The organism is Kordiimonas gwangyangensis DSM 19435 = JCM 12864, from assembly GCF_000375545.1.
Classification (GTDB): domain Bacteria; phylum Pseudomonadota; class Alphaproteobacteria; order Sphingomonadales; family Kordiimonadaceae; genus Kordiimonas; species Kordiimonas gwangyangensis.
Genome location: NZ_AQXF01000007.1, coordinates 1 through 204,672 on the forward strand (window position 1 = coordinate 1; position 204,672 = coordinate 204,672).

Sequence of the window (204,672 nt, forward strand, 5' to 3'; positions counted from 1 at the left end):
CCGGTCGCGAAGTCGATATAGCGCTTGCCCTCAACGTCCCAGATTTCCGCATTCTCGGCATGCGCGGAGAAGCGCTGGTGCATGCTGCCCACACCGCGCGGCACGGCCTGCTCCCGCCGCGCCCAGAGCTCGGCGTTCGTGGGGGTAATGTTCGTGTCTGCTTCAGCTTGTTTCAGCATTATTCCAGCCCTCCTATCAGGCAATATTTGGTCTCCAGATAATCGTCGATACCGTATTTCGAGCCTTCACGGCCGAGACCGGACTGTTTCACACCGCCAAAGGGCGCAACTTCGGTGGAGATGATGCCCTCATTGATGCCAACCATGCCGTATTCAAGTGCCTCCGCCACGCGAAACACACGACCAAGGTCACGGGCGTAAAAATAGGCGGCAAGGCCATACGGTGTGTCATTGGCAAGGCGGATAACTTCCGCCTCATCCGTGAATTTGAACACCGGTGCGACGGGGCCAAAAATCTCTGCCTGCGCGATGGCCATCTCCGGTGTGATATCGGTCAGGATGGTCGGCTGGTAAAAGCTTTTGCCTGCGCTGTGGCGTGCACCGCCACAGACCACAGTTGCCCCGGCGGCGACCGCGCCTTCCACAAGATCGGCGACCTTGTCGCACCCGGCTTCATTGATCAGCGGGCCAACAGTGACGCCAGCGTCCGCCCCATGACCAACCTTCAGGCTAGCGACTGCCGCTTTGAGTTTAGCGACAAAAGCATCATGCACATCCGCATGTACAAAAAAGCGATTGGCACACACACATGTCTGCCCTGCGTTGCGGTATTTGGATACCATGGCGCCCGCAACCGCTGCATCAAGGTCCGCATCCGGGAACACGATGAAGGGTGCGTTACCGCCCAGCTCAAGGCTCACCTTCTTGATGGTGGAAGCGCACTGCGCCATCAAAATGCGCCCGACAGCCGTTGACCCGGTGAAGGAGAATTTGCGCACCACGGGGTGGGTTGTCAGCACCTTGCCGATGTCAGCGGGGCGCGTGGTCGTGACCACCTTGATCAGCCCTTCAGGCAGTCCGGCATCAAGCGCCAGCTTCTCAAGCGCGAGCGCGGTGAGCGGTGTGGCTTCAGCCGGTTTGATAACCGCGCTGCAGCCCGCCGCCAGCGCAGGCGCAACCTTGCGGGTGATCATGGCCAGCGGGAAGTTCCATGGCGTGATCGCGGCCACAACACCCACAGCCTGCTTCATCACCATGATGCGTTTACCGTGGGCAAAACTCGGGATCATGTCGCCATAAACGCGCTTGCCCTCTTCGGCGAACCATTCGATGAAGCTGGCACCATAGATAACCTCGCCGCGCGCTTCGGCGAGCGGTTTGCCGCACTCGGCGGTGATGATCTCCGCCAGCTCATCCGCATGCGCGATGATCATGCGGTGCCATGCCATCATCAACGCGGCGCGTTCCTTCGCCGTGCGGCGGGACCATGCGTGGAACGTCCGTTCAGCAGCCATAATATGGCTTTCCACCTCGGCCTCATCCATGTCCGCGACGGTCATAAGGGAGGCACCGCTGGCGGGATCAAAAACCTCAAGGCCATCTGCTTTAGTCGCAAAATGCTGTACCAACGGGAAATGTTGGGTCATCGAAACTCTTCCTTACTGTCTGTTGAAAGCAGCGTTATTCGCCGCGTTTCGGGATGGCGAGCGGACCCAGGGTATCGAAATATTCCGCACGGTTTGCGAGGCCTTCGTGCGGGAACCGATGCCCCGCGTCCCGGAAACTTTTAAGCGGCTGGCCAAGGCCCATCAGCCCGCGTTCGCGGCTGCGGCGCACGCGCTCAAGGTCAATCTCTACCGGGATGATTTCCTCAACCTCGCCCGCCTGGTGGATCACTTCGCCCTCTGGCCCCGCGATGACCGAACGGCCATTGGCCTGATCACCCGCGCCGTTGATATCAATCACGTAACACTGTTGCTGCGCGGCGGTTGCGCGCACCATGGCGCACTCCACATCGCGGTCGATCGAGTTGGTGAGCGTGGGGTGCAAAATCACCTCGGCGCCCAGGCTCACAAGCGCGCGGCTGGTCTCCGGGAACCACATGTCATAGCAGATGGAAATGCCAAAGCGCCCCACGCCGGGCACATCAAACACCACAGGTTCCGTCCCGCACTCCACGCCCTTCTCGTAAGGCAGGAAGGGATACATTTTGCGGTAGCGCGCGACTACCTTGCCGTCCGGGCTGTGCACCGTGGTGGTGTTATAAACCTTGCCGTCCTCTTTCTCATAGAGCGAGCCGTTCACCAGCCAGATTCCAAGCTCTGCGGCCAGAGCGCCAAGCCGGTCTTCAGCGGCGGATGGCAGGCTTTCCGCCGAACCGGTCGCCGCACCACAAATGGCAAGCTCGGACAGCATGACCATCTGTACCCAGGGGTAACGCAGCATGGTCTGGCGGATTTTCTTGACCACCAAAGCCTCGTTTCCGCTTGGCGGAAGCGCAAGCTGCAGTCCTGCAATGGCAAAAGGTTTCATATGATTGTCCTTCCCTACTCGGTCACTTCAGCAGCGGTTTGGGGTGATTGGGGTATGGCCTCACCAGCCTGCCCGTCCTTGCGGTCAAGCAGGCGCGCGGGCATGGCCGCCACCGCGAGGCAGAGCACGATGCCGCCAATCGCCAGATTGATCAGCAGCATGTAATTGTCTTCCCCGATCACCAGCGCGGCCACAAAGGGGCCTGACGCCAGCCCCATTTTGGAGAAAAAGCCCGAGAGTGCGGCCATCTGGCCCTTGCCGTCAAAGGCGGCGCACATGCCGAGGAGATAGGGGATGAGGAAGGCCCAGGTGATGCCGGTGATGACATTGGCGGCAAAAAACACCGCGGCATTCGCCGAGAAACGGAACATGGCCATGCCAATGACCGTCAGAGCCAGCCCCAGCAGGAGCGGCTTCCAGCGCCCGTTCCGGAGGCCAATCACATAAACAAACACCGCCCCAGCCACCGATATCCAGTTCGCGAAGCCGAGCGTGGTGCTGATGCTGTCGGTCGTCAGGTCGAAATTCTTACCGAGCTCAATAACATAAGCCGCCAGCCCCATATTGGCGGACTGAAAGAAAAACACCGCAAAAAGCGCGAGGATCAGCGGCTTGAAATACGGGCCAGCACCTTCCTTTTCCGCCTCCATCCGGGTTTTACCACGCACCGGATATGGCGCGAGGAACGGCAGCATAAGGAGCGTAACCGCGCTGAACATGATGAGCGCGATAAAAAGCACCCCGGTGCCAAAGAGCGGCACCAGCTTGGGCAATGTCATCAGCCCCACACCGCCAAGGCCGTATTGCACCACCAGCAGCATGCCAAACGTGCGGTCCGGCGCCGGGGTGCGCGCGATCACCGCGAAACCGATGCCGACGAGGAACCCTCCAATGCTGCCGTGCAGGAAGCGCAGCACAATCAAGGTATTGCCATCGCTTTGCAAGGTGGAGACCATATCCACCGCAATGAGGCCGAGGAGGGCGATGAAAGCGGCGCGTTTCCAGTTCAGGTATTTCACCGCGAAGACTGTGATAAGTGCTCCGAGCGATGCGCCATACACGTTGGCCGAGGCCACATAGCCTGCTGTCGCCTTGTCAAAGCCGAGGCCTTCCACAAGGCCGCTCACAAGCGCAGGCATGATGTTCACGTAGAAAAGCCCAGCCGTTGTCAGGAACGCAAGCAGGACCGGGGCGATATGCCCGTCCGGCGCGGCTGTGGGCAGGCGACGGGTCGTCATGGCATCTCTCCACAAATCGGGGTGACGGCGCTGATCGCCTTGATGGCGTCGGCAAAGGCGTGCACCCCGCCGTCGCTGAAGTAATAATAAACATTCCCGCCCGGCAGCAGCACGACCGTGATGCCCCCAAAGCCTGAGAGGAAGGGCAGCCATGTATCCGCTTTGCAGCCCAAGGCTTCCCGCGCGTTCCAGGCCCAGAAACCGTTTTTGTAGCGCAGTGTCTTGCCGCCTGCCTCCAGGCCGCGGTCAGCGGGGTTGCGCTGAAGGGCGGCGTCCAGCATCGGGCCTTCAAAGGCTGTGCTGCCTGAGGTGAGATAGCTGGCTATGCGGGCGATATCATCTGGCGTGAAGGCCATGCCGTAACCGGTGAAAGGCGCGGCCTCCGGCCCCTTCGTGCGGCGCATGACGGTGAGGAGCGGGCTCAGTCCCATCTCCTGCCACACAGGCAGCAGGTGATCACGGTAATAGTCTGCCCCGTCCCGGGAGAGCACAGCGTTCATGGCGACACCGAGCAGATAGGTATCGGACGTATGGTAAACCCAGCGTTTGCCCGGCTTTGCCTTCCTGACGAAATACTCACAGGAAAAGGTCGTTTTCTCCGCACCCGTGGTAGCCGTGAAGAAAGGCACATAACCCTCGGACGCCTCATCGGCATGGGCAACGCGGCTGTTGTACCGGCCCGTCGTCATGTTGAGAAGATGGCCGAGCGTGACATTGCCCCAATCGGCACAGGCCGGGACAAGGTCCGCCACCTTGCGGTCCACGACGCCGGGTAGCGTGTTTTCAAGTGCCATCAGGCCAAGGCCACCGGCCAGTGATTTCGCCAGCGAATAGGACGGCAGCACCAGACTGTCGCAGTGCGGATAAGCACCCAGCCGGGTCATGCAGCCGCCACTATAATGTGCGCCGTCAAGCACAAGACCGTAGGTGGTCATGTCAGCAGGTGAAATGAGGCTCTCTTGCGAAAGCGCTTTTGCATCAATTGCTTCCGAAAGGCCCACTACCGACCTCAGAGGCAGTTTGCCATGTGCCTGCGGCCCTGCTTCAACATCCCCCGCCTGCCAGTCGGCGCTATAGGCTGCCCAGAAGTTAAACTGGAAATAGGCGCAGGTTTCACTGCCAACCTGCGCGAGCGCGTTTGATGCTTCGCCATTCTCGCCGATGGCGACCAGCAGCACGCCGTTGTGAATGCAGTTGGCGTTTTTCTCCATCAGAGCGAAGGGCAGCGAGATGAAACGGCGGTCACCTTCCGCCCAGACCTTGCCGGGTGTGAAGGTGAGGTCGAAATAAGGGTGCGCCGTCTCTACAAGCCCTTGTTCTGATGGGATAATAGCATTGCCGTCCTGCTTTAGCCCGACACTGATCGCCGGCAGCGTGCGTACGGCATATTCAGGGTTCTCAGCCGCGCCATAGGCGTCCCGTACGAGCTGGAAACCACCGGAAAGGGCGGACATGTCAAGGCTGAGGCGGCCGCTGATGGGTATGTTCGGTGCGGCGGCACCGTCAGGCCGGGCGAAGGCATCAAACGACAGCGCAAGGCTATAGCCTGCCCCATCCGCAAGGAGCGCATCGCGGCGATCGTCCGCAGTCGCAGCACTGGCATTTGCCAGCATCAGGCAAAGCGATATCAACAGCTTCCTCATGCCACCACCTCACCAAGGTCAACACCTGCGTCGCGCAGGCGGCCAATGAGAGGGGCCAGTCCTTCGGCATGTTCGCGCCAGCGCCCGACCGACGACGTGTAGACAGGCTGGCGCACCTGCGCGGCGGAGGCTGTGGCGCTGGCCGAGGTGTTTTTATGGAAGTCGAGCACGCTGTCTTCCCACGCAAGGCCGCAATGGTCGATGATGCGGCGGCTTTCGCCCGCCACATCCATCACCAGGTTTTCATAAGATACATCAAGGATTTGCCCCGGCATGACCTTATGCCAATGCGCCATCAGCTTCCGGTAAGCGATATAATAGTCCGCCAGGTGATCAAGCCGGTAGCTATAGGGATAGCCCATGCGGAACAGGGTTTTATAGATAGCGAAACAGGTATCGAGCGGATGCCGCATCAGATGAATGATCTTCGCCTGCGGCATGGCGGCGGCAATATGGCCGAGATAGAGGAAATTGGCCGGTGTCTTGTCGGTCAGAACCCGTGCCTCAAAACCGCGCCCGCGTGTACTTGCCTTATATTGTTCCGATAACGAAACAAAATCAATTTCCGCTGATTTTTCAATCAGCTCCATGCGGTCAGACACCGGGCCAGAGAGCCTGACGATGGCGCTTGCGAGGTCGGCAATCTCGCCAAGGCCCTCACCTTCGCTGTGGGACGTGATGATACGGTCCACAAGCGTGGTGCCGGTGCGCGGCAGGCCGACGATAAAGACCGGAAAACACGCCCCTTCCCCTGATTGCACACTGTGCGGGATCTGTGCAGACTTTGTACGGAGGGTGTGCATGACATCCGCGCTGAACACCTCAGCAATTTTTGCCATGGTTTTCACGTCGTGGGCCACGTCATAACGCATCATGGAGGCCCGCAGGTTGGCACCACGCACAAGGTGGCCGAAAGACTGTTCCGGCTTGCCGATATCCTCATATTCCTTGGCGAGCGCGTAGAAAAGCTGCACCGCACCCTTGTGGTCAGGAATACCAGCCTTGAGGAGCTGTTCCATGGCGTCGATATGGTTATCGGCCTCTGTCCAGCGCTTGACGGTCGCGCGGTTATAATAAGCGTCATAGTCGGATGGGTTGAGGGCGATCACCCGGTCGAGCATCGCCTGCGCCTCTGGCATACGGCCAAGCGCAATGGCCGCCGTTGCAGCGTTATAGAGGAGCCCGGCGTCATCTGGCGCCAGCACCAATGCCCGCTGGTAGAGGCTGCCTGCCGCGCCAAAAAGGCCAAGCTGTACATAACGTTCCGCAAATGCCTGCAGGATAACCGCATCTGTCGCCCCCAAATCCAAAGCGCCCAGAAGCGCCCGCGCCCGGACAATGTCCCCGGCGCTGATGGCGCTGTCTATTTCTTTAAGGCGGTTAGGCATGGGCTCAGCTTTATATGGCGCGATCATTCTCGGTCCGGGGTGGCGGCACCACCCCGGCGGTTGTCTCAGTCTGCCAAGTTTCTTGTCTAGAAGCGATAGGTCGCGGAAAGACCGAAGGCACGCGGCAGGGCAATCTGCTCCTTGGAGCCGTTGCCATAGTAGCCTTCGCTTGGACGCGTGCCCATATAGGCTTTCTTGAACACGGCGCTGACCCCCTCGGCGTTGAAGATGTTCTTCACCCAGAGCGTGAGGTCAACATTCCCGCGCGTGAGCGTCATGGAACCATTGAAGATGCCGTAACCCGGCAAGGTGCGATCAAACTTCGGCGACGTGCCAATGGCGTTCCGTGTCGACGACTGCACATAGCCGTCAAGGCGCGAGGTGAGCGTGAGTGTATCGCTGATCTCATAGGTATGGTCGAGCGCCACGTTGAACATGTGCCGCGGCGAACCGGGCAGCCGTGCGCCGTCTTCCGCGATGAGCGCACCGGTTGGCGAGAAGAAGTCCTCACTCAACTCCGCATCGGCAAAGGCATAGCCGACGGTATAGTGCAAGGTCTCGCTCAGGTAACCGTCAAGCTCGACTTCCACACCCTTTGTGGTCGCCTTCGAGCCGTTTTGTACCGCGAAGAAGCCCCAGTTGGGGGTTGAGGTATTGAGCTGCGGGTCCGACCAGTCAACATAGAAGAGGCTGACCGTATAACGCGTGCTGCCGCGCATGCCCTTGATGCCAAGCTCGAAGTTATCCACTGTGTCGGCATCATAAGTCAGCCAGCCCGCATCTTCGGCATAATAGCCGGTGGTGGGTACACCGTTTGCGCCGCCGCGGCGGTAGCCTTGCGACCATGTGCCGTAGACGAGGTTGTCGTCATCCAGATGGTAGGTCAGGTTCGCCTTGAAGAGCATCTTATCCTCTTCGGTCTCGAAGGTGGATTCAAGCTCTGGGAACAGTCCGGTCCAGAACGGCAGCGCCATGAAGGTATCGGATGTGCTCTCGTTCTTGAAATAGCGTGCGCCAACGGTGACGTCGATCTTGTCACTGAACGCGTAGGTCAGCTCGCCATAGGCGGCTTTCTGTTTGAAATTCTCATCGAGGATATAGTGGAAATCCTGATCGCCCGTGATCCACGACACGTCATAACCATAGAGCGCATCCACATAGGCCTTGGCGCCCACAAGGAAGCTTTCCTGGGTCGCGAGGCGGTCCTGGTCCTGATAGTAGAGGCCAAAGACATATTGGAGCGGACCGTCAGAGTTGGAGACGAGGCGAAGCTCCTCAATAAAGGCTTTGTCTTCATAGGTGCGGGCCGCTGTCGCCATCGGGCGCGGGTAGTTATAGTACCACGCCAGCCAGCCGTTCTGGGCGTAGAAGCCGGTGTTTTCGCTGATGCTTGAGCCTTCATGCTCATAATAGGAAGTGGAGGATGTGAGCGTGGCGAAACCGAGGTCGATGGTCGCCTCAAGTGCGCCCATTTCCACGTCGCTATCCGCCGGTTCAAGCTGGACGGAGCCCACTTCATATTTGCCGTATTCATTGCCGAAGCCGTCGCGGCCCACGGTTTGCGCACGCCGGCCGCCCATGTCGTCCGACTGGCGGGTGTAGGTGGCGGTCACGTCAAAACTGTCGCTTGGTTTCCAGCGCAGGCTGGCACGACCGAACCAGACATCATAGGTGTCCGCATCTTCAACAGACTTAAAGGACGCCGTGGGGTCCAGAATGCCGTTTGGCGCAACGGGCACGCCGTTCGCGTCCAACTCATAGACATTCACATAATCCGTGAGGCCGGGGTAATCCATGCGTGTACCGGCAAAGCGGAAAGCCAGCGTGTCGCCAAGCGGCACGTTGGCCACAAGGTCCGTCGCCCAACCGAGGCTCTCGGACCCCTTCACGCTGCTGAGGGACGCAGACACATGGCCTGAAAAGCCATCAAAGTCCGGCTTGCGGGTGATATAGCGCACCGTGCCGCCCAGCGCGCCGGAGCCATAGAGCGTACCCTGCGGGCCGCGCAGCACCTCAACCCGCTCAAGATCCTTGATCAGGAGGTTGGCGAACATCGGCGTGTCATTAAGGTAAGTGGATACTGTGGCCGCCGCACTGGTGGCATAATCACCCAGCGCAGAGCCGTCCACATTCAGGCCGCGAATGCGGATGCTATTCACCGCACCCGCGTTCCGTGGCCCGCGGTCGACAATCGCAACACCGGAGACAGAGCGCAGCAGCTCCGCCGAATCAAGCATCTTGGCATCCTCGATCCGCGCGCCGGACACGGCGGAGATATTATAGGGGATGTCCTGGATACGCTCGGCACGGCGGCTGGCGGTGACGACGATTTCTTCTAGCGCTATATCGCTCGCCTCGCTGTCCTGCGCGATCGCAGGCAATGCCATCAGCCCCGAAAGGGCTGTGGACGACAGCAAAGTGAAGGTTGAAAGTTTCCCGATAGCCGACATGGCTACTCCTCCCATATTTAATTGATTAAAAAAAATATGGCAGGCTATTTTTTTATAGTCAACTAAAATAATATCTTCAACTAACAGTAATCACCAGACAATCCGGCGCGGGAATTTTCAGCCTTCGCGCACGTAAGGTCCCACGATAATGGCCACATCACGGGCGATGGCAGCGTGCAACTCATCCACCGTCATGGCCTTGAGGTAGACATAGTTGAGGAAATGAATGCGCTCCATACGGGTGAGGAGGAAGGCGAGTTCATGGGTGTCGAGCACACTGTCGATCTGGCCACGCGCCTGATAGGCCTTGAGCACAGATTCGATCGCGGCACCCAGCCCGCCAGCGATGGTGGAAAGATAGCGCGGTGCCACCTCAGGGTCGGGCGAGGTAGCGACAAAGGCAACCACATGGCCCCACAGTTCCCGCGAAAGGGCAGAGAGCGTATCGTTGACGTTGGAGCGGATCACCTTGGCAACCAGGTCAACCGGCGCATGGTTTGCTGCCTGCTGGCTGAAGTTCGGCAGCGCTTCCTCAATACCCTCTTCGCCGCGCGCCACCAGCGCGAGCAACAGGTCACCCTTGGTGCCATAGTAGTTGTAGACAGTGGGGGCGGAGACAACGGCCCGGGCGGCAATCTCCTCAATCGTGGTGTCTGCAAAACCCTTCTCGACAAACAGTTCGCTCGCCGCTTTTTCAATCAGCGCGCGCCGCTGCGCCTTCTGTTTTTCGCGCAAACCCGCCATGTCCGGCCCTTCTCTGGATATTTAATTTTTTAATTCACAGATATTTTTATAGTCATGTAAATTATTTTTGCAATCCTGAAGGCATCAAATGGTGACAAGGGATTAAAGCGGCCGACTTGACCAACCTCATGCCTTGCAGCTCAGCAACAACAGCAGCCCCAAAACACGAAAGGCGCCACGGTTGGCGCCTTCTTATGAGTTAATCCGATCTACAACAGACCAGCCTTTATCAGTATTCTATTATTCGCCAACCGCTTCCGGCATCTGGCCACCCTCAATCGCATGAAGGTAGACATCCAGGAGGCTTTCCTGTTCCTGCCGCTCGGCCTGGTCCATTTTACGGACCGCGATCACCTTGCGCATGATCTTGGTGTCGAACCCTACCGCCTTGGCACCCGCGTAGACTTCCTTGATATCTTCTGCGATGCCCTTTTTCTCTTCTTCAAGACGCTCGATCCGCTCGATGAAGGAGCGCAGCTGTTCGCCTGCGACACCGCCTGCTTGTACTTGTACCATTATTCACTCCCTGTCTTACTGGCACCCTTGGGGCCACAACACTCTTACACAGCCCGCCATGGGCCCAATATCCGGGCGCGCACTTTAGCCGCGTGCGCGCTCCCGTTCAACGCATGATTTTGGCGAGAAATTGCTCCTGCCGTTGCGTCTCAGCTGTGGAGCAGCTTTTTGAAATAGGCGATGGTTTCCTTCAGCCCATCATCCAATTTCACTTTTGGCTGCCAGCCGAGTGTGTCACGCGCCTTCGTAAGGTCGGGACGGCGCTGCATCGGGTCATCCTGAGGTAGCGGACGGAATTCTATTTTCGAGCTACTGCCCGAGAGCGCGATCACTTTTTCCGCCAGTTCCAGCATCGTGAACTCGCCATCGTTACCAAGGTTGATAGGACCGGTGACACTGTCATCCGTGTCCATCAGGCGGGTGATCGCCTCCACGAGGTCGTCCACATAACAGAAGGAGCGGGTCTGGGTGCCGTCGCCATAGATTGTCAGCGGCCGCCCTTCAAGCGCCTGCACGATGAAGTTTGACACCACCCGCCCATCATTCGGGTGCATGTTAGGGCCATAGGTGTTGAAAATACGCCCCACTTTAATGCGCAGCTTATGCTGCCGGTGATAGTCGAAAAACAGGGTTTCTGCGCAGCGCTTGCCCTCGTCATAACACGAGCGCGGGCCAATGGGGTTTACGTTGCCCCAGTATTCTTCCGTTTGTGGATGAATTTCAGGATCACCATATACTTCGCTGGTGGACGCCTGGAAAATCTTCACCCCCAAGCGCTTGGCAAGCCCCAGCATATTGATGGCGCCGTGCACACTGGTCTTGGTCGTCTGTACCGGATCTGTCTGGTAGTGGATCGGCGAGGCCGGGCACGCCAGATTATAGATGGCATCAGCTTCAACATAGAGCTGCATACACACGTCGTGGCGCAGCGTTTCAAAAAAGGGATTTTCAAGCAGCGGCAGGATATTCTCCCGGCTGCCGGTGAAATAATTGTCGATACAGATGACCGACTTCCCCTGATCCAACAGCTTCCGACACAGATGCGAGCCGATAAAGCCCGCGCCGCCTGTTACAACGACCTGATCCCTCAGTTTTTTCATTATCACAGTCCCTATCAGCGACCTGTTGTCGCCCGCAGTATTTTCGTTCCCTGCCTATGACAAACTGCCTCGCGCGGCAATCAAAAAGCGGCGACCTTACTCAGCGCGCGCGATCTTGTTTTTCGCGACACTGATTTCCATGCGGCGCATCTGCTCGTCAGTGGCCGGGAGCTGATGCTGTTCCTTATAGTCTTCATAAGGCATGCCATAGATGGTCTCGCGTGCCTGCGATTTGGAGACACTTACCCCCTCCGCTTCCGCAGCTTCCATATACCACTCGGACAGGCAGTTCCGACAAAAGCCACCATAGCCCATCAAGTCGATGTTCTGCACGTCACTGCGCTGGCGAAGGTGTTCTACAAGGCGGCGGAACACGGCGGCTTCAATTTTTTCCTCAGGTGTCGACATCTCTTTATTCTCCCTACTCAGTAATGGCGGATCGCGGCGATATCTGGCCGGTTCATGCATTCATCCAGAATATCGGCGAGCAGCGCTGCCCATTCCGTTGTCATGGCGTCGGTGGCGAGCAAATCCTGTCGCACCTCGATGGTGGTTTGCGGCAGGCCATGATCGGCGCCGTGGCGCTGCATAGTATAATAAAGATCGCGTCCCGAATAAGGCAGATTGTCGCCCACCACGAGATCGGTCTCACGCTCCAGCATGCCGATCATCGCCTGCGCGAGGCGCGGGTCCCTGTTCCACAAGAAACCAGCATGCCATGGCCGCTTCTCGCCGCCCATCTCAGGCGTGAAGCTGTGCATGCCCACAACAAGCGGCACCTTGCCTGCCTTGAGGTGTGCCTCCACAAGGCCTGCGCAGGCATCATGGAACGGGGTGTAATAAGCATCCTTGCGCGCCTTTATCGCCGCTGGGCCAAGATCGCGGTTCGCGGGGATTTGCACACCGTCGCTCAAAGGCGGGATCAAGGTTTTGTGGTCAGGCTCGCGGTTGCAGTCAAGCAGCAGGCGCGACACGGGCGCAAGCACACCGGCAACCCCCATCATCTCACAAATCTTGCGGGTCACATCGGCCGCGCCAATGTCCCAGGCGATATGCTCATTGAAATGCCCAGGCGCGAGGCCAAGGTTTTCATATTCCGGCGGCACAAAATTGCTCGCATGATCGCAAAGCACAATCACGCCGCCAAGTTTGTCGCCATTCAGAATTTCGGGTTTCAGGATTTGGCTCTGGACAGTTGAATCAATCATGGGCTACACCGGACACGCACGTGAAGCTTTGGTTTCAAAGCGAAAAATGCTGGACCTCGGCGAACCGATCTAGCAGCATGTGCCGTGAAAACGAACGGCCTGACCCTAATGCAAGCGCCCGTCAAGTCAACAATTCATCCTATTCGCTCCATATTCTTCAGGAGGCACCTGTTATGACGTCCGATATCGTTTCCACTGGACGGCGCCGCAAAACCCGCATTGTCGCGACCCTCGGTCCGGCAAGCTCGAGCTATGAACGCATCAAGGAACTTTTCATCGCAGGCGTTGACGTATTCCGCCTGAACATGAGCCACGGCGAACACAAGGACAAGGAAGCACTGGTACACACCATCCGCGCTGTGGAGCGCGAGTGCGGCCGTCCGATCGCCATTCTGGCTGACCTTCAGGGACCCAAGCTGCGCATCGGCCTGTTTGAAAACGGCAAGGTAACGCTGACCGAAGGCCAGCTGTTCCAGCTCGATCTGGTGAACGAGGCGGGAAACAATGAGCGTGTACACCTGCCGCACAAAGAAATTTTCGACGCACTTGAAGTTGGCACCCACATTCTTCTGGATGACGGCAAGATCCGCCTTGAAGTGGAAACCGTTGAGGCTTCCAAAGCGCGCTGCCGCGTGATCGTGGGTGGTGTGCTTTCAGACCGCAAGGGCGTGAACGTACCAAACGCTGTGCTGCCGCTCGCAGCCCTCACCGACAAGGACCGCCGCGACCTCACCTTCGCACTGCAGTGCGGTGTGGACTGGATCGCGCTTTCCTTCGTGCAGCGCGCCGCAGACGTGGCCGAGGCCAAAAAGCTCGTCGGCAAAAAAGCTGCCGTGATGGCAAAGATCGAGAAGCCTGCCGCTGTTGTCGCGCTTGATGAAATTATCGAGCTTGCTGACGGTGTGATGGTGGCCCGTGGTGACCTCGGCGTTGAAGAGCCGGTCGAGAATGTACCGGGTATTCAGAAGCAGATCGTACGCGCCGCACGCCAGGCCGGCAAGCCAGTGGTCGTCGCGACCCAGATGCTCGAATCGATGATCAAATCCCCGGTGCCAACCCGCGCCGAAGTATCTGACGTTGCAACCGCCGTGATGGACGGGGCGGACGCGGTGATGCTTTCCGCGGAATCGGCCGTCGGCGACTATCCGGTGGAAGCCGTTCAGGTGATGGACCGCGTGGCCAACCGGGTAGAGCACGAGCCTGGCTATCACATGCAGTCAGGCGCTGAACACGGGGCATCCGGCGCCACGACCGAGGACGCGATCACGGCTGCGGCCCGTCAGGTTGCACGCACTGTGGGCGCGAAGGCCATCGTGACCTTCACCACCTCTGGCGCGACCGCTCTGCGCGCAGCGCGGGAGCGCCCTGAGGCGGAAATCTTGACCCTCACGCCCCGCCTTGCCGTCGCCCGCCGCCTTGCCATCGTGTGGGGCATGCGCACGGTCAAGACCAAGGACGTCACCAGCTTTGAAGAGATGGTGGGCAAATCCAAGCGCATGGCGCTGCGCGCGGGTGTGGTGAAAGCCGGTGACCGCATCGTGGTTACGGCTGGCGTGCCGTTCGGCACACCGGGCGCCACCAACGTGCTCCATATTGCTTGGATCAGCGGTAGCGAACTCGCTTGAGCTTGAAAATAGATTGAGGATGGCTGGCAGCTTCAACTGCCGGCCTTTCCTATTTCCTGAAAATGCCCGATGCAACGCGTTCGAGCGCTGCATCCCGATCCTCAAGCTTCATGATGGCCAGATTTTCCTGCATGTCATGCCATGTCATGCGACTGATGCTCTCGTGTGAATTCATCAGCGGCGCAAAATCCGGGCGCGGTTGGCGCCATACGGCGGTCTGGCCCTTGCCCTGATTAATCGTGACATAGGAGAGCGTGGGGAAAAAGTCATGGATCGCGAATATCAGCTTATAGATATCGCCGTTCCAGCCGCCGCCAACGTGGCCTGCAGCTTCTTTTTGCCGCTCCGCCTCACGTCCATCTGGCAGGGCAGAGTATGGGTCCTTCGGCACGGTATCATCAATCAGGATCACTGACCGTGCATGTGTGTGCGGCAGAACCGCGCAGAAGTCCCTGAAGGTCTGCTCGTAAGTATGGAGGCCATCAAGGAACACCAGGTCATATTGCCGCTCGCCGATGTGATGGGCGAAATACTCATCAGACGGCATCTGGTAATAGCATGTATTTCGATCTTCAAACTCGCTTGGGTCAAACAGGAAGTTGGGATCAACCGCGTGTTTGGTTTTCACCCTGACATTACGAAAAGTCTTGCCCGCTAATACACCGATCTCAAGGTAGGTTTTGGCGCCCATGGTCTTTGCGAGCCAGTTCAGCCGACGGACAGTACCGCTGTCCCCCAAGTTCTTCATGGATTTCCCTGCCCGGCGACCTTTCGCTGCGGCACCAAGTTTCTGTAACAACGCCACTACCTCATATACCTAAAAACAAGAATGCCCTGCCCGCAGGCACCTAGTACAGATACCCTCTCGCGCGCAAGTCTGCGGCCAGTTTTGCGGGCTCTGTAAAATGATGGCCGATCATGCCAAGCTGCTCTGCCGCGCGTACGTTATCAATGCGGTCATCGATATAAACCGTGCGCTCCGGGTCGAGCGCAAAACGGTCAATCGCGATCTGATAGATTCGCGGGTCGGGTTTCACAAGCTTCTCTTCACCCGAAACCACCACACCACCGAAAAGGTCCGTGAAGGCATAGCCCCGGCAAAAGGAGGGCCATTTCTCCGCTGAAAAATTGGTAAGGCCATAGGTGGACACCCCCTGCTCTGCGAGCTGCTCCAGCACCTCTACTGTACCGGTATAGGTAATGCCAATGGTCTCGTCCCAGCGCTCATCAAATGCGCGGATGAGGTCTTCGTATTCGGGGTAGCGGGCAGCGAGGAGTGCCACACCTTCTGCAAACGGGCGGCCGCGGTCATGCTCTGTGTGCCATTCAAGCGTCACCACATCACGCAGGAAGGTTTCCAGCTCACGAGAATCACTAATCAGCTTGCTATAGAGATTGCGCGGGTCCCACTCGACAAACACATTGCCGATATCAAAAAGAACCGCTTTCGAGCGCTCGGTCATACTTCCCCCATACGATTTAGCCGCGCAACTCTACAGAAGAGTGCGCGGCTAAATCAACAACGATTAGGCTATAAGCCGGGTGGCTTAGCCTTGACGTGCTTTGAAGCGACGTTGCGTCTTGTTGATGACGTAGATGCGGCCTTTGCGGCGAATCACACGGCAATCACGGTGACGGCTTTTCAACGACTTCAAGCTGTTACGAATTTTCATGGCTCGTCTCACTACAAACCGGCTTAAAAACTTTTCCCCTGCCACGCCAGCCGGCGCCTTGGCACACAGGGTGGGAACGACGAATCCGTCATTCCTCGAATCCATTGGCGGCGGAACATACTGACGAGGGGGGTATGTGTCAATAGCAAGAGGCCAACTTTAAAGCCTTTTCGTGACGATAAATGGTTAGCCCTAAAAATGGGGGCGCCCCCCATGCCCGGTGGGACGCCCCTAATTGCCCCTGTTGGATAGCAGGGGTAGTCCGCTCACGCCTGCGCGTCAGTGTTTATATACTACCAAAACGGGACAGTCTTGTCATGGGAATAAAACGTCAAAAGTCCTGACCTAGTGAGGGACGACATGTGACAAGGTAAAGTCGTCCGGCGCAGATTTTCGCCATTCTAGGTCAGTACTTTGAACTAAAATGCTTGAGTCCCGGCGCTTTTCTGCTGCACACGCCGCAGACACCTGCTTCATTAGGTCATCCTGTCCCTCATCGGGAATGCCTGCGCATCCATACCGTCATCGGGGCGGGGCGCCGGAATGTTCAAAAAGCGAGAATCGCCCTGCGTCTTGTCCCGCTTCGCCATTGACCGGCGGGGGCCTAGCCTGTAGCAAGACTAGCAAGGTCACGTCAGCGAAAAGGGAGCCTGCAAGCATGCTTATTTCAAGCCAGTTCGACAGCGGCAATATCGAGGTCATCAAGGCGGACGATCCTGCCGATATCCGCCTCAATATCCGCAAGGACAGCAATTCCGATTTTTACCAGTGGTTCCATTTCCGCCTCTCTGGCGTTGAGGATGTGCCCTGCAAGCTGACGATCGAGAACGCAGGCGGCGCCGCCTATGTGAAGGGCTGGGAAAACTACCGTGTTTGTGTGTCCTATGACCGCGAAACATGGTTCCGTGTGGACACAAGCTTTGACGGCCAGACCGTGAGCTGGGAAATCACCCCGGAGCAGGACAGCCTGTATTTCGCCTATTTCACCCCCTACTCCATGGAGCGTCACGCCGACCTCATCGCCGAAATTTCGGGCTCGCCGCTCGTGCGCACCAGCGTGCTTGGCCACACCCTTGACGGGCAGGACATGGACCTCGTGGAAATCGGCTTTGGCCCCGAAGGCCGCAAGAAAATCTGGATGTGTGCACGCCAGCACCCCGGCGAGACCATGGCAGAATGGTGGATGGAAGGCGCGCTCGATTACCTGCTGGACGAAGACAACCCCGTTGCCCGCGCCCTGCTCGACAAAGCACACTTCTACATCGTGCCAAACATGAACCCGGATGGGTCACGCCGCGGCAACCTGCGCACAAACGCAGCTGGCGCCAACCTGAACCGGGAATGGAACTGCGCGACGATGGACCGGAGCCCCGAGGTTTACCTCGTGCGCGAAAAGATGCACGAGACCGGTGTGGACTTCCACCTGGACGTACACGGTGACGAGGCACTGCCCTACAACTTCATCGCGGGCTTTGAAGGCATCAAGTCGCTGACTGAGCGTCAGACCGAACTTTACACCATGTTCCAGGACCTCCTCTGTGTTGTCAGCCCGGACTTCCAGAAAGAACACGGCTATGACACGGACGAGCCCGGCACTGCCAACCTCGCCATGTGCACCAATTATATGGCCGAGACATTCGGCTGTGTAGCCATGACGCTTGAGATGCCGTTCAAGGACAACGATGACCTGCCGGACCTTGAATATGGCTGGTCACCGGAACGCTGCCGCCACCTTGGCCGCGCCTGCATCGATACGCTCGCGCAGATGATCGACGAACTATAAGGTCCAGCCTTCAAACAGAAAGGGCGCAGCCATGATGGCCGCGCCCTTTTTTTTGGTCTCAAATGCTCGGGTGCTTAGATGAACATGTCCGCGCTGTAAGCGAAGGTCATGTCAGCTTTGGCGCCGAGAATGCCGAGCGAGAGGCCTTCAGGTGCCGTGCCGCCCGCGAGATAGTCAATGTCGTCATCGCCATCGAGCAGGAACAGCTGACCTTCACCGGGGCCGAGGTCGCGGTTGTGGTTATTGCCGGCTTTGATTGAGACCGCGAGCAGGTCATAGTCCGCCAGGTCGTTGTCATTCAGGAACACATCAAGGTCCACATCATCAAGGTCCGTCACGCCTGACCAGCCGTCGATTTTCACCTTAAGGATGCCACCCTCGTCATCCTGCAGATAGAGCACGACGTTGGAGATATCATGGTCAGCAAGGCCCTTCTTGTTGGCAAACGTACCGAAGTGCTCACCAGCGTCCACATCGCGCGTCACATCGCCACCCATGCCTTCAATGGTGATTTCAACATAAGCATCAGCGAAACCGCCATGGCCGTCCGACACCTGATAGCTGAAGCCGTCGGTCGCAAACTCGCCCGTATTCAGGCTATCGAAGGCGCCGTTCGGGTCATAGGAATAGCTACCGTCAGCTGCGAGTGTGAGGAGCGCGCCCGACGGCAACACAATGGTTTGGCCAACCGCAAAGGTATCCCCGTTCACACTGTATACTGACAGAGTGTCCGAGAGGTCCGGGTCTGTGTCGTTCGCGAGCACTGAACCAGACACCACACTCTCTTCGGTCGTGTTAGCTGCATCATCAGCCGCGTCAGGCGTGTCGTTCACACCTTCAACCGTGAAGGACAGAGTTGCGGTGTCCGAGCCACCATTGCCGTCACTCACGGTATAGGTGATGGAACCCTCAAAGGTTTCGCCTTCTGCAAGCCAGTCTGCCCCTTCACTGTCGAGCGTGTAGGTGCCGTCTGCAGCAACCTCGATGATAATACCCGGTGCCAATTCCATGGACGCACCCACATTCTGCGCGTCGCCGTCTACCGCAATCACCGTAAGGCCGTCAGCCACACCGTTGCCGTCAGTGTCACCCGCATCAAGGTCGATGTCGTTTGTGAACAGATTGCCGGTGCTGATGCTGTCTTCGGACGCCACGATGGCATCATCTTGAGCATCAACCGGATAGGGCGTGTCGCCATACAGTTTGTCCGAGTCTTCACGGCCGCCATCAGCGGACGAGACCGAGGTCTGGCGCACAGCGATATGCTCAAGCGCAATATCGTCAATCGTCAGCGCACGCAGGGAAGAGGACATCACAAAGGTGGTCGACTGAATATCGTCTGTGCTCATACCAGATGTGCCAAACTCGATACCGATTTCAGAGGCTGCATCCGGGATACCGGCTGTAGTGACACCGCCACCAAGGTTGCTCACGCTGCCGGACTGCACCACTTGCGTGATGTCCGCGCCCTCAAAGGAGAATGAACCAAGGAGGCTGTTGTCTGCCACATCCAGGAACAGGCCGCGCAGGTCACCGATGAGACCATCCGCGTCAGCGTCGTTCGAGAGGGTGAACTTGAGGCTACCGTCGGCCTGCTCAACAATCGTCACCGTGACAGGAGCTTTGCCGTCGTTGCCGGTCTGGGTATCAAGAACAAAAGTAACTGTACGCATTTTGAACCTCCATTAGGGGATATGGTGCTTCAGGGAGGTAGTCGGGTCGTGATGGCCATGGTTGGCGGCACGAAGCTCTTACGCTCTGTAAGCTTGCAACAGAGATTGCAGCCTATGTGCCAGTTTTACACAAAGTAAAAACTGTTTATTTTCAAATATTTATGCTCCTGTTCAATTAGATTATCGCAAATTGCGATGTTGCATTGTCGCAAATTTAGATAAAATTTGATGTATTTTGCGACATCCTTGCCATCAGCGCAGGCTATAACTTTAATTCTGATTGACCTTCCCATCGAAAAGCAGGATACGATTTTCGAACCAACACACTGGGAAGGGGATTTCCAACATGAACGCACTGTCCACGCATTTCCTGCGGGCAGCGACCATCTATGCTGTCATTGGTATGGCGCTTGGCAACTACATGGGCGCCTCGGGCGACCATAGCCAAATGCCAACACACGCACACCTCTTGCTGCTTGGCTGGGTATCCATGGCGATTTACGGGCTGTTCTATCGCGGCCTGCCGTCGGAGCCGGCGAGCAAGCTGATGGTGGCGCACAAATGGCTCGCGCATATTTCGCTCATCGCGCTGACATGTGGGTTGGCAGCCATGTTTGCAGGTCACTATGCGGTTGAGCCTGTTGTGGGCCTCGCGTCGATCATTGCCTTAATCAATATGGCGATTTTCTCGGTCATCGTCTTCAAGGCGACCAAGGCATAAAGTGAGGGGCGCCAAAGGCGCCCCATCCGTTCAATCGTCAAAGCTGATCAGGCTGACCACATGGTCGCAGTGTGCTTTCACCCGCGCACTGCCGCCAAGGCCTGGCAGGTCGACAATAAAGCCGCACCCAACCACGTCGCCGCCCTGTCGTTCAATCAGCGACAGCGCCGCCTCGGCGGTGCCGCCTGTCGCGATCAGGTCATCAATCAGCAGGATGCGGTCGCCCGCGCCAAACGCATCCAGATGCATCTCCAACGTCGCATCACCATATTCCAGCGTATAGGTTTCGCTGACGGTCTGGTGCGGCAGCTTGCCTTCTTTCCTGATGGGCACAAAGCCCGCACCCAGCCGGTGCGCAACCGCACCACCAAGGATAAAGCCCCGCGCCTCAATACCCGCAACCTTCTGCACGCGGTCGTTCTTGAACGCGGCCACAAGGGCATCAACGGTATGCTTGAATGCGGCGGGATTGCCAAACAGAGTGGTGACGTCACGAAAGGCGATCCCGTCTTTCGGAAAATCCGGGACCGTTCGAATATAGGACTTCAAGTCCTTCATATGGAAAACCCTCTCCCCAAAGGTTGGTTCAGGTGTCCATTTTATGACGGTAAAGGCTTTTGAACAAGATGTCACAAAAGGCCCCGACCACAGAGGGTCGGGCACCTTGAAATGACTTGAAACCAGCGTCTCTGTTGCGGTCAGCGGACGTCGAAATACCGCCGCGTACGATTGGAAAATGCCACCAGCGACAGCATGACCGGCACCTCGACAAGGACCCCCACCACCGTGGCAAGCGCCGCGCCGGAATGCAGACCAAACAGGCTGATTGCCACGGCAACTGCAAGTTCAAAAAAGTTCGACGTGCCGATAAGCGCCGCTGGCGCCGCCGTTGAGAACGGGACCCGCCACAGATATGCCCAGCCGTAGGCGACGACAAAAATGCCATAGCTTTGGATAAGAAGCGGCACGGCAATAAGCGCAATAACAAGCGGTTTGTCCAGAATGACCGTCGCCTGAAACCCAAAGAGCAGCACGACAGTCGCGAGGAGCCCCATCACAGAATATGGTTTCACCGCAGCCGTAAAATCAGCGATACGAGCGTGGTCGCCATGGTCGTCAAGGCGCCTCCGGGTCAGGTAGCCGGCCCCAAGCGGGATAACCACATAGAGAAGCACAGAAAGCAGCAATGTCTGCCAGGGCACCACAATGTCCGTTACACCCAGCAACAGTGCGGCCAGCGGCGCAAACGCCACCACCATGATGAGGTCGTTGATCGACACCTGCACCAGCGTGTAGTTCGCGTCGCCCTTGACCAACTGGCTCCAGACAAACACCATCGCGGTGCAGGGCGCGACACCGAGAAGGATCATGCCTGCGATATATTCCTTCGCGGTCTCGGGCGCGACAAGGCCAGCAAACACATGCTCGAAGAACAGCACGCCAAGCGCCGCCATCGAGAAAGGCTTCACAAGCCAATTGACCACAAGCGTGATGCAAAGCCCCTTGGGCTTCTTGCCCACATCGCGGAGCGAGGCAAAGTCCACATTGACCATCATCGGATAGATCATGACCCAGATAAAGACGGCCACCACAAGGTTGACGCTCGCGTATTCAAGCGCCGCTATCGCCTGAAACACGGCGGGAAAAACCGCACCAAGCCCAACACCGGCCACGATACAAAGCCCAACCCAAACCGACAGGTATCGGTCAAAAAGGCCCATGCCCCCCGATTCCGCCTCACTCATAAAAGCTCATCCTCTATCCGTTTCTTCAGCATGGCAAAGGCCTCGTCAAACGCGGCGGCGATCTCTTCGTCGCTGCCGGTTGCCTTGGCCGGATCCGGCGTACTCCAGTGCAGCTTCTTCGGCGCCCCTTTGAAAATCGGGCATGTCTCACCGGCAGCCTGATCGCAGACGGTAATAACATAATCAAACTGCTTATGTGCAAACTCATCCCATGATTTGCTGCGTGCCTCAGGCGTAGGAACGCCGTGACGCCTAAGCGTCTCAAGCGATTTAGGGTGCACATAGCCCGCAGGATCGCTACCCGCACTAACCGCATGATAGCGTCCGCCCCCAAGGTGATTGACCAGCGCCTCCCCCATGATGGACCGGCATGAGTTGCCGGTACACAGGATCAGAACATTTGACGGCGATTTTGCACCCATGCGCATATTCCCATTTCAGGTTTAAACCTATAGCTTGGCTAAAGCATTTTCATGAACAGATGACAAGTCTGTTACACGGACGGTCAGTTCGCATTTGGGGACAGTATGGGAAATTCGCCGCAGGAATGGCTGGACATTGTGCAAGGGCTCGCGAACGATCCAGTCGCTATTCTTGCTGCCATTGCGCTCCTCTCGCTTGTGGCGGACAGTGCTGCGGTTATCGTCGCGGGACTACTGGTGGCACAGGGAGTTATTCCCCTTGCCATTACGGCGGCTGTTCTGCCCCTGGCACTGTTGGCGGGCGACTGCGCGATTTATATAGTTGGGTATCTTGCACGAGAGAACGAATGGCTTGAACGCCACATCCCACAAACCAAGGTGAAGGCCTTGCATGGCTGGCTGGAGCCGCGGCAGCTACCAGTGCTTGCCGTTGCACGGCTGCTGCCCGGAAGTCGTAGCGTTATATTCCTCGGATTCGGCTATTTCCGCCTGCCCCCCGCAAAATTTGCGGTCGCAAACGCAATATCGGGGACCGTATGGTCGTGGATACTGATGGGCATGGTCGTTGCCTCGGCGGAATATTTCGCCACTGAGGGCGCAGGGGCGAGCTTTATTGCCGGAATCGGCGCCGCCGCGGTTCTTCTTGTCCCCGCCTATTTTTTGGCCATGCGCAGTAAATACTACCCGCCGCGAAAGCCATGAACGGCTCAGTTGGCTGCGCTGCGGCGAACCGAAATCTGGTTGCCCTTCAGCACGCGACAAATGCGCTGAGCCGAGGTTTTGCCGTAGCCTGCCTTATGAATAAGGCCAAGGAGCTCCCGCAGGTCACCGCGCTCAAGAATGGCGCGTACTTCGCCAAGGGTCGCGCCAGCTTCTACCGCAAGCGCGCTACCAAGGAACTGGAAGCTGCCACGCTCCACCATCTCAAGGGTCAGTGCTTCGGAGAGGCGGCCCTCGCGTTTCATGTCCACAACATAACCATGAACCTGCGCGGGACCCGCTTTCGCGATCTGCTTCCACAGGGTTTCATTCTGCGTTTTGAAAACAATTTCCGCCACCACCTGCTTGGGCAGGGAATAATTTGCGAGCAGGATGCGCTTATATTCTTCCGCCACGAGGCCAATGATACGCTCCACAACCGGAAGCGTGAGATCGTCACGGCGGCTCAACTCCTGCATGACCATGTCGCTGGTCGCGAAGCGGTCTACTGTCTTTTTGCTGGCTTGTTCGCTCAGTTTAATTTCGCGGTTCGCGATAACACGAGCCACCGTTTCTTCGTTCGCATTGGCGACAAGGGCAAACACCGTTTGCTCACCAAGGTCATGACGACGGGCGAGATATTGATGTGCGTGTTTCTCGAGGTGCGGGATGAGGCCAGCCCATTCGCCATCAGAGAAAACCTGCGTCGCTTCAATGAACGGACCTGCAACACTTTCGATATCGCTGGCGATACGCGCCGCGAGATCATAGGGGATATTCTTGCACATGCGCAGCTCAAAGGACAAAGTCTCGCGCACCTGAATGCTCAGGTCTTGCGCAAGCGCACGCGCTATATTGGTGACGGCTTCATGATCGTCATGCTCATGGTCTGATGACGCGAGAAAACGGGAAACGCGTTTGGCCAAAACCACTTTTTCTAAGCGGTCCGCGTTTACAAGGTTGCCAAGGGCCAGTTTCATCACTTCGTGACTCCAAATAATACATACTTCGCCATTCGAGCGGCATACATTGTGGCACCACAAGTCTTAGGAATTGTTCAACTAACCGATAAAATTTGCTTTAATTTGCCGCTGACACCCCAGCGTTTCTGCGAAAAATAAAAGGCCGCCCGGAAATTTTTCGGCGGCCTTTGTTAATTTCGTTTAGAACGCGCAGTGCTTCAGGCTGCTGCAGGTTCCGGAGTCGGCGTCAGTTCCATCGGCTTGCCGTAGAAACGCTTCGCGAGCTGCAGAAAGCGGGGCGCCATCACTTTACTGACATTTGCCATCTGCATCAGGCGCACAAAGGCTGGCGGGTCTTCAAGTGTCAGAATCTCGCGGATACGGTTGATGGGCAGGCCAGCTTCGAGCGCCAGCGCACTTTCCATGAACTGGTAACAACCACGGCTCGCAATCTCGAGTACCAGCAGGTAATTCAGGCGCCGGTCGTTGCGGAGGTCTGTGACAAAGGCGTGGATCTGGGACGGGCCCGCAGTCTTGATCTGTGCCCACAGCACTTCGACCTTGCTGTCGTCGCTGACTTTTTTCGCCACCGTGTCGGTAACGGCATAGTGTTCAACGAGCAATTCACGACAATGGTCGGAAACGTAAGAGACGATTCGCTCCACCACACGCAGTGGCAAGTCGCGGCGGCCACCAAGGTGGTCCATCAGACGTTTGTTCTCGGAGAAACGGTCCACAATCTTGTTGCAGGCCCCCTCGCCCAGCATAAGGCTGTCGTTCCGCACAAGGGACGCGACCGTAGGCTCGAGGCCGACAGTCGCCAGCTTGAGCTGGACGGCATCGGAGAGATCGGTGCGGCGCGCCACGACCACAAGGCTTGCTTCCTTGAGACCCGGGATCAGCCGCAGCCATTCCTTTTCAGAAAATACGTTGGTTTCGCTAAGGAAAGCGCCAGAAACGGTCTCTACATCGCGGGCAATTTTTTCAGCCAAATCCGGCGAGAGTACCTTGCATTTACGCAGCTCATACGCCAGCACTTCACGGACCTGCGCGCTGACATCCTGTGCCAGCACCCGTGCGACATTTTCAACGGTGGCGCGCTCCTCATTGACCTGCTCGGCAACAAGGAATTGGCCTACCCGCTTCGCGAGGGCCATTTTTTCCAGCTTAACCGTATCGATCAACATTGCGCTTCTCATGTTACTCGGTGCATTGGCTGCCTAGGCCAGCTTCAAGGATGACATGCCTGTATGTGAACATATCTCATGTAATCCTGAGGATTTCGTCAAGGAATGCGTAAAATCTTAACTAAGTATAAACCCTAGTAATTCCGCGGCTGACCAAAAAAAGAGGGGGCCGAAGCCCCCTTACAGTTGATGCCCGGAGGTTACCCTCCGACGCGAGAGATGACGTTGGCGCTACTCGTAGCGAAGCGCCCGGATTGGGTTGGTCTGTGCCACACGGATCGCGCGCGACGCCACTGTGGCCCAGGAAACCAGCAGCGCAAGCACGCCAGCGACCAGTGCCATGGCCCAGATGTAGCCACCGCCAAGGCGGTACTGGAAACCTTCAAGCCAGCCAGACATGACGTACCAGGCCACCGGCCACGCGATGATATTGGCGATCAGCACGGGGCGGGAGAACTGCCAGACCAGAAGCTGCACAATGTCGCGCACCCGCGCACCCAGTACCTTGCGGATGCCAATTTCCTTGGTGCGCTGTTCTGCGGTGAAGGACGCAAGGCCATAAAGACCCAGACATGCCACCACAACTGCCAGCACCGAGAAGGCCGCAAACATGGTCGCCTGCGCGTCTTCCGACTGGTACTGCGCCTCAATCATGTCATTCAGGAACTGGCGGCGCAGCGGCACCATCGGTGCCCGTTGCTGCCAGACATTCTCGATCTGATTAAGAAGGCCCGACACATCGTTGGTGGCAAAGGTAACGGTCGCCACATTGAAGTTTGCCGGGTTGTTCAGATAGATCGTTGGCCGCACACCGAACTTGAGCGAACGGAAGTAGATGTCCGGCACCACGCCGATGATCTCAAGATCATACTGGCCGGTGCGGAACAGGCTTGAGCGCAGCACACGGCCAACCGCATCCGTCGGTGAGGTGAGACCGAGCGAGCGCATGGCTGTTTCGTTAATGATCGCCGTGGCTGTACCAGTGCGGTTTTCCTCTTCCGGGATGACGCTGATCTCGTCCTTGCCGTAGGCGCGGTCGAACGTGCGGCCCGCAAGCGGCGTGATGTCATAGGCCTTGAAGAAATCATAGCCCATGGAGTGGTAGTTCAGGATGACCGAGTTACCTGACGTGCCCGCATCGGCACCTGCCAGAAGCGTGAAGCCGCCATTATTCTCGTTGTCCTGGCTTGGTGCCTCGCTCGAGAATACGACACTTTCAACACCCGGCAGCTTGCGAATGGCTTCAGCGATTGCTTCACCGTTTTCGCCAAGGCCGTCACGGCCCATGCCGAGCAGTTCAACCTTGTCCTTATAGGTGTAGCCAACGTCCATGTTGCGGGCATAGAGCGTCTGGGCATAAATCACCGCCGTACAGACAATAAGGCCGATGGAAATGGCGAACTGGAACACCACAAGCACGGTGCGGAACTTGCCCGCGCCGCCCACATCGGTGGACTTGTTGGCCTTGAGGATACGCGCCGGACGGAAGCGTGACAGATACGCCGCTGGATAGCTGCCCGAAAGCATCCCCACAACCACCGCCGCAACGATCAGCGTGGCGAAAAACGGCAGGTCCGTCAGCAGATTGAACTCAAGCGCACGGTCGATAGCGTCGTTATAGAGCGGCAGGAACAGCTCCACGCCCACGAGCGCCACGAGAAGGGCCAGAATGGCAACTGCCACAGCTTCACCGAGAAACTGACCAGCAACCTGCAGGCGTGATGCACCGAGCACCTTCCGGAGCGCCACTTCACGTGCCCGGCGGATGCCGCGCGCCGTGGAGAGGTTCATGAAGTTGATGGACGCGATAACAAGGATAAGGATTGCGACAATCGCAAAGGCATAAACAGCCTGCGCATCCCCCATCGGGTTAAGGTCACCCATGTTGCCAGCGTCCTTGCGGGCATAGAGGTGCAGGTCATGGAGTGGCATCACGTTCAGCTTTACCACGTCGGTCGGCTTCCCGGACATGCCGTTGTTTTGCAGTTGCTGTACAAACGGGCTTTCGTTGTCGACCCAGTACCAGATGCGTTCCTTGAGGTCTTCCGCCGTCACACCCGGACGCAGCTTGAAGTAGGTATAGGTGTTCACACTGTTCCATGTGTCGAGGATATTGGGCGCGTTCGCGAACATAGAGGGGTGCATGAACAGCAATAGGTCGAGCGACATATGACTGTTTTCCGGGATATTACGGAAAACGCCGGTCACCTGTGCTTCAACCCTGTTACCTTCCATGCAGCAGGCCGTCAGCGTTTCGCCAACCACGTCGGTACGGCCGAAATATTTGATGGCCATGTCTTCACTGATGACAAAATCCATCGGTTTGTTGAACGCGCTTTCCTTGGTACCCGCCACCAGCGGCAGGTCAAACACATCAAAGAAGCTGCCGTCCGCGAAGGTGACGGTTTCATCAAAGGCGCGGTCACCGCTCAGGATCGATGTATTGTTGCGCACAAGGCGCACACCGGCTTCTACTTCGGCAGAGGCGTAGTTTTGCACCGCTTCCATCATGCGACCGGCGGACCGGACTGTCAGGAATGGAGGGCGCCCCGGTGAATAGAATGCGCTATGGAGGCGCACCACGCGATCCCCTTCCGGCACCCAGCTGTCGTAGGTAAGCTCGTCCCGCACAAACAGCAGGATCATGATGCAGCTCATGAAGCCGATTGCCAGGCCCAGGATGTTGATGATGGAGAACATCCTGTTCTTGATTATGTGCCGCCATGCGGTCATCAGATAGTTTCTGAACATTTTCTTTCTCTCGCTTTGTTATTGTTTGTTCTGGTTTCTACTCATGACGAAGTGCTTTGATTGGGTTTGCCCGCGCGACCAGATAGGCATGGCCGATAACCGTCATCCAGCCGATGGCAAGTGCCGCCGCACCAATGGACGCGAAGGGCAGAAGGTCGAGCTCAATCCGGTAGGCAAAGCCGTTCAGCCAATCATTCAGGAAATAGAAGGCCGCAGGCCACGCCAGCAGGTTTGCAAGCAAAATGGGCTTTGAAAACTGCCACAGAAGCAGCTTTAGAATATCGCCAAGGCGCGCACCCAGTACCTTCCGGATGCCAATCTCCTTGGTGCGGCGCTCCGCCGTGAAGGACGCAAGGCCATAAAGCCCCATGCAGGAGATCGTCACTGCAAGAATGGTGAACATCAGAAGGACATCACTCAGGCGTGCTTCAGACTGGTATTGCTGCTCCACCATGTCTTCCATCACGCGGTAGCTAAGCAGTGTATCCGGAAAGGTTTCCCGCCAAGCCTGCTCAACCGAATTAATCGCGGCGTCACGGTTGCCGCCGTTGATCCGCACCGTCATGTCGGACTGGCGCATCTGGTCGATGTAATAGATGCCGGGACGGATGACGTCCCGCGCGCTATCGAAATGGAAATCCTCAACCACGCCCACGATGGTGGCATTCACCCGGAGCGTACTGCTGAGGTCCGTTGGCATGATCTGGCCGACAGCCGCATCAGGGGTCTCGAAGCCCAACAGTTTTGCCGCCATGGCATTGATAACGATATTGGCGTCCGGCCTGTATGAGGCATTTTCTTCGCGTTTGCGTAGAATGTCCGCTTCGGCGTCTGTCAGGTAGCGACCGGCAAGCAGCGGAATACGGTAGACGGAGAAGAAATCCGGCCCTGTGGGCAGGCCGTCCAGCATCACAGGCTCACCGCCATCAAGCGGGCGGATATGCAGGCGGTCCTCGCTGCCCTCCGTCGGGACGTCAGACGACCGGCCAACCGCTTCAACAAATGGGCTGGCAAGCAACCGCTGCTTGAAGGTTTCAGATTGGCTGCCGTTGGTGCCCGAAACAACGATCAGGTTGTCGGCAGAGAACCCCAGATCAAGCTGGCGCGCGTATTCCGTCTGTTGATTGACGAAGAACGCGATGATCATAAGCGCCACAGAAATCGAGAACTGCGCCACCACAAGGCCAGCCCGCAGGCGCGTTGTGCCAGCATCTGGCGACGTGTTGCTATAGAGCACGTCTCGCGGGCGTAGGAGCGCAAAATAGGTCGCATGCATGCTGCCTGCGCTCAGCCCCACACCGATACCAAGTGCAAGCAAAGCGGCGAGGAGCGCCGGGTCCTCCAACAGGTTCATCTGCACGAGCGAGGACAGGAAGGCGTTATAGTACGGCAGCGCAAGTTCGACGAGCGCGAGTGCGATCATGAGCGAGACCAGCGCAAGCAACACCGATTCACCTAGGAACTGCTGCAGAATCTGGCTACGGTTCGCGCCCAGCACCTTGCGCATGGATACTTCACGCGCGCGGTGCGCTGTGCGTGCCATCGACAGGTTAAGGAAATTGACCACCGCGATCAGCAGGATAAGCACGGCAACAGCAAGGAAGCCGTAGAGCACGTCCGCGTCGCCATTTTCGCCGTTCCCGTATAGGTGCACCCCTTCAATAGGCACCAACGACAGGGTCATGGACCAGTCACGGCCTGTTTCCATACCGTCCTGCCCCTTGGGCAGATGACGATCGACAATAGCCGGCAGCTCCGCACGGATAAGGCTCATGTCTGTGCCGGGAGCAAACCGCACAAAGGTCTGGCGAATGGCGAAACGCCAGTCTTCGGTGAACCAGCGCGCGCCGACAAAATACTCCCGGTTGAAGGGCAGAATGAAGTCGTGCACGACGATAGAATTCTCCTTTGGGCTCGCCACCACACCGGACACGACAAAATCCCTGAACTCATCGCCAATCCTGACGGAAATAACTTCACCAAGTGCAGAGCTGCCGGCGAAATATTTCTCGGCAGTACGCTGGCTGATCACCACATTCGACTGAGTGGCAAACGCGTTGGCCGCATTCCCCTCCAGAAATCTCATGCTGAAAAAGTCGAAGAAATTGGCATCCGCAAATAGGGTACGCTGACCAAATAGCTCGCCGTTGTTACGCACCGTCATCCCGGCATCGAAGTAGCGGGTGATGTCCTCCACCTCACGGAAGGTGTCGAAGAAGATATCCTTGAGCGGATCGACCGCATTGGGGCTTTCACGGTCAGGCTGGCCGGGGCGGGTGTAGGTGTTTTCCAGCCGGTAGATGTCCGAAGACCGGGTCCAATGGCTGTCCCAGCTAAACTCGTCACGCACAAAAAGCGTGATCAGAATGAAAGCCGCAAGGCCGACCGCAAGACCCGCGATATTGATGAAGGAAAACAGCTTGTTCCTCATCAAATTCCTGATCGCGATTTTCAGATAATTCTCAAACATCCCCAATGTCTCCGTTTCTATCCCGCTATCTGTGTGCGGCGCGTTGTGCGCCTTTTTCTATTCGTATCTGAGTGCGTTTATGGGGGTAGCGCGCGCCACCCTGACCGTGTGTCCGATGATGGTGATCCAGGCGATGGCAAGCACGCCGAGGCCCGCTATCAGGAATGGCACCGGTGAAAGCGCGATCCTGTCCACAAACCCTTCAAGCCAGCGGCTCAGGCTCCACCATGCAATTGGCCATGCGATGAGGTTTGCGAGCAGCACTGGCAGTGAAAATTGCCACAAAAGCAGCTGGACGATATTGAGGGTTCGTGCGCCCAGCACCTTGCGAATGCCGATCTCGCGCGAGCGGCGCTCGGTGGACAGGGCGGCGAGCGCATAAAGCCCCATCACAGCGATCACCACCATCACGCCACCGCTGAACAGCAGGAGCCAACCTTGCCGGCGATCCGTATCGTAAAACTGCGTGAAAGCATCGTCGGCAAACTGGCGATCGATGGGCAGTTCGGGGAAAAATTCCCGCCACGTGCGGTCAATCGCTGCAAGCGTTTGCGGCATGTTTTGCGGCGCTACCCGCAGGACGATATAGCGATATTCGGATGGCCCGACCCAATAGTAGGTTGCCATAGGCTCCGACCGCGCCGACCGGGTGCGCAGGTTGGCTATCACGCCAACAATGGTGGAGCGCACATCGCCCGGTGAATAGATCTCGTGCCCGATGGCATCCTCAGGCCTCTCGAAACCAAGGTCTTTGATAGCCTTCTCGTTCAGAATAACCGAAGCGGATGCAAGCGCGTTTTCCTCGACGCCGCTATCCGCAGAACGGTCTTTTGAGAACAGACGCCCGGCAAGAAGCTTCGCGCCCATCAATGGCAGCAACTCTTCCGAGACCGCTACCCTGCGCAGGCTTTTTTCCACACCGGTATCGGTACGAATGCCCGAATTGTTGGTATATTGGTTTTCATCCGGCATGTCGTGACTTGCAGCCACGGCTTCAACGCCCGGGACGCGCGCCAGCGCCTCCCGCAAAGCCGCCTCCCGCTCAAGGATCATGGGCTTGCTGATGCCACTGATCGCAACCAGTTGTTCGCTTTGGAACCCCTTATCAAGCGTACGGGCAAACTGGGCCTGCATGAACACGACAATACAGGTCACGAGGAGGCCGATGGTGGCAGCGAACTGCAAGATAACGAGCGAATTCCTCAGCCACACCCCGAGGGTGGGTTTCATACCAGACAGATAGTCAACAGGCCGGAAACGGGCCGCCACAAGCGCGGGATAAAGCCCACAGATGCACCCAACGATCACTGCGCCGCCCAGAAGGCCCGCGAGCATCGGCGAGGTGTAAATCAAATCCGATGTCAATGCGCGGTCCATAAGTTGGCCGAACATCGGCAGCATCAGTTCCGCAAGTGCGATACCAATCATCATGGCAACTAAGGTAAGGGCGACAGATTCCGCAAGCAATTGCACCACCAGTTGACGTCCGCTTGCGCCCAGCGCCTTGCGGATAGCCACCTCGCGAACACGTTTGATTGCCAGCATGGTGCCGAGGTTCGCAACGTTTACAGCCGCGATGCTGAGGATCAGAAGCGCCACGATGCCAGCAGCCCACAGCCGCACGATAGAAGCGCGACCGTCACCGCCGCTGATGTCGCCTTGGAGGTGAGCGTCAATCGCGCGGGTTAGGTGAAACTCATAGGACGGCTGGATGCCCTTATCTATTCTTTCCTGATACCGGTCAGCGGGGCCAACACGGCGCGCGAACTCATTGACATCGGCGGCCAGCACCTCAGGGTCGGTGCCTTCCGCCAAACGCACATAGGTTGGCCCCCAGAAGCTGCCCCACTCATGCCGTACCCAAGGCTGGTAATCGACAATCGGACCAGAGAAGGGGGCGAGCGCCCCAACCCGCAGGTCGGAGGCCACAGGCCAATCAGGCATGACGCCCGTGATCTTCATCGGGAAGGTGCCATCAATCCGCACGATCTGACCAAGTGCCGGGCTGTCACCAAAGAGCCGTTTCGCGTCACTTTCCTGAAGCACGAGAGAATCTGGCGACGAGAGTGCTGTTGCTGCATCACCTTCAATCAGCTTGATGCCCATAAGCTCAAAAACGTCCGGGTCGGCGATGGTCACACGCTGTTCGAAGGCTTTGCCATCCAGCGCGACTGCCACACTCTGGTTCAGGAAGCGGGAATAGAGCTCAATTTCCGGAAACTGTTCGGCAAAAATGAGCGCTGTGACAGGCGGAATACGATCCGAATTATAGGTAAAGTTACCGCCCCTGTCGTACATGCGGGTTTCAAAGCGCATGACCCGCTCGTTTTCCGGGATCCAGCGATCATAAGAGAGCTCGAAATTCACGTAGAGCAGAATGAGCAGGCATGCAGCAAGCCCGACCGCAAGGCCGAAGATGTTGATGAGGGTATATTGCCGGTAGCGCAGAAGATTGCGTAGCGCCGTCATCATATAGTTTCTGAACATCTTTTCCTCGCCTGTCTTTGACGTGTGCGTTTTATTTTTGTCAGGGCTACCAAAGCGGCCCCGACTTATTCGTTTGGTTACTCGTAGCGCAGTGCCTCAACCGGATTGGAGCGCGCGACACGGGCCGCATTGCCACCCACCGTTACCCACGCGATGGTGAGTGCGATGGCGCCGGCCACAATGCAAAGCGGCAGCAAGATCCAGGTATCGATCCGGTAAGGGAAGCTTTCGAGCCATGCGAGCATGGCGGTGATGGCGATCGGCCACGCGATAAGGTTGGCAACGAGCACCGGTTTGGAGAACTGCCACACAAGCAGCCGCACGATATCGGTGACACTCGCCCCCATCACCTTGCGGATACCGATCTCCTTGGTGCGGCGCTCGGCAGTGAAAGCTGCAAGGCCATAAAGCCCCATGCAGGCAATAACCACCGCCAGCATTGAGAAGAAGCTGAGCACTGCGGACATATGCACTTCCTGCTCAAACTCATTCGCGGATGCCTCGTCAACAAAGCTGTAAACAAGCGGTGTGAAAGGCGCGAACTCTTTCCAGGTTCGTTCGAGCTTCTCAATGAGATTGGAAGGCGAGCCTGTATAGCGCACCGTCAGGCTGGAGCCATATTCCGCAAACAGGCGGTAGCTTTCCGGCCCCTGTGGTGAGGTAAGCGACTGCGTGCGTGCATCTGCCACCACACCGATAATGCGGATCGGTGTTTTATCGTACCAGTAAACAACCTGATCCACTGCGTCCTGCGGGCTTGCAAAGCCAAACCGGTAAACAGCGTTCTCATTGATCATCATGCGGAGTTCAGGCAGCACTTCCATTTCCTGCCTGCCCTTGATGTGCAGGTCACCCTCGATGCTTTCATCGAAAGCCCGCCCGGCGATGACGGGAATGCCGTAGACGTCAAAGAAATTATCATCGAGCCAAAGTTCACCAATAACCATGTGATCTGCCGGGTTCGTTGTGAGACCAATACTGGTGAAGTTGTTGTTGCCGTCCGATGGTGTCTCCGACGAAATAGTGAGCGCCTTCACTTCAGGCAGACGCGATACCGCCTCCCGGAAGGGTATCATGCGCGCTTCCATTTCCGGACGGTTGATACCTTCAACCACCAGAAGGTTTTCGCGGTCGTAGCCCGGGTCAAGGTGCAGCACGTACCAGGTCTGGAAATAGATAACGATGGCCGCCACGATCAGGGTGATGGAGATAGCAAATTGGAAGGTCACCAGCACCTGCCGCAGGAACACGGCACCCCGGCTTTCTGATGATTTGTTCGCGAGCAGAATACGCCCCGGGCGGCTACCACTGATAGCAAAGGCGGGGTAGAAACCTGCGAGACCACCAACAAAAATGACGATTGTGCCCAGCACACCCCAATAGACAGGGTCGGCATAATTGATCGCGAGCGGCTTATCGAGGAAGCTCGAGAAATAGGGCAACGCAAGTTCAAGAAACACAATCGCCATGAGGATCGCGAGGATGGTGATGATGTAGCTCTCAAGCAGGAACTGCACGATCAGCTGCGGGCGACGTGCGCCCAGCACCTTGCGGAGTGCCACTTCCCGCGTGCGGCGGATGGCGCGCGCAGTAGCCAGGTTCACAAAATTGATGGCGCCAATGAGTACCAGCACGACGGCAATGGCAAGCAGCACATATACTTTGCGCGCGGTCGACATTTCATCAAAGGAAACCCAGTGACTATAGAAATCGCCAAAGAGCGAGGCTGAGTAGGCATAGTGGTCGGAGCCCGTGCCGCTTGGCACCTCGATAAATTTGTCCAGCATAGCAGGCGTCTGGGCGTTTATCTCGCCCACATCCACACCGTCCTTCAGCAGCAGGAACTGCGCGACGCTTGTTGAGCCCCAGTTGCGGAGAAGCCACTGCGGTTCGGCAAAAGCTTCTTCGTCCATCAACGCCAAGGCCTCAAGGTCGCTGACCATGCTGTTTTCGGGCAGGTCACGGTAGAGTGCGACGATCTGATAGTCGCGCTTCAAATTGAAGGTCGAGACGGTCAACACCTTGCCGATCGGGTCAGCCCCCTTGAACCAGCGCTCGGCGAACTTCTCGCTGACCGCAAGGCTGGATTTGTCCTCAAACGCCCGCTCAAGATCGCCCTTGATAACATCAAACTGGAAAATCTTGAGTGTATCGGGGTCAGCCCATGTGAGGGTCTCACCGCGGGCATCAGCGTCCTGCCGCACAGTGGCGCCCAGATAGCGCAGGCGTGTGGCCGCTTCGATCTTGTCCCCAAAATAGGACAGATAAGCGTCCTGCACACGGCCCGAAACGAAGTTCTCCTTCGCAAGCGGGTTGGACCCGGTGCGGAAGGTCATATCCACGCGGTAAAGGCGGTCGGAGTTTTTCCAGAACTGGTCATAGCTGAGCTCGAACCTCGCATAGAGGAGGATCAAGAGCGCGGCCATCAGCCCAACAGCGAGGCCGAAAATATTGATGGCGGAGAACAGCCGGTTTTTACCGATGCTGCGTATCGCGGTCAGGAAATAATTCTCGAACATGGTTGCCTCGCTGATGTTTGTTATGCCGGTTAGTCCGACTTGAATTTGTGTGGTGCGGGCCAACTCGCCGCCGGCCCGCAGCCTTTCGTTATTCGTAACGCAGTGCGTCGATAGGGTTGGAGCGCGCGACCCGTGCGGCGTTCCCGCCAACCGTTGCCCATGCGATTGTCAGGGCAATCACACCAGCCACCAGACACAGCGGCAACAGCACCCAGGCTTCAATCCGGTAAGGGAAGTTCTCAAGCCATGTGAGCATGCCCCAGATGGCAATCGGCCATGCGATCAGGTTTGCGAGCAGCACGGGTTTGGAGAACTGCCACAGCAGCAGGCGCACGATGTCAAACACGCTCGCGCCCATCACCTTGCGGATACCGATTTCCTTGGTGCGGCGTTCGGCTGTGAAGGACGCAAGGCCATAAAGACCAAGGCACGCAATCACCACAGCGAGGCCCGCGAAAATCGCCAGCAGGATGGACTGGTTCTCTTCCCTCACAAACTCCTCGGCCATCACGTCGTCAACATAGTCGTAGGCGAACGGCACTTCCGTGATCATCGACTTCCACAGCGCCTCAATGCGGCCAACTACTTCGGTCGGGTTACCCTCGTAACGAACATTGAGGTTGTTGAAGCCATAAGGCGCGAGGAAATACATTTCCGGGCGCATGACTTCACGCACTGATTGGAACTTGGTGTCCGGGATAACACCGATGATGGTGAACTCGGCCTGACGGCCATTGCCAACGCCCATCTTCACAATTTTACCAATGGCATCCTGCGGCGACGCAAAACCAAAGCGGCGTACCGCCCCTTCATTGACAATGAGGTTGCTTTGCAGCAGCGCACCTTCTTCCGCCGCAAAACCGTTCGGCGATACATCGAGCGCATACTCCCGACTGTAGGCACGACCCGCGAGCATCGGGATCTCATAGGTATCGAAAAACTCATAGTCGATACGGTGGGAGCCGATGAGTACAGAGCGCTCGCCCTCCTCGCTCGGAACACGCACGGTGTTGTTGCTCTCATTACCGCTTGCAGGCGCATCGCTTGAGAAGGCAACCGACTTCACACCCGGCAGGCGCGCAACCTGTTCCTTGAAGGCATCGCGCTTGTCGATAGCGCCACTGCGGCCCGTATTGCGCACAACAATCAGGTTTTCCTTGTTGAAGCCCGGGTCCATATTGGTGGCATAGACCTTTTGGCCGTAAACAACGCCGGTGGACACAATAAGCGCGATGGAGATGGCAAACTGCATCACCACCAGCACATTCCTGAGCCGCGCCGAACCTGTGGATTCCGACGACTTGTTCGCCTTCAGAACGTAAGCCGGGCGGAAACCCGAAAGGATCAGTGCCGGATAAACACCACCAAGCACGCCGACGATGGCAACAAGCCCCAGAAGGATCGAAATGGTGAGCGGGTCGAGATAGTTAAACGTCAGTTCCTTGTCCACGAAACCGCCAAACGATGGCAGCATCACTTCAACCAGCACCACACCAAACACCAGGCCGATGAGCGCGATGAGTACAGATTCGCCAAGGAACTGGGTCACGAGCTGACGGCGCTTGGCACCGAGCACCTTGCGGAGCGCCACTTCACGGGCACGCTGCGTGGATTTTGCTGTGGCAAGGTTCATGAAGTTGATGCAGGCAATCACGAGGATCAGCCCGGCAATGGCGGAGAATGTGATGACCGTCGCCATATCCCCCGTCGCCTTCATCTCACCGTCCCGCGCACCAGCCGGATCTAGCTGGATATCCGTAATCGGCTGCGTGGAATAGTGGATATAGTCTGACGATTGGCCGCCCAGTGCAGCATCCGGGATTTCGATGAACTGATTGGTGAAGCCATCCAGACGCTGGTTGATCGTCTCAACCGACACACCCGGTTTCAGGGTGAAGTAAACATAGTTGTTCACGCTGAACCACTGGGTGAATTCCCATTCCTGATCGACGAAGTCTTTTTCGTCAATCATGGCCATGCCCTGAAACTCAAGCACCGTATTGTGCGGCAAGTCTTTATAGACCGCGCCAATGCGGTAATCGCGCTTCAGGCTATAGACGCTGAGGGTCAGGGTTTGGCCGATGGCGTCTTCCTCACCGAAATATTTGCGTGCAAATGTCTCGTTGATGGCAAGGCTGGCATTGTCATTGAGCGTACGGCGCAGGTCACCTGCCACCACGTCAAAGTCAAAAATGTCGACCGTTTCAGGGTCGGTCCACATCAGGATTTCGCTGAAGACATCCTGTTCTTTCTGCATCACAACACGCATGGAGTTGAAACGCGTCACATGCTCGACCTCTTCCGGAAAGTAGGTTTTGAGCGCGTGTTTAGTGGGGCCTTGCGCCATCACCGTAACAAAAGGCTCGCGCCCCGGAGGGTTGAACGTGGTGTTCAGGCGGTAGATGTTGTCAGCCTTCGACCAGAAGCGGTCGTATGACAACTCATCCCGCACAAACAGCATGATCATGATACAGGCGGCCAGCCCCACAGCCAGGCCAATGATGTTGATCGCGCTATAAAGCTTGTTCTTGAATAGGTTTCTCAGCGCGACATTTATATAGTTCTGGAACATTCCTCGCTCCCGCTGTCGTGTTTTTTTATTTTTATACTCTTAGACTGCCGCGCGTAGATTCTCCGTCACGACATGGCCGTCAAAGAGGTTGATGGTGCGGCGGGCATAGTCGGCGTGTGCCGGGCTGTGCGTAACCATAACAATCGTTGTACCTTCCTCATTGAGCGACTGGAGCATCTCCATCACTTCCTGGCCGTGCGCGCTGTCGAGGTTACCGGTCGGCTCATCCGCGAGGATCATTGCCTGATCACCCACCACCGCACGGGCAACCGCCACACGCTGCTGCTGACCACCGGAAAGCTGGCTCGGCATGTGCTTGGCGCGGTGTGCGATACCAACTTTGTCCATCACGTGAGCCACACGTTCGCGGCGTTCGGATGCCGGAATGTTGTGATAGAGAAGGGCGAGTTCGATATTCTCCTCAACCGACAGCTCGTCAATGAGGTTGAAGCTCTGGAAAATGAAGCCGATGTGCTGCTTGCGAATGTTGGAGAGCTTGGCTTCACCGTAGGGCGCCACATTTTCACCCATGAAAATATAGTCGCCGCTTGACGGGCTATCGAGCATACCGATGATGTTGAGAAGCGTGGATTTACCACAGCCCGATGGGCCCATGATGGCAACAAATTCGCCGCTCTCGATCTCGATATTCACGCTATTGAGCGCTGCGGTTTCCACTTCGTCCGTGCGGTAAACCTTCGAGAGATTGTGCAGTTTAAGCATTCCGTGTTCCTTTCCTCGTGCCCTGTTTCAATGTTTCGGGCTTCTTGAATTTACGGGGTTTGAGCGGCTCCCTATCCTCGCATGAGCCACCCAAACCACGCCTCGCGTCGTGTCTCGGACCTTTTAGTTTTCGCCATCCAGCTTGAGGCGGTCCATTTCCACAAAGCCGGTGTAAGGTGATGTCACTACCCGTTCGCCAATATCCAGGCCGTCGATAACTTCGATGTAGTTGTTGTTGCGGCGACCGAGGCGAACGTTGCGTTTGATCGCTTCCGAGCCATCAGGCGCCACCACGAAGACCCAGTTGCCACCCGTATCCTGATAGAAGGCACCGTTCGGGACCAGCTTCGCCTTCGTCGCGTCGCCAAGGGTCAGTTTGGCCTGAAGGGTCTGGCCGCGGCGGATACCGTCCGGCTGCTCGCCCTCAAAAACAAAGTCCACTTCAAACTGGCCGTTGGTTACTTGCGGATAAATCTTCGCGATGGTCATGCGGTATTCTTCGCGGCCACGCTCAAACAGCGCTTCCTGCCCAAGGTCCACACGGCCAAGGTAAAATTCGTCAATGTTCGCGGTCAGTTTATAGTTGTCCGGGTCGTCAATCTGGCCGAGGCGACCACCACGGGTGATGCTTTGGCCGATTTCCACGTTGAAACCGGAGAGCTTGCCATCAACCGGCGCGCGCACATTCAGTGCCGCCAGGTTCTTGCGGGCAAATTCAAGGCTTGCTTCAAGCTGCTGACCAGAGTCTTGCAGGAATTTGAGCTGAGTTTCCTGCATGCGCGCGTCCGTCGCCTGACTTTCAAGCGTTACGGCGCGGCGCTTCTGGTAATAGTCGAGCTCGTCCTCGGTCTGATCAAGTTGCATCTGCGATACGGCGTTGGTCTTGATCAGCTCACGCTCACGCTGGACCTGACGCTCAAGCCGTTTGATCTGGTAATCCAGCTCAACAAGGTTGCGTTTGTGATCAAGGCGGTTCTGTTCAAGGCTCAGCTCAATCGAGCGCATGTTGTTGAGCTGCTCGGTCACCAGTGCCTCGTTCCGCGTTACCTCAAGCTGGAGCGTGGTGTTCGAGAGCTCCACAATCAGGTCACCCTTCTTGAGCATGGCACCGTCTTCAACGAGCACACGCTCAACGCGCCCGCCCTCAATAGCGTCAAGGAAAACGGTTTTAAGCGGGGTTACCCGGCCGCGAATGGGGATGAAGTCCTCAAACGTGCCTTCCGACACTTCTGAAACCACGATCCGGCCTTCGTTCACTTTGAAACTACGGCCGCTTGAAGCGTCCATCACCACTGAAGCGATCAGCGCGACGAGCCCTACGGCACCGGCCGCGATGCCTATTTTCTTCCACGGCTGTTTTTTCTTTTCGACCCTGCGGTCCATGCCCGAGCCTGTAACAGCACCCCCCGGTGTACGGGTTGCACCGCCATGCATCGAAACTGTGTGATCTGTTTTTTTCTTTTGTTCCATATCGGTCACTGTACCCATTGCTGTCTTCCGTGTCCGGCGTTTCTGCCCTAGGCCTTTCCATCCGCAAGGTCCGTGCCACAAATTAAGATATTGATTTTAAATGATTTAATTTCAGGTGTGCGATAATGAACACAAATCACTGTACGAAATCGAACACGCTGTGTACGCTATCGAACAACAAAACAAACAAACCGGACGAGGACAGATTTCATGGCAGGCAAGGACGGCAAGATCCTTATCGTGGACGACGATGAGGACATTCTGGTCGCGGGCAAACTACTGCTGAAGCGGCACTATGGCACCGTAGTCACATGCAACAAACCAGAGCATATTGAAGAGCTGATGGCGGCGCACGACTTTGATGCCATTCTGCTTGATATGAACTTCGGCCCGGGCGAAAGCTCAGGCGATCAGGGCTTCTTCTGGCTCGCCCGCATTCTCGAGATCGACCCGCAGGCCGTTGTGGTCATGATCACGGCGCACGGCGGCGTGGGCGTGGCGGTTGATGCCATGAAAAAAGGCGCGACCGACTTCATTGCCAAGCCGTGGCAAAACGAAAAAGTCGTCGCCACGCTATCCGCCAGCGTGAAGCTGCGCCGCAGCCGGTCCGAGGCGGAAGAACTCAAGAAAACCAACCGCACACTTGTGAAAGCCGTGAGCGAACCCAAGCAGCCCATCCTGGGCGCGAGCCGCGCCATGCAGGATGTGATGAGCATGGTGGAACGCTCCGCCCCCACAGACGCCAACGTGCTGATCCTCGGCGAAAACGGTACCGGCAAGGAGCTGATTGCGCGGGAGTTGCACAGCCGCTCCTTGCGCGCTGACAAGGTATTCATGTCGGTTGATCTGGGTGCCGTGACAGAAAGCCTGTTCGAGAGTGAACTGTTCGGTCACAAAAAAGGTGCCTTCACTGATGCGCGCGACGACCGGGTTGGCAGGCTACAAGCCGCGCACGGCGGCACACTGTTCCTTGACGAGATTGGCAACCTGCCCCTGCACCTTCAGGCAAAGCTGCTGACGGTGCTGGAGCAGCGCAAGGTGACACCCGTGGGCTCGGACCGCGCGTTCCCTATCGATGTGCGTGTCATCGCAGCCACCAACGTACCCATGGGCAAACTTCGGGACGAAGACGTGTTCCGACAGGATTTGCTCTTCCGTCTCAACACCGTGGAAATTACCCTGCCGCCCTTGCGGGCACGGGCGGACGATATCCCGGAGATCGCTGATTTTTATGTCGCACAATATGCGCGCAAGTACGGGCGAAGCGNAAAGCGGTTCTCGCCCACCGCGCTCGATGCCATCAAGGCATACGCATGGCCCGGCAACGTGCGTGCGCTCAGACACGCGATTGAGCGGGCGGTTATCCTGTCGGAAGGGGATATGTTCGAACCGCAGGATTTCCAGTTTGACGCACAGCCAAACCAGGCCGGTGACGTAGCAACCGTGAAGACGGAAGCGCCGGTTAACATCGCCGCGCCAGATGCGGACGCAGACCTCAACCTCGAACGCCTCGAACGCCGTGCGATTGAGGAAGCACTGAAGAAGCACCGCTACAACATCAGCCATGCCGCCAAGGATCTGGGGCTCACGCGCGCGGCACTCTACAGAAGGATGGAAAAGCATGGGCTTTAAAAAATTCAGCCTGATGCTGGCCGGCCGGTTGGGGTTGATCATGATCTCCCTTCTGGCGCTCACCTATCTTGTTGCCATTCCCGGCTATCACGCAGCAACGCTTCTGGTGTTCTTTGTTGTCTCAGGCCAGACGTGGGAGGTGTTCACCTTTGTCTCCAAAACCAACGCGGAGATAACACGCTTCCTTGATGCCGCCCGCTACGCTGACTTCAGCCAGCGCTTCAATCTGCACAAGCTTGGTGCCGGTTTTGGCGAACTCGGTGAAACATTCACCGATATTCTCAACCGCTTTCAAGCCGCCCGGTCCCATCAGGAAGAGGAACTGCGGCACCTCAAGGCGCTGATTGAGCATGTGCCAGTGCCATTGATGTCCATCCATGCTGACGGCACGCTCGTGCTCTGGAACAATGCAGCGCGCCGCCTGTTCGGCAGTGCGCATGTCACCCGCGCCGCCGACCTTGACCAGTTTGGTGAAGAATTCGGCAAACAGGTGCGCGGGCTTGAAGCTGGTGACCGCCGCCTCGCCACCTTCACAAGTGACGACATGAACCAGCAACTGGCCCTCGCCGCAACGCAGATCATCATTGGCGGCGCCAGTGAAAAGCTAATCAGCCTCCAGAACATCCAAAGCGAACTTGACGTCGCCCAACTACAAGCATGGCAGGACCTTGTGCGTGTATTGACGCACGAGATCATGAACTCGATCACCCCGGTAGCGAGCCTCGCAAAAACCGCCGTCGATTTGGTGGAAGACATATCTGACAAACTGCAGGGCAATGAAGAGCTGGTTGAGGAACTGGGCGATGTGAAAGACGCTGTACAAACTGTCGCGCGTCGGTCTGATAGCCTGATGCAATTTGTCTCAAGCTACCGTCGCCTGACCCGCCTGCCCCCGCCCGAGAAAACCCTCATCCGCCTCGATGACCTGTTCGCGAGCGTCGCCAAGGTTGCCACCATCGGCTGGGAGGAAAAGGGCATCGGCTTCTCATCGATTATCGAACCGGCGGAACTGGATGTCACTGCCGACCGTGACATGATTGAGCAGGTGCTCATCAACATGCTGCGCAATGCCGAACAGGCGATGGAGGGGCGCAAAGGGGCGGCGCTTACGCTCGCCGCGCGCCTCAACCGTCGTGGTCACGCCATCGTGGAAGTGGCCGACAATGGCCCCGGCATCCCGGCAGATATCGCCAAGAAAATCTTTGTACCCTTCTTCACCACCAAACGCGACGGCAGCGGCGTCGGCCTCGCCCTCACCCGGCAGGTGATGATCGCACATGGTGGTAGCGTGAGCGTAGGTGAGCGCGAAGGCGGCGGCGCCAAGTTCACCTTGACGTTCTAGCCGTTCAGCTTTCCTTTTTCGCGGACAAGACCAGCGAGGTGTTGGTCTTGTTCACCCCGTTGATGGCGAGGATGAAATCGAGCGTCTGGTCGATCTCTTCCATTGTCGGCGCTTTCACGATCGCAATCAGGTCAAACTCACCGCTCACCACATAAAGTGTCTTGATCGGTGCGTGGGTTTTCATGAGTCCAATGGCCTGCTGCGCATATTTCTGGTCGATCGACAGAAGCACATGGGCGGAGATGAGTTTGCCCTCATAATCCTCATGCTGTTTGACCGTGAAACCGGCAATGATCTTGCGGTCAACAAGCTTATTGATGCGGTCCTGCACGGTAGAACGCGACAGGCCCAGCTTGCGCGCAAGCGAAGACGTTGCCTCCCGGCTGTTGGCCGTCAAAAGCTTCAATAATTTCTCGTCTGTCGCGTCCATCATGCCTTCCCACAATTGCCATCATTATGCCGGAAAATAATAACTTAATCCGTTAAATTGACGGAATGATTATACCAAATCGCTATTCAAGGCCATCATTTTCACGATTACACTTTGATGAGGGACGGAACACAAGTAACGAGTGGTGGAATGAAAAAGCAGACGCTTTGGCTTCGGGACGAAGCCCGCAAAACCGAACGGCGCACCCCCCTTCTCCCCGATGGGGCGCGGGCGCTGATGGATGCCGGTTTTAACGTGGTCGTGGAAAAATCCGCGAAACGCATCATCACCGATGCGCTATATGAAAATGCCGGCTGCACGATGGCTGAGCCGGGCGCGTGGGTGGATGCGCCCAAGGACGCGGTAATCCTTGGCCTCAAGGAACTGCCGGAGCAGCCTGAAACCCTCAAGCACAGCCATATCTATTTCGCACATGCCTACAAGTGCCAAAGCGGCTGGCAGCATACGCTGAACCGTTTCCTCAAGGGTGGTGGCTCCCTCCTCGACATCGAATATATGACCGACGAGACCGGCCGCCGTGTTGCCGCTTTCGGTTACTGGGCTGGTTATATGGGTGCCGCACTTGCGCTCCTGCAGTGGTATGACCGCAAGGCGGGCCGCGCGTCCTACATCATGGACGGCCTCAAGCCATTTGAGAGCGCCAAGGCACTGGATGACCTCATTCAGTCCCGAGCCCAGGGTATAGAAAAACCAAAAGCGCTCGTGATCGGTGCATCGGGCCGTAGCGGCACAGGTGCCGCCGGCATTCTGGAGCGTCACGGCATTGAAGTTACGCGCTGGGGCCGCAAGGAAACCACGGAGCTAGACCGCGATGCAATCCTTGAGCACGACATTCTGGTCAACTGCGCTTTTGTTGCGGACCATATTCCGCCGTTTGTGCGCGCAGAGGACCTGAAAGCAGGCGTGAACCTGAAGGTCATTTCCGACGTGTCATGTGACCCGTTCAGCGACTATAATCCGCTGCCGCTCTATAACGCGCCGACAAGCTGGACTGAGCCTGCGATCACCCTTGATACCGATGCTGGTAAAGTGGATTTGATTGCTATCGACAACCTGCCCTCTTTGCTGCCGACCGAGGCGAGTATAGAGTTCGCGGGCATGATGCTGCCACACCTGCTGGCGCTGAAAATTCGCGGTGACAGCACGGTATGGAAAGCATGTGACGCCGCCTTCCAGCGCGCGTGCGCTAAAATGACCGAACGCAAGGCTTCCTGACTTATGACTGATACACAACACATTCACTGGATCGGCGCAGGCCTCGCATCCGGCCCCGGTCTCGTGGCACTAGCGAGCGAGCTTGGCAATGTCACCGTCTGGGACATGTCCGACGAACGCGCAAAAATGCTGCAAGGGCATGTCGCGGGCGGCAATACGCTTGAGATCGGCGAGCTGAACCTTGATGACACTGATTCCGTCGCGCATTTCAAGAGCGTGCTAAACCCGGGCGATATTGTCATCTCCATGCTGCCGGCAGCCCTTCATGTAACGGTCGCAGAAATTGCGCTTGAAGCCGGCACCCATATGGTGACTTCAAGCTATGTGGATGACGCCATGGCCGCGCTTGACGCCCGCGCCAAGGAAAAGGGTCTCGCGTTCGTGAATGAAGTGGGCCTCGACCCCGGCATCGACCACCTGTTTGCCCATGTGATCGTGAATGCCGCGCGTGAGGCAGGCATGCTCGACCGTGGCTACCGCATCGACTTTGTCTCCCACTGTGGTGGTATCCCGGCTGAGAAGACCGACTTCACCTATAAATTCTCATGGACACCCTTTGGTGTCCTCAAGGCCCTCGCTAACCCCGCCCGCCGGATCGAAGGCGGCGAGGAAAAGGTGACGGAAAAGGTCTGGCATGCGGTGTCCGAGCTTGAAATCGCCGGCGAAACCTTTGAGGTTTACCCGAACCGCAACAGCCTGCCCTATATTGAGGAATACGGCCTTAAGGGCGAAAAACACCTCAACACCTTTGTGCGCGGCACGTTGCGCCAAGGCGGCTGGAAAGAAGCCTGGGCGCATATCTTCGCGGAAGTTGAAAAAGGCGACACTGTGCGTCTCAAGGCGCTGTCGCAGGAACTGTGGAACGAATACCGCTACGCTGACGGCGAAAAAGACCGCGTGGTGCTCTATGTCGCGCTGACCGCCAGCAACAACGACGGTATGGAAGTCTGGTCCGCCTCGCTTGCCCTTGACGAAGTGGGCAGCGGCTGGCAGACCGCCATGGCACGCACTGTGTCGCTGACTGTGGCTGAGGCCATAAAAGCGGCAAAACGCGGCGTGTTTGAACCGGGTGTGCACGCAGCACTGACGGACGCGGAAGAGGCCAAGAAATGGCTGCGCGGCCTGAAGGACGCCGATGTCACCATCCGTGCGCATAATGTCAATCTCTGAGGTATATCAAGTGCCCAATACTCAAATCACCGGCGGACAGGCGCTCATTGAAGCGCTCATCGCAAACGGCGCGGACTATGCCTTCGGCGTACCGGGGGAAAGTTACCTCGCGGCGCTTGATGCCTTCCATGACGCTGAAGACAGCCTCAAATTCATCACCTGCCGTCACGAGGCAGGTGCCGCCAATATGGCGGAGGCATACGGCAAGATGACCGGCAAACCCGGCATCTGCTTTGTGACCCGCGGGCCCGGTGCCACGCATGGCACCATTGGCCTGCACACCGCCTTCCAGGACAGCACGCCGATGATCATGTTCATCGGTCAGGTTGCCGCCGATCAGGTGGAGCGCGAGGCGTTTCAGGAAATCGACTATCGCCGTTTCCTCTCGGAAGTCACCAAATGGACGGCTGAGATCAACGACGCGTCGCGCATCAGCGAATATGTTGGTCGCGCGTTCCGTGTGGCAACAAGTGGCCGCCCCGGCCCGGTAGCACTCGCGCTGCCTGAGGACATGCTGCGCGAGATGTGTGCGAAACAGGCGCAAATTCCGTACACGCCAAACCGTGCGCACCCGGGTGCGACCGACATGGCTGAGCTGAAGCGCCTGCTTGAGGGGGCCGAACGCCCGCTCGTGATGCTTGGCGGCAGCGGCTGGACCAAGGAAGCGGTTGATCAGGTCGAGGCGTTCGCTGAGAACAACAACCTGCCCGTCACGGTTTCCTTCCGCTGTCAGGACCGCTTCAATAACAACCACCCGAATTACATCGGTGACATGGGCATTGGTGCCAACCCGGCACTGATCAAGCGCATGAAGGATGCTGATGTGCTGCTCGTGCTCGGCCCGCGCCTTGGTGAGATGACCACAGGTGGCTACGAGCGCTTGTCCGTTCCGGTTCCGGAAAAAACCCTTATTCACATGCATCAGGGCGCGGAAGAGCTGGGCCGGGTGTACCACCCCACCCTCGCCATCAACGCGACACCTGTGACCATTGCACCGCTTCTGGCCGACATGAAACTGGCCGGCAACGAGAAGTGGGCGGCATCGACAGCAGAGGCGCGCAAGGCATATGAAGCCTGGACTACACCGACCGACAACCCCGGTGATGTGAAGATCGCGAGCCTCTATGCGCACATGCGTGAGACACTGCCTGCTGACAGTATCTTCTGTAACGGCGCGGGCAACTATGCCGCATGGCTGCATAGGTTCTACCGCTACCGCGACTTCCCGACCCAGCTTGCGCCCACATCCGGCGCCATGGGTTACGGCGTACCGGCTGCCATTGCCGCCAAGATCGTGAACCCATCGAAGACTGTTGTTGCCTGTGCGGGCGACGGCTGCTTCATGATGAGCGCGATGGAACTGGCGACCGCCGCGCGCTACGGTGCAAATGTCATCTTCCTCGTGTTCAATAACGGCATGTACGGCACGATCCGCATGCACCAGGAACGCGACTATCCGACGCGGGTTTCAGCGACCGAGCTTACGAACCCAGACTTCGTGAAGCTTGCCGAAAGCTTTGGCGCATTTGCGACCCGCGTTGAAAAGACCGAGGACTTCGCATCTGCACTTGATGCGGCACACAAGTGCGGCAAGCCCGCACTGATTGAGATCATGGTGGACCAGGAGGCCATTGGCCCCACTGCCACCCTATCCGGCCTCCGGGCCCGGAAATAAGAACCCGAAGAAATAAGAACAGAGACAATTCGAACATCAAGGAGAGTACCGATGCAGGCACGTGTTGCTGACATCCTTAAAGAACTGGACATCAAGCCGAGCGCATTCGAGAACGGCGATCTGGACGTTTATTCCCCGATCGACGGTGGCCTGATGGGCAAAGTGAAAATGGACACGGCAGAAACCGTGGACACCAAGATTGCTGCTTCCGTTGAAGCCTTCAAGAAATGGCGCACGGTTCCGGCGCCGCGCCGGGGTGAGCTTGTTCGCCTGCTCGGTGAAGAGCTGCGCAAATACAAGGACCCGCTTGGTGCCCTCGTGACCGCTGAATGCGGTAAAATCTACGAAGAAGGCAAAGGCGAAGTTCAGGAAATGATCGACATCTGCGATTTCGCGGTTGGTCTTTCCCGCCAGATGTATGGCCTGACCATTGCGTCCGAGCGCCCCGGCCACCACATGCGTGAATACTGGCAGCCGCTTGGCCCCGTGGGCATCATCTCCGCCTTCAACTTCCCGGTTGCTGTGTGGGCATGGAACGCTGCCCTCGCGCTGGCGTGCGGTGACCCGGTGATCTGGAAGCCGTCGGAGAAAACACCGATGACCGCGCTTGCGTGCCAGAAGATCCTTGAGCGTGCCATGGCCAAGTTCGGTGACGATGCACCAGAGGGCCTGTCCTCTGTCATCATCGGCATGCGCGACATCGGCGAGCGTATGGTTGACGATGTACGCGTACCGCTTATCTCCGCCACTGGCTCCACCCGCATGGGCCGTCAGGTTGGCCCGCGTGTAGCTGAGCGCTTCGGCAAATGCATCCTCGAGCTCGGCGGCAACAACGCCATCATCGTGGCGCCAAGCGCTGACCTTGAAATGGCAATCCCGGGCATCGTGTTCGGCGCAGTTGGCACCGCAGGCCAGCGCTGCACCAGCACCCGCCGCCTGATCGTGCACGAGAGCGTTTATGACACCCTCGTACCGCAGCTCAAGAAAGCCTACTCGAGCATCCGTATCGGCGACCCGCTCAAGGCTGGCACGCTCGTTGGTCCGCTGATCGACAAGGACTCGTTCGAAAATATGGAGAAGGCACTGGCTGCCGCAAAAAGCGAAGGCGCAACCATCACCGGTGGCGGCCGTGCGAAGGCTGATGATTATCCGAACGCCTACTATGTGAACCCCGCGATCGTTGAGCTTGATAGCCAAACGGAAAGCATGTGCGAAGAGACATTCGCGCCGATCCTTTACATCGTGAAATACAAAGACCTCGACGACGCAATTGCGATGCAGAATGCTGTACCGCAAGGCCTGTCCTCCGCGATCTTCACGACCGATGTGCGCGAAGCTGAAAGCTTTATCGCGACCACCGGTTCCGATTGCGGCATTGCCAACGTGAACATCGGCACCTCCGGTGCTGAAATTGGTGGCGCCTTTGGTGGTGAGAAAGAAACCGGCGGCGGGCGCGAGAGCGGCTCCGACGCGTGGCGTGCCTACATGCGCCGCCAAACGAGCACGGTGAACTACAGCCGCGAGCTTCCGCTTGCACAAGGCATCAAGTTCGACCTCGGCTAAGGCCGCAGGTCCACAGAGGTCAGGGAGGGGGTTCAGGGCTACCCTGACACAATAACGATAGCCTTAAGAAAAACTTGGGCGGTCCTTTGTGACCGCCCTTTTTCTTTGTTCTGGTAGCCTGTCAAACTTCTAAAATTTTCCCCAAAACTGGACAGTTCCGCAAGAAAGGCGCAAATTTTCCCTGCTATTCTTGGCCCTCAGGCAAAATTCAATCAGGCATGTATCAACCAACCACTTTCGTGAGGTTTGGAATGCCCAGTCGTTATGATGTGACCGCTGTATGTAAAGCCGAAGGTCGAAATTCCTTCGAGACCGTTACCCACTTGTGTGGCGAAAGCTATGACGGGTCCGAGTGGCAGATCACCATGGAAGATGCAGTTGAGGGTGTACGCTGCGGCAGGTTCGCATTTGTGGTACAGTCTGAGGACGGCAAGCAGCACGAGCTCCGCATCGCGATGAGCCCTTATGCGCGCTACTACCTCAAGGCCGACAAGGACAGGGGTGAACCGCGTACCTTATTGAGCTTGCCCACACACTGAGCGCCGACCGAGGCTAAAAAGAAAACCCCCTGAAGCGTTGCTTCAAGGGGTTTTGATTTTTTTGTGGATCTGTAAAAAGGTAGAATTAACGACCTTTTACTACCAGACCATCACGCTCCAGGCGCTTGCGCTCCAGTTTGCGAGCGCGGCGAACGGCAGCAGCCTGTTCACGAGCCTTCTTTTCAGATGGCTTTTCGTAGAACCGACGCATTTTCATTTCGCGGTACACGCCTTCACGCTGAAGTTTCTTTTTCAGCGCACGAAGGGCCTGGTCCACGTTATTATCCCGAACGGTAACCTCCATGGGTTACACCTTCCTTTCTAAAGCCAGAATTTATAGTGCGGGACATCGGGGTCGCACCATAGGGCAACAGGCCTATAGCAGAGCGCACCCGTGCGCACAAGTCATTTCCACACAAGAACCCTATGCGGCACAAGGCTTCGCGCCGCACTGGGATCGTTCATAATTATTTCCATACCACAATTCAGCGGGAAATTCCAGCTTGCGGCAACCTGCCCTCTCGCGCACGAGAGAGAGGCGTGCTAGGCAGGGACAAGATGAAAAATGTCGGCAAGCATGTTATGCTTCGTTCCAAATACAGGAAATGACCATGACGACAGACAAGACACCGCTGGAACTCCGTGTACCCTTGATTGAGGCGATGCTCTCGCATGTACCCTTTGACGGCTGGAGCCAGAAAGCGCTCGAAAATGCTGCTGCCGACCTTGACGTAAGCCCGGAAATGGCTGAGCTTGCTTTCCCCGGTGGTGCCATGGAAGCCATGGAAACGCACCTCGTCCTGGCCGACGAGAAGCTGGCCGAAACGCTGGCATCGCTGAACCTGATGGACATGCGCATCCGCGACCGTATCACGCTTGCCGTACGCACGCGTATTGAGCAGGCGGGCAAACACCGTGAAGCCGTGAAACGTGGCGTTGCTGTGCACGCCCTGCCGCAAAACGTGGCTGCTGGCATGAAAGCCGGCTGGCGCACTTGCGATACTATATGGCGGGCCTGCGGCGATACATCGACCGACCACAACTGGTACACAAAACGTGCGAGCCTTCTGGCGGTCTATAGCTCGACCCTGCTTTTCTGGCTCAATGACGAATCTGAAGGCTTTGAAGATACCTGGGCTTTCCTTGACCGCCGGATCGAGAATGTCATGACGTTCGAGAAGACCAAATTCAAGATGCGTGAAGCCTGCGCCAAAGCGCCTTCCCTCTCAAACTTCATCAGCCGCCTGCGGTATCCGCACGCCTGACCATGGCTAAGGCTGAGCATAGCGACGAAAGCTTCTTCATCGGCCTCGATGACAAGGCACTGCCCCTTGTGCAGCGCTGGCGGCGCTATCTCGAAAGCGAGAAGCGCATGTCTGTGCATACGCTTGATGCCTATGCCCGCGACTTTGGTGACTTTATTGCCTTCATGAACGGTCACTTAGGCTCAAGCCTCACCCCAAAGCATTTCGCAGGCCTCGGCATTCGTGATTTCCGCGCGTTTCTTGCGCACAAACGGGCGAAGGGGGCATCGGCCCGCAGTACCGCGCGAGCACTTTCAACCATACGCAATTTCTACCGTTTTCTCGCGCGCACAGAAGGCGTCGAGAATGATGCCATCCGCGCGATCCAGGGGCCCAAACTGCCGCACCGTGTGCCGCGCCCGCTGACGGAAGAGAGCGCACGCTCTGTTCTGGAAACCGTTGGTGACTTTGCGGACGAGGAATGGATAGCGGCGCGCGACACCGCCATCATCAGCCTGCTCTACGGCTGTGGCCTCCGGATCGCGGAAGCACTTTCCATGAATGTGGATGACATCCCGCGCGGCGATACCATGCGTATCACCGGTAAACGCAGCAAGGAACGCATTGTCCCCGTCCTGCCAGTGGTGCGGGACGCGCTCAATCGCTATGTGGCCCAATGCCCCTTTGCCCTTAGAAGCGGCGAGGCACTTTTTGTCGGCAAGCGTGGCGCGCGCCTTGGGCCGCGCCCGGTGCAGCTTGTGATGCAAAAGGTGCGTGCCGTTCTTGGCTTGCCAGAGAGCGCGACCCCGCACGCCCTACGGCACAGCTTCGCGACCCACCTACTGTCACGCGGCGGTGACCTGCGCACTATTCAGGAACTGTTGGGTCACGCGGACCTCAAGGCCACGCAGGTTTATACAGAAGTCGATAGCGCCCGCCTGATGGACGTGTATGATAAGGCCTTCCGCCGTGCATAAGGCGGAGCTGATAAAACAGAGAGGAAATTCACGTGTCCATGCCCCCTGAAACCCCAAGAATTGATCGTTTCCGCGGCTGGGCGCTCACTGCACTTTATGGTGCCATGACCCTACTGAGCCTGATGCTAGTGATCGCCAACTATCTCATCTACCCAAGCTATAAGGGGGACAGCGTGCTGGTGATCGGCACCGGGCTTCTGGCGCTCGCTACCGTGCTCTTCAGCCTGCGGGCAGCGCTCTCGTTCCTTGGCGCCATGCGTGCGACCGCGGTCGGCAGCCCCAAGGTTTCCTTCATGCCATTCATTTTCATGACATTGACTGTGCTGGCTGAAAGCCAGATCTTCGGCAGCATCTAGGCGCGCATTAGCGTCCTGCGCGCGTTCTGGCGGTGCATACCGCCATGATCCCGCCGCTCGACACCGTGATACACACTCATCACCTCCCGCCGCCGGCAAGGCCCGATATAGGAACTGGCACGCACAAAGGGTTTTGGGTGCGCAGCTAAATGTTTGAGCCGGGTATCAAGCTGTTTGGCCGTGAGCGGCAGACCAAGGATTTCGTTCACGCCTGCATCGCGCGCAGTGAATACTTTGGCCGCACTGGGCTGCGGCATAATCAACACAATCGAGGCTTCGGCCACAGGGCCATCGCATAGGCGCACGAACCGCGCAAAATCTGCGCCGCCGTTTTCGCCAAAATCATAATCAATGAAAAAATGAGTGAAGCTGAAATCATGCATGCGGCGCACGGCATCTTCTGGCCGTGAAACGAGCTGCACCATGCCTGCACCAAACTCCTTCAGATAATGCCAGAGTGTTTCGCCGAGTTGCTTGTTAGACAGCGCCACAAGCGCATGCATGGAACGATAATTCATGCCTTTTTGCGGTATCACGATTTCCCCCTTGAGCGCGACTTTCCATCGCGTCTCACCTCAACATAGCCCCATCTCCCGATTAGTATTATTTTTCAACTACGTCAAAAGTTTATTTTGCCGAAAACACAGAGAATATGTGCACTTTTGTACACAAACTCACAACCTTCCTGATCGGACGAACAACTAGAATTTCAACAGGCGTGGAAAATTATTCTATTTTTGCTAAGACGCCCGGCGCACCGGGTCGTTTCCACCCCGGGTTTTACGGCGCTCAACGCCGTGGTGAATTTTCACCACCTCACGGCGGCGACACGGGCCAATATAAGACGAGGCCCGAATGAAGGGCTTGGGGTTTCCGATCATATGGTCAAGCCGCGCATGCAATAGCTTGGCGGTAAGTGGCAATCCAAGGATTTCGTGGGCGCCGGCATCGCGGGCGGCCCAAACCTTTTCCCGGCTTGGGTTCGGGATTACCATGACCACAAAAGCCTCGGCCATGGGGCCATCGATCATGCGGATGAATTTGATAAAATCCACGCCACCAAACTCAGGAAGTTCATAGTCGACAAAGAACAAGGTGAAACGCGACTGTTCCATACGCAACACGGCATCTCGCGCGCTGGTTACCAAGCGACCACCACCGATTCCCTGTTCTCTCAGAAAGTGCCAGATCGTCCGGCCAAGCTGCACATTTGATAGCGCGACCAGCGCATTATGCGCGGCATAATTTACTTTACCATACTGCATCAACTGTTCCCCAACGCCAGTTTCACGATGCCTGATGGGTGCCCGTATTTGCCTGACCGGGCCGAATTTTAATTAAATTCGAATGAAAAGATTAAAACCTACACGCTGACCTAAAGTCAAAAGACACATAAAATTTTATCTAAATTCAGCAACAGATTCGCCGGGAATAAATTTTATCAGCATTATTGTTTGCGGAACGCTTATGCACTATTAAGCTTCTGGATCGAGAAATTGTTTGGCTGATCAGGGGGAAATAATGCCAATCCCAATTCCTTGGTATTTTTCTCAGGCCCCGCGCCTTTTGCCCAAACATGTGCCGGTATGTCGGTAGCTCGTTCTTCCGATCACCCAATAAAATACAAATATTACCCCAAAAGGCCAACACCTCTGCCCGTTCGGGCGGAGTATATCAGGTAGAAATGCAATGAAGAAAACGCAGTATTCCCGCAGGCTCACTGCGGCGTTACTTGCAGGGCTGGCATCCACCACGTCCCTTACCGTTACCTCAGCGGCAAATGCCAATGATGAAGCAAAAATCGCCGAAATTCTCGCGCGTCTTGAACGACTTGAGGCAGAGAACAAGGAACTCCGGCAGGAACTTGTTCAAATCAGGAACAACCCCAGCCTCAGCCTCAGTGAAGGCGCCACGGAGAATGACCCCGGTGAAGTCGAGGTCGCTTCGAGCGCGACAGAGGCAGATGCCAGTGTCGGCACGATCAAACTGAGCCACCGCCTGTCATACGATATGCTGGACCCGACCACACGCATCAACCGCAAGCAAGAACTCCTGCTTGAAGCGCGGCAGGATGGCTCCCTACCGTCCAACTCTGTCATTTTTGGTGGCGCAATAACCGCAATCGCCGACTACTGGCACAGTAACCGGGAGAACAAGTTCGGTTACCTGATGCGCCACCCAACCCCGAACAACCAGCAGCAGAACGATGTGAGCGAAGCTGTACTCCATAGCGCACAGCTCAGCATGACCGCCACGCTAGGTGACTGGGTCACCACCTATGCTGAACTCCTTTATGATCCAGAACAGAGCTTCGGCGCAGGGACGATCACCGCGATTTCGCGCAACCAGGTGCAACTGCGCAAGGGTTATGTGGTCATCGGCAATCTGGACGAAACGCCCTTCTATCTTACGCTTGGCAAGATGGCGACGCCGTTTGGTTTGACCGATACGGTGAACCCCTTCTCCTCTTCGACCTTTTGGCACGCGTTTGGTGGCCTCGCCTATGGCGCCAAACTCACCTATCATGATAATGGCCTGAATGTATCGGTCGAAGCTGTTCAGGGTGGTGCGCAGTTCCGCGCGGCCAATATGCCAAATAACGGCACCGCGGTCCCGAGCAAGCTCAACAACTATGTGATTGACGCCAATTATACCTATGGCTTCGGTGACGCGGATTATCTGCTTGTGGGCGGTTCGTACCAACGTGGTAGCGCCTATTGCCAGACCTACCCGGTCACGCACTTCAACCCTTGCCCTGACAACAACCCGGCATGGGCGGCTTATGCACAACTGCAAACTGGCCCGTTCCAGTTCATTGGCGAATTCGGCAAAACCACCAAAGTGTGGGAAGGCACATTCAACCCCACCCCACCCCTCGACCGGTTCGAAGCCAGCAAGGTCAGCAGCCTGACACTTGGCGGCAAATACACGACGGCGATTGCCGAGCGCCAGTTGGATCTCTCGCTCGAGTTCAGCAACTTCCGCGCCGGCCCCAATGGCGCACCGTGGGAGAAGCAGGATCAGTGGGTGCTGGGTGCGGCGCATTTCATTACGCCAAGCGTGAAAGGCTTTGTGGAACTGCTGCAGATCAACGGCTATGCCCCACTGAACTTCATTAGTGGCGGGAACGTAGCGCCGGGCGCGACACACAGCGATATCGACACCGTCAACCGTGGTGTGATCATCGGTGTCAATGCAGCCTTCTAGGAAACATTGACGCAAAAACGACGAAGGCCCCGGCAAATTGCCGGGGCCTTTTTAATTTCAGTCGCCAACTGCGTCCCTACATGTGGATCGGACGGTTGTGAACCGCGAGAGCGGCTTCCTTCACTGCTTCCGTTTCCGTCGGGTGCGCATGGCAGGTCAGCGCGATATCTTCAGCAGACGCGCCAAATTCCATCGCCGTCGCGGCTTGGGCAATCATGTTGCCAGCGTCCGCGCCGATGATGTGAACACCAAGCACACGGTCAGTTTTCTTATCCGCGAGGATTTTCACAAAACCGTCGGTTTGCAAGTTTGCTTTCGCGCGGCTGTTTGCCGTGAAGGGGAATTTGCCCACGCGGTATTCGATCTTGGCTTCCTTGAGGTCTTCCTCGGACTTGCCCACATTCGCGACTTCCGGGTGGGTGTAAACCACGCCCGGGATCACATCGTGGTTCACATAGCCGGTGAGACCCGCGATATATTCAGCAACCGCAACACCTTCGTCCTCGGCTTTGTGCGCCAGCATCGGACCCTCGATCACGTCACCAATCGCCCAGATACCGGGCACGTTGGTGGAGAAATCGTGGTTCACCTTCACGCGGCTACGCTCGTCAAGTTCCACGCCCACGGTCTCGAGGCCAAGGCCTGCCGTGTAGGGACGGCGACCGACGGACACCAGCACCACATCGGCATCAAGCGTTTTGGCGTCGCCACCTTTTACCGGCTCGAATGTAACTTTCACGCCGGACTTGGATTTCTCGACCGAGGTCACTTTGGAAGACAGGTTGAGGTTCATACCTTGCTTCTTGAGGATACGGCCAAAGTTCTTGCGAACCTCACCGTCCATGCCCGGCAGGACTTGGTCCATAAACTCAACAACGGTGACTTCAGAGCCAAGCCGCTGCCATACTGAGCCAAGCTCAAGCCCGATCACACCGCCGCCAATCACTACAAGGTGCTTCGGCACTTTCGGCAGGCTGAGCGCCCCGGTGGAGGAAACGATCTGTTTCTCGTCGATCTCAACACCCGGCAGGCTGGCCACGTCACTGCCCGTCGCGATAACAGTGTTTTTCGCCTTGATGGTTTCCTTGCCGCCGTCATTGAGTTCAATCTCAATGGTGTCTTTTGCTGCAAAGCGCGCGGCACCCTTGTACCAGGTGATTTTGTGTTTCTTGAAGAGGCCTGCAATGCCGCCTGTCAGACCTTCAACGATCTTGTCCTTCGCGCCCATCATTTCCTTGAGGTCGAAGCTCACACCTTTGGTGGTGATGCCGAACTTCCCAAGGTCATGCGCAGCCTCGTGATAGAGGTGCGATGCATTCAGAAGCGCTTTCGAGGGCATACAGCCCACGTTCAGGCAGGTCCCGCCGAGTGTATCGCGCTTGTCGATGCACGCGACCTTGAGACCAAGCTGGGCTGCGCGGATTGCGGCAACATAACCGCCGGGGCCGGCACCGATGACAACTACGTCAAATTGATCAGACATTTGATGTCCCTTCTTATCGAAACAAAGGGTGGGAACGAAGGCCCACCCATTATCTTTCATATACCAGAGATCGGACGTGCCGCCTTACATGTCAAGGAGCAGGCGGGTCGGGTCCTCAAGGGCTTCCTTCACACGGACAAGGAAGGTCACAGCTTCGCGACCGTCAATGATGCGGTGATCGTAGGACAGCGCCAGATACATCATCGGGCGGATTACCACCTGGCCACCAATCGCCATCGGGCGTTCCTGGATCTTGTGCATGCCAAGGATACCGGATTGCGGGGGGTTCAGGATCGGGCTCGACATCAGCGAACCGAAGATGCCGCCATTCGAAATGGTAAAGGTGCCGCCCTGCATATCGTCAACCGTCAGCTTGCCGTCGCGGGCCTTGCGGCCATAGTTGGCGATCGCCAGTTCGGTGTCAGCAAAGGACATGTCCTGCGCGTCCTTGAGGACCGGCACAACAAGACCGTTCGGCGACGATACGGCAACGCCGATGTTCGCGAAGTTGTGGTAGACGATCTCGTCACCATCAATCTGTGCGTTCACCGCCGGAATTTCCTTGAGCGCGAGGCAGCAAGCCTTGGTAAAGAAGCTCATGAAGCCGAGCTTGATACCGTGCTTGGTCGCGAACAGGTCTTTGTATTTGTTGCGCGCTTCCATCACAGCCGTCATGTCCACCTCGTTATAGGTGGTCAGCATCGCTGCGGTGTTCTGTGCGTCCTTGAGGCGCTCGGCGATACGCTTCCTGAGACGGGTCATCTTAACACGCTCTTCGCGTGGGCCAGTTGCCGCAGGCGCTGCCGCAGTCGCGGCGGCTGAGAAAGTACGTGCCGAGCCGTTTTCAATCGCGGTCATAACGTCGTCTTTTGTCAGACGACCGTCTTTGCCGGTACCCGTGATCGACTTCGCATCGAGGTTATAATCCTCGACAATCCGGCGCACAGCGGGCGACATTGGCATCAGGTCACCGCTTGCGGACGATGCTGCAGGTGCGGGCGCCGGTGCGGCTTCCTTCTTCTCTTCAGCTTTCGGCGCAGGTGCTGGAGCCGCTTCTTTCTTCTCTTCCGCTTTTGGTGCGGAAGCCGGAGCAGATGCGGCCTTGCCCTCAGTGTCCACTTTTGCGATCAGCGCACCGATCTCAACGTCCTGACCTTCTTCAGCGATGATTTCCACGAGAACGCCAGCCACCGGACTCGGCACTTCCATGGCCACTTTGTCAGTTTCAACTTCTACAATCGGCTCATCCGCTTCGACGCGGTCGCCCACCTTTTTCAGCCAAGAGCCGATGGTGCCTTCAGCGACCGATTCGCCCATTTGCGGGATTTTGATATCTTCGATTGCCATTGGGTGTGCTCCTACCCTTTTTCCTATTTTGTCAGTGCTTCGTTGACGAGCGCTTCCTGCTGCGCCGCGTGCTTGGACGCGAGGCCGGTTGCGGTCGACGCGCTCGCGGCACGGCCTGCATATGCTGGCCGTTTGCACGTCATATCGAGATCAATAAGTACCTGCTCAAGCGGTTCGTGGATGTAGCTCCAGGAACCCATGTTGCGCGGCTCTTCCTGACACCAGACGATGCTTTCCGCGTTCTTGAAACGCTTCAGCTCGTTCTTGAGTGCCTGTTCCGGGAACGGGAACAGCTGCTCAACCCGCAGGAGATAGGTGTCGTCCTGCTCACGCTTGTCGCGCTCTTCGAGAAGATCATAATAGACCTTACCCGAACACAGCACGACGCGCTTGATCTTGTCGTCGCTCTTGAGCTTGATCGAACCGCCGTTCTCGGCGTCCGCGTTGTCCCAAAGGACACGGTGGAACTGCGAGCCCGGACCAAATTCAGCGAGTTCGGATACACAGCGCTTGTGCCGCAGCAGCGACTTCGGCGTCATGATCACAAGCGGCTTGCGGAACTTGCGGTGCATCTGGCGGCGCAGAACGTGGAAATAGTTCGCCGGCGTCGTACAGTTCACGACTTGCCAGTTGTCCTCAGCCGAGAGCTGGAGGTAACGCTCAAGCCGCGCGGAGGAGTGCTCAGGGCCTTGCCCCTCATACCCATGCGGCAGCAGCATCACGAGGCCCGACATCCGGAGCCATTTGGCTTCAGCCGAACAGATGAACTGGTCGATCATGATCTGCGCGCCGTTCGCGAAGTCACCGAACTGGGCTTCCCAGAGCGTGAGCGAGTTTGGCTCCGCCATCGAATACCCATATTCGAAACCAAGCACACCAAACTCGGACAGATGACTGTCGAGCACGGTGAAGTTGGCGTCTTCGTTCACGGTCTGCAGCGGGATGTAGCGGTGCTCTGTCTTCTGGTCGACAAACACAGCGTGACGCTGGCTGAACGTACCGCGACCACAGTCCTGGCCGGAGAGGCGAACGCCATAACCTTCACGCAGCAATGTGCCGAACGCGAGCGCTTCCGCAGTTGCCCAGTCAAAGCCTGCGCCTTCCTCAAACATCTGGTGCTTGTTTTCAAGCACACGCTTGAGGGTGCGGTGAATGTTGAACTTCTCCGGCACCGTGGTGATGATTTCACCCACTTCACGGAGCGTGGTTTCAGCAACACCGGTTTCAGCGCGGCGTTTTTCATGGTCCTGGTCGGCAAGACCAAGGCCTTCCCACTTGCCCTCGAACCAGTCTGCCTTGTTCACGCGGTATTCCTTGGCAGCCTCAAATTCGTCCTCGAGATAGCTCGTGAACTCGTTTTCCATCTGCTCGTATTTTTCCTGCGTCAGCACACCTTCCTCGATCAGGCGGTCAGCGTAGATTTTCACCACGCTCGGGTGCTTCTTGATCGCAGCGTACATAAGCGGCTGCGTGAAGGCCGGCTCGTCAGACTCGTTGTGACCGAAGCGGCGATAGCAGATCATGTCGATCACTACGTCGCGCTTGAAGGTCTGACGGAATTCGGTCGCGAGTTTGGCGGCGAAGGTCACAGCCTCAGGGTCATCACCGTTCACGTGGAAAATCGGTGCCTGCACCATTTTCGCAACGTCAGACGGGTATGGGCTCGACCGCGCAAACTGCGGGCTTGTGGTGAAACCGATCTGGTTGTTCACGATGAAGTGCACAGTGCCACCGGTGTTATACCCACGCAGGCCGGACATGCCGAAACATTCCGCCACGATGCCTTGGCCCGCGAACGCCGCATCACCGTGCAGCAGCAGCGAAAGCGTGGTACCGCGGGCGGTATCTTTCTTCTGTTCCTGCTTCGCACGGGTCTTGCCGATCACAACCGGGTTCACAGCCTCAAGGTGCGACGGGTTGGCGTTCAGCGAGAGGTGGATCTTGTTGCCGTCAAATTCACGATCGGCCGAGGTGCCGAGGTGATATTTCACGTCACCCGAGCCCTGCACGTCATCCGGCTTGAACGAACCACCATGGAATTCGTTGAAAATGGCGCGGTAAGGCTTCTGCATCACGTTTGCGAGCACGTTCAGGCGGCCGCGGTGCGGCATGCCGAGGATGATCTCGTCAAGGCCATGCTGGCCACCGGTTTTCATCACAGCCTCAAGCGCCGGAACCATGGCTTCACCACCATCAAGGCCGAAGCGCTTGGTACCGGTGTATTTACGGCCAAGGAATTTCTCGAACTGCTCAGCTTCAATCAGCTTGTTCAGGATCGCGATCTTGCCGCGGTCCGTGAAATGGATTTCCTTGTCACGACCCTCGATCTGGCGCTGAATCCACGCCTTCTCCTCGGGGTCGTTGATGTGCATGAACTCGACCCCGATGTTGCCGCAGTAGGTGCGCTTCAGGATGTCGATGATCTCTGTCATGGTTGCAGTCTCGAGGCCGAGAACACCGTCCATGAAGATCTTGCGGGTCATGTCCGCTGGACCAAAGCCGTAGGTCTCCGGCTTCAGTTCTGCGTTGACAGGGCGCTCCTCAAGACCGAGCGGGTCGAGGTTTGCCATAAGGTGCCCACGTACGCGGTAGGTACGCACGAGCATGAGCGCACGGATACTGTCGATCGTGGCGGAACGCACTTCGGCCTGGCTCACACCACCAGCTTCAGCGGCTTTGACCGGGCGTTTTTCCTCGATGAACATGTCCGAGCCGTCAAGGCCCGTGGTCAGGTCATCGTCTGGCCGAAGCGGCCAGTCGGAACGGGCCCAGCTGGGGCCTGACTTCGAAACACCGGTTTCAAGGTCTGAAAAATATTCAGCCCAGCCCTCATCTACAGAGCCGGGGTCCTTGGAATATTTGTCATACAGTGTTTCAACGAACTGAGGGCTGACGCCTTCAAGCGCGGCGATGCGGTCCATGTCTGCACCCATTGGCAAATTGGCGCGGCGTTTTCCACCGCGCCCCTCTTATGACGGGTTAACCGTTGATTGCTTTCAGAAGCGTTGTGCCGAGGGCAGCCGGGCTGTCGGATACGACAATGCCTGCGCTCTTCATTGCTTCGATCTTGTCTTCAGCGCCGCCTTTGCCGCCCGAAACAATTGCACCAGCGTGGCCCATGGTGCGGCCCGGAGGAGCCGTGCGGCCAGCGATAAAGCCTGCAATCGGCTTCTTCACTTTGCTGTGCTTCAGGAATTCAGCAGCTTCTTCTTCCGCGGAGCCACCGATTTCACCGATCATGATGATGGCTTGCGTCTCATCGTCGCCCAGGAACATGTCCAGGCAGTCGATGAAGTTGGTGCCGTTGACCGGGTCACCGCCAATACCGATACAGGTCGATTGGCCAAGACCGGCAGCCGTGGTTTGTGCCACTGCTTCATAGGTCAACGTACCGGAGCGGGAGACGATGCCCACGTTACCGCGCTTGTGGATGTGGCCCGGCATGATGCCGATCTTGCACTCACCCGGCGTGATAACGCCCGGGCAGTTCGGGCCAATGAGGCGCGTGCCGGAGTTTTTGAGCGCACGTTTCACGCGCACCATGTCCATCACCGGAATACCTTCCGTGATACACACAACAAGCTCAAGCTCGGCGTCGATGGCTTCAAGGATTGCGTCCGCTGCGAACGGCGGCGGAACGTAGATCACGGAAGCGTTGGCGTCCGTAGCTTCGCGTGCGTCTGCAACGGTGTCGAACACCGGCAGATCAAGGTGCTTGCTGCCACCTTTGCCCGGCGTCACGCCACCGACCATTTGTGTACCGTATGCAATCGCCTGCTCAGAGTGGAAGGTGCCTTGAGCACCCGTGAAACCCTGGCAGATTACCTTGGTATGTTTTCCTACGAGAACGGACATTACGCTGCCTCCTTCACGGCTTTAACTACTTTTTCAGCCGCGTCATTCAAATCGTCGGCAGTGATGATCGGCAGGCCGCTTTCAGCCATGATCTGTTTGCCAAGTTCTACGTTCGTGCCCTCGAGGCGGACCACCAGCGGAACGCTGAGCGCCACTTCACGAGCAGCCGCAACAACGCCCTCTGCGATCACATCACAGCGCATGATACCGCCGAAGATGTTGACCAAGATGCCTTCCACGTTGTCGTCCGACAGGATGATCTTGAAGGCTTCGGTCACACGCTCTTTCGTCGCGCCACCACCAACATCGAGGAAGTTCGCAGGTTCGCCGCCCTTGAGCTTGATGATGTCCATGGTTGCCATCGCAAGACCGGCACCGTTCACCATGCAGCCGATGGAACCATCAAGGCTGATGTAGTTGAGGTCGTATTTGGACGCTTCGATCTCTTTCGGGTCTTCTTCCGATTCGTCGCGCAGCTCACGCACATCCGGGTGACGGAACAGCGCATTGCCATCGAAGGACATCTTGGCGTCGAGAACGATCATCTTGTCGTCTTCGGTGAGCACAAGCGGGTTCACTTCGAGGAGCGATGCATCAAGCTCGGTATAAGCCTTGTAAAGCGAAGCAACTACCTTCTGGCACTCTTTCGCAGCAGCGCCGTCAAGCTTGAGACCATAGGCCACGCGGCGGCAGTGGAAAGCCTGCAGACCGGTTACCGGATCAATCGTGATGGTCACGATTTTCTCTGGCGTGTGCTCAGCAACTTCTTCAATGTCCATACCGCCTTCGGTGGATGCCATGATGGCAACACGGCCTGTGGCGCGGTCGAGAAGCATGGAGAGGTAGAATTCGTTTTTGATCGCACAGCCGTCTTCAATGTAAACGCGCTTGACCTCTTTGCCTTCAGGGCCGGTCTGGTGCGTTACAAGGGTCTTGCCAATCAGGTCTTTCGCGACAGCTTCAACATCCGCCAGCGACTTCACAACCTTCACGCCACCCGCTTTACCGCGGCCACCAGCGTGGATCTGTGCTTTCACAACCCAAACCGGGCCGCCGAGCTTCTTGGCTTCATCAACAGCTTCCGCCGCTGTGTAGGCAACGCCGCCGTCGAGCACGGGCGCGCCGAATTTCTTGAGCAGGCCTTTCGCCTGATATTCATGGATATTCATTTGCTATCCAACTCCTTGAGTTTGGAAGGGGAAACCCCGATCTGTTAGCCGAGCGACGGATCAATATTGATGCACGCTTCCATCAGGCCTTTCACCGCGTTCACGGAGTGATCGAAGCCGGATTTCTCTTCGCCCTGAAGGTCGATCTCAACAACTTTCTCAACGCCGTTCGCGCCAATGATAACCGGCACGCCGACATACATGTCATCAAGACCGTACTGGCCCGTGAGGTGCGCCGCAACCGGAAGAAGGCGGCGCTTGTCTTTGAGGTAGCTTTCAGCCATCTCGATCGCGCTTGTCGCCGGTGCATAGAACGCAGAACCGGTTTTCAGCAGGCCAACGATCTCTGCGCCGCCATCACGGGTGCGCTGAACGATCTGGTTGATCTTCTCTTCGGTGGACCAGCCCATTTTGATGAGGTCCGGAACCGGGATGCCGGCAACAGCCGAGTAGCGGGTCAGCGGCACCATGGTATCGCCGTGACCGCCGAGTACAAACGCCGTTACGTCCTGTACCGAAACGTTGAACTCTTCCGCGAGGAAGTGACGGAAGCGCGAGCTATCCAGCACGCCTGCCATGCCGCAAACCTTGTTCGTCGGCAGGCCGGAGAATTTCTGCAGCGCCCAAACCATCGCGTCGAGCGGGTTGGTGATACAAATAACAAAGGCATCTGGCGCATATTTGCCGATGCCTTCACCAACTGCTTTCATAACCTTGAGGTTGATGCCGAGGAGGTCATCACGGCTCATGCCCGGCTTACGCGGTACACCTGCCGTTACAATGACGACATCCGCGCCTGCGATATCCGCATAATCGTTCGCGCCTTTGAGGACCGAGTTATACCCTTCAACCGGTGCGCTTTGTGCGAGATCGAGTGCCTTGCCCTGTGGCAGGCCTTCCGCGATGTCGAAGAGGACGATATCGCCCATCTCTTTAAGCGCTGCGAGGTGTGCAAGGGTACCACCGATCTGGCCGCTGCCGATCAATGCAATTTTTTTACGTGCCATGAGAATGCTCCAGCCAAGTTTTGGGGCCACTTGAGGTCAGTAACCGCGTACTGAAAAACAATGAATATTCTGGGAGGTACCTAGCGCGTTTACCCCCATGAGACAAGTCATGAAGTGCTACCTTCCTTCTTATACCTTTATGAATCGTTACCTTAGTGGGCTTTCGGTCCTAATGGACATTATTTTTTCGTTACCAGCTATGCACATGACGCATAGCTTGAAATAAAATTACTCAAAACAACACGAATTCACCAAACCCGAGTCTCTCAATCGCGTGTTGATTAAGGCAAGGTTGCCAAGCCACCTCCGGCTCACTACAACAGGCAGCAAGAGATACGGGTGCGGCGCACCCAGAGGGAACAGGGATGGGGCCAGCACAATGATCACGATCGAGATCGACACGAAACACGATCCGGCCAAACTTGCGGAGGTATACAAAAGCACTGGCCGTTTGCAGGTGCCGAACTTCTTTACCGAAGAAACCGCAAATGCGCTTTATGACCTGATATCCAGCAACAAGACCTGGTTCTCGGCCTATAACGAGGGCAACAACTATTATGAAGTACCGGTCGCCAGCATGATGAACATGCCGCGCGAGCAAAAGATCCAGTTCATGCAAAACGTGCAGCTCGGTGCGCGTAATGGCTTCCAGTATTTTTTCGACCAGTATTACATGACCGAAGCGATCAAGAACGGCCGGGAAACCGGCCACCCGCTTCACCAAATCCATGACTATGTAAACTCAGACGCATTCCTAGGTTTCATGCGCACGCTCACGGGTGAACAGGATATTGACCGGTCCGACAGCTTCGCAAGCCAGTACCTGCCGGGCCATTTCCTCACCACCCATGATGATACCCACGCGAATGAGAACCGCGTGGCGGCCTATACCATTTCGATGACAAAAAACTGGAACCCCAACTGGGGCGGCAACCTCATGTTCCTGGATGAAGGCGGCAACATCACCGGTGGCTTCAAGCCTTCCTTCAATACGCTGAATATTTTCACCGTGCCGCAGTCTCACGCCGTGCAACATGTTGCACCGTTCGCAGGCGAACGCCGGTTAAGCTTCCTTGGCTGGCTGAAACGACCCTAGGTCACGCGTCCTGCACGCCGTGCCCACGATGGAGATAGTCCTCTGACTGCATTTCCATCAGGCGTGATACCGTGCGTTCAAACTCGAAATGCCCGTCGCCAGCTTCATAAAGCTCATGCGGGGGTACGGCAGCGGAGCACAGCAGCTTCACGCCGTGTTCATATAGCGCATCGATAAGTGTCACAAAACGTTTGGCTTCATTCCTCTTGTCCGGCCCCATTTGCGGGATCGCGACAAGGATCACCGTATGATAGGTGCGCGCGATGGCGAGATAATCCGCCGCACCAAGCGCGTTGGCGCACAGCCGCTTGAAAGAGAAGACCGCCACACCGCGCGCCGCTTTGGGGACAAACAGCTTGCGGCCCTGCACGGTCAGTTCGTCCGAAGGCACCTTGTCCCGGTCTTCAACATCGCGGTCGGTCATACGGAAAAAAGCGGCGGAAAGCTTCTCGGTCGTCTCTTCATTGATCGGCGTGTAATAGGTGTCCATGCCCTTGAGGCGGTCATAGCGGTAGTCGGTCGGGCCATCGAGCGGCACCACGTCAAACTCCGCTTTGATCTTCTCGATAAAGGGCAGGAAAAGCTGACGGTTGAGGCCGCCCTTGTAAAGGTCGTCCGGCACCCGGTTGGAGGTCGCGACAATCACCACCCCGCGCTCCAGCATTTCCTTATAGAGGCGCCCCAGCACCATGGCGTCCGCGATATCCGTCACCTGCATCTCATCGAAACACAACAAGGTGGCTTCAAGTGCAATCTGGCGTGCAACCGGCGGGATCGGATCATCCTCGGACGCACGACCACCCTTGGCAGCGCGTTCCTTTGCGCTCAGGCCCCGCCACTCTTTGAGGCGGGCGTGGATATCGAGCATGAATTCATGGAAGTGCACACGTTTCTTGTGCTTGACCGGTGCGAGCTCAAAAAACAGATCCATCAGCATGGACTTACCGCGACCGACACCGCCGTAGATATAGAGGCCGCGCGGCGCTTTTTTGTCACCCCCGCTCCAGCGGAACAGATTGGAAAGCCGCCAGCTTTTGATCGACAGCCCGCCAGAGCGGCCTGCGACTTCGGGATAGTCAAGAAGCTCATGATACAGGCGCTCAAAATGCTCCAGCACGCGTTTCTGGTCCGCGTCCGGCCGCACTTCACCTTCTTCAATCAGCCGCTGATAGGCCGCCATGGGCGTCTCAGACATATACTCTCCGCCGTTTCATTCCATCCTCCTGACCTAGCACGTCAGATGAGGCTGACAAAGCGAAAGAAAACGATTTGAGCTGCTACTATTTCCACCTCATTTCTTGACCTTGGGCCACATCGCCATATTCAACAGGGTATGAATTCAGACGTGAGAGATGAGCGCATGCCAAATCAGCAACGCATTTTCCCGCTGACCGGCGTGAAAAACTTCCGTGACATGGGTGGCTACAGCGCCGCAGACGGTCGCCAGGTGAAGTGGGGACGGCTTTTCCGGTCCGGCCATCTTTCCGAAGTGCCGGAAGACATCGGCGAGGAAGTCACCTGCCGCAACATCACCACCGTGATCGACTTTCGCTCCGACGCTGAGAAGAAGCGCAACCCGGTGCGCTGGCCTGTGGGCTGGTCCCCCGCCTATAACGCGCTGCCCATCGGCGGCAACGCCGCAGCCTGGGTGCAGGAACTGTTTGAACGTATCGCCGTCAGTCCCTTCCCCGCGAATGAGCTGCGCGACCAGTTCATTCTCGCCTTCCAAACCATACCGGTGAAAAACGCCAGTGGGCTCAAAAAGTTTTTTGATGTGATGCTGACCCACGAGGGGGACGGCGCAGTGCTGTTTCACTGCACAGCCGGGAAGGACCGCACCGGCATAGCAGGTAGCCTGATGTTACGCTGCCTTGGTGTTACTGAGGAAGAAATCATGGATGACTTCCTGATGACCAACGACGCTGTGGAGCTGGACGCTACGAGTCTGCGCCTCGCGGACTGGTTATCCGAACGTGCGGGCAGGCAGATAAACCCCAAAGACGTCTTCCCGCTTGTGGGGGTGGAGCGGGACTTCCTCTATGCCGCGCACAGCGCAATTAACGAAGCTTACGGCAGCATGGACCGCTATTTCACCGATGGCCTTGGCATCGGCCCTGACGAGCGTGAGAAACTGCGCAGCCTATACCTGACGGACTGACCTACCGCCCACCTTCAGGCGCATGCTGTTTCTCCAACAGCTCAATCAGCCGCCCCTCCTGATTGAGGCGGGTGATCGCCGCGTTGATGCGCGGCAGAAGGTATGCCACAGACTGGTGTACCCGCACTTTCTGCTGTGCCCTCACCCGCACGTCGCCAAGCACAAATTTGGCAGGCACCTTGTGGCTGACCGACAGGAAATCCACATTGCTGATGATGCCAACATCCGCGCGGCCAGCTGCAATCAGTTTCAACACTTCTTCCATATTGCGGCCTGGCACCTCGACACCGAAAAACGAACGGTCCTGATAGTCAAAGCCCGCAATGGTCGCCACCCTGAGCGCCAGCAAATCCTCCGGCTGGTCAATTTCTTTCATGCGCCCTTCTGGGAATACAAACTGTTCACGGGTCAGGTAGAAGGTATCACTCCAGCGCTGGACAGCCATTTCCTCTGCACGCATGCGCCACATTGGCGCGGCGCAGCAGTCAAGGACGATGGCGCCTTCCGCAAACAGGCGGCGTTTACGTTCCACCGGAACGTCTACAAATTCCGGCGTGATGCCCGCTTCCAACAGTATTGCGCGCCACGCGGCCTCAAACCCCTCACTGTCGCTTTGACCAACTTTTAGTGTTATCGGCCCGTCCCGTGTTGGGGCCGCCGGGGTATCAGCGCTATCGGACAGGATTTCCTCAATTTTGCCGTTCGCCTTGAGCGTAGCGATGGCCGCGTTTATCCGTGGCAACAGGTCCACATGGTTGTTACGAATACGCACCCGCAGGTCTGCTGTGAAATAGGTTTGCCCGAGCTCCAGCGGTCGCGGCTGCAACCGCATGCGGCGGCGAAAATCCTGCCCGTTGATCATGCCGACATCGGCACGGCCTGCGACGAGAAGGTCCAGCACATCTTCCATATCGCGGACCGAAATGGTCTCCCCAAAATAAGGTTCATTCTGATAGTTGAAGCCGCGCACCTTGGCGACACGGAGGGCGCGCAGATCCTCAGGCTTGTTGATCTCAAGAACATGCCCCTCTCTGAACACATAATGCTCGGGCGACTGATAGAAGGCGTCGGAAAATACCTGCAGATCCACTTCACCGGCTGCGCGCCGCCATATGGGCGAGGCGCAGCAATCCATCACGATGACACCGTCCATGAACATACGCCGTTTGCGTCCGTGAGGAGCCGCCACGAACTCGGCATCAATACCGGCTTCGGTGAGGATAGCAGCAAACACCCGCGAGTAGGCGATGGAATCGCTTTGCCCCACGCGCACAGTGTCCCCCTCTGCCCGCGCAGGCAGCATGGTAGCCGCAAAGACGGCTGTGAAAGCGATAAAAATGGTTAAGGCGCGGGACAGATACATGGTCTCGGACACTAGCTGGCTTTTAGCCATCCTTGCCCATGGGAGTTAACATTTCACTACTGCCCGTCAGGCTTATCGCTCATATCGCGGAGCCTGACACCGGTAAGAGTTGCGATGCGGCCATTCGCTTTGAGGCGTGTAATGGCAGCCTCAAGCCGCGGCAGTAGGTCCGCGCGGGAACGGTGCACACGTGCCTTGAGCGCCAGCCGGTGATATTCCGGGCCGAGCACAAGCGGTAGCGGATTCAGTTTTTGCCGCCGCCTGAATTCCTGATGATTGGCGATGGTGAGGTCTGCATCCCCCGACGCCACCGCTTCAAACACCTCGCCGAGCGACACGCGGGAGACCGTGCTGCCAAAATGACTGTCTTTCTTATAGGCAAAGCCCTGCACTACTCCGACGCGGTAAGCGGTCAGATCATCAGGGTCCGGCAGGTCATAGTCACGCCCTTCCTGCAGGATGAGATGGTCAACGGTGTAGAAAAACGGTGAAGTCCAAAGCTGCGCTTCTATCTCATCGGGCCGGTTGCGCCATGCTTCGACCGAGCAGCAGTCAAGCACCAGCTCGCCGCGCACAAACATGTCACGCCGCACATCGCGCGGCGCTGCAATCAATTCGGCCTCAATACCTGCATCTTCAAGGATGGCATGCCATACATCGCGAAACACGCTGTCGCCAATACGGCTGGCAGTGATACGGTCTTCTGCGTTGGCAGTCACGGCAGACGCCAGCAAGAAGCTTAGCGCAGAAAATCTCAAAACAGCGTTCAACAACACGTATCCTCATAACAAAAAAAGGGCACCAGACGCGCCCCTTTTTATGGATTAGCTTGCGCGCGGCGTCTAGCCCTTGCGCTCGACCATCATCTTCTTGATCTCTGCAATTGCTTTCGCCGGGTTGAGGCCCTTCGGACAAGCGTTTGCACAGTTCATGATGGTGTGACAGCGATAAAGCCGGAACGGGTCCTCGAGGTTATCAAGGCGGTCACCCGTTGCTTCATCGCGGCTGTCAATGAGCCAGCGGTAGGCTTGCAGCAGAATAGCCGGGCCGAGGTATTTGTCCCCGTTCCACCAGTAGCTCGGACAGGAGGTCGAGCAGCAAGCGCACAGGATACACTCATAAAGACCATCAAGCTTCTCACGGTCCTCGCGGGACTGCAGGCGCTCTTTCTCCGGCGTTGTGGATTGCGTCTGCATCCACGGCTTGATCGAAGCGTACTGCGCATAGAAGTTCGACAGATCCGGCACAAGGTCCTTGACCACTTCCTGGTGCGGCAGCGGCGTGATCGACACATCGCCCTTGGCGTCGTCAATCGCGGTCGTGCACGCAAGGCCGTTCTTGCCGTTGATGTTCATGGCGCAGGAGCCACACACACCTTCACGGCAGGACCGGCGGAAGGTGACCGTGCTGTCCATCTCGTTCTTGATCTTGATCAGCGCGTCAAGGACCATCGGGCCGCAGTTGTCCATGTCCACCTCGAAGGTGTCCATGCGCGGGTTTTCACCGTCATCCGGGTTCCAGCGGTACACGTGGAAAGCGCGGGTGTTGGAAGCCCCTTCAGCCTTGACCGTTTTGCCCTTGCCGATGCGGGAGTTTTTGGGAAGCGAAAATTCAGCCATCTCTCATCTCCTGCCTTAGTAAACCCGAGCCTTCGGCTTGATATACTCGATCTCTTTCGAGAGCGTGTAATCATGCACCGGGCGCTCGCCAAGGGTTACCTTCGCACCGTCAAACCAGCCAACGGTATGTTTCATCCAGTTTTCATCATCACGGTCCGGATAGTCCTCGTGCATGTGTGCACCGCGGCTTTCTTTCCGCGCTGCCGCACCGTGCATGGTGAGAACGGCCTGGCCGATGAGGTTCTGAAGCTCGAGCGTCTCGATCAGGTCGCTGTTCCAGACGAGCGAGCGGTCGCTTGTCTTGAGGTCGCCGAACCCGGCTGCGATCTGGTCAATCTTCTGAACGCCTTCCGCCAGAACTTCCTCTGTGCGGAATACCGCACAGTTATTCTGCATCGTGCGCTGCATGTTCAGGCGCATTTCAGCTGTCGGCGTGGAGCCGTTTGCGTAGCGCGCTGCGTCAAGGCGGCCAATGGCCATCTCTTCATAACCTGCCGCGAGCGGCGGCTGGGTCGCGCCCGCCTTTGTGGTTTCGGCAATACGGTGCGCAGTTGCGCGGCCAAACACCACAAGGTCGATAAGCGAGTTAGAGCCAAGGCGATTCGCGCCATGTACGGACACACACGCTGCCTCACCCACCGCGTAAAGGCCCTTGACGGTTGCGTCAGGGTCTTTCTTCGTCGGGTTGATAACCTCGCCGTGGTAGTTCGTCGGAATACCGCCCATGTTGTAGTGCACGGTCGGGATAATCGGGATCGGTTCCTTGGTCACGTCCACACCAGCGAAGACTTTCGCGGATTCGGAGATGCCCGGCAGACGCTCAGCCAGCAGCGCCGGGTCAAGGTGATCGAGGTGCAGGAACATGTGATCCTTGTTCGGGCCAACACCGCGGCCTTCGCGGATTTCGTTCGAGATCGAGCGCGATACCACGTCGCGGGAGGCAAGGTCCTTCGCGGAAGGTGCATAACGCTCCATGAAGCGTTCACCCTCTGAGTTGATCAGGATACCGCCTTCGCCGCGGGCACCCTCGGTGATCAGCACGCCTGCGCCGTAAATGCCGGTCGGGTGGAACTGAACGAACTCAAGGTCCTGCAGGCCGATGCCGGCACGCAGCGCCATGCCGCCGCCGTCACCCGTGCAGGTGTGCGCGCTTGTGGCCGAGAAATAGGCGCGGCCATAACCGCCGGTGGCCAGCACAACAGCTTGCGCGCGGAACGCGTGGATCGAGCCGTCTTCCATGTTCATGGCAATAACGCCGCGGCATTCGCCGCCTTCCATGATCAGGTCGATGGCAAAATACTCGATATAGAAGTCGCTATCGTACTTGAGCGACTGCTGGTAGAGACCGTGCAGCATGGCGTGGCCGGTACGGTCAGCCGCCGCGCAGGTGCGCTGTGCTGCCGGGCCTTCACCGAACTCGGTGGTCATGCCGCCAAACGCACGCTGGTAGATCTTGCCTTCTTCCGTACGGGAGAATGGCACACCATAGTGCTCAAGCTCGTAAACGGCAGCCGGTGCCTGACGCACCATATATTCAATCGCGTCTTGGTCACCAAGCCAGTCGGAGCCCTTGACGGTGTCATACATGTGCCACTGCCATTTATCAGGGCCCATGTTGCCAAGGGAGGCTGCAATACCACCCTGCGCCGCAACAGTGTGCGAACGGGTTGGAAATACCTTGGTGATACAGGCGGTCTTGAGGCCTGCTTCGGCGATGCCCATGGTGGCGCGCAGGCCGGAGCCGCCAGCGCCGACAACTACGGCATCATAAGTGTGTACGGTAATGGGATAAGCGCTCGTCATGATTTATCCCCCAAACGCTATACGAAGAACGGAAAAGATGCTGAGTGCCGCGATAAGAACGCAGGTAAAAGTCAGCACCAGCATGCTGGCAATCTTGGTGCCATGGTCGTGCACATAGTCCTCGACGAGCACCTGCAGGCCAAGCCGCATGTGATAAACGAAGTTCGCGATAAAGAGGATCACGAGCACGCTTGCGAACGGCTGCTTGAGCCAGGCCACCCATTCGGCGTGGCTTTTGCCAACGTTGCCGACAAAGGAGATGACCATGAAGATCACGAGCGGGATGTTGGCAATGGCGGTCACGCGCTGCAGCCACCAGTGGTGGGTGCCGTCTTTCGCGGAGCCAAGGCCGCGCACTTTGGCAAGTGGAGTTTTCATATCGGTCATGGCTTAGATCGCTCCCATCACTTTATAGGCTGCGTACCAGATCACGAGCGTGAGGATAACGGCACCAAAGAACGTGAGACGCGCGGTCGAGGTATTGACCTTCAGGCCGTAAAGCTTGCCCATGTCCATGAAAAGGTGACGGATACCGCTCAGCAGGTGCTGCATCAGTGCAAGCGTCATACCGAAAAGAACGACGCGACCAATGATGGTACCGGCATAGCCCTGAACGGTGTTGAAATACTCATGCCCGGTCGCCATTGCCACGAACCACCAGGTAAGAAGGATGGAACCGACAGCCAGCGCCGACCCGGTAACCCGGTGGAAAATCGACGCTGCCATATGCCATCCCCAACGGTAAACCTGTAGGTGGGGCGAGAGCGGGCGTTTCACTTGAGCCATGAAAAATCCCCTGACAGAATTGCTGTTTTGGCCCTGCGGGCGCCGGATGCTGCACCGCAGAAAGAATCAGGCATTGTTTTAGCTCTCCATACGTATCAATCGCAAGAAAGGATTTGGGTCGTCGGGAAATTTTACCTGCCTGCCATCTGACTGAGCAAGTATGTCAGATGGGCAAAAAGGCAAATCCTATCGTGCCGTACTAGCGCCAGCTTCCTGTTCGACAAGCGCATCATACTGCTTCTGATAGTCGCGGTAATCGTCGGCATCGTAGGACCATTCTATCAGATGCTGCAGTCGGGCTTTCGCCTCAGCATACTGGCCGGCCTTTTCAAGCAACCGTACCTCGAGCCGGTGGGTTTGATCATTCTGCGGCGCAAGCATGCGTGCCGCCTTTGCTACCTTCAGTATGCCGCCGGTAACATCCTGCTCCTCACTCAGGGCCAGCCGGGCATACTCCATAAGCGCTGGCACGTAACGCTTGTCGAGCCTTATTGCAGACGCGTAGAGCTTCCGGAGTTCTGGTATTCTGTCCTCAAAACTGCCGTCCTCCTTGGCGGCCATCCAGATTGCGTCAGCCTTGAACGCGACCGAGCGCGCGGATTGTGGCATGGCTGCCAGCGACTTCTCGATGTAGCTCAGGGCGGAGGCCCAGTCTTCGTTCTCATAAGCCTGGCGGGCGAGATAATAATAGAAATCGCCGGGTCTGATGCCGGCCTCGATGGCAGCCGCAAGGGCAGAGGCAACCTTTTTTTCCCGACGTTTCAGATTGATCTGGCCGGACAGGATACGCGCCTCAAGCGGCACGAGTGCAGCTTCAGCTTCCGGCAACCGACGTTCGCTCACCACAAATTCCGGCATCACATCGGTCAGATCATAGGCCGAATAGGGAAGCTCGCGGCCGAGCCAGTACTGGCGCACTTCAAGGTCGAATTCGTATCTGCGGTCACCGAACGCCTGTTCGAACGCTTCTTTCTCGGTGACACCGTTTTTATTGAGCGCCACCAGATAGGCCTGCAGATAGCCTTTATATTTCTCGCTATGATGCAGGAAATGGGTCAGCAGCCATCCCTGCGCATAAACCTGGATGCTCCAGTGCGGGCGCTTCCAGTTATCGTTCAGCTCAGATTTGGTCTTCATCAGATCCTTGAGTTCAAACCAGTCTCCGCTGCGCCTCAGGGTCATGAACCGGGAGGCAACAGGCTTCCCTACAAAGGCGACGTCGCCGTCAAACTCCATGGTGGAGGTATATTCGGCAAAGCCTTCGCTGTACCATTTCGGATAGTCCATCCCGCTGTAGCGGCGGAGTATATAGTGGTTGTACTCGTGGAAAATCGTCTCAAGCCCGTCATGCTCCCAGAAATCCTCACGAGGCTCCAACGACAGCGCCGAAACAGGCCCGCTTAGCATATCGGTATAAAAGCCAAGCGTGTTTTCCGCATCCATCACTTTCTGAAACTCGCGCGTGGAGGCGAACGCATATAATTTGAGGGGGACAGAGGAATCCTGGTCAAGATTGAGGCCAATAATCTGGCCCAGTGTGAACCGGTATTTTTCCAGCTTCACAACAGTTTCCCGCGCCAGTTCGGGCTTTGCGTTACTGATGAGGACGAAATTCTGACTGGTATATTCGTACCAGTCCGCGTCGTCTTTCGCGTGTAACCCACCGGCAAAAAGAACAAATGACAAAAAAACAAGAACTGCACTTGTTACACGAAACATGAGCGTCCCCCATCACGCCAATGACATTCGCTGTACCGCGAACAATAAGCCAAGTTCGTCGACTATAGGAAATTCGGCCCATAATGCAACTTTGAATATAAGGGATTCGTTTAATGGCTTAATTGTTCAGACCGGCAATGGCTTCGGCCATTGCCACTTGCTCGCGCGCGGTCTGGACATGGAGTTCCTCAACCATGCGGCCATCGAGCACGGCCACACCCTTGCCTGCGGCCTTGGCTTCCTCAAACGCTGCGATCATACGGCGCGCTAGGGCGAGTTCTTCCTCGCTGGGGGCAAAGACTGAGTTGGCTCCCTCAATCTGGCTTGGGTGAATAAGCGTTTTGCCGTCAAAGCCCATGTCCTTGGCTTGCTTGCATTCCACCACAAAGCCTTCAGCGTCGCGGAAATTGCCGTAAACCCCATCGAGGATGCTGAGGCCATAAGCCCGCGCCACCAGAAGCGCGTTCGATAGCGCCATCATCACCGGCATACGGTCTTTGGTGTGCGCCGCGCGCAGGTCTTTTACAAGGTCGTTGGTGCCAATAACCCATGTGGTCTGGCGGTCGGTCGCTTCCGCCAGCGCTTCAAGGCGCAGGAAGGCTTTAGGCGTTTCGATCATTGACCACAGGGCAACACTATCGAAACCGCCCAGCCAGGCCATCTCCTCTTCCACCCGTTCCAGAATGTCAGGGCTGTCCACTTTGGGGATAAGGATTGCATCGGGTTTGACGGCGGACGCGGCCGCCAGGTCATCGCGCCACCAGTTGGTATCAAGGCCGTTGATACGCAGCACCCGCAAGCGCTGCCCGTACGCCCCGCTTGCAAGCGCCTCAGCCGCAAGTTTCCGGGCATCAGCCTTGGCGTCGGGCGCGACAGCATCTTCAAGGTCAAAAATCACGCCGTCGGACGAAAGGGTTTGCGCCTTCTCCAGCGCCCGTTGGTTGGACGCCGGCATGAACAGCATGCTGCGGCACGGCCTGAATGATTGCATTGCCCTCTCCTCCCCTCAATAAAAAGGCCCACGCCGTGGCATGGGCCCAAACCTTCAAAAGCTGTTACCAGCCGCAGGTGCGGCCTTTGTTCTGTTCATCAAGCCAGGCTTTGAGCGGCTCGAAGTAAGCGATCAGCGCTTCACCGCTGATCTCGCGGCTACCGGTGAAGGCTTCAAGCGCTTCCGGCCACGGTTTGGAGGCACCCATTTCCATCATGGCGTTGAACTTCGCGCCCACTTCCTTGTTGCCGTAGATCGAGCATTCATGAAGCGGTCCGGTCCAGCCCGCCTGATCACAGGCAGCTTTATAGAACTGGAACTGCAGAATGCGGGCGAGGAAATAGCGCATATAGGGCGTGTTGCCCGGAATGTGGTATTTCGCACCCGGGTCGAACGCATCAGCCGGGCGCTCGTTCGGTGCCTTCAGGCCCTGGTATTCCTCACGCAGTTTCCACCACGCGTCGTTATACTGGTCCGGCCCAACCTCGCCCGAGAAGACCTGCCAGCGCCATTTGTCAACCATCAGGCCAAACGGCAGGAAAGCAACTTTGTCGAGCGCCTGACGCATCAGCGCCGGGATCGGGTCCCCGCTTGCCGGTACTTCGTCAATGAGGCCGATCTGCTTGAGGTAATCTGGCGTCATCGACAGCGCGACCATGTCACCAATGGCTTCGTGGAAACCGTCGTTCGCACCGTTCAGGTACAGCGGGTCCTGGTTCTTGTAGGCGCGCTGGTAGAAGTTGTGGCCCAGCTCGTGGTGCACGGTCACGAAGTCTTCCGCGTTCACCTTGGTGCACATCTTGATGCGCACGTCATCCTTGTTGTCTATATCCCATGCAGACGCGTGGCACTGCACTTCGCGGTCCGCTGGCTTCACAAACAGCGAACGCTCCCAGAAGGTATCCGGCAGCGGGTCGAAACCAAGCGATGTGAAGAAGCCTTCAGCGGTCTCGACCATCTTCTTGGCGTCGTAACCTTTTTCAACAAGGAGGCTCGTCACATCAATGCTGGCATCCTCACTGGCGCCTGGCTGCACGATGTCGTTGATGTTGCCCCATTCCTGCGCCCACATGTTGCCGAGGAGATGCGCCGGGATTGGCCCGGTGTCGGAAACAACGCGGTCGCCATAGAAGTCCGACAGCTTGGCGCGCACTTCACAGTGCAGCGCGTCGTAAAGCGGCTTCACATCAGCCCACAGGCCATCAACCATGGTGGCGAAATCGTCCGGGTCCATATCATAGCCGGAGCGCCACATGGCACCCACGTCCTTGTAGCCAAGCTCACGTGCACCCTCGTTGGCGATGTCGACCATGCGGACATAGTCAGCCTTCATCGGCTTCGAGATCTTGTGCCAACCGTCCCACGCAGCAAGAAGCCGCTCAGGCGTGCGGTCAGACGCGATGATATCGGACACACCACCAAGGGACATGGTCTGGCCGTCCATTTCAACTTTGCCCGTACCATAGGTCGCATCCAGGTTCGCCTTGATGTTGGCGAGCTCAGCCGTTTTAGCAGCGTCATCGGGTGCTGGCAGGGTCAGTCCACCCTTGAGGATGTTCATCTTGCGGCGCAGCTCAGCCGGCAGTTCGATATCCGCGAAACGTTTGGTATCGTTTGCAAGCTTCACACCGAGAAGGGTGAAGGCCTCGTCGGCTTCCGCCACAATGGCATTGGTGTCGTGGGTGATGAAGTTGGCCTGCACCCAAGCCTTGCGACCGAGACTCACACTTTCATCAAACAGCATCTGCTCAGCTTCCTTCATGAAAGCCTGTGCTTCTTCTACGGTTGGTGCTTTTTTCTCTTCCGCCACCTTGTCGTTGCAAGCTACCAGCGCAAGCGACATGCCGGTCATAAGCGCAACTGTCGAAATTCCTGATTTCCACCCAGCCATGAGGGTCCTCTCCCTTTTGTTTTATTGTGCCGCGCTTGCCGCCCATGCGCACACGCGGGGTTCAGTGTCACAGGTCTGGCAAATGGCCCCTGATAAGTCAACTTGATTGCGGCCAAATCACTGACGTTTCGTTAACCATCCTGTGGTCTAATAATAGCGCTCGGAGAGACCTTTTGCACGGGTGATATCCGCCTGCCTGCATAATGTCCGCTTGTGAGGAGAGAGTATGTCCGTCCCGTTAGAGCCAAGGATAAAGCCATTCGCGGATACTACCGAGACTGGCAAACCTGCGCTTGTGGGCCTGGACTATTTCAGGGCGCTCGTGGGTACACTTTGCGCTCAGACGGGCGCCGACATGGCGCTGGTAGCGCTTCTTGACACCACCGACGGCAGGCGCGCCAAACTGTTGGCGGGCAATAGCGCCGGTGAGCCGCTGCCCACTGGGCCCTTACCGCTAGGTCCAGCCTTCATCAATGCGCTGATTGGCAGCGAACAGATGAGCATTCCGTCCGGCGCGCGGGACCGCGTGCGCGGCGATACCTACCTTGACAAGAATGAGATTGACGCGATTGCGACGCTCCGCTTCGCGGCGGGTACTGACATGCCGCACGCTGGCGCCATCATACTGCTCAGCAAAGAGGGTTTCGGCGAAGATATAGATGCTGGCACTGCCTTGGCTGAACACCGGGAGCGGGCGGGAGCCGAGTTCCTGCATTATTTTGCAGAAGCCAAACTCAAGGAAACCATCAGCCAGGCTCTGCTGCTCAACTATTCCAAGTCCATGTTCATGGCTAATATCAGCCACGAACTGCGCACACCCATCAGCGCCATGGTTGGTTATGCCGCCCTTATCCGCGACGGCGAGATAGACCAGAAAACGCTGCGCAATTATGCGAACCAGATTTGCACATCTGGCGACAGCCTGCTCACCCTCATCGGCGATATCATGTCGCTCGCCATGCTGGAGATTTCAGACGAAACCGCCAAGCGTGAGAAGTTCGACCTTGTGGACATCGCCCGTACCGGCAGACGGCTGATTGAACAACAAGCCGCGACCAAGAACCTGACGGTCAAGGGCACCACCAGCACTGACTCTGTCATGGTGGAAGGGGACGCGGGACACACCAAAAAAGCGCTGATGAACCTGCTGACCAACGCGGTGAAATACACCAGCAAAGGCAGCATCGAGATCGCAGTTTCGATTGAGCGCGATGGCAGCGCGCGACTGAGCGTTAGCGACACCGGCGTTGGCATGACCGACGCGGAGATTGAAGAAGCCTGCGAGCCCCTCGGTACCTTCACGCATGCCTATGACATGCATCAGGAAGGCGCTGGCCTTGGGCTACCCATCACCATGCTGTTGATGGAACGACAGGGTGCCAAGCTGGTGATCGACAGCACCAAAGGCCAGGGCACGCGCGCGCATCTCACTTTCCCACCCAAGCTTGTCTTAAATGAAGAAGGCGACTTCATCTGAAGCCGCCTTCCAAAATCTTACCGCGCCAAGCCTGATCAGCTTGCTTTCAGGATACCCTGATTAAGCAGCGATTCTGCAATCTGCACAGCATTGAGCGCAGCGCCTTTACGCAGGTTATCCGACACCACCCAGATATTGAGGCCGTTCTTCACGGTCGGGTCCTTACGGATACGGGAGATGAAGGTGGCGAAATCGCCCACACATTCAACCGGCGTGATATAGCCGCCGTCTTCGCGCTTGTCGACCACAAGGCAGCCCGGTGCTTCGCGCAGGATTTCACGCGCCTGCTTCTCGGTGATCTCTTTCTTGAACTCGATGTTGATCGCCTCGGAGTGGCCAACAAATACCGGCACACGAACGCAAGTGGCGGTCAGTTGGATGTTGGGGTCGAGCATCTTGTGCGTCTCGGCCACCATCTTCCACTCTTCTTTCGTCGAACCGTCATCCATGAACACATCAATGTGCGGGATCACGTTGAAGGCAATCTGCTTGGAGAATTTCTCTTTCACAATCGGGTCGTTCACGAAAATCGCGCGCGTCTGGGTGAAAAGCTCATCCATCGCCTCGTTGCCTGCGCCGGAGACCGACTGGTAGGTCGAGACCACCACGCGCTTGATCACCGCAGCGTCGTGCAGCGGCTTCAGGGCCACCAGCATCTGCGCCGTGGAGCAGTTCGGGTTCGCGATGATGTTCTTTTTGATTTTCAGCAGGTGATGCGGGTTCACTTCCGGCACCACCAGTGGCACATCCGGGTCCATACGGAAGAAGGACGAGTTATCGATCACCATGGCGCCCGCATTAGCAGCCTTCGGGCCAAATTCCTTCGACACACCGGAGCCAGCCGCAAACAGTGCAATATCAACACCTTTGAAGTCATAGGTGTCGAGAGCGACAACGCTCAGTTCTTTCTCGCCGTAGCCCACCTTCTGGCCAATCGATTTTCGCGACGCAATGGCAATCACCTCTGTCGCGGGAAAGTCCCGCTCAGCGAGGATGTTCAGCATTTCACGACCGACATTACCGGTCGCACCAACAACAGCGACACGAAAACCCATCTTAATCTCCTGCGGGGTTACATTTTCGAGCCTACCCTTTAGGGGCAGCCCGTACCTTGGTCAAACTCTATTAGATGATCTCAAACGTTAGATTTACTGCGCTTTTGCAAGCTGCTTGAGCACGGCGTCACCCATGCCGGATGTACCGACCTTCTCGAAGCCTTCGGCCCAGATGTCACCGGTGCGCACTTCATTCAGCGCCGCCGATACAGCCGCCTCAACCTTGTCCGCCGCCTCACCCATGCTGAGGGAGTAGCGGAGCGCCATCGCGAACGACAGGATCGCCGCTAGCGGGTTCGCAATACCCTGCCCCGCAATATCCGGCGCAGAACCATGCACAGGTTCATATAGGCCAGGACCGCCATCGCCAAGTGAAGCGGAGGGCAGCATGCCAAGTGAGCCAGTCAACATGGCCGCCGCGTCAGACAAAATGTCGCCAAACAGGTTGTCGGTCAAAATAACGTCGAACTGTTTGGGTGCCTTTACCAGTTGCATTGCACAGTTGTCGGCAAGGATATGTTCAAGCTTCACGTCATTGTATTCTGCCGCGTGCAGCTTGGTTACTTCCTCGCGCCACAACAGTCCTGCTTCCATTACATTCGCCTTCTCGGCGCTATGCACACGCCCGCCGCGCTTGCGCGCCATCTCGAACGCCACACGCGCGATGCGGATGATCTCGGCGTCGGTGTAGCGCTGGGTGTTGATGCCCACACGGCCGCCGCCCGGCAGGTCTTCAATGCCGCGCGGTTCGCCGAAATACACACCGCCCGCAAGCTCGCGCACAAAGAGGATATCAAGGCCCGCGACCAACTCGCGCTTCAGGCTTGAGGCATCCGCGAGTGCATCGAAGCACATGGCAGGGCGCAGGTTCGCAAACAGATCAAGGTCTTTACGGAGGCGCAACAAACCAGCTTCCGGGCGCTTGTCATAGGCGGTTTTACCGTCCCACTTCGGGCCACCCACACAAGCGAGCAGGATGGCGTCCGACGCTTTCGCCTTCGCCAGCGTCTCGTCAGAGAGCGGGGTGCCCTCGGCGTCATAGGCGCAGCCGCCGATCAGACCTTCGTCTGTATTGAAGGTCACGCCGTAAGCGTTCGCAACCCAGTCCATCACGCGGCAAACTTCTGCCGTGATCTCGGGGCCAATGCCGTCACCCGGCAACAGCATGATATTATAAGTGCTCATGATTTCTTCCCTGATCTGTCGTCGTGGTGATTAGCGGTAAAGCCAAGGCGTCATGCGCTGCTGGCGCGCCTCGAAGTTGCTGATGGCCGCTTTGGCGGTGAGGGTCTGGCCAATCTCGTCAAGGCCCTGCATCAGCATTTCCTTCTGTTCCGAGTTATAGTCGAACTCATAGCGCGCGTTGCCGCACACCACCACCTGCTCTTCAAGGTCCACATTGATCACCTGCCCACCCTCGGCGGCAAGCACAAGGGCGTCAACCGCGTCCTGCGGTAGTTCAACGGTAAGGATGCCGTTCTTCACGCAGTTGCCGGCAAAGATGTCCGCGAAGGTTGGTGCGATGATGCAGCGGTAGCCCATGTCGGCGATAGCCCACGGCGCATGCTCCCGGCTGGAGCCGCAACCGAAGTTGTCACCCGCGATGAGAATTTGTGCACCCTTGTAGCGCTCGCCGTCAAACACGTTGCCTTCAATGCGGTTGCCGTCCGCGTCAAAGCGCACACTTTCAAACGCGAACTGGCCGAAGCCTGTGCGTTTGATCGACTTCAAGTGTTTCGCCGGGATGATGATATCCGTGTCTACGTTCACGCGCGGGAACGGTGTGGCGATCGAGCTGATTTTGGTGAATTTTTCCATTGTCTATCTCCTCGCCTTAAAAGTCGCGCACGTCAACAAAGTGACCGGCAATCGCCGCGGCCGCCGCCATCGCCGGGCTCACGAGGTGCGTGCGTGCACCCGGTCCCTGACGGCTGACGAAGTTGCGGTTGCTGGTGGAGGCCACATGCTCACCCGGGCCAGCCTTGTCAGGGTTCATGGCAAGGCACATGGAGCAGCCCGGCTCGCGCCACTCGAACCCTGCTTCGGTGAAAATCTTGTCGAGGCCCTCGGCCTCCGCCTGCTCTTTCACGAGGCCAGAACCCGGCACGATCATGGCTTCAATGATATGGCCCGCTACCTTACGGCCTTTGATGACAGCCGCAGCTTCGCGCAGGTCCTCAATCCGGCTGTTGGTGCAGGAGCCGACAAACACACGGTCGACCTTGATGTCGGTGATCGGCGTGCCTTCCGCGAGACCCATATATTCAAGTGCCTTCACGACACCTTCCTGCTTCGCGCGGTCCTTGAAACTTTCTACGAGCGGGATTGTGCCCGTGACCGGCGCCACGTCCTCAGGGCTCGTGCCCCAAGTCACAAGCGGCACGATCTCACTACCGTCGATCAGCACTTCGCGGTCGAACTTGGCGCCCTCGTCCGAACGCAATGACGCCCAATAGGAAACCGCGGCATCCCACTGACCGGCCTTCGGCGCATAAGGGCGACCCTTGAGGTATTCGAAGGTTTTCTCATCAGGTGCCACAAGACCCGCACGCGCGCCTGCCTCGATGGACATATTACAGAGCGTCATGCGCCCTTCCATCGACAGCGCCTCAATCACGGGGCCTGCGTATTCAATCACATGGCCGGTGCCGCCCGCGGTACCGATACGGCCGATGATGGCAAGCGCCACGTCTTTCGCGGAACAACCGACAGGTAGTTCGCCTGTCACCGTCACACGCATATTCTTTGATTTTTTGAGCACCAGGGTTTGGGTCGCGAGCACATGTTCAACCTCAGACGTGCCGATACCAAACGCGAGCGCACCAAAGGCACCGTGGGTCGAGGTATGGCTGTCACCGCACACAAGGGTAACGCCCGGCTGGGTAAAACCAAGTTCTGGCCCGACCACATGCACGATACCCTGCCGCACATCGTCCATCGGGATATAGTCGAGGTCGAACTCTTTCGCGTTCGCTTCAAGCGCCGCGAGTTGCGCCGTGGACATCGGGTCCGGGTTCGGCTTGTGGCGATCTTTTGTCGGCACGTTGTGGTCCGGCACGGCGATGATGCTATCGGGACGGCGGATGGTGCGGCCAGAGACGCGCAGACCTTCAAATGCCTGCGGGGAAGTCACTTCATGCACGAGATGACGGTCGATATATAGTAGGGCTACATTGTCGCTTCTTTGTTCGACAACATGACCTTCCCATATCTTATCGTACATCGTCTTCGGCATTTTATGCTCCGCTCGTCATTTCCAAATGCGCCCATGCGCTTGAGGGTGTTTTTCTGCGTCATGCCCGAACATGGGCATGGTTTTTGGTCTGCCAAAACAGAAAAACGGGGACAGGCCTTTTGACCTGTCCCCGTTCTTTATAGTTACCCTCGGCATTACGCAAGAAATAAAAAGCTTCTTGCCGAAGGGTGTAATATTATTTCGCGTCGTTTTTGCGGAAATCGCGCTTTTCGACGATACGAGCAGATTTACCGCGACGGCCACGGAGGTAGTACAGCTTGGCGCGACGTACTTTACCACGGCGAACAACGGTGATGCTGTCTACGGTCGGGCCGAAGAGCGGGAACACACGCTCAACACCTTCACCATAGGAGATCTTGCGAACGGTGAAGTTGGAGCTGATGCCTTTGTTAGCGCGTGCGATGCAAACGCCTTCGAAAGCCTGGATACGCTCGCGCTCACCCTCAACAACTTTCACGTCAACACGAAGCGTGTCGCCTGCGCCGAACTCAGGAATGGTTTTACCTTCGGTCAGAGCAGCAATTTTCTCTTGCTCGAGCTTTTGAATGATATTCATCGGTCTATACCTTTTTTTCTTTTCCCCGCACATAGGTCGACCAGAGATCCGGCCGGCGTATACGAGTCAACTCTTCTGCTTTTTCGCGTCGCCACTGGGCGATGCGACCGTGATGCCCACTTGTGAGCACGTCGGGGATTTCCCGACCTTCCCAGACCTGAGGCCTGGTGTATTGAGGGTACTCTAGGAGTCCACTCTCAAAACTCTCTTCGTCGAGCGTGGCAGCCGCACCCATGATACCGGGCAGTAGGCGCACAACCGCATCAAGCATTACGAGGGCTGCCGGCTCACCACCTGAGAGCACAAAGTCACCCACGCTAATCTCTTCCACGCCGCGTGCTTCAAGCACACGTTCGTCAACCCCTTCGAACCGGCCACAGAGGATGGTCACCCCCCCTGCATCCTGCCACCTGTGAGCCTCGGCTTGGTCAAAGCGCTTGCCACGCGGGCTCATATAAACAAGTGGCCATTCCGGCTTCGCACTCTCGCGCGCGGCGTCAATCGCCTTGCCTAGAATGTCGGCCCGAAGCACCATCCCCGGGCCACCGCCTGCAGGAGTATCGTCAACGGAGCGGTGCTTATCGCTCGAAAAATCGCGAATGTCCAGTGTTTTCAGTGCCCAGCGGCCGTCCTCAAGCCCCTTTCCGGCGAGCGAGGTTCCAAGGCTGCCGGGGAACATATCCGGGAACAGGGTCAGTACCTGCGCGGTGAAAAGCGGGTCCACTAGTCCGCCTCCTCGTCACGCTCGCTGACTTGCGTTTCAACCCAGGTATCAAACGCAATGGAAACAAAGCCTTCACGCACATTCACCACCGGTACAAACACCTTACGGAACGGAATGAACGCGAACCGACCAAGGCCGGGCAACGGCGCGTTCAGCACGACCTCAAGAAGGTCCTCCGCGCCAAAATTCTCCACCGCGCGCACAAAACCGAGGCTTTCGCCCGCTTCATTCCTTGCATCAAGGCCAATGAGGTCTGCGAGGTAAAACTCGTCCTCGTCGTCTTCATCTGCAAAGATATCGCGGGGGACATAAAGCTTGGTGCCCTTGAGCGCCTGCGCATCTTCGCGGTTTTTCACACCGTCCATGCGGGCGATAAAACCTTCCTTGTCTTCACGCAACCGTTTGAGGGACACGGTCGGGCCGTTTGGCCCCTTATGCAGGGCGGCAAACGCAAAAATAGCTTCCGGGTCTTCAGTGAAGGACTTCAGGCGCACGTCACCACGAACGCCATGGGCGCCCGCAAGAGCGCCCACGCAAATCCAACCATCTTCCACACCGCGATGGCGGCGTTCTTCTGAAGACCTGTCAGCCATTTTCTGTCACCCTGAAGTGTGCCCGAGCAAACCCGGGCACAAACTTGAGTGCTGCTTACTCAGCAGCAGCTTCTTCTTCAGCAGCTTCTTCAGCCGGTGCAGCAGCAGCTTCGGCAGCAGCGGCAGCAGCAGCTTCAGCTTTTGCTTTTTTCTCTTCGATCAGGTCGAGAGCTTTCTGGCCCGGCTTACCCTTGTTCGGGTTGTTGCGGGTTTTTGCTTCGAGCATGCCAGCAGCTTCGAGGAAGCGAGCAACGCGGTCAGACGGCTTCGCGCCCTGGCCGATCCAATGCTTTACACGGTCTTCAACGAGACGAACGCGGTTTTCGTCATCCTTGGCGAGCATCGGGTTGTAGGTGCCTACTTTTTCGATGAACTGACCGTCACGACGAGCGCGCGTGTCAGCAACAACGATACGGTAGTAAGGACGCTTCTTAGCACCACCACGAGCGAGACGAATTGCAACAGCCATTTTACTTTCCTTTCAGATGTCCGGTGCCTACACGGGCGTTGCCGGACGTATTCTCAAGTTTACCAAAAATCCCGAGAGAGGCTGGCTACCTACTCAAGAGAACAACTTATCGAAGCCCGGCGGCAGGCCGCCTGGCATTCCGCCCATACCCGGCAGTCCAGGCATGCGGCCCTTCTTGCCCATCTGGGACATTTTTTTCATCATCTTGGCCATCTGCATGTGCATTTTCAGAAGCTTGTTCACGTCCGGCACGGATGTACCCGAACCAGCTGCGATACGCTTCTTGCGCGACGCGTTAATGAGCTGCGGCTTCTTGCGTTCCACTGCAGTCATCGACGAGATGATGGCTTCCTGACGTTTGAAAACCTTGTCATCGATCCCCGGCTGGTTCATGGCACCCTTGAGTTTGCCAAGGCCCGGCAGCATGCCAAGCACACCTTTCATGCCGCCCATCTTCGCCATTTGCTGAAGCTGGGTGCGGAGATCGTCGAGGTCGAATTCGCCTTTGGCCATTTTCTTGGCCATCTTTTCAGCGTCTTCTTTCTCAATCGTCTCGGCCGCTTTCTCAACAAGGCTGACAACGTCACCCATGCCAAGGATACGACCGGCAACACGCTCGGGATGGAAGTCCTCAAGCGCATCCATTTTTTCGCCCGTACCCGCAAGCTTGATCGGCTTGCCGGTGACGGCACGCATGGAAAGCGCGGCACCACCACGGCCATCACCATCCATACGGGTGAGCACAACGCCGGTAATCCCGACCTGTGCATCAAATTCTTTCGCGACGTTGACCGCGTCCTGACCGGTGAGGCTATCTGCCACCAAGAGCGTCTCGGTCGGCATCGTCGCATTGCGGACAGCCACAACCTCGGCCATCAGCGCCTGGTCAACGTGCAGGCGGCCCGCGGTATCGAGCATGACCACGTCATAGCCCTGAAGCTTCGCAGCCTCCATCGCACGGCGTGCGATATCCACCGGCATCTGCCCCGGGATGATCGGCAGCGTTTTCACGCCAATCTGCTCACCGAGGATCTTGAGCTGCTCTTGCGCGGCCGGACGGCGTACGTCGAGCGACGCCATCAGGACCTTCTTGCGCTCTTTCTCATTGAGGCGCTTGGCGATCTTGGCGGTCGAGGTGGTTTTACCCGAACCCTGCAGACCCACCATCAGCACCACAACCGGTGGCACACCAACGGTGTTTATGCCGGACGCCTCGGACCCGAGCATGGCGACCAGTTCGTCATTGACGATCTTGATAACCTGCTGACCCGGCGTGACGGACTTCAGAACCTGATGCCCGACAGCCTTTTCCTTGACCTTGGCGACGAAGTCCTTGACGACAGGCAGCGCCACATCGGCTTCGAGGAGCGCAACCCGCACTTCGCGGAGCGCTTCGGTGACATCCGATTCCTTGAGCGCGCCACGGCGCTTCAAACCATCGAGGATACCACTGAGCCGATCGGACAAGCTGTCAAACATAAGCAAAATCGCCTTGTGTCTTGTTCAAAATTCTCACGCCTTTCCAAAGGCTTGATCAAACAATAATGGCACCAGTGGGCGAAACTCGCTGACTGGTGGGCATCTCAGGGCGAACCGTTGGAGACGCGGGCTATGTCTGTCATTCCCATGGGAAAGCGAGGCTTATGTATGGCGAGTGTGCCTAAGAGTCAAGCAAAACAGCCGTATGCGCCTAATCCTGCGCGGGGAGACGCTCGGCAAAGAGGTCAAGCACCGCGGTTTCCAGTTCAGCGATATCGATGGGCTTGCCTACAACCTTGTCCATGCCCGCTTCCATATAGCTTTCGATATCCTCCGCCATGGTGTTGGCGGTCAGTGCAATGATTGGCGTGGTGCGAACCACACTGTCTGTACTACGCACTTCCTGTACAGCGGTGACACCGTCTTTCACTGGCATGCGCACGTCCATCAGCACGAGGTCGTAAGCGCCGGTCAGGGTTTCCCGCACCGCGTCATCGCCGTTGCTGACGATGGTGATGGCCCAACCATAGCGGCTCAGGAGCTTTTCGATCAGCATCTGGTTGATCTTGTTATCCTCCGCCAGCAGCACCCGCAACTTGAGCGCCGACATCTCGGCGCTATGGTCTGCGGCCTTGGGCGTGGGATCATAACGCCCCTCCGCTTTCGGCAAGGTCACCGCGAATGTGAAGCGGGAACCCACGCCGGGTTTGCTGTCTGCGGTCAGGGTTCCATCCATCAATGCGGCCAGTTCTCGGCAGATGGCGAGGCCAAGGCCGGTACCGCCCTGCTTGCGGCGGGAGGTGCCGTCCACCTGCTCGAACCGACCAAACAGTTTCGCGCCCTCTTGCTTGCTAAAGCCGACACCGGTGTCTTCAACGGACAAAGTCAGATGGAAAAGGCTGCTGTCGCGCGCCTCTGAAGTGACGGAGATGTCAATGCGCCCCGCGTCAGTGAACTTAATCGCGTTCCCGACAAGATTGAGGAGTATCTGGCCAATACGCACTGCATCACCCACGAGGCGCGGCGGCAGGCCACCGACAAACTCACAATTGAGCGAAAGCCCCTTCTCTTCCGCCGAAGGCTGCAGCAGTCCGCTGATGTGCCGAACCAGCTCCTCCACATCAAAGGCTTGCGGTTTGAGGACCAGTTTGCCTTCATCCAGCTTGGCGAGATCAAGGATATCATTGATGAGGGTCAGCAGTGTTTTGGCGCTCACCTGCGCCGCGCTCACCAGTTCCTTTTGTTCAGCGTCCAGCTTGGTGTGTTCAAGGATATTCATGGTGCTCAGCACACCCGTCAGCGGTGTGCGCAGCTCGTGTGTGGTGTTGGCGAGGAATATGCCCTTGGCCTCATTGGCGCGCCTGGCGTCTTCTGCCGCGCGTTCCACCTCTTCCATCTGGGCAAGCACAGATTGGTTCATGGCTTCAAGTTGCGCGTTTTTCACCCGGTCATTCAGGTGCAGGCCCTCAAGTCGGGTGAGCATACGGTAGCGCTGCGCAAAACACAGCACCCCAAGCATGAGCCCGGGCACCAGAAGGAAGCCGTAATGCGGCACGTCCGCCCCGCCGATACTCATCAGGCAGTACACATATAGTGCGACAGAAAGCGCTGTCAGCGGGAAAAACACGCGTGGGCTGAGGGTCACAAAACCAAACACCAGCAGGGACAGAACCCCATTGGTCATTTGCTTGATATCGCCCGAAAGCAGCACATGGCCATACACATTGGCCACACCCAAAAGCCCGGTCGGCACAAACGCCAAATGGGAGGCTGAGACACTCACCCTCCCCATTTTAACAAGGCCATAGGTGGCGAAGCTGATAACCGCTGCTGTGCCCGCAAGGCCTATCAAGTATGGCAATATGTCAGGCGGTAGAAACAGTGAGTGGGCTGCGGTCAGGAATGTGTAATAGAGGCCGATAACAAAGGTGATAAGCGGCAGCTGCTGCAGATAGGCCCTGTCCAGCGCTTCACGCACCAGCCGTGCTGCGGCGCTCTCTGGCACGCTGCCGTCATTCCCTGCATCTTTCAGCGCCTTTTCCAGAACGCACCTGCCTCTCTGCCAAGGTTTGAAAACAACCTAAAAGAAAATTCACTCGCGGTCAGCCGGAATTCTGCGCTTGGCAAAAGAAAAGGGCGACCAAAGCCGCCCTCAACTCATACTCGTTCCTCGATCCGATCAGGATTTGCGCGCAATATAGGCGTCAACCTGCTCTTCAAGGATAGTGAGCGGCACCGAGCCGACCATCAGCACAACATCGTGGAATTCGCGGATGTCGAACTTGTCGCCAAGGGCTTCACGAGCTTTGTCACGAAGGCGCAGGATGGTGAGCTGGCCGATCTTGTAGCCACACGCCTGACCCGGCCAAACGATGTAACGTTCAATTTCGGTCACAACGTCGGTCATGGCCATGCCCGTATTGTCAGCCATGTATTTGATGGCTTCCTCGCGGGTCCAGTGTTTGGAGTGCATGCCGGTGTCAACCACTAGGCGTACAGCACGGAACAGTTCGGACTGCAGCGCACCAATCTTGTCGGCATTGGTTTTCTGGAAGCCCATTTCCATCGCCACGCGCTCGGCATAAAGCGCCCAACCTTCCACATAGGCACCGTAGCCAGAGAATTTACGGAACAGCGGCAGGTCTTCCTGCTCAAGCTGCAGCGCAATCTGGTAGTGGTGGCCCGGCACCGCCTCATGGTATGTCAGCGCGCGCATACCAAACTTTGGCGTGCCCTTGATGTCATAGAGGTTGGCGTAGAAGCGGCCCGGACGCGAACCGTCAAGCGCCGGCTGCTCATAGTAACCGCCCGGCGCACCCTGCTCAATAAACACAGGCACACGCTTCACTTCAACCGGTGCCTTGGGCGTGCGGTTGAACATGCCCGATACACCAGCCTCAATCTCACGAATGAGCGCGGTGTAATCCTCGATGATCTGGGCGCGGCCCTCATCGGTATCCGGGTAATAGTGGCGGTCTTCCGCGGTGAAGTTGTTGATAAGCTCGGCAAACGGGATGCTGGTATCATAGCCTTCCGCTTCAAAGAGCGCGAGCATTTCACCCTGAATACGCGCCACTTCCGACAAGCCCAACTGGTGGATTTCATCCGCCGTCATCTTGGTCGTGGTGTGCCGTTCAATCTGGGTCTGATAGTAAGCGTCGCCGTCCGGCAGCTTCCACACGCCTGCTTCATCCGTCGCGATATTCTTGATCTGGATGGTATAGTCGAGAAGCTCGGCCCACACCGGGAACACCACATCGCGGATCGCGGTTTCGGTCTCGTTGAGAAGGCGGGTTTTATCCTCGTCCGATACACCTTCAAGGTCATCAAGCTTGGCCTTGAACGCGGCATAAAGTGCGTTGTCCTTCGGGTCGTCGGTGATGAACGGACGCAGTTGGTTCTCAACCTTCTGCAGCACAAATTTCGGCGGGATGATGCCCATTTCTTCCCGCTTTTTCAGCTGCTCCATATATTGCTCATACTGGGTGCGGATCTTGTTCAGGCGCGCCACATAATATTCAGCTTCCTCAAGGTCGGTCACCGAGTGCGTACCGGTCATGAAGCTCGAGATATTATTGTGCCAACCGTAAAGCTGCGTGAGCGGATAATCATAGTAGCGGAAACGCTCGTTCTTGATTTCCTGTTCCATCGGGTAGGCCATCAGGCGTTTGTTGAAACGCTGCTCTTCCGTCAGGTCCTCGTCCGCGTAGGACATCAATGTCTCATAGTTTTCCTTGAGGCGGGCCAGCTCTTCCTCGTCAGCCTTGAGCGACAGGTCATCCAGCTCGCCGTTATGTGATGTGATGCCATACGGCTCCAGCATACGAATGCTTGACAGCGCTTCCGGGCTCTTGAGACCTTCGACCACGACAACGCGGGTCTGGAAATGGTCGAAGTTGAATGGTTTGCCCCAAATGAGCTTGGCGAGCCACACCCCGCCTACGATGACGAGCAGCAAAAACGCCAGCCCGACTATTCTTCTGATGGACATTGAGATCCTCCCTTTGATCTTTGTTTGGCAGCATACAAAAGCGGCTGATGCACACAAGGAATTGTTGTGCTGCAAGTTGCACCACCCCCAAGTTTCCCTTCACAGGGGCCCTTTCCTTCGCTATCCAAGGCAATATCTGTTGGGGAACAGAACAGTTTTGTATCGGGGGAGACACTGCATGGCAGGCATCACGGCAGACTCAAATGGCGGACGCGCACTTTACCAGACCATCGGTTTGATACTGGGGCCGATCCTGTTTTTCGCCGTGCTGTTCACCAGCACACCTGAAGGTATGTCAGACGCAGCATGGAAAACGGTCGCAGTTGCGGCCCTGATGGCCAGCTGGTGGGCGACCGAGGCCATCCCCGTCCCCGCCACCAGCCTGATCCCCCTTGTACTGTTGCCTGTGCTCGATATCACGTCATCCAAGGAAGCGTCCTGGCCCTATGCGGAACCGGTGATCTTTCTGCTGCTCGGTGGCTTCATTGCTGCCATGGGCATGCAGCGCTGGCAACTTCACCGTCGTATCGCGCTCAATATTCTGGCGCGTGTGGGCGACCACCCTGCCGCTCTCATCGCGGGCTTCATGGCCGCAAGCGCGCTCCTCTCCATGTGGATTTCAAACACCGCCACCACGCTGATGATCGTGCCCATCGCCATTACAGTGGCAGATACCATTTTGCGAGAGAAGGCCAGCGGTCACAAATTCACCATCGCACTTCTTATCGGTTGCGCTTGGGCTGCCTCCATTGGCGGGCTTGGCACCTATATCGGCACACCGCCCAATCTGTTCGTGAAGGGCTTCATCCTGCAAGAAACCGGGCGTGACATCCAGTTCCTTGAGTGGATGGCTTTCGCCATTCCGGTGGTATTCACAATGGTGCCGCTGGCGTGGCTTGTGCTCACCAAAATCTGCTTCCCGTTCAAGGCAGACATGGTACGCGGCGGGCAGGACGTTGTGCAGGCGGAGCTTGCGGAGATGGGCCCCATCACAACGCCGGAACGGCGTGTTGCCATCATCATGGGCATCATGGCACTGTTGTGGTCCTTCCGCCAATGGCTGGTGGAATTTGCGCCGCTGACCGACTTACTGCCTTTCATCGCCAACCTGTCTGATATGCATATTGCCGTGGGCGCAGGCCTTGTGATGTTCCTTGTGCCTTCGGGCTCTGGCGAAAAAGGCCAGGCGCTGTTGACATGGGAAAGCGCGGTTGCGCTACCATGGGGCGTGATCCTCTTGTTCGGCGGTGGCCTCAGCCTTGCGGCAGCCATCAAAGCAACGGGCCTTGCCATTTGGGCCGGCGAAGGCATGAGCGGGCTTGCAACAGCGCATCTTTATCTCATCATGCTCGCGATTGTAGGCCTTGTGATTTTCCTCACTGAGCTCACCAGCAACACCGCAACCACAGCTGCACTTGTGCCGGTTCTCGGCGCGCTCGCCACCACCGCGAACATCGACCCCATCATGCTCGCCGCGCCCACCGCCATGGCGGCCAGCTGTGCATTCATGCTGCCGGTCGCCACAGGACCAAACGCCGTGGTGTTCGCCACCGGCCACCTGCACGTGCCTGATATGGTCCGCGCGGGGCTATGGCTCAATATCCTCGGCACCTTCGCGGTGACAACAATCTGCTTCCTGCTGCTGCCGCTTATTTTTGGCTAAAGCCGAGGGCTTTACGGTCTTCGCTATATTGCTGCCGCCAGCGAAGTACTTGCTTGGCGGGTGGCGCATCGACCGGCTCCGGCTTTCCGCCCCGGCTGAACACGCGTGAGAGGTAGGCAAGTGGCTCAAAAAGATATTGCCGCATGATCGGGCGCACCTTGCGGCGCCGCCGTTTGGTCAAAGCATTGTCCAGCAGGCGATTCATGCCTCGGTAGAAGGCCAGCACACCCTTTCCGACCGACTGGTTTCGGTTATAGTGCGTGGGGTCAAATTCAGGCAGCGAAGGCAACAGCCGACCAAAGGCTTCGTCCACAATGCGTACCGGCGCCTGCCGCATCGCAGCCGCCTCCCAACAGGAAACATTCTGCTCACCAAACGCCTTCTTGAGCGCTTTGACAACCGGCTGCCAGGAAATGCTGTCACCACCCACATGGGCGCAGAAACGCTCAAAACTCAGGTAGCCTCCCATACGGACATACTGGACATAGTATGACGGCAGAAAGCCTTCGAAATCGCGAATGAAATACACCACCGTCACGTCATAGCCTTCGAACAGACGGACGAGCTGTTTGATCGCAGCACCATGTTCGGGAAAAAAGCCACGCTGGGCAGCGCTATATGGCTCACCAAGGATTGACTCGTTTGAGATCAACACCGTGTGCACGCCCTCATCCGCGAACAAGCCGTCTAGCCGGGCGCGAGCCTCAACCATCACGGTATCTTCCGGCCGTTTGCCAGCGCGCAGGCGCGTGAAACTTTCATGTAGTGGGTCGACGAGTGAGCGACGGAAGAAGCGCGGCGGATAGACCACACCGTCCGCTTTCAAGCGGTCCGCATTATCAGCAAAATAATTCTGCAGGCTGGTGGAGCCGGTCTTGGGCGCGCCGCAATGCAGTATGACCCTGTGGCGGCGTGGTTCCCCTGAAGCTGTCTGTTCGCTTAATCCCATATATCCCCACTGGCCCCAACAATGGTGTGCTTGAGGAAGGCTTTGTTACCAGCCTCGCACGCAGCAAGAATAGCGGCACGTTCTTCATTCGTCAGTGAAAAACGCGCGGGTATCTGAAGGGCGGCTTTCAGCACCGCAGTCTGATCTTCCTGCAGTTCAAGCAGATCAGCGACAAACTGAACGGTCGGCGCAGCGCCTTGCCGAAGCGCCGGGAACAGTACCTTCCGCCGCCAATCGACATCGACGCCTGTACCCGTGCGGTTCATCGCCAGCATCAACTCGAGCGCTTCTTCACTGAAGCGGCTGTTCCCCATTCGCAGCCCGCCGCCACCGAGCTGCAGATTTGGCACGCAGAGAAAATCCATCAGGTGTTCAGTCGTCCCCTCGCGCGGCCAGGCCTCCAGAACATCGATGCGCGACTGGCCCGCAAGCCCCGCGGCATCAAGCGCCTGCGCCATCTTGTACCAGCTCAGGTCCTGCCCCAGAAACGGGCGGATATAGTCGGCAAAATCCTGCCGCAGCCCAAAGGCTACGCGAAAACCGTAGATGGATTCCAGCAGCCTGTCCTGCCGCCGCACCACAAGGCGCGGCAACACCTCCGCGACTGATCGCAGCTTGGCAAGCGCACGGCAGAGGTTGGCGAAGCCGGGATAAAACCCCGCCCCTTCATGGCCGGGCATCAGCCCCATCAGGTTTTCTTCGCTGACGACAATCATATCCTGCGGACACGCTTTGATCGCGGCGCGTGTCGATGCCATATCTCGCCAATAGGCAGGGTGCCAGGGCCGATTCCGGTAAAAGCCAGTCATGGCAAAGCCGTCTGTGCGCGCCAGCAAATCACTGCGCAAAACAATGCGCACATCCCGCACATTTTCCGCACAGTTTCTGCGCAGGAATGCCTGTGTGGCGGAGGAGGCACAGCGGTGCGCACCCATATGGACAATCAGCTTTTTCATGCGCCATTTAATCCCACTAAGGACCGGATTTGTCGAGAGGCGAGAAAATCTTGTCTGATTTTGCCTCGGAAACTGCGGTTTCACGCCACTATGGGATAGACTCTGGCCCCTTCCTCACCATATAAGCAGCCGCATGAGCACGAGTGGAAATACATACCGCTTCCGCAAGATGGAAGGCTTGGGCAATGACTTCGTCATTTTTGACGCGCGGGAACATGACCTGACGCTATCCGACGATGCTGTGCGCCATATCGCCGACCGCAAGCGCGGCGTGGGCTGCGACCAGCTGATCGTGATGCGTGGTTGCCAAGACGCTGATATCTTTATGGAAATCCGCAATGCGGACGGCAGCCGTGTGGGTGCGTGCGGTAATGCCACTCGCTGCGTGGGCCGGCTGATGCTGGATGAAACTGGCAAAGAAGCGGTCACAATCCGTACTGACGCCGGCCTCCTCGGTGCCACCCGCGCCGACACTGGCATCAGTGTCAACATGGGGCCAGCCCGATTGGCTTGGAGTGAAATCCCACTCGCGGAAGTGCAGGACACCGCCAACATTGCTTTTGAACTGGACGGCCTCTTGAACCCGGTTGGGGTCAATATGGGCAACCCGCACGCGGTGTTTTTTGTGGATGACGCCGAAGCGATTGACCTCAAAACCCTCGGCCCAAAAATCGAACATGACGTCCTGTTCCCCGAGCGTGTGAATGTTTCCGTCGCGCATGTGAAAGATGGTATTATCCGCCAGCGCGTGTGGGAACGCGGTGTTGGTATCACCGATGCTTGCGGCACCGGCGCATGCGCGGGGCTTGTCGCCGCCGCACGCCGTGGCCTCACCGGCCGCAAGGCGACCGTGATGCTGGATGGTGGCCCACTTGAAATTGAATGGCTTGAGGACGGCACGGTGCAGATGACTGGTGCCGCGACCCTCGCTTACACTGGGGAAATTGTGCTGTGAGTGCAAAACCCGAAATCGTGACCTTCGGCTGCCGCCTCAACACCTATGAGAGTGAGGTGATGCGCCGCCATGCCGAGGAAGCGGGCCTTGAGGATGTAATCATCGTCAACACCTGCGCGGTAACGGCGGAAGCGACGCGTCAAGCGCGGCAATCCATCCGCCGCATGAAACGCGAACGGCCCGACACGCCGATTATCGTCACCGGCTGTGCGGCCCAAATCGACCCGCTGCAATTCTCCAAAATGCCGGAAGTCGCCACCGTGCTCGGCAACCAGGAAAAGCTGGAGGCCAAAAGCTTCGTCGGCCTCGGCCGCGCCGGGCTTGACCTTTCGAACGCGCCGCGGGTGCAGGTGAATGACATTTTCTCTGTCAAGGAAACCGCCGGGCATCTGATCGACGGCTTCGGCGAACGCGCCCGCGCCTTTGTGCAAATCCAGAACGGCTGCAACCACCGCTGCACCTTCTGCATCATCCCCTATGGCCGCGGCAACAGCCGCTCCGTCGCCATGGGCGAAGTGGTGGAGCAGATCAAACGCCTCGTCGGCCAGGGCTTCAACGAGGTGGTGCTGACGGGCGTTGACATCACAAGCTTTGGTGAGGATCTGCCGGGCACGCCGACGCTTGGGCAACTGGTACAGAAAATCCTCAAGCTGGTGCCGGACTTGCCGCGCCTGCGCATCTCCTCGATCGACAGTATCGAGGTGGACGAGCCGCTTTATGATGCCATCATCCATGATGCGCGCGTGATGCCGCACCTGCACCTGAGCCTGCAGGCGGGCGATGACATGATCCTCAAACGCATGAAACGCCGCCACTTGCGCGGAGATGCGATTGAATTCACGAGCCGCGTGCGCGCCGCCCGGCCCGAGATTGTGTTCGGCGCTGATATCATCACCGGCTTCCCCACCGAAACCGATGAGATGTTCCAGAACAGCATCAAGCTCGTCGAGGAATGCGACCTGACCTGGCTGCACGTCTTCCCCTATTCGGAGCGCGAGGGCACACCCGCCGCGAAAATCCCGAATAAGGTACCGAAGGCCGTGCGCAAAGAACGCGCGGCAGAGCTTCGTGCCGCGGGCGACAAACGCGTGGCCGCGCTTTTCAAGTCAAGCGAAGGCAAGACCGCGAACGTGCTGATTGAACGCGTGGGCCACGACGGTGACACCATGGGCCACAGCGAACAGTTTATCCCCGTCGTTGTGCAAGCGGCGGACGTGGAGCCCGGCCAGATCGTACCCGTACGCTTGACCGCGCGCGATGAGAACGCCATGACAGGCATCAAACTAGACTAGGCAGTTTCAGGGATATTTATGGCTGAAGAGAAAAAAGGCTGGTTCCAGCGCCTGCGCGGCAAGAAGCAAGACGCGGTAGAAACGCCTGCTGAAGACGTTGTTGCGCCAGCAGACGAAGCGCCTGCACAAGTTGCCGAGCCAGAGGTTGAGGTAACACCTAAGCCGACGCCAGAGCCGACGCCAGAGCCAACTCCTGCGCCTGAGCCTGTTCCAGACCCACAGCCGGAGAAAAAAAGCTGGTTCCAGCGCCTGCGCGAAGGGCTGAAAAAGTCCACCAGCGCACTGTCGGGCGGCATCACCGGCATCTTCACCCAGGCCAAACTGGATGACGACACGCTGGAGGAACTTGAGGACCTGCTGATCACCGCCGACCTCGGCGTGAACGTGGCCTCAAAGCTGACGACCGCGCTGGCCAAAGGCCGCTACGATAAGGAAATCTCTGGCGAAGAAGTGCGTGATATTCTGGCGGCCGAGATTGAAGCCATTCTTGACCCTGTCGCCAAGCCGCTGGTGGTGAATGCGGCCAACAAGCCGCACATCATCCTGATGGCCGGTGTGAACGGTGCGGGTAAAACCACAACGATCGGCAAGCTCGCCAAAAAATTCAAGGATGACGGCAAGTCTGTCATGCTGGCCGCGGGCGATACCTTCCGCGCAGCAGCCGTGGAGCAGCTTCAGGTATGGGGTGACCGGAACGGTGTGCCGGTTGTCACGAAGGAAATCGGCTCAGACGCCGCCGCCCTCGCGTTCGAAGCAGTTGACCGCGCACAAAAAGAAGGCGTGGACGTGCTGCTGATTGACTCCGCAGGCCGCCTGCAGAACCGTGATGAGCTGATGGCGGAACTCGCGAAGGTCGTGCGCGTGATTGGCAAGAAAGTTGACGGCGCGCCGCATGATACTGTCATCGTGCTGGACGCCACCACCGGCCAGAACGCGGTGCATCAGGTGGAAGTGTTCCAGAAGCTCGCCAATATTTCGGGCATTGTTATGACCAAGCTCGACGGCTCCGCCCGCGGCGGCGTGCTGGTGGCCTGTGCCGAAAAATTCGGCCTACCGGTGCATGCCATCGGTGTCGGTGAAGCGATCGAGGACCTTCAGCCCTTCAGCGCCCGAGAGTTCGCCCGCGCGCTTGTGGGCAAGGAGGAATAACAAAAAGCCCCGGTCTCCCGGGGCTTTTCATTCACACCATGCGCTTCAAGGTTCCATCCTTGAGGATAAGCGTGTGGTAGACCACGCCTACCAGATGCAGCCCTACGAGGGCGGTGAGCACATACCAGCCGTAGACGTGGATTTCCTCAAACAGGTGATGCAGGTCCATGTCACGCTCGAACCATGTGGGGATGACGGTCATGCCGAAGAAATCCACATTCCAGCCCACGGTCAGCAGCGTGAAGATACCCGCGCCGATGACGATGAAGGTGAGCGCATAGAGCGCGAGATGCGCGCCGTGCGCCACTTTCTTTAGCATGGCCGGTGTGCCTTCGACCGGCTCGACCCGCTCGCCCGAGGCCCGCACACCAAGGCGGATGAGCATGAAGGCGAGGATGAGAAGCCCGAAGGAAGCATGCAGGCGAAGAAGCTCGGTTTTGTCATCACCGCGCGGCATATCGGCAAAATAAAGCCCGACGACCGACTGCCCGATGAGCAGCAGCGCCAGCAGCCAGTGCAGCACCTTGGCGGGTGTGCCATACGCCAGTTTTGTATTCTTCATCATCCTGCCTCCCTCTGATCGCTCGCGGGCCCTAGAAAGAACCCGTCCAGCTGATGCGTGCTTTCATGTTGCGGCCCGGGTCAACGACACCTGCGAACACAGTTTGCACTTCCGTATCAAACACATTGTCGACCCCGAGGTCGACGCGCAAGCCTTTGAGCGCTGTGTCAGGTTGCCACACGAGGAACAGGTCCAGTGTCTCATAGCCCGGGCGCTCATCCGCCGCGTCGTTCACCTTGTCGAACCGGCTGGCGACATTGAGCCGCGCGCCAATGCGGCTGTCCATGCTCGCCAGCTTCACCTCGCCCGACATATAAAGCCGGTCCGGCGACAGGATACCGACATAGTCACCCGTCGCTGCGTCCTTGCCGTCTACAGAACTATACGAGGCCATGAGGCGGAACCATTCGCTGTCATACATGCCTTCAAGCTCGAAGCCGTCAATGTCCGCGCTCGCGGTATTGATATTGCGGCTGGTACCGGCATTGCAATCACCCGGCATGCCTGGCACAAAACACGGCAGGGAAAACTCGAAGTTCACTTCGAGATCGATGAGGTCGGTCGCCTCGGTGCTGAAATAGGCACCCTTGACTGTGAGCCGGTCCCCGCCCGTCAGCACATCGGTGAAGTCGACGCCCGCACCAAACTCCCAGGTTTTGGAGCGTTCAGGCCTGAGGTCAGGGTTGGGGATGAAGAAGTTGGGCGCTTCCACACCCGGCCCGAGCGGGATCGAGAAGTGCAGGTCGTCGGCAAAAATCTCGCTATAGGAAGGCGCGCGGAAGGCCTCGTTATAGCTGCCGAAAATCATGAACTGATCAACCGGGCGCCAGGTCATGGCAAACTTGGGCGAGGTTTTGCCCTCTTCCGTCTCGACCGCTTCACCGACCGCGCTGTTCTTGAAATTGTCGTAGCGCACGCCGGGGATCAGGATGAACTCACCGAGCGCGGTATCGGCCACAAACTCACCCTGGATGAAAAGACCGAGTGTCTTGGCGGTCGCGTCAGGCACGCCGCCGCGGGTACCGTCAGCGGTCGCGCTGTCGGTACCCTTCTGCTCGTCGCGGTAATATTCACCGCCATAGGTCAGGGTGAAGCTGGTGTTTTGGCCGAGAGCAAACCGGCTGCGGTTATCGAAGCTGAGGCCAACGGTCTCCACATCGCGGTTGATGACGCGGGTCGTATCGAGGTCGCTTTCCTTCACGTTTGCCTTGTTGAGGTAGCCGACCATGTGGAAGTCGATCAGGCTGCTCGCGGGGTTGAAGTCGAGCCCGGCGCGGAAAGTATCGCTGACGATATTCTTGTCCATCAGGTCGCCGGTGTTATTGCCCAGGCCGTTGTTGGGCTCCACCGCGTCGTTGCGGTAACCGAGCCAGCTGCCGGTCAGCTTCAGGCTTTCGGTGAGTTGGTAGCTACCCTTGACAATGCCGGAGGCAATGCTGTCATCCGCCTGCAGGCTGGTGTCGTTGCCAAGCGCGATGTCGCCTGAATTGCGGAAAGAGAGGCTGGCGATGCCGTCAAACTTGCCGTCACCGCTCACGCCAAAGACCGTGGCACCATAGAGCCATTCATCGTTCACCCCCTGATAGCCGCCCGAGAGCCGGTAGCCTGCAGTACCGCCTTCAAGCAGCAGGTCAGAAGCATCAACTGTATTGAGCGAGATGACACCTCCCACAGCGCCGGAACCGTAGAGCGAGGAGCCGCCGCCGCGCACCACTTCGGCTGACTTCAAGAGGTCAGGCTCGATGAAGAAACGCCCGTCGTGGCCGGAGAGGAAGCTTTGGCGCACACCATCATAGAGCACAACAACACCTTCCCCCGCCATACCGCGGATCGCGGGCGTCTGGCCGTTGCGGCGTGGGCCGCCATCAAAGATGAGGCCGGGCACAGAGGCGAACACATCAGCGATGCTTGAGGCCACAAGGTCGTCCATCTCATCGCGGGAGACAACGCTGACCGATGCGGGCACGGAGAAAGCCTCCACCGGGTTCTTGGTGGCGCTGACCGTGATCTCGGTAATGTCGGCGGGGGCTTCGGCCGCTGCCGGCAAGGTGACAAACATGGAGACACCCGCCAGCAAGGCGGCGCGCGGTGACACTTTAAACATTTCAATATTCCCAATCATGGCGTTTTCCCTGGATGCCGCGTTTCGGCTCATTTTTATTAGTTGCAAATGATTCTTAGAATCGTTATCAGCTCTCATAAGCAACACAGTTGCATATTGCAAGTAAGAATCATTATTATAAATGTGCGAGAAACGAGTTTTGGGGAAGACCATGAAACCGATGACGAACAGATTCAAATTTGGAAAGACCTGCTTCAAGGTTGGCGCGGCGCTGTCCGCTGCCCTGCTGCTGGTAGCCTGCAACACCACGGGTCAAACTGCTGCACCGGCTGTTGCCGCGAAAGTAGACGCGGTGCCTGCCATCACGGCAGAGAAGTTCGAAGCTGACCGTAAGGCCATCCTCGCGATGGCGGGCGACTATAAGGTGAAGTTCGACTTCCAGGAGACTGTGGCCTTCCGGCAAGGCTACCAGCCGAAAGAGCGTTATATCACTGGCGCGCATGAGATGGTGCGGGTGATTGAAGACACAGGCACGTTTATCAGCCTGCAGCATATCCTTGTGGTCGGCGACGGCGAGAAGATGCCCTTTATGCCGATCAAACACTGGCGGCAGGACTGGCAGTTTGAACCTACTGAGATCATGGATTTCATCGGCGCCAACACATGGGTGAAAAAGCCGGTAAGCGCGGCGGAGCGCGCAGGCAAATGGGCACAAACCGTCTATCAGGTGGATGATGCACCGCGTTATGCCGCCGTGGCCGCGTGGGACCACTCGAACGGCACCGCCGTCTGGACCTCGCCCAAAAGCTGGCGGCCGCTGCCGCGCCGTGACGCCACCAAGCGGGATGACTATCACGCCATCGCCGCCGTCAACCGCCACGCCATCACGCCAAACGGCTGGGTGCATGAGCAGGACAATGCCAAGCTGGTGCTTGGTGGCAAACACCCGGAGCTGCTGGTGCACGAGATCGGCGTGAACACCTACGAGAAATTCGACGGCTTCAAGACCGAGATCGGCAGCCAGTACTGGGCCAAGACCAAGGACTTCTGGCAGGAAATCCGTGCCGAGTGGGACCGCATTTTTGCGAGTAACGCCAGCTTTGGCCTCACCATCCAGGGTGAACCGCAGGAGCTTTACATGCAGATCCTCGGTATCGCGACCGATGTGGAAGACGGCAAAAAAACGAGCGCTGAGGCGGCAGACGAAGCCATCGCGGTGCTGAAATCCTATATCACCACAAGCCCCGCTTCCGTGGCCGAACGCCTGAAACAGGGTGAAACCGCGGAAGAAGGCGAAGCCTACTCAAGCCGATAAGCCAGACAAAAAAAGGGGAGCCACCGGGCTCCCCTTTTGCTTTTGTAACCCCAAAGCCTAATCCTGCTGGATACGGCCAAAGAGGTGGGACATGTCGCCCTGATATGATGTCGTCTGCGGCTGGTGGCAGGCGAAACAGTCCGCGGCAGAGACAGTCTTGCCCGGCGCATATTCAAGGAACATGTCAGCCTGTATCCAGGTTTCCATCGTGGTGTTCGCCATCTGGGTCGAGCCGTCACGGCCATAGTTCGGAATGCCAAGCTCGCCGCCACCTTGGTGCGGGTAGTTGGGACATGCGTCGGCGCCATTCGCCTCATCATAGGTGAAACAGCCGGTGGTCATCGCGCCGTCGCCGGTGGCGCCGTCGAACATCCACTCCATGCCGACAAGCTCGTAATATTTCCATTTGGAAGCGAGCGTGGACGGGAAGTTCTGCTGCACACTCTGATTGAGGCACGCGATGGTTGATAGGTTCGTCGGGTCGGTCATCGAGTTTTTGCACGCGTCTGTCACCGGCAGCGCCTGCACGCGGCACACATTCACCTGCTGCCAGCCGCTGCCGTCCACCGGCGAGGTCAGGCAAAGCGGGTCGCCCTCGGTGGTTTTTGTGGGATAAGAGCAGTTGTTGTCCATCAGGATGCCGCTTGCCTTCACGTCCTTGAGGTAACGCTCATAATCGAAATAGCTCCAGCCCGTCACATCCTTGAGCGCGGTGATATTCTTGTTCACATTGATGGTGCTACCGCTTGTGGTCGGGTCGACCGGGTTCTGCGCGATCGGGTTGCTGTTGCGGCTGAGGCAGTCCGGCGCGTTGCCGACATGCTCAAACGTGGACCACACGAAGGCTGTCTGGTCGACGGACTTCTGCACCAGATGGAAACCGACAAGGCCCCATTCGGTGCCATTCTCATCCGTTTCGCAGTGCATGATGTCGCTCGGGCAGGTACCGGCTGTGCTACCGTAGTTGCGCCAGGCGGTCTTGATCTCGATCGCACCCTCGCTCGTGCTGCCATTGCCGGACGGCAGCCAGATGCCACCGGTCTTGCTGTTGGCCTGGAAGGCCGTCTCCTGTGCCTTGAGCGCGGTTTTGGTGTAGAGGCCGTTTGTGTTCACATAGTCGAAGAAAGCGCCATTGACGCGGATGTCATAGCTGGTCATCACACCGCCCACATCCAGCAGTTCAAAGCCGTCCCCGGCTTCCTCCTGGTTGTCCGACTTGTTGAGCTGGGTGCCGTTCAAGCTATTGTAGCCTGTCGCCTGCACCGGCGAACCGGTGGCGGGGAACAGGTCATACCATGCGGTATAGCCCATGAAGCGCGGGTGACCGCTGCCATCGTCGCCCACCAGATACATGAAGTTGTTCATCGCATACTGGTTCAGCATGCAGTTGCTGTCGAGCGCGTCACCCGTCACCCCCTGGTTTGCCGCCACCCACATGCTGCTGCCATCCGCTGTGCGGCCATAAACATCTGCTGTGCATTCGCTCGGCCCCGATGCCTCAACGCTGCCGTTCTCTGCACCCATACCGCAAGCCGCGACAAGCAACACAATTCCAACCCCTGCAACGTCGGTACGTACTCTACGCCATGATAAATTCTTGCTCATTTCCGTATCCTTTCCCCTGATGCCGCCCTCGGCATTGAAGCCTTGCGCTTCGCATCACAAGCACACAGTATAAGGAGAATAAATACAATCATTAATATAATAATGTTTACCTATAATGGTTTTGACATAAAACTCGCACCTGTGCTCATGCCGGTGTGGACGTCCTTCTATTCAGAGACATGGGCAGACTCGGCATAGCGTTTCTCGCTGGATTTTTGCCCATTCCGGCTGTATAAGCCGCGCCCATGAGCACACACGCGAACCATACATCCAAAGTCGGTTTTGTCTCCCTCGGTTGCCCCAAGGCGCTGGTGGATAGCGAACGCATTCTCACCAAGCTTCGGTCGGAAGGTTATGAAATCTCTGCCGAATATGAGGGCGCGGATGTTGTGGTGGTGAACACCTGTGGCTTTATCGATAGCGCGAAAGAAGAAAGCTTCAGCGCGATCAAAGAAGCCATGAACGAAAATGGCCGTGTGATCGTGACCGGCTGCCTTGGTGTGGACGAAGGTGCTGTACGCGAAGTTGTGCCGGGTGTACTGGCTGTCACCGGCCCGCACCAGTATGAGCAGGTGGTGAGCGAGGTGCACAAGGCCGCACCCCAGCCGCATGACCCCTATGTGCACCTGGTGCCCGAGGCTGGCTTGCGCCTCACCCCGCGGCACTATAGCTACCTCAAGATTTCAGAGGGCTGCAACCACCGCTGCAAATTCTGCATTATCCCGAGCTTGCGTGGCGACCTTGTCTCCCGCCCCATTCGCGCCGTGCTGCGCGAGGCGGAGAAGCTTGTTGAGGCAGGCACGCAGGAACTGCTGGTCATCAGTCAGGACACATCGGCCTACGGCCTGGACCTGCGCTACCAAACGGAAAAGTGGAAAGACCGCGACGTGCGTGCGCACATGACCGACCTCGCCCGCGAACTGGGTGAGCTCGATGTCTGGGTACGCATGCATTATGTCTACCCCTATCCGCATGTTGACGATGTGATGCCGCTTATGGCGGAAGGTAAAATCCTGCCGTACCTCGATATCCCGTTCCAGCATGCGAGCCCGAGCGTACTGCGAGCCATGCGCCGCCCAGCGAATGAGGCCAAGGTGCTGGAGCGTATCGAGAACTGGCGCAAGATTGTGCCGGAAATCGTACTTCGCTCCACCTTCATCGTTGGTTTCCCCGGTGAGACAGAAGCGGACTTCGATTACCTGCTCGACTGGATGCGCGAAGCGAAGCTCGACCGTGTTGGCTGTTTCAAATATGAGCCCGTTGACGGCGCTGCTGCAAATGCGTTGCCAAACCCGGTACCAGAGGAACTGAAACAGGAACGCTGGGAACGCTTCATGGCTGTGCAGCAAGAGATTTCCGCTGCAAAACTGCAGGAGCGGGTCGGCCTTGAGATGGCTGTCCTGATTGACGAGGTCACCGAGGAAGGTGCCATCGGCCGCACATACGCGGACGCACCAGAGATTGACGGTCAAGTCCACCTTGAGGGCGCGACGGACCTGAACCCCGGTGACATGGTCATGGCACTGATCACCGAAAGTGATGACTATGACCTGCATGGGCATGTGATCGCCGGCGAAGAAGCCGACGACGACTGGGACTGGTAAGCCTTAAGCTGCCGCTGTGCCAACGGCGCCCAATACCGCCATCAACCAGAACAAGCTCCAGGGCCAGAAATCCATCGGGCGCTGTTTGTGACGCACAACCATATAGGCTGTGCACATGCCCATCCCCGCGCCAACCACCGTAGCCGCCATTCCGAGCAGCAGGACATTCTGGTCAAACGCTGCCCACAGAAACCCCGCACCAATCATGGCGAGCAATATACTGACGGCATGCCAGCACGCATGCAGGATGGTTTTGACGCGTGCATTCAGTCCGGGTGCGTCCAGAATGATTGCCTCAAATTTCATGCGGCCCGCCACGACATGGATGGCTGTCCCCGCTGCCGCAAGCAACGCCGCCCCAAAGAAATAAACGTTCATTCTGGTTCCTCCTTCCTCCACCGTACAGCGAAAGCCGTAGGGCCGTGAGAGGGAGAAGTGTCGCACATATTTATTTGACAAAAGCAAATATTTAATTGTTAATGTCAAAAAAAGGATACCCTATGCACGATATCGCGCCTAGCAACACTGTTCTCTCTGTTCGCAAGTTCAACCGCTTCTATACGCGGGAATTTGGTTTCCTGCGCCGCCATATGCTGCGGAGCGATTATTCCCTCGTGGAATGCCGCATTATCTATGAGCTCGCGCAAACGTCTGGCCTTGCGGCGAAAGACCTTACCACCAGTCTCTCCTTGGACCCTGGCTACCTGAGCCGTACCTTGAAGAAACTCGAGGATGCAGGGCTGGTCACGCGGGAACGCAGCCCACATGACGGCCGGAGCATGATCCTCACCCTCACCGACGCTGGGCGCGCAGAGGCAAAATCACTGGCCGATATGGCAAACGAGGATGTTGCAGCGCGCCTTGAAGATGTAGACGAGGACACGCAGCGTTCGCTCATTGCCTCCATGAAGCATATTGAAGCGGTTCTTGGGGAAGGCACTTCGCCGCTCAAGACCGCTGTCATCCGCACCCACCGCCCTGGCGACCTTGGCTGGGTTGTGCAGGCCCACGGCGAGATTTACTCGACGGAATACGCATTCAACGCTCAGTTCGAAGCGCTCGTTGCCCGGATCGTGACCGATTTTCTGGAGTGTTACGACGCATCTTGCGAACGCTGCTGGATTGCGGAGATTGATGGTGAGCGTGTGGGCAGCATTGTGCTTGTTCGCGAGGCCGACGGTGTGGCGCGTTTGCGGCTGTTCCTTCTGACCAAAGCCGCACGAGGGCTTGGTCTAGGCCAGCGCATGATTGGCGAGTGCCTCGCGTTCGCGCAGAGCGTTGGGTACAAAAAAGTAGTGCTGTCTACTAACTCGGTACTGCACACTGCGCGGCGTATTTATGAGAAGGCAGGCTTCACCCTCGTTGGTGAGGAAGCCACGAACCAATACGGCGAAGGTCATATATTGCAGGACTGGGAATTAACCCTCAGGGATTAGACGGGTCAGAGACCTCTTCGGCGCTGATCTCATTATATTCGCCCGCCTCAAGCAGTCGCTCATAACTCTCCCGAATTGCCTTGCGCACTTCGGGAGATACCTGCCGCCCCGCCGCTAGATAGAATCCAACCGTGCCGCCAACCGCCCGCACAGGCTTGGTGACATCAGGCCTGAAACCTTCGGATTGTCGCAATCGTACATTGGCAGCCGCCGAACTCACATAGAGGTCAGCCCGGCCTGCCAGAACCAGTCGGAAATCCCCCGTACCACTATCGGTGATCGTGGTTACATTCTGCGGCGGGACACCTGCCCAGCCAAGAATATCACAGCTCAGGTCGCCACTGACACAAGCTGCGGTATATTTCCCGGCCCTGAGATCACTGTCCGTAATGTCACGGTAGTCATCTGCGCGGGCATATAAATAGAAATGTGGCTGCGCCAAGGGTACCAGCCAGTCATAGCTGACTTCGCGCTCCGGCGTGCGGGTGATGGTATAGATCAGCGTATTGTCACGGCTTGTGGCGAAAAGCACAGCCCGGCTCCAGGGTAGGAGCACAATTTCATAATCGAGGCCCGCTGCATCCAGTACCTTGCGCACACGCGCTGTTGAGACACCTTCGACCGTGCCGTCCTTCCCAATGAAATTGTATGGGGGGTAGTGTTCCGTATAAACGGTCAACTCCGCTGAATGGGCAGTGGAGCATGACGCGCCAAGCCATAAGGCCGCCAATACTGCCGCTGTCGTCCACATTCGCGCCATACAACACCTTTGTCCATCATCTGCAACACTATTGATAGTAAAGGAGGATTGCGAACGAAGTATTAACAAATTGGCTAGTTTTCAAGGAGATATCAAAGCGCCAGCCCAAGCCCCCCGAGGGCCGCAGCGACCGCAAACAAAGACCACTGTGGCAGCTCTCGGAAGCTTTGTTTCTTCCAAGTCACCAGCACCAGGCTCCATACACAGAAGGCGACCGACAAGGCAAACGCCAGAACGCCAAGTTCCATGGCGTCCGCACGCAGGCCCGCCCAAAGGTAGGCGCCACTCATCACCGCGAGCATGATGGACACCATATGCCAGCAATAATAGTTGGTATATTTGGGCACTTCGTGCAGGTCGCGCGCTTTCAAGAGCGGCTCGGCGACAAACTTGCCACCGAACCAGCAGTGAATAAAACAAATGACCGCCGTCACAGCGGAACCTGAAAGAAAGTATGTATTCATGGGCGAGGCCTTGCATGTGTCATACGCAAAGCCTACGCCCTGATGTCCCTCAACAGAATGGGACTCGGTGCCGCAGGGGCATCATGCACCCAGTTGGTAGGGGCCGCCCTTCTCAATCGCCTTTTTATAGGCGTCGCGCGCCTGCATGCGGCCGAGATAGGCTTTCAAATTGGGGAAATGCTCAAGCGCACCGCCAAGGCTCGCCGCCTCCAGAATGAAGGTGAGCATGATGTCAGCCCCCGTCAGGCTGTCGCCGACAAAAAATGCCTTATCGCCAAGCGAGGACGCCATGTAGGCGAGGTTGTTGCCAATTTCCCCGGCAATACGCGGCTGCAGTGGTGCACCTGCGTCGCCCAGCCGCCGAACATAAAGGCTCAGGATAAGCGGCAGCACGGCTGAGCCTTCAGCATAGTGGAGCCACTCGTTATAGGTCGTGTAACCCGCTTCATCCGCTGCTGGGCCAAAGCGTCCGCCGCCGTACGTGCGCACAAGATAGTCGACGATGGCAGCAGACTCGGCAATTTTCACATCACCGTCCTCCAGCACGGGGGATTTGCCCAAGGGATGCACACCCTTCAGCTCTGGCGGCGCCAGACGTGTTTCGCTGTCACGCGTATAAAAAACGATCTCATAGTCGAGGCCAAGCTCCTCCAGAAACCAGAGAATACGCTGCGAACGGGAATGGTTCAGGTGATGAATTCTGATCATAAAATACCTTCCTCTGCTGAGGTCTGATAGCTGCGGGGCCAAGGCGTAAGCTAGCCTGCAAAACCAAAAATGCAAGGCGCCCACATATGGCCATATCTTTTCATGATATTAGCTGATATCCGAAATCCGGTTGGGGCAACTGCGGGGTTTGTGCTAGGTTGCTCCCTTGAGGGGCGACACGCCCAATACGACCGGCAAGACCGAACAAGGGGCCTAATTCACAATGACTATTGCAATTGAGGATTACTATCCGCAAGAAACTTTTGACCGCATCAAAGCCGTCGCGGACCAGCACGAAACGCCGTTCCTCGTCGTCGATACGAAGGTAATCGACAAAGCCTATGATGAACTGGTCAATGCCTTCCCGATTGCCAAGGTATACTACGCTGTAAAAGCAAACCCGGCACCGGAAGTGATTTCGCTTCTTCGGGACAAGGGTGCCAATTTCGATATCGCCTCTGTTTATGAACTGGACCGCGTGCTCGGCCTTGGCGTCAGCCCTGACCGCATCAGCTATGGCAACACCATCAAGAAATCGCGCGACATCCGCTATTTCTACGAGAAGGGTGTACGCCTTTTCGCAACAGACTCGGAAGCCGACCTTCGCAACATCGCCAAAGCGGCACCGGGCTCCAAGATTTACGCTCGCGTGCTGACCGAAGGCACGCACACAGCCGACTGGCCGCTCAGCCGCAAGTTCGGCTGCCAGAACGACATGGCGATGGACCTGATGGTCATGGCGCGCGACCTCGGTCTTGAGCCTTACGGCATTTCCTTCCACGTCGGCTCGCAACAGCGCGACATCGGTGCCTGGGATGCAGCTATTGCCAAAGTGACCAACATCTTCGAACGCCTGCGTGACGAAGACGGCATCAAGCTCAAGATGGTCAATATGGGCGGCGGTTTCCCCGGCAACTATGTGACACGCGCGCATGACCTGCAAACCTATGCAGACGAAATCACACGCTTCCTCAAGGAAGATTTTGGCGACGACATGCCGGAGATCATTCTGGAGCCCGGCCGTTCGCTCGTCGCCAACGCCGGTATCCTTGTCAGTGAAGTGGTGCTGATCTCGCGCAAGGCACGCATATCGCTGCACCGCTGGCTCTTTACCGACGTAGGCAAATTCTCCGGCTTGATCGAAACCATGGACGAAGCCATCAAATATCCTATCTACACGGAAAAGCACGGCGAGATGGAAGACACCATCATTGCGGGCCCAACCTGTGACAGCGCGGATATCATGTATGAAGACACCAAGGTGCCGCTTCCGCTTAATCTCGCGATTGGCGACCGTCTCTACTGGTTCTCGACCGGTGCCTATACAACAAGTTATAGCGCCATCGAATTCAACGGTTTTCCGCCACTTAAGGCCTATTATATCTAATCAAAGCGTAACTCTTACAATACTCACGCTTGCCCTCAGCGAAATCTGCGTCATAGTGAGGCTGGATTGAAGTCGGAATACTTGGGGCGAGATGGGGTACGCAGCGGATACGAACGCTAGAATTTCACCGGCATGGCTGTTTGTCATGCCGGTTTTCCTCGCTTTTGCGGTCTTTCTGATCGCGGTTCCCTACCCCATTATCAAGCCACCGGTAAACCTTCTGGGCGAAGCCTGCTATTTTTATTCAGAAACTCAGGATGAGTATCCGAATCTGCAGCAGATGGCCGAAGCGCAGAAATGTGATGGCATGCCCGCGCCTTCCCATGAAACTGTATGGCTATCCATCGACACTGCAGAACTTAGCCCGGAGATCGGCACCGAGTATAAACTCGTGCTATTCCGCCACTGGGTTGAAGGCGCAACCGTACGCTTCCAGTATTCTGATGGCACAGCGGTCGGCTATGATCTCGGGCCCTATGATTTCGACAAACACTGGTCAGTCGGAAACTTCGTGACCTTTGATGCGCCCGCGCGGGAGAGCGCTGTTGAACATATCTACCTCGGTCTCGACAACCCCTCCTCCATCAAGCTGTTCCGGCAGCTAAATTTTGTCAAAGCGACCGACTGGCAGCAGCGCGAAGTTACCGGGCACCTGATCATCAGCCTGATCATCGGCGGGCTTTTCGCCATGCTGCTCTATAACATCTCGCTCGCCACTACGCTCCGCTTCGGGTTTCACCTGCAGTATTGCCTGTTTGTATTTTCCATTTTTGTCTACACGGTGATGGCCTACGGCGTGTTTGCCTATTTCATGCCCGGTGTGCTTACGGTCGGGCAGCAGATGAATATCACTATTCTGGCACTTGGTTTGAACGGTATAAGCGGACTACTGTTCCTCAGCGCTTTCATCGAGAAGGGCATATTCCCGAACTGGTGGAACCGTTTCATCGTATGGGCCGGCGTGCCGTTTGTGCTCTGCTCGATCCTTTATGTGACCGCACGCGGTTGGCATGCCGACACTATTGACCTCGCCTTCAACCTGCTGGCGCTGGGCGGCATTCTCGTCATCCTCATTTCGCTTATCATTGCCATCCCGCGCGGAAGTCGGTCAGCAGTGTTTTATGCAGCCGGTTGGCTATTGCCGGTTTTTGGCGTGACCATCCGCATCCTGCGCGGGCTTGATGTCATCCCACACAGTGCCCTTACTGAATTTGCCATGCCCATTGGAATGGCGCTTGAGACCGTCATCCTGTCCCTTGGTATCGCTGACCGTATTTCGCAAATCCGGCGTGAGCGGGACGCCGCGCAAATCGCCACGCAGGAAGCAAAAGCCGCAAACGAGGCAAAGTCCAATTTCCTCGCCCGCATGAGCCACGAAATCCGCACACCGCTCAACGCCATCATCGGCCTCAGTGAACTGACTGCCACGACAGACCTGAATGACAAGCAGCGCAGCTATGTGGGGAACATCAAGGCATCGGGCGATATCCTGCTCGCACTCATCAACGATATCCTCGACTTCTCGAAAATCGAAGCCGGCAAGCTGGACCTTGAGCGCACCGCTTTCAACCCAGCCGCTGTTTTTGAAGTAGCCCGCACCATCGTCGAACCACGCATGCTGGAAAAAGGCCTCGCCCTCGATATTCGCGGGCTGGACGCATTGCCGCGCAAACTATACGGCGATCCAACCCGCCTGAGCCAGATCATCATCAATCTCGCCAACAACGCGGTGAAATTTACTGAGCGTGGGTCGGTTACCATCACGGTCTCATGCACCGACCGCACCGATGGAAAGGCCTTCCTTAACTGCGCCGTGACGGACACCGGCATCGGCATGACCGAGGAGGAGAAAGGCCGCCTGTTCCAATCCTTCTCGCAAGCGGATGAGACAATAGCGCGCCGCTATGGTGGCACAGGCCTTGGCCTCGCCATCTGCAAACAACTTGTTGAAATGATGGATGGCCACATCAGCGTTGAAAGCACGCCGGGCGTTGGCAGTACGTTCAAGTTCAACCTGCTGCTCGACCTCCCTGAGGCAAACGCGCCTCAGCAGGCCCAGACTAATGGCGAGCCTGCAGGCGCAAGCGTTTCGCTTAAAGGCGCGCACATCCTTCTGGCAGAGGATAACCCGGTCAACCGCATGATCGCGCTCAAGCTTCTTGATGCGGCAGGTATCAAAACAGATGTCGCGGAAGATGGCCTTGAGGCCGTGTCACGCGCGTCAGCAACCCGCTACGATGCCATCCTGATGGACCTGCAAATGCCAGGCCTTGATGGCACCGCAGCGGCAGCCAAGCTGCGTGAGACCGACATCAGCAAACAGGTCCCGATCATTGCGATGACCGCCAATGTTTCAGAAAAAGACCGCGAGCTGTGCATGAAGGCCGGCATGAACGACCATATCCCCAAGCCGTTCAAGCCGGATGAGCTTTATGCCACCTTGGCAAAGTGGCTGAACTGAAATATCAGCGCGGCGAATATTGGAACACGACGGTCGCGAGTGGCGGCACCGTGATCAGCGCTGAATAGGGCTGGATGTGCCACGGCACTGATTCCGCCTCAACACCGCCACCGTTGCCAACATCTGAACCACCGTAAAAATGCGAATCCGTGTTCAGCTTCTCAGCCCAGAAACCACGGTACGGGAACCCGACACGGTAGCTATGCCGCACAACGGGTGAGAAGTTGCACACCACAAGGCATGGCCTGTTCACCCCGCCCTTGCGCAGGAAGGAGATGATATTGTCCTGCGATGCGCCGCCATCCACCCACTGAAAGCCGTCCGGCTCACAGTCCTTGCGGTGTAGGGCTGGCGTGTCGCGGTATAGGCGGTTGAGGTCACGTACAAGGTTCTGGATATTTTTGTGGTCTGCATTTTCAAGCAGATGCCAGTCCAGGCTGCTGTCAGCGTCCCACTCACGTTCCTGCGCAAACTCGCCACCCATGAACAGGAGCTTCTTACCCGGATGGGTCCACATGAAACCGAAATAGGCCCGCAGATTGGCGAATTTTTGCCAGCGGTCACCGGGCATGCGGCCAATCAGTGAGCCTTTACCGTGCACCACCTCATCATGGCTCAGCGGCAGGATATAGTTTTCGGAAAAGGCATACTGGATACCGAAGGTAAGCTGGTGGTGATGATGCTTCCTGTGCACGGGCTCATGCGACATATAATCAAGCGTGTCATTCATCCAGCCCATGTTCCACTTGAAGCCAAAGCCGAGGCCACCATCATAGACAGGGGTTGAAATTTTGGGGAAAGCCGTGGATTCTTCCGCAACCGTAATGATCCCGTCATTGAGGCCGTAGGCGCGCTCATTCATGCCGCGCAGCATGGCAATGGCGTCATAGTTTTCGTTGCCGCCATGTTCGTTCGGGATCCATTCACCCTCTTTCCGGCTATAGTCGAGGTAGAGCATGGAGGCGACCGCATCCACGCGCAGGCCATCAAGATGATATTCTTCGAGCCAGAAATGCGCGTTCGATATCAGATAGTTTGCCACCTCCCGGCGGCCGAAATTGAAGATCAGCGTATTCCAGTCAGGATGGAAGCCCTTGCGCGGGTCGGCATGCTCAAAAAGATGCGTGCCATCAAACTTTACAAGGCCATGATCATCCGCTGGGAAATGCCCCGGCACCCAATCAAGGATGACACCAATTTCCGCCTTGTGGCAGGCGTCAATGAAAGCCTTGAACTCTTTCGGTGTGCCAAAGCGACGCGTGGGCGAATATAGCCCCACCGGCTGATAGCCCCATGAGCCATCGAACGGGTGTTCCGTCACCGGCATCAGCTCGATGTGGGTGAAACCCATATCCTTGACGTAGGGGATCAGGCGCTCGGCAAGCTCAGCATACCCCATGAACGGGTTTTCTGCGTTCCAGGTTCGCATCCACGAACCCAGATGCACCTCATAGATGGACATCGGCGCGTGGATATTCTGCCGCGCACCGCGGTCAGCCATCCAGCCACTGTCGTTCCAACCGTAGCCGTCCAATGCGCGCACGACAGATGCCGTATTGGGTCGGTATTCCGTCCCGAACGCAAAGGGGTCAGCCTTCAGCGGCAATTGTTTTCCGCCACCGTCAAAAATGCAGAATTTATAGTGCGCGCCGTCGCCAATCCCGGGGATGAACAGCTCCCAGACACCGCTGGCGCCGCGGCACCGCATCACATGTTGTGCGCTGTTCCAGTGGTTAAAGTCACCCACCAGCGCCACGCGTGATGCCCCCGGCGCCCACACCGCAAAGCGTGTACCTGCAATTCCCTCATGCTCGCACACATGCGCACCAAGGCAGGTGAAGACGCGCTCGTGTGTACCTTCCGACAGCAGATGTAGGTCTAGGTCGCCGACTGTAGGGCCATATTGGTAGGGGTCGTCATAAAACCAGCTGTTGCCGTGCGCGCCAACTTTCAGGCGGTAGCCCCCTTTGGCTTTTGACGGCGCAAGTTGCCCCTCAAAAATACCGGCGTCATGAATACGGCGCAGTTTTACAAGCGAGGTGGACCCACTTCTGGTGCACACCTCCATCGTCTCAGCGCCCGGCACAAAGGACCGGATAATCGTGCCACCCTCATAAGGGTGGCGACCAAGGCAGGCAAAGGGCTCGGCGTGGCGCCCGCGCGCCAGCGCCTCAAGTTCATCCTGGTTCAAGGTTGGCGACATCGTCGCCGCATCCGCCTTACGCGCCATCCGGCAGGGCTTTCCAAATATCGCGCGCGTAACCGCGGATTGTACGGTCTGCCGAGAACCAGCCCATATTGGCGGTGTTCAAAATGGCTTTACGGTGCCAGTTGTCCACGTCCTTGAATTCCTCATCAATGCGGCGCTGGATGTCCCAGTAGGCAGCGAAATCAGGCGTTACCTGGAAATAGTCGTGGGCGAGGATGTTGTCCACGATGCCCGCGAACCGTTCGGTGTCCCCGTTTGAGTAGAAACCGGACGAGATGTGTTTGACCACATCCTGCAAGCGCGGGGTTTCCGAAACCGTAATCCATGGCTGGCAGCCCTGTTGCTGGCGCTGCGCCACCTCATCCGCTTCCATGCCGAAGATGAAGATATTCTCATCCCCCACATGTTCCTTGATCTCCACGTTGGCGCCGTCGAGCGTGCCGACCGTGAGTGCACCATTGAGCGCAAACTTCATGTTGCCGGTGCCTGAGGCTTCAAAGCCTGCGGTTGAAATCTGCTCCGACAGGTCGGCGCCGGGGATCAGTTCCTCGGCGGCGGAGACATTATAGTTCGGCAGGAACACGACCTTGAGGAGGTCGCCCACCTCTTCGTCATTATTCACCTTCACCGACACATCGTTGATGAGCTTGATGATAAGCTTGGCGAGCGTATAGCTGGGCGCCGCTTTACCAGCAAAAATCTTCACCCGTGGCTGCCAACCCGCGTCCGGATTTTCCTTGATCGCCTGATAGAGCGCCATGGTTTCAAGCGCGTTCAGAAGCTGGCGCTTGTATTCGTGGATGCGTTTGATCTGAACATCGAACATGGCGGTCGGGTTGACCTTGATGCCCGTCTGCTTCTCAATGAAGGCTGCCAGTCGCACCTTGTTCTCAGCTTTCACACCCGCGAACTTTTTGCGGAAGGCCTTGTCGTCCGCGTAAGCCGCGAGATCTGAAATATTCTCCAGGTTCTCAATCCACTTGTCGCCGATTGTCTCGGTGATCAGGTCTGCGAGCAGCGGGTTGCATTCCAGTAGCCAGCGCCGCGGCGTGATGCCGTTGGTCTGATTGAGAATACGGTCCGGATAAATCTCATGCAGGTCCTTGAACACGGTCTTTTTCATCAGTTCCGTATGCAGGGCCGACACACCGTTCACATGGCTTGAGCCAATGAATGCAAGATTGCCCATGCGCACCCAGCCGCCGTGGTGAGGGTCAATCACTTTCATCGGGTCGAGATTCTTGCCGTCAAACTTGGCGCCCACTTCCGCGGTGAACAGATTGTCGATCTCACGGATGATTTGCAGGTGGCGCGGCAGGCAGCGTTCAAACAGCTCCAGCGGCCATTTCTCTAGCGCTTCGGGCAGCAGCGTGTGGTTGGTATAGTGAAGCGTGGCGCGCGCGATTTCGAACGAGCGCACAAACTCCATGCCATATTTGTCAACGAGCAGGCGGACAAGTTCCGGCACAGCAATCGCCGGGTGTGTGTCGTTCATCTGCACCGCAACATGCTTCGGCAAATCGGCCAAATCTTTGTTGTCGAGCAGGAAGCGCCGCAGGATGTCCTGCAAGCTGGCGGAGGTGAAAAACACCTCTTGCTTGAGCCTAAGCTCGCGCCCTTCAGCGGTGTGGTCACCCGGATAGAGCACCTTGGTGATCGTCTCCGCGAGGATCTGCTGCTGCGACGCCGCCATGAAGTGCCCCTGGTTGAACTGGTGCAAATTGAGCACCTCAGCCGAACGGGCTGACCAGAGGCGGAGCGTATTCACATGCTTGCCGCCCCAACCGGCGATGGGCGTATCAAACGCGCCTGCTAGGATACGCTCTGACGGTGTCCAGACCATCTTGCCGTTTTGGTCCCGGTGCACAGCGCCGCCAAATTCAACCGAATATTCGACTTCCGGCCGGTGAAACTCCCACGCGTTCCCGAAGATGAGCCAGTCTTCCGGCTCCTCGAGCTGCCAGCCGTCCTGAAAGCTTTGGCGGAAAATGCCGTGCTCGTAGCGGATACCGTAGCCGATGCCTGCCACGCCGACCGTGGCCATGGAGTCCATGAAACACGCGGCAAGGCGACCAAGGCCACCGTTACCCAGCGCCGGATCAGGCTCCGACGTCAGGATATCACCAAGCTTGTAGCCAATACTGTCAAAGAAGACCTTGGCGTCTTCCGTTAGGCCCATATTCGCAATCGCGTCTTCTAGCAGCCGACCGATCATGAATTCCATCGACAGGTAGTAAACGCGTTTTTGTTTTGATTTATAGATACGGCGGGTGGTTTCCATCCAGCCGTCGACCATTCGGTCCCGAATCGCCAATGACAGTGCAACACACCAGTCACGGGCCACCGCGTGGGATTGATCCTTGCCAACGGAATAGACCAGATGGCGCTCGACTGCATCTCCCAGCGGGACAGCAGAGGCAGACGTCTTGGGCATGGTATTGTCTGAGGTTGTCATATTATTTTAGCCTTGTCGCAGTAGAGGGAGGACAGCATGTCATTGGTAATAGCAGAAGAGTAAAAGCCAATTTGTGACATCCGGTTTACACAGCCGCGCAAGTTTCGCGTGAAACAAATTTCGAAACATTCGACACAGTTTACGATTCTTTTATTGCGCAATCGATTGCGGTTTTGCAAGAGTGTTACAAGCCCAGACACCGACCGCAACACTCGAATATCGGGGGACATGTCTTGAAAACAACAGTATCCGCGCCCTATGCCCGCCACACCATGGCTTATGTCCTTGCCGGAGGGCGGGGCAGCCGCCTCAAGGAACTCACAGACAAACGGGCAAAACCCGCGGTCTATTTTGGCGGCAAAAGCCGGATCATTGATTTCGCGCTCTCGAATGCCATGAATTCAGGCATTCGCCGCATCGGTGTCGCGACACAATACAAGGCGCACAGCCTGATCAAACACCTGCAGCGCGGCTGGAACTTCTACCGCGCGGAACGGAACGAAAGCTTCGACATCCTACCCGCAAGCCAGCGTGTGTCCGAGACCCAGTGGTACGAAGGCACTGCCGACGCCGTATTCCAGAACATCGACATCATCGAATCATATGCACCCAAATTCATGGTCATCCTCGCGGGCGACCATGTCTATAAAATGGACTATGAGATGATGCTCGAGGAGCATGTGAACTCGGGCGCGGATGTCACCATCGGCTGCCTTGAGGTAACGCCCGAGGAAGCCAAGGGCTTTGGCGTCATGCATGTTGATGACGATGACTATGTCACCGCCTTCCTCGAAAAACCTGAAAACCCGCCAACCATTCCGGGCAAGCCGGGTGCATGTCTTGCGTCCATGGGCATTTATGTGTTTGAGACCGAGTTTCTGTTTGAACAGTTGCGGCGCGACGCGGCCGATCCCAATTCCTCCCGCGATTTTGGCAAGGACATCATCCCTTACCTAGTGGAGCACGCCAAGGTCTTCGCACACCGCTTCACCAAATCCTGCATCCGCAGCGTGCCGGGCGGTGAAGCCTACTGGCGCGACGTTGGAACAGTAGACAGTTACTGGGAAGCGAACCTTGATCTCGCCACCATTGAACCGGGCCTTAATCTCTATGACCGCGAGTGGCCGATCTGGACCTATGCCGAGATCACGCCACCCGCGAAATTCATCCACGACCAGGACGGTAGGCGGGGTGCCGCAATCAGCTCGCTTGTGGCGGGTGGGTGTATCGTATCCGGCACCCATATTGAAAGCTCGCTCCTGTTCACCGGCGTGCACACACATTCCTACAGTCGGCTGTCGAAAGTCGTTGCCCTGCCCTATGCCAACATCGCCCGGGGTGCGCGGCTCGCGAACTGTGTAATCGACCGTGGCGTTCAAATACCGCGCGGGCTTGTTGTGGGCGAAGACCCGGAAGAGGATGCACGCCGTTTCCGCCGTACGGAAAAAGGCATTTGCCTCATCACCCAACGAATGATCGACCAACTGGAGCTTGACTAATGGCCCCAAGGCCAAGCCGCGTTCTTTTTGTTGCCTCTGAGTGTTTCCCGCTGATCAAAACCGGTGGCCTCGCCGATGTGATTGGCGCGCTGCCACTTGCGCTCAGCACTGAAGGATTTGATGCCCATGTGCTGCTGCCCGCCTTCCCAGCAGTGAAAGCCGCGGCGGCATCACGCCGCAAGTTCGCCGATCTGGAAGACCTGTTTGGCGGCAGCGCCACGATCTATAAGGCGACGTCATCCAACGGCCTCAAACTCTTCCTGCTGGACGCCCCGCACCTTTTTGACGTGGAGGGGAACCCCTATCAGGGACCAGATGGCAAGGACAGAGCCGATAATTTCCGCCGTTTTGCCGCCCTCGCCTACGCAGGGGCCGAGCTTGCCGCCGGCAATATCAGTGACAAGTTCACTGCCGATGTGCTGCACGCCCATGACTGGCAGGCGGGTCTTACGGCCGCCTACCTGAAAGCCGCGGGTAACACCGCCGTCAAAACCGTGTTCACCATTCACAACCTCGCGTTCCAGGGCTTGTTCCCGAAGGCCGCGTTCGCGAGCCTTGGCCTGCCAGCCACCATGTTTTCGCCAGAAGGCTTCGAGTATTGGGATCAGGTAAGCTTTCTCAAGGCAGGCATTGTCTATAGCGACTGGGTCACAACCGTGAGCCCCACTTATGCGTTCGAGATACAGACCGACGACGGCGGCATGGGCCTTGGCGGCCTGCTCAAAAGCCGCAACAACAAATTGTCCGGCATCCGCAACGGCATTGACACCCTGATCTGGGACCCGGCCAGCGATGATGCGTTGCCGCACAGTTTCAGCGCACGCGCGCTCGCTGGCAAAGCCAAAAACAAGGCGGCACTGCAGCGGGAATTTGGACTTGAAGAAAACCCGGACGCACCCCTGTTTTGTGTCGTGAGCCGGCTGACCGAACAAAAGGGCCTCGACCTTCTCGCGGGTGCGATACCGCATATTGCCGGGAATGGTGGACAGCTTGCGGTGCTTGGCTCGGGCGAAAAGTCGCTTGAGGGTGTGTTCCAGAATGCGGCGATCAAATACAAAGGCGCAGTCGGCGTGCGTATCGGCTATGACGAGCCGCTCGCCCACCGCCTTCAGGCTGGCGCGGACGCCATTTTTGTGCCCTCCCGGTTTGAGCCCTGCGGCCTGACCCAGCTTTGTGCGCTGCGCTACGGCACGGTACCGATCGTGGCCCGCGTGGGCGGTCTTGCTGACACCATCGTGGACGCGAATGAGGCTGCGCTAATGGCTGGGGCCGGAAACGGCGTTCAGTTCTCGCCAGTCAATTTCGATATGCTCACCGGCGCAATTGACCGCTTTTTCTCACTCTACCGTGACCCGGCGGTGTTCGCCGCACTCAGGCAACGCGCGATGAAACAGGATGTAAGCTGGGCGCTTCCGGCCAAGGACTATGCCTCCATATACACCCGCCTCAAGAGCGCAGCAGCATAGGGCCAATGAGATGAACCTCCCCCCTCCATCCTCAGGCAATGCCAAAACGCTTGGTGCCACGCCGGAGGCTGAAGGCACCAATTTTGCGCTGTTTTCCGCGCACGCGACCGGCGTTGACCTCTGCTTGTTTTCACCAGACGGCAATGATGAGATCGCGCGCGTCCCGCTCCCGGAACATACTGACGGTGTGTGGCACGGCTTTTTCCCCGGCATTGAAGCGGGCCAACTATACGGTTACCGCGTACACGGCCCCTATGAGCCTGAAGAGGGCCAGCGTTTTAACGCGCACAAGCTGCTCATTGACCCGTACGCAAAAGCGCTTCATGGCGGGTTTCAGCTCAATGATGCGCTCTATGGTTTCGACCCTAAATCAAAAAAGAAAGACCTCAGCTTCTCCAAAGTCGATAGCGCGCCCTTCATGCCGAAATGTGTCGTCTATCAACCGGATTATGCGTGGGGCAAAGACGGTGCGCCCCGCGTGCCCGCCCGCGACACTATCATCTATGAGGCCCATGTGCGCGGCATCAGCAAACGGCATTCCGGCATCAATGCCAAGAAGCGCGGCACCTTTGATGCCCTTGCTGACGCAAAGATGATTGATCATTTGGTCGACCTTGGCGTCACGTCCATCGAACTGTTGCCCGTGCAAGCCTTTTTCCCGGAACCGCGCCTCTCTGAGATGGGCCTGACGAACTATTGGGGCTATAACCCGGCGGCCTATTTTGTGCCGGAAGCTTCCTACATGGGCCCGAGCGGCAAACAGTCGTTCCAGAAGATGGTCAAAGCGCTGCACGCCGCGGGGATCGAGGTGATCCTTGATGTGGTCTATAACCATACCGCAGAAAGTTGGGAGCTTGGCCCCACGCTGTCGTGGCGCGGGATTGACAATCAAAGCTATTACCGCCTCAAAGAAGACAATCCGCGCTTTTATGTGAATGACACCGGCTGCGGCAACACGCTCAATGTCTCGCACCCACGGGTTCTACAGATGGTGATGGATTCCCTGCGCTACTGGGTCACCGAGATGCATGTGGACGGTTTCCGTTTTGACCTCGCGACCACAGTTGCCCGCACGCGGGAGGGCTTCGCCCCTGATGGCGCGTTCCTGAGCGCGATGCTGCAGGACCCTGTGCTCTCGCGCGTGAAACTGATTGCCGAACCTTGGGATATTGGCCCGGGCGGCTACCAGCTTGGCCAGTTCCCTGCAGGCTGGCAGGAATGGAATGACCGCTTCCGCGACCGCACCCGTGCGTTCTGGCGGGGGGATAGCGGCGCGCGGGCGGAGCTCGCGAGCCCCCTTCTGGGTAGCGCTGAGTATTTCGACCATTCAGGCAGGCGTGCTGATGCGTCGGTGAATTTTATCACCAGCCATGACGGTTTCACCCTCCGCGATGTGGTCAGCTATAACGATAAACATAACGAGGCCAACGGTGAACAGAACCGCGACGGCCATGGCCATAATATCAGCGACAATTGCGGTGCCGAGGGCCCAACGGACGACGAGGCTATTCTGGCCCGGCGCGCCCGGCGCAGCCGCAACCTCCTCGCCACCCTGATGCTGGCGCAAGGCACCCCCATGCTGCTCGCGGGCGATGAGATTGGCCATAGCCAGGGCGGCAACAACAATGCCTACTGTCAGGACAATGAAACCACATGGCTCAACTGGAACGAGGCAGACGAAGCACTCCGCGCATTTACCGCACAGCTTGTGCGCATCCGGCGCGCGAACCCGCTGCTCAGCCAAGCCAAGTTCCTTCACGGCGAAGAAGTCGATGGCGGACCCCAGCGCACAGTGGTCTGGCTGAATGGAAACGGCGAAGAGATGACTTCCGCAGATTGGGACGATGCGTCCGCCCGCACGCTTATCGCACAACTGTCAGACAGCGCATCTTCGCTCATCATCATCCAGCACGCAGGCGACAATGTGTTTGACTTCCCCTTGCCTGAAGGCACCGCTTGGAAGCGCATCCTTGATACCAGCCGCTCTGGCGATGAGTTTGCTGACGAACCTACAAGTGCCAGTGTTGCCGTTGCCGCAGAAAGCACCGTCGTGCTTGTGTCAACTGCCGGGGGTGCGGCATGATCCTGAACCCTGACCTTTTGCACCGCCTCTCTGAAGCCTATGGCATTTACCATGGCTATCATGAGCTTTCGGGCCACTATGTGAAAGCGAGCGATGAGACAAAAATCGCCCAGCTTCAAGCCCTCGGCCTCAACATGCAGGACGATGCCGCACTTGAAAATGCGCTCACAGCAGTCGCAGAACGGCAGGCTCGGCTGCTTCCCGCCACCATGGTTATTCGCCAGAACGACAGTATGCGCCTGCCGCTCCAGAACGCCGCGCATGCTGCCGGACACTGGACCGTGGAACTCGCGGACGGACCGGGTAGAGATGGTGAACTTCCAGCTGGTGCTGACGCAATTAAAATGGATGGCCCGGCCCTGCCGCTTGGGTACCACCAGCTAAGAATTGATAGCGAGGGCAGTAGCGAAACCTGCCACCTGATTATTGCACCTGAACGCTGCATCACGCTTGAAGATGCCACTGGCTGCAGCCAGACGTGGGGTATCACCGTCCCGCTCTATGGCCTGCGCTCAATCCGCAACTGGGGCATTGGCGACTTTGAAGACCTCGCGCGCATGGCAGAACATGCGGCTGGTGAAGGCGCTGACTTCATCGGCTTCAATCCGGTGCATGCCCTGTTCCCGGCAGCGAGCCATATGTATAGCCCCTATTCGCCATCAAGCCGCGAGTTCCTCAACATCATGCACATCGCGCCTGACATGCTGGAGGAGTTTACCACAACACCTGAAGGCAAGAAGGCACTGAAAGGCCTGAAGGCGGCAAAGGACTACAAGGCAGCACGTGACGCCAAGCTTTTGGATTACACTGCCGTTTATGCCCTCAAGACCAAAGCCTTCGAGGCAGCCTTCGCGCTTTTCGAAACACACGCAACCCCTGACCGCACGGCCGCGTTCGAGGCCTTTTGCCACCAGAAGGGCAACTCGCTCACCCGCCACGCCACCTTTGAGGTGATCTTCGAGGCTGAGTTCGCGAAAGACCCGACAGTCACCGCGTGGCAGGACTGGCCGGAGGAGTTGAGGTCACCAGACAGCAGCACGGTCACGGAAATTGTCGCCCAAAACCCGGCGCGCATTCGCTACTACAAGTTCCTGCAATGGGTCGCCCACGCGCAGCTCGATGCTGCACAGAACCGGGCACGTGCTGCTGGCATGCGCATCGGGCTTTACCTTGACCTCGCCGTTGGCATGGTGCCAGGCGGGGCCGAGGCCTGGGGCGAACCCGCAAGCGTGGTGCACGGCATGAGCCTAGGCGCGCCCGGCGACGCCGCTAACCCGGACGGGCAGAAATGGAACCTCGCACCCCTTGACCCCATCGCACTTCGGGAAGACGGTTTCCGCGTTTTTCGGCGCACGCTATCCGAGGTTATGCGCCCGGCGGGCATCGTACGCATTGACCATATCCTTGGCCTGAACCGCGCCTTCTGGTGCGCGCTTGAAAACGGCACGGCGGGCAATTATGTCACCTACCCACGGGAAGAAATGCTAGGCATCATTGCGCTTGAAAGTGTGCGGCACGGCTGCGTGGTGGTCGGCGAAGACCTTGGCACGGTACCTGAGGGCTTCCGGGAACGCCTCGCTGACTGGGGCCTTATGGGATGCGCGATCCTTTATTTTGAGCGCGAGGGCGACAGCTTCACGCCACCCGCCCACTATGGCGAGGACAAATTCGCGTCCCTCAACAACCATGACTTCCCCACCCTCAAAGGCTTCTGGGAAGGGGAAGACTTCCGCTGGCGCGAAGAGCTGGGTATTGGCGCTAGCCGCCTGCACGATGACCGGAATGCCCGCCTGCATGACCGCTGGCTGATGCTGCGCCGCCTTGAGGATGAGGGCCTGCTGCCCGAGGGCGTTTCGCCTTACGCGGCCCCTGCTGAACTGTCGGACGATCTTGCGGTTGCAATCCACAGCCTACTCGCGCGCGTAAAATCATCAGTGGTTGCAGTGCAGGTGGAGGACCTCCTTGGCCTGAAGGACCAGCCCAATGTTCCGGGTACGACTACGGAAGAGCCTAATTGGCGCCGCAAATTGCCTGTAGACATCGAAAAGCTGTTTGATCAAACACTTAGCAGACGTATTCTTGAAGCTGTTCGCAGCGCAAGACCGCGATAGAGCGGCGAGTACAGAGGGAACATGATGACGATACGAGAGATTGCAACGACACCGTTTCCCGGCCAGAAACCCGGCACATCGGGCCTGCGCAAGAAGGTGCGCCAGTTCAAGGAACCGCATTATCTGGAAAATTTTGTCCAGTGCATCTTTGATGGTGTTGGCGACATGGAAGGTGCCACATTGGTGCTGGGCGGCGACGGCCGCTACTACAACCGTGAAGCCGTTCAGATCATTCTGAAAATGGCCGCAGCCAATGGTGTCACCAAAATGGTGGTTGGGCAAAATGGTATCCTCAGCACGCCAGCAGCATCGTGCCTCATTCGCAAACTTGAAGCCAAAGGCGGCATCATCCTGAGCGCGAGCCATAACCCCGGCGGCCCGAACTATGACTTCGGCATCAAATATAACGCCGATAACGGCGGCCCGGCGCCAGAGACAATCACCGATGCGATTTATGCCCTGACACAGAAAATCAGCCAGTACCGCATCCTCGACGCCACTGACATTGACCTGAGCGAAATTGGCGAGGTCAGCCTTGGTGGCATGCGCGTTGAAATTGTCGACCCCGTGCGCGAATACCGCCGCCTGATGAAAGAGCTGTTCGATTTCAAGAAAATCAAAAAGCTGTTCAAGGACGGTTTCCGCCTGCGTTTTGACGCCATGCACGCCGTAACCGGCCCCTATTCGACAGATATCCTTGAGCGCAAACTGGGCGCACCCAAAGGCACAGTCATCAACGCCGAGCCGCTTGAGGACTTTGGCGGCCACCACCCGGACCCGAACCCTGTACACGCGCGCGAACTGTTTGACATCATGTTCAGTGACGACGCACCGGATATGGGCGCTGCGTCCGACGGTGACGGCGACCGCAACATCATCCTGGGCCGCGGCATGTATGTAGCGCCGAGCGACAGTCTCGCAGTCCTCGCCGCCAACGCGCACCTCGCGCCCGGCTATAAGGACGGCCTTGCCGGCGTTGCGCGGTCCATGCCAACGAGTGGCGCCGTGGACCGCGTGGCGGCGGAAGTGGGCATGCCCTGCTTCGAGACCCCCACGGGCTGGAAATACTTCGGCAACCTCTTGGATGCCGGTAAAGTCAGCCTCTGCGGTGAAGAAAGCGCGGGCACCGGCTCAGACCACGTGCGCGAGAAAGACGGCCTTTGGGCTGTGCTGATGTGGCTGAATATTCTGGCAGAGCGACAGGAAAGCATTGCGGAGATCATGCGCGCGCACTGGCGCACCTATGGCCGCAACTTCTATTCCCGCCATGACTATGAAGCCGTCGACAGCGATGCCGCGAACAAGCTGATGGATGACCTGCGCGCCAAGCTGCCAACCCTCACGGGGCAAACTTTTGAGGGCGAAACCGTCACGTCAGCGGATGATTTTTCATACACCGACCCGGTGGATGGATCGGTCACATCGAAACAAGGTATTCGTATCCAGTTTGAGAGCGGCGCACGGCTGGTTTACCGCCTCTCGGGCACTGGCACCGAAGGCGCGACCTTGCGGGTTTACCTCGAACGCTATGAAGCGAACCCGGCGAACCACGAGCTTGAAACGCAGGTCGCGCTCCAGAGCATCATCACCATCGCTGACCAACTTGCCGAAATCGGCAAACGCACCGGCAGGGTGGAGCCTGATGTGATTTCCTGACCCGGAAACGCTTGACCAATCCGCAACCTCCTGCAAGCCTGCTGCCATTATTTGTCAGCAGGCTTCTTGTAGGGTGGCGATATGAGACGCGCAGACCGACTATTCCAGATCGTGAGTTACCTGCAGGGGCGGCGAATGGCCATCACCGCGCAGGATATTGCTGACGAATTTGATATCAGCGTCCGGACTGTCTACCGCGACATTCAGGACCTGATCACCACCGGCGTGCCCATTTCGGGCGAGGCCGGTGTGGGCTATATCCTCGACAAAAGCTATTACCTGCCACCCATGAGCCTCGATATGGATGAGCTTGAAGCCCTGATGCTGGGGGCCGCCATGGTCTCAAGCTGGACCGACGGCGCCATGGGCGCATCGGCCAAAAGCCTGATCCTAAAGATCAAGAATGTGCTCAGTGCCGAAGACCGGGAAGCTTTCTCAGGCACCGCACTTTTTGCGCCGCCATCGCGCGCCAAACTGCCATGGACAATCGACTTTTCGTTCCTGCGCCACGCGGTCAGGCAGAAACACAAACTGGCCCTCGACTATGCTGACGAGGAAGGTCGTGCAACGCTTCGCGTCGTTCGGCCGCTGTCGCTCGTTTTTATCGGACCGGTCTGGATGATGCTGGCGTGGTGCGAAATGCGGAAGGACTTCCGGCACTTTCGGCTGGACCGTATGCGCCGCGCCACACCAACCGGCGATGTGTTCATCGACACGCCGGAAACCAGTCTCAAATGTTATCTTGACCGCATGAACTATTGCGACGGCCTCAAGGACTAACCAACCGCATACTCGCGCTCCAGAAAACGCTCAAGGCTCGACAGGCAGCCATTCCAGCCCTGATCATGGCTCGCCCGCACCTCGTCCGATGGAAAGCGGGTCTGTGTCAGGGTCATTTCCGTCCGGTTTGGTGACAGCTCGCGGAAATCGAGCTGCACAAGGCTGCCCTCGATGATGTGCGAACTCCAGGTAAAGGTAATGCGGGTGTAGCGATTGATCTCGACATATTCGCCGCTCATGGTGTAATCGCCGGTTTGCAGGTGCATGGTCAGGCTATAGCTGCCGCCGACCGTAAAGCTGTTGCGGACCGTGCTGTCCTTCACCGGAGTCTGGCTGGCAAAAAACCAGCGGGCCATGACGGACGGTTTGGCCCATGCGTCGAAAAGCTGGCGCTTGCTGCACGGCATTACCTTTTTGATAACAAGCGGTTCCATCTCACACTCCCCCTGCTTCCTTGATATAGCTCTCAAGTTCGTCCAGCCGCCCGGCCCAGAATTTGGCGTGCCGCGCAATATAGCCTGCGACCGTACGCCAGACATCGAAATTCATATGGCAGATGACCTCGCGGCCGCGCCGGGCTTTGAACACCAGCCCTGCCGCCTCAAGCACCGCGATGTTTTTCGACGCAGCGCTCATACGCCAGTTGCCAAGTGCTGCAAGTTCACCGATGGAGCGTGGGCCGGCGGCAAGCTCCGCAAGCATCGCCCGCCGCCTGCGATCCGCCAACGCCATGAACACCTGGTCGAGTTGATCATCATTTTCCATATTTGGAAAATATACCTAAACAATATCAAATTGAACTGATATTTATTATTTAAATTCAATATATTAGCTATTTTCAATTTTTGTTCGTTTTATGTTTCGACCGCATATCTCGCCGCTAGACTGAAGGCAGTTTTCGCAACGAGAGAAAGGAACCAAACGATGGCGAATATCTGTCACACTTTCAGCACCAACGCCCCGCGTGAAAAAATCATGGCGGCGCTCACAACCCTTGAAGGCCTTCAGGGCTGGTGGACCGAAACCACCACAGGCAACCCTGCCAAGGGCGGTACACTGACCTTCCGGTTCGGTGACAATGGTGGCTTCGATATGGTGGTGAAAGAAAGCAGCGACGGCTTTGTTCTCTGGGAAGTCACGGAAGGGCCCGAAGACTGGGTAGGCACCCAACTTGAATTCAAGGTTGTTGACGACAATGGCCAAAACCGGCTGATGTTCCGCCATATTGGCTGGGCAGAAGAAGAAGGTTTTTTCCACCACTGCTCCACCAAATGGGCAACCTTTGTGCTCAGCATGCGGGACCTTGTGGAAAGCGGGAAAGGCCGCCCCTTCCCTAATGACCTGAAAATCGAAGCCTCAGGCATGTAAACAAAAAAGCCCGGCATCTGCCGGGCTTTTCCTTTGCGTTTCGTCTGATGGATCAGGACGTGATCGTTTCGCTCACTTCCCAGGTCTGGCCACCATACATGATGTCCTTGAGCGTGGTTTTGCCCTTGCGATCCGCAACCTGTCCCAGCACCGCCTCGGTATAGCTGTGGTCCGCTTGACGGGCATAAAGCACACCCATCGCAACCGGCTCACCGGGGTTCGCTCCAAGCTCGCCCAGCATCTGGGCCAAGCGGCGGTTGGTCTCGTCATGTACCATTACGTCATCTTCGGTGACGCCATTCTCGCCCACGGTCACCACCTCAAGTGCGAACTTTTCGGGACAGAAACGGATGCCCTTATTGCCCTCTGCACCGAACAACATCTTCTCGCCATGCTCCAGCAGCAGTTGGCGGTCAGCCGCCACACTCTTGTCGGTGATGCCCTGCCATGCCTCGTCGTTATAGACGATGCAGTTCTGCAAGATCTCGACAAAGGACGCTCCTTTGAACGCATGGGCACGTTTGAACACGCCCGGCATATGCTTCTGCGCCGTATCAACCGTGCGGGCGATGAAGTGAGCACCGGACCCAAGCGCATAGCTGATCGGGTTGAGGGCCGGGTCAACCGAACCCTGTGGCGTGGACGGTGACCGTGTACCGAGGTCAGACGTCGGCGAATACTGGCCTTTGGTCAGCCCGTAAATCTTGTTGTTGAACAACAGGATATTCAAATCCACATCGCGCCTCAGCGCATGCATCAGGTGATTACCCCCGATCGACAGCCCGTCGCCGTCGCCGGTAATGACCCATACATCCAGTTCAGGGTTCGCGAGCTTCAAGCCCGTCGCCACCGCAGGCGCGCGACCGTGAATGGTGTGGAAGCCATATGTGTTCATATAATAGGGGAAACGGCTTGAACAGCCGATGCCCGATACAAACACCGTATTCTCGCGCGTGACACCCATTTCCGGCAAGGTACGCTGCATGCACTTCAGGATCGCATAGTCACCGCAACCCGGGCACCAACGCACTTCCTGGTCGCTGGTGAAATCCTTGATCGTCAGCGGTGTTTTCGGGGTGCTCAGTTCATTCATCTTCGCTCTCCCTTAATTCGCCGCTTCAGCGCGGATGACATCCAGAAGTTCCTGGATCTTGAACGGCTGGCCAGACACTTTGTTCACCGGTTTCGCATCAATGAGGAAACGGTCGCGGATCACGGTTTTAAGCTGGCCGTTGTTCATCTCGGGCACGATCACCTTGGCGTAGTTCTTGAGAAGCATGCCAAGGTTTGCCGGGAACGGATGCAGGTAGCGAATGTGGATGTGGGAAACGTTCAGCCCCTCAGCACGCGCGGCTTTCACCGCCTCCGAAATAGGGCCATAGGTCGAGCCCCAGCCAACAACCGCAAGCGTTCCACTCTCCTCACCCTGATCGACGGTCTGCAGCGGAATATCGTTCGCGATGCCGTCAATCTTGCCTGCGCGTGTGTCCGTCATCTTCTGGTGGTTGGCCGGATCATAGGAGATATGACCACTATCAAAGCTTTTCTCGATGCCGCCAATGCGGTGTTCGGTGCCCGACACGCCGGGCTTCGGCCAGTGGCGTGCGAGCGTCTGCTCGTCCCGTTTGAACGGGTTGAACTCGCTCTCATCCTCCGGCGCTTCCGCAAACTTCACCGGGAAAGGCGTCAGCGCGTTAAGGTCCGGCAGTTTCCACGGCTCGGCGGCGTTCGCGATAAAGCCGTCCGTCAGCAGCATCACTGGCGTCATATATTTGATCGCAATCCGGCAAGCCTCAATCGCGGCCTCAAAACAGTCGCCGGGGCTACGCGTCGCGATCACAGGCAGGGGCGCGTCACCGTTCCGGCCATAAATGGCTTGGTAAAGGTCGGACTGCTCGGTCTTTGTCGGCAGCCCAGTCGAGGGCCCGCCGCGCTGGCTGTTGATCACGACGACCGGTAGCTCGGTCGAGATCGCAAGCCCCAGCGCCTCGCCCTTCAGCGCAATCCCCGGGCCGCTTGAACTGGTCACACCAAGTGCACCGCCATAGGACGCGCCAATCGCCGCGCAAATCGCCGCAATTTCGTCCTCGGCCTGGAAAGTAACAACCCCAAGCTCTTTCATGTTCGACAGCGTATGCAAAATTGGCGATGCCGGCGTGATCGGGTAGGACCCCAGTACAATCGGTAACCGCGCGAGCTCCCCACCGGCCACAATACCCCACGACAGCGCCTGACTACCAGTCACCGTCCGGTAAATCCCCGCCTCGCTATGCTTCGCGCCAATCTGGTAGCGTTTGAAATGCGCCGACAGCTCCGCCGTTTCCCCAAACGCGTGTCCGGCGTTGAGGGCGGCGATGTTGGCGCTCGCGATATTGGGCAGTTTGGAAAATTTTTTCTCGAGCCATGCGATCACCGGCTCCCGGTTGCGGGAGAACATCCAGAGCATGAGGCCAAGCGTCCACATGTTCTTGCAGCGCAGTGCTTCCTTGTTGCCGAGGCCAAATTCCTTTACGGCCTCGAGGGTTAGCTTGGAGACATCGAGCTCAACCACCTGAAAATCATCCAGCTCGCCGGTCGTCAGCGGGTCAGTCTCGTAGCCTGCCTTCTGGAGATTGCGTTTTGAAAATGCGCCGGTATCGACGACCAAAAGACCGCCACTGCGCAGGTTTTGCACATTGACCTTGAGCGCCGCAGGGTTCATGGCGACAAGCACATCCGGCCTGTCACCGACCGTCTTGATCGACTTGGCACCGAAGTTGATCTGGAACGCCGAGACCCCGAAGGTGGTGCCGGCAGGTGCGCGAATTTCTGCTGGAAAATCAGGGAAAGTGGCAAGATCGCTGCCGGAGAGCGCCGTTGACGTGGTGAACTGGCTGCCCGTGAGCTGCATGCCATCACCACTATCGCCCGCAAAGCGGACAACTGCCGATTCCAGAACCTGAATGTCAGAGGTCATTGGCCGTCCCTCCTTCTCTCTCAACAGGCAACTCCTAAGTTGGCCTGCTGTCAATGCCCTTGTTACCTATGTGCCTCTAATACTCTTCTTCCAACTCAAAAACGACGAACTTTTTCTATCAACTTGATATATTCAAGCTATTTTGGGAATTATTTTCCAATAATACCCAAAAGCGTGTGCGGAATGTGTGCTTAATCTGCGCGGGGTGTGCGCATGAGCACAAACTCCTCCGCACTTGAAGGATGCACCGCAACCGTTGCATCAAACTGCGCTTTTGTGAGACCGGCTTTCACCGCGATGCCAATTCCCTGGATAATCTCCGCCGCGTCGGCACCAATCATGTGTGCGCCGACAACGCGGTCACTCGCTTTATCGACAATCAGCTTGGCAAAAGCGCGTTCGTCCGAACCGCCAATGGTGTGTTTCATCGGCTTGAAGTCGGACGTATAGACCGTCACGTCGCCGTATTTTTCCTTCGCGTCAGCCTCAGACAGGCCCACCGTACCAATGGGCGGCTGCGAGAAAACGGCGGTCGGGATCGCGTCATGCTCGGCCGCCATGGGCGTGCCACCAAAGACCGTGAGCGCAAAGGCGTGGCCTTCCTTGATAGCAACGGGGGTGAGCGCCACCCGGTCCGTCACGTCGCCGACCGCATAAATGCTATCCACATTGGTTTTGCTGTATTTATCCACCTTGATGGCGCCGCCCTTGCCAAGCGCGACCCCCGAGCTTTCAAGCCCGAGACCCTTGGTGTTGGGTACGCGGCCCGTGGCATACATCACCGCGTCAGCGTCCATCGTGCTGCCGTCCGTGAGCGTGAGGCGCACGCCGCGCTCCAGCTTCTCGATTTTGGTGATGTTGGTGTCCGTGCGCACATCGATGCCCTTGCGGCGCATCTCGGTGTTCAGACGGTCACGCAGGTCATCATCAAAGCCGCGCAGGATCTGTTCACTGCGGTAGAGCAGGCTGACGTTTGATCCCATACCATGGAAGATGCCCGCAAATTCCACCGCGATATAGCCACCACCCACAACAACAATATGCTCGGGCTGTTCCTCAAGATGGAAGGCCTCATTGGAGGAAATCGCATGCTCGATACCCGGCACATCCGGCATATGCGGCCAGCCGCCGGTGGCGACAAGGATGGTTTTCGCCGTGATCTCGCGCTCGCCCACCCGCACGCTGTTGGGGCCGGTGACAGTCGCACGGCCATCAATGATCTCAACCCCCGCACCTTCGAGCGTTTTGATATAGAGCCCGTTCAGGCGGTCAATCTCCGCATCCTTGCGCGCGATGAAGGTTTTCCAGTCAAACGATGTTTCACCGACAGACCAGCCAAAGCCGCGCGCCAGTTCAAAATCTTCCGCGAAGTGGGAAGCATAGACCATCAGCTTTTTGGGCACACAGCCGCGGATCACGCAGGTGCCGCCAACGCGGTATTCCTCAGCCACCGCAACACGCGCACCAAGGCTTGAGGCAATCCGGCTCGCGCGCACCCCGCCGGAGCCCGCACCAATTACAAAAAGATCATAGTCAAACGTCATAAAAGCCTCCGGCTGCGTCATGGCCTGTTGATATCATGCATGTGCAATATGGGGGTGCCCACAAGCAATCCAAGCAGATGCGCCCATTTGGCGCATCACAATTATATGATGACGGCGCCCACTGCCCCATCAGCCTTCCTGTTCCGTCCCCACTGCCTCGTCTTCCGAATGGAAAGTCGATATAAAATAAACCTTACACTGATAGATAGCCTGGTCCGCAGCAAGCACTACACACGCCGTGAGATAACTGGCACCGATTTGCGCCCCCGGACGGCCCGGCCATGAGGCCACCACGAACCAAAAAAATATGATCAGCGGCAAAGCAAGCAAGAGCCATAGGTAAACGGAGATCTGCACCCGGCTGATGTCTCGCTTGCCGTGTCGCCGCAGCACCTCGGGCAATTTCATACCGGGAGGAAAATCTGGTTCCGTATGTTTTTCAAAATTCCGAAATACGCCGGAAAAAGGCGCAATAATTAGCAACAGGTAGGCCATGTAATAACTGGCCGCCATAACAGGCAGTAATGGGTAGTAATAATCGAGCAACAGCCATGGGCCGAACAGCAGCAACAGGATGCATCCATGCGCCACGATAGGCCGCCGCATGCGCCAACGCTCAAGATCGTTTCTCGGCAGATGCGTGTTCACTGACGACACTGAACTTTTATAGACATCCACCGGATTGGTCTGCAAACTCCAGCTCAGTTGTCGCTGAACATAGTCAAGCCCAATCGCTACGAAGAGATCCCACACAGGGGTGTTCCAGCCATGCCACTGCGCGGAAAAATAGGAAACCAAAAAACACAACGTCAGGATATTGCGCCGAACAAGCACAAGCAGGCCATATCCGCGCGGTTTCCACGCACCCGCGGCCACCCAATCCGGCACCGGGGTGCTTTGTGGCATGCCATCAATGCCGGTCATGCCGCACCGCCTGAACCGGTAGCCTGTTTTGTCGCATCCAACTCCGCCAGCACCCAGTCGAGGAAACAGGCGATCTCACCAGCATTATGGGAGCTGCTGCGGTGATGCAGGTAATATTGCCCCCACGGCAGCGAATAGCTGAACTGGCGAAGGGGGATAACCATCCCAGCTTCGATCATGCTACCGGCCACAAGGTCATGGCTGAGCGCGATGCCCTGCCCCCACGCAGCCGCCCGGAGCGTGAGGAGGGCCAGATTGAAATGGCGCACGTCCATGGTGGCGGGTGGGCGCACGCCTTGCTGCTGCATCCATAAGGTCCAGTCGCTGCCTTCTTCCGAACTATAGAGCGGATGGGCGAGCAATGAGGCAGGGTCATGCGCATCAAGCCGGGCGTATACCTTTGGCGAGCAGACAGGGAACCAGCGGTCATTCCTGATACGCTGCGAGACAAAACCTTCGGGCGCGGGCCAGGCGCCGATGAGGATGTCATAGTCTGCCGCATCAAAACTTTTGGCCATCAGGAAGGTGTCAAGGCGGGCATCGATATTGCCATGTTGTTCCGAGAAGCGGTGCAGGCGCGGCATCACCCATTCCGCCGCGATGGTGGTTTGCACCATGATCTTGAGCGTGGTGCGCGCCTTTCCGGTCAGATGGTCGGTCACGCTGCCCATACGGCGGAAACAGTCCCCCACCACGGAATAGAAAGTGTCACCGTCCTGCGTCAGCGTTACAGTCCGGCCACGCCGGGTCAGAAGCGCCTTGCCAAGGAAGTCTTCCAGCACGCGCACCTGATGGCTGACGGCGCTTTGCGTCACACACAGTTCATCCGCCGCGCGGCTAAAGCTGAGGTGCCGTGCTGTCGCTTCAAAAGCCTGCATGGCCTTGAGGGGTGGCAGTTTATCCATCACGCATTATCTGTGAATTAAATTCATACTAAAATGAAATACTATCATTTTACGTAATATAAAAGCTCTTCTACTGTCCCTCAAACGGCCTGAGCCGACAGCGGAGAAAAAACATGACTGAACATTATGTCGACACCATTGAGACCGAACGCCTGATCCTGCGCGAAGCGACATTGGACGACACAGCCTTTGTGTATGCGCTTTATAACGACCCGGCATTCAAACAATTTGTCGGCGACCGGGGTGTGCACAGCCTTGATGATGCGGCGAATTACATCAGCAATAATTTCATCGGCAGCTACCGCAAAAACGGCAAGGGCTTGCTGGTTGCAACCCTGAAAGACAGCGGTGAGCCCATCGGCTGCTGCGGCCTTGTGGTGCGCCCCACCTTTGATGTGCCGGATATCGGCTTCGCCTACCTGCCGGACTATACATCAAAAGGCTACGGCCATGAGGCGGCGGCGGCCACCATGGCGCACGCCCGCAACGTGCTGGGCCTTGACCGCCTGCTCGCGCTCGTGTCGCCGGACAATGTTAAATCCATCGGTCTGCTCAAGAAACTGGGCTTTGTGTTTGACCGGCAGGAAACCCTGCCCGGCAATGACTATGAAACCCAGATTTTCACCTACAGCGCCTGAGGCCTGCCATGCGTGACCTTGCCCGCACCTTTGCCGCCATCGCCCTATTTTGCGCAGCCCTCATCGGCCACTGCGCTTATGCGGGCGAACCTGTAACCATCGCGCAGGGCTATGACATCCGGTCCGACATTCTGGGCCAGACCCGGCGCATCAATGTCTACCTGCCGCCAAGCTATGAGGGTGGGCAGCAGGCCTACCCCGTCCTCCTGATGCTGGACGGCGGTGTGCAGGAGGATTTCATCCATATTGCGGGCATTGCATCCCTGGCTGCGGACTGGCGCGGCATGCGGGAATTTATCCTTGTCGGCATTGAGAATATCGACCGCTACCATGACCTGATCCATGCCCCCACAACGCCTGCCGGGCAGGCATTCATGGCAAGCTCGCCCCGGCTCAAGACCGCAGGGGGTGCGGCGGCTTTCCGGCAGTTTATCGCGGATGAACTGTTACCTTACATCAAAAACCAATACAGGGTGACGGACGAACGGGTACTGATGGGGGAGAGTGCGGCGGGCATGTTCACGCTTGAGACCCTGCTGCGCCAGCCAGAGCTTTTCACCGGGTATATCGCCATCAGCCCCATGCTGTGGTGGGACGATCAGTCCCTCGCCAAAGCCGCACCGATGCTGCTTCAGCACCATCCGGCACCTGCGGGCACCAAACTGTTCCTGACCATCGCGAACGAGGGCACGGAGGGTGAGATTGGTGCCGACATGCGCGCGGGCGTGGACAGGGTGGCAGACGCGCTCGCCGCCCATGCACCAGTCACCCTCACATGGACCTTCGAGCCGATGGAGGCGGAGAGCCACGCCACCATCCTGCATCCGGCGGCACTCATCGCAATTCGCCGCTTTTTCGCAACCGAAAAGCCTGAATAACACAGCCACCTGCGCGCCATGGCCGCAGTGCTTGCATCCGTGATTTCACGCCTATATGCTGCACCGCAACATGACCGATCAGGAGAGTTTGTTAAAATGGATATCAAAGGCAAAACCGCGCTTGTGACCGGCGGCGCATCAGGCCTTGGCCGCGCCACGACCGAGCATTTTGTAGCGCTTGGCGCAAATGTTGTGATCCTCGACCTCAATGATGAGGCAGGTGCAACCGTGGAAGCGCAGTTCAAAGGCAAGGTAACCTATGTGCACACCGATGTGACGAGCGAAGAATCGGTCGCCAACGCCATCGCCGTCGCGAAGGACAAATACGGCCAAGTGGACATAGCGGTAAACTGCGCCGGTATCGCCACGCCGCAAAAGGTGCTGGACCGTGAAGGCAACCGTTATGGCCTTGACCATTTCCGCAAGGTGGTCTCTGTCAACCTCATCGGCACCTTCAACGTGACCGCACAGGCCGCAGAAGCCATGCAGACGAACGCGCCGAACGAGGACGGCGAGCGCGGTGTGATCATCAACACCGCCTCGGTCGCCGCATTCGAGGGCCAGATCGGCCAGGCGGCCTACTCCGCCTCCAAAGGGGGTGTGGCTGCGATCACGCTGCCGACAGCACGTGAATTTTCCCGCCAAGGTGTGCGCGTGATGACCATTGCACCGGGCTTTATCCACACGCCGCTGTTTGACGGCCTGCCGGAAGCAGCGGTTGACAGCCTCAAGCAGCAGGTGGTGTTCCCGAAACGCCTCGGCCAGCCGCATGAATACGCCAAGCTCGCCGCCCATATCGTGGACAATGCCTACCTGAACGGCGAAACCATCCGCATGGATGCCGCCGCGCGCATGGCACCGAAATAAGCCGCACTGGCTGAAGACAACGAAAGCCGATACCTCGCGAAGGTGTCGGCTTTTTTATTGCTCGAAATACTGCTCAACTGCCCTAGATGGTTAGGGAAGACATCAATTAGGGGGACTGACCATGGGGCCACTTAGCGGCGTGCGCATCATTGAACTGGCTGGTATCGGGCCGGGGCCGTTTGCGGGCATGATGCTCGCGGATATGGGCGCAGAGGTTATTCTGGTGGACCGTGCAGGGCCGCCCTCCCCTATGGACATGAAGGTGGACATCAACCGCCGCGGCAAACGCTCGATCGCGCTTGACCTGAAGTCGGATGAGGGCCGCACCACACTCCTGAAGCTTTGCGAGACCGCCGATGCGCTGTTCGAGGGTTTCCGCCCCGGCGTGATGGAGAAGCTTGGCCTCGGCCCGAATGAGGTGCTGGGGGCCAACCCCAAAATCGTTTATGGCCGTATGACCGGCTGGGGCCAGACCGGGCCGCTCGCCAAAACGGCGGGCCATGACATCAATTATATTTCGCTTTCCGGCGCGCTGCACGGCATGGGGCCCGGTGACGGGCCGCCGAGTGCGCCGCTCAACCTCGTGGGCGACTATGGCGGCGGCGGCATGATGCTGGCGTTTGGTCTTGTGTGCGGCATCCTTGAAGCCCGCACATCCGGCAAAGGGCAGGCGATTGACGTGAGCATGGTCGAGGGCTCGTCCGCGCTGATGTCCATCTTCCACTCGATGCTGGCGAGCGGGCGCTGGGCCCCCATGCGCGGGGTGAACCTCCTTGACGGTGGTGCGCATTTCTACGGCACGTTCGAGACCAAGGACGGGGAATATGTCTCCCTCGGCGCGATCGAGCCGCAGTTCATGCAGGTCTTTGTCGAGAAAGCGGGGCTCGACGCCACGTGGATGCAGAAACACCTGAACCCGATGGAGTGGGCGGGCCTGAAGGCTGAGCTGAAAACGCTATTCAAGACCCGCACACGGGATGAGTGGTGCGCCATGTTTGATGGCACAGACGCCTGCTTTGCCCCCATCCTGCCGTTCTGGGAGGCCCACAAACACCCGCACAACGAGGCACGCGAAAGCTTCATTGAGGTAGACGGCGTGCGCCAGCCCGCGCCCACACCGCGCTTCTCGCGCACGGAAGTGGGGGTACGCCACGGCCCGGTGGCGCGCGGGGCGGACACAGAGGATATCCTGAAGGAACTGGGCCTCGCCTAAGCTACTCATCGCAGCATATGCTCACTTCAGCCGAAAGCAGTTGAGGGTGATCCTCCCTCTTTGTATGTATAAATGAAATAACATTACACACAAAGAGGGAGGGGATTATGAAACAGTATCTCACACTGATGCTGGCCTTTGGCATTTCCGCGACAGCCACCGCTGGGGATTTCCCCAAGCTTGAAGGCCCGCTGATGGGCCAGAGCCCACCCGGCAAGGTGGCGGAGGTGTTTGCACCTGGCGTCATCTCCACAGACAAATGGGAGCTTGAGGGCGTTTTTGCGCCCGGCATGCAGGAATTCTATTATGTCACAGCAGAGGGCTTTGAGAGGCCCCACATCGTCGGCTTCCGGATGACGGATGGCGTGTGGCAGAAGTTCACCGAGTTCCGCCGCACCGGCGAACCCTTCATCACCTCAGACGGCCAGACCATGCACCTGGCCAAAGGCTACCGGACGCGCGAGGGCGACGGCTGGTCAGAGACCAAGAGCCTCGGGCCGCTTTTTGACCGGCCGGACTGGGGCGTCATGCGCCTGACCGCATCGGACGCCGGCACTTATGTTTTCGACGACTATAAAACCGGTGACGTGATCCGTATCTCGCGCATGAAAGAGGGAGAACGCCAGCCGCCTGCGATGATGCCAAGCCAGTTCAACAGCGGCAAGATGACCGCCCACCCCTTCATCGCAGCGGACGAGAGCTATCTGATCTGGGACAGCGAACGCGAGGGAGGTTTTGGCGAATCCGACCTTTACATCAGCTTCCGCATGGCGGACGGCGAATGGGGACCGGCGATCAATATGGGGCCGACCGTCAATTCGGATCAGGATGATTTCTGGGCCAGCGTGACGCCGGACGGCAAATACCTGATGTTCGACCGCGTGGTGGCCCGCGACGGCGACAACGTGAACGTGGACATCTACTGGATGGAAGCGGGCATCATCGAAGAGCTGCGGCAAAAGGCTATGGCCGGGGCGGACTGACCGCCCCTATTCCCCTTTGGTGCTCTCAAGGGCCGCAAGCGCGCGTTCGCGCGCGGCTTTGCGGTCCAGCATCGGCTTGGGGTAGGTCTTGCCAAGCGTGATGCCCGCCATCTTGAGCACACCCACCGGCGCCTCGAACGGCGCGTGGATATATTCATCCGGCAGGTCTTTCAGTTCCGGCACGTACTCGCGAATATAAGCACCCTTGGGGTCGAACTTTTCGCCCTGCGTGACCGGGTTGAAGATGCGGAAATAGGGCGCCGCATCGGCACCACAACCCGCGACCCACTGCCAGCTCGCGGCATTGTTGGCGAGGTCGGCATCCACGAGTGTATCCCAGAACCAGTCTTCACCCGTGCGCCAGTGCCACAGCATGTCTTTGACCAGAAATGACGCCACAATCATGCGCACCCGGTTGTGCATCCAGCCCGTTTGCCAAAGCTGGCGCATGCCTGCGTCAATGATCGGGAACCCAGTTTGCCCCTTTTGCCACGCGGTAACAGCATCGTCATAGCCCTCCCGCCACGGGAAAGCGGCAAACTTGCTTTTGAGCGGACGCTCCGGGATATGCGGAAAATTGAACAGAAGGTGCGTGCTGAACTCGCGCCAGCCCAGTTCACGCAGGAACCAGTCCGCGCCTTTTTCTCTCGCACTTTCCTCACCGCGCGCAATCATTGCCTCATGCCAGATGCGGCGCGGGCTGATCTCCCCGTTCGCGAGGTAAGGCGACAGGCGCGAGGTGGCATCTACTGACGGTATGTCGCGCATGTCCTTATACTCGGCCACCGGGCCGTCCAGAAAGTCCGCAAGGCGTTCATGCGCGGCGGCCTCCCCCGGTGTCCAGAAGGCCGCAATCGGCTCGGCCCAGTGTGCGGGTTTGGGGTCAAGGTCGAGTGTATAGCTCTCGGGCCAAGTCTCTGGCGCAGGGATGTCTTCGGGCGCAGGCGTGGGGGTTGTGCCATCAATCAGCTCAAGCGCGCGGCGCCAGAAGGGGGAGAAAACCTCATACACCCCGCCCGTCTTATTGCGCACCTGCTCAGGCTCAAGGAGCAGGTTACCGGCAAAGCGGCGGCAAGTGACGCCGAGTTCTTCCGCGAGGTCATAGACCGCATCCTGCAGCTTGGCGAGGTGGGGTTCATAGGCGCGGGTCATGTGCAGCGCGCCAGCACCTGTCTCCTCAATCAGCGCCATCAGGATATCGAGTGTGTTGCCGGACCGGCGCACAAGGGCGCTGCCCTTGGACTCTAGCTCACTACTAAGGGCTATGAGCGATTCCCGAAGCCACCAGCGCTTGGCGCCGCCCAGCTTCCAGTCGCCTGCCGCTGCATCATCAAGGATGAAAACAGGGATCACCGGCGCGCCAGTCGCGCACGCCTTGGCGAGCGCCGGATGGTCATCAAGGCGCAGCGCACCATTCATCAGCACAAGAACGGGTTTCACAAACGCTCCTCAGCACAAAGGTCTAGGACCTTTACGCTAGAGATCCATGATCCGATCAATATCTTTGGGCAGCGGCTTCGGTTTTTCAGCAAGCGACAGGCCAATGAACAGGAGGAGCGACGTAAGCATGGCGAGGAACCCGCCAGAGATGCCGTAAGGTACACTCACTCCCGCAAGCTGCATATAGAGATTGACGATCAGGCTGGCGGTGATTGCGACAATCGCTGCCCGCGCGCTGGCCTGCTTCCAGTTAAGCCCAATAAGCACCACCGGCACCAGGGCGGCGGCAAACATGCCCCAGCCAAACGCACCCAATAGCCCCACCAGCTTGTCACTGCCAAGCGCGATAAAGGCCGACAGCACCGAGAGCCCAACGGTCGCAGTGCGCGCCCAGAAAAGCTCCCGCTCGAGCGAACGGCCACGGATCGCCTTGGGGATATCGTGGATGATGGCAGCCGCACCGATATTGAGGAAGCCATCCGCCGTGGACATGATGGCTGCAAAAAGCCCGGCAAACACGATACCGGCGAGGAGCGGATGCGCGTAGGTGGAGAGGAACACAGGCGCGGCCTCGTCCGGCGCGCCGAGCGGCAAAGCCACGTCACCCAGCACAAGTGCGCGCATCACAACGCCAACCGAAATCCACAGCATCGCCGCCACCACATAACCCAGCACAGTCATGGGCATGATGATGCGGTTGTCAGAAAGCTTGCGGTTCATCATCATCTTGGTCGCCACATGGGGCTGGCCCGCGAGACCAAGGCCAAAGAGGAAAAACCAGCTCAAGGACGCCATGGTGCCAAGCGTGCCGAACGGCATGATGTCCTCACCATCGTTCTGCAACAGGATGTTGCTGACCTCAGCAAAGCCGCCATCAAATACACTGGCCGCCGTAATCACCACAAGCGCGCCTGAGATGATCATGACAATACCCTGCACAAGGTCTGTGTAGACAGACGCGATAATGCCGCCCGTCACACAGTAGAAAATCAACACCGCGGAGGAGAGCACCACGCAGGCAAGCAGGCTGATATCCGCGAACATGGCAGACGCCGAAAGGATGGATTGCAGCACCAGTGCCATCGCGAGGATTTGGGTGGCGAGATAACCGAGCACACCCATAAGGATTGTGCCTGCGGTCAAGAGCCGCGCGGCGTTGCTGCCATAGCGCGCATAAACCACATCGGGGAGCGACATGGTATCGCGTACTTCCGCGATCATGCGGATGCGTTTGGAAACAAGGTAAAAGCCAGTGGCGTAGCCAAGCGCGGAACACACCGCCATCCAGATGGAGCTGAGGCCGGTAGCGTACACAAGGCCCGGCCCACCCACGAAACCGAAGCCCGACAGTGTGGAGGAGAAAACAGCGAGGCTGACCACAATCGGCCCAAGCCCGCGCCCGGCGACGAAGAAGTCACCCGCGGATTTGGTGCGCCGCATGGCCCACAGGCCGACGCCAATACACATAACCATGTATAGCGCAACACAGGTAAGGATAACGCCCTGACGGTATTCTTCCATTATGCGCGCTCCTCTTCAGCCTTCAGTTCCGCAACAAGGCTTGCGAACGCTTCCTCATCCTCATAGGGGAGGAAATAACGCCGGAACATCACCACGTAGAACAGGTCAAAGACCGCAAAGCTGCCCCAGATGCCCCAGAACATCCAATTGGTGGGCACAGGGAAGCCGAAAACCACATCAGTCTCGCCGGTCGCGAGATAGGCTTCATAGCCGCTATAAAGCATGTACCAGACAAAAAGCGCGATGCCGGTCATCACAAGCACGGAGAGCTTGAGCGCAGTATCGCGCCGCCGCTCGGCCACACCCATGTACAGCAGGCTGGCCGCGAAACAGATGACACCAATCTGGAAATAAAATGGCGCACGGCCGATAGGCTCCAGCCTTGCAGCACCGTCACCGCCCAGCTTCATGCCCGCGGCTGTTTCGTGCGCGATGCCTGTCACACCCGCAGGCGGTTCGCTCAACAGAATAAAGACGGTGATGCCGGCAATCGCCAGTAAACACGCAAATGCGACGTGGATAATTTTCACGGATGGCCTCCCCTGCCCCGATTAGAGGGCGAGCCTAGAAGGCTTGAACGCGTGTGGTCAAGGGCCTTACGTCAAAAAATTCAACGAACGTTCAAAAAATGCTGGTAACATAGGGTTTGACCAGCAGAAGGCTCATGCCCGTCAGGATGAGCAGCGTGCCAAGCGCCGAGATAAAACGCCCCATGCGCCGCCACGGCACACCTGAGGCACCCACTTTCAGGCTGACCGCATGAAGGATTCGCATGAGCAAAAGGGACATTCCAATGGCATGCAGCAGTATCTCCCGCGTGTGCGCAAGCTCAAGCAGGAGAAAGAGCACCAGCATCAGCGGCACGTATTCGGTGAAGTTGCCAAATACTCGAATACTGGTTTGAAGATCAGCATTGCCACCATCACCAAATTCCACATCACGCCGCGCTCGCATGAAGGAAACCTTGAGTGACAGGAACACCATCAACAGGCCATAGAGCCCTGCATATAGAATTGTGATTGGAATAACGCTCATGACTGCCCCCTTTGCCGGCATGTCACTTATCAAACAGCGCGCAGGGCCAAATTGCAATCTCGGAGATGTCTGCCGGATGCAATGCTGTCGCACGCTTGCCCTTGTTATTGCCAAGTGAGGGGATGCGCTTTAGCGTGCGCCAACGACACTCAAAAAGCTGCAACTGTCACACGCGAGGAAACGTCATGAAAGTTATTACCGCATTGGTGGGAGCACTGATACTGATCCATGCGATACCGGCGCATGCAGAGGTGCGGCGCCATGACAAACCCGCAGCAGCGTATCAGCCCTCGGCCGCGCCTTCCTATCTCATCGACATGCCGCATGAAGGTAGTGGTATCCTGGTTGCGCCTAACTGGGTAGCGACGGTCGCACACACCATTTTCTATGACTATGTCGGCAAAACAATTGAGATCGGCGGCCAGCCCTACCAGATGGAAAAGCTGGTCTTCCATCCCGGTTGGCGGACCGACATGCCTGACCTCAGCGACGGTGACGCGGCCCCGTTGATGACATTTCTCGCAAACCGGGATGACATTGTCCTGATCAAGCTCGCCACTGATGTCACAGACCGCGAGCCAATATCGGTATACTCGGGCACCAATGAGGTCGGCCAGACAGTGACGATTTATGGGCGCGGGGCCAAAGGCAACGGCCTGACCGGCGAGGACCTGCCCACCAAACAGGACCGCATGCTTGGCTATTTCCAGAATGTTATTGAGGACGCGGACGAACGGTGGCTGCGCTTCGATTTTGATGCGCCGGGCGAGAACAGCGATGCCCTTGAACTTGAAGGCATGTTCGGCTCGGGCGATAGCGGCGGGCCGTCAGTGATTGTGAAAGACGGCAAACCATATGCGCTTGGGCTTTCAAGCTGGCAGGTGTACGAAGGCTTGCTCGCAGACTTCAAAGGCGGCCTTTATGGTCGCACGGCGGTTCAGGTGCGCCTTTCAGCCTACAAGGACTGGATTGACGCGACCATTCAGGAGGAATAGCCGCAGGAAGCAGGGAAAACCGCCCTGCCTCGCGATTTTGGAGTTGGTCTAGTGGCCCTCGACGGCAGTGCGCGCGAGTTCCCGCACGAGGCCAAGGTCAATGCTGCCGTCACGGCCGCGCGGGGTGATCCATGAACCACCGACAGTCGCCACATTCGGCAGCGCACGGTAATCCGGCGCGGTATCAACCGAAATGCCGCCCGTCGGGCAGAAGGTGAGGTCCGGCAGCACGCTGCCCACCGCCTTCAGGAAACCAGTGCCGCCCGAGATATTGGCCGGGAAGAACTTAAGCTCGGTGAAGCCCCATTCGCGGGCTTGCATGGCCTCCGACAGCGTGGCGATACCGGGCAGGAACGGCCAGTTCAGCTTTTTGACCGCCGCGGCCAGTTCCGGCGTCAGGCCGGGGCTCACGCCAAACTCGGCACCCGCTTCAATCGCAGCTTCTGCCAGCGCCGGCGTGACGACCGTGCCCGCACCAACGCAAGCGTCAGCCGGAAGGTCTTCCTTTACCGCGTTGATGGCCGCGAGCGCGCTTTCGTGCCGAAGCGTGATTTCAAGCACGCTCAAGCCCTCGTCAAACAGCACGCGGCACACATCCACCGCTTCCTGCGCGCTTTTGAACGCCAGCACCGGGATAACCGGCGATTTTTTCAGAACTGCAAGTACGTCAGACATTTTTATCCCTCATTCCCGGTGGTCAAAAGACCGAAGCGCCTTTTGCGGCATCGCCCACAAGCGCACGCATACCAGCAAACAGATTACGGCCAAATGTTTCAGGATTATTAGGGCCGGTCGATGCAGTCCGGCCAGCGAATTCTTTTTCATCGACAAGAAGCGTCAGCTCGCCATTGTCGGCGTCGATGCGGATCAGGTCGCCGTTCTGCACGCGAGCAATGGGGCCACCGTTTGCGGCTTCCGGCGTTACGTGAATGACGGACGGCACTTTGCCGCTCGCGCCCGACATGCGGCCATCGGTCACCAGCGCAACCTTGAAGCCCTTGTCCTGCAGCACACCAAGGCTTGGCGTCAGCTTGTGCAACTCGGGCATCCCGTTCGCTTTTGGCCCCTGGAAACGGATAACAGCGATGAAATCTTTTTCAAGCTCGCCCGCCTTATAGGCCTTCAACAGATCGTCCTGATCCTCAAACACGATGGCGGGCGCTTCCACATAGCGGTGCTCCGGCTTCACGGCAGAGATTTTCATCACCGCTTCGCCAAGCTGGCCGTGGAAAACGGCAAGGCCGCCGTTGGACTGGAACGGGTTGCCCACTTTCCTCAGGATCATCTCATCAGTTGGCTCGTCCGGCGACAGGCGCCATGTCAGCTTGCCGTCCGCAAGGGCTGGCATTTCGCCAAAGGCCTTGAGGCCATGGCCCATGATGGTTTCCACGTCGTCATGCAGCAGGCCAGCGGACAAAAGTTCCTTGATGACAAAGGGCGTGCCGCCCGCTTCGTGGAAGGCGTTCACATCTGCCGTGCCGTTTGGATACACACGCGCGAGCAGCGGAATGATCGCAGAGAGGTCGGCAAAGTCCTGCCACGTCAGCTCAATACCGGCCGCCGCCGCGATGGCAACAATGTGCAGGGTATGGTTCGTCGAACCCCCGGTCGCGAGCAACCCGATGGCACCGTTGATGACCGATTCCACGGTCACCATCTCGGCAAGACCGATACCGGATTTCGCTTCCGAAAGTTTGACCACCCGGTCTGCCGCGGCCGTATCAAGGGCCGCGCGCACCGGATCATTTGGCGCGAAGAAGCTGGAGCCGGGCAGTTGCAGGCCCATCATCTCAAGCATCATCTGGTTCGAGTTGGCGGTGCCGTAGAAAGTGCAGGTGCCCGGGCTGTGATAAGCGCGGCTTTCGCTTTGAAGTAGCGCATCGCGGCCTACTTCGCCCGCGGCATACTGCTGGCGCACTTTGGCTTTCTCGGAGTTCGAAATCCCGGTCGGCATTGGCCCCGCGGGCACAAACACAAACGGCAGGTGACCGAAGGCGATGGCGCCAATTAAAAGGCCCGGCACGATCTTGTCGCAGATACCGAACAAGAGGCCGCCATCAAACACGTTATGGCTCATGGCAATGCCTGTCGCCATCGCGATCACTTCACGGCTGAAGAGGGACATTTCCATGCCCGGCTGGCCCTGGGTCACACCGTCACACATGGCAGGCACCCCGCCTGCCATCTGGGCCACGCCGCCTGCCTGAATGACCGCCTCTTTCACTTCATCCAGCTTCGCATGGTAGGGCTGGTGCGCTGACAGCATGTCGTTATAGGCGCTCACGATGCCGATATTGACCATGCCGTCCTTAAGGAGCTTGGCTTTCTCGGCCTCGGAACAGGCCGCAATGGCGTGGGCAAGGTTGCCACACGACAGGTGCGGGCGCGCAGGCCCTGCAGCCCGCATGGCCTCAATACGCGCCATATAGGCCGCGCGGCTTTTTTCTGACCGGGCGCGTACACGCTCGGTAATCTCAACTAGCTTCGGATGCGTCATTTTATGCTCCTGTCATACTGACAGCGGGGGCCACCCAATCAGGGCGCCCAATATACGATGATGTCTGCCACTTTGGCGAGGCGCGCAACAGGCAGATGGGTATCTTTTTCTAAGGCGTTCTCAAGCACGGCCAGCTTCTCCTCACCCGTGATCATCAGCGCGACGTGCGGCGACGATGCGATGGCGGAGGCACTCAGGCTCATGCGGTCGACCTCGTCCCCGGTCACCGCGCTCTTTTTGGCCGTGAGCGCAACACAGAGAGATTCATTCCCCATATCAAGCGCTGCCTCAAGGCCTTCGGCCTCCGGGAAGAAGGACGCGGTGTGCGCGTCCGGCCCCATGCCCAGAAGCACGCTGGCGAAAGGTTGAGCAAGGCTTGAATAGCGCTTGTTCACTTCCGCCGCACCGTCCCACGGGCTGTCGTGCGGCGTTTTCATGCCAACGAAGTGCGCCTCTGCGGCCTTGCCGGTTTCAAGTGCGCCGCGCATGAAAGCCTCATTGCTGCGCGGGTGGCCTATGTCTACCCAGCGTTCGTCAACAAGGGCAACCTGCACGTCTTCCCAGGCGATATCAACCTCAGCCATGGCTTCAAAAAGCGGCTTGGGGGTCGAGCCACCAGAGACTGCCCACGAAGCACGGCCATGCTTCCGGAGCGCACGGCTCAGCGCTTCGGTCGTATCCTCCTCAAGCGCGTCAACCATCTGCGCGCGGCTATCGAACTTGCGCCAACTGATCACCGCGCTACCTTCCGGCCACTTGTTTCATGGAACCATTCACGGCCATCGCGGGTCATGAGGTCATGCGCCTCATAAGGGCCCCAGGTGCCAGACTGATAGCTCTCCGGCGGTTCTTCGGATTTTTCCCAATGCTCGATAATACTGTCGACCCAGCGCCAGGCATGCTCCACCTCGTCACGGTGCACAAAGAGGCTCTGGTCGCCACGCGCCGCATCAAGGATGAGACGCAGATATGGCCCGAGGCGCATCCCGTCGTTGCCATTGATATCGAGGTTCATCTCGACTTCCTTGAGCGTTTCCGCCTTGGCGCCGTGGTTCTTCACCATCATGCGCAGTGCGAGGTGATCTTCCGGCTGCAGGCGGATGATGAAACGGTTCGGGTTGATACGGTCGCCCCAACCCGGGTGCGGCGAGTGCGGTACCGATTTGAACTGGATCACAATCTCGGCAAAGCGGTCCGGCAGGCGTTTACCCGTGCGCAGATAAAATGGCACACCGGCCCAGCGCCAGTTCTGGATATTGGCCTTGAGCGCCACAAAGGTTTCGGTGTGGGAGGCATGCTCAAGTTCGAGGTCCTCGGCGTAGCTTCCCACAGCCTGACCGTTCATGGCACCGGCCAGATACTGGCCGCGCACAACGTTGCGCTCAATCTCCGCGCTGGTCATGGGCTTGAGCGACTTCAGAACCTTCAGTTTCTCGTCGCGGATGCTATCCGCGTCCATACGGGCGGGTGGTTCCATCGCCACGAGACAGAGAAGCTGCAACAGGTGGTTCTGCACCATGTCGCGCATGGCACCGGTGCCTTCATAGAAACCGGCGCGGCCCTGAACGCCCTGGTTTTCTGCGATGGTAATCTGGATATGGTCAATGGTGCGGCCGCTCCAGAGTTCTTCAAAGAGGATATTGGAGAAACGCAGTGCGAGCAGATTCTGCACCGCTTCCTTGCCCAGATAGTGGTCGATCCGGAAAGTCTGGTCCTCACGGAAGGTCTTGCCGACATCTGCGTTGATCGCCTGCGCCGATGCAAGATCATTCCCAAGCGGTTTTTCCAGAACTACACGCGCGCGGTCACAGTTGAGGCCGTATTCGCCCAGAAGCTCACACGTGCTGGTGAACAGCCCGGGCGGGATGGCGAGGAAATGCACAAGCGGGCGATCATCGTCGCAATCAAGCGCCGCTTTGAGGGCCGCCCAGTCGTCACCGCCTTCAGTGAGGCCGAGCTCCAGAACCTGTACCATGGAGGCAAAGGTCTCTAGTTGGTCTTTCTCCACCGCGCAGGCAGGCTGTGATTCGTCAAACACGCCCTTGAGCCAGTCATAGACCTTGCCCTTGAGGCCGGAGCGCGAGGTAAGCACTATACGACTGTCCGCGGCCACGCGACCCGCGACAAAACCGGCGTAAAGCGCAGGCAGAAGCTTCTTCCGCGACAGGTCGCCGGTGCCACCGAAGATGACCAAATCGAAAACATCAACCATCATAATCTTCCCAAAAATTACTCGCGCCGGAAACTACGCCTAACTGACACCGCTGTCAATTTCACAATGGCATGCATGGCGCAAAGCCTTGCAAAACCTATGATAAATTAATTTATCCACGCTGACGAGTGCCCAATTTTCCACTTTGGTATTTAATTGGTATTATATATGTGCTACAGATGTCTTAATTCAACGACACAAGAAGCACAGCCATGAGCCTAGTGAACCTCATCGGAAACCTTGATGACGCCAGTCCGCTGCCGAAATACCAGCAGCTGGCGCGGGCGATTGAACGCGCCATCGAACGCGGCGCGCTCCCTAAAGGCGACGCCCTGCCGCCGGAGCGGGACATCGCCGCGCAGATGAATGTGTCGCGCATTACGGTAAGGAAAGCGCTGGACGGCCTTGTCGAGAACGGCCTTTTGGACCGCAAGCAGGGTGCTGGCACCTTTATATCCGGCCGCGTGGAAAAACCCTTCTCGCGCCTCTCCTCCTTCTCGGAAGACATGGCAGGCCGCGGCTGGAAAGCGCGCAGTGAATGGGTCACACGCACGGAAGGCGTGATCACGCCGGAGGAGAGCCTCAACCTCGGCCTCGGCCCCGGCACCAAGGTCTACCGCTTCACCCGCATCCGCTACGCCGACGACACACCGATGGCGATCGAGACCGCAATCATCCCGGCCTTCGCGCTGCCGGGCTTGGACGCAGTCAAAACCTCACTTTACACCGCACTGGAAGCATCCGGCCACCGCCCGGTGCGCGCGCTGCAACGCCTGCGCGCCGTCACCTTCACACCCAAACAGGCGAAACGCCTTGGGGTCAAGGACGGCGACCCGGGCCTGTTCATCGAGCGGCGCGGGTTCCTCGCGAACGGCACCACGGTTGAGGTGACACAATCCTATTACCGCGGCGACGCTTACGACTTTGTCGCCGAACTGCATGCATGATGAGAGACAAGACGATGAATGCTAATCCGAGTATCAAGCCCGATGCCACGCTGATGTACCGCGAAGCGCAGGAGGCCAGCCATGTGGTTGCCCGCCAACTGGCTGAGAATGAGGCCACCATGGTAGCGCTTGGTGAAAAGCTGCGGGCGATGAAACCCCGCGCGGTTGTAACCTGTGCGCGCGGCAGCTCGGACCATGCCGCCATGTTCGCCAAATATGTGATTGAGACCCAACTTGGCCTGCTCGTTTCTAGTGCCGCACCTTCTGTAAGCTCAGTATATGCCGCAAAGCAGATGCTCGGCGGTGCTGTGTTCATCGCCATTTCCCAGTCCGGCAAAAGCCCCGACCTTGTGCGCACGGCGGAAGCCGCCAAGGCAAGCGGCGCTTATGTGGTTGCGCTTGTGAATGTGACGGCCTCCCCGCTCGCGGAACTGGCGGACACAGTCATCCCGCTTTATGCCGGGCCAGAGAAGAGCGTGGCCGCAACCAAAAGCTATATCGCGTCACTGAGTGCGGTGCTGCAGCTTGTTGCACACTGGGCGGATGATGCACACCTTAAGGCAACCATCACCACCCTGCCCGCAAAGCTGAAACAGGCGTGGGACAAGGACTGGTCGGCTGCGCTTGATACCCTCCATGACGCGCGCAACTTCTTTGTCGTGGGCCGGGGTGCAGGGTTTGGCGTCGCGCTTGAAGCTGCACTGAAGTTCAAGGAAACATGCGGCCTGCACGCCGAAGCCTATTCGGCGGCGGAAGTGAAGCACGGCCCCATGGCCATCGTGAATGCAGGCTTTCCCGTACTGGTGTTCAGCCAGAACGATGAAACCCGCAAAGGCGTTGAGGACATCGTGGCAGACTTCGCCGCACGCGGCGCCAAGGTGATGACAGCAGGATTTAGCGCTGACGGCACCACCACCCTGCCAACAGTGGAGGACGCAGACGCAGTGATCGAACCCGTGCTGTTCATCCAGAGTTTCTACAAGATGGCGAACGCACTGTCGGTCGCGCGCGGCTACAACCCTGATGAGCCACCGCACCTCAATAAAGTGACGGAGACGGTCTGATGCCATTTGCACTGACCGACTGCCGCCTGTTCCTTGGTTCACGCTGGACTGATCTGATCTCGCTGATCATCGACGGCGGCGTGATCACGGAACTGAGAAAAACCGCGGAACTGCCGGATGGCATCGAGCGTGTCTCGCTTGGCGGCAAGATCCTCATGCCCGGCTTTATAGACGTGCAGGTGAACGGTGGCGGCGGCGTGCTGTTCAACGATGAACCCACCGTGGACGGCATCAAGAAAATTGCCGCCGCGCACCGCAAGTTTGGCACCACGGGGCTTTTGCCCACGCTCATCAGCGACGACCTTGCGGTTGTCGACAAGGCCATGCGGGCTGTCGAACAAGCGATTGAAGAGGGCGTGCCCGGCATCCTGGGCATCCACATCGAAGGACCGTTCCTGAACGCGGTGAAAAAAGGTGTGCATGATGCGGGCAAGTTTCGTGCAATCGACGAGGACGCCTTCAAGCTGCTGACCTCACTCAAGCGCGGCATTACCCATGTGACCATCGCGCCCGAGAAAACCACGCCAGAGATGATCAAGCGATTGACGGACGCAGGTGTCATCCTGTCCGCGGGCCACACAGGCGCAACCTATGAGGAAACGAGTGCCGCACTGCAGGCTGGCGTGCGCGGTTTCACCCACCTTTATAACGCCATGACCGGCCTTGAAAGCCGCGCACCCGGCGTGGTGGGCGCGGCGCTTGAGAGCCGCACAGCATTCGCGGGCATCATTGTTGACGGTTTCCATGTGCATAAGGCAGCGCTGAATGTGGCGCTTCACGCCAAGGGCACAGACCACCTAATGCTGGTGACCGACGCGATGCCAAGTGTGGGCGCAAAGGACAAGAATTTCACCCTGCAGGGCCGTGCCGTCACAGTCACCGGCGGGCGCTGCACCGCGCCTGACGGAACGCTCGCAGGCTCGGACCTCGATATGGCGTCGGCGGTCCGGAACACACACCGCATGCTAGGCCTGCCGGTTGAGGCTGCCGCGAAGATGGCCAGCGCAAGCCCAGCCGCCTTCCTGAAAATCGACCGTGAAGTGGGCCACATCCGCGCAGGGCAACGCGCTGACCTGGTGGCGCTTGATGACGATATTACCGTCCAGCAGGTCTGGATCGGGGGGACCCCGTTTGGGGCCGAGAAGTAAAATGGGAATTGGGGACAAGGAGAAAAGCGTGATGGACGCGACATTACCCATGGGGGAGAAACGGGCTGGCACAGTCCTGCCGATGGCGATCATCGGCCTGTTGTTTTTTATTTTCGGCTTCGTGACCTGGCTGAACGGCGCGCTGATCCCGTTCCTGCAGATCATCTGCCACCTGAATGAGTTTCAGGCATTTTTTGTCACCACCGCCTTCTATTTCGCCTATTTCATCATGGCGTTCCCGATGTCGCTGGTGCTTGCAAAAACAGGTTACCGAAACGGTATGGCGCTTGGCCTTGCCATCATGGTGGTGGGGGCGCTCCTATTCATCCCGGCGGCGCTCATGGCGAGCTATCCGATGTTCCTCGTGGGCCTGTTTGTGCTTGGCACCGGCCTCACGATTTTGCAGACGGCGTCGAACCCCTATGTGGTGCTACTAGGCCCCAAGGAAAGTGCGGCCACACGCATCAGCATCATGGGCCTGATCAACAAGGGTGCCGGGGTGATTGTGCCAATGGTGTTCGCCGCCCTCATCTTCTCGGATCTCGGCGACACATCGCCGGCGGCCCTTGAAGCACTCACGGCGGCAGAGCTGCAGGCGCTCTCTGAAAAGCTCATCATGCCTTATCTCTATATGGCAGGCGCGCTGGCTGCACTAATTGCACTGGTCAAGTTTTCCCCGCTGCCGCACATTGAGGCGGAAGAGGACCCGCAGGCTCCCGCTGGCGAGAAACAGGGCATCCTGCAGTTCCCGCAAGTGGTGCTGGGTGCCATTGGCATTTTCGCTTATGTGGGTGTTGAGGTGATTGCCGGTGACAGCATTGGCCTCTTTGGCAAGAAACTGGGTGTCACCCAGTTTGCCACCCTCACCAGTTACACCATGGTGTGCATGACCATTGGCTATATCATTGGCGTGACCTGTATCCCGAAACTGATCAGCCAGAAACAGGCTCTGCTGGGCTCAGCAGTTGCTGGCACGCTCTGTGTGCTGGGCGTGGTTTTCGGCTCCACCGAAAGCCATGGGCTGTCGGAAATCCTGATTGGCTGGGCTGGCATTGCAACTGTGCCAAACGCTGTGATGTTCGTGGCGCTGATGGGCCTCGCGCACGCGCTGGTGTGGCCCGCGCTGTGGCCGCTGGCGCTTGATGGCCTTGGCAAGTTCACACCGCAAGGCTCCGCACTCCTGATCATGGGTATCGCAGGTGGCGCCATCCTGCCGCCGGTGCTGGGCGGCCTCGCAGCAAGCCTTGGCGACATGCAGCCCGCCTATTGGCTCTGCCTGCCGTGTTACCTCTACATCTGGTTCTATGCGGTGAAGGGCCACACCCTCAGGGCCTGGAAATAAGCCCCAAAAAAACACAAAAGGCCGCGAGTTTTGCGGCCTTTCCTTTTAGCTCGATCGGGCAGTTATACCTTCTTCACGAACTCGGACTTCAGGCCCATCTGACCGAAACCGTCGATCTTGCAGTCGATATCATGGTCGCCGTCCACAAGGCGGATGTTTTTCACCTTCGTGCCCACTTTCACGACGTTCGAGGAGCCCTTGACCTTGAGGTCCTTGATCACCGTCACCGTGTCGCCGTCCGCGAGCGCATTACCGACCGCGTCGGTGATGACCTTGGCGGTCTCAACTTCGCTTCCCGCTGCCCATTCGTGCGCACACTCGGGGCACACCAGCATTGGCCCGTCCTCATAGGTATAAGGCGAGGTACATTTTGGGCAGGGCGGCAATTCACTCATGACAAGTCCTTTCTAAAAGCATCCCCTTCTATAAGCACCTGAGAAAACTGGTACAATTGTTAAGTTTGCCGCAGGTCGGCCTGCTTATTGACGCGAGAGTGGTTTTAATATAGGTTGATATCAACATATAAACGACAGGGAGTTGAAAAATGACATATGTTGATGGGTACCTCATCCCGGTGCCGACCGCCAAAAAGGCGGACTATCTGGCGCTCGCCAAAACTGCGGCGGTGGTGTTCAAGGACCATGGTGCGCTGACGGTTGTTGAATGCTGGGGCGACGATGTGCCGGACGGCAAGGTTACATCCTTCCCGATGGCAGTGAAAAAGACCGACGATGAAACCGTGGTTTTTTCCTGGATTACCTGGCCCTCCAAGGAAGTCCGCGACAGCGGCATGAAGGCTGCGATGGAAGACCCGCGCATGGATATGGACATGTCCAATATGCCGTTTGACGGCCAGCGCATGATCTTTGGCGGCTTTGTAGCCATGCTGGAGGAATAGCGCATGAAGCTCAAAGCACCCATCATGCCGTGCCTGTGGTTCGACGGTAACGCAGAGGAAGCAGCGAAGTTCTACACCTCGATCTTCGCGGATTCGAAGATCACCAACATCTCCCACTACCCGAGCGAAGGGCAGGACAAACATGGCAGCGAGCCCGGCAAGGTCATGACCGTCATTTTCGAGCTCGGCGGTCAGAAATTCATGGGCCTCAATGGCGGACCACATTTCAAATTCAGCGAAGCCATTTCCATGTGCATCATGTGCGACACTCAAGAAGAGATCGACTATTTCTGGGATGCGCTGACGGCTGATGGCGGCCATGAGGTTGAGTGTGGCTGGCTCAAGGACAAGTTTGGCCTGTCGTGGCAGGTTGTGCCTGCCAACATTGCCGAACTCATTGGTGGTGACCCGGCACGCTCAAGCCGCGTGATGCAGGTGGTGATGAGCTCCAAGAAGCTGAACATCGCCGCCATGGAAGCCGCCTGAGCCCAAACACGCGCAAAGTAAAAAAGGGTGGCAACCGCCACCCTTTTCTTTTGCTTTATTCACTGCGGGTAAGCGTCACCCAATCAAGCGCCCAGAGGGGTTCATAGTGGTGTGCGGCCACATGGAAACAGAGCGACTGGGCATCAGCCGCCTCAGCTGGCAGCGGTGCTTCAAGGGTGGTGACCCCAAAGCTTTTTGCAGCCTCGGCGAGCGGCAAGCGCGCGAGTTCAGCGCCTGTGTCGCAGCTGTCCTTGTAGACAACAATTTCACCCACCTCAGACTGCGACTCTTTCAGCTCCACCTGTTCAATCAAATCCCCGATCTGGAAGTTATAGGGCAGATTGCCGACGCTTATCTTGATACCCGTTACGCCATCCATCGCAGGTGCTTCATAAACCCAGCAGGGTTTGACGATATCAACGAGGAAGTTGGCGCGCTCACCTTCGCGCGGCCAGTCATCATCCAGTTTGATCGCTAGCTTGGCACTGCAAAGTGTGAGCTCATCCTCGTGCCGGAACACGCGACTGGCCCAATCGAGCTTTTGCTCGCGTGCGTGAGATAGGGCATTGCCTTCATAGAATGCTGCCGCGCGCACCACAGCATCGTCCCCAAGCGTGAGCGGCGTGTCATAAATCAGGCTATCCGCCGTCGGCGCGCGGCCATCCAAAGTGTAGCGAATGGCACCCTGCCCTGACTGGGTATCCAGCGTGACGGTGTGTTTGCCGCCTTCTGCCGATTGCACATCAAAGCGCACAGCAAAAGCGCTGTCAGACGCGTGAAGCCCAAGCGCCTCCAGCCGTGCCATATGCGGCATCAGGCGGCGGGCAAAATCGTCAAACGGTTTGGCGCCTTCAGGTGACCATGTGCGCTCCGCGAGCGCCAGACCGCGCGGGAACGCCATTTTCTCCACCCGCTTCTCGGTGCGCATATGTTCGGTAAATACCGTGAACTGTGCGCCAAGCACCGCTTTTTTCTCATCTTCAGACAGCCCCTCGAACGGGTCAAAGTCATAGACGTCCTGAAGCGTCTGCACATGGTCACGCCCCGGCGGCTCGTCGGGCAGGTAGCTTTGGCGGTAGTCGGTATAATAAATCGGGCTTGGGGCCATCACCACCTGACGGCCTGCTTTCGCGGCCTCAATCCCGCCCTTGATGCCACGCCATGACATAATGGCGCTATCAGCGATCGAGCCGCCTTCAAGAATTTCATCCCAGCCGATCAGCCTGCGGCCGCGCTCCGCCAGATAATTCGCGAAATGGCGGGTGAAATAGGCCTGGATTTCATGCACATCCTCAATGCCCAGTTCTTCCATGCGTTCCTTGATGCGCGCGGAATTTTCCCACTGCTTGGTCGCGACCTCGTCACCGCCAATGTGCACAAACTTGCCCGGGAAAAGCGCGAGTACTTCGTCCATCACATCCTCAAGGAAAGTGATGGTCTCATCCTCGAGGTTGAAGGTGCTGTAGTAGATACCCCAGTCGGAGGAGACGGCCTCAACCGGCTCCGTGCCGAACTCAGGGTAGGCGACAACCGCGGCAGAGGCATGGCCGGGCAGGTCAATTTCCGGCACGACGGTGATGAAACGCTCCGCGGCGTAGGCCACCACTTCCTTCACTTCTTCCTGTGTGTAGAAGCCGCCATAAAGGCGCGGTTCACCGGTGGCGGGGTCAATGTCCGCACGCGGTGCATCACCTGCCGGCACACGCCATGCGCCAACTTCCGTCAGACGCGGGTATTTTTTGATTTCAATACGCCAGCCCTGATCATCCGTCAGGTGCCAGTGGAACACATTCATCTTGTGAACCGCGAGCCAGTCGATGAAGTTTTTGACAAAGTCGACGGTGCGGAAATGGCGGCTGACGTCGAGCATAGCACCACGCCATTCAAGGCGCGGACTGTCGTCAATGTTGACATAGGGCAACAGGACCTGGCCTTCCGCCTCACGCGCCAACTGCCAAAGCGACATCGCACCATAGAAGAAGCCCGCGTCGCTTGAGGCGGCAATCGTTACGCCCGTTTCATCTACTGTGAGGGTATAGCCTTCGCTCGGCAGCTCATCACCCGCAGCCACAAAGCGAACAGCGGCAGCACCATCTGTCGACACCGAGGCTTTGACATTCGTCGTAAGCGCCAGCTTTTCAGCCAGATACTGCGCCGTAAGCGCTATACGCTCGTCTCCTGCAGGCACAGCGATAGTCGCACTTGTTGGCAGCACAAACGCACCTGCGGTTGTTGAAAGCTTGGCAGGAGCCGGGATGATGGCGGGCGCAGGTGCCTCGAGCGCTGCTTCCTGTTTCTCGCCGCACGAGGTGAGTAGCAGCCCCGCACCCACCACTGCTGCAACCATACCCAAAAGCTTTGTCTTCATCTTTCTTCCCCCGGCAACTGCCAAACAAAATTCTATCGGTCAAAAAAATGGGCGATGCAGTGTCCTGCACCGCCCAGTTCCCCAATAATCAGCCGAATTCGACTGATTGGCTGGAAACAGGTCCCTCAGGGAGGTCATACCCGGGACCCGCGACCAACTTCATAAGCGCCGCAAAACGCGCTAATTCTTCAGGCGCTTCAGGTAGGCATCATGCGGCATGGTAGCCGCGAGCGCCTGTTCACCCATATTTTTTATCGCCCCAAAAAGGCCAGCCTCTGCCGCATCCGCGAGGCCAAACTGCAGTTTCGGGTAATGCTGCATGCCGTAGAGGATGTAGCGGTAGTTCTCATCCGAGAAGGTGGTCGAAAAACTGCCTGCGAGGTCATGGAACTCACAAATCTTGTGCCGCCACACGTCAAGCTGCGCTTCAAGCCACGGTGTCTCCCTTACCGTTGCGGGGGCAGCACGCCAGAAGTCGCTGTCGTCCCGGTCGGTCAGGCAATAGTGCAGCACGATGAACTGCTTGAGGTCCTGATAGAACCCACGCATCAGGCGGTTGAAACTATCACGGCTTGCCTGCGACGGCGTGTCCGCGAGCAAGTGTGTGCCCATCAGGCCAGCGGCCAGGTTGATAAGGTGAAGCCCGGTCGATTCCAGCGGCTCGATGAAGCCGCCCGCAAGGCCCGTGGCAATGCAGTTGCCAATCCAGAATTCTTCCCGGCAGCCCACCTTCATGTTGAGGTGCGTGCATTTGAGCACATTCGACTGTGGCCCGAGGAAAGCCCTCAGTTCCGCCTCCGCCTCATCATTCGAGAGGCGGTTTCCGTCATAGACATAACCCGTACCCTGCCGGTTCGTCAGGTCGATCTGCCATGCCCAACCATTCGTGAGCGCAGTTGCCGTCGTATAGGGTTTCGGTGCCTCGCCTTCCATCAACTCCCGCTGGATCGCCACTGCCTTGTTGCACGGCAGTGCGTCAGTAAAAGAGTTCCAGTTACCCGCCTTCAGCTTGTCTATGAGCAGCCCACGGAAACCAGTGCAGTCGATAAAAACGTCACCCTCAAAACGCCGATCGCCCGCCATTACGGCCTTGATGTTTTCGTCCTCGACCTCAGCGTCTGTGATCGTCGCTTCCACGTGGGTAACCCCGGCCTCGACCGCCTTGCGGCGGAGGAAACGCGCGAGCAACGTCGCATCGATATGGTAGCCGTAAGGCACCACGCCTTGGTACGCGGGCGAATTGGGGCCTTTGGGGCCATGGCCTTTGCTGATAAGCGCCGCGCTCAGGCTTACGCCTTCGTCATAGCGCTCAGTGGCATCGCGCCCGGCCACCATCCAGGCACTTGAAATATCGATACCGCGCCCAAGCTTCTGTTGCTCGAACGGGTGGAAATATTCATGCATTTTGCCGCCGCGCGGCTTCATCCAGTTGCGGAACAGAATGCCGGTTTTGAGCGTGCCATTAGTCTCACGCAGCAGCTCTTCTTCATCAAGCCCCATCGCGGCGAAGAAGAAACGTACACTGTGCACCGTGGCCTCGCCCACACCAATGATGCCGATGTCCGGGCTTTCGATCACCGTGATGTCAAAATTCTTCTGCTCGCGGTTAAACAGGCGGTTGAGGTAAGCGGCCGTCATCCAGCCCGCGGAGCCCCCACCCACAATCACCAGCGATTTCGTCTTGTGTTCGTTCATCACACCCTCACACCCGCTGCAGGCCATATTGTTTGATACGTGCGATCAGCTCGCGGTGCGGCAACAGTTCGCTTGAGAGATGTTCGGCATAGCCGCGCATTTCTTTGAAAAACTGCTTCGCGGTATCTGCATCGGCATAACGGCCTTGAAGTGGCTCCACCGCAGTCCCAAAGCCCATGCCGTAGAGCACATAGAGATAGTTATCGAGGTTAAAGACATCGAGTTTTGACGAGAAGTCATACGTGCTCGGCACCTGATCCCGCCAAACGGCGAGATTCTCGAGGAGGCTGGCTGGAATGCTCGCCTCATCACGGTTGTCGCGCCAGAACTGGCTGTCATCCCGCTTCGACAGGCAATAATGCAACTTGATGAAATCGATCACCCGGTCCCATGCATTGCGGACGCGCGCGTTGAAACGGGGTGCCAGTGTATCCATCGCCGCGCGGTGAGGGGGGAACTGTTCCGCCAACATGCGCGCGGTGGCGTCATAGATCAGGATACCAGTCGCCTCAAGTGGCTCGACAAAGCCCTGGGACAGGCCAATCGCCACACAATTTTTCACCCAGTATTGTTCGCGGTAACCGATACGCATCGGAATGCGGCGGCAGTCCACCTTGTCAGCCAAATCGCCCACGCTTTTGCGCAGGTAGGTGCGCAGCACCTCTTCCGCCCTATCATGATCCGTGTATTTGCTACTGTATACATACCCGGTACCGCGGCGTGCGGAGAGGCCTATATCCCAAATCCATCCGGCTTCCTGCGCGGTCGCAATAGTATGGCAGGGGATGACTTCGTCCTCAGCCATATAAGGCACCTGTGCCGCGAGTGCGTAATCAACAAACAGCACATCATCCTTGGGGATAAAACCGACACCGAGTTTCTTCTCAATCAGCAGCGCGGCAAAACCGGTACAATCGACAAACATATCGGCTTCAAGCGTGCCCGCACCGTCCGTCACGACAGCATTGATATCACCGCCCTCAGATAGTTCCACATCCGTAACATTAGCCAGAATGTGCGCGACACCGAGATTTTCAGTGGCATGTTTGGTCAGGAAAGCAGCGAATTTGGCAGCGTCCAGATGATAGGCGTAATTGACCGCGCCATCATACTCCGCGTGCGTCATCAGCTTTGGGCCAAAGTTGCCTTCGCACAAACGTTCCTGCACAGAAACCGCATCCGCAAAAGAGGCATTACCCGCATGCCCCATCAGCCAATAAGGCGTGGGGTCGACCATGCTGCGGTCCGGATAGTCAAAAACATGATGGTAGGCATGCCCAGCACCGGATGCAGGCGCATGCAGCCAGTCGGCAAACTTGATGCTCTGCTTGAAGGTGACATCACACGCGCGAACAAAGTCCGTTTCGCGGATGCCAAGGTGCTCAAGCGATGCGCGGATGGCAGGCACGGTGCCCTCACCCACGCCGATGGTCGGGATGTTTGCGCTTTCAACAAGCGTGACCCTGACACCGCTTTCGCTTTTGCTATTCAGGGACCGTGCGAGATGGCATGCGGTGAGCCAGCCGGCGGTTCCACCGCCCACAACCAGCACATGCCTTACAGCTTTATTCTGTGTCGCCATCTCGCCCCTTGCTGTGTCCTACGCGCGGCTTGACCGGTAGCGACCGAGACGGCGCATCTGATTGAGCGACATCAGGTGTGCATAGATTACCGGCAGGAAACCACGTTTCTTGAGGTCGAGGAATTTCTCGTCCGACAGCTCGCCGAGTTTTTTCTCGTCGATGAAATAGATACCCGTCAGGTTGATCTTCTGATCGTCCATATCGATGTTGAGTGAGCGCTCAGCCAGAAGGTCGAGCTCCGCGAGAAGCTTCACGAAGGCTTGCGTGATCTGGGTATGTTCAAAATAGGCTTCGATGCCTCTTTTGCGGCGCTCGAGGAACTCTGTGAGCTCACCCTTCTCGTTGAAAAGCGCTTCACCTTCGTCCTCGGAGACGAGCGGGCTTTCCTCATTGATGGCGAGCATCAGTTGTTCCTGATTGTGCGCGTTTGGCACAAGGCGGAATGGCGCTTGAGTGAGAAGACCCGGCACATACATGCCCAGCCATTTGCCGTCCTCGATATAGAGGTTTTCGCCCGGCTTTACGCCAAGCATGGCAACGGCCTGAAATTCACCAGTGTCGGAATTTTTTACAAAAACAATCGGCATGTCCGTGGCTGCCGGAATAAATTCATGAACAACGAGCGGAACAATATGTTCCTTGTCGAGCAGGGCAAATTCGCCCCCTTCGCGGACCTTGAGCTTGCTGTGCTGATCAGGATGCAACGGCATAATACGCATCGCAGGAGTGCTCCCATACATTAGAGTAAAAATCGATCAGCCAACGTTATAGCGCGTATTGGGAAAAAGGGGAGACTTACTCCCCTTTTTCTTTGGTTTAGCCTAGAGCTTGAAGCTGATGCCGAGCGTAACGCGCCGTGCCATCTCAAACTCATAGAGCGGGAAGCCGCCCGTGAAGCCGCTGTTCGGCGTGTCCTCTACGTTGTTACCAAACTGCTTGGAACGATCTTCAAGCAAGTTCACCACATCAAGGTTCAGAGAAATCTGACTCGTGATGAAGTAAGACGCGGAGAGGTCAAGGCTGCCATACGGCTTGTGCAGACGGTTGCCATAGGAACCGGATTCACGAAGCATGTAGCTCGAACGCCAGTTGTAGGCGACACGGGCCTGGAAGTCTTCATTCTCATAGTAACCCGACACGTTGAACGAGTGCTTGGAGCTGTCGCTCAGGTATGGGTTGCCGTCCACGAACGTATCCGCATCGGTGGATGTATCCGTGTAGGTGTAGTTGAGGATGGTACCGAAGCCATTCTGGAAGTCCTGCTGGAACTGGGCTTCAAAACCCTTGATCGTAGCGGACTTGCCGTTGATCTTTTCCTGCACGGTCCAACCTGCTGCCGCTTCGTCCTCACGCGGCAGATCAAACGGGATCTGGTTCGCGGTTGCATGATATTCGGTGAAGTTCACGAAGTTCTTCACGTCTTTCATGAACACGCCCACAGAGAAGAGCGAGCCTTCTGCGAAGTACCATTCAACGCCAAGGTCAAACTGGTTCGCAACAAACGGCTTGAGGCCAACGTTACCAACAATCCAGAACTGGTTGTTCGGCAGGTCATCGTTCGAGCCGGTTACGTTCGGGTTCACATACATGTCCACATACTGCGGGCGGGCCATGGTACGCGCCGCCGAACCACGCAGGATGACGTCATCTGCAAGGTCGATCGCGACGTTGAAGCTTGGCAGGATTTCCGAGTAGCTGGCATCAGCTTCGGATTTCACACCGTTCAGGTAATAGGTCGAGGTTGCATCGGTATGCGCATAGCGAACACCGAAGTTACCGCGGAAGCCGTCACCTTCGAACTCAGCCATGGCGTACGCGGAGATGTTGATCTCGTCGATCTCGCTGTAGGCGCCTAGGTCTTCGTTTTCACCGATGATGCTTGCTTTCGCCCAGTCTTTGAGGGCATCAGCATCAACTTCCAGCATCTGATAGTCACCTGCGCCAATATCCATAGTGCCAAGGATCAGGCCAGAGGTCGAAATCGTCGGGTTGAAACCGGCGGCCTGAATATACTCAAAACGGCGGCTCGTCGAGTTGTGGTCAGCATATTTGAAGCCGGTCTTGACCGAGTTCACCAGACCCCAGTCAACATCAAACGTCAGGTCAGCCTGCGCATATGTTTCCTTGTCGGTCTTCGGTGTACGGTTGAAGTTCGGGCCTGTACCCATGGTCAGGCTACCCGGATCATAGCTCGAGATATCGAAGCCATTGGTATCCCAGGTCTGCTCACCGTTGGTGAAGTCATAGGTGCCGCCCGGGATCGGCGTACCGCCCGTGCCGTCATCAACAACCATCTCGAAGTCGGTACCACCGGTCGAGGTCGTGTGACCGCCTTGAACTTCAAGCACATAACCGTCGCCCGAATAGGTCGCCGTCATGTCGTAAACGCTGGAGTTCATCGTCGCTTCACGCGGACGCGCCTGATAGTAGGCGACATTGAGTGGGCCACAGACCGGCGTGCCGTTTTGCAGGCAGTTGTCAGGCACATCAACGCCCGACCAGGACGTGTTGCCTTGCGTCAGCCAAAGCGCATAGTTGGTGTTATCGGCGCGCATCTTCATGTCCATGTAGTTCGCGACGATATCGAGGTTCTCACTCGGGCGGAACTGGGCCGTTGCCGTAATGGCGGAGCGGCGGCGGTCCTGCTTGAAGGCAACCGGGCCTGCGCCCCATTCCCAGAATGCTTCATTACCCTGACGCTGCAGGTGACGGCGCTGGTATACGCCGGACACGAGAAGACCAAAGGTCTCGCCTTCGTTCTTCCAGCTGAAAAGACCGGACGCTTGCGGGTCGATCTTGTCAGAGTCGGTCTGGTGTTGGCCTTCGATCGAGCCGTAGATGCTCATGGAATCCATATCGAGCGGCTTACGGGTGTTGATCACAACCGTACCACCCACACCACCTTCGGCGAGGTCAGCTTGCGAGCTCTTGTAAACTTCGATGTTGCCAACAAGTTCGGACGGCAACAGTTCGTAGTTGAAGGAGCGTTTCGCCGGCTCAAGCACGAACCAGCCGGTCGACGCTACGTTCTGGCCGTTGAGTGTCGTAAGCGTCAGTTCATTACCCGCACCACGGATCGACACTGCCGCACCTTCACCAAACTGGCGCTGGATCGTCACACCCGGTACGCGCTGAAGCGATTCAGCAACGTTCTTGTCGGGGAATTTGCCGATATCTTCCGCGGAAATCGCATCAACAATCGCGTTGTTATTGCGCTTTACGTCAAGGCTCTGGCGGAGCGAGCCACGAATACCCGTAACAACAATCTCTTCAAACTCCTCCATGGAGCCTGACGAGGCCTGGTCTTGGGCAAACGCCGTGGTTGCGCTCCCAAGGACAGCCAGCGCACTCACCGACTGATAGAATAGTTTTTTGCTTTTACGCATGTTTTCCTCCTGGTTCCCACTTTATCGGACGGCGCCACTCCCAATTAGGCACCACCACAATCTCTACTCACCCACTTCACAGAACTGGCCTGACCACGCGCCCGCGCATCAAAACTCGCTCAATGAATCCATGTACCAGCCAGCCGCGCCGATAACGCCGAGCTGCCCGTGTTCGATCAGATTGACCGGGATCGCCTCAAGGAAGGGGCGCATGTCGCCCTTCGCCGTGAAGCGGTCCATAAATTTGCTCTCGAGCAGGAAGTTCCTGATTTTGGGCAGGATGCCCCCTGCGAGATAAAGCCCACCGCGTGCACCGTATGAGAGCGCGAAGTTGCCCGCGGCGCTGCCAAGCATTTCGCAGAACAGCGACAGCGCTTCGGTGGCCAGCGCGTCGTCACCGGCAATCGCAGCTTCTGAAATTGCTTCGGGCGACGCCAGCGTGCCTGCGTTGCCGCCGATCACGCCAAGTGCGGTATAGATATTCAGAAGGCCTGGTCCGGAGAGCAGTTTCTCAACAGGCACAAAGCCGTGCGACTTGCGCAGGAATTTATAGATTTCAATCTCAAGGTCTGTCTCAGGCGCGAAACCGGATTGGCCGGCTTCGGTGTTGAGCGCAACCGGCGCGCCGCTGGCCTGCAACAGCACAGAAGCACCAAGGCCCGTGCCCGGACCGAGCACGGCAACAGCGCCCTGCTCCGGGCGGACAGCGCGGCGGTTCATCACCACCACATCAGCCGGGTTGAGATAAAGCGTACCGTAGGCCACCGCGACAAAATCATTGATCGCGCAGATATTCTTGAGGCCCAGACGACCGCGAATATCCTTGAGCGACACCCGCCACGGCAGATTGGCCGACATCAGGTCATCACCCATGAAGTAGCCCGCGCTCGCAATTGCGGCACCGCCAAGCTGCTTGCAGTCGATATCACCAAGAAATTCGTCGAGGATTTCAACAAGGCTGCCGAACTCGGCATTCTTGTATTTATGGTATTTGCGCACCGTGAGCGGACGAGCCGTGCGGTCAGCGCGCGAAATAAGACTAAGCCTGGAGTGGGTTCCACCAATATCGGCCGCGATGACCGGAGCTGATTCAACCATGCCCCACCTCCATGCATCCGCGTCGGATATATTTAGACAGATACTCAAACACATACCCTCCCCAGGCTTATCAAGGTCTTGAAACGCGACTTTCCGCGTGTCCCCCGCTGCTGCTGTGCCGGATCCTGTTCCACCCCGGAAGGGAGAGGCGGAAGCAGGACTTCCGACCGGGAAACGCCACAGAGAGCTGACTTTAGTAAGATCAAAAATGACAACGTTGTCCAATAAAAATTTCAAAAAATGTTCACGTTGTCATTTTATGTGACATCGTTATCATTATAAATGCTTGAAAATACGCAATTTCTGGAAATCCTGACCTTGTGGTCAGATTGACAACGTTGACTAGATTGGTAGGTCAGTTCATAAAGAATTGAAGACATTTTCAGGGGAGACTCGGGCATATTCGGCCCGCAGGCGTTCGTAACACCGGCCAGCCACTGGCCCAGCACAGCAAGGGTGCTTCTTGAGCAAAGCCACCATCAAAGACGTTGCACGGGTTGCGGAAGTCTCGTTGAAGACAGTTTCGCGGGTCATCAACAATGAACCTACCGTCAAGGAAGCCACCCGCAAGAAGGTGTTGCAGGCGATTGAGGAGCTGAGGTACCAGCCGGACATGTCTGCGCGCAACCTGCGCGGCAACAAATCCTATGCCATTGCCCTCGTCTACGATAACCCCAACCCCTATTATGTGGTGGATGTGCAGGAAGGTGTGCTGCAAGCCTGCCGCGAACTTGGCTATAGCCTTCAAATCCACCCCTGCAACGCGAACGACGGCGACATTGTGGAGGAGCTGGCAGAGCTGGTGCGCAATTCCCGTCTCGCAGGCCTCGTGATTGCGCCACCAATTTCTGAGGACGACAGGGTAACCGACGCACTTTATGAGCAAGGCATTCATCTGGTGCGCATTATCTCCGCCTCGAAGGCGCCGGACGGGGCGTCACCCGCCGTCTATGTGAATGACCGCGCCGCCGCGCACGCGGTGACCGACCATCTCATCCACAAAGGGCATAACAATATTGCCTTCCTGTGGGGGGAAGAAGAACACCATTCGAGTGGTGAACGTTTTGCGGGCTACCGGGCGGCGCTCGAGGAACACGGCATTCCTGTTCAGGACAGCCTGGTGATTGAGGGCTCATACAGCTTCGATAGCGGCTTCCAGCGAGCCAACACACTCCTGAGCGGTGATACACCGCCGAGTGCGATTTTTGGCTGTAACGACGAAATCGCTGCAGGTGCCTTGGCCGCTGCCAAGTCGCTTGGCCTGCGTGTACCGGAAGATGTGGCCATCGCAGGCTTTGAGAACAGCCCCTTTTCCAAACACGCACAGCCACCACTGACCACAGCGGCACAGTCGCTCGGCGATATTGCGAAAAAGGCTATGATGCTTCTGGTTTCTGAACTCAGACCACAAGCCGTGGACGGAGAGAGCGCGTCTGAGCGCAAAAGCGAGTTCATCCCTGAACTTATTGCCCGCGCCTCCACCAGTGCAGAGGCGCGGTAAGAGGCCTTAGCCGAAAGCGCCAGCCTTAAGGGCGATCAATCCGCTGATCTCAAGCACCAGATTGTAGGCGAGCTCGAGCTTGTCGAAGATTTCCCGGTGCGCGGTGGCGTAGCCCGAGGACGCACCACCTTCATACGTAGTTTCCTCGCCATAGACTTCGTCATGGCTTTCAAACGGTGCTTCAGGGAAAATTTTCCTGAGCTGCGCGATTGTATCCGGCACCTCCAGGTGCAGAAGCTCCACCAGCAGTTCCTCAAGTGAGAAATCGAACCGTGTACTGAAGCGCGGGATTTCCATGGCCTTCAGATAGATATACTGGATCAGGCCAATGCGGATTTGATGCAGTTCAAACAGTTCCGCGTCCGGGGCACCGGCGGTCAGCGCTGCTGTCATCGCATCGTCGGTCACGCAGTCGGTGAGCGTACCTGCATCACGGCGCAGCTTGCGAATGCAGGCATCCACGGCGTCAGCTTCAAACAGATCCTCAAGGATACGGGACAAGCGGCGCAGTTTTTCGCGGCCGTCCAAGGTTGGTATCTCGTCCGACCGGTCAAGCCAGTAGCCGGGGCTGAGCAGTTTGGCGTAGGCCTCGATCACCCCAACGTCGGAGCGTGCAAGCGCATTCACCGCAAGGCTCGTGACCATCTGCAGACGGTCTGATTTTTCGTGCAGCGCCTCAAACATGTCGGGCGAGCGTGCGATGGCGGTGCCAAGCCCCGCGCAACTGTTTGCCAAGTACCCAAGCTGCTGCAGAACTGCGTTGTGCGGGATTGCACGGATCTGCGAGATACGCTCAAGCCGCTGGTGCACCGCACTGCCCGACTGGCGCCGCATGGAACGGGAACCGGTTGGGAACAACAGGCTGCGGCCAATGCCGTCAATCAGGCGCACATAACCTTTATTCTCAGTGAGGTGTTCCTGGTACTCAACGAGCGTGAGGAAGAAGTCGAGCGACCAGCCCTTCTGCTCATAGAAGGGGTCTTCGTCAGCGCTATAGTTGCCGAACCGCACCTCCAGAAAATCGGTGAGGGTCGCAAGCGCTGTGTCTTCCGCGAGGAACCACAGGAAACCCTCGCCACCCTGGAAACTGACTTCATGTTTCTCGGGCTGCTCCAGTTCCGCAAGCCACTGGCGCACACGCGGCGGCTGGGTATAAAGAAAGCGCTTCTTGAGGCTTTCAGGGAATGCACCGCGGCCCATGCTTTCGCCGTGGGTATCAAAGAACAGCAGCTGCACGTCACCAAGGCCGCGCTGTTTCCAAAGCCGGATCACGCGCAGTTTGAAGCGCTCGATGGCAAGCGTGGCAGCAGGCTGGCCGATATAGCGGCCACTATCCGAGAAACCGAGCTGCAGGCAGAACCGCCCTTGCGCCTTGATGTAGGCGAGGAAGTGCGGGTTATCGACAAGTTCCGCAATGACCCGGTCACCACGCTCAAGCCCCACCGCGGTCTCAAAGAGCGGAGAGATTTCCACATGGTCGTCCACGCCAAAAAGCTTGGCGTAATAAAGCGCGGTCAAAAGCGTGAAGGGGGTATCCGATTCCGCAACCAGCATACGGATGCGAGTGTTGGCGTCGAAGTGTTTCTTGAACTGGGCCGCAGTCATGAACACGCGTTTGGCTGTCGTCTGCTCGCGCGAGAGCGTGCCGTAGTGCACCGACTTGGGCGTGACCTTGTCCAGCTTCTCGGAAATCGCCGCGAGGAAGTGGCGACGCGTCGCCGACTGATCCGGCGACTTGGTCATCTGGATTTCAGGGCCGATGGCGTTATGCAATTGTGCCGCATTAAGTCGGAAGTGGATGTGCGACAGCCCAAGCCCGATCGAACGCCATTCGGTATAAAGTGTGGCCGCCGCTGCCCAGTCATTTTGCGCAACATCGAGCGCAAGCAAGCTCTCGAACGCCGCATTGATGCGCTTTGACGCCGCTTCCTTGCGCGAGCGGTTTTCCACCGCCACCTGATTCAGCTTGCCAAGGCTGCCGTCAGACGCCTGATGTTCCTCAAGCGTACGCGCGCCCAGCTCAAAACAGGAGCGCAGGTCTTCAAAGCCCGAGCGGATCGTGGCCCAGTATTTACCTGCCTCGCCGCTGAAATCAGTCGCGGTCGCAAGCGCAATACATTCTCCCAAGCCGTGCAGTGCGGAGCGGTAGCGGAACAGCAGGCCAAGCGACCAATCGATATCCGTGCGGCCATCAAGGTCGAAGCCCACCCAGCTTGCCACCGTCGCGAGGCGCGGACGCAGGGCCTTGTATTCGTCCGGATACAGTTTGGCGGCTTCGCGGAAGGTGATCATGTGGAAACGGCGGATCGCACGTCGGATGTTGCCCACGGCGATGCGCGCATATTCAAGTTCTTCATGGAGCGTGGGGGAGCGGGTCGGGTGCACGGTGCCCACGTCCAGATTCTCGGTGGCGGCCGTCACCGCCTCATCACCACTCGCAACCGCACCAAGATAGGCGCGCGCATATGTCCAAGCACTGTCGGAAAGTGAGAAGGTCGGGTGTGCGGTGATCACGAGGCCCGCAAGCTCGTCTTCCATTTTGGCGCTGAACTCAGCGAAAGGAATTGCGCCACCTTCGCCGTCATCTGCGAATCCATGGATGATGGCTGCGAGGCGCTTTTCATTCTCGCTACGGGAAATGGTCGTCCATTGGTTCGACAGAGAGCGCAGGCGCGCATCAAGGCAGCGTTTGCCACGGCCAGACAGGTCTTTCGCCAGATTATCGAGACTTTGTTTACCCTCCAAAAGCCCTGTTGCAATGTCGAACGCAGCGGATAGGTGCTGTCGTCTGGATTCGCTTTTTCCGTGGCTTGGATGGTCAAACATATATAAGTCCCTCATAGTTTTTTATGGCGGCGATCATACTGACATCGCTGTCAAATTGGCGCTTTTGTAACAGATACAGCGCTAATGTCACCTAATAAAATGTCCGAATACGCCCTATTTTGGCATATTTTATTACAAAATCAGGAATATTTTACCCTCAATTGCAATAATCCGCGCTCTGCTCAGCTTTGTGTGCGGAAGAAGAGCATATAGGTCGCTGGCACAAAAAAGAGCGTGAGCACAGAGGCCATGGCCAGCCCGAACATCATGACAACGGCAAGCGGCTCCCAGAGCGGCCCACCAAATAGATATAGCGGCAACAGTCCGATCACGGTGGTAATGGAGGTGAGCATGATGGGCCGCAGGCGTTGGCCCGCCGCGCTCACAATCGCATCCATCAGCCGCATTTCCTCCCGCTCAATATCAATCTGATCAACAAGCACAATCGCGTTATTGATGATGATGCCCGACAGGCTGATAAGACCGAGGATGGCGAAAAACGACATCGGCTGCCCGGTGATCATCAGGCCGAACGGCACGCCCACAAGCACCAATGGCACGCTCATGAAAATGATGGCGATACGGCGGAAGCTATTGAACTGATACATGACCACAAGGATCATCAGAAGAAGGGCAAAAGGAAGGCCCGCGCCCAATTTCCCGTATATTTCTGCCGAGTCCTTCAGTTCACCCCCGACAACAACCTGATAACCTTCGCCAAGCGGGATAGCATCAATCTGGTCTTTCACCTGTGCATACAGTTCAGCCGCCGGGAGCTGCGAACTTTTCGCGGTGACGGTGATAGTCGGCTGCTGGTTCTTGCGCCACGTTTGTGAATATTCAAGCGCGGGCTTGAGTACGGCAAGCTGCTCAAGCGGCACAATGCTATCCTCGCCTGGCAGGATGATGTTCAACAGGTCCTCAAGGCTGTCACGGTCACGCTCAAGCGCACGCAGCATGATGGGAATGGTGCTGTCATCGTCGCGGAAGTTCGATACCTCGAACCCGTCAAAATAGGCGTTCAGGTTCTGCGCAAGGGTCTGCGACGACATATTGAGCCGGCGGGCCTTGTCCTGATCGACCTCAATGACCATCTTGACCAGCTTTTCGCCCCAGTCACTCTCGTTTTGCACAATGCCGGGCACACCCGCAAAGATACGCTCGACCTCACGGCCCGCAACCAGAAGCGGTTCATGTTCTGGCCCTGAAATCTCGATCTTCACCTGTCCGCTTTCGCTCGCGCCCATGGCAAGGCGCTTAATGGTGAACCGTGCATCCGGCACCTGTTCATAGAAGTAACGTTTAGCGCGGGCACCGAATTCGGCGGCTTGCTCCGGCGATTTGGTATTCACCAGAATGAACGCCTTGGACGGTGACGGGTCCACCGGGTTAAGGCTCAGATAAAAGCGCGGCCCACCCTCACCCACATAGATGATGTGGTCTTCGACTTCCGGGTTTACTTCCCCGTCCGATATCCAGTTCGAGACATCAAGCGCCACGCGTTCGGTGGCTTCAAAATGCGCGCTCTTCGGCATATCGAGGTAAATCAGCACCTCATTCCGGTCACTAACCGGGAACATTTCCTTCGGTAGTCCCGTAAACAGTTGGCCGGTGACAATCACCACGCCATAGGTGCCGATGACGACAAAGGCGGCAGCCCGCAGGGAGGGGCGCAGCATGTTTTCATACATGCGTGCAAAGGCGGGAAGGTCTTCCGCCTCGGCTTTATGTTCGATGCCTTCTTCGCCTTCCGTGCGTTTGCGCAGAACCCGCGCACAGATGAGTGGCAGGAAATAAAGCGCCGTAATCCAGGAACCAATGAGCGTAAGCGCCAGAACAGCACCCAGCGAGAAGGCGTATTCCCCTTCCGACCCTTCAAGAAGGAAGAAGGGCGTGAAGGCAAAAATCGTGGTCAGTGAAGAAACCGCCAAGGGTACCGCATACTGGCTACCAGCAGCGAGCGCGGCTGTGCGCCGCTTGGAGCCACGGTCGACGCGAGTGAGGATGTCTTCCACGATCACCACGCCATTGTCGACGAGGAGCCCGAGAGAGATAATCACCGCCGCGATGGAAACCTGTTCAAGCGCGATGCCGAGAGCGTTCATGCCGAGAAGCGCAAACATGACGGCAAAGGGCACGATGGACGAGATCACAAGCCCCGAGCGCACACCAAGGAAGGCAAGCACCACAAGCAGCACAACAATGAAGGTTTGCCCGACGTTCGAGAGCGCGCCCGCCACGGTTTTGGAAACCTCAGTCGGCTGATAGGTCGCGAAATTGAGCTCATAACCGATGGGAAGCGTGTGCTCGAACGTGTGCATGGCCTCGGTCAGCCGCTCGCCCACATCCTCAATGTCATAGCCCGGCTGCATTTGTACCGCGAGCACGAGGGCGGGCCTGCCGTTATAGTAGACGCGGTTTTCAGGTGGCGAAACATAGCCCCGGCGCACCTTCACAAGGTCCTTGAGACGGATCAGCTCATCGCCGCCCACTGCGCGGGTCAGCATATTCTCAATATCGCGCACAGATTTGAAATCACCCGTGGCTTCGAGAAGGATAGACGCGCCCTCCGCATTAATCTCACCCGCAGGCAAAACAACATTCTGGTTCTGCAGGTCGTTGATCAGCGTATTCAACTGCCCGCCCACTGCCTTGAACCGCCGGGCGTCAAGCTCAAGCCAGATGCGTTCTTCCTGCACACCAAACAGTTCCACCTTCGCGATACCGTCAACGGTATAAAGACGGCGCTGCATGTCCTTCGCACTTTCCTCCATCTCGCGGTAGGTGAAGCCTTCGGCGGTCATGGCGATACTCGCGACAGTGACCTCACCAAAGTCTGTGTTCACGAAAGGACCATAGGCACCTTCCGGCAATTCGCGGCTGATGTCGGACATCTTGTCCCTCAGCGACTGCCAGATAGGCTCAAGGTCGTTCACACTATCCTTCAGTTCCACATAGGTGCGCATGCGCCCGGTGGTAAGGATAGTGCGGATTTCCTTTACCTCTGCGATCTCGCGGATTTTGCGCTCGACGCGCTCAGCGACCAGGTTTTCAATGCGCTCTGGCGGCATGCCGGGGTAGAGCGCGGACACAATCGCAGTGCGGATGGTGATCTCAGGTGCTTCCCGCTTGGGGAAGTCTTTGTAGAGCAATAGCCCGCTGAGCACGAGCGCGATCATGAGAAGAAGCGTGAAACGGCTACGGTTGAGGCCGAGGCGTGTGAGGAAATCCATGGCCGCGCTCCCTAGCGGGTCGTGGTCTGGAGCGGGCGAACCTTCTGCCCGTCATGCAGGTAGGAAACACCCGCCGCGGCAATGATCTCACCCTCATTCAGGCCTTCGGTCACGATGATCATATTGTCCCGCACACCGGCGGTGCGCACCTTGCGCGCTTTCACCGTTGAGGACGCCTCGTCATACACATAAACCTGCGCGTAGCCGCCGTGGGTCTGGCGCACGGATTCACCGTTTTTGAGCGCGTCAGACTGCTCAAGCGCGAAGCAGCGCACCGGCACAAGGAAACCTTCCTCGCCCGTCAGCAAACCAACATTCAACGCCACCTCGGCGGCCATACCAGCCTTGAGGCCAGGGTGATCTTCTTCGAGAATAACAACTGCGGGGAAGGCAGACACCTGCCCCGCACGGGAGCCAAGTTCCTTGATACGGCCTTTGAGTGTTACATCTTCCAGGTCTGTCACCACCACTCGCGCCTGATCACCGGTCGATAGCGCATTGATAACCGTGGCGGGCACGCTGAACTCAACCTCAAACGCGTTTTGGCTATAGAGCGTAAGCACGGTCTGCCCCGCACCAATGTTGGCAAATGATTTGACATCAAGGCTTGCGATCACGCCATCAAAGGGGGCTTTGAGCGTTGACTTCTGCATACGCTCCCTGGCGATTGCAAGTTGCTGGCGCGACTGTTCCATCTGCGCCTGCGCGCTTTTGAGGTTGGTTTCGGAACTATCGAACGCGGCCCGCGTCACGTTCCCGGATTTCAGGAGTTCTGACTTGCGCTCATAATCCGTACGGGCATTTACGAGACTGGCGTCTGCTTGTTCGAGCGCAGCCTCTGCCTGCTGTACTTCATAGCGCAAGGTCGTCGGGTCCAGGGTCAGAAGCACCTGGCCCGCATCCACTTCCTGCCCGACCTCAAGTTTCATTTCGGTCAGTTGCCCTGCGATTTCAAACGACAGGCGGCTTTCGTCCGCGGGCTGGATGACACTGGGGTACCGGCGGATCATATTGTCCGCCGTTGCGCTTACTTCAAAAACCTTGAGGCCACGCACCGGTTCCTCGCGGGCTTCCTCTTTTGCGTCCCCGCATGCAGCAAGCAGCATGACAGGCAGCAACACGGCGGCAAGACGGCCGGTGAGACGAGCGGTCAGGTTTTTCATAAGCGTAAGCCCCTAGCATTACGGGACAGTGCGCAAAAGTGCACACTGTCCAGCCCCATCAAACTATATTCTCACACCCTTTAGTCCAGTAATTGGACAGAAGTATGACCTATTTGCCAACTTCGGTCGGATAGGCGGGTGCCTCCGGCCGCTTGATTGGCGTATAGGCTTCAAGGTCCTTGAGAATTTCCGTAATTGCGCGCTCAAGCTGTGGGTCACTGCCCGCATTCAGCGCTGCAGGCGCCTGCACCACTTCAATATCCGGCGCGACACCCTCATTCTCGACGCGCCACTCACCGTCCGGCGTATAGAAGCGGAAGAAAGGCACCGCAAGCTGGCCTCCATCAATAAGGCTTGGATTGGCGGAAATGCCAATGAGGCCACCCCATGTGCGTGTGCCAATCAGCTTGCCTAGGCCCATACGGCGGAAGGCATAGGGCAGGAAGTCACCGCCAGAGCCTGCGTCCTGGTCAATCAGCATTACCTTCGGGCCATAAATGGCACCGCCCGGCGTGTCGAATGTCATGCCGTCACGGTCTTTCCAGCTGGCGAGATAGGTACGGCTCAGCACATCGGTGATATAATTCGCTGCCTGACCGCCACCGTTTGAACGCTCATCTACAATGATGGCTTTTTTGTCCACCTGGGCGAAGAACATGCGGTTGAAGTAGGTGAAACCAGCCCCTGCCGTGTTTGGCAGATAGACATAAGCAACACGACCATCTGTGGCCTCTTCCACTTTCCGGCGGTTGCCTTCAACCCAGTTCCAGTGGCGCAGTTCATCTTCATGACCCACAGGCTCAACCACCACATCGCGCGAATCTTTGCCGGACGCATCGGCTGAAACCGTGAGCGTCACCTGCTTGCCGACCGTACCTTCAAGGTGCGCAAAGATATTGTCGTCCGCCGTCAGGCTGCGACCGTTGATGGCAAGGATGAAATCCCCCTCTTTTACACCAATGCCCGGAATAGCCAGTGGTGCAACAAGGAACGGGTTCCAGCGCTCGCCAGTATAGATTTTCGCTAGCCTGTAGCGGCCATCCTCAACGCGAAGGTCAGCACCCAGAAGGCCGACGCTCATGCCGCGCTCGCGGTGAATATCGCCGCCGCGCACCCGGTTGTGACCAACCTGCAGCTCGCCGATCATTTCAACCATCAGGTCGTTAAGGTCCTCACGCCGGCCAACATGATCAACGAGCGGACGGTAGCGTTTGTAAACCGCATCCCAGTCAAGGCCATGGAGGTTGGGGTCGTAGAAATACTCACGCTCCATCCGCCAGACATCAGCAAAGATTTGCGCCCATTCGTTGCGCGGGTTCACGAGCATCTTCACGTCGCCCATACCAAGGCTTTGGCCTTGGGGTCGTGCGGTTGCGTTCGCGGTCATCACACGGCCACCCATGCCCATAACGATGAGCTTCTTGCCGTCGTGGGAGATATCGTAACCGCTGATGCGCTCAAACGCGCTATCGGCCTCACGGTCTTCAAAATCAAAGCGCATCAGCGTGTCAGTCGCGCTGCGGTCGGTGTCCGGCAGTTCGCGGCTTACGCCCGGTTGCTCACGCTCAATGAAGAAAAGCGCACCATCTGATGCCACACGCAAGGTGTCATACGCACGTTCCGGCACAGGCAGCGCAATGATGCGCGATGTCAGGCCTTCGGTGTCGATGGAAACAGGCTTGGCTTCTTCCTTCTCATCACCCTCTTCTTCCTTCTTATCCTTAGCGCCTTCTGCATCTTCGGCTTTTTCCTCTTTCACCTCTTCATCGCCGGGTTTCGGCAGGAGGGGCGAACTGCCGTCAGCTTGCAGGACGGCGGCATAAAGCCCGAAACGCAGCGGCCGTTCCTGGGTCGACATATCAAGCCCCACTTGGCTTGGACCTGAGTTGGTGGATGCCGCGAAATAGAGATACTTGCCGTCAGGGCTGAATGCCGGGTCGCTTGCATGGCTAAGGCCATCGGTTACCGCAAAGGCTTCACCGCTCTCAAAATCATAGATCATCACGCGGTTGAAATAGTTGGCACCTGCTACCGTGTAGGCAAGCCAGCGACCATCAGCAGACTGTGACACACCAATATCGCCGCGGCGGTTATCCGTCGCAATCTTACGGTGCTTGCCACTTTCCACATCGAATGCGAAGAGGTTCAGGTGGTTATCCTGATAGATGATGTGCTCACCCTTACCGCCCCATGACAGCAGGTTATAATAGGCCGTGCCGTCAAACTTATATGACTTGCTGTCGCCCATGCCGGTTTGGCCGGCGATCACCAGTTGGTGCGCGCCACCCTTGTCCGAGATATAGGCGATGCGGCTTCCGTCCGGCGACCACAGCGCTGCGCTTTCCCGCACACCGTCAGACGCTGTAATGTTCCGCGTGGAACCTTCGTCAGTTGGTACCGTGAAAATATCACCACGCGCGACAAGAACTGCGCGCTTGCCTGTGGGCGACAGTGATGCGCTTTCCAGCATACCCGCTGCGTCTTTCCATTCCACTTGAAGCTGCGGCAGGTCCGGGTTGATGGAGACCTTGATTTCATGCGAGCGGCCATTTTTGGTATTGAGTTCATAGAGCCTGCCACCGGCCTCATAGGCGACGGCATCACCGAACCCGCGCGCGGAACGAATGTCCCAAACCGTGTTCTCTGTAAGTTGTTTGGGTGCCTTCCCCTGCCCTTCGTAGCGGAACAGGTTCACTGCACCGTCCGCACGATCAGACAGGAAATAGACTTCCTTGCCGAGCCAAATAGGGTTGAGGTCGCTTGCATTCACATGCGGTATTTCAACATGGGATTTGGCGTCAAAATCATAAATCCAGATCGGCGGAGTCGTGCCGCCACGGTGCTGACGCCAGCCACTTGAGCCGCGGTACGCCTGAATATAGGGGCGGTAGGCCATGCTCTTGCCGTCCGGGGCGTAATCGGCCTCCGTCACCGGGGCATCCATCACTTTGGCGGGGTATCCGCCGCTCGCCGAGATTCGGTACAGTTGCTGGCTACGCCCGACCGCCACTTCGCGGGGGCTGGTGAACAGCACTTCCTTGCCATCCGGGCTCCAGCCTGTCACGACATCATCGTCCGGGTGGTAGGTCAGGCGTTTTGGCTGGCCGCCATCCGCGCTGATGACGTAAGCATCCGTGTTGCCGTTATAGTCGGCGGTGAATGCAATCCATTTGCCGTCCGGGGAGAAAACAGGGCGGCTCTCGTCAGCTGCGCTTGAGGTCAGGCGCCTCGGCTCCTTGCCCTCACGTGACGCAACCCAGATATCACCTGCGTACACAAATGCCAGTTGGTCTTTTGAAATATCCGGCGTGCGCAGCAAAAGGGTCTGGTCCGCTGCCATCAAGGCATGCGTATAGGCGCCGCCAACAAGTAAACTGGCCGCGAGTGAAAATAGCTGTCGTTTCATATGATAGGCTCCCCGTCTTGAACGGGGAGCGTAGCGGAATAGGACTGGAAGGTCTAGCGGCTGGTAGCCGTGGAGCCGCGGATCATCAACTCAAAATCAACCTGAATGACATCCTTGCGCTCTTCATCTGCACCCTTGCCTGCCGCAAGTGTATCGAGCACAAGGCCCGCCGCCTGATGCCCCATGGCCCGGATAGGCTGGCGCACAGTGGTAAGGCCCGGCCATATCTGGCGGGAGAGCGGCGTATCATCGAAGCCTGCCACCGCAAGTTCGCCGGGCACATCAATTTTCCGGCTGTGTGCTTCAAAGATGACGGCGGCAGCCATGTCATCGTTTGACGCAAAGATCGCTGTCGGGCGCTTGGGCAGATCCAAAAGGCGGGACGCTGCCTCTTGCCCCGACGCGAAGTCAAAATAGCCCTGCTCCATAAAGCCGGGCGCAACCGGCACACCCTCGCTTTCCATGGCGCGCAGGAAGCCCTTTTCCCGCAAGCCGCTGGCGTAGTGGTCCGGGTGGCCCTTGATGAAGGCAATATCCCGGTGGCCGGAGATAATCAGGTGCCGCGTCATCTCATACGCCGCTTCTTCCTCGTCAATGAGTGCGGCTGGCGCGTCGCCCGTACCGCGTGACGAAATAACTGCCGATGGGATGTTCTGTTGGCTCAGGGCTTCAAGAAGCGGAATGCTGTCGGTCAATGGCGGGGTGAGGATGACACCGTCGATAGAGGACTGCCGCACCCAGTGCACAACTGTCTCAACCAGATCAGGGTCGTGGAACGAGACCGGGTTGAGCGCGAGGCCATAGTCCTTCTCATGGCACGCTTCCAAAACGCCAGACTGCAGGTTCGCCAGATAGTTCGGGCTCGGGTTATCGTAAAGAAGCCCGATCATGTAGGAACGGCGCGCTGCAAGCCCGCGCGCCGACTGGTTTGGCCGGTAATTCAGTTCCTTGATAGCAGCCTCGACCTTTTCCTTAGTCGCGGCACGCACGTTCGGCTCCCGGTTGACTACCCGGGAGACCGTCTTGATTGAAACGCCGGCCTTCTTTGCCACATCGTCGATGGTGACTGCGCGCATGTGGTTTCCCTTAACCATAATATGTTCCCCTCCGTGATAGCGGGGTTATCAGGAAAAATAAATCCACATAACGCCGATCACGACGAGAACACCGATACTGGCGAGCTTGGCTTGCGAGCTTGCACCCACCACCGCAGTACCGCGCGCGGACATTGTGAGTCCGGCAACTTTCTCTTCCGCTGGCTCTTCCGTCATCAGACTGACGATCACAAGAACCGCCACACAGATAAGGAACAGGAAAATCGCAACATGGAGGAAGTTGATGGATGCGAGCTCAAGCAGCACACCATCAAGGCTGCCCTTGTTGGCTTCCAGCACAAGGCGGGTAACACCCAGCACAAGGCCCGTCATCAGCGAGGCGATTGCACCCTGTGCGTTCGCCCGTTTCCACAGGATACCGATGAGGAACACAGCCGCGATGGGCGGGGAGATATAGGCCTGCACGCTCTGGATATAGGTGTAGAGCTTGTCGGAGATCAGCTCCATCAGCGGGATCCACGCCATACCGAGCACGACCATCACAATCGTCGCGATCTGGCCCACGCGCTTCAGCTCGTGGTCGCTCGTCTTCGGTTTGATACGCTGGTAGATGTCCATGGTGAAGACGGTTGAGCAGCTGTTGAACACGCTCGAGAGCGAGCTCATCAGCGCCGCCAACAGGCCCGCAACCACAAGGCCCTTGATGCCAACCGGCAGTAGTGCGCCCATCAGCGCGGGCAGCGCCTGATCAGGCTCATCAAGCGTCAGCATGCCCTTGTTCGCAAGCGCCATGGCGATGATACCCGGCACCACGAAAATGAAGATCGGCAACTGTTTAAGGTAAGCGGCGAAGATGGTGCCCTTGCGCGCGTTGTCCTGGTCTTTCGCAGAAAGCACACGCTGCACGATATATTGGTCGGTACACCAGTACCAGACACCGAGGATCGGCGCGCCAAAGAGGATACCGGTCCACGGGAATTCAGGGTCGGTCATCGGTCGCCACAGGCTGAAGGCTTCTTCGCCCACGCTGGCTTTCAGCTCACCCCAGCCGCCAACAGCATCAAGGCCATACCACGTGACCGCAACCGCGCCGCCAAGCAGCACGAACATCTGCACAAGGTCGGTATAAAGTACGGCACGCAGACCACCCCAAACGGTGTAGATCGCGGTCGCCACAACAACGACGGTCGCACCGGTCCAGAAGTCGATCCCCATGAGGGTTTCAAACACAAGTCCGCCCGCCATCACGGTCACCGAAATCTTGGTCAGGATATAGCCCGCGACCGAAATAACGGCGAGGTACGTGCGTGAGCCTTGTGAATAGCGGCGCTCCAGAAATTCCGGCATTGTGAACACGCCAGAGGCCACATAGAAAGGCACAAACAGCCAACCGAGGAGCAGGAGGATAAGGCCCGCGATAATCTCGAATTGTGCGACCGGCACGCCGGACGCCGCGCCCGTGCCTGCGAGGCCGATCAGGTGCTCGGACCCGATGTTCGATGCAAAGAGCGAAGCACCGATCACGAACCAGCCCACGTTGCGGCCCGCGAGGAAGAAGTCTTCAGACTCGCCGCCTTTGCGTTCCTGCCGGCCAGCCCAAAGGGCCACACCAAAAATAATAACGAAATAGATGGCGAGAACGCCCCAGTCGATGGATCCCATCACCAGCTCCCCTGAACTTTATTATGATTTCAGCTTCCTGCTATGAACACCTTCAAGCAGGCCTTCCGCGCTGAAACTTCCCGGCGACGACCATATATGCAATGTGACAGCGCTGTCAACAAAGCATAGAGCACGCTCAGGCGGGGAGACAGAAGCGATATCAGGGGGCTTCGGTTGCGGGACTGAAGCTACGCTCAGCGGCAGGTTCGCCAACCAGAAAACCCGCTACTGCACGGCGGCCTTCGGACTGCTCGATCTCAAGCACACAGCGCACAATGGACTTGTAGGGTTCCTCAAGGCCGATGACCTCATCGGGCGCCACGGTCATACGCACGCCTTTGCCGTGCAGGCGCCAGGCATTCGGCGTACAGAAGACATAGATCGGCTGCGTTGGCGTGCTGATCACATAGTAAGGCGTGTTGGAGACGATCGGAATATGACGGGAGTAGCGCACACCGTAGAAGCTGCAGGTCTGGAACTCCATCGGGCCGACCATGCCGCCGATGATGCAATCGGTGAAGCTGGTGTCCGCGACGCTCGAACCCTCGAAGGACGTACACGTCAGGTTCGAGGTAATGAATTCGCAGCCGTCGATATCACAGGCCACAAAACGCGCACCGGAAAAGTCACATTTGAAGAAAATCGCGCCCGAGAGAATCAACAGGTGGAAGTGCGCTTCCGAGAAATCGCAGTTCACAAAAATGGTGTCAGACCAGCGCAGGACACTTTTGACCTTAAGCGCGCTGATATTTTCCTGCGCAAATTGCTCCCCCATCACCAGTTTGTGGGACGGGAACATATTTGTCAGTGTCTTGAGGTCCATACTCACGATTACTCCGCGACAGGCATAGGCTGAAATTTCCGATGAAGGAGATCATAGTGCGGGTTGGTGAGGAATGGGTAAATAAATATTTCAAGTTTTAATTAATTATAGGTTTTTGCCACACCGCGAATACTTTTTGCCGGAATTTCAGATACTTATTCCGCGAGCGGATCGATGTAATCACCCTCACCGAGACCTTCGAGCGAGGCATGGAAGCGTTCCACCGTTTTCCCTGCTTTTTCAGCGTTGTCAAACTCCGCCACGTGGAAAAGCGCGTCACCTTCATTCACGATCGGCAGGTTTGTCCGCCCGATCACGACCCCCTCCTGGGTAGCCCTGATCTCCGTCTGCTCGTCACCCAACAGGTCGGACAGATAGGCAAGCCGGTCACCGGGCTTCACCCGGCTACCGAGCTTGATGGCATCGCGAATAAGACCTGAGCTGTTGCCGCGAATCCAGTGCGAGCTTTCCGCCTCTAACGTCACATGCGGGCGGCGCTTCACTTCGCGCTTGATCATGCCAACCGCGCCCAACACGTTCAGGATGCCGCGCACACCAGCACGCACCGCCAGCTTGTCAAACCGGAGCGCTTCTCCTGCCTCGTACAGCAGCACGGGAATATTTTTCTCCACCGCATAGCCGCGCAAAGACCCATCCCGAAGGCTCGCATTCACCGTCACAGCCGTATTGAAAGCACGCGCGAGGCGTGCAGTCTCTGGGTCGGCCATATTGGCGCGAATGTGCGGGAAGTTGGTACGGTGGTTCGACCCTGTGTGCAGGTCAATGCCATAGTCGGCACGGTCGATGATCTGCTTCTTGAAAACATAAGCCACGCGCGAGGAGTGCGACCCGTTCTCCGACCCCGGAAACGCGCGATTGAGGTCGCGGCGGTCAGGCATATAACGGGTATGGTGCAGGAAGCCGTATACGTTGACGACTGGCACACAAATAAGCGTACCACGCAGTCGGTTGAGCGATTTCTGCTTGAGGAGTTGGCGGATGATCTCAATCCCGTTGATCTCATCCCCGTGGATGGCCGCATTCACAAACATTGTCGGCCCATCCTTGCGACCATGGATCACATGGATGGGCATCTGAAGCGGCGTATAGCGCGACTGGCCGGGCATGGTAAGAGCAAAGGATAGGCGGGTACCCGCCGCGATTTTATGCCCTGCGATATTAAACGCAGCCCGGTTGGCCATACTTATCCTTTCCCTTTTGTCTTCGTCCGGTTCGGACGGGCATTTGCTTCGATAAATTCGATGATCTTGCCCGCAACGTCAATCCCGGTTGCTTTCTCGATACCTTCAAGGCCCGGAGACGAGTTCACTTCCATGATCACCGGGCCATGGTTCGAGCGCAGCATATCAACGCCCGCCACATTGAGGCCCATCACGCGAGCCGCACGCACAGCTGTCGAGCGTTCCTCAGGCGTGATCTTGACGGTTTTCGAGGAGCCGCCGCGGTGCAGGTTGGAGCGGAACTCACCCTCAGCGCCCTTGCGCATCATGGAGGCAATCACCTTGCCGCCCACCACAAGGCAACGGATATCCTGCGCCTTGGCTTCCTTGATATATTCCTGAACGAGGATATTGGCTTTCAATTTGCCGAACGCCTGAATCATGCTGCGCGCAGCATCTTTGGTATCGGCAAGTACAACACCCACACCCTGCGTGCCTTCAAGAAGCTTGATCACCACAGGCGTGCCGCCCACCATGTCAATCACGTCATCGGCTTCGCTGGTGCCATGCGCAAACGCAGTCAACGGCAGACCAAGGCCACGGCGGGACAGCAGCTGGAAGCTGCGCAGCTTGTCGCGCGAGCGGGTGATGGCAACGGATTCGTTGAGCGGGTAAACGCCCTGCACCTCGAACTGACGCAAAACGGCCGCGCCGAATGACGTGATAGAGGCGCCAATACGCGGGATAACCGCGTCATAGCCCTCAAGGATATCGCCCTTGTAGCGCATTTCCGGCCGGTGCGAGGCAATATTGATATACACCTTCAGCGTATCGATTGCGTCGATCTCATGCCCTCTGAGCTCGGCCGCCTCAATGAGACGCTGGTGGGAATACAGATTGGCATTACGTGTCAGCAGCGCTATCCGCATTTTCAGATCCTTATCATTCAGTTCTGGTCTTCCGGTTCACCGAGACCATAAGACAGGCCGCTATCAACGAGATATCGTTTCGAAAGCGCCTGTCGCCCAATCAAGAGACGAAACCCCATTTCATCCCGGTTCGTCAGTGTCAGCTCAATCTTCCGTGTGTAGGGCCCAAGCTCCAGCAAGGCGGAGACCACGAGCCGTGTTTGCACACTTCCGTTTGAACTTCTCACTTCGCGCTCGTCCACTATGGGGGCAGCGCATTTAATCTCCGGCTTCCGGCGCCGCTGCACCGGATGCACAAAAAACTCGGCCCAGGGTTTGCCGTCACGCATCACCTTTTTGATGCGGTAAGCATGCAGCGCAGAAGTTTTGGCGCCGGTGTCTATCTTAGCCTTGATTTCGGGGATGCCAAACTCCGGCAGGCCAGCCCATTCCCGCCACCCGATAATCAACCTGCTTTTCATTGACCGGCCTCCACTCGCTGCCTGACCTCCTTGACGAATATCGCGTCAGCGCTTCCCTGAGACGGCGCTGCCATATCCGAATTCATCCAACTTTAGAAGCCAAATAATTTCGGCTGCAAGCCTGCTCTTTTCATAAGGGAATCAAGCACCTGACAGAGGCCCCACTTATCCCGGTATTCCGCCAGTTTTATTTGCACAGCTTATCATCCAGGTCTGGAAGAAATCGGCACCGCATATGCATGCCCTTCGGCACAGCATACACACAATGCCCTCAATTTTACAGAATCGCCCACAACCAGCATCAAGCGTAGCGAACAGCACCCCCGCGCGCAACTGCACCACAGATCTCCATTTTGCAAAATTTGCAAAAATTCATTCAGCTCCCCGAAATAGCGGCCAAATCATACGTATAATTGCCATTTTACTGACGATTTATTGCAAATAATGAAAATATTTGCATTGAAATTTGCAGTAAATCCGATAAGGTATGGCCATTGATGCTGCCGCTCAGAGTTCCCTCGGCAGTGTCTGTGCATTTCTATTAGGGGCCTCTTTGAAGATTGCCGGGTACCTCCCAATTCACTCCGGCCGTTTCGGATAAGAGCACATCTTCACCCCGGCGGAGCAATCTGCCGGGGTGTTTTTTTAAACGAATTTTATAGGGAGGCGATGGCTCTGACTGTTGTATTGAAGAATGTTACACAATAACCTTCCTTCAAGTCATAACACTGCGAGGGTCCATGTTCAGATTTGCTGTCATCATTGCCATACTGTTTACATTGCCCGCTGTCGCCAGCGAAGACGGTGCCTATCTGCACTGGAACATCGATCACACCCAGCGCACGCCAAAACCAGCGCATCCGCTGAATGCGGAGGAGATTGGCGTTCTCAACCACTATAAGATTGAGCACGACAGTGAAGGTCGCATCGCAAAAGTAACCTACATGCAAAGGGGCAAGCCCGCCGATGGCGGCGAATTTGGCGTTGCTTACACTGCTTTCACCTATTCACCCGAGCAAACCGTGGAAAGCTACAAAAACGCCGCTGGGGAAGCCGTGGCTGTACGCGGCATTTTGCGGAAAGTATACCATCACCCCAAGGGCGGCTTTTGGACACGTGTCACATTTGACAATGAAGCTGGCAGCGCCGCATCACCAAACGGCTATAGCGAACTGCGTGTGATCCGCGACACAAGCGGTCGCGTGGTAATGGAAACCCGGCATTCGAGTGACGGCAGCGTTGTCGCTGAACACAATGGCTTCATGAGCGCCCATTTTGTTTATGACGACAATGGCTTTGCCCGCTACCGCGAATTTCGCAATGAGCATGGCGAACTTCAGAACGGCACGCTTGGCTACGCCCGTGTAGCGTTCAAGTTTGACCCGCACGGCAACTTCCTTGAGGAATACGCGGAAGATGCAGCGGGGGCATCAGCCACCATGTCTGCCGGTTTTCACCGCATAGAATGGCGTGAGTTCAATGCCTACGGCATGCCCGCGCGTGTCTATTATTTTGATGCGGAGGGCTATGTGTACCAACCCTACGCCTATTCGGCCCGGGAATACCTGCCGTCAACGCAGCGTGCCAGCATCGCCTTTTTTGGACCGCGCGGCGAAGCTGTCATGCACCCGCAGGGCTTCCACCGCATGAACTATATTTACGCGCCAGACGGCAGCCTTCAACGCCGCACACGCCTGAACACTGAGGGTAAACCGGTTGAATGATGATTAAAGGACAGCCGCGCCAATCAGGGCCGCATATTTGGCCGTGATCAGATTGACCGGGATACGGTCGAGGTAAGGCTGCATAGGCCCTTTGGCAACAAAGCGGCGTAACAGGTCGCTTGATGGCACCATGCCCATGATCTTCGGCAGAATACCACCGCCCAGAAACACACCACCAGTCGCACCGTGCGCCAGCGCGATGTTGCCAGCCGAACTGCCGATGATGGAAAGGAACAGCTGCACCGCACGCGTACACGACGGTGCGCCACCATCGGCCGCAAGCTTGGTGATCTCAGCCGGGCTCAGGCCACGGTCCCCGCTTCCACCATAATCCACAAGGAAACGGTGGATACGCGCGATACCCTCGCCGCAGAGGAATGTTTCAACCGACACGTGGCCCATCTCTGCGCGCAGGTGTTCGGTCAGGTCATGCTCAAGCCGGGTGGTGGGGGCAAAGGCCATGTTGCCACCCTCGGTGGGTACGGTTACCCAGTCACCGGCAACCGGCACCAGAAGTGCCACGCCAAAGCCCGTGCCCGGGCCCATGACGGAAATCGGGCCAGTCGCGTCATCCGCGCCTTTTTTGAGGGACACATAGTCCACACCCTCTTCCAGAAACTGGCAGGCGCCAGCCAGCGCGCCAAAATCATTGAGAAGGGTCACATTCTTCAGGCCATGTTCGGCCTCAAGCGACGCGGCATCTGCCTGCCAGCTGATATTGGTCAGGCGGCCATGACGTGCAGTGGTTGGGCCAGCAATCGCGAGACGGGCAAGCTGAGGGCGCTCATCACCCAGCGCAGTCAGGTATTTACCAAGCATGTCGCTGATGCTCATGTGCTCAGCACAGGCATAAACGGTTACTTTTTCAATATGCGGTTTATGTTCGCCGGGAAGGAAGCGGGCTACGCCAAAACGGCCGTTTGTGCCGCCAATGTCTGCAACAACACAGGTTTCAGTGTTTGTCATGTGTTTCCCCTTCCCTGTGCGGCCGGCCTTTTCAGCCTGTTCCACACGGTACTGCTACTTCCCAACAGCGCCCCTTTTGACCTTAGGCGTTCAGTGTCTTTAGCGACAAAAGACAGCGCTGTCAATTCAGGTCGTGACCTGCCTGAGACAATCGCGACACGGTAAAAGCTGCGGCTCATTGTCACGAAGTTCGCTTTCTTGCAGATGGCGTATTGTATTCCGCCCATACAGCTTGCTAATTTGTCGCCGGTTCGCTTTCGCTTTTGGTCCAATAAATCCACCTCAGGGGAGAATTCAGTGACACGCATGCTTCTGGCAGGGACAGTCCTTTGCTTGACCGCCTGCAGTGCGTCCGCTCCCGTACTGGATAGCGCGGCCATGCAAACGCGCCTTGCGCCGGTGCCCGCGAATATTCCCAACGGCAAGTGTGCCCTTCTTCTCAGCCCGCGAGAGGAAGGTGCGGCACCGGTATTCTTTCAGGTTGTCGGACGGCGGGACGCGTTCATCGCGCTCGACAAAAAGCAGCACAAGCTCAGCCTCAAACAGGCCAAGGGCAAACTGGCGAACGGCGTTTGGACTGAGCAGGAATTACTCGGACACAGGTTGACTGTGAACATCAACCTTCGTCATGCTGATGCCACGAATGATGGTCAGCATTTCCGTGGTGTCATTTCGCTTACCAAGCCGGGCGGCTGGTCAAACGCTATTCCGATCGAAGGAACAACCCAATGCCGGAGCAGGAACTGAAAGAGTTTGATGTCTTCATCATTGGCGGCGGCATCAACGGTGTTGGTATCGCGCGCGACGCGGCGGGGCGTGGCCTCAAGGTCTGCCTTGTAGAGCAAAACGACCTCGCCAGCGCCACATCAAGCGCCAGCTCCAAGCTTATCCACGGCGGCCTGCGCTATCTTGAAAATTACGAGTTTCATCTGGTGCGCGAAAGCCTGCAGGAACGTGAAATCCTGATGGCGATGGCGCCGCACCTTATTCACCCCATGCGTTTCATCCTGCCCCACCATGCAGGCCTGCGCCCGGCCTTCATCCTGCGCATCGGGCTTTGGCTTTATGACCATATTGGCGGCCGCAAGAAACTGCCTGCCACAAAGACCCTGAATTTGCAGAACCCGGCGGAGAAATCTCCCCTGAAACCCGAATTCAAAAAGGCTTTCGAATATTCTGACTGCTGGGTGGACGACAGCAGGCTTGTGGTAGCGAACGCCGTGGACGCGGCCAAGCGCGGTGCAGCCATCCTGCCCCGCCACCGCTTCGTACATGCCGAAAAAGACGGCCCGCTATGGAATGTGGAATATATCACTCCCAGCCACACGCGGGAGCGCGTGCGCTGCAAAGTGGTTATAAACGCTGCAGGCCCGTGGGTTGATCTTGTGCAGGAACATCTGCCGGTGATGAGCGGAACGGTCAACAACATGCGCCTTGTCAAAGGCAGCCATATCGTGGTGCCGAAGCTTTATGATGGCGACCGCGCCTTCACCTTCCAGGGCAGCGACGGGCGTGTGGTTTTCGCCATTCCTTACCGCGGGGCTTATACCCTCATCGGCACAACGGACGTGCCCTATGAGGGCGATCCGGCGCGGGTGAAGATCGATGCGAAGGAGACCAGCTACCTTTGCGCGCTGGCGTCTGAATATTTTTCGACCACCATTTCGCCGGAACAGGTTGTCTGGGCCTATTCCGGTGTTCGCCCGCTCTATGACGACGGGGAGAAAAACGCCTCCAAAACCACACGGGACTATGTGCTGGAACTGGAGGCCGACCATGAAACACCACCGCTTCTCAGCATCTATGGTGGCAAGGTGACGACGTACCGCAGGCTTGCGGAAGATGCGCTCGAGAAACTCGCACCCTATATCCCCCACGCCCACAAAACATGGACGTCGGGCACCAGCCTGCCGGGCGGTGATATCCCGGGTGGTGATTTCGAGGCATTTTACCGCGAGATGCAGGAAAACTACGCTTGGCTCAGCCCCGTAGTGTTGCGCCGGATGTGCCTCGCCTACGGCACGGATGTCGCACAGATATTGCACACTTCCCGCGCAGTGGGCGAACTGGGTGTGCATTTTGGCGCAGGCCTGTATGAGCGTGAGGTTGCCTACCTGATGGCGCAGGAATGGGCCATTTCAGCCGATGATGTCCTGTGGCGCCGCAGCAAGCTCGGGCTTGAGCTATCAGCCGCAGAACAAAAGACCCTCGCCAACTGGATGGCCGCGCATCAGCCCTGAGGTCAGGCGCAAAACGCCTGCGCCGCCTTGACCGCCCGACCCCATTTCTGAAGCTTCTCCCCTCGTTCGCTCTCATTAATTACGGGATCGAAACGTTTTTCCATGCGCCAGTTTTTGGCGATATCCTCAAGCGAGCCATAGATGCCGGCCTCAAGCCCCGCAAGATAAGCGGCACCCAGCGCCGTGGTCTCCATCACTTCGGGCCGGTCAACGGTCAGTGCCAGGGTATCGGCCAGATTCTGCACCATCCAGTCGTTCGCCACCATGCCTCCATCCACCCGCAGGACGGATGGCTTGATACCGTCTTCCGCCATGGCGCTGAAAAGATCATGTGTCTGATGGCAGATAGACTCCAGGGTCGCACGCACCAATTCGGCCCGTCCGGTCGCTCGGGTCATGCCGAATATGGCGGCACGAACATCAGGGTCCCAGTGCGGGGCACCGAGGCCCGTGAAGGCGGGCACCATATAAACACCGCCGCTATCCTTGACCGATGTGGCCAGCTTCTCACTTTCCTTCGCGCTTTCGATGATCTTGATACCGTCCCTAAGCCACTGAACAGCCGCGCCTGCGATAAAGATGGAGCCTTCCAGCGCGTAGGTTGTCTCGCCCTTCAGCCGGTAGGCTACTGTGGTCAGCAGTCGGTTCTTGCTGCCGACAAACTCGGTGCTGGTGTTCATCAGCACAAAACAACCCGTGCCATAGGTGCTTTTGATCGCCCCTTCCGTGAAACAGCACTGGCCAATCGTTGCGGCCTGCTGGTCCCCCGCCACCCCAAGGATGGGGATGGCGCGCCCGAACAGATCCTTGTCTGTCTCACCATAATTGGCGGCACAGTCCTTCACTTCAGGAAGCAGTGACTGCGGCACATTAAAGAGCTTTAATAGCTCGCTGTCCCATTCCTGTGTGCGGATATTGAATATGCTGGAACGGCTGGCGTTGGTGGCGTCGGTTGCATGAGTGCGCCCGCCCGTCAGCTTCATAATGAGGAAACTGTCGATGGTGCCCCACGCCAGTTTGCCGTCGTCTGCGGCTTTGCGGGCACCGTCTATATTGTCCAGCATCCAGGCGACTTTGGTGCCAGAGAAATAAGGGTCAAGCAGCAGGCCTGTTTTCTCCTGCACCACCTCCTCCGCGCCGTCAGCCTTCAGCTTGCGGCAAACATCTGCGGTGCGCCGGTCTTGCCAGACGATAGCATTGTGGATGGGCTTGCCACTCTCACGCTCCCAGATGACGGAGGTTTCGCGTTGGTTGGTAATACCGATAGCAACAACGCGGCAGCCTTTGCTTTCGGCTTCCCGAAGGGCATCCTGCGCGGTCTTGAGGCTGGTGTCCCAAATCTCGTTGGCGTCATGCTCGACCCAGCCGTCGGCCGGATAATGCTGCTGAAACTCAGCCTGCTTGAGCGCAATGATTTCGCCCGATTTATTGAACACAATGGCACGGCTTGACGTGGTGCCCTGGTCCATCGCCAGAATGCAGTCCTGCATAAACAAGTCCCCCGAAACACTGCCACAGCTCTTGTGTGGCCCTTCCGGGGGACAGTTTGGCAGATGCGGCGCTCGCCTTCAATGGGGCGGGCGCGGCGTCTTCTAGTTTGCTGACGTGAAGCGAACAGCCATGCCACCACCGGGCGCAAGCCGCAGGGCCATCTTATCCGCCGCTGTCACGGTTTTCTTCTCAATGACCATGGCGTAGGGGTTGGTATCCCAATCAGCGTCGTCACCGTCACGGTAGATTTCCGCCGTATAGCTGCGGCCTGCATCCAAGAAGTCGAGCGACACTTCAAGCGTACGGCCTTCCTCGTTAGTCAAGCTACCAAGGAACCAATCGTCCCCGCCACGCTCCTTACGCGCGAAGGTGACAAAGTCACCAATCTCACCATTAAGCGCGATGCTGGTCTCCCAGTCTGTCGGCACATCGCGGATAAACTGGAAGGCATCCATGCGCGCCTCGTAGTTCTCCGGCAGGTCTGCCGCCATCTGGATGGGGCTATAGAGCACCACATAAAGCGACAGCTGTTTAGCCAGTGTGGTGCGCACGCGGTCGTTTGGCTGCTCTTCTTCGAACAGCAGGTCAAAGATGCCAGGCGTGAAGTCCATCGGGCCAGAAAGCATACGGGTATAAGGCAGTACAGCCGTATGGCTCGGCGGGTTACCAGGCGAGCCCCAGGCGTTGTATTCCTGCCCACGCGCACCTTCCCGCGCAATCCAGTTCGGGTAGGTACGACGCAGACCGGTATCCTTGATCGGTTCGTGGCTATTGATGGCAATCTTGTGTTTGGCTGCTTCGATAAGCACACGCTTGTGGTGTTCGCTCATGAACTGGCCATCATGCCACTCAAAGATAGCATTGCCGTTTTCATCGAGGCGCTTGATATCACCACCATGCGCTACATAGCCGGTCTTCACCTGCGCCACGCCGTTCTTGGCCAAAAGCTCGAACGAATCCGCCATCTGGTTTTCATAGTTGGTAACACTGCCAGATGTCTCGTGGTGGCCCACAATGCGCACACCGCGGTCACGGGCATATTTGCCAAGTTCCGTCAGGTTATAGTCGGGATATGGTTTGGTGAAATTGAACACATCGCCGTTGTTGAACCAGTCACCGTCCCAGCCTTCGTTCCAGCCTTCAACGAGCACGCCGTCAAAGCCGTTTTTGGCCGCAAAGTCGATATAGCGCTTGGTATTGGCCGTCGTGGCACCGTGTTTGGGCCCGGAGCCCCAGGTCTCCACCGCCAGATGCATGCCCCACCAGATACCAACATATTTGCCCGGCTTCACCCAGCTCACATCGCCAAGCTTGTTTGGCTCATTGAGGTTGAGGATAAGGTTGGAGTCAAGAAGCCCGGTCGCGCTTTCAGTGATTTGCAGGGTACGCCAAGGCGTGACAAAAGCGCCGTCCAGCTGGACTTTGATGCCGTCCGGTCCCGGCGCGAGGTCTGCTTCAAACGTGGTGCCATGCTTTTTCAGGAGCGACATACCGGAATAGTTGGTCAGCGCCGCCTCATGGATGGAGATATGCAGCCCATCATCGCGCCGCATGGTGATTGGTGTGTGTGCGAGTGGTACCTGGTGCAGGCGGGTCTCGTTGTAGATATACTCGTACCGGTTCCACCAGCGGGCCGGAATCCACCACACGGTTGCTTCTTCCGCAAAGGCGAATTCGGTGATCTCGTCCGTGATACCAATCGCCCCAAAGCCGCCATCAGCGGGCACGTCATAGCGGAAGCCGATACCGTCATCATAAACGCGGAACACAACGTTCAGGTGACGTTTAGCGCCGTCCACTTCCGCCACCGCGACAGACAGCTGGTTATAGTGGTTGCGCACAAAATGGCGTTCACCCCATGGCTGCTCCCACGTCTCATCGAAAGTGGAAGTGTCGGTGGCTGTGATCTCCAGCCCCTTCTCGAAACCCTTTTGCTCCGACAAGCGGAAGCCAAGCTGCGACGGGTCAAGCACGGACTTGCCGTCACGCGCTACCGCGTAATACAGCCGGCCATTCTCGGTCATAACCGATACGGAAAGTTTGCCGTCAGGTGACGTGACCTGCGCGGTGTCAGCGGCGAATGCCGCCACGGGCGCCAAAAGCGCGATCAGAAAAATGGAAACAATGCGTTTCAGCATCGATTGCCCCTCATAGTCTACGGAACACACAGAGCGCTTCCTCACGCCTTATGTGTTCGACCTTGTTATACCTGCGCTTCGCCCGAGGGGCCCGGGTCTTATATTTTATTTGAAGCGGTGACAGGGATACCCAGCGCGCGATGTGCGCGCCTCATCCTTCCCACGGTGATTAGTATGGATATTAGACAGCGCTGTCAATAAAGGAGCGATGAGCGCGCTATCCGACAGGAGATAGCCGCGTCCGCGCACCACGCCCACGGCGCACACGCGTGACCGATTGGCACGCCTCCCGCAGTGTGGATGCCAGATAGCGCGATAGCCGGTCCTGCCCGGCGCCTGTCGCAATCAGTTCGTTCCGGACCGAAATGATAACCCCCGGAAGACGCCGGCGCGTGGCATGCCGGTTCAAGGTGTGGGTAGCACCATCTTCTTTACCGTAAGGTTCGTTCATGCTGATTTTATAGGTACCATCATGCAGGAAGACCGACCTTAAGGCATCAGAGAGACCTGAGGGCTCATCCTCAATAAGCGCTATCTCAATGTCCCTGGCATTCGGCATTTCAGGAGAGAAGGACTGGATGCACACAACCGCAGCATTTGGGCTGCGACGGCTGATAGTATTGAGCGCACGCTCTATAGCACTATCAAACGGCACATAGATACCCTCGCGCCTCATCTCAAGTGCTTCAATGTCGAGGTTCGCATTTCCCGGAATTGCCCGGCCACGGTAAGAGTGAGGCACCACGTCCGACGCATCCGGCGCACGGTTGCAGTTATAGGCAAGCCTTGAAAACCGCTGCAGGATTGCCTGTGCGTCCAAAAGGTCGGACATACGGTCAGTAACAACAGCCGCGCCTATATCCCACGCAATATGGCCCTCCAACGCATCGCGCGGGAGGCCAAGCGTGCCTAGCCGTTCCGGCAACCTGTTGGATGCGTGTTCGCACACCAGCAAAACATCAGCACTGCCAAGCGGGTTCAAACGTTCCACCGCCGGGCCGTCATTGATCCCCAAAAGTTGCGCCACTGCCCAGACCCTTCACACTGTTCCGATATAAAGCTGTCTGCCCAATATTTGTGACAGTGCCGTTACGAAGGGACTGTGGCGCTGATGGGAAGCTCCAAAAAGCAGACGGCGGCACACAAGGTACCGCCGTCCACAAGTTTCTGACTTATATTCGCTTAGAGGTCGAAGCGGTCGAGCATCATGACTTTGGTCCAAGCGGAGACGAAGTCATTCACAAACTTGGCTTCCGCACCTTCCTGTGCATACACTTCAGCAACCGCCCGCAGTTCGGTGTTTGAGCCAAAGATCAGGTCGACAGGTGTTGCTGTCCACTTCACTTCGCCGCTCGCGCGGTCATAGCCCTCATAAACACCCATGGTGTCAGCGGACTTTTTCCAACCCGTGGAAAGGTCCAGCAGGTTGACGAAGAAGTCATTGCTGAGCGTGCCTGGTTCTGCAGTGAACACACCGTGCTTGGACTGGCCCGTGTTTGCATCAAGGGCGCGCATACCGCCAACAAGAACGGTCATTTCCGGCACGCTCAACTTCAGAAGCGCAGCCTTTTCGACCAGCATTTCTGCAGGCGAGCGGGTGTTGCCGACTTCAAAGTAGTTGCGGAAACCGTCTGCGCTTGGCTTGAGAACAGAGAAAGCGTCAGCGTCCGTCATTTCAGCCGTCGCGTCAGTACGGCCCGGCGTGAAAGGTACTTCCACTTTATGACCCGCAGCTTTCGCTGCTTCTTCAATTGCAGCACCACCAGCGAGCACAATTAGGTCAGCGAGCGAGATTTTCTTGCCGCCCGATGCCTTCTTGTTGAAGTCGGCCTGAATGCCTTCCAGAACCGAGACCACTTTTGCAAGCTCGGCCGGGTCATTGACTGCCCAGTCTTTTTGCGGAGCAAGCCGCACGCGTGCACCGTTAGCACCACCACGCATGTCTGTGCCGCGGAAGCTGGATGCGGATGCCCATGCGGTGCGGATCAACTCAGGCACCGTCAGGCCAGATTGCAGCACTGCTTTCTTGAGCTTGGCAACGTCCTTGGCACCAACCAGCTTGTGGTCCACCGCCGGCACAGGGTCCTGCCACACAAGCGCTTCCTTGGGCGCGAGCGAGCCGAGGTAGCGCGAACGCGGGCCCATGTCACGGTGCGTCAGCTTGAACCAAGCTTTAGCAAATGCGAGCTCGAACTCCTCGGGGTTGTTGAGGAACCGCTCGGAAATCTTGCGGTATTCTGGGTCAAACTTGAGCGCTAAGTCAGTGGTGAACATGATCGGCGCATGGCGCTTGTTCTCGTCATGGGCATCAGGCACCAGTTGCGCGGCGCTCTCGTCACTCGGCACCCACTGGGTTGCCCCAGCCGGGCTCTTTGTCGGAACCCAGTCGAACATGTAAAGGTTTTCGAGATAGTTATGCGTCCACTCCGCCGGGCTTACGGTCCAAGCGCCTTCCAGGCCGCTTGTGATGGTATTGGCACCGTTGCCGCTACCATATTTGTTTTTCCAGCCCAAACCTTGCTCTTCAAGCGATGCTGCTTCCGGTTCCTTGCCCATGTATTTGGAAGGATCTGCCGCACCATGTGCTTTACCAAAGGTGTGACCACCGGCGATCAGCGCAACCGTTTCCTCGTCGTTCATCGCCATGCGCCCGAACGTTTCGCGGATGTCGTTAGCTGCCAGAAGCGGATCAGGGTTTCCGTCCGGCCCTTCCGGGTTCACATAAATGAGACCCATGCGTGTTGCGGCGAGAGGGCCTTTGAGCTTGCGACCTTCAGCGTGGCGTTTACTGCCAAGCCACTCACCTTCCGGTCCCCAGTAAACTTCGTCCGGCTGCCACGCATCTTCACGACCGCCAGCAAAACCAAAAATCTTGAACCCCATGTCTTCCATGGCAACGGTGCCAGCAAGCACGATCAGGTCCGACCACGAGATTTTGTTGCCGTATTTTTGTTTGAGCGGCCAAAGCAGGCGCTGCGCTTTATCAAGGTTGACGTTATCAGGCCAGCTGTTGAGCGGGGCAAAGCGCTGCATGCCACCATCGGCACCACCGCGACCATCGATCGTGCGGTAAGTACCGGCGCTGTGCCACGACATACGAATGAAGAACGGGCCATAGTGACCATAGTCTGCCGGCCACCAGTCCTGCGAGGTTTTCATCAGCGTCTTCAAGTCCGCTTTCAGTGCTTCAAGGTCGAGCTTTTTGAACTCTTCCGCATAGTCGAAATCCTCGCCCAGCGGATTTGACGCATCCGCATTCTGGCGCAGGGGTTCAAGGTTGAGACGGTTCGGCCACCAGAATTCATTGGTTGGCATCTTCTCATCTGCAGCGGCAACGCTCGGTGCCGCGAGTGGCGACAGGCCAACGGTCAAGATGGCTATCGCAGACAATGTGTGACGAAGCATTGGTCTTCCTCCAGAAATTAAGAATTATTTCTGATAGGATAAAGGTTTGCTTTTGTGAAATTGATTGCCTTGGTCTCATAAATCCAAAAAAACGATTTATTGGATTCTTAATTATCGGCTGAATAAAATTACGAGTCGCTACTACGCGCTATGCGGGTTCAAATGCCGCCAATGCGTCCAGAAACGCAACGCCATATTTCTCGACCTTACGCGGTCCGACACCGCTGACACCAAGCAGGTCATCAAGCCGCGCGGGTTTGCGCGCAGCAAACTCCATCAGAACCGCGTCATGGAAAATCACATAGGCAGGTACATTCTCTGCCCTCGCCAGTTCGCGCCGTACCTCCTTGAGATATTCAAAGAGCGGTTGGTCGCTGCCTGCTAGGGTGACCTGCTCGGCCTTACGTCCACCCCTCCGGCGCTTTGGCGCGGCAACATATTCAACAAATTCCACACGACCGCTGCCGTGCAGGAGCGCTGCCCCGGGCTCTCGTATCTTCAAGGAGCCATAGGTCGGGTCCACGTCAATGAGCCCGGCAGCGAACATTTGCCGGAAAACTGCCTGCCACGCAGGAGTTGGCAGTGTGCGCCCCTCGCCATAACCCGGCAACCTGTCATGACCCGCTGCAACGATTTTCGCGCTATTCGCGCCAATCAACAGGTCGATAATATGGCCCCGACCATATATTTCGCCGCTGTCCTCAATAAGGGAAAGTGCCAATCTGGCGTGCGCAGTACCATCGTAGACGGTTGGCGGGTTGAGGCAGGTATCGCAGTGCCCACAGGGTGCTTTCTCGGCATCACCGAAATAGCGCAACAGCACATTGCGGCGGCAGCCAGCAGCCTCGCAAAAAGCGAGCAAAGCATTCAGCCGCTGCATCTCTGACCGCTTCTTCGCATCAGACGCGTTTGACCCATTGATCATATCACGGCGCACGCGGATGTTATCGAAGCCATAGAGCATAAGTGCACGTGCGGGCCCGCCGTCACGCCCAGCGCGGCCCATTTCCTGGTAATAGGCTTCCATACTGCTGGGCAGGTCCATATGCATGACAAAACGTACGTCCGGCTTGTCGATCCCCATGCCGAACGCGATGGTCGCCACCATAATGACGCCCGCGCGGCTCAGGAATACCTCCTGGTTTTCCTGCCGCACCTCAGAGGGCAAGCCCGCATGGTATGGTAGCGCCATATAGCCGTTTTCACAGAGTAGCTTGGCAGTGGCTTCCACCTTTGCGCGCGACAGGCAGTACACAATCCCTTGCTGGCCTGAAAACTCGGATACAAAATCGAGCAGCTGGCGGTTGCCGTTATTCTTTTGCTGCACATCGATGCGGATGTTGGGCCGGTCAAAGCCCTGCACCATCATCTCACCGTTGTTGCCGAGCAGATGCTCCATGATTTCGGCCCGGGTTGGCTGGTCCGCGGTCGCGGTAAAGGCACCAATGGGCACGTCAGGGAACATTTCGCGCAATTGATTGAGCTGGCGGTATTCAGGGCGAAAATCGTGGCCCCACTGGGACACACAGTGCGCCTCATCAACAACGAACATGCCCACATTTTGTTTTGTGAGCGCACCAAGCAGCCGCCCGTTCAAAAGCTGCTCAGGTGACAGGTATAAAAATTTCAACTCACCAGCCACTAGACGGTGCCAAATCGTTACTTTTTCATCCCGGGTTTTGGTGCTGTTGATGGTGTCAGCACTGATGCCATTTGCGCGCAAGCTCGCGACCTGATCATCCATCAAGGCGAGGAGCGGCGACACAACAATGGCCACCCCTTCGCGCATCAGTGCCGCAATCTGGTAACACAGACTTTTGCCCGCACCCGTAGGCATAATGGCCAAAAGGTTCTGCCCTGAAATCAGCGTTTCTGCGGCAGCGCGCTGGCCATCCCGAAACGCCGAAAAGCCAAACACTTCATGCAATACCTCATCAAGGGATTGGGCTCTTGCGTTATGTGGCTGCATGGGTGAGGACTTTCGGGTCGGGGCAATATCCCTGCACCATACAGCCCACATCACCTCTCGCAACCTTAAACACGCGAACACAGGAAAGTCCCAGATACGTTCTGGCTATAGAGGCTTCAGAAACAGGCGCCGCTAAGCTATTGCGAGCAGGCACAGGGCGCACTTGCTCACCTCAGCGAACTGGCCAGCCCGAACAACTGGGATTTTGTGAGGTCGACTAGGCGTACAGATCCTGCCTAATGCTAATTGGCCCGCGCTTTCGCCTCCAGACGCCGCTTGTGCAGCAGAGGCTCTGTGTAACCGTTCGGCTGCTCCCGGCCTTTAAAGATCAGGTCGGCTGCAGCCTGAAAAGCAATGCTGTCATCGAAGTTCGGTGCCATGGGTTGGTACGCCAGGTCGCCTGCATTTTGCGCGTCGACGATGGCTGCCATGCGCTCCAGTGCCCCCTGCACCTGCGCCTGACTGCAGATACCATGGTGCAGCCAGTTGGCGACATGCTGACTGGAAATGCGGAGCGTCGCGCGATCCTCCATCAAGCCAACGTTGTTGATGTCCGGCACCTTGGAACACCCAACCCCCTGATCGATCCAGCGCACAACATAACCGAGGATACCCTGGGCATTGTTGTCCAACTCACGCTGTACTTCTTCCTCTGACAGGTTACGCCCCCGCATAAGCGGTACCGTCAGGATATCATCCAGACTGGCTCGCGGCGCACTTGCGAGTTCCTTCTGGCGATCTGCCACGGACACCATGTGGTAGTGCTGCGCATGGAGCGTTGCCGCTGTCGGTGACGGCACCCAGGCACAACTCGCGCCAGCTTTGGGGTGCCCGATCTTTTCCACCATCATTCGCGCCATCTCGTCAGGCATAGCCCACATGCCTTTGCCAATCTGCGCCACGCCCTGCAAGCCGCACTCGAGACCGATATTCACGTTCCAGTTCTCATACGCCGCAATCCAGGGCTCACCCTTGATATCGCCTTTGGGCAGGAAGGCACCCGCTTCCATGCTGGTGTGAAGTTCGTCGCCTGTCCGGTCAAGGAAACCGGTATTTATAAACACAAGACGGTCCTTCACCGCACGGATACACTCCTTCAGGTTCACCGTGGTGCGGCGCTCTTCATCCATTACGCCAACCTTGATCGTGAAGCGTTCGAGTCCAAGAATGTCTTCAACCGCCCCCATGATTTCATTCGTGAGCGCCACCTCTGCAGGGCCATGCATTTTCGGCTTAACAATATAGATGCTGCCCATCCGACTATTGGCATTCTCACCTTTCTTCTTCAGATCATGTATCGCACACAGACTGGTCACGAGTGCATCCAGAAGTCCTTCAGAAACCTCCTCGCCTGCTACATCGAGAACAGCAGGTGTCGTCATCAAGTGGCCAACGTTGCGCACAAGAAGAAGGCTGCGCCCCGGCAGGGTGATCTCTCCGCCGCTTGCGGCATTGTAGATCCGGTCCTTGTTGAGACTCCGGGTCATCTCCTGACCGCCCTTCGTGAAGGTGTCGGTGAGGTCACCTTTCATGAGACCGAGCCAGTTGCGGTAGACGGTGGTTTTGTCTTCGCCGTCCACAGCCGCGACAGAATCTTCACAGTCCTGAATGGTCGAGATTGCGGCTTCAAGCACTACGTCTTTCACGCCCGCGCGCGAACTCGCGCCGACCGGGTGCCCCCTGTCGATCTGAATCTCGATATGCAGGCCGTTGTTCTTGAGAAGGATCGAGGACGGTGCATCCGCGCTGCCCTGATAACCGACGAACTGCGCAGCATTCGCAAGGCCCACCTCATTGCCTGACGCGGTCTCCACTTTCAAGACGCCGGCTTCAACCTTATAAGCAGCAACATCCGCGTGTTTTGCGCCTGCGAGCGGCACAGCGTCATCGAGGAAGGCAGCGGCTTTCGCAACCACCACAGCACCACGTGCCGTGTTGTATTTAGCAGTTTTCTCGAGCCCTGGTTCCTCGGCAATCACGTCGGTGCCATAATAGGCGTCATAAAGGCTGCCCCAACGCGCGTTCGCTGCATTCAGGGCAAAGCGTGCGTTCATCACCGGCACCACCAACTGAGGTCCCGCAATGCTGGCGATCTCAGGGTCCACATTCTTGGTGTCAATTTTAAATGCCGGCCCCTCGCTCTCGAGATATCCAATCTCCTGAAGGAAGGTTTTATACTCGCCAAAGTCAAAATTCGGCCCGGGATTGGCTTTGTGCCACGCGTCAATTTTAGCCTGCAATGCCTCACGGCGTTCTAGAGCCTGTCGGGTTTTAGGGCCGTAGGTTTTGACAAGAGCGGCGAGACCGGACCAGAACGTTTGCGGGTCAATACCCGAACCCGGCAGGGCTTCATTTTCGATAAAGCCGTAGAGTTCCTTTGCCACCAGCAAACCGCTTACTTCTACCCGATCCGTCATTTCTTTCTCCGTCACGCTCAAGACTTTCAAAGCCCGATTACTATACTCAAATTTTGGCGACTGGCCCGAATAATCGGGCCCAGACAAGATAACTGCCGCCCCCTCCGTACGTTGGAAAGAGCGGCAGTTTTGTATCCCGATTTAGCCGCTTAGCCGAACTGGTTCATGGTGTTGTCTTCACCAGCTGCCTTCAGTGCTGCTTCACCAGCGAAATATTCCTTGTGGTCATCGCCAATATCCGAACCAGCCATATTCTGGTGCTTCACGCAGGCGATGCCCTGGCGGATTTCTTCACGCTGAACCTGCTTCACGTAACCAAGCATGGCTTCCTCACCGAAGTAGCGCTTGGCCAGATTGTCCGTCGACAGCGCCGCCGTGTGGTATGTCGGCAAAGTGATCAGGTGGTGGAAGATACCGGCCCGCTTTGAGCCGTCCCGCTGGAAGGTACGGATTTTCTCATCCGCGGCAGCGGCCAGTTCCGTGTCGTCATAGTCAACACTCATCAGCTTCCCACGGTCGTAAGCGGATACGTCCTTGCCTTCTGCTTCCCAGGCATCGAACACTTGTTGGCGGAAGTTGAGCGTCCAGTTAAAGGACGGCGAGTTGTTGTACACAAGCTTCGCGTTCGGAATAACTTCACGAATGCGGTCTACCATGCCCGCGATCTGCTCAACGTGAGGCTTCTCGGTTTCGATCCACAAGAGGTCGGCGCCGTTCTGCAGCGAGGTGATACAGTCGAGAACGCAGCGGTCTTCACCCGTACCTGCCCGGAACTGGAACAGGTTGGAAGGCAGCCGTTTGGGGCGCAGCAGTTTGCCGTCGCGGTTGATGACAACGTCGTTTGCCTTCAGGTCGCCGGCCGCAACTTCTTCACAGTCAAGGAAGCTGTTGTACTGGTCACCAATGTCACCCGGCTCCTTCGAGTAAGCGATTTGCTTCGTAAGGCCAGCACCAAGGCTGTCCGTGCGCGTTACAACGATACCATTGTCCACACCGAGTTCGAGGAAGGCGTAACGACACGCGCGAACTTTCGCGAGGAAGTCTTCATGCGGCACCGTTACTTTACCGTCCTGGTGGCCACACTGCTTCTCGTCAGACACCTGGTTCTCGATCTGGAGGGCACAAGCGCCTGCTTCGATCATTTTCTTCGCGAGCAGATAGGTCGCCTCCGCGTTACCGAAGCCGGCGTCAATATCCGCAATGATTGGAACAACGTGGGTCTCGAAGTTGTCGATCTTGCTTTGAACTTCAGCTTCAAGCGCGGCATTACCGGCTTTGCGTGCAGCGTCGAGCTCACGGAAGTAGCCGCCAAGCTCACGGGCATCAGCCTGCTTGAGGAAAGTGTAGAGCTCCTCAATCAGTGCTGGAACCGAAGTTTTCTCGTGCATACTTTGGTCCGGCAGCGGGCCGAACTCGGACCTGAGCGCCGCAACCATCCAGCCAGAAAGATAGAGGTAGCGGCCCTTAGTCGTGCCGAAGTGCTTCTTGATGGAAATCAGCTTCTGCTGGCCAATGAAACCATGCCAGCAGCCAAGCGACTGTGTGTAGTTGGCTGGATCGGCATCATAGGCTGCCATATCCTTGCGCATGATGTCTGCAGTATAGCGCGCGATATCGAGACCGGTATGGAAACGGTTCTGCGCGCGCATGCGGGCGACCGCCTCGGCGTCGATGCCATCCCATGTACCCTTGAAGCTGCTGATCAGATCCTGAACGTTTTTGATGTCGTCCTGATAGCTCATGATCTTCTTCCCGTTTGTTTTGTCAAATGGCATCGCGTTATCTCCTCTGCACATTGTCATTCATCCACCTCCGTGGTCTGATTGACTTGCCTTGAGCCGGTGATACGCGGGAAAAAGCTTTTTTGCACACGGCATTTAGTGAACTTGTAAATTCTCACAAAATATTTTGTAACTTTGTAAGTCTTGTAATATTGTTTCTGTAAATAGAGAGGCTGGCATGGCAAAAGAACGCAGTATTTTCATGGGGCCCAGGATCAGGCGACTTCGGCGCGACCTGGGCCTGACGCAGGTCGGCATGGCCGAGGATCTAGAGGTTTCGCCCTCCTATATTGCGCTTATTGAAACCAACCAGCGCCCGGTGACGGCATCCATGCTCCTGAAGCTTGCCGAGATTTACCGCACGGACATTGCATCGCTTGCGCGCGGGTCTGGCGACGACTTCAATGCCCAGATAGCGGCGACCTTTAAGTCTCCCCTGTTTGCTGACCTTGACCTTTCCCCTCTCGAAATTCAGGATTTTGCCAGCACATTTCCAGCTACGGCGGAGGCCGTTATTCGCCTCTATACAGCCTATCAAGAAGGCCAGATGGCTCTCGCCGACCAAACGGGCGGCGAAAGCACTGCCGGTCCTGATCCCGTGAGTGAAGCCCGGCGGTTCCTCGCTGCACGCAAAAACTATTTCCTCGAGATCGACAACAAGGCCGAAGACCTCGCACAGGAAATCAGACGTGTTGGAGGCTACGAGCAATATTTTGCCGACCAGCGCCTCAGAGTACGTCGCCTGCCATCCGATGTGATGATGGGCTTCACCCGGCGGTTTGATATGCACCGGCGTGAAATTGTGCTCGACGAAGCGCTCGATAACGCCAGCGCCAATTTCCAACTCGCACTGCAGATTGCCTATATGGAAATGACTGAGGTCATTGCAGACAGCCTCGCCGGCACGGAGTTCGATACTGAAAACGGTGAGAAGCTGACCAAGCGTGCACTCGCCAGCTATGCAGCGGGCGCAATCATGATGCCCTACCATGCTTTCGCTAAAGCCGCGAAAAACAGGCACTATGATATCGAGGCCCTCGGCAGACAGTTCGGTGCCAGCTTTGAACAGGTCGCGCACCGCCTGACCACCCTCCAGAAGCCAGGTCAAGAGGGTGTGCCCTTCTTCTTTATCCGCGTTGATGCCGCAGGCAATGTTTCCAAGCGGCTTGACGGTGCCGGGTTCCCCTTCGCGCGCCACGGCGGCTCCTGCCCGCTTTGGAGCGTACATAGCGCCTTCAAGAAACCGCGGGAAGTGATCACCCAGTGGGTTGAACTGCCGGACGGTGAACGCTTCTTCTCGATTGTCCGAACAGTAACGGCTGGCGGCGGAGGCTATGGCCGTCCCCAGATTGAACGCGCCATCGCACTCTGCTGCTCATCCCAGCACGCCCATAAGCTGGTTTACACCCAAGGCACAGACATTTCAGCTGTGCAGCCGACACCAATCGGCGTGACCTGCCGCCTCTGTCACCGCGCCGACTGCCTCGCCCGAGCAGAACCGCCCATAGGCCGCTCGCTCCTGTCGGATGACTATCGTCGGCCGTCAACACCATTTGGTCTGGTTGATCCCTAAGAGGGCTGGGCCTCACAGTCAACCAACTCAGATGGTCATAGTCTGCAGCGAACATGCGCATCCGCTGGACTAATTCATCGGAAGATATGTTATGAAATAACCTTTCATCCCACAAACGGCACAACTCGTCGCTGAGCCATTGTCTATACTAACCGATTAACCGAAGCCAGATACGAGAATAAGCGGTCAAGTTTGACTGCCCCAGCCACACGGAGCCAAGCATGAAAAAAATCGCTATACTCGTCATCGCGTTAATGGTGCCGATGGGCGGCAGCCAAGCGAACGACCCGCACGCGTATCAAATACCCCGCACGGAGGTAGTCCCCATAGAAGATACCCAAAACGGCCGACAATATGAGATCTACGTCAAACTGCCCGAGAGCTATTGGGAAGATGCGGAGAAGCTGTTCCCGGTAATCTACACCACCGATGCTGCTTGGCACATGGACCTTCTATCCGGCACCACCGAGTATTTGATGCCAGATACTATTCTCGTCGGCATCTCATGGCAGAAGAATTCGGCAGAGGATATTGATGACGCGCGGCCCTTTGTTAGCAGGTTCCGTGACTACTCTTTCGTCGCCCATGAAAACCCTGAAATCCAAGCCAAATATCAGATGGGCCAAGCCAGCACCCACCTGACTTTTATTCGCAATGACGTCATCCAATATATTGAGCAACGCTACCGAGTCACCCCGGGCCAAAGGGCTTACCTCGGTTATTCCATGGGCGCCTCTTTTGGTTCTTATGTCTTGTTTGCCAAGCCAGATACGTTCAACCAATACATTCTTGGCAGCCCCTCACTGGACCAGCTTGAGATCGATTTTCTGACCGGCATGCAAGACCAGGCAGTGCCTGATAGGCAAAACATGAATACTCATGTGTTTGTATCAATCGGGGAGAAGGAAGAAGCTAACCTCGAGCTTACAAGGGCCTTTGTATCGCTGCTGCAGCAACGCAACCAACCAGGCTTTCCGCGTTCTGACCTGCAAATCATCGAAGATTCTGATCACTCGACTGCCGTACCAGAGACCTTCGTACGCGGCATCAAATGGCTATCAGCGCTCACTGGCGAATAAACTCTGCTTTGTCTTCATACACCAGGCCACTCGCGAGCAAGTTTGAGTGCCCTGCCACACGATGTGATTGGCTTTTTGCTCTGAGGGATCTGACGGGCTGCGCCTAAAACGGGACAGGCCTTGGTTTTGCCCGGGTCCTTTTTGAGGCTTTCGCTCTTCGGTGGTTTTGGTCTGAGGATTTACCGGCAGTTGCTACGCTTTGTGCCGTTGCCTCCAAGCCATTGCTTAGCAATGCCTTTCCGGCCGAACCGGCGTGCTCATAGGCCTGCGGCCAGCTTCGCAAACACCGTCTCCACCTACCAATAAAAAAGCCAGCACCCTTTAGGGTACTGGCCTTTTTAATGGTTGCGGGAGCAGGATTAGCCTCGTCGCTATGCACCTCGTCACTCCGCTTCGCTCCGTATGAACACAGTTTCATTCACCAGGCTCCTGCGACAAAGTCAAAAGCCCCTGCCACACGAGGTGACAGGGCCTTTTAATTGGTTGCGGGCTCAGGATTTAGCTTCGCTGACCTTGGCGCTTGATCGCAACGCGACGCGTTGCTGCGCCTGC

161 protein-coding genes and 1 pseudogene are annotated in these 204,672 nt (G+C 57.4%); 52 read left to right on the plus strand and 110 right to left on the minus strand.

Annotated features, from left to right (window positions below):
- The 12 genes and pseudogenes from B150_RS23650 to B150_RS21815 all read right to left on the minus strand — a co-directional run.
- Positions 1 to 179, minus strand: a pseudogene (locus B150_RS23650) (4-aminobutyrate--2-oxoglutarate transaminase); the annotation flags it as partial.
- Positions 179 to 1,606, minus strand: a complete 1,428-nt coding sequence (locus B150_RS0117830) for an NAD-dependent succinate-semialdehyde dehydrogenase (RefSeq protein WP_020401312.1) — start codon at positions 1,604 to 1,606, stop codon at positions 179 to 181. The gene B150_RS0117830 and the pseudogene B150_RS23650, both read right to left, overlap by 1 nt.
- 34 nt (positions 1,607 to 1,640) lie before the next feature.
- The gene (locus tag B150_RS0117835) at positions 1,641 to 2,492 is read right to left on the minus strand and encodes a carbon-nitrogen hydrolase family protein (protein ID WP_020401313.1); all 852 of its coding nucleotides are present in this window, start codon (positions 2,490 to 2,492) and stop codon (positions 1,641 to 1,643) included.
- A 14-nt stretch (positions 2,493 to 2,506) separates the two neighbouring features.
- Complete coding sequence (locus tag B150_RS0117840) at positions 2,507 to 3,730, minus strand: MFS transporter (protein ID WP_020401314.1); 1,224 nt, start codon at positions 3,728 to 3,730, stop codon at positions 2,507 to 2,509.
- Positions 3,727 to 5,373, minus strand: coding sequence for a serine hydrolase (locus B150_RS0117845; protein WP_155860132.1), 1,647 nt, complete (start codon positions 5,371 to 5,373; stop codon positions 3,727 to 3,729). The genes B150_RS0117840 and B150_RS0117845 overlap by 4 nt, the downstream gene beginning before the upstream one ends.
- Positions 5,370 to 6,788 (minus strand): tetratricopeptide repeat-containing sulfotransferase family protein, encoded by a 1,419-nt coding sequence (locus tag B150_RS21805; RefSeq protein WP_020401316.1) that lies wholly within the window; start codon positions 6,786 to 6,788, stop codon positions 5,370 to 5,372. Before B150_RS21805 ends, B150_RS0117845 begins: the two co-directional genes overlap by 4 nt.
- A gap of 59 nt (positions 6,789 to 6,847) precedes the next feature.
- Entirely contained in the window at positions 6,848 to 9,211 is a 2,364-nt protein-coding gene (locus tag B150_RS0117855) for a TonB-dependent receptor (RefSeq protein WP_020401317.1), read from the minus strand.
- A 117-nt stretch (positions 9,212 to 9,328) separates the two neighbouring features.
- Complete coding sequence (locus B150_RS22745) at positions 9,329 to 9,955, minus strand: TetR/AcrR family transcriptional regulator (RefSeq protein WP_020401318.1); 627 nt, start codon at positions 9,953 to 9,955, stop codon at positions 9,329 to 9,331.
- A gap of 240 nt (positions 9,956 to 10,195) precedes the next feature.
- Positions 10,196 to 10,471: a DUF2312 domain-containing protein gene (locus B150_RS0117865; protein WP_020401319.1), complete on the minus strand. Its 276-nt coding sequence runs from the start codon at positions 10,469 to 10,471 to the stop codon at positions 10,196 to 10,198.
- Between the two features lie 149 nt (positions 10,472 to 10,620).
- Entirely contained in the window at positions 10,621 to 11,571 is a 951-nt protein-coding gene (locus tag B150_RS0117870; protein WP_020401320.1) for a UDP-glucuronic acid decarboxylase family protein, read from the minus strand.
- Positions 11,572 to 11,667: 96 nt separating this feature from the next.
- Complete coding sequence (locus tag B150_RS0117875) at positions 11,668 to 11,979, minus strand: DUF1244 domain-containing protein (RefSeq protein ID WP_020401321.1); 312 nt, start codon at positions 11,977 to 11,979, stop codon at positions 11,668 to 11,670.
- Positions 11,980 to 11,996: 17 nt separating this feature from the next.
- The gene (locus B150_RS21815) at positions 11,997 to 12,779 is read right to left on the minus strand and encodes an N-formylglutamate amidohydrolase (protein ID WP_020401322.1); all 783 of its coding nucleotides are present in this window, start codon (positions 12,777 to 12,779) and stop codon (positions 11,997 to 11,999) included.
- Positions 12,780 to 12,952: 173 nt separating this feature from the next.
- On the opposite strand from B150_RS21815, the gene pyk reads away from it, so the two are divergent.
- On the plus strand, positions 12,953 to 14,404 hold the full coding sequence (gene pyk / locus B150_RS0117885) for a pyruvate kinase (RefSeq protein WP_020401323.1): 1,452 nt from the start codon (positions 12,953 to 12,955) through the stop codon (positions 14,402 to 14,404).
- A gap of 49 nt (positions 14,405 to 14,453) precedes the next feature.
- Here pyk and B150_RS0117890 read toward each other — a convergent pair whose 3' ends face one another.
- From B150_RS0117890 to ykgO, 3 genes are all read right to left on the minus strand, one after another.
- The gene (locus B150_RS0117890; RefSeq protein WP_020401324.1) at positions 14,454 to 15,152 is read right to left on the minus strand and encodes a class I SAM-dependent methyltransferase; all 699 of its coding nucleotides are present in this window, start codon (positions 15,150 to 15,152) and stop codon (positions 14,454 to 14,456) included.
- Between the two features lie 100 nt (positions 15,153 to 15,252).
- Positions 15,253 to 15,867, minus strand: coding sequence for an HAD family hydrolase (locus B150_RS0117895; RefSeq protein WP_020401325.1), 615 nt, complete (start codon positions 15,865 to 15,867; stop codon positions 15,253 to 15,255).
- A gap of 84 nt (positions 15,868 to 15,951) precedes the next feature.
- A complete protein-coding gene (ykgO, locus tag B150_RS0117900; protein ID WP_020401326.1) occupies positions 15,952 to 16,077 on the minus strand; it encodes a type B 50S ribosomal protein L36 in 126 nt (41 codons plus the stop codon).
- Positions 16,078 to 16,735: 658 nt separating this feature from the next.
- Between ykgO and B150_RS0117910 the strand changes: the two genes are divergently transcribed.
- Complete coding sequence (locus B150_RS0117910) at positions 16,736 to 17,860, plus strand: M14 family metallopeptidase (protein ID WP_020401328.1); 1,125 nt, start codon at positions 16,736 to 16,738, stop codon at positions 17,858 to 17,860.
- 74 nt (positions 17,861 to 17,934) lie between these two features.
- Here the strand turns inward: B150_RS0117910 and B150_RS0117915 are convergent, their stop codons facing one another.
- Positions 17,935 to 19,533 carry an Ig-like domain-containing protein gene (locus tag B150_RS0117915; protein WP_020401329.1) on the minus strand — a complete coding sequence of 533 codons (1,599 nt, stop codon included), beginning with the start codon at positions 19,531 to 19,533 and terminating at the stop codon, positions 17,935 to 17,937.
- 346 nt (positions 19,534 to 19,879) lie between these two features.
- Here B150_RS0117915 and B150_RS0117920 point away from each other — a divergent pair, with 346 nt between their 5' ends.
- The gene (locus B150_RS0117920; RefSeq protein ID WP_020401330.1) at positions 19,880 to 20,254 is read left to right on the plus strand and encodes a hypothetical protein; all 375 of its coding nucleotides are present in this window, start codon (positions 19,880 to 19,882) and stop codon (positions 20,252 to 20,254) included.
- A gap of 30 nt (positions 20,255 to 20,284) precedes the next feature.
- On the opposite strand, the gene B150_RS0117925 is transcribed toward B150_RS0117920, so the two are convergent.
- The 3 genes from B150_RS0117925 to B150_RS0117935 form a co-directional block, all read right to left on the minus strand.
- Entirely contained in the window at positions 20,285 to 20,812 is a 528-nt protein-coding gene (locus B150_RS0117925) for an adenine phosphoribosyltransferase (protein WP_020401331.1), read from the minus strand.
- A gap of 140 nt (positions 20,813 to 20,952) precedes the next feature.
- Complete coding sequence (arsB, locus tag B150_RS0117930) at positions 20,953 to 21,999, minus strand: ACR3 family arsenite efflux transporter (protein ID WP_020401332.1); 1,047 nt, start codon at positions 21,997 to 21,999, stop codon at positions 20,953 to 20,955.
- Positions 21,996 to 22,421, minus strand: coding sequence for an arsenate reductase ArsC (locus B150_RS0117935; RefSeq protein ID WP_020401333.1), 426 nt, complete (start codon positions 22,419 to 22,421; stop codon positions 21,996 to 21,998). Before B150_RS0117935 ends, arsB begins: the two co-directional genes overlap by 4 nt.
- Positions 22,422 to 22,526: 105 nt before the next feature.
- Here B150_RS0117935 and B150_RS0117940 point away from each other — a divergent pair, with 105 nt between their 5' ends.
- Entirely contained in the window at positions 22,527 to 23,123 is a 597-nt protein-coding gene (locus tag B150_RS0117940) for a DedA family protein (RefSeq protein ID WP_020401334.1), read from the plus strand.
- Between the two features lie 5 nt (positions 23,124 to 23,128).
- Here B150_RS0117940 and B150_RS0117945 read toward each other — a convergent pair whose 3' ends face one another.
- From B150_RS0117945 to B150_RS0117985, 9 genes are all read right to left on the minus strand, one after another.
- Positions 23,129 to 24,100 carry a DUF2336 domain-containing protein gene (locus tag B150_RS0117945; RefSeq protein WP_020401335.1) on the minus strand — a complete coding sequence of 324 codons (972 nt, stop codon included), beginning with the start codon at positions 24,098 to 24,100 and terminating at the stop codon, positions 23,129 to 23,131.
- Between the two features lie 200 nt (positions 24,101 to 24,300).
- Positions 24,301 to 25,269: a DUF2336 domain-containing protein gene (locus tag B150_RS0117950; RefSeq protein WP_020401336.1), complete on the minus strand. Its 969-nt coding sequence runs from the start codon at positions 25,267 to 25,269 to the stop codon at positions 24,301 to 24,303.
- Between the two features lie 231 nt (positions 25,270 to 25,500).
- Positions 25,501 to 28,020 (minus strand): ABC transporter permease, encoded by a 2,520-nt coding sequence (locus B150_RS0117955; protein ID WP_025896690.1) that lies wholly within the window; start codon positions 28,018 to 28,020, stop codon positions 25,501 to 25,503.
- Between the two features lie 37 nt (positions 28,021 to 28,057).
- Positions 28,058 to 30,490, minus strand: coding sequence for an ABC transporter permease (locus B150_RS0117960; RefSeq protein ID WP_020401338.1), 2,433 nt, complete (start codon positions 30,488 to 30,490; stop codon positions 28,058 to 28,060).
- 57 nt (positions 30,491 to 30,547) lie between these two features.
- The gene (locus tag B150_RS0117965) at positions 30,548 to 32,977 is read right to left on the minus strand and encodes an ABC transporter permease (protein WP_020401339.1); all 2,430 of its coding nucleotides are present in this window, start codon (positions 32,975 to 32,977) and stop codon (positions 30,548 to 30,550) included.
- A 77-nt stretch (positions 32,978 to 33,054) separates the two neighbouring features.
- Positions 33,055 to 35,496, minus strand: a complete 2,442-nt coding sequence (locus B150_RS22750; RefSeq protein ID WP_020401340.1) for an ABC transporter permease — start codon at positions 35,494 to 35,496, stop codon at positions 33,055 to 33,057.
- An 88-nt stretch (positions 35,497 to 35,584) separates the two neighbouring features.
- A complete protein-coding gene (locus B150_RS0117975; RefSeq protein ID WP_020401341.1) occupies positions 35,585 to 38,068 on the minus strand; it encodes an ABC transporter permease in 2,484 nt (827 codons plus the stop codon).
- Between the two features lie 39 nt (positions 38,069 to 38,107).
- Positions 38,108 to 38,791 (minus strand): ABC transporter ATP-binding protein, encoded by a 684-nt coding sequence (locus B150_RS0117980; protein ID WP_020401342.1) that lies wholly within the window; start codon positions 38,789 to 38,791, stop codon positions 38,108 to 38,110.
- 123 nt (positions 38,792 to 38,914) lie between these two features.
- A complete protein-coding gene (locus B150_RS0117985; RefSeq protein WP_020401343.1) occupies positions 38,915 to 40,279 on the minus strand; it encodes an efflux RND transporter periplasmic adaptor subunit in 1,365 nt (454 codons plus the stop codon).
- 192 nt (positions 40,280 to 40,471) lie between these two features.
- Here B150_RS0117985 and B150_RS0117990 point away from each other — a divergent pair, with 192 nt between their 5' ends.
- Positions 40,472 to 41,893 carry a sigma-54-dependent transcriptional regulator gene (locus B150_RS0117990; protein WP_020401344.1) on the plus strand — a complete coding sequence of 474 codons (1,422 nt, stop codon included), beginning with the start codon at positions 40,472 to 40,474 and terminating at the stop codon, positions 41,891 to 41,893.
- A complete protein-coding gene (locus B150_RS0117995; RefSeq protein ID WP_020401345.1) occupies positions 41,883 to 43,235 on the plus strand; it encodes a sensor histidine kinase in 1,353 nt (450 codons plus the stop codon). The genes B150_RS0117990 and B150_RS0117995 overlap by 11 nt, the downstream gene beginning before the upstream one ends.
- Positions 43,236 to 43,239: 4 nt before the next feature.
- Here B150_RS0117995 and B150_RS0118000 read toward each other — a convergent pair whose 3' ends face one another.
- On the minus strand, positions 43,240 to 43,668 hold the full coding sequence (locus tag B150_RS0118000) for an Lrp/AsnC family transcriptional regulator (protein ID WP_025896683.1): 429 nt from the start codon (positions 43,666 to 43,668) through the stop codon (positions 43,240 to 43,242).
- A gap of 147 nt (positions 43,669 to 43,815) precedes the next feature.
- Here B150_RS0118000 and B150_RS0118005 point away from each other — a divergent pair, with 147 nt between their 5' ends.
- The 5 genes from B150_RS0118005 (at position 43,816) to B150_RS0118025 (ending at position 49,848) form a co-directional block, all read left to right on the plus strand.
- Positions 43,816 to 44,901, plus strand: coding sequence for a saccharopine dehydrogenase (locus B150_RS0118005; RefSeq protein WP_020401347.1), 1,086 nt, complete (start codon positions 43,816 to 43,818; stop codon positions 44,899 to 44,901).
- Positions 44,902 to 44,904: 3 nt separating this feature from the next.
- Positions 44,905 to 46,071 carry a saccharopine dehydrogenase C-terminal domain-containing protein gene (locus B150_RS0118010; protein WP_020401348.1) on the plus strand — a complete coding sequence of 389 codons (1,167 nt, stop codon included), beginning with the start codon at positions 44,905 to 44,907 and terminating at the stop codon, positions 46,069 to 46,071.
- On the plus strand, positions 46,058 to 47,746 hold the full coding sequence (locus tag B150_RS0118015) for a thiamine pyrophosphate-binding protein (RefSeq protein ID WP_020401349.1): 1,689 nt from the start codon (positions 46,058 to 46,060) through the stop codon (positions 47,744 to 47,746). Before B150_RS0118010 ends, B150_RS0118015 begins: the two co-directional genes overlap by 14 nt.
- A gap of 51 nt (positions 47,747 to 47,797) precedes the next feature.
- A complete protein-coding gene (gene amaB / locus B150_RS0118020) occupies positions 47,798 to 49,309 on the plus strand; it encodes an L-piperidine-6-carboxylate dehydrogenase (RefSeq protein WP_020401350.1) in 1,512 nt (503 codons plus the stop codon).
- Between the two features lie 251 nt (positions 49,310 to 49,560).
- A complete protein-coding gene (locus tag B150_RS0118025) occupies positions 49,561 to 49,848 on the plus strand; it encodes a hypothetical protein (RefSeq protein WP_020401351.1) in 288 nt (95 codons plus the stop codon).
- Between the two features lie 85 nt (positions 49,849 to 49,933).
- Here the strand turns inward: B150_RS0118025 and rpsU are convergent, their stop codons facing one another.
- On the minus strand, positions 49,934 to 50,152 hold the full coding sequence (rpsU, locus tag B150_RS0118030) for a 30S ribosomal protein S21 (protein WP_020401352.1): 219 nt from the start codon (positions 50,150 to 50,152) through the stop codon (positions 49,934 to 49,936).
- Between the two features lie 307 nt (positions 50,153 to 50,459).
- On the opposite strand from rpsU, the gene B150_RS0118035 reads away from it, so the two are divergent.
- The 3 genes from B150_RS0118035 to B150_RS0118045 are packed head-to-tail and all read left to right on the plus strand — an operon-like array spanning position 50,460 to position 52,425.
- Entirely contained in the window at positions 50,460 to 51,113 is a 654-nt protein-coding gene (locus B150_RS0118035; protein ID WP_020401353.1) for a COQ9 family protein, read from the plus strand.
- Between the two features lie 2 nt (positions 51,114 to 51,115).
- The gene (locus B150_RS0118040; protein WP_020401354.1) at positions 51,116 to 52,069 is read left to right on the plus strand and encodes a tyrosine recombinase XerC; all 954 of its coding nucleotides are present in this window, start codon (positions 51,116 to 51,118) and stop codon (positions 52,067 to 52,069) included.
- A gap of 32 nt (positions 52,070 to 52,101) precedes the next feature.
- A complete protein-coding gene (locus tag B150_RS0118045) occupies positions 52,102 to 52,425 on the plus strand; it encodes a hypothetical protein (RefSeq protein WP_020401355.1) in 324 nt (107 codons plus the stop codon).
- On the opposite strand, the gene B150_RS22755 is transcribed toward B150_RS0118045, so the two are convergent.
- A complete protein-coding gene (locus B150_RS22755) occupies positions 52,422 to 52,961 on the minus strand; it encodes a response regulator (protein ID WP_020401356.1) in 540 nt (179 codons plus the stop codon). The genes B150_RS0118045 and B150_RS22755 overlap by 4 nt on opposite strands.
- 204 nt (positions 52,962 to 53,165) lie before the next feature.
- The gene (locus B150_RS21830; protein WP_020401357.1) at positions 53,166 to 53,690 is read right to left on the minus strand and encodes a response regulator; all 525 of its coding nucleotides are present in this window, start codon (positions 53,688 to 53,690) and stop codon (positions 53,166 to 53,168) included.
- 424 nt (positions 53,691 to 54,114) lie between these two features.
- Here B150_RS21830 and B150_RS0118060 point away from each other — a divergent pair, with 424 nt between their 5' ends.
- Positions 54,115 to 55,632, plus strand: coding sequence for a hypothetical protein (locus B150_RS0118060; RefSeq protein ID WP_020401358.1), 1,518 nt, complete (start codon positions 54,115 to 54,117; stop codon positions 55,630 to 55,632).
- Between the two features lie 76 nt (positions 55,633 to 55,708).
- On the opposite strand, the gene lpdA is transcribed toward B150_RS0118060, so the two are convergent.
- The 6 genes from lpdA to mdh form a co-directional block, all read right to left on the minus strand.
- Positions 55,709 to 57,115, minus strand: a complete 1,407-nt coding sequence (gene lpdA, locus B150_RS0118065; protein ID WP_020401359.1) for a dihydrolipoyl dehydrogenase — start codon at positions 57,113 to 57,115, stop codon at positions 55,709 to 55,711.
- An 84-nt stretch (positions 57,116 to 57,199) separates the two neighbouring features.
- The gene (gene odhB, locus B150_RS0118070; protein WP_020401360.1) at positions 57,200 to 58,462 is read right to left on the minus strand and encodes a 2-oxoglutarate dehydrogenase complex dihydrolipoyllysine-residue succinyltransferase; all 1,263 of its coding nucleotides are present in this window, start codon (positions 58,460 to 58,462) and stop codon (positions 57,200 to 57,202) included.
- Positions 58,463 to 58,485: 23 nt separating this feature from the next.
- Entirely contained in the window at positions 58,486 to 61,383 is a 2,898-nt protein-coding gene (locus B150_RS0118075) for a 2-oxoglutarate dehydrogenase E1 component (RefSeq protein ID WP_244873265.1), read from the minus strand.
- A gap of 58 nt (positions 61,384 to 61,441) precedes the next feature.
- Positions 61,442 to 62,317 (minus strand): succinate--CoA ligase subunit alpha, encoded by an 876-nt coding sequence (gene sucD, locus B150_RS0118080; RefSeq protein WP_020401362.1) that lies wholly within the window; start codon positions 62,315 to 62,317, stop codon positions 61,442 to 61,444.
- Positions 62,317 to 63,486, minus strand: coding sequence for an ADP-forming succinate--CoA ligase subunit beta (sucC, locus tag B150_RS0118085; protein ID WP_020401363.1), 1,170 nt, complete (start codon positions 63,484 to 63,486; stop codon positions 62,317 to 62,319). Before sucC ends, sucD begins: the two co-directional genes overlap by 1 nt.
- Before the next feature lie 44 nt (positions 63,487 to 63,530).
- Positions 63,531 to 64,493, minus strand: a complete 963-nt coding sequence (mdh, locus tag B150_RS0118090) for a malate dehydrogenase (protein ID WP_020401364.1) — start codon at positions 64,491 to 64,493, stop codon at positions 63,531 to 63,533.
- A gap of 379 nt (positions 64,494 to 64,872) precedes the next feature.
- On the opposite strand from mdh, the gene B150_RS21835 reads away from it, so the two are divergent.
- Positions 64,873 to 65,589: a 2OG-Fe(II) oxygenase gene (locus B150_RS21835; protein ID WP_020401365.1), complete on the plus strand. Its 717-nt coding sequence runs from the start codon at positions 64,873 to 64,875 to the stop codon at positions 65,587 to 65,589.
- Between the two features lies 1 nt (position 65,590).
- Here the strand turns inward: B150_RS21835 and zapE are convergent, their stop codons facing one another.
- On the minus strand, positions 65,591 to 66,784 hold the full coding sequence (zapE, locus tag B150_RS0118100; RefSeq protein WP_020401366.1) for a cell division protein ZapE: 1,194 nt from the start codon (positions 66,782 to 66,784) through the stop codon (positions 65,591 to 65,593).
- Positions 66,785 to 66,949: 165 nt separating this feature from the next.
- Here zapE and B150_RS0118105 point away from each other — a divergent pair, with 165 nt between their 5' ends.
- Positions 66,950 to 67,747, plus strand: coding sequence for a tyrosine-protein phosphatase (locus B150_RS0118105; RefSeq protein ID WP_020401367.1), 798 nt, complete (start codon positions 66,950 to 66,952; stop codon positions 67,745 to 67,747).
- A 1-nt stretch (position 67,748) separates the two neighbouring features.
- Here the strand turns inward: B150_RS0118105 and B150_RS0118110 are convergent, their stop codons facing one another.
- From B150_RS0118110 to B150_RS0118150, 9 genes are all read right to left on the minus strand, one after another.
- Positions 67,749 to 69,140 (minus strand): substrate-binding periplasmic protein, encoded by a 1,392-nt coding sequence (locus tag B150_RS0118110; RefSeq protein ID WP_081611530.1) that lies wholly within the window; start codon positions 69,138 to 69,140, stop codon positions 67,749 to 67,751.
- A 26-nt stretch (positions 69,141 to 69,166) separates the two neighbouring features.
- Complete coding sequence (locus B150_RS0118115) at positions 69,167 to 69,829, minus strand: type 2 periplasmic-binding domain-containing protein (protein WP_020401369.1); 663 nt, start codon at positions 69,827 to 69,829, stop codon at positions 69,167 to 69,169.
- Positions 69,830 to 69,952: 123 nt separating this feature from the next.
- The gene (locus B150_RS0118120; RefSeq protein ID WP_020401370.1) at positions 69,953 to 70,729 is read right to left on the minus strand and encodes a succinate dehydrogenase iron-sulfur subunit; all 777 of its coding nucleotides are present in this window, start codon (positions 70,727 to 70,729) and stop codon (positions 69,953 to 69,955) included.
- 15 nt (positions 70,730 to 70,744) lie between these two features.
- The gene (sdhA, locus tag B150_RS0118125; RefSeq protein ID WP_020401371.1) at positions 70,745 to 72,532 is read right to left on the minus strand and encodes a succinate dehydrogenase flavoprotein subunit; all 1,788 of its coding nucleotides are present in this window, start codon (positions 72,530 to 72,532) and stop codon (positions 70,745 to 70,747) included.
- Between the two features lie 3 nt (positions 72,533 to 72,535).
- A complete protein-coding gene (sdhD, locus tag B150_RS0118130; RefSeq protein ID WP_020401372.1) occupies positions 72,536 to 72,919 on the minus strand; it encodes a succinate dehydrogenase, hydrophobic membrane anchor protein in 384 nt (127 codons plus the stop codon).
- 3 nt (positions 72,920 to 72,922) lie between these two features.
- A complete protein-coding gene (gene sdhC / locus B150_RS0118135; protein WP_025896680.1) occupies positions 72,923 to 73,318 on the minus strand; it encodes a succinate dehydrogenase, cytochrome b556 subunit in 396 nt (131 codons plus the stop codon).
- Between the two features lie 186 nt (positions 73,319 to 73,504).
- The gene (locus tag B150_RS0118140; RefSeq protein ID WP_020401374.1) at positions 73,505 to 75,037 is read right to left on the minus strand and encodes a tetratricopeptide repeat protein; all 1,533 of its coding nucleotides are present in this window, start codon (positions 75,035 to 75,037) and stop codon (positions 73,505 to 73,507) included.
- Positions 75,038 to 75,155: 118 nt separating this feature from the next.
- On the minus strand, positions 75,156 to 76,028 hold the full coding sequence (locus B150_RS0118145) for an HpcH/HpaI aldolase/citrate lyase family protein (protein ID WP_035921580.1): 873 nt from the start codon (positions 76,026 to 76,028) through the stop codon (positions 75,156 to 75,158).
- A 64-nt stretch (positions 76,029 to 76,092) separates the two neighbouring features.
- Positions 76,093 to 77,919: a M2 family metallopeptidase gene (locus B150_RS0118150; RefSeq protein WP_051078182.1), complete on the minus strand. Its 1,827-nt coding sequence runs from the start codon at positions 77,917 to 77,919 to the stop codon at positions 76,093 to 76,095.
- 226 nt (positions 77,920 to 78,145) lie between these two features.
- Between B150_RS0118150 and B150_RS0118155 the strand changes: the two genes are divergently transcribed.
- Positions 78,146 to 79,396, plus strand: coding sequence for a sensor histidine kinase (locus tag B150_RS0118155; RefSeq protein ID WP_020401377.1), 1,251 nt, complete (start codon positions 78,146 to 78,148; stop codon positions 79,394 to 79,396).
- A 35-nt stretch (positions 79,397 to 79,431) separates the two neighbouring features.
- On the opposite strand, the gene B150_RS0118160 is transcribed toward B150_RS0118155, so the two are convergent.
- From B150_RS0118160 to B150_RS0118210, 11 genes are all read right to left on the minus strand, one after another.
- Positions 79,432 to 80,451: an aspartate-semialdehyde dehydrogenase gene (locus B150_RS0118160; RefSeq protein ID WP_020401378.1), complete on the minus strand. Its 1,020-nt coding sequence runs from the start codon at positions 80,449 to 80,451 to the stop codon at positions 79,432 to 79,434.
- A 93-nt stretch (positions 80,452 to 80,544) separates the two neighbouring features.
- A complete protein-coding gene (gene leuB / locus B150_RS0118165) occupies positions 80,545 to 81,636 on the minus strand; it encodes a 3-isopropylmalate dehydrogenase (RefSeq protein WP_020401379.1) in 1,092 nt (363 codons plus the stop codon).
- A 30-nt stretch (positions 81,637 to 81,666) separates the two neighbouring features.
- On the minus strand, positions 81,667 to 82,269 hold the full coding sequence (gene leuD, locus B150_RS0118170; RefSeq protein ID WP_020401380.1) for a 3-isopropylmalate dehydratase small subunit: 603 nt from the start codon (positions 82,267 to 82,269) through the stop codon (positions 81,667 to 81,669).
- A gap of 16 nt (positions 82,270 to 82,285) precedes the next feature.
- Positions 82,286 to 83,686 (minus strand): 3-isopropylmalate dehydratase large subunit, encoded by a 1,401-nt coding sequence (leuC, locus tag B150_RS0118175; RefSeq protein ID WP_020401381.1) that lies wholly within the window; start codon positions 83,684 to 83,686, stop codon positions 82,286 to 82,288.
- Between the two features lie 196 nt (positions 83,687 to 83,882).
- On the minus strand, positions 83,883 to 84,263 hold the full coding sequence (gene rplS, locus B150_RS0118180) for a 50S ribosomal protein L19 (protein WP_020401382.1): 381 nt from the start codon (positions 84,261 to 84,263) through the stop codon (positions 83,883 to 83,885).
- A 4-nt stretch (positions 84,264 to 84,267) separates the two neighbouring features.
- The gene (trmD, locus tag B150_RS0118185; RefSeq protein WP_020401383.1) at positions 84,268 to 84,987 is read right to left on the minus strand and encodes a tRNA (guanosine(37)-N1)-methyltransferase TrmD; all 720 of its coding nucleotides are present in this window, start codon (positions 84,985 to 84,987) and stop codon (positions 84,268 to 84,270) included.
- Positions 84,987 to 85,580: a ribosome maturation factor RimM gene (gene rimM / locus B150_RS21840; protein ID WP_020401384.1), complete on the minus strand. Its 594-nt coding sequence runs from the start codon at positions 85,578 to 85,580 to the stop codon at positions 84,987 to 84,989. Before rimM ends, trmD begins: the two co-directional genes overlap by 1 nt.
- A gap of 55 nt (positions 85,581 to 85,635) precedes the next feature.
- The gene (rpsP, locus tag B150_RS23655; RefSeq protein WP_020401385.1) at positions 85,636 to 86,049 is read right to left on the minus strand and encodes a 30S ribosomal protein S16; all 414 of its coding nucleotides are present in this window, start codon (positions 86,047 to 86,049) and stop codon (positions 85,636 to 85,638) included.
- A 93-nt stretch (positions 86,050 to 86,142) separates the two neighbouring features.
- Entirely contained in the window at positions 86,143 to 87,528 is a 1,386-nt protein-coding gene (ffh, locus tag B150_RS0118200) for a signal recognition particle protein (RefSeq protein ID WP_020401386.1), read from the minus strand.
- Between the two features lie 211 nt (positions 87,529 to 87,739).
- The gene (locus B150_RS22760) at positions 87,740 to 89,533 is read right to left on the minus strand and encodes an ATP-binding protein (protein ID WP_020401387.1); all 1,794 of its coding nucleotides are present in this window, start codon (positions 89,531 to 89,533) and stop codon (positions 87,740 to 87,742) included.
- A 174-nt stretch (positions 89,534 to 89,707) separates the two neighbouring features.
- Positions 89,708 to 91,519, minus strand: coding sequence for a DUF885 domain-containing protein (locus tag B150_RS0118210; RefSeq protein ID WP_020401388.1), 1,812 nt, complete (start codon positions 91,517 to 91,519; stop codon positions 89,708 to 89,710).
- 178 nt (positions 91,520 to 91,697) lie between these two features.
- On the opposite strand from B150_RS0118210, the gene B150_RS0118215 reads away from it, so the two are divergent.
- Entirely contained in the window at positions 91,698 to 93,182 is a 1,485-nt protein-coding gene (locus B150_RS0118215; RefSeq protein ID WP_020401389.1) for an SLC13 family permease, read from the plus strand.
- On the opposite strand, the gene B150_RS0118220 is transcribed toward B150_RS0118215, so the two are convergent.
- Together B150_RS0118220 and B150_RS0118225 are read right to left on the minus strand one after the other, a co-directional pair.
- Positions 93,169 to 94,131 carry a hypothetical protein gene (locus B150_RS0118220; protein ID WP_020401390.1) on the minus strand — a complete coding sequence of 321 codons (963 nt, stop codon included), beginning with the start codon at positions 94,129 to 94,131 and terminating at the stop codon, positions 93,169 to 93,171. The genes B150_RS0118215 and B150_RS0118220 overlap by 14 nt on opposite strands.
- Positions 94,122 to 95,087, minus strand: coding sequence for a hypothetical protein (locus B150_RS0118225; RefSeq protein WP_020401391.1), 966 nt, complete (start codon positions 95,085 to 95,087; stop codon positions 94,122 to 94,124). The genes B150_RS0118220 and B150_RS0118225 overlap by 10 nt, the downstream gene beginning before the upstream one ends.
- 133 nt (positions 95,088 to 95,220) lie before the next feature.
- Here B150_RS0118225 and dapF point away from each other — a divergent pair, with 133 nt between their 5' ends.
- Genes dapF through ftsY form a run of 3 tightly spaced genes read left to right on the plus strand, consistent with a single transcriptional unit; the run spans position 95,221 to position 98,483 of the window.
- Positions 95,221 to 96,042, plus strand: a complete 822-nt coding sequence (dapF, locus tag B150_RS0118230) for a diaminopimelate epimerase (RefSeq protein ID WP_026168476.1) — start codon at positions 95,221 to 95,223, stop codon at positions 96,040 to 96,042.
- Positions 96,039 to 97,334 (plus strand): tRNA (N(6)-L-threonylcarbamoyladenosine(37)-C(2))-methylthiotransferase MtaB, encoded by a 1,296-nt coding sequence (gene mtaB, locus B150_RS0118235; protein ID WP_020401393.1) that lies wholly within the window; start codon positions 96,039 to 96,041, stop codon positions 97,332 to 97,334. The genes dapF and mtaB overlap by 4 nt, the downstream gene beginning before the upstream one ends.
- Positions 97,335 to 97,352: 18 nt before the next feature.
- Positions 97,353 to 98,483: a signal recognition particle-docking protein FtsY gene (ftsY, locus tag B150_RS0118240; protein ID WP_020401394.1), complete on the plus strand. Its 1,131-nt coding sequence runs from the start codon at positions 97,353 to 97,355 to the stop codon at positions 98,481 to 98,483.
- A 31-nt stretch (positions 98,484 to 98,514) separates the two neighbouring features.
- Here ftsY and B150_RS0118245 read toward each other — a convergent pair whose 3' ends face one another.
- Both B150_RS0118245 and B150_RS0118250 read right to left on the minus strand, forming a co-directional pair.
- Positions 98,515 to 99,048 (minus strand): cytochrome b, encoded by a 534-nt coding sequence (locus B150_RS0118245; protein WP_020401395.1) that lies wholly within the window; start codon positions 99,046 to 99,048, stop codon positions 98,515 to 98,517.
- A gap of 28 nt (positions 99,049 to 99,076) precedes the next feature.
- Entirely contained in the window at positions 99,077 to 101,149 is a 2,073-nt protein-coding gene (locus B150_RS0118250; RefSeq protein WP_026168477.1) for a TonB-dependent hemoglobin/transferrin/lactoferrin family receptor, read from the minus strand.
- Between the two features lie 169 nt (positions 101,150 to 101,318).
- Here B150_RS0118250 and B150_RS0118255 point away from each other — a divergent pair, with 169 nt between their 5' ends.
- On the plus strand, positions 101,319 to 102,422 hold the full coding sequence (locus B150_RS0118255; RefSeq protein WP_020401397.1) for a DUF6607 family protein: 1,104 nt from the start codon (positions 101,319 to 101,321) through the stop codon (positions 102,420 to 102,422).
- Positions 102,423 to 102,479: 57 nt separating this feature from the next.
- Here the strand turns inward: B150_RS0118255 and B150_RS0118260 are convergent, their stop codons facing one another.
- Positions 102,480 to 104,027, minus strand: a complete 1,548-nt coding sequence (locus B150_RS0118260) for a hypothetical protein (RefSeq protein WP_155860136.1) — start codon at positions 104,025 to 104,027, stop codon at positions 102,480 to 102,482.
- Between the two features lie 245 nt (positions 104,028 to 104,272).
- Between B150_RS0118260 and rimO the strand changes: the two genes are divergently transcribed.
- Entirely contained in the window at positions 104,273 to 105,631 is a 1,359-nt protein-coding gene (rimO, locus tag B150_RS0118265; protein WP_020401400.1) for a 30S ribosomal protein S12 methylthiotransferase RimO, read from the plus strand.
- Positions 105,632 to 105,634: 3 nt separating this feature from the next.
- On the opposite strand, the gene B150_RS0118270 is transcribed toward rimO, so the two are convergent.
- Complete coding sequence (locus tag B150_RS0118270; RefSeq protein WP_020401401.1) at positions 105,635 to 106,009, minus strand: hypothetical protein; 375 nt, start codon at positions 106,007 to 106,009, stop codon at positions 105,635 to 105,637.
- A 122-nt stretch (positions 106,010 to 106,131) separates the two neighbouring features.
- On the opposite strand from B150_RS0118270, the gene B150_RS0118275 reads away from it, so the two are divergent.
- Positions 106,132 to 107,067 (plus strand): bifunctional helix-turn-helix transcriptional regulator/GNAT family N-acetyltransferase, encoded by a 936-nt coding sequence (locus B150_RS0118275; protein ID WP_020401402.1) that lies wholly within the window; start codon positions 106,132 to 106,134, stop codon positions 107,065 to 107,067.
- On the opposite strand, the gene B150_RS22765 is transcribed toward B150_RS0118275, so the two are convergent.
- From B150_RS22765 to B150_RS0118290, 3 genes are all read right to left on the minus strand, one after another.
- Positions 107,057 to 107,827, minus strand: coding sequence for a substrate-binding periplasmic protein (locus B150_RS22765; RefSeq protein ID WP_081611534.1), 771 nt, complete (start codon positions 107,825 to 107,827; stop codon positions 107,057 to 107,059). The genes B150_RS0118275 and B150_RS22765 overlap by 11 nt on opposite strands.
- A 92-nt stretch (positions 107,828 to 107,919) precedes the next feature.
- The gene (locus B150_RS21855; protein ID WP_020401404.1) at positions 107,920 to 108,291 is read right to left on the minus strand and encodes a hypothetical protein; all 372 of its coding nucleotides are present in this window, start codon (positions 108,289 to 108,291) and stop codon (positions 107,920 to 107,922) included.
- 81 nt (positions 108,292 to 108,372) lie between these two features.
- Positions 108,373 to 108,999 carry a glutathione S-transferase family protein gene (locus B150_RS0118290; RefSeq protein ID WP_020401405.1) on the minus strand — a complete coding sequence of 209 codons (627 nt, stop codon included), beginning with the start codon at positions 108,997 to 108,999 and terminating at the stop codon, positions 108,373 to 108,375.
- 223 nt (positions 109,000 to 109,222) lie between these two features.
- Between B150_RS0118290 and B150_RS0118295 the strand changes: the two genes are divergently transcribed.
- Both B150_RS0118295 and B150_RS22770 read left to right on the plus strand, forming a co-directional pair.
- Entirely contained in the window at positions 109,223 to 110,386 is a 1,164-nt protein-coding gene (locus tag B150_RS0118295; protein ID WP_020401406.1) for a type III PLP-dependent enzyme, read from the plus strand.
- Between the two features lie 91 nt (positions 110,387 to 110,477).
- Positions 110,478 to 112,847 (plus strand): ATP-binding protein, encoded by a 2,370-nt coding sequence (locus B150_RS22770; protein WP_081611535.1) that lies wholly within the window; start codon positions 110,478 to 110,480, stop codon positions 112,845 to 112,847.
- Positions 112,848 to 112,851: 4 nt separating this feature from the next.
- On the opposite strand, the gene glgB is transcribed toward B150_RS22770, so the two are convergent.
- Together glgB and B150_RS0118315 are read right to left on the minus strand one after the other, a co-directional pair.
- Positions 112,852 to 115,077, minus strand: a complete 2,226-nt coding sequence (glgB, locus tag B150_RS0118310) for a 1,4-alpha-glucan branching protein GlgB (RefSeq protein ID WP_020401409.1) — start codon at positions 115,075 to 115,077, stop codon at positions 112,852 to 112,854.
- The gene (locus tag B150_RS0118315; protein WP_155860143.1) at positions 115,067 to 117,490 is read right to left on the minus strand and encodes a glycogen/starch/alpha-glucan phosphorylase; all 2,424 of its coding nucleotides are present in this window, start codon (positions 117,488 to 117,490) and stop codon (positions 115,067 to 115,069) included. Before B150_RS0118315 ends, glgB begins: the two co-directional genes overlap by 11 nt.
- A gap of 254 nt (positions 117,491 to 117,744) precedes the next feature.
- Here B150_RS0118315 and glgC point away from each other — a divergent pair, with 254 nt between their 5' ends.
- The 6 genes from glgC (at position 117,745) to B150_RS21870 (ending at position 127,106) form a co-directional block, all read left to right on the plus strand.
- Positions 117,745 to 119,010, plus strand: a complete 1,266-nt coding sequence (gene glgC, locus B150_RS0118320; protein ID WP_020401411.1) for a glucose-1-phosphate adenylyltransferase — start codon at positions 117,745 to 117,747, stop codon at positions 119,008 to 119,010.
- Positions 119,010 to 120,476 (plus strand): glycogen synthase GlgA, encoded by a 1,467-nt coding sequence (gene glgA / locus B150_RS0118325; RefSeq protein WP_020401412.1) that lies wholly within the window; start codon positions 119,010 to 119,012, stop codon positions 120,474 to 120,476. The genes glgC and glgA overlap by 1 nt, the downstream gene beginning before the upstream one ends.
- A gap of 10 nt (positions 120,477 to 120,486) precedes the next feature.
- Positions 120,487 to 122,559 carry a glycogen debranching protein GlgX gene (gene glgX, locus B150_RS0118330; RefSeq protein ID WP_020401413.1) on the plus strand — a complete coding sequence of 691 codons (2,073 nt, stop codon included), beginning with the start codon at positions 120,487 to 120,489 and terminating at the stop codon, positions 122,557 to 122,559.
- Positions 122,556 to 124,670, plus strand: coding sequence for a 4-alpha-glucanotransferase (malQ, locus tag B150_RS21865; RefSeq protein WP_020401414.1), 2,115 nt, complete (start codon positions 122,556 to 122,558; stop codon positions 124,668 to 124,670). Before glgX ends, malQ begins: the two co-directional genes overlap by 4 nt.
- 24 nt (positions 124,671 to 124,694) lie before the next feature.
- Entirely contained in the window at positions 124,695 to 126,326 is a 1,632-nt protein-coding gene (locus B150_RS0118340) for an alpha-D-glucose phosphate-specific phosphoglucomutase (RefSeq protein WP_020401415.1), read from the plus strand.
- Positions 126,327 to 126,407: 81 nt separating this feature from the next.
- The gene (locus tag B150_RS21870; RefSeq protein ID WP_025896670.1) at positions 126,408 to 127,106 is read left to right on the plus strand and encodes a helix-turn-helix transcriptional regulator; all 699 of its coding nucleotides are present in this window, start codon (positions 126,408 to 126,410) and stop codon (positions 127,104 to 127,106) included.
- Here B150_RS21870 and B150_RS0118350 read toward each other — a convergent pair.
- Entirely contained in the window at positions 127,103 to 127,540 is a 438-nt protein-coding gene (locus B150_RS0118350) for an SRPBCC family protein (protein ID WP_020401417.1), read from the minus strand. The genes B150_RS21870 and B150_RS0118350 overlap by 4 nt on opposite strands.
- Before the next feature lies 1 nt (position 127,541).
- Positions 127,542 to 127,871 carry an ArsR/SmtB family transcription factor gene (locus tag B150_RS0118355; RefSeq protein WP_025896669.1) on the minus strand — a complete coding sequence of 110 codons (330 nt, stop codon included), beginning with the start codon at positions 127,869 to 127,871 and terminating at the stop codon, positions 127,542 to 127,544.
- A gap of 159 nt (positions 127,872 to 128,030) precedes the next feature.
- Between B150_RS0118355 and B150_RS0118360 the strand changes: the two genes are divergently transcribed.
- Entirely contained in the window at positions 128,031 to 128,474 is a 444-nt protein-coding gene (locus B150_RS0118360; protein WP_020401419.1) for an SRPBCC family protein, read from the plus strand.
- Positions 128,475 to 128,526: 52 nt separating this feature from the next.
- Here B150_RS0118360 and B150_RS0118365 read toward each other — a convergent pair whose 3' ends face one another.
- From B150_RS0118365 to B150_RS0118385, 5 genes are all read right to left on the minus strand, one after another.
- Entirely contained in the window at positions 128,527 to 129,567 is a 1,041-nt protein-coding gene (locus tag B150_RS0118365) for a 2-oxoacid:ferredoxin oxidoreductase subunit beta (RefSeq protein WP_020401420.1), read from the minus strand.
- Between the two features lie 12 nt (positions 129,568 to 129,579).
- A complete protein-coding gene (locus B150_RS0118370; RefSeq protein WP_020401421.1) occupies positions 129,580 to 131,430 on the minus strand; it encodes a 2-oxoacid:acceptor oxidoreductase subunit alpha in 1,851 nt (616 codons plus the stop codon).
- Positions 131,431 to 131,621: 191 nt separating this feature from the next.
- The gene (gor, locus tag B150_RS0118375) at positions 131,622 to 132,974 is read right to left on the minus strand and encodes a glutathione-disulfide reductase (protein ID WP_020401422.1); all 1,353 of its coding nucleotides are present in this window, start codon (positions 132,972 to 132,974) and stop codon (positions 131,622 to 131,624) included.
- Positions 132,975 to 133,103: 129 nt separating this feature from the next.
- Complete coding sequence (locus B150_RS0118380) at positions 133,104 to 133,898, minus strand: hypothetical protein (RefSeq protein WP_020401423.1); 795 nt, start codon at positions 133,896 to 133,898, stop codon at positions 133,104 to 133,106.
- Positions 133,895 to 134,803, minus strand: coding sequence for a LysR substrate-binding domain-containing protein (locus B150_RS0118385; protein ID WP_020401424.1), 909 nt, complete (start codon positions 134,801 to 134,803; stop codon positions 133,895 to 133,897). The genes B150_RS0118380 and B150_RS0118385 overlap by 4 nt, the downstream gene beginning before the upstream one ends.
- Before the next feature lie 113 nt (positions 134,804 to 134,916).
- Between B150_RS0118385 and B150_RS0118390 the strand changes: the two genes are divergently transcribed.
- The 5 genes from B150_RS0118390 to B150_RS0118410 all read left to right on the plus strand — a co-directional run bounded on the left by B150_RS0118390 (position 134,917) and on the right by B150_RS0118410 (position 139,382).
- On the plus strand, positions 134,917 to 135,441 hold the full coding sequence (locus B150_RS0118390) for a GNAT family N-acetyltransferase (RefSeq protein WP_020401425.1): 525 nt from the start codon (positions 134,917 to 134,919) through the stop codon (positions 135,439 to 135,441).
- An 8-nt stretch (positions 135,442 to 135,449) separates the two neighbouring features.
- Positions 135,450 to 136,319, plus strand: a complete 870-nt coding sequence (locus tag B150_RS21875) for an alpha/beta hydrolase (RefSeq protein WP_020401426.1) — start codon at positions 135,450 to 135,452, stop codon at positions 136,317 to 136,319.
- A 96-nt stretch (positions 136,320 to 136,415) separates the two neighbouring features.
- Complete coding sequence (locus B150_RS0118400) at positions 136,416 to 137,186, plus strand: 3-hydroxyacyl-CoA dehydrogenase (RefSeq protein WP_020401427.1); 771 nt, start codon at positions 136,416 to 136,418, stop codon at positions 137,184 to 137,186.
- A 121-nt stretch (positions 137,187 to 137,307) separates the two neighbouring features.
- A complete protein-coding gene (locus B150_RS0118405) occupies positions 137,308 to 138,399 on the plus strand; it encodes a CaiB/BaiF CoA transferase family protein (RefSeq protein ID WP_020401428.1) in 1,092 nt (363 codons plus the stop codon).
- Between the two features lie 107 nt (positions 138,400 to 138,506).
- Positions 138,507 to 139,382: a TolB-like translocation protein gene (locus B150_RS0118410; protein ID WP_020401429.1), complete on the plus strand. Its 876-nt coding sequence runs from the start codon at positions 138,507 to 138,509 to the stop codon at positions 139,380 to 139,382.
- 6 nt (positions 139,383 to 139,388) lie between these two features.
- Here B150_RS0118410 and B150_RS0118415 read toward each other — a convergent pair whose 3' ends face one another.
- The 4 genes from B150_RS0118415 to B150_RS0118430 form a co-directional block, all read right to left on the minus strand.
- Positions 139,389 to 140,822 carry a cryptochrome/photolyase family protein gene (locus B150_RS0118415; protein WP_020401430.1) on the minus strand — a complete coding sequence of 478 codons (1,434 nt, stop codon included), beginning with the start codon at positions 140,820 to 140,822 and terminating at the stop codon, positions 139,389 to 139,391.
- A 36-nt stretch (positions 140,823 to 140,858) separates the two neighbouring features.
- Positions 140,859 to 142,343, minus strand: coding sequence for a sodium:solute symporter family transporter (locus B150_RS0118420; protein WP_020401431.1), 1,485 nt, complete (start codon positions 142,341 to 142,343; stop codon positions 140,859 to 140,861).
- Positions 142,343 to 142,873, minus strand: a complete 531-nt coding sequence (locus B150_RS0118425; protein WP_020401432.1) for a hypothetical protein — start codon at positions 142,871 to 142,873, stop codon at positions 142,343 to 142,345. The genes B150_RS0118420 and B150_RS0118425 overlap by 1 nt, the downstream gene beginning before the upstream one ends.
- Positions 142,874 to 142,964: 91 nt before the next feature.
- Positions 142,965 to 143,378 carry an MAPEG family protein gene (locus B150_RS0118430; protein WP_020401433.1) on the minus strand — a complete coding sequence of 138 codons (414 nt, stop codon included), beginning with the start codon at positions 143,376 to 143,378 and terminating at the stop codon, positions 142,965 to 142,967.
- A gap of 185 nt (positions 143,379 to 143,563) precedes the next feature.
- Here B150_RS0118430 and B150_RS0118435 point away from each other — a divergent pair, with 185 nt between their 5' ends.
- The gene (locus B150_RS0118435) at positions 143,564 to 144,373 is read left to right on the plus strand and encodes a trypsin-like serine protease (RefSeq protein WP_020401434.1); all 810 of its coding nucleotides are present in this window, start codon (positions 143,564 to 143,566) and stop codon (positions 144,371 to 144,373) included.
- A 48-nt stretch (positions 144,374 to 144,421) separates the two neighbouring features.
- On the opposite strand, the gene B150_RS0118440 is transcribed toward B150_RS0118435, so the two are convergent.
- From B150_RS0118440 to zwf, 4 genes are read right to left on the minus strand one after another with little or no spacing between them, the layout of a single operon-like run.
- Positions 144,422 to 145,048 carry a bifunctional 4-hydroxy-2-oxoglutarate aldolase/2-dehydro-3-deoxy-phosphogluconate aldolase gene (locus B150_RS0118440; RefSeq protein WP_020401435.1) on the minus strand — a complete coding sequence of 209 codons (627 nt, stop codon included), beginning with the start codon at positions 145,046 to 145,048 and terminating at the stop codon, positions 144,422 to 144,424.
- 22 nt (positions 145,049 to 145,070) lie between these two features.
- On the minus strand, positions 145,071 to 146,870 hold the full coding sequence (edd, locus tag B150_RS0118445) for a phosphogluconate dehydratase (protein ID WP_020401436.1): 1,800 nt from the start codon (positions 146,868 to 146,870) through the stop codon (positions 145,071 to 145,073).
- Positions 146,871 to 146,908: 38 nt separating this feature from the next.
- Entirely contained in the window at positions 146,909 to 147,607 is a 699-nt protein-coding gene (pgl, locus tag B150_RS0118450; RefSeq protein WP_020401437.1) for a 6-phosphogluconolactonase, read from the minus strand.
- Positions 147,604 to 149,085 (minus strand): glucose-6-phosphate dehydrogenase, encoded by a 1,482-nt coding sequence (gene zwf, locus B150_RS0118455; protein WP_025896668.1) that lies wholly within the window; start codon positions 149,083 to 149,085, stop codon positions 147,604 to 147,606. Before zwf ends, pgl begins: the two co-directional genes overlap by 4 nt.
- Positions 149,086 to 149,294: 209 nt before the next feature.
- On the opposite strand from zwf, the gene B150_RS0118460 reads away from it, so the two are divergent.
- The 4 genes from B150_RS0118460 to B150_RS0118475 are packed head-to-tail and all read left to right on the plus strand — an operon-like array spanning position 149,295 to position 153,583.
- Positions 149,295 to 150,029 carry a GntR family transcriptional regulator gene (locus B150_RS0118460; RefSeq protein WP_020401439.1) on the plus strand — a complete coding sequence of 245 codons (735 nt, stop codon included), beginning with the start codon at positions 149,295 to 149,297 and terminating at the stop codon, positions 150,027 to 150,029.
- A gap of 14 nt (positions 150,030 to 150,043) precedes the next feature.
- On the plus strand, positions 150,044 to 151,093 hold the full coding sequence (locus tag B150_RS0118465) for an SIS domain-containing protein (RefSeq protein WP_020401440.1): 1,050 nt from the start codon (positions 150,044 to 150,046) through the stop codon (positions 151,091 to 151,093).
- Positions 151,093 to 152,241, plus strand: a complete 1,149-nt coding sequence (gene nagA / locus B150_RS0118470; RefSeq protein ID WP_020401441.1) for an N-acetylglucosamine-6-phosphate deacetylase — start codon at positions 151,093 to 151,095, stop codon at positions 152,239 to 152,241. The genes B150_RS0118465 and nagA overlap by 1 nt, the downstream gene beginning before the upstream one ends.
- Positions 152,242 to 152,272: 31 nt before the next feature.
- The gene (locus tag B150_RS0118475) at positions 152,273 to 153,583 is read left to right on the plus strand and encodes a sugar MFS transporter (protein ID WP_025896667.1); all 1,311 of its coding nucleotides are present in this window, start codon (positions 152,273 to 152,275) and stop codon (positions 153,581 to 153,583) included.
- Between the two features lie 62 nt (positions 153,584 to 153,645).
- On the opposite strand, the gene B150_RS0118480 is transcribed toward B150_RS0118475, so the two are convergent.
- Positions 153,646 to 153,978 (minus strand): zinc ribbon domain-containing protein YjdM, encoded by a 333-nt coding sequence (locus B150_RS0118480; RefSeq protein ID WP_020401443.1) that lies wholly within the window; start codon positions 153,976 to 153,978, stop codon positions 153,646 to 153,648.
- A 149-nt stretch (positions 153,979 to 154,127) separates the two neighbouring features.
- On the opposite strand from B150_RS0118480, the gene B150_RS0118485 reads away from it, so the two are divergent.
- Together B150_RS0118485 and B150_RS0118490 are read left to right on the plus strand one after the other, a co-directional pair.
- Positions 154,128 to 154,481: a DUF1428 domain-containing protein gene (locus tag B150_RS0118485; RefSeq protein ID WP_020401444.1), complete on the plus strand. Its 354-nt coding sequence runs from the start codon at positions 154,128 to 154,130 to the stop codon at positions 154,479 to 154,481.
- A 3-nt stretch (positions 154,482 to 154,484) separates the two neighbouring features.
- On the plus strand, positions 154,485 to 154,967 hold the full coding sequence (locus B150_RS0118490) for a VOC family protein (RefSeq protein ID WP_020401445.1): 483 nt from the start codon (positions 154,485 to 154,487) through the stop codon (positions 154,965 to 154,967).
- A 55-nt stretch (positions 154,968 to 155,022) separates the two neighbouring features.
- Here the strand turns inward: B150_RS0118490 and B150_RS0118495 are convergent, their stop codons facing one another.
- From B150_RS0118495 to glk (B150_RS0118520), 6 genes are all read right to left on the minus strand, one after another.
- Positions 155,023 to 157,335 carry a beta-N-acetylhexosaminidase gene (locus B150_RS0118495; protein ID WP_020401446.1) on the minus strand — a complete coding sequence of 771 codons (2,313 nt, stop codon included), beginning with the start codon at positions 157,333 to 157,335 and terminating at the stop codon, positions 155,023 to 155,025.
- Positions 157,336 to 157,515: 180 nt separating this feature from the next.
- Positions 157,516 to 159,030: a tryptophan halogenase family protein gene (locus tag B150_RS0118500; protein ID WP_020401447.1), complete on the minus strand. Its 1,515-nt coding sequence runs from the start codon at positions 159,028 to 159,030 to the stop codon at positions 157,516 to 157,518.
- A gap of 7 nt (positions 159,031 to 159,037) precedes the next feature.
- Complete coding sequence (locus B150_RS0118505; RefSeq protein ID WP_020401448.1) at positions 159,038 to 160,612, minus strand: tryptophan halogenase family protein; 1,575 nt, start codon at positions 160,610 to 160,612, stop codon at positions 159,038 to 159,040.
- 18 nt (positions 160,613 to 160,630) lie between these two features.
- Entirely contained in the window at positions 160,631 to 161,332 is a 702-nt protein-coding gene (locus B150_RS0118510; protein ID WP_020401449.1) for a SapC family protein, read from the minus strand.
- A gap of 102 nt (positions 161,333 to 161,434) precedes the next feature.
- The gene (locus B150_RS0118515) at positions 161,435 to 163,999 is read right to left on the minus strand and encodes a TonB-dependent receptor (protein ID WP_020401450.1); all 2,565 of its coding nucleotides are present in this window, start codon (positions 163,997 to 163,999) and stop codon (positions 161,435 to 161,437) included.
- 108 nt (positions 164,000 to 164,107) lie between these two features.
- The gene (gene glk, locus B150_RS0118520) at positions 164,108 to 165,097 is read right to left on the minus strand and encodes a glucokinase (protein ID WP_020401451.1); all 990 of its coding nucleotides are present in this window, start codon (positions 165,095 to 165,097) and stop codon (positions 164,108 to 164,110) included.
- 463 nt (positions 165,098 to 165,560) lie between these two features.
- On the opposite strand from glk (B150_RS0118520), the gene B150_RS0118525 reads away from it, so the two are divergent.
- Positions 165,561 to 166,598, plus strand: a complete 1,038-nt coding sequence (locus tag B150_RS0118525) for a LacI family DNA-binding transcriptional regulator (RefSeq protein ID WP_020401452.1) — start codon at positions 165,561 to 165,563, stop codon at positions 166,596 to 166,598.
- A gap of 6 nt (positions 166,599 to 166,604) precedes the next feature.
- Here B150_RS0118525 and B150_RS0118530 read toward each other — a convergent pair whose 3' ends face one another.
- The 10 genes from B150_RS0118530 to B150_RS0118575 form a co-directional block, all read right to left on the minus strand.
- Positions 166,605 to 169,424, minus strand: a complete 2,820-nt coding sequence (locus B150_RS0118530; protein ID WP_020401453.1) for a phosphoenolpyruvate carboxylase — start codon at positions 169,422 to 169,424, stop codon at positions 166,605 to 166,607.
- A 182-nt stretch (positions 169,425 to 169,606) separates the two neighbouring features.
- Positions 169,607 to 172,657 carry an efflux RND transporter permease subunit gene (locus B150_RS0118535; protein ID WP_020401454.1) on the minus strand — a complete coding sequence of 1,017 codons (3,051 nt, stop codon included), beginning with the start codon at positions 172,655 to 172,657 and terminating at the stop codon, positions 169,607 to 169,609.
- Between the two features lie 11 nt (positions 172,658 to 172,668).
- On the minus strand, positions 172,669 to 173,820 hold the full coding sequence (locus B150_RS0118540; RefSeq protein ID WP_020401455.1) for an efflux RND transporter periplasmic adaptor subunit: 1,152 nt from the start codon (positions 173,818 to 173,820) through the stop codon (positions 172,669 to 172,671).
- Positions 173,821 to 173,929: 109 nt separating this feature from the next.
- Positions 173,930 to 177,226 carry a S41 family peptidase gene (locus B150_RS0118545; protein WP_020401456.1) on the minus strand — a complete coding sequence of 1,099 codons (3,297 nt, stop codon included), beginning with the start codon at positions 177,224 to 177,226 and terminating at the stop codon, positions 173,930 to 173,932.
- A 53-nt stretch (positions 177,227 to 177,279) separates the two neighbouring features.
- The gene (locus B150_RS0118550; RefSeq protein ID WP_211205952.1) at positions 177,280 to 178,320 is read right to left on the minus strand and encodes a LacI family DNA-binding transcriptional regulator; all 1,041 of its coding nucleotides are present in this window, start codon (positions 178,318 to 178,320) and stop codon (positions 177,280 to 177,282) included.
- Positions 178,321 to 178,350: 30 nt separating this feature from the next.
- Positions 178,351 to 179,943, minus strand: a complete 1,593-nt coding sequence (locus B150_RS0118555) for a sodium:solute symporter (RefSeq protein WP_020401458.1) — start codon at positions 179,941 to 179,943, stop codon at positions 178,351 to 178,353.
- A gap of 160 nt (positions 179,944 to 180,103) precedes the next feature.
- Complete coding sequence (locus tag B150_RS0118560; RefSeq protein WP_020401459.1) at positions 180,104 to 180,766, minus strand: pentapeptide repeat-containing protein; 663 nt, start codon at positions 180,764 to 180,766, stop codon at positions 180,104 to 180,106.
- Positions 180,767 to 180,921: 155 nt separating this feature from the next.
- The gene (locus tag B150_RS0118565) at positions 180,922 to 181,968 is read right to left on the minus strand and encodes a succinylglutamate desuccinylase/aspartoacylase family protein (protein ID WP_020401460.1); all 1,047 of its coding nucleotides are present in this window, start codon (positions 181,966 to 181,968) and stop codon (positions 180,922 to 180,924) included.
- A 2-nt stretch (positions 181,969 to 181,970) separates the two neighbouring features.
- Positions 181,971 to 182,876 carry a 30S ribosomal protein S6--L-glutamate ligase gene (rimK, locus tag B150_RS0118570; RefSeq protein WP_020401461.1) on the minus strand — a complete coding sequence of 302 codons (906 nt, stop codon included), beginning with the start codon at positions 182,874 to 182,876 and terminating at the stop codon, positions 181,971 to 181,973.
- A gap of 17 nt (positions 182,877 to 182,893) precedes the next feature.
- Entirely contained in the window at positions 182,894 to 183,337 is a 444-nt protein-coding gene (locus B150_RS0118575) for an ATP-dependent zinc protease family protein (protein ID WP_020401462.1), read from the minus strand.
- Positions 183,338 to 184,077: 740 nt separating this feature from the next.
- Here B150_RS0118575 and B150_RS0118580 point away from each other — a divergent pair.
- The gene (locus B150_RS0118580; protein WP_020401463.1) at positions 184,078 to 185,061 is read left to right on the plus strand and encodes a hypothetical protein; all 984 of its coding nucleotides are present in this window, start codon (positions 184,078 to 184,080) and stop codon (positions 185,059 to 185,061) included.
- Between the two features lie 3 nt (positions 185,062 to 185,064).
- Here the strand turns inward: B150_RS0118580 and glk (B150_RS0118585) are convergent, their stop codons facing one another.
- Complete coding sequence (gene glk / locus B150_RS0118585) at positions 185,065 to 186,027, minus strand: glucokinase (RefSeq protein WP_020401464.1); 963 nt, start codon at positions 186,025 to 186,027, stop codon at positions 185,065 to 185,067.
- A gap of 297 nt (positions 186,028 to 186,324) precedes the next feature.
- Here glk (B150_RS0118585) and B150_RS0118595 point away from each other — a divergent pair, with 297 nt between their 5' ends.
- A complete protein-coding gene (locus tag B150_RS0118595; RefSeq protein ID WP_155860140.1) occupies positions 186,325 to 186,774 on the plus strand; it encodes a hypothetical protein in 450 nt (149 codons plus the stop codon).
- Positions 186,756 to 188,267 (plus strand): glycerol-3-phosphate dehydrogenase, encoded by a 1,512-nt coding sequence (gene glpD, locus B150_RS0118600; RefSeq protein WP_020401467.1) that lies wholly within the window; start codon positions 186,756 to 186,758, stop codon positions 188,265 to 188,267. Before B150_RS0118595 ends, glpD begins: the two co-directional genes overlap by 19 nt.
- A gap of 2 nt (positions 188,268 to 188,269) precedes the next feature.
- On the opposite strand, the gene glpK is transcribed toward glpD, so the two are convergent.
- From glpK to B150_RS0118635, 7 genes are all read right to left on the minus strand, one after another.
- Entirely contained in the window at positions 188,270 to 189,757 is a 1,488-nt protein-coding gene (glpK, locus tag B150_RS0118605) for a glycerol kinase GlpK (protein ID WP_020401468.1), read from the minus strand.
- A gap of 102 nt (positions 189,758 to 189,859) precedes the next feature.
- Positions 189,860 to 191,896, minus strand: a complete 2,037-nt coding sequence (locus tag B150_RS0118610; protein ID WP_020401469.1) for a glycoside hydrolase family 97 protein — start codon at positions 191,894 to 191,896, stop codon at positions 189,860 to 189,862.
- Between the two features lie 217 nt (positions 191,897 to 192,113).
- Entirely contained in the window at positions 192,114 to 192,923 is an 810-nt protein-coding gene (locus B150_RS21880; protein ID WP_020401470.1) for an N-formylglutamate amidohydrolase, read from the minus strand.
- Between the two features lie 155 nt (positions 192,924 to 193,078).
- Positions 193,079 to 195,301 carry a catalase/peroxidase HPI gene (katG, locus tag B150_RS0118620; RefSeq protein WP_020401471.1) on the minus strand — a complete coding sequence of 741 codons (2,223 nt, stop codon included), beginning with the start codon at positions 195,299 to 195,301 and terminating at the stop codon, positions 193,079 to 193,081.
- A gap of 148 nt (positions 195,302 to 195,449) precedes the next feature.
- The gene (gene recQ, locus B150_RS21885) at positions 195,450 to 197,321 is read right to left on the minus strand and encodes a DNA helicase RecQ (RefSeq protein ID WP_342333610.1); all 1,872 of its coding nucleotides are present in this window, start codon (positions 197,319 to 197,321) and stop codon (positions 195,450 to 195,452) included.
- A gap of 191 nt (positions 197,322 to 197,512) precedes the next feature.
- Positions 197,513 to 199,687 carry a malate synthase G gene (locus B150_RS0118630; RefSeq protein ID WP_020401473.1) on the minus strand — a complete coding sequence of 725 codons (2,175 nt, stop codon included), beginning with the start codon at positions 199,685 to 199,687 and terminating at the stop codon, positions 197,513 to 197,515.
- A 149-nt stretch (positions 199,688 to 199,836) separates the two neighbouring features.
- A complete protein-coding gene (locus tag B150_RS0118635) occupies positions 199,837 to 201,429 on the minus strand; it encodes an isocitrate lyase (RefSeq protein ID WP_025896660.1) in 1,593 nt (530 codons plus the stop codon).
- Between the two features lie 217 nt (positions 201,430 to 201,646).
- Between B150_RS0118635 and B150_RS0118640 the strand changes: the two genes are divergently transcribed.
- Together B150_RS0118640 and B150_RS0118645 are read left to right on the plus strand one after the other, a co-directional pair.
- Entirely contained in the window at positions 201,647 to 203,041 is a 1,395-nt protein-coding gene (locus tag B150_RS0118640) for a helix-turn-helix domain-containing protein (protein ID WP_020401475.1), read from the plus strand.
- Between the two features lie 221 nt (positions 203,042 to 203,262).
- Positions 203,263 to 204,120, plus strand: a complete 858-nt coding sequence (locus B150_RS0118645; protein WP_020401476.1) for an alpha/beta hydrolase — start codon at positions 203,263 to 203,265, stop codon at positions 204,118 to 204,120.
- The last annotated feature ends 552 nt before the right edge of the window (positions 204,121 to 204,672 follow it).

What these genes read in the sequence shown, in the direction of transcription:
- leuB (WP_020401379.1), bottom strand. Translation starts at nt 81,636, where the DNA reads ATGAGCACTTATAATATCATGCTGTTGCCGGGTGACGGCATTGGCCCC.
- dapF (WP_026168476.1), top strand. Translation starts at nt 95,221, where the DNA reads ATGAGCACGAGTGGAAATACATACCGCTTCCGCAAGATGGAAGGCTTG.
- glgB (WP_020401409.1), bottom strand. Translation starts at nt 115,077, where the DNA reads ATGGCGCGTAAGGCGGATGCGGCGACGATGTCGCCAACCTTGAACCAG.
- B150_RS0117870 (WP_020401320.1), bottom strand. Translation starts at nt 11,571, where the DNA reads ATGAAAAAACTGAGGGATCAGGTCGTTGTAACAGGCGGCGCGGGCTTT.
- B150_RS0118290 (WP_020401405.1), bottom strand. Translation starts at nt 108,999, where the DNA reads ATGATCAGAATTCATCACCTGAACCATTCCCGTTCGCAGCGTATTCTC.
- zapE (WP_020401366.1), bottom strand. Translation starts at nt 66,784, where the DNA reads ATGTCTGAGACGCCCATGGCGGCCTATCAGCGGCTGATTGAAGAAGGT.
- B150_RS0117875 (WP_020401321.1), bottom strand. Translation starts at nt 11,979, where the DNA reads ATGTCGACACCTGAGGAAAAAATTGAAGCCGCCGTGTTCCGCCGCCTT.
- B150_RS0118105 (WP_020401367.1), top strand. Translation starts at nt 66,950, where the DNA reads ATGCCAAATCAGCAACGCATTTTCCCGCTGACCGGCGTGAAAAACTTC.
- B150_RS0118380 (WP_020401423.1), bottom strand. Translation starts at nt 133,898, where the DNA reads ATGACCGGCATTGATGGCATGCCACAAAGCACCCCGGTGCCGGATTGG.
- B150_RS0117830 (WP_020401312.1), bottom strand. Translation starts at nt 1,606, where the DNA reads ATGACCCAACATTTCCCGTTGGTACAGCATTTTGCGACTAAAGCAGAT.
- B150_RS0117895 (WP_020401325.1), bottom strand. Translation starts at nt 15,867, where the DNA reads ATGACCGAGCGCTCGAAAGCGGTTCTTTTTGATATCGGCAATGTGTTT.
- B150_RS0117920 (WP_020401330.1), top strand. Translation starts at nt 19,880, where the DNA reads ATGAACGCACTGTCCACGCATTTCCTGCGGGCAGCGACCATCTATGCT.
- B150_RS0117935 (WP_020401333.1), bottom strand. Translation starts at nt 22,421, where the DNA reads ATGGGTGCAAAATCGCCGTCAAATGTTCTGATCCTGTGTACCGGCAAC.
- leuC (WP_020401381.1), bottom strand. Translation starts at nt 83,686, where the DNA reads ATGCCGAAGACGATGTACGATAAGATATGGGAAGGTCATGTTGTCGAA.
- B150_RS0117980 (WP_020401342.1), bottom strand. Translation starts at nt 38,791, where the DNA reads ATGCTTAAACTGCACAATCTCTCGAAGGTTTACCGCACGGACGAAGTG.
- nagA (WP_020401441.1), top strand. Translation starts at nt 151,093, where the DNA reads ATGCCATTTGCACTGACCGACTGCCGCCTGTTCCTTGGTTCACGCTGG.
- B150_RS0118260 (WP_155860136.1), bottom strand. Translation starts at nt 104,027, where the DNA reads ATGAGCAAGAATTTATCATGGCGTAGAGTACGTACCGACGTTGCAGGG.
- B150_RS0118545 (WP_020401456.1), bottom strand. Translation starts at nt 177,226, where the DNA reads ATGAAACGACAGCTATTTTCACTCGCGGCCAGTTTACTTGTTGGCGGC.
- amaB (WP_020401350.1), top strand. Translation starts at nt 47,798, where the DNA reads ATGCAGGCACGTGTTGCTGACATCCTTAAAGAACTGGACATCAAGCCG.
- B150_RS0118250 (WP_026168477.1), bottom strand. Translation starts at nt 101,149, where the DNA reads ATGTTTAAAGTGTCACCGCGCGCCGCCTTGCTGGCGGGTGTCTCCATG.
- B150_RS0117865 (WP_020401319.1), bottom strand. Translation starts at nt 10,471, where the DNA reads ATGGTACAAGTACAAGCAGGCGGTGTCGCAGGCGAACAGCTGCGCTCC.
- B150_RS22745 (WP_020401318.1), bottom strand. Translation starts at nt 9,955, where the DNA reads ATGGCGGGTTTGCGCGAAAAACAGAAGGCGCAGCGGCGCGCGCTGATT.
- B150_RS0118255 (WP_020401397.1), top strand. Translation starts at nt 101,319, where the DNA reads ATGAAACCGATGACGAACAGATTCAAATTTGGAAAGACCTGCTTCAAG.
- B150_RS0118565 (WP_020401460.1), bottom strand. Translation starts at nt 181,968, where the DNA reads ATGGCCAACCGGGCTGCGTTTAATATCGCAGGGCATAAAATCGCGGCG.
- B150_RS0118150 (WP_051078182.1), bottom strand. Translation starts at nt 77,919, where the DNA reads ATGGCTGGGTGGAAATCAGGAATTTCGACAGTTGCGCTTATGACCGGC.
- sdhC (WP_025896680.1), bottom strand. Translation starts at nt 73,318, where the DNA reads ATGGCTCAAGTGAAACGCCCGCTCTCGCCCCACCTACAGGTTTACCGT.
- B150_RS21815 (WP_020401322.1), bottom strand. Translation starts at nt 12,779, where the DNA reads ATGATTGATTCAACTGTCCAGAGCCAAATCCTGAAACCCGAAATTCTG.
- B150_RS0118340 (WP_020401415.1), top strand. Translation starts at nt 124,695, where the DNA reads ATGACGATACGAGAGATTGCAACGACACCGTTTCCCGGCCAGAAACCC.
- B150_RS0118220 (WP_020401390.1), bottom strand. Translation starts at nt 94,131, where the DNA reads ATGGGATTAAGCGAACAGACAGCTTCAGGGGAACCACGCCGCCACAGG.
- B150_RS0118490 (WP_020401445.1), top strand. Translation starts at nt 154,485, where the DNA reads ATGAAGCTCAAAGCACCCATCATGCCGTGCCTGTGGTTCGACGGTAAC.
- B150_RS0118040 (WP_020401354.1), top strand. Translation starts at nt 51,116, where the DNA reads ATGGCTAAGGCTGAGCATAGCGACGAAAGCTTCTTCATCGGCCTCGAT.
- katG (WP_020401471.1), bottom strand. Translation starts at nt 195,301, where the DNA reads ATGCTTCGTCACACATTGTCTGCGATAGCCATCTTGACCGTTGGCCTG.
- B150_RS21870 (WP_025896670.1), top strand. Translation starts at nt 126,408, where the DNA reads ATGAGACGCGCAGACCGACTATTCCAGATCGTGAGTTACCTGCAGGGG.
- arsB (WP_020401332.1), bottom strand. Translation starts at nt 21,999, where the DNA reads ATGAGTGAGGCGGAATCGGGGGGCATGGGCCTTTTTGACCGATACCTG.
- B150_RS0118460 (WP_020401439.1), top strand. Translation starts at nt 149,295, where the DNA reads ATGAGCCTAGTGAACCTCATCGGAAACCTTGATGACGCCAGTCCGCTG.
- B150_RS0118275 (WP_020401402.1), top strand. Translation starts at nt 106,132, where the DNA reads ATGCACGATATCGCGCCTAGCAACACTGTTCTCTCTGTTCGCAAGTTC.
- B150_RS0118405 (WP_020401428.1), top strand. Translation starts at nt 137,308, where the DNA reads ATGGGGCCACTTAGCGGCGTGCGCATCATTGAACTGGCTGGTATCGGG.
- B150_RS0118645 (WP_020401476.1), top strand. Translation starts at nt 203,263, where the DNA reads ATGAAAAAAATCGCTATACTCGTCATCGCGTTAATGGTGCCGATGGGC.
- B150_RS0118360 (WP_020401419.1), top strand. Translation starts at nt 128,031, where the DNA reads ATGGCGAATATCTGTCACACTTTCAGCACCAACGCCCCGCGTGAAAAA.
- B150_RS0118295 (WP_020401406.1), top strand. Translation starts at nt 109,223, where the DNA reads ATGACTATTGCAATTGAGGATTACTATCCGCAAGAAACTTTTGACCGC.
- B150_RS21805 (WP_020401316.1), bottom strand. Translation starts at nt 6,788, where the DNA reads ATGATCGCGCCATATAAAGCTGAGCCCATGCCTAACCGCCTTAAAGAA.
- sucD (WP_020401362.1), bottom strand. Translation starts at nt 62,317, where the DNA reads ATGTCCGTTCTCGTAGGAAAACATACCAAGGTAATCTGCCAGGGTTTC.
- B150_RS0118245 (WP_020401395.1), bottom strand. Translation starts at nt 99,048, where the DNA reads ATGATGAAGAATACAAAACTGGCGTATGGCACACCCGCCAAGGTGCTG.
- B150_RS0118035 (WP_020401353.1), top strand. Translation starts at nt 50,460, where the DNA reads ATGACGACAGACAAGACACCGCTGGAACTCCGTGTACCCTTGATTGAG.
- odhB (WP_020401360.1), bottom strand. Translation starts at nt 58,462, where the DNA reads ATGGCAATCGAAGATATCAAAATCCCGCAAATGGGCGAATCGGTCGCT.
- B150_RS0117855 (WP_020401317.1), bottom strand. Translation starts at nt 9,211, where the DNA reads ATGTCGGCTATCGGGAAACTTTCAACCTTCACTTTGCTGTCGTCCACA.
- glpK (WP_020401468.1), bottom strand. Translation starts at nt 189,757, where the DNA reads ATGCAGGACTGCATTCTGGCGATGGACCAGGGCACCACGTCAAGCCGT.
- B150_RS0118505 (WP_020401448.1), bottom strand. Translation starts at nt 160,612, where the DNA reads ATGGCGACACAGAATAAAGCTGTAAGGCATGTGCTGGTTGTGGGCGGT.
- B150_RS0117915 (WP_020401329.1), bottom strand. Translation starts at nt 19,533, where the DNA reads ATGCGTACAGTTACTTTTGTTCTTGATACCCAGACCGGCAACGACGGC.
- B150_RS0118225 (WP_020401391.1), bottom strand. Translation starts at nt 95,087, where the DNA reads ATGAAAAAGCTGATTGTCCATATGGGTGCGCACCGCTGTGCCTCCTCC.
- B150_RS0118350 (WP_020401417.1), bottom strand. Translation starts at nt 127,540, where the DNA reads ATGGAACCGCTTGTTATCAAAAAGGTAATGCCGTGCAGCAAGCGCCAG.
- B150_RS0118555 (WP_020401458.1), bottom strand. Translation starts at nt 179,943, where the DNA reads ATGGGATCCATCGACTGGGGCGTTCTCGCCATCTATTTCGTTATTATT.
- B150_RS0118435 (WP_020401434.1), top strand. Translation starts at nt 143,564, where the DNA reads ATGAAAGTTATTACCGCATTGGTGGGAGCACTGATACTGATCCATGCG.
- B150_RS0117845 (WP_155860132.1), bottom strand. Translation starts at nt 5,373, where the DNA reads ATGAGGAAGCTGTTGATATCGCTTTGCCTGATGCTGGCAAATGCCAGT.
- B150_RS0117985 (WP_020401343.1), bottom strand. Translation starts at nt 40,279, where the DNA reads ATGGGTACAGTGACCGATATGGAACAAAAGAAAAAAACAGATCACACA.
- B150_RS0118155 (WP_020401377.1), top strand. Translation starts at nt 78,146, where the DNA reads ATGTCCGTCCCGTTAGAGCCAAGGATAAAGCCATTCGCGGATACTACC.
- leuD (WP_020401380.1), bottom strand. Translation starts at nt 82,269, where the DNA reads ATGGAAAAATTCACCAAAATCAGCTCGATCGCCACACCGTTCCCGCGC.
- rplS (WP_020401382.1), bottom strand. Translation starts at nt 84,263, where the DNA reads ATGAATATCATTCAAAAGCTCGAGCAAGAGAAAATTGCTGCTCTGACC.
- gor (WP_020401422.1), bottom strand. Translation starts at nt 132,974, where the DNA reads ATGACGTTTGACTATGATCTTTTTGTAATTGGTGCGGGCTCCGGCGGG.
- B150_RS0118630 (WP_020401473.1), bottom strand. Translation starts at nt 199,687, where the DNA reads ATGACGGATCGGGTAGAAGTAAGCGGTTTGCTGGTGGCAAAGGAACTC.
- B150_RS0118510 (WP_020401449.1), bottom strand. Translation starts at nt 161,332, where the DNA reads ATGCGTATTATGCCGTTGCATCCTGATCAGCACAGCAAGCTCAAGGTC.
- B150_RS0118535 (WP_020401454.1), bottom strand. Translation starts at nt 172,657, where the DNA reads ATGGATTTCCTCACACGCCTCGGCCTCAACCGTAGCCGTTTCACGCTT.
- sdhA (WP_020401371.1), bottom strand. Translation starts at nt 72,532, where the DNA reads ATGACGAGCGCTTATCCCATTACCGTACACACTTATGATGCCGTAGTT.
- B150_RS0118540 (WP_020401455.1), bottom strand. Translation starts at nt 173,820, where the DNA reads ATGAAAAACCTGACCGCTCGTCTCACCGGCCGTCTTGCCGCCGTGTTG.
- B150_RS0118440 (WP_020401435.1), bottom strand. Translation starts at nt 145,048, where the DNA reads ATGTCTGACGTACTTGCAGTTCTGAAAAAATCGCCGGTTATCCCGGTG.
- rpsU (WP_020401352.1), bottom strand. Translation starts at nt 50,152, where the DNA reads ATGGAGGTTACCGTTCGGGATAATAACGTGGACCAGGCCCTTCGTGCG.
- glk (WP_020401464.1), bottom strand. Translation starts at nt 186,027, where the DNA reads ATGACAAACACTGAAACCTGTGTTGTTGCAGACATTGGCGGCACAAAC.
- B150_RS0118370 (WP_020401421.1), bottom strand. Translation starts at nt 131,430, where the DNA reads ATGACCTCTGACATTCAGGTTCTGGAATCGGCAGTTGTCCGCTTTGCG.
- glpD (WP_020401467.1), top strand. Translation starts at nt 186,756, where the DNA reads ATGCCGGAGCAGGAACTGAAAGAGTTTGATGTCTTCATCATTGGCGGC.
- malQ (WP_020401414.1), top strand. Translation starts at nt 122,556, where the DNA reads ATGATCCTGAACCCTGACCTTTTGCACCGCCTCTCTGAAGCCTATGGC.
- rimK (WP_020401461.1), bottom strand. Translation starts at nt 182,876, where the DNA reads ATGCGGATAGCGCTGCTGACACGTAATGCCAATCTGTATTCCCACCAG.
- B150_RS0118315 (WP_155860143.1), bottom strand. Translation starts at nt 117,490, where the DNA reads ATGCCCAAGACGTCTGCCTCTGCTGTCCCGCTGGGAGATGCAGTCGAG.
- rpsP (WP_020401385.1), bottom strand. Translation starts at nt 86,049, where the DNA reads ATGGCTGTTGCAATTCGTCTCGCTCGTGGTGGTGCTAAGAAGCGTCCT.
- pyk (WP_020401323.1), top strand. Translation starts at nt 12,953, where the DNA reads ATGACGTCCGATATCGTTTCCACTGGACGGCGCCGCAAAACCCGCATT.
- mdh (WP_020401364.1), bottom strand. Translation starts at nt 64,493, where the DNA reads ATGGCACGTAAAAAAATTGCATTGATCGGCAGCGGCCAGATCGGTGGT.
- B150_RS0118530 (WP_020401453.1), bottom strand. Translation starts at nt 169,424, where the DNA reads ATGTTTGACCATCCAAGCCACGGAAAAAGCGAATCCAGACGACAGCAC.
- B150_RS0118005 (WP_020401347.1), top strand. Translation starts at nt 43,816, where the DNA reads ATGAAAAAGCAGACGCTTTGGCTTCGGGACGAAGCCCGCAAAACCGAA.
- B150_RS0117975 (WP_020401341.1), bottom strand. Translation starts at nt 38,068, where the DNA reads ATGTTCCAGAACTATATAAATGTCGCGCTGAGAAACCTATTCAAGAAC.
- B150_RS0118575 (WP_020401462.1), bottom strand. Translation starts at nt 183,337, where the DNA reads ATGAAAAGCAGGTTGATTATCGGGTGGCGGGAATGGGCTGGCCTGCCG.
- B150_RS0117835 (WP_020401313.1), bottom strand. Translation starts at nt 2,492, where the DNA reads ATGAAACCTTTTGCCATTGCAGGACTGCAGCTTGCGCTTCCGCCAAGC.
- B150_RS0118015 (WP_020401349.1), top strand. Translation starts at nt 46,058, where the DNA reads ATGTCAATCTCTGAGGTATATCAAGTGCCCAATACTCAAATCACCGGC.
- B150_RS0118365 (WP_020401420.1), bottom strand. Translation starts at nt 129,567, where the DNA reads ATGAATGAACTGAGCACCCCGAAAACACCGCTGACGATCAAGGATTTC.
- B150_RS0118485 (WP_020401444.1), top strand. Translation starts at nt 154,128, where the DNA reads ATGACATATGTTGATGGGTACCTCATCCCGGTGCCGACCGCCAAAAAG.
- B150_RS0118640 (WP_020401475.1), top strand. Translation starts at nt 201,647, where the DNA reads ATGGCAAAAGAACGCAGTATTTTCATGGGGCCCAGGATCAGGCGACTT.
- B150_RS22750 (WP_020401340.1), bottom strand. Translation starts at nt 35,496, where the DNA reads ATGTTCGAGAATTATTTCCTGACCGCGATACGCAGCATCGGTAAAAAC.
- ffh (WP_020401386.1), bottom strand. Translation starts at nt 87,528, where the DNA reads ATGTTTGACAGCTTGTCCGATCGGCTCAGTGGTATCCTCGATGGTTTG.
- B150_RS0117950 (WP_020401336.1), bottom strand. Translation starts at nt 25,269, where the DNA reads ATGTTGATCGATACGGTTAAGCTGGAAAAAATGGCCCTCGCGAAGCGG.
- B150_RS0118515 (WP_020401450.1), bottom strand. Translation starts at nt 163,999, where the DNA reads ATGCGTAAAAGCAAAAAACTATTCTATCAGTCGGTGAGTGCGCTGGCT.
- ykgO (WP_020401326.1), bottom strand. Translation starts at nt 16,077, where the DNA reads ATGAAAATTCGTAACAGCTTGAAGTCGTTGAAAAGCCGTCACCGTGAT.
- B150_RS0118610 (WP_020401469.1), bottom strand. Translation starts at nt 191,896, where the DNA reads ATGCTGAAACGCATTGTTTCCATTTTTCTGATCGCGCTTTTGGCGCCC.
- B150_RS0117945 (WP_020401335.1), bottom strand. Translation starts at nt 24,100, where the DNA reads ATGAAACTGGCCCTTGGCAACCTTGTAAACGCGGACCGCTTAGAAAAA.
- B150_RS0118400 (WP_020401427.1), top strand. Translation starts at nt 136,416, where the DNA reads ATGGATATCAAAGGCAAAACCGCGCTTGTGACCGGCGGCGCATCAGGC.
- rimM (WP_020401384.1), bottom strand. Translation starts at nt 85,580, where the DNA reads ATGGCTGACAGGTCTTCAGAAGAACGCCGCCATCGCGGTGTGGAAGAT.
- B150_RS0117965 (WP_020401339.1), bottom strand. Translation starts at nt 32,977, where the DNA reads ATGTTCAGAAACTATATGATGACGGCGCTACGCAATCTTCTGCGCTAC.
- glgX (WP_020401413.1), top strand. Translation starts at nt 120,487, where the DNA reads ATGAACCTCCCCCCTCCATCCTCAGGCAATGCCAAAACGCTTGGTGCC.
- glk (WP_020401451.1), bottom strand. Translation starts at nt 165,097, where the DNA reads ATGGTTGAATCAGCTCCGGTCATCGCGGCCGATATTGGTGGAACCCAC.
- B150_RS0118160 (WP_020401378.1), bottom strand. Translation starts at nt 80,451, where the DNA reads ATGGGTTTTCGTGTCGCTGTTGTTGGTGCGACCGGTAATGTCGGTCGT.
- B150_RS0117925 (WP_020401331.1), bottom strand. Translation starts at nt 20,812, where the DNA reads ATGAAGGACTTGAAGTCCTATATTCGAACGGTCCCGGATTTTCCGAAA.
- B150_RS0118420 (WP_020401431.1), bottom strand. Translation starts at nt 142,343, where the DNA reads ATGGAAGAATACCGTCAGGGCGTTATCCTTACCTGTGTTGCGCTATAC.
- B150_RS0117890 (WP_020401324.1), bottom strand. Translation starts at nt 15,152, where the DNA reads ATGAAGAACTTGGGGGACAGCGGTACTGTCCGTCGGCTGAACTGGCTC.
- B150_RS0118550 (WP_211205952.1), bottom strand. Translation starts at nt 178,320, where the DNA reads ATGGTTAAGGGAAACCACATGCGCGCAGTCACCATCGACGATGTGGCA.
- B150_RS0118010 (WP_020401348.1), top strand. Translation starts at nt 44,905, where the DNA reads ATGACTGATACACAACACATTCACTGGATCGGCGCAGGCCTCGCATCC.
- B150_RS21855 (WP_020401404.1), bottom strand. Translation starts at nt 108,291, where the DNA reads ATGAATACATACTTTCTTTCAGGTTCCGCTGTGACGGCGGTCATTTGT.
- B150_RS0117840 (WP_020401314.1), bottom strand. Translation starts at nt 3,730, where the DNA reads ATGACGACCCGTCGCCTGCCCACAGCCGCGCCGGACGGGCATATCGCC.
- B150_RS22770 (WP_081611535.1), top strand. Translation starts at nt 110,478, where the DNA reads ATGGGGTACGCAGCGGATACGAACGCTAGAATTTCACCGGCATGGCTG.
- zwf (WP_025896668.1), bottom strand. Translation starts at nt 149,085, where the DNA reads ATGATGGTTGATGTTTTCGATTTGGTCATCTTCGGTGGCACCGGCGAC.
- B150_RS0118430 (WP_020401433.1), bottom strand. Translation starts at nt 143,378, where the DNA reads ATGAGCGTTATTCCAATCACAATTCTATATGCAGGGCTCTATGGCCTG.
- B150_RS21875 (WP_020401426.1), top strand. Translation starts at nt 135,450, where the DNA reads ATGCGTGACCTTGCCCGCACCTTTGCCGCCATCGCCCTATTTTGCGCA.
- rimO (WP_020401400.1), top strand. Translation starts at nt 104,273, where the DNA reads ATGAGCACACACGCGAACCATACATCCAAAGTCGGTTTTGTCTCCCTC.
- B150_RS0118215 (WP_020401389.1), top strand. Translation starts at nt 91,698, where the DNA reads ATGGCAGGCATCACGGCAGACTCAAATGGCGGACGCGCACTTTACCAG.
- B150_RS0118025 (WP_020401351.1), top strand. Translation starts at nt 49,561, where the DNA reads ATGCCCAGTCGTTATGATGTGACCGCTGTATGTAAAGCCGAAGGTCGA.
- B150_RS0118480 (WP_020401443.1), bottom strand. Translation starts at nt 153,978, where the DNA reads ATGAGTGAATTGCCGCCCTGCCCAAAATGTACCTCGCCTTATACCTAT.
- B150_RS0118210 (WP_020401388.1), bottom strand. Translation starts at nt 91,519, where the DNA reads ATGTCCATCAGAAGAATAGTCGGGCTGGCGTTTTTGCTGCTCGTCATC.
- recQ (WP_342333610.1), bottom strand. Translation starts at nt 197,321, where the DNA reads ATGTGGGCTGTATGGTGCAGGGATATTGCCCCGACCCGAAAGTCCTCA.
- B150_RS0118075 (WP_244873265.1), bottom strand. Translation starts at nt 61,383, where the DNA reads ATGGACCGCATCGCCGCGCTTGAAGGCGTCAGCCCTCAGTTCGTTGAA.
- sdhD (WP_020401372.1), bottom strand. Translation starts at nt 72,919, where the DNA reads ATGACCGATATGAAAACTCCACTTGCCAAAGTGCGCGGCCTTGGCTCC.
- B150_RS0118635 (WP_025896660.1), bottom strand. Translation starts at nt 201,429, where the DNA reads ATGAGCTATCAGGACGACATCAAAAACGTTCAGGATCTGATCAGCAGC.
- B150_RS0118390 (WP_020401425.1), top strand. Translation starts at nt 134,917, where the DNA reads ATGACTGAACATTATGTCGACACCATTGAGACCGAACGCCTGATCCTG.
- B150_RS0118580 (WP_020401463.1), top strand. Translation starts at nt 184,078, where the DNA reads ATGTTCAGATTTGCTGTCATCATTGCCATACTGTTTACATTGCCCGCT.
- sucC (WP_020401363.1), bottom strand. Translation starts at nt 63,486, where the DNA reads ATGAATATCCATGAATATCAGGCGAAAGGCCTGCTCAAGAAATTCGGC.
- lpdA (WP_020401359.1), bottom strand. Translation starts at nt 57,115, where the DNA reads ATGTCTGATCAATTTGACGTAGTTGTCATCGGTGCCGGCCCCGGCGGT.
- B150_RS21830 (WP_020401357.1), bottom strand. Translation starts at nt 53,690, where the DNA reads ATGCAGTATGGTAAAGTAAATTATGCCGCGCATAATGCGCTGGTCGCG.
- glgA (WP_020401412.1), top strand. Translation starts at nt 119,010, where the DNA reads ATGGCCCCAAGGCCAAGCCGCGTTCTTTTTGTTGCCTCTGAGTGTTTC.
- B150_RS0118465 (WP_020401440.1), top strand. Translation starts at nt 150,044, where the DNA reads ATGAATGCTAATCCGAGTATCAAGCCCGATGCCACGCTGATGTACCGC.
- B150_RS0118140 (WP_020401374.1), bottom strand. Translation starts at nt 75,037, where the DNA reads ATGTTTCGTGTAACAAGTGCAGTTCTTGTTTTTTTGTCATTTGTTCTT.
- B150_RS0118120 (WP_020401370.1), bottom strand. Translation starts at nt 70,729, where the DNA reads ATGGCTGAATTTTCGCTTCCCAAAAACTCCCGCATCGGCAAGGGCAAA.
- B150_RS0118500 (WP_020401447.1), bottom strand. Translation starts at nt 159,030, where the DNA reads ATGAACGAACACAAGACGAAATCGCTGGTGATTGTGGGTGGGGGCTCC.
- B150_RS0118000 (WP_025896683.1), bottom strand. Translation starts at nt 43,668, where the DNA reads ATGATGGACGCGACAGACGAGAAATTATTGAAGCTTTTGACGGCCAAC.
- B150_RS0118355 (WP_025896669.1), bottom strand. Translation starts at nt 127,871, where the DNA reads ATGGAAAATGATGATCAACTCGACCAGGTGTTCATGGCGTTGGCGGAT.
- B150_RS0118495 (WP_020401446.1), bottom strand. Translation starts at nt 157,335, where the DNA reads ATGAAGACAAAGCTTTTGGGTATGGTTGCAGCAGTGGTGGGTGCGGGG.
- B150_RS0118475 (WP_025896667.1), top strand. Translation starts at nt 152,273, where the DNA reads ATGGACGCGACATTACCCATGGGGGAGAAACGGGCTGGCACAGTCCTG.
- B150_RS0118385 (WP_020401424.1), bottom strand. Translation starts at nt 134,803, where the DNA reads ATGGATAAACTGCCACCCCTCAAGGCCATGCAGGCTTTTGAAGCGACA.
- edd (WP_020401436.1), bottom strand. Translation starts at nt 146,870, where the DNA reads ATGACGCATCCGAAGCTAGTTGAGATTACCGAGCGTGTACGCGCCCGG.
- B150_RS0118410 (WP_020401429.1), top strand. Translation starts at nt 138,507, where the DNA reads ATGAAACAGTATCTCACACTGATGCTGGCCTTTGGCATTTCCGCGACA.
- B150_RS22765 (WP_081611534.1), bottom strand. Translation starts at nt 107,827, where the DNA reads ATGGCGCGAATGTGGACGACAGCGGCAGTATTGGCGGCCTTATGGCTT.
- B150_RS0117940 (WP_020401334.1), top strand. Translation starts at nt 22,527, where the DNA reads ATGGGAAATTCGCCGCAGGAATGGCTGGACATTGTGCAAGGGCTCGCG.
- B150_RS0118560 (WP_020401459.1), bottom strand. Translation starts at nt 180,766, where the DNA reads ATGGACCTCAAGACACTGACAAATATGTTCCCGTCCCACAAACTGGTG.
- B150_RS0118110 (WP_081611530.1), bottom strand. Translation starts at nt 69,140, where the DNA reads ATGGCTAAAAGCCAGCTAGTGTCCGAGACCATGTATCTGTCCCGCGCC.
- B150_RS21835 (WP_020401365.1), top strand. Translation starts at nt 64,873, where the DNA reads ATGATCACGATCGAGATCGACACGAAACACGATCCGGCCAAACTTGCG.
- B150_RS0117995 (WP_020401345.1), top strand. Translation starts at nt 41,883, where the DNA reads ATGGGCTTTAAAAAATTCAGCCTGATGCTGGCCGGCCGGTTGGGGTTG.
- B150_RS0118060 (WP_020401358.1), top strand. Translation starts at nt 54,115, where the DNA reads ATGAAGAAAACGCAGTATTCCCGCAGGCTCACTGCGGCGTTACTTGCA.
- B150_RS0117910 (WP_020401328.1), top strand. Translation starts at nt 16,736, where the DNA reads ATGCTTATTTCAAGCCAGTTCGACAGCGGCAATATCGAGGTCATCAAG.
- B150_RS0117960 (WP_020401338.1), bottom strand. Translation starts at nt 30,490, where the DNA reads ATGTTTGAGAATTATCTGAAAATCGCGATCAGGAATTTGATGAGGAAC.
- B150_RS0118145 (WP_035921580.1), bottom strand. Translation starts at nt 76,028, where the DNA reads ATGCAATCATTCAGGCCGTGCCGCAGCATGCTGTTCATGCCGGCGTCC.
- B150_RS0117955 (WP_025896690.1), bottom strand. Translation starts at nt 28,020, where the DNA reads ATGTTCAGAAACTATCTGATGACCGCATGGCGGCACATAATCAAGAAC.
- B150_RS0118270 (WP_020401401.1), bottom strand. Translation starts at nt 106,009, where the DNA reads ATGAACGTTTATTTCTTTGGGGCGGCGTTGCTTGCGGCAGCGGGGACA.
- ftsY (WP_020401394.1), top strand. Translation starts at nt 97,353, where the DNA reads ATGGCTGAAGAGAAAAAAGGCTGGTTCCAGCGCCTGCGCGGCAAGAAG.